This window comes from Acidovorax sp. GW821-FHT09B03 (assembly GCF_059418305.1).
This window is the reverse complement of record NZ_JBWKPP010000006.1, coordinates 1-224,114: the sequence shown is the minus strand read 5'-3', so window position 1 is coordinate 224,114 and position 224,114 is coordinate 1. Positions and strand designations below refer to the sequence as shown.

The following is a 224,114-nucleotide window of genomic DNA, read 5'->3' as shown; positions in this document are numbered from 1 at the left end:
CGCGGCCTTCGCCCAGCAGGATGTTGGAGACGGGCACGCGCACGTTCTCGAAGGTCATCTCCACATGGCCGTGGGGGGCGTCGTCGTAGCCGAACACGTTGAGCGGGCGGATGATGGTGATGCCCTTGGCATCAGCGGGCACCAGCACCATGCTCTGCTGCGAATGGCGGGGGGCGTCGGGGTCGCTCTTGCCCATGGTGATGAACACGGCGCAGCGCGGGTCGGCTGCGCCCGAGATCCACCACTTGCGGCCATTGATCACGTACTCGTCGCCATCGCGCTCGATGCGCGTCTCGATGTTGGTGGCATCGCTGGAGGCCACGTCGGGCTCGGTCATCGCGAAGGCCGAGCGGATCTTGCCTTCGAGCAGCGGCTTGAGCCAGCGTGCCTTGTTGGCATCGTCGCCGTAGCGGGCGATGGTCTCCATGTTGCCGGTGTCGGGCGCGGAGCAGTTGAACACCTCGCTGGCCCATGGCACCCGGCCCATGATCTCGGCCAGGGGGGCGTATTCCTGGTTGGTCAGGCCGGCGCCTGCATAGCCCGATGCGGCGGCGCTGTCCACCGGCAGGAACAGGTTCCACAGGCCGGCGGCCTGGGCCTTGGGTTTCAGGTTCTCGATGGTGGACAGGGCCGACCAGCGCTTGCCCGCGGCCGTGTTGGCGGCCAGTTCGTTCTTGTACGAGGCTTCGTTGGGGTAGATGTGCTCGTCCATGAACTGCAGCAGCTTGGCCTGCAGGTCCTTGGTCTTGGGGGAGTAGTCAAAGTCCATGGGGGGTCTCCGTTGGTAATCGGTGGGGGCTCAGCTGCGCTGGGCGAACGACCAGGCCAGTTGGGCCATGGGCCGTGCGGTATCGCCCGAGGCTTTGGCCTGGGCACTGGAGGCCGTGCCGGCCTCCACGCGCTTGGCAATGCCTTGCAGGATGGCGGCGATGCGGAACATGTTGTAGGCCATGTAGAAGTTCCAGTCGGCACGCAGCGCCTCGGGCGTGGTGATGCCGGTGCGCTCGCAGTACAGGCGGATATAGCTGTCCTCGTCGGGAATGCCCAGTGCCGCGATGTCCTGGCCCGCGATGCCGCGGCCCATGCCGGCGGGGATGTGCCAGCTCATGCAGTGGTAGCTGAAGTCGGCCAGCGGGTGGCCCAGGGTGGACAGCTCCCAGTCGAGCACGGCGATGACACGCGGCTCGGTGGGGTGGAACATCAGGTTGTCCAGGCGGTAGTCGCCATGCACGATGGAGACCTGGCTCTCGTCGCGCGCGCTGGCCGGCATGTGGGCCGGCAGCCATTCCATGAGTTGGTCCATCTCGGGGATGGGCTCTGTGATGGAGGCCACGTACTGCTTGCTCCAGCGGCCGATCTGGCGCTCGAAGTAGTTGCCGGGCTTGCCGTAGCTGGCCAGGCCACGCTCGGCGAACTTCACCGTGTGCAGCGCGGCGATCACGCGGTTCATCTCGTTGTAGATGTCGCCGCGCTCGGCGGGCGTCATGCCGGGCAGGGACTGGTCCCAGAGCACGCGGCCCTGCATGCACTCCATGATGTAGAAGGCGCGGCCGATCACCGACTCGTCCTCGCACAGCACGTGCATGCGCGGCACGGGCACGTCGGTGCCGGCCAGGCCACTCATCACCGCGAATTCGCGCTCTACCGCGTGGGCCGAGGGCAGCAGCTTGGCCACCGGGCCGGGCTTGGCGCGCATCACGTAGCTGGCCTTGGGCGTGACGAGCTTGTAGGTGGGGTTGGACTGCCCGCCCTTGAACATCTCCACGGTCATCGGGCCTTCGAAGCCCTGCATGTGGGTGGTCAGCCAGGCGGTGAGGGCGGCGACGTCGAAGGCGTGCTGCTCGGACACCGCACGGGTGCCGACGAAGTGGTCAAAATTGCTCATGTACTGGGGTTCCCCACGCGGGTTGCCGCGTGCTTGTCTCTGTCCACCGGCGGGCGCAGGTGGTGGTGTTCTTGTGCGGGGCGAGGGCCGTGCGGGCCCCCGCTGCGGCCCAATTCAGGTATCGGCGTCCGCAATGCGCATCAGCGCTTCGCGGTCGCGGATGACGAGGCCGCCCGGCTCGATGCGGATGGCGTCCTCGCGTTCCATCGACTTGAGTTCCTGGTTCACGCGCTGGCGCGAAGCGCCCAGCAACTGCGCCAGTTCTTCCTGCGCCAGTTGCAGGCCGATGCGCATCTCGCTGCCGTCCGACAGGCTGGGCACGCCGTAGCTGCGCACCAGGTGCACCAGCTGCTTGGCCAGGCGCGAGCGCAGGGGCAGGGTGTTGAGGTCTTCCACCAGCCCGAACAGCTGGCGTATGCGCCGTGCATGCAGGCGCAGCATGGCTTCGTAGAGCTCGGTGTGGGCGGCCAGGATCTTCTTGAAGTCGGCCTTGGCCACGCACAGGATGGTGGTGTCGCCATGCGCATAGGCATCGTGCGTGCGCCGGTCCCCGTCGAAGATCGCCACGTCGCCGAACCAGATGCCCGGCTCCACATAGGTCAGCGTGATCTGCTTGCCCGAGATGGAGGTGGAGCTCACCCGCACCGCCCCGCGCGCGCAGGCAATCCACTCCTCGGGAGGGTCCCCGCGGGCGGCTATGAGGCCGCCATCCTTGAAGCGTTTGACGTAGGCACATCGCAGGATGTCGTGGCGTAGAGAAGGTGAAAGGGATGAAAACCAGCGACCTGAGTTGATCGCTTCACGTTCTTCGATGGTAAGAATCGGGTCGTCCATGGCCTGTCTTTTGCGTGACTAGAAACAGGCCCATTGTCGCGTGAGGGACCGGCACGCTGCGTCAGGGTTGTCACCTGAGCGTCTTGCAGGCAGGCGCAGCAAAACAAACGGCCCTGTGAAAGGGCCGTGGTGATGAGCTGCTGCAGGCAAAGGGCTATTCGTAGTTCGGCGTGCGCTTTTCGAGGAAGGCCGAGATGCCCACACCGCCATTGGCATGGTGCAGGTTCTTCACGAAGTGGTCGCGCTCGCTGGCCAGGTGCCGGGTCAGGTTGTTGCCGGGCGCGTCGTTCAGGAGTTCCTTGATGCTGGCCAGCGCATTCGGTGCGCGGCCATTGAGGCGCTCGGCCAGGGCCAGGGCCACCTCGAGCGCGCTGCCCGGGTCGGCCAGCTGGTTGACCACGCCCAGGGCATGCAGGCGTTCGGCGGGGATGCGGTCGCCGCACATCAGGATCTCGGTGGCGACCTGGCGTGGCAAGGCCTGGGCCAGGCTCCAGCTGGCGCCGCCATCGGGCGACAGGGCCACGTTGCTGTAGGCCATGACGAACACCGCATTGCGCGCGGCCACCACCATGTCGCAGGCCAGGGCCAGCGAGAAGCCGGCGCCGGCGGCCGCGCCTTCCACCGCCGCGATGATGGGCTTGGGGTAGGTGCGCACCGCCTCGATCCAGTTGTGCAGGCCCTCGATGCTTTGTGCCTGCACCTCGGGCGCCTCCTGGCGGTTGGCCAGCAGGCGCTGCAGGTTGCCGCCGGCGCAGAACATGTTGTCCGAGCCCGTGATGACCACGCTGCGGATGTCGTCGCTGTTCTCGGCCACGCTCAGGGCCTCCACGCCAGCGGCGTAGATGGCGGGCTCGATGGCGTTGCGCCTCTCGGGGTTGTGGATGGTCAGCACCAGGGTCTTGCCCTGGCTGGTGCTCTTGAGTTCTGCGGGCATCGTGTCTCCGGGTCGCTTTTCTTTTCTGGACGGGGGCTCAGGCTTCTTCCACGTGGCTGAGGCTCAGGCCGATGGCACCGCGCCGGCGCAGCCAGGGGCTGGGGCGGTAGCGCGTGTCGCCGTACACGGTCTGCATGTTGAACAGCACTTCCAGGATGTTGGTCGGGCCCCAGCGGTCGCCCATGGCCAGTGGGCCCAGGGGGTAGCCCAGGCCCAGCGTCACAGCCGTTTCCAGATCCCGCGGGCTGCAGATGCCCTGCTGGCAGATGTCGCTGGCGATGTTGACGATGGTGGCCACCACGCGCTGGGTGACGAAGCCGCCGCTGTCGCGGATCACGCTGACCGGCTTGCCGTCGCGTGCGAACAGGGCGTGCGCGGCGTTGCGGATGTCCACGCGCGTGGCAGGGTTGGTGGCCAGCACGCGGCGCTTGGTGGCGGCTTCTTCCACCAGCATGTCGATGCCGATGGTGCGTGCCGGGTCCAGCCGCTCCACGACGGCCACCGTGGTCACGTCGAAACCGAGGGGTGCCACCAGGGTGATGGCCTGGGGCGAGGGGGAGGTACCGGTCTCGATGGTGGCGCCCAGGTCCTTGAGCAACTGGTACAGCTCGGCCCGCCGCGCAGCGCGCGGCGACACCCAGACGGGCGGGATCTCGGCGACCACGGGCACCGGGGGCTCGGCCGGCACCTGGGCCGCGCCGTTCTCGTAGCGGTAGAAGCCTTCACCGACCTTCTTGCCGACCACGCCGCCGGCCAGGCGCTGCGCCGTGATCACGCTGGGGCGGTAGCGCGGCTCGTCGTAGTACTGCTGGTAGATGGACTCCATCACCGGGTGCGAGACATCCAGCGCCGTGAGGTCCATGAGCTCGAAGGGGCCGAGCTTGAAGCCGACCTGGTCGCGCAGGATGCGGTCGATGGTGGCGAAGTCGGCCACGCCCTCGCCCACGATGCGCAGGGCCTCGGTGCCGTAGCCGCGACCGGCGTGGTTGACGATGAAGCCAGGGGTGTCCTGTGCCAGCACGGGCGTGTGGCCCATCTGTTTGGCGTAGTCGGACAGGGCGGTGCAGACGGCCGGCTCGGTCTTGAGCCCGGCAATCACCTCCACCACCTTCATGAGCGGCACGGGGTTGAAGAAGTGGAATCCCGCCAGGCGCCCGGGGCGCTGCATGCCGGCACCGATGGAGGTGACCGACAGGGACGAGGTGTTGGTGGCCAGCACCGTCTCGGCGCCCACGACCTTCTCGAGGTCGGCAAACAGGCTGCGCTTGACGTCCAGCCGCTCGACGATGGCTTCGACCACCAGATCGCAATGCGCCAGCCCGGCCGTATTGTCAACAATGTGCAATTGCGCAGACCAGGCGGCGGCCTGCTCTGCAGAAATGCGATTTTTTCCTACGAGTTTTTGCCACTGGTCGTGGATACTGTTCTGGGCGGCAAGGGCTGCGCCGGCCTGGGTGTCGAGCAGGAAGACCTGGCTGCCGGCCTGGGCGGCAATCTGCGCGATGCCGCGGCCCATGGCGCCCGAACCCACGATGCCGACGTTGAGAAACTGAATTTTCATAGCGCCATTATGGCTGTGGACATGCCCGCACACTTATGTGCAAGAATGGGACGCGCTCAAAACAGAATTTATTGTGAAACTCCGTAACACCATTTTGGGAGCTGGTTTGTGGGTGGTTGCCCTGGGCGCCTCGGCGCTTTCGCTGGGCAGCGGCCGGGGCGCCGTGGTGATCGGTTCGCCGGTCGATCTGAGCTTCGACATCCAGCCAGACCAGGGTTCTGACGTCGCATCGTCATGTATCGGAGCCACTCTTGTCGCGGGTGATACCCCTGTCAGCCCCGCCCGGGTGCGCGTGACACCCCAGGCCGAGTCGGCCGGGCGTGCAGCATCCGTCCGCGTGCAGACCTCCTCGGTCGTCGACGAGCCAGTTCTGACCGTCACGCTCACCGCTGGCTGTGCGGGCAAGGTGACGCGCAGCTATACCTTTCTGGCAGACCCGCCTGGGCGGGTTCCCCCTGTGGCAGCCGGGCAACTGCCGGTCGTGCCACCTGCGCTGGCGGGCGGCATCGGTGCCGGTGCATCGGGCTTGGCCAATGCCTCTTCCCCTTCTGACCGCGCTGCGGGCGGTGCCCCGGCCCGTGGCGCTGCGGAGGCGCCGGCCCGGTCGGCCCCTGCCAGGGCTGCCAGCGCTGCGCCGCGGGCCAGCGCCCCGGCATCTGCGGCCCCCCGTGCCAATGCGCGCGTGATGGCCAGTGCGCAGGCACCGGCGCCTGCAGCTGCCGGCCCGCGCCTGGTGCTGGAGCCACTGGACCTGTGGCTGGAAAGTCCGGTGGCCCTGCGGGCCACGACCCAGCTGCTGTCCACCCCGGCGGAGGATTCGTCGCCCCTGCGCGCCGAGGCGGCCGCTGCCTGGAAGGCCCTGAACGCCACGCCCGAAAGCCTGGCGCAGGACGCCGAGCGCCTGCGCGTGCTGGAGGCCGAGGCCAAGGCCGTGAAGGCGGGCTCGGCCCAGCAGCTCGCTGCCACGCAGCAATTGCAGCAGCAGCTCGACGAGGCGCAGGAGCGCTTTCCGGCCACGGTCGTGTATGTGCTGGGGGCCTTGCTGGCACTCGCATTGGGCCTGCTGGCCTGGGTGTGGCAGCGTGCAAGCCGCCAGGCCGTTCTGTCCGAGAAGTCGTGGCGCGAGTCGGTCAAGGTCAGCGCGGTCGATTCCAGCGCCCCCACGGCAGGGCAGGTCGATCCCGGTTGGGAACCGCTCGAAACCCTGCCTGTCCCATCGGTGAAGGGCGATCTGCTGGCACCGTCCGGCAGTGCCGCACTGTTCAAGGATGTCAAGACAGCGTCCGCGCCGGCGCCGCTGTATGCCGCGCCCACGGCGGTGGCTGCAGCCGCGGCCGTCCGGCTGCCGGTGCAGGCCAAGGCGGCAGCCCCCGCCGCCGAGCCGGCACGGGCCCTGAAGATCGTCAACCCCGACGACGTGTTCGACATCCAGCAGCAGGCCGAGTTCTTTGTCTCGGTAGGCGAGCACAACCAGGCGGTGGAGGTGCTGCGCAAGCACATCGTGGACCACAAGGAAACCACGCCCGTGGCCTACCTGGAGCTGCTGCGCCTGTTCCACACCCTGAGCCGCGCCGAAGACTTCATGCAGCTGCGCTCGCAGTTCATGCGCTACTTCAACGCCAAGGTGCCCGAGTTCTCGGCCTTCAACCGCCAGGGCCGTCCGCTGGACCGTTACCCCGACGCACTGGCCGAGATCGAGGCCGAGTGGAGCTCGCCAGCCGTGCTGCACACGCTGGACAAGTTCCTGTTCCACCGTGCAGGCAACCAGGCGGCCGAGCCCTTCGATCTGGCTGCCTACGACGACCTGCTGCTGCTGCTGGGCATCGCGCAGACCACGCCGCCGAGCATGCGGGGAGCGCCGCCACCGCGCAAGCGCACCACGCCCACGGAGGTTTCTTTCGAAGCCGCCGCCGAGAAGGGCCTGAACTTTCTCATGCCGCTGGAAAATACGGAGCCCGATTTCCCGCTCGACTCGCTGGCCGCCAGCCTGGAGTTCGACTTCGGTGGTGCCCCGGCATCGTCTGCGCCCGCGCCGATGGCGCGGCAGTCCGGTCCTGCCGAGCTGACCCTGGAGCCCGCTTCGGGCATGGCACCCATCGGCGGGGTTTCCTCGGCACCAGCCCCGCTGACCTCGGCGCAGCCGCGCAATCCACCGGCCACCTATACCAAGTCGTCGGTGAGCCTGGACGTGGACCTGTCGGAGCCCCTGCACCTGACGCTGAGCGACCTGCCGCCTGTGCCGGTCACGCCCCCACCGCCAGCCGGCCAGGCAGTGGGCTTCGGTGCGGAGAACGACCTCATGGAGCTGCGCCTGGAGCTGGAGCAGCGCCAGGACGACAACCAACGCAAGAAGTAAAAAAACAGGCCTCCGGGGCCTGTTTTCTTGTGGGGTCGCTTGCCGGCTTCCGGTGTGTTGCGACGCTTGTTTGCGTTGCCGGCGCCTTCAGGGGCGCTGCATGGCCTGCATCAGCGCCGCGGCCGCCGCCTCGGGGTCGGGCGCATTGAACAGCGCACGCACCACGGCGATCGAGCCCACGCCCGTGGCCAGCACCTCGGGGAACTGCGCCTGCCCGATGCCCCCGATCGCCACCTGCGGGTAGCTGCGCAGCAGCCGCGCATAGCCGTGCAGCCGGCCCACACCCTGTGGTGCGGTGGCCATCTTCTTGAGCGTGGTGGGGAACACGGCGCCCATGGCGATGTAGCTCGGGCCCACGGCATCGGCACGCAGCATCTCGGCATAGCCATGGGTGCTCACGCCCAGGCGAATGCCCGATGTGCGCAAGGTCTGCAGGTCGGCCGCGCTCAGTGCGTCCAGGTCTTCCTGCCCCAGGTGCACGCCGTAGGCGCCGGCATTGATCGCGGCGCGCCAGTGGTCGTTGATGAACAGCAGGGCGTCGGTGTCCTGCACCGCCTGCACGGCGGCGTTGACCTCGCGCTCGATGGCGGCCGGGTCGTCCGACTTGAAGCGCAATTGCACCGTGGGCACGCCTGCGCGGGCCATGCGGCCGACCCAGGCGGCATCGGGCAACACGGCGTACAGGCCCAACGCATCGGGGCCGGTGGCAAAGGCCTGCGCGCGCGGCAGGCCCTGCAGGCCGAAGTCGGCGGGCTCGTCGGGCCAGGCCTCGGGGTTCACGGCGCCGGTGCGTACGGTACGGGCCTGCCAGGCGCGGGCGATGCACTCGGCATCGTGGGCGATGAAGCCCAGGGTGCTCGCCGCCTGCAGCGCCGCCAGGTAGGCGGGCTCGCCGGAGGTGGGCGTGGGCACGGGTTGCGGCGCGAAGCCTGCAAACGTGGCGGCATGGTGCGCCACGATGGCCTTGGCCAGTTCGGTGGGGGCGGTATCAGGCATGGTCGTCGTGGTGCCAGAAGGGGGTGCCCAGCACGGGGGTGCTGGGCTGGGCGGCGTCCTGCGCCGACATGGCACCGGCCAGGCGTGCCGTGCGGCCAGCGTGCACGGCATTGGCAAAGGCGCCGGCCATGGCCACGGGGTCCTGGGCCAGGGCCACGGCGGTGTTGAGCAGCACGCCATCGTAGCCCCACTCCATCACCTGGCAGGCATGCGAGGGCAGGCCCAGGCCGGCGTCCACCAGCATGGGCACTTTCAGCCGCTCGCGCAGCATCTGCAGTGCATAGGGGTTCACCGGGCCGCGGCCGGTGCCGATGGGGGCGGCCCAGGGCATCACGGCCTGGCAGCCCACGTCCACCAGGCGCTGGCAGAGCACGAAATCCTCGGTGCAGTAGGGCAGCACCTGGAAGCCTTCTTTGATGAGGTGCTCGGCCGCACCCACCAGATTCAGCGTGTCGGGCTGCAGGGTGTAGTCGTCGCCGATCAGTTCGAGCTTGATCCACGGCGTGTTGAACACCTCGCGTGCCATCTGCGCGGTGGTGATGGCCTCCTGCACGCTGTGGCAGCCCGCGGTGTTGGGCAGCACGGGTACGTCCAGGCGGCGCAGCAGCTCCCAGAAGCTGCTGCCCGACTCAGCCGGGTTGCTGCCCTGGCGGCGCAGCGAGGCCGTGACCATGGCGGGGCGCGAGGTCTTTACCGCAGCCTCCAGCACTGCTGGCGACGGGTAGCGCGAGGTGCCCAGCAGCAGGCGGCTGGCGAAGGTCTGGCCGTACAGGACCAGGGGATCGTTGGGTGTGGTCATGGTGATGGGAGGGGTTCAGCCGCCGGTGACGGGGGAAATGACTTCGACCTTGTCACCCGGGTTCAAGGCTTGCGCCGCATAGCGGCTGTTGGGCACGAAGATGGTGTTCACGGCCACGGCAAAGGGCGGGCGCGCGGCGATGGCGGCCACTGCGGCGGCGACGGTGGCGCCCTCGGGCAGCTCGTGCGGGATCTGGTTGATGGAAACGTTCATGGCGATAGGGCGGCCGCAGCCTCGTGGGGCTGTTGCAGCAACTGCAGGTTCAAATCGAATCGGGGGGCGAGGGCGGACCGGCCCGTGCCCAGCACTTCCATCACCACGTCCAGCATGGCCGGCGCGATCATGAAGCCGTGGCGGTACAGGCCGTTGACTTCGAGCACCCCCGGGCGCTGCTGGCGGATGGCGGGCAGGTTGTCCGGCAGGGTGGGGCGGCACTGGGTGGCCACCTCCACGATGCGCGCCTCGGCAAAGCCGCTGTGCACGGCGTAGGCGGCGCTCAGCAGTTCCAGGGTGGAACGCACGCTCGCGGGCGAGAGGTCGTCGGACTCGATCTCGGTCGCGCCGATCACGAAGAGATGGTCTTCCTTGGGCGCGATGTAGATCGGGTAGCGCGGGTGCACCAGGCGCGTGGGGCGCTGCAGCGTGACCTCGGGTGCATGCACACGCACCACCTCGCCGCGCACGCCGCGCAGCGCGCGCCACGGGTCGCGCGCACCCAGGCCGCGGCAGTCCAGCACCCAGTCGGGCTGGCCCGGCTCGCCGGGGGCAAAAGCATCGGGGTGGCGCGGCGCATGCCAGTGCGTGCGCACACCCAGGCGCTGCATCTCGTGCAGCAGGGCGGCCAGCAACTGGCGGTTGTCGAGCTGGCCTTCTCCAGGCAGGTAAAGGCCCTTGGTGAAGCGCCCGGCCAGGGCCGGCTCCACCGTGGCCAGGCCCGTGCCGTCAAGCACCTGCAGCGCTGGCAGATCGGGGATGGCCCGGTGGTTGGTCTGCAACTGGAGGGTGAGGCGCTGGGCCTCGGCCGCATCCTGCCGGTGCCAGACGATGAGCGTGCCTTCCTGCTGGAAGAACACCGGTTGTGCCAACTGCGAAAGCAGTTGTGGCCAGCGCACCAGGGCGTGCTGGCCCATGCGCACCACGCCCGGTTCGGTCACCGCCGACTCCGCCAGCGGCGCCAGCATGGCGGCGGCCACCGTGGCGGCTGACTGCTCGGCCGCAGGGCCCGCGGCGTCGTAGATGTCCACGGCGTGGCCCTGGCGCGCCAGTTCGACGGCCAGCAGCCGGCCCATGAGGCCTGCGCCCAGAATGGCAAACGACGAGGAGGAAGAAAGGGTCATGCGTCCAGCTGTGCAACAACAGGTGGACAAAACGGGATGGCTGCTTACCGTCGCTGTGGAAACTCCCCACGCCAGCATGACCTGGATCGGGTAGCGGGGCCGCACGCAGCCCCAGGGTATTTTCTCAGTCGCACGCCGTATCGGCGGGACACCCCTGTTTCGTCCGTGAACCGCAATTACAGCACATTGCCCCTGCCGTTGGCTGACCCAGGTCATAAGGGATAATTTCGGCCCTATGACTTCAGCCCCTTCCAACGCGGCCGCAGGGCCCTCCACGGCCCCGCGCTATGCGCGCGTGCTCTCGATCGCCGGCTCCGACAGCGGGGGCGGCGCAGGCATCCAGGCCGACCTCAAGACCTTTGCCGCGCTGGGCTGCTACGGCATGACGGCCATCACCGCCATCACCGCGCAGAACACCCGGGGTGTGACGGGCATCCACGGCATTCCGCCCGAAATGCTCAAGGCCCAGATCGACGCCGTGGTGCAGGACATTGGCGTCGATGCGGTGAAGATCGGCATGCTGCATTCGCCCGAGGTGGTGCACGTGGTCGCCAACGCCATCCGCGAGTACCGGCTGCCCCACGTGGTGCTCGACCCGGTGATGGTGGCCACCAGCGGCGACCGCCTGATCGCGCAGGAGACGGTCGGTGTGCTGGTGCGGGAGCTGTTCCCGCTGGCCGAGGTGATCACGCCCAACCTCGACGAGGCCGGCTGGCTGCTGGGCCGCACCCTGGCGGGCATGGATGACCTGGAGCAGGCCGCGCAGGATCTGCTGGGCCTGGGTGCACGCGCCGCGCTGCTCAAGGGCGGTCACCTGCCCGGCGACTGGGTGGTGGATGTGCTGGCCACGGCGCCCGGCCAGGCCGGTCACCGCCTGCAGTCGGCCCGCATCGCCACGCACAATGGCCATGGCACGGGCTGCACGCTGTCGTCCGCCATCGCCGCGCACCTGGCCCTGGGCCAGCCGCTGCAGCAGGCGGTGGAAAGCGCCCGCGCCTACATCCTGGGCGCGATCGCCGCGGGTGCCCAGGTGGTCACCGGTGGCGGCCATGGCCCGCTGAACCATGGCTATGCGCCGGTGGCGCAGCGGGTTTTCTGATCGATCAACCAGTCAGGCTTTGGGTCGTGTTGCCCAGGCCAGAGCGAAGCTGAACACCAGCGCCGGCAGCGCCGATCCCGCGCCCGGCAGCACCAGCGGCGCCACATGGTAGACCGCGATGCCCACCAGCCAGATGGCCACGGGCAGCCAATGGACCTGTGCCGCGCGCTGCAGCAGCGCCGGGGCATCGGTGCCAAAGGCCAGGCGGCCGAGGATCACGCCGAACAGGGGCACGAACACCGAGCTGAGCAGTAGCAGGAAGGGCTCCAGGCTGTGCATGGGCAGCACCAGCGCCAGCGCGGTGCAGCCTGCCGCCATCACGATGCCCCAGCGGCGCACGCCCCAGCGCGGCAGCAGGCTGTGGGCCGACACGGCGCCCGAATAGGCATCGCCGTAGGCGTTGTCTACCTCGTCGATCAGGATCAGCGACAGTGCGATCAGCCCGCCCTGGGCCAGCAGCAGGGCCTGCACCAGGTCCTTGCTCGGCAGGGTCAGCGCCACCAGCACGCCGAGCGTGTAGCACCACATGTTGGCCAGCGCGTAACCCAGCCAGGTGCCGCGCAGCGCCGATCCACCGTGCTTGCCGTGGCGCGCATAGTCGGCCACCAGAGGCAGCCACGAGATGGGCATGGCGATCACCAGGTCCAGCGCAGGCAGCACGCCCATGCCGCCGGCGCCGGGGCGGTTCCACAGCTGATCGAAGCCCTGGGCGTGGGCCAGCGAGAGGAACTGCCAGCTCAGCCACAGCAGCGACAGCACCACCAGTGGCAAGGCCACGCGCGCAATCAGCTTGCGCACCAGCTGCACCATGGATGCGCTGATCAGCAGCATCACCACACCGCCCCACAGCAGCGTGGCCAGCACCGGCCACTGGCTGCCTGCCATGCTGCCCGACTGGCGGCCGATGGCGACCGTGGCCTCGCCCATCACCACCAGCTCGAACGTGCCCCAGCCCACGAGCTGCACGATGTTGAGAATGATGGGCAGGCTGGCAAAGGTGCGGCCATAGACCGCATGCATCAGACCCGCGCTCGCCAGCCCGCTGTCGCAGCCCAGCTTGGCCACCCAGCCGAGCAGGCCCGCACCCACGATGGAGCCGGCGACGATGGCGATCAGCGCCTCCTTGGTGCCCAGCGCCGGCATGAGGTAGCTGCCCACCTGCATGACCAAGAGGCCCACGCCCAGGCTGAACCAGAGCGAGGCATGGTCATGCCACTGGAAGACGCGGCGGTCAGGGCTGACCGGCGCCAGCGCCTCGTTGGCGGGCGCGGCGGTGCTTGCGGGAAGATGGGCTGACATGGCGGTTGGGCTCTCCGTTCAATCAATGGACGACAGAGCAGGGTCGGCAGCGTACTGGCTGGACCCCAACGCACCAGCCCCAGTGCACAGGGAGCGGAGCGCCAGGTTATGGCGTATGCGGACTGCTTCCCTGCGCGAGGATGATCTCAATCAGGTTCAAAGGGACTCTCTCAGTCGGAGCTGCTTGCGCAGGCCGACACCCCTAGCGAAGGCGGATTCTATCTCCGGGTTGCAACCGGGCGTAAAAAGGCCCGCGCGAGGCGGGCCTGGATGCGAGGTAGAAGGCGGTCAACCATGTCGGCCGTGCTGCGCCACCGTCAGGTCTGCGGAGCATCCAGAACGGCACGGCTCAAACCGATGTCTTCCTCAATCTGGGCGATTCGGGCATCGATTTCCGCCAAGGGCTGTTGGATGTCGACGCGGGTGGGCGCCTTGATCGAATAATAGACTGCCAGGGGCGTGCCCAGACTGACCATGGCCCAGACGAACAAGGATTCACCCTCCCTGATGTGCCTGCCGAAAAGGCCAACGACCATGGGAAACAGCAATGCTGCAGCCAGGAACGCGATCGAAGCAATGCTGCTGCGGTGGGCGTTGGCTTTTGCAAACTGCGCGTTCGCCGTGTGGATCAACGCAGCCCTGCCCGCCTGGGCTTCGCCGAGTTCACGGTCCAGCCGCACCAGGGCGAGCTCTGCCGCTGTTCGGTCGGTGCCCCGTTGCACGGCCTTGATTGCGGTCTCCACCTTTCGCAACCAGACGATGCCTCCGGAGCGCTCCACGATCTGCTCGGTCCCACAGTAGCTGCAGGCAAAGCGTTCCAGGTCCTCTCCGATTTGCAGGGGGGCAGAGCAGTTGGCGCACGAAAGTTTCAACAGCGGCACAAGGTGTCCTTGGAAATAGCCAGAAAATTTACCATCACTTGCGTGCCTTGCGGCATCCGGGTGCCTGCATCTCGCGCCACGGGCCGGTCTCCGTTCTGTCACATGCGCTCCCTAGACTCCCCCGCTTTACTCACGAGGGGAAAACCACAATGACAGTTCTTCGCAGTCTCTGGACGCTGGGCGCCGTGTGCGCCGCCACCGCACTGCTCGCCGCCTGTGGCGGCAGCGATGACAACAATGGCGAGCGCTCGGTCGGCTCGCTGCGCCTCATCGGCCAGCAGGTGCTGCCGCGCCGCATGGAGTACCAGGGCACGGTGGTGGGCGGCATCTCGGGCATCGACTACGACGACAAGAGCAACCAGTTCATCCTTCTGTCGGACGACCGCACCACGACCGACTCGGCCAATGCGCCGCGCATGTACACCGTGCGCCTGAACTACGACACCAGCAGCTTCAGCGGTGTGCAGTTCCTGTCGACTTTCAGCATGAAGCAGCCCAATGGTGCGGTGTACCCCAAGGTGCCCGATCCGCTGGTGGCCGACCCCGAATCGGTGCGCATCGACCGCGCCACGGGCAACTACGTCTGGGTCAGCGAGGGCGACCGCACGCTGGCCTCGGGCACGACCGCTGCGCGCATCATCGACCCCTTCATCCGCGAGATCCGCCCGGACGGCACCCATGTGCGCGAGTACCAGATCCCCGCGATGTTCCGCATGTCGGCCGACAACACCGGCCCGCGCGGCAACCTGGCCTTCGAAGGCATCGCCTTCACGCCCGACAACAGCCGCGCCGCCGTGCTGATGGAAGGCGCACTGCTGCAGGATGGCCCGGCATCGACCACCACCGCCGGCAGCGTCTCGCGCATCACGATGTTCGACCGCAGCACCGGTGCCGCCGTGGCGCAGTACGCCTACCCCGTGGACAAGGTGCAGGCCGTGCCGGTGCCTGCGGACCAGTTCACGGTCAGCGGCGCCACCGAAATCCTGGCCATGAGTGCCACGCGCTTCCTGGTGCTGGAGCGCAGCTTCTCGGTGGGCGTGGTGGGCAACCAGGCGCGCCTGTACGAGATCAACACCGCCAATGCCACCAATGTGCTGGCCACGTCCGCCCTGGCCGGCGCCAGCTACACGCCCGTCACCAAGCGCCTGGTGCTCGACTTCGAGACCTTGAAGGCCCAGCTCGGCGGCATTGCCAACCTGGAGGGCATCACCTTCGGCCCCAAACTGGCCAACGGCCGCGACTCGCTGGTGGTGGTGGCCGACGACAACTTCCCGACAGCCGACTCGACCACCGACCGCAACCAGTACCTGGTGTTCGAAGTGCTTCCTTGATCTCGGTCATTGCCGATGGCAATGTGAATCCATGGCGGGCCCGGGAGGCCCGCCATGCTGCCTATAATTGGCCACCATGTTCCGGAGCCTTGTCGCCGTCTTCCTTCTGCACTTTCTGCTGTGCGTGGGGATTTCCGTCGTCGGCTCCAGCAAACCCTTCCCATCGTTCGAGCCGCAACAGGACCTGGCGGTGCTGAGCCAGACCGCACCGGGGCACGAAGTCCCCGGCGCCAACTCCGATGCCGACGACCATGCCCTGCTCGATGACCGGCAGGACTTTCCGGACCTGCTGCAGCCCATGGCGCTGGCCGGTACCGGCGCCGCAGCGGCCAGGGGCCTGATCCCGCTCGCCCAGGTGCGCACGCCCTCCGTGGCACTTGCGCCGCCGCACAAACCACCAAAGGCCCCAGGCATCCTCGCCTGAGCAGCCGGCCAGCGGCCGGCTCCCCCTCGCTTCGCTTGCGAAGCGGTTCTCCCTCGTTGGCTGCCGACCTCCCTGGCAGCCTTCAGCCGCGCGCACATGGCCGCTGCGCGACCCTCCCATTGCATTGATTGAACCGCCGCCGGTCCCCATGCGCTGCCAGTATCGGAGCGCTGGCCTGGCCCCTGAGATTCACCATGGAAATCGACCATCCTCCCTCCCCGGGGTCTGTCCATCCACCTGGGATGCACTCGTGACCGAAGCCTCCTGGCTGACATACAGGCCGCTCGCCGTCTGGCAGCGCTGGCGCTTCGCGTTTGCGGCGGCGGCCATCGCCTTGGGCGCCGCCTGCATCGACGGCTACCCCCAGCAGGATGCGCCGCTGTCGGACCCCTTCGGCATGACCCAGGCCCAGCGCCTGGCGCACATGAACACGCTGGGGGCCGAGGCCCATCCCGAGCGCCGCTGGAGCTACGGGCTGCTGCCCGGGTGTGTGCTGCGCATCGATGCCGATGGCCCGGACGGACCCCGGCCGCCGCTCGCGATCCCGCTGCTGGGCGCCGCCGTTCGGGTGGCGGCCGACAAGGCCGACGGCACGTTCGACGTGGACCTGGCCCGCGGACAGGCGCCCGCTGCCTCCGTGCTGGAGGCGCTGGACTGGGGCCATGCCGGCTGGATGCAACTGCTGCTTAGGGTGGTGCAAAAGGGCTGCGCCGATGCCTGAAAGAAGAACCACCATGAACAAGAACAACCACCGGGTGCTCGCGGAGCACCCCCAACCCCATTTCCGGAGCCGCCCATGCGCCTGACCACCCGTAGCAAATTTGCCGTCGTCGCCATCGTGGATCTGGCGTCCCGCTCCGTGGGCAGCCCGGTGGCGCTGTCTGCCCTGAGCGAGCGGTACGAGATTTCCGTGTCCTACCTGGAGGTGCTTTTCAGTGGGTTGCGCCAGGCGGGGCTGGTGATCAGCACGCGGGGCCCGGGCGGCGGCTACACCCTGGCCCGGGGCGCGCGCGATATCTCGGTGGCCGACATCGTGCTGGCCTCGGAGGTCGGCAAGCCGGGTGGTGCCGGCAGGCTGGGCGATGCCATGAGCAGCTCGCAGGGCGCAATGACGGCGGACCTCTGGGCCGCCTTCAACCACTCGGTGATGGAGTACCTGGCATCGGTGTCCGTGGCCGAGCTGGTGAGCCAGCAGGCGCCCATCGAGCGCGTGCACATTGCCGCAGAGAAAAACAGCTCCGCCAAGCGCGTGAAGCCTCGCCCGCAGTTGCCCAGGGAAGGGGTTCCCAACTCCGTGTTTGCGCTGGGCGCCTCAAGGGCGCTGGAGTAGCCGCATGGCGGGCCCGCTGTAGCGGGCCTATGGAGTTACTTGGCTGCGGTACGTGCTGCCTCGGCCTTGGCCTTGGCTTCATCGGCTTTGCGCTGCAGTTCCTTGGCTTCCTTGTCGGCGGCTTCGGCTTCCTTGAGCTTGGCTTCCTTGTCCTTGGCGTCCTTGTCCGCGCTGGGGCTGGCGATGGCACTGCCGACCATGGCACCGGCCACGCCCCCGATGGCAGCAGCACCCAGGGTGGAGCCGATGCCGGGACGCGCTGCGGGTGCCGCCGCTGCAGCGGGGGCTGCCGCCGCCGCTGGGGCCGCAGCGGCTGGTGTGGCTGCCGGGGTGGCTGGCGTTGCCGGCGCCTTCGGCGCGGCGGTTGCGGCCGCTGGTGCTGGGCGGGCCGCAGCAGGCTTGCTGCTGCCACCCATGCGCTTGGCCTGCGCGAGCGTAGGAACGGTCAGGGCGGCCATGGCCAGGGCGATGACGGCCGAGGTGGTGCGAAGCGAAGCATTCATGGGTAGGTCGAGTCCTTGTACAGGTGAGTGGACATGCTACTGAACCGGTCTTTGGCCCTTCTGCACCAAAGGCATTGGCCGCGCATGGATACCCGCCCGCACGGGGACAGGGATATCAGTCGTCCATTGCGCTGCGCGCCACCCGCGACGCTTGAAACGGGCATGTTCGAGGCCAGTGCCCCCGCGCAAGGGCCGCCCCGCCGCGCAGGCGGCGTATCCCGCGCTTGCGCTGGGGGCGTCCCCCTCCCGACTCGCGCAGCGAGTTGAGAGAGGGGTGAAGGCGCGAAGCGACTCAGGGGGTGTGTCACTTCAGCCGAGCTTGTGGACCATTTCCTCGATTTCCTGGCGGTCCAGCTCCCGGCGCTGCTCCAGGTGGTCGATGACCTGGGCCAGCAGCCGCGCTGTGCGCTCCGCGGTGGTCGAGTCCTGCTCGGTGAGGCGGTCGAAGACCAGCTGGTAGGTGTCCTTGGGTGGAATCGCGCTCATGGAAGTCTCCCGGTGTCGTGGGCATATTCTGGGCGCATGCCGGCCGAGCGGCTGTAGGCCGATGGGTGGCCTGGCTGTAGTGCGGACGTGGTGGCGGTGCGCTCTCGCGGGGCACGAAAAAAAGGTGCCCCGGCCAGCCGGAAGCACCCAAGGGAGGGAATGCAGGAAAAGGGGTCGGGGATCAGCCGCTCACGCCGACGCGCAGCTTGGCCACATAGCCGCTGGTGTTGTCACCCGTCACCGTGGCTGTCTGCAGCGAGACGCCGTCGCTGAACACGTTGTCCGTGGCAAAGCTGATCTGCGAGAGGTTGCGCACGCTCGCGCTGTAGCCGTCGGTGGTGTAGACCTGCTGGCACACCGCCGTGGGGAAGGCCATCTGCGAGGTGCGGATGGCGTTGGAGCCGCGCGTGGCACTGGACAGGTTGCGGTAGACCTCGAAATGGATGTGCGGCATGCGGCCCGAATAGCAGCCCGGGAAGATGGACTGGAAGGTCGCAATGCCCGAGGCGCTGGTCTCCTGCACGCCGCGCAGGTAGTTTTCGGCGGTGACGCCGTTCGAGTACATGGAGTACAGGCCGTCGCGCGTGCAGTGCCACAGGTAGATGGCGTAGCCCGACAGGCTGGCGCAGCTCGACGCGGTGTTGACCAGCTCCAGCTCCACGCGCAAGGGGATGCCGGCCGCAATGCCGGTGGCGCCGCCGATGCTGGCGCGGATGTCGCTGCGCACGATGCCCGAGAGCGTGAGCGCATTGGCCACGCCCGACTGGTTGCTGTTGGTTCCATCACCGGGGTAGGGGCCGGCCGTCTCCTGCGGGATGATGCTGCAGGTCTGGCTGGTGGCCCCGCCCGCGGCCAGGCTCACCCAGTGCGAGAGCGGGCCGAGGTTCAGGAAGGCATAGCCGGTCTCGCGGCCGTAGGCGTACAGGTTCGCGTCCTGCAGGCTCACGCCCAGGTAGTTGTCGGTGGTGGGGTAGAAGCGGAAGATGAAGTTGGCGTTGCTCTGCGCCACGGCCGAGCTGGCGGGGAACCACTGCGGGTAGGTGGCCTGTGCCCAGTTGAGCACGGTGCTGGTGTCGCTGGCCGTGTCGGCCATGCTGTTGCCCGAGAGCAGGGACAGCGGCGCCATGCTGCCCACGGCCAGCCAGCGCAGCGCATTGCGGCGCGTGGCGGCCTGGCGCGTCAGGGTCTTGAGGTCGTGCTGGAGCCCATGGTGGTGAGCGGTGTCGTCGTCGTGGTACAGGGTGTTGTTCATGGGCTTGCAGGTTCTGGTTGAAAAAGAAAACCACTCACCCGAACCGCGTTGCATTGGAGTGGCGGGCTGTCTGGGTGACCGTGTGCACAGTGTCTCGCCATCCTGTAACACCTGTTTATGCAGTTTGTGTCTGGGCTGAAATGTGGACGCTGTTGGGCTGCTTTTGAAATGGTTGGGGTGGTGGCTTCTGATGTGTGGTTGAGGGCGGAGGCCGGGATGTGCGCCCGGCGGCGCACCTTCTTTCTTTTGCGTCGCCAAAAGAAAGAAGGCAAAGAAAAGGCGACCCCCAGTCTGCGTCCCCCATCGCCCTGTGGGGCGATGGGGGCAACCTGCGATGCTCGGTCCTGGGGTGGTGCCGCAGAACTCGCTGCGTTCTTCGAACTCCGCTCAAACAGCTGCGGCAAGCTAGTTTACGAAGTGCATGTGTCCTGCGGCACATGCACCCACCCCAGCTCCTGCGCTTCTCGGCGCAGCCAGCAGGGGTGGGGAGCGGGGACAGGGACGGCTGCTGCTTCGCAGCTGCGCCGGGTGTCGGTTCGCGCTGTGCGCTGCCGACGGTTGGGGTGCGATCGCTCTGGCGAGCCGAGCGCAGCGAAGGACCACAGGCCGAGCGAAGCAATGGCCCGTGTCGGTCTCCACCCCCTTCTGACCGTGCCGAGAAGCGCAGGAGCTGGGGTGGCGCGTGTGCCGCAGGACACACGCGCTTCGTCATCTGACTCGCCGCAGATGTCTGAACGGAGTTCACCCCGCAGGGGGAACGCAGTGAGTTGCGAGGCGCACCCCAGCTTGGAGCATCGCAGGCTGCCCCCTCGCCACCGGCGAGGGGGACACGGGCAGCGGGGTCGCCTTCTCTTTGGTGACTTTCTCTTGGCGACGCAAGAGAAAGTTACTGCGCCGCCGGGCGCACATCCCGGCCTCCGCCCTCAATCAAAGCACACCGTTAAAAATTGCCTGAACGCGACATTCAGCCTGCCTGCGGTATGACCAACTGCGCACGCAACCCGCCTTCAGGCCGGTTGTGCAGGCTCAGCCGGCAGCCATCGCGCTCCGCCAGGTCGCGCGCAATGGCCAGGCCCAGCCCGTAACCGGCAGTGCGCGCCGGCAGGTCCCCCGCCATGGCATGGGGAGCAGGCGCCGCATCCTGCGACAGGCGCACCCAGGGCTCCAGGGCCTGCTCCAGCTGGGCCTCGGGGATGCCGGGGCCCGAGTCGTCGATGTGCAGTACCGCGCCCTCGGGCAGGGCATGCACGCTGAGGGTGGCGCCGCCACCATGGCGCACAGCATTGCCCACCAGGTTGCCGATCACGCGGCGCAGCGCGGCGGTGCGCGCCCGCACCCGCACGGTGGTGGCGCTGGCAGGGGCCCGCAGCTCCACGGGATGGCCCTGGTCGGCCAGGTCATCCACCAGCGCCTGCAGCAGGGCCACCAGGTCGATGGAGCGGGCTTCGCTGCCCTCGTGCTGCTCGCGCAGCACGGCCAGGGTGTCGCCGATCATCTCGTCCATCTCGCGGATGTCGTTGATGGCGGCCTGCTGGGCCGGGCCCTCGGGCCACTGGGCCACGCGCATGCGCAGCCGGGTCAGGGGCGTGCGCAGGTCGTGCGACACGGCGGCCATGTGCAGGCCGCGTGCGTCGAACTGCTCCTTGAGCCGTTGCGACATCTGGTTGAACACCTGGGCGGCATTGCGCACCTCCACGGTGCCCAGCGTTTCGTCGAGCACGGGCGGCTTGCCGCCCTTGTCGATGTCCTGCGACAGGGCGCTGGCCGCATGGGACAGGCGCAGCATGGGGCGCGACAGCCAGCGTGCCCCGAGGAAGGCCGCCAGGCCGATCAGCACGAAGCGGATGCCATAGTCCATCCACAGGGAATTGAGGGGCATGGGCCCGCTCATGCGCGGCGGGTTGCCAGCGGTGAAGGGATTGGGAGGGCGGCCGTCGCTGCCCGCTGCCGTGCCGCCGGGCGGCTGCAGGGGCGGCGGTGGCATGCGTTCGCCGCCCATGGGCGGTGGCCCGGGCCAGGGATTGGCGCCGGGCCCACCGGGCCTGGGTGGGCCGCCAGGCACGCCCGCACCGGTGAGGGGGTTGCCGGGCGGCAGCGAGGCCAGCGGCGGCAGGCGCGAGAGCGTGGTGGAGAGGTCCTGCTGGTGGCGCAGCTTGGTGACCGTGAGGTAGGCCACCAGGTGGCTGCCCGCCAGCGCCACCCACATCAGGATGAACAGGCGCAGGAACAGCGTGTCCAGGCGGCGCCAGTTCCAGCGCTTGCCCGAGGCCACGGGTTGGTTCACCGCTGCACCTCGACGTCGAACAGGTAGCCCTCGCCGCGCATGGTGCGGATCAGCGGGCGCTCGCGCTGGCCTTCGCCGAGCTTGCCGCGCAGACGCGAGACAGCCAGGTCGATGCTGCGGTCGCTCACCACCACACCGGGCGCGCGCGAGAGGTCGAGCAGCCGGTCGCGGCTGAGCACCTTGCCGGCATGGGCCGTGAAGGCCTCCAGCAGCCGGAACTCGGCGCTCGACAGGGCCACCATGGTGCCGTCGGGCGAGACCAGCTCGCGCCGCAGGCGGTCGAAGGTCCAGCCCTCGAAGCGCACCTGGGGCGCATCGGCCTGGGGCGGGGCGGCCGCACCGCGCCGCAGCACGGCCTTGATGCGGGCCACCAGTTCGCGTGGCTCGAAGGGCTTGGCCAGGTAGTCATCGGCCCCGAGTTCCAGGCCGAGCACGCGCGACATCGGGTCGCCCTGGGCGGTGAGCACGATGACCGGCAACTGCCCGTGGTCGCGGCGCACCCACTGGCACAGGGTCAGGCCGTCCTCGTCGGGCAGCATCAGGTCCAGCAGCACCACATCGAAGCCCTGGCGCGCCAGCGCGGCACGCATGCCCCGGCCGTCGCCCACGGCCTCGGTCGTGAAGCCGAAGGTGCCCAGGTAGTCGAGCAGCAGGGTGCGGATGGCGGGATCGTCATCCACCAGCAGGCAGCGGGTCATGCAGGAATCTTGTCGCAGTGGAATTGGGCCGAAGGTAGCACAACAGCCCGGCGCTTCTAGGACGCCTGCGGCGTGGCCACGCCCAGCAGCGCATGCAGGCGCGGGCTGGTGGTCGTGTACTGCAGCGCCACCTTGTCGCCCGTGAGGGCCTCGGCCGCCGCGAAGGCGGCCAGCGTGGCTTCGTGGAAGCCGCACAGGATGAGCTTGCGCTTGCCCGGGTAGGTGTTGATGTCGCCCACGGCATGGATGCCGGGCACGCTGGTGCGGAACGTCGCCGTGTCCACCACCAGCTGCTTGCGCTCGATGGCGATGCCCCAGTCGGCGATGGGCCCCAGGCGCGGGGAGATGCCCAGCGCGGCAATCAGGCAGTCAAGCGGCTCGCTCGCCGTCTGGCCTTCGGTGTCCACCACCTGCAGCGCGGCCAGGCGCCCACCCTCGGCGACCAGGCCGGTGATCTGGCCCACGATGACCTCCACGCGGCCCGCGTCGCGCAGCGCCTGCAGCTGCTGCAGCTGCTCCGGCGGGGCCTGGAAGGCATCGCGGCGGTACAGCAGGCGGATGCGGGCCGGGGCCTCGGCTTCGGGCAGGGCCGACAGGGCGATGGCATGGGCCACCGCGGCGTCATCGCCGCCATGCACCACCACGCGCTGGCCGGCCACCGAGGTGCCGGCGGGCAGGTGCTGGTAGTGCACCTGGGTGCCCACCCAGGGCTCGATGCCGTCGACCTTGAGCGTGCGCGGCACGAAGGCGCCCACGCCGGCCGCGATGAAGACCGAGCGGGCCAGCAGGGCTTGGCCCTGGCTGGTGGTGACGAGGATGCGGCCATCGTCCTGCAGCGCCACGGAGGCGACCAGGCTGGCCAGGTGCCAGTGCGGCTGGAACGGCGCGATCTGCTGCAGCAGCAGGGCGGCCAGCTCGCGCCCGCTGCACACGGGCACGCCCGGGATGTCGTAGATGGGTTTGTCGCCGTACAGCTCCACGCACTGGCCGCCGGCATGGGGCAGGGCGTCGATCACATGGGCGGTGATGCCCTGCAGGCCGAGCTGGAAGACCTGGAACAGGCCCACGGGGCCTGCGCCGATGACCACGGCATCCGTGGCGATGGGAGAGGAGGGTTGCGCGGGCGTGGACACCGGTGAAGGAGCTGCGGTGCCGCTCAGCGGACCAGGTCGTTGACCTTGCCGGGCTTGCCGTTCCACTCGTCGGCGTCGGGCAGGGCGGGCTTGCGCTTGGTGATGCTCTTCCAGCCGTCGGCGAAAGCCAGGTCGGCGTTGATCTTGATGAAAGCGATCTGGTCGGCTGGCAGGTCTTCTTCGGCAAAGATGGCGTTGGCCGGGCACTCGGGGATGCAGACGGCGCAGTCGATGCACTCATCGGGATCGATGACGAGCATGTTCGGGCCTTCGCGGAAGCAGTCCACGGGGCAGACGTCCACACAATCGGTGAACTTGCACTTGATGCAGTTTTCGGAGACGACGTGGGTCATGACGAGAGTTGTGTGGGTCAGTGAAAACCCTCTATTTTAGGAGCTTTCACTGGCCTTGGGTTGCGGGGCCCCTGGGTCTGAGAAGGTGACGCAGGGGTTTTGGGCACACAAATGGGTGCCCATTGCGAATGAGGATCAGTTGACCAGGACCGCGCCAGCCGTTTTGTGGCTCGCGGTGTCCACCAGGATCAGCGAACCGAGCACCCGTGCCTGGGCGAAGGAGGCCGCGGGCAAAGGCTCCTGCAGCAGCAGTTCCACATGGCCGATGGCGTTGGGGTCGAGCTGCGTGGCATCGTCCTCGGCCAGGGTGTTGATGTCCAGGCGGTGCACCACGCGCTTGACCTTGGCCTTGACCCAGCGGTGGCCGTGCAGCGCCCAGTACACGCGGCCGGCGACCAGAGGCTCGTCGTCCATCCAGGCCACGGTGGTCAGTAGCTCGCGGCTGGCAGGCCAGGCGGGCACGGCGGCGGGCGTGTCGAAATCATCGTCGGCCGGGGCCGCGGCTGCGGCAGGCGCGGCCAGGATCCAGTCGCCGCGCGACACGTCCACCTCGCGGTCGAGGATGATGCCGGCGCTCTGGCCGGCATCCACGCCCACGGGGCGGCGTGCATGGTCGAGCACCTGGGCCACGGTGGCGCTCTGGCCGCTCGGGAAGATCTGCACGGCCGTGCCGGGCGCCACGTTGCCGGCGGCCACGCGGCCCCAGAACACGCGGCGGCCCTGCGAGGTGTCGGACGAGGAGGAGAACTTCTCCACCCATTGGACCGGGAAGGCCAGCGGCAGGCCCGTATCGGCCGGTGTGTTGGGCAACTGCTCGAGCACTTCGAGCAGCGTGGGGCCGTTGTAGCCGCACCAGCCTGCATGGGCGTCGACCACGTTCCAGCCCTTCAGGGCCGAGACCGGCACCGTGGCGCGCACGGCAATGCCGGCATCCGCGGCAAACTTCGCCAGGGCGGCGCTGATGTGCGCAAAGGCCTGCTCGGGGTTGGCCACGGCATCGAGCTTGTTCACGGCGAACACCAGCGAGTGCACGCGCAGCAGGTGTGCCAGCAGCGAGTGGCGGCGGGTCTGCGGCAGCAGCGCCAGGGCCGGGTTCTGCCAGTCGAGCTTGGTCGCATCGACCAGCACCACGGCGGCGTCGGCGCTGCTCGCGGCGGTGACCATGTTGCGCGTGTACTGCTCATGGCCGGGCGCGTCGCCGATGATGAACTTGCGCGCTTCGGTTGCAAAGTAGCGGTAGGCCACGTCGATGGTGATGCCCTGCTCGCGCTCGGCCGAGAGGCCGTCGGTCAGCAGGGCCAGGTCGGTCTCGCCCTGGCGCTGCACGCCGGCCAGGTGGTCCTGCAGCACGGCCTTGCTGTCCACCAGCAGGCGGCCGATCAGCGTGCTCTTGCCATCGTCGACGCTGCCGCAGGTGATGAACTTGAGGGCCGAGGCGTGGTTGCTGCCCGCGGCGCTGGCGGCCGGTGCGGTGGCTTGGTGTGCGGTGGTCATCAGAAATACCCGTCCTTCTTGCGCTTTTCCATCGAGGCATCGCTCGTCTTGTCGTCCATGCGGGTCGCGCCGCGCTCGCTCACGTCGGCCGCCAGGGTCTCGATGACGATCTCGCCTGGGGTGGCCGCCGTGCTTTCCACCGGTGCCGTGCAGGTGATGTCGCCCACGGTGCGAAAGCGCACGTCGCGCGTCTGCACCGTCTCGCCTTCGCGTGGCGGCGTGAGCTCGGTCACGGGCATCAGCAGGCCCTTGCGGTCCACCACTTCGCGCTTGTGCGTGTAATAGATGCTGGGCAGGCCGATCTGCTCGCGGTCGATGTACTGCCACACATCGAGTTCGGTCCAGTTGCTGATGGGGAACACGCGAAAGTGCTCGCCGGGCTGCAGCCGGGTGTTGAACAGCGTCCACAGCTCGGGGCGCTGGGCCTTGGGCTGCCATTGGCCGAAGCTGTCGCGGTGCGAGAAGATGCGCTCCTTGGCGCGGGCCTTCTCTTCGTCGCGGCGCGCGCCGCCGATCAGGGCATCGAAGCGGAACTCCTCGATGGCTTCGAGCAGCGTGACCGACTGGTGCACGTTGCGGCTCTCGCCCGGGTGGGCCAGGCGCACCGTGCCGCGCGCCATGGAATCTTCCACATTGCGCACGATGAGCTCGGCGCCCAGCTCCTTGGCGCGGGAGTCACGGAAATCCGTGACCTCGGGGAAGTTGTGGCCCGTGTCGATCATGAGCAGCGGGTAGGGGATGCGGCCCGCGCCGAAGGCCTTCTCCGCGCACTTGAGCATCACCAGCGAGTCCTTGCCGCCCGAGAACAGCAGGGTGGGGCGCTCGAAGGCGGCGGCGACCTCGCGCAGGATGAAGATGGTTTCCTCTTCCAGGGCGTCGAGGTGCGAATTGTTCAGGTGGTGGCTCATGTTCTCGTTCTGCAGCAGCGCGGCATCGGTGCGGGCGTTCATGGTCGGGGTCTGCGATAGAGTCAATGCGCGATGTGCAGGCCGCACTCGCGGTTCTCTTCGCCCTTGGTGGGGTCCACGTAGTCGAAGTTGTTGGGCAGGCCGTGCTTCTGGCAGTACTCGTACAGCTCCTTGGACGACCAGTGCAGCAGCGGCGCGATCTTGATCAGCCCGTCGGGGTTGATGCTCACCGGGTCCATCTGGGCGCGCACGGCGGTGTCGGTGGCGCGCAGCGCGGTGAACCAGACCTTGGGCGCGGTCTCGCGCAGGGCGCGGGCAAAGGGCTCGAGCTTCACTTCCTCGGTGAAGGCCGCATGGCGTGGGTCGTCCAGCCCGGGCGTCGCGCCTTCCACCGCCTCGCGGTGGGCGCGCGAGCGGCGCGGCAGGTAGATCCTGAGGTTCAGGCCGAGCTGTTTCGTCACTTCGTCCGCAAAGCGGTAGGTGGCTTCGGTGTTGTAGCCGTTGTCCATCCAGACCACGGGCACATCGGGCTGCACGCGGCTGACCATGTGCAGGATCACGGCCTCGAAGGGGCGGAAGTTGGTGGTGACGATGGGGCTTTGGCCCAGGCCCAGGGCCCAGGCGACGAGGCCCTCGGCGTTGCGGCCGAGTTCGGCATTGATGGATGCGAGATCGAATTGGCTCATGGTGTCAGGCGGTGGCGGCCTTGTCGGCAAAGATCGGCTGGTGGTGGACCGCGTCGCCCTGGTAGTAGCCAGGGAACATCTCGAACTGGCGCTGGGCATCGGCAGCGTCCACGCCTTCGCGCAGTACGGCCGAGGAAAAGCCCGTGCGCTGCATCTGCACCAGCTGGTCGATCAGCACGTCGCCCGTGGCGCGGATGTCGCCCGCAAAGCCGCGGCGGCGGCGCAGCAGGAAGGCCTGGCTGAAGGCGCGGCCATCGGTGAAGCTGGGGAAATGCAGGTCCACGCGTTCCACGCCGTCGAGGCTGAGCTTGAGCGCGTCGGCATCGTTGGCCAGCGCCACGGTGCGGGTGTCGCCTTCGGCAGGGGCCTGGTGGTCTTGGGATGCAAGTATCTTCATGGGGTGTCCATCTCTTTTCTGGGCCGGGCTCAGGCTGCAGCCACGGCCTCGTCCTTGTGGCGTGCCGTCTTGGCGGCTTCCTTGAACGGGTCCAGGCCGGCGCGGCGCACGGTGGACTGGAAGGTTTCGCCGCTTTCGCGCAGGTCGCGGTAGGTGCCGAGCACGGCTTCGATCACGTCGGGCACTTCGGCCGCCGAGAACGAGGGGCCGATGACCTTGCCGGCCACGGCCGGGCCGGACAGGTCGGAACCATCGGAGCCGCCCAGCGTGACCTGGTACCACTCCTTGCCGTCCTTGTCCACGCCCAGGATGCCGATGTGGCCGCTGTGGTGGTGGCCGCAGCTGTTGATGCAGCCGCTGATGTGCAGGTCGATCTCGCCGATGTCGTCGAGCTCGTCGAGGTCCTGGTAGCGCTGCGTGATGGCCTCGGCGATCGGCAGCGAGCGCGCATTGGCCAGCGAGCAGAAATCACCGCCGGGGCAGGCGATCATGTCGGTGAGCAACTGCACGTTGGCGCTGGCCAGGCCCAGGGCCTTGGCCTCTTGCCACAGCTCGAACAGGCGGCTGGCATGCACCCAGGGCAGCAGCACGTTCTGGTCGTGCGTCACGCGGGCTTCGCCGGCGGAGTACTTGTCCACCAGGTCGGCCAGGGCCACGAGCTGTTCGCTGGTGGCGTCGCCCGGCGACTGGCCGGGGCGCTTGAAGGACAGCGTGACAGCGCGCAGCTGTGCATTCTTGTGGGCGTGCACGTTGCGCTTGAGCCAGCGGCCGAAGGCCACGTGTTCGGTGGACTGCGCCTGGAGTGCGGCCTCCAGCGCGGCGGGATCGGCATCGGCGATGTCGGCCAGCACGGGCGGCACGAAGCAGGCGGCCACACGGTCGAATTCGGCCTGGGGCACGGTGTGCGGGCCACCGTCGATCTCCATGATCTGGCGGTACTCTTCTTCCACGTCGTCGATGTACTGCTGGCCTTCGGACTTGACCAGGATCTTGATGCGCGCCTTGTACTTGTTGTCGCGGCGGCCGTGCTCGTTGTACACGCGCACGATGGCCTCGATGTAGTTCATGATCTGGTTCCAGGGCAGGAACTCGCGGATCACGGTGCCGATCACCGGGGTGCGGCCCATGCCGCCGCCCACGAAGACCTTGAAGCCGATCTCGCCGGCTTCATTCTTGGCCATGTGCAGGCCCACGTCGTGCCAGCCCGTGGCAGCGCGGTCATCGGCGGCGCCGCTGATGGCGATCTTGAACTTGCGCGGCAAAAAGGCGAACTCGGGGTGCAGCGTGGTCCACTGGCGCAGGATCTCGGCGTAGGGACGCGGGTCGATCAGCTCGTCCACGGCCACGCCGGCCAGCGCGTCGGTGGTGGTGTTGCGGATGCAGTTGCCGCTGGTCTGGATGCCGTGCATGTCCACGCTGGCCAAGAGGTCCATCACGTCGGCGCTCTTGGACAGCGGGATCCAGTTGAACTGCACGTTGGTGCGCGTGGTGAAGTGGGCGCAGTTCTTGGGCAGGAAGGTGGTGCCCAAGAGGCCCTGGCCTTCCATGGCAGCCTTGAACACGGCCGCTTCGGGTTCGTCGTAGTCGCGGGCGATGGTGGCCAGCACGCGCAGCTGGCGGCTGGCGATCTCGCCGTAGGGCACGGCCACGCGCAGCATGGGCGCGTAGCGCTGCACGTACCAGCCGTTCTGCAGGCGCAGCGGGCGGAAATCGTCTTCGGCGAGCTTGCCGGCCTGCCAGCGGTTGAGCTGGTCGCGGAACTGGCGCGCGCGCTGGTGGACGAACGTCTTGTCGAATTCTGTGTATTGGTACATCGTCGTGGGCTTAAATCAGAATCAATTTGGCGCCTGCCCAGGCCAGCAGGACGGACAGGGCAGAGCGGATCAGGCGCTCGGGCGTGCGGGTGACCAGGCGGGAGCCCAGCCAGATGCCCGGCAGCGAGCCAGCCAGCAATTGTGCAAGCAAACTCCAATCCACGGAGCCGAGCGAGGCATGGCCCAGCCCTGCCACCAGGGTCAATGGCACGGCGTAGGCGATGTCGGCGCCGATGATGCGTGGCAGTGGCAACAGGGGGTAGACCAGCAGCAGCACGGTGACGCCGATGGCGCCCGCGCCCACCGATGTGAAGGTCACCAGCGTGCCGATCACCGCGCCCAGCAGCACCGGCAGGCTCCAGTGGCGCGGGCGGGTGGCCTGTTCGGCATTGGCCAGGCGCAGGGCCTGGTCGGCTGCCTGGCGCTGGCGCGAAAAGGCGATCACCTTGTACAGCGTGGCGGCGGCCGTGAGCAGCAGGGCAAAGCCCAGCGTGGTGGTCATGATGCGCTGCGCCTGGGCGCTTGCGGGGCCCAGTTCCTTGAGCGCCCACAGCGCCAGGATGGCCGCGGGGATGCTGCCCGCGCACAACTGGCCCACCACGCGCCAGGGCACCAGGCGCTGGCGCGCCATGCTCACCGTGCCGCCCATCTTGGTGAAGGCGGCGAACAGCAGGTCAGTGCCGATGGCCAGGTGCGGCTTGACGCCGAAGAAGAAGATCAGCACAGGCGTCATCAGCGAGCCACCGCCGACACCGGTCAGGCCGACGATGAGCCCTACCGCAAAACCCGCAAATACAAACGCCAAATCGTGCATGGCAGCGAATGTAGGGGGACGGCTTATGAAAACAAACTATTGTTTTGTCCTTCCCTTATGCGGATAAGCTTATGCGCCAATATTGGTGCGGGTTGGCGAGGGGGTGCCGTGCGCCCCCGCCGTTGTCGCATGTTGGTTACACACCGGCCAGCCGTTCGGCGCCCAGCGCCTTGGCCAGCTTGGCGTCGAGCGGCAGGGGCTCGCCCTGCAGCCGGGCCGCGAGCAGTTCGCCGCACAGCACGGACAGGGTCAGCCCGCGCGCGCCCATGGCCGTGCAGGTCCACAGCCCCGGCAGGGCCGCCGCATCGACCGGGCCCACCACGGGCAGCCGGTCGTGCAGGGTGCAGCGCACGGCGGCCCAGGTGCGCAGGCCGGTGGCCGGGGCGGCAAAGCCGGCCTGCAGGCGTTCGGCTGCGCTGGGCAGCAGCCCCTGCATCTTGCCGTGGTTGGCGGCGTGCGCCTCGCGTTGCTCGGCGGGTGTCGGGGGCAGGGCGGTCATGCCGCGCTCGAAGGTCGAACCCATGATCCAGGCGCGGGGTGCATCCGGTTCGTCCGACAGCGGAAAGTCGGGCACCAGGTTGCCGTTGCCATTGAGTGGAAACGGGGCCAGCGGCGCCTCTCCCGGCGCATAGGTGCCGATGGACACCTGGCCGCGCAGGGACTGCAGGGGCCAGTGGTTGGCCAGCAGCGTGCGGCTGTCGGCGCCAGCGGCAATCACCACCAGCGCCGCTTGGGCGAGCACATGGCCTTGGGCGTCCAGCGCCTGCCACGGGGCATCCGGGCCATCGCCCAGGCGCTGCAGGCGCGCCACGCGGCAGCCGCCGTGCCAGGTGATGCCCGGCTGGGCCAGCAGGGCGGCCACCAGGCGCGCCGGCCGCAGCCAGCCGGCATGGGGGTGCCAGTTGGCGGGGGTGTCGGCCGGCAGATGGGCGCGCTGCAGCGTGTCTTCGCTGGCGCTCTGGCTCCAGTCGCTGCCGGGGCCGTCGGCCCAGGTGGCGGGCAGCACCTTGTTGCGGGCCTTGTCGGCCGCATGCCGTTCCAGCACGCCGCTCTGGCCGAAATCCTGTCCCTCGCGCAGCAGCACGTGGGCCTGGGCCAGGGTGGCGCGCACGCCGCTGCGCGACAGGCGCGAGAGCAGGCTGTCGTCGGGCGAGACATGGGGGGCGAACACGCCGGCGGGCAGGCCCGAGGCGCCGGCCGCCGGCGCCGCCGCCTGGTCCAGCAGCTGCACGCGCCAGCCGCGCCGCGCCAGGCTGGCTGCGCTGGCCGCGCCGGCCACGCCACCGCCGATCACGACGCAGTCGCCCGGTGGCCGAGGCTCCGCCTGGGCCTGGGGCGCGGTGCGCGGCTCCCAGTGCGGGTTGTAGGTGGCGTGCAGGTTGTCGCGCTTGGGCGGCACGCCGGGCGCGCGGGTGACCTCGAAGCCGCACTGCGCCAGGGCATCGCGCACGGCGCGGGCAATGGTCCAGGTGGCCAGGCGCGTGCCGCGCCGGCAGCAGCGCGCCACCGCCTTGAGGGTGTGGCTGTCCCAGATCTCCGGGTTGCGCTGGGGGCTGAAGCCATCGAGGTAGACCGCATCCACCGTGGGCATCTGCTGGCGCAGCATGGCCTGGGTGTCGCCCACGTACAGGGTGAGCAGCACGCGCCCTTCGTCGAAACTGAGCCGGTGCACACCCGGCAGCAGGCCCCACCACTGGGCGTGGAGTTCGCGCGCGAGAGGCGCCAGCTCGGGGTGCACGGTGGTGGCGCGCAGCAGGTCCTCGGCCCCCACGGGCCAGGCCTCGGTGGAGACGAAATGCAGCAGCGTGCAGCGCTCGGGATCGGCCCGCCAGGCGGCCCAGGTCACCAGGAAGTTCAGGCCGAAGCCGAAGCCGGTTTCCAGGATGCGCCATTGCGCTTGCCCGGCCCAGGCCTGCGGCAGCCCGCAGCCGTGCAGGAACACCTGGCGGGCCTGCGTGAGACCGCCGTTTTCACTGTGGTAGCGGTCGCCGAAGCGGGGGCTGTAGGGGGTGCCGTCCGGCAGCCATTCGACAGGCTCGGACATTGATGGCGAGGGTGCGCTCAGGGGCTCGGTGGAACGTAGCCTGCCGCTGCGTCGGCACCGCCGCCGAAGAAATGGTTCTCCATCTGGCGCGCCAAATACTGGCGGGCGCGTGCGTCGGCCAGGTTCAGGCGGTTTTCATTGACCAGCATGGTCTGGTGCTTGAGCCAGCCGGCCCAGGCCTCCTTGCTCACGCTTTCCCAGATGCGCTTGCCCAGCTCGCCGGGGTAGGGGGGGAAATCCAGGCCTTCGGCTTCCTTGCCGAGCTTGATACATTGAACGGTGCGTGCCATGGGGGATTTCCTTGTGAATTGTTGGCTGAGCGAGGTGCTCAGATAGTTTCGGTATAAAGAACTGAAATCTTAGTTGTTTCAGTTTTGATGGAGGCCTTCCAGAATGCGGCCCATCGGTGTTCAGCACCTGTCCGCATTCAATCCTAAAGAGGCTCTCCATGAATTTTCGCCGCGACTTTATCAAGTTTCCGTTTGCCGCCGCTCTGGTGGGCAGCTTGGCCCTGACGGCATTGCCGTCGTTTGCGCAGTCGGTGACCCTGCTGAACGTGTCGTACGACCCCACCCGCGAACTGTACGTGGACTTCAACCAGGCCTTCGCCAAGTACTGGAAGGGCAAGACCGGCCAGGACGTGACGATCAAGCAGTCGCACGGCGGTTCGGGCAAGCAGGCGCGCTCCATCATCGACGGGCTGGACGCCGACGTGGCCACCCTGGCCCTGGCCGGCGACACCGATGCGCTGAACGCCAACGGCGGCTGGATCCCCAAGGACTGGCAAAAGCGCCTGCCACACAATAGCTCGCCTTACACCTCGACCATCGTGCTCGTGGTGCGCCAGGGCAACCCCAAGGGCATCAAGGACTGGGACGACCTCATCAAGCCCGGCATCAGCGTGATCACGCCCAACCCGAAGACCTCGGGCGGCGCCCGCTGGAACTACCTGGCGGCCTGGGAATTCGCCAAGCGCAAGCTCGGCGGCGATGCCAAGGCCAAGGATTTCGTGGCCAAGCTCTACGGCAACGTGCCCGTGCTGGACACCGGCGCGCGCGGCTCCACCATCACCTTTGCCCAGCGCAACCAGGGTGACGTGCTGATCGCCTGGGAAAACGAAGCCTACCTGCTGGAAAAGGAATTCGGCACCAAGTTCGACGTGATCGCGCCCTCGCTGTCCATCCTGGCCGAGCCCGCCGTGACCGTGGTGGACAAGAACGTGGACAAGAAGGGCACCCGCGTGGTGGCCGAGGAATACCTCAAGTACCTGTACACCGAGGAAGGCCAGGACATCGCCGGCAAGCACTTCTACCGCCCCGCCGTGTCCGAGAAGGCCAAGGCCAAGTACGCCAAGCAGTTCCCCAAGCTGAACCTGTTCACCATCAACGACGCCTTCGGCGGATGGGACAAGGCGGCCAAGGAGCACTTCGCCGACAACGCCAGCTTCGACCAGATCTACACGAAGAAATAAGCCCACCCCGAAGCGGCCTGCTGTGGCCGCTTGCCCTCGAAGGGCGCCACCCGTGGCCCGGCATGGCCGGCTCCACGGTGGCGCTTGCAGAGCCACGCCCTTACGAATTGCTTCATCCTATGTCCGCCCTTCTCATTGCCGGCAGCCCGTCGGAACGCTCGCGCTCAGCCGCCCTGCTGGACGCCGTGGCCCAACGCCTGTCGGTGCGCGGGGCGCTGGTGGATCGCATCCACATCCGCGACCTGTCTCCCCAGGCCCTGCTGCTGGCCGATTTCGCCCACCCCACGGTGGTCGGCGCCATCGACCAGGTGGCCCAGGCCCGGGTGCTGGTGGTCGCCACACCGGTCTACAAGGCCGCCTACAGCGGCGTGCTCAAGGTCTTCCTGGACCTGCTGCCGCAGACCGCGCTCAAGGGCAAGGTCGTGCTGCCCCTGGCCACGGGCGGCAGCCCGCACCACATGCTGGCGCTGGACTATGCCCTGCGGCCCGTGTTGCAGTCGCTGGGCGCCAAGAGCATCCTGCCCGGCATCTATGCCACCGACTCCCAGGTGGCCCTGACGCCCGAGGGCGCCTACGACCTGCACGCCGACATTGCCGCCCGCCTGGACGAAGCGGTCAATGTGCTGATCACCGAAACCCTGCGCCCACCCGCAGCGCAAACGGGCCGGTTTGCGCCGGTGCATTTCTCGCAGGTGCGATGTAGCGTCTGACGCCGTGGGTGTTGCCGGCGCCTTTCCAGGCGCCTGGCGGGACCCCTCTCCCTTTTTCTCCCCATTTCGTTTTCTTCGAGCCGGTACCCGCCGATGCGGGCAGGCCAGGCCGCTGCATGCCCGCAGGCAAGCACCGGCGCTCGCTGTTGGCCGGCCACCGCACAACCAGACATTGCTGAAAGACACATCACCATGACACAAGCCCTGATCTCTTCCCGCCGCCGCCAGGTGGTCCTGTCCAGCCTGGCTGCTGCCGCCTTGGGTGCCGCCAGCGGCACGGCCTTCGGCCAGGCCTCGTCGGGGCGCGTGCTGCGCGTCGGCCACCAGAAGGGCTGGCTGTCCATCCTCAAGGGCCGCGGCACGCTCGAAAAGCGCCTGGCACCGCTGGGTGTGAAGGTCACCTGGACCGAGTTCAACGCCGGCCCGGTGCAGCTGGAGGCACTCAATGTGGGCGCCATCGACTTCGGCGATGTGGGCGAGGCCCCGCCGATCTTCGCCCAGGCCGCCGGTGCTCCCTTGGTGTATGCCGGTGCCACCGTGCCGCGCCCTGCGCTGGAGGCGGTGATCGTGCCCAAGGATTCGCCCATCCGCAGCGTGGCCGACCTCAAGGGCAAGCGCGTGGCCTACAACAAGGGCTCCAACGTGCAGTACTTCCTGGTCAAGCTGCTGGAGAAGAACGGCCTCAAGTACGGCGACGTGCAGTCGATCTTCCTGGCCCCGGCAGACGCCCGCGCCGCCTTCGAGAAGGGTGCCGTGGACGCCTGGATCATCTGGGACCCGTTCCTGGCCGCCGCCCAGAAGACGCTGGACGCGCGCCTGCTGGTGGACGCCACCGGCGTGGTCAACAACCGTGCCTACTACTTCACCTCGCGCGACTACGCCACGCGCAACATCGATGTGCTGCGCATCGCCATCGAGGAGGTCAATGCCATCGATACCTGGGCCTCCAAGAACAAGGCCGCAGCGGCCGCGGAACTGACCACGGTGCTGGGCCTGGACCGCAGCATCACCGACCTGTACCTGAGCCGCGCCAAGTTCGGCACGGCCCCCGTGACGCGCGAAATCATCGCCGAGCAGCAGTCGATTGCCGACACCTTCTTCGAGCTCAAGCTCATCCCCAAGAAGTTGAACCTGCTGCACGCCGCGCCCGTAGACCTGGGCGCCTGACCGTTCCCCGGGAGCCGTCCATGCACACCCCCATGCCCTTTCCGCTGCACGAGCAATTGCGCCGCGTGCTGTGCGTGACCGCCAGCTCCTGGGGGCTGCCCACCCGGCCGCGCTGCGCGGGTGTGGGTGCTCCCCGGTTCGGTTTCGCCATCTCCTACTGACGCCACAACAAAGAGGTTTTCCATGCAGATCTTCTGGTTCATCCCCACCCACGGCGACAGCCGTTACCTGGGCACCTCCAAGGGTGCGCGCCAGCTCAGCCACGACTACCTGCAGCAGGTCGCCGTGGCAGCGGACAGCCTGGGCTACGAGGGCGTGCTCATCCCCACCGGCCGTTCGTGCGAAGACCCCTGGGTGATCGCCTCGAGCCTGATCGCCGTCACCAAGAAGCTCAAGTTCCTCGTAGCCGTGCGCCCGGGCCTGCACCAGCCCGCGCTGGCGGCACGCATGGCGGCCTCGTTCGACCGGATCTCGGGCGGGCGCCTGCTGATCAACCTGGTGACGGGTGGCGACCAGACCGAGCTCGAGGGCGACGGCGTGTTCCTGGACCATGCCACGCGCTACGAGCAGTCGGCCGAATTTATCCGCATCTGGCGCGAGATCATGGCGCGCAGCCACACCGGCGAGACCTACGATTTCGACGGCCAGCACCTCACGGTGAAGGGCGCCAAGCTGCTCTTCCCGCCGCTGCAGCACCCGCATCCACCGGTGTACTTCGGCGGGTCGTCCGAGGCGGCCCACGATCTGGCGGCCGAGCAGGTCGAGACCTACCTGACCTGGGGCGAACCGCCGGCCGAGGTGGCCAAGAAGGTGGCCGACGTGCGGGCACGCGCGGCGGCAAAGGGCCGCACGGTGACGTTCGGCATCCGCCTGCACGTGATCGTGCGCGAGACCGACGAGCAGGCCTGGGCCGCTGCCGAGGAGCTCATCAGCCATGTGGACGACGCGACGGTGGTGCGCGCCCAGGCGGTGTTCTCGCGCATGGACTCCGAAGGCCAGCGGCGCATGGCGCGCCTGCATGCCGGCGGTGCCAAGCGTGCGCGCGCCGACCTGGAGATCAGTCCCAACCTGTGGGCCGGCGTGGGCCTGGTGCGCGGTGGCGCGGGCACGGCCCTGGTGGGCGATCCGCAGACCGTGGCCGCGCGCATCGAGGAGTACGCGGCCCTGGGCCTGGATACCTTCGTGCTCTCGGGCTACCCGCACCTGGAGGAGGCCTACCGCTTTGCCGAGCTGGTGTTCCCGCTGCTGCCGCTGGCCGTGCGCGAGAAGCTTACCGGCGGCAACCCGCTGGGCCCGTTCGGCGAATCCGTCGCCAACGAACTGCCCCCGCGCGCCTCGCAAAGCTGAGCGCCGCACCGCACCCAAGGAGATCGCCCATGGCCATCCATTCCATCAACCACGTGCAGCTGGCCTTTCCGGCCGGGGCCGAGGAACCCATCCGCAATTTCTACAGCAGCCTGCTCGGCCTGCCCGAGGTGCGCATAGCGGCGGGCAATGCGCTGCATTTTGCCGCCGGCACCCAGCGCATCGACCTGGTGCCCACCGACCACTGGCAGGGCGCGCCCTCGGTGTCGCACCTGGCACTGGAGGTGCAGGACCTGCCCGCGCTGCGCGGGCGCCTGCTGCAGGCCCAGCTGCCGCTGGTGGAGAACCGGGCGCTGCCCGGCTACCTGCGCTTTTACGTGAAAGACCCGGCGGGCAACCAGCTGGAATTTCTGGAACCCGACACCGAACGACAGGAGTTCGCATGACCACCACCACCCGTGAGCTGCAGGCATCGCCCGTGGCCGATTCCATCGACGCCGCCAGCCTGGCGCCGCTGGCTGCATCGCCCGCGCTGCGCTTTGCCAAGGGCGTGCTGCTGCGCCTGCTGCCCTGGGCCGTGCCCGTCACGCTGATCGTCGTGTGGCAGATCGCCTCGTCGCTGGGCTGGCTCTCCACCCGGGTGCTGCCCGCGCCGCTGGAGGTCGTCAAGGCCGCCTGGACGCTGACCGCATCGGGCGAGCTGTGGACCCACGTCAAGGTCAGCGCCGGCCGGGCCCTCGCGGGCCTGGCCATCGGCGGCGGTCTGGGCCTGGCGCTGGGGCTGCTCACGGGCTCGGTGCGCCTGTTCGAGACCCTGCTCGACTCCACCATCCAGATGGTGCGCAACATCCCCGCGCTGGCGCTGATCCCGCTGGTGATCCTGTGGTTCGGCATCGACGAGTCGGCCAAGCTGTTCCTGATCAGCGTGTCGGTCTTCTTCCCGATCTACCTGAACACCTTCCACGGCATCCGCAACGTGGACCCGGGCCTGATCGAGATGGGCCGCACCTACGGCCTGTCGCGCTGGCAGCTATACCGCCAGATCATCCTGCCGGGCGCGCTGTCCAGCATCCTGGTGGGCCTGCGTTTCTCGCTGGGCCTGATGTGGGTGATCCTGATCGTGGCCGAGACCATCTCGGCGCAGTCGGGCATCGGCTACCTGACCATGAACGCCCGCGAGTTCCTGCAGACCGACATCGTGCTCGTGGGCATTTTGCTGTACGCGCTGCTGGGCAAGCTGGCCGACGTCTTCGCCAAGACGCTGGAGCGCTATTGGCTGCGCTGGCACCCCGGCTACCAGAGCACCTGAACACCCCCAATGCATGCATGCCCCGCCAGAGGGGCTCCAAGGATTTCCATGTCTTTCTCCTCCCCCACCTCCCGGCGCACCACGCTCGGTGCACTGGCAGCCCTGGCCGCCACGGCCAGCGGCCTGGCCAACGCGCAAAGCGGCGCCAAGCCCGATACCGTGCGCATCGGCTACCAGAAGTCGTCCACCCTGATCGTGGTGCTCAAGACCCAGGGCACGCTCGAAAAACTGCTGGCCCCGCTGGGCGCCAAGGTCACCTGGCACGAATTCACCAGCGGCCTGCCGCTGCTCGAAGCCCTGAACCTGGGCAACATCGATGTCAGTGCCGACGTGGCCGACACCGTGCCCGTGTTCGCCCAGGCGGCCGGCGCGGCCCTGACCTTCGTGGCGCAGGAGGCTCCATCGCCCTCGGCCCAGGCCATCGTGGTGCGCGCCGATTCGCCGCTCAAGACCGTGGCCGACCTCAAGGGCAAGAAGATCGGCTTTGCCAAGGCCGCCGGGGCCCACTACCTGCTGATCGCCGCCCTGGAGAAGGCCGGCCTGTCGTTCAAGGACATCGACCCCGCCTACCTCACGCCGGCCGACGGCCGTGCCGCGTTCGAGCGCGGTGCCATCGATGCCTGGGTGGTGTGGGACCCGTTCCTCGCCGCCGTGCAGCGCCAGTCGAGCGTGCGCGTGCTGGCCGATGGCCAGGGCGTGGCCTCCTACCAGCGCTACTACCTGGCTTCCACCCCTTATGCACAGGCGCGCGCCGACGTGCTGCGCGTGCTGTTCGCCGAGCTGCAGAAGGCCGGCACCTGGGTCAAGGGCAATCCCAAGGACGCGGCGGCGCTGCTGGCGCCGGTGTGGGGGCTCGATGCCGCCACGGTGGAGCAGGCCAACAGCCGGCGCAGCTACGAGGTGCGTGCCGTGCTGCCTGCGGGCCTGTCCGAGCAGCAGCGCATCGCCGATGCCTTCCTGTCCGAGAAACTGCTGCCCCGGCGTGTGAACACGCTGGAAGTGGCCCTCTTCAAGCCAGGAGCCTGACACCATGGCACAAACCAATGTTCCATCGCGCGACAGCAGCAACAACGGCGTGCGCCTGGAGGTGCGCGGCGTGGACAAGCGCTACGGCGCCCGTGAGGTGCTCAAGAAGACCGAGCTCGTGATCGAGCCGGGCCAGTTCGTGGCCATCGTGGGCCGCAGCGGCTGCGGCAAGAGCACGCTGCTGCGCCTGGTGGCGGGGCTGGAATCCGTCTCGGGCGGCGCCATCCGTCTCGATGGCCAGGCCGTGGACGGCCTGAGCCAGGACACGCGCATCATGTTCCAGGACTCGCGCCTGCTGCCGTGGAAGCGCGTGGCCGACAACGTGGCCCTGGGCCTGCCGCCCGAGCGCCGCGGCGCAGCGGCCGACGTGCTGGCCCGCGTGGGCCTGGGCGACCGGCTCGGCGAATGGCCGGCACGCCTGTCGGGCGGCCAGCGCCAGCGCGTGGCCCTGGCGCGCGCCCTGGTGCACAACCCGCGCCTCTTGCTGCTCGACGAACCCCTGGGCGCGCTCGACGCGCTGACCCGCATCGAGATGCACCGCCTCATCGAGGGCCTGTGGCAGGCCAGCGGCTTCACCGCGCTGCTGGTGACCCACGACGTGCAGGAGGCCGTGGCCCTGGCCGACCGCGTGATCCTGATCGAGGACGGGCAGATCGCGCTCGACCAGCTGATCGACCTGCCGCGCCCGCGTTCGCATGGCGATGCAGCGTTTGCCGCGATCGAAAAACGCATTCTCGACCGCGTGCTGCAAAAGCCCGATGCCGAACCCAGCGCCGCCGATGCACGCTGGCCCGGCGTGCCTGCGCACGGCCTGCGCTGGGCCGTGTGACTGACAGCCCGCATTCCATCTTTTTCACCCGTTCACCCCATTTTTCGGACTTTTCAAGGAGAAATTCATGTCCATCCAAGCCATCAACGTACGCAACCAGTTCAAGGGCAAAGTGCGCGAGATCGTTCGCGGCGACGTCGTGTCCGAAGTCGATGTCGAAACCCCCTGGGGCATCGTCACCTCGGTGATCACCACCCGCTCGGTCGACGAGCTGGCGCTGGTCGTCGGCTCCGACGTGGTCGCGCTGGTCAAGTCGACCGAGGTGTCCATCGCCAAGCTGTGATCCAGCGGGGCCGCCCACGGCCCAGCCGGTTCGAGGCCCTGCACTGCAGGGCTTTTTCCGTTGGTGGCGACGACAAGTAGCGATATCTGTTTTTCTTCGTTGGCTGCTGCGCAACGCCGGCCTACGCTGAGGGTTTCGATCCAAGGACCCATGGCATGACCGCAGGCAGCGCACCGAAGCAACGCACCCTTCAATTCGGCCTGGTGCTGCACGGCGTGGGTGCCGGCTGGGGCGATTGGCGGCATGAGAATGCCGTGACCGATGCCAGCGTGAATTTCCGCTTCTACGCCCAACAGGCGCAGCTGGCCGAGCAGGCGCGCTTCACCTTTCTGTTCGTGGCCGACAGCGTGCACATCACGCCGCGCTCCAGCCCGCATTACCTCAATCGCTTCGAGCCGCTGACCATCCTCTCGGCGCTGGCGGCCGTCACCACGCACATCGGCCTGGTGGCCACGGTCACGGCCAGCTACAGCGAGCCCTTCACCGTGGCCCGCCAGTTCGCCTCGCTCGACCACATCAGCGGCGGGCGTGCGGGCTGGAACGTGGTCACCTCGTGGCTCGACGGCAGCGCGCGCAACTACGGGCGCCAGGAACACTATGCGCACGACGTGCGCTACCGCCTGGCGGGCGAGCACCTGGACGTGGTGCAGGGCCTGTGGGATTCGTGGGAGGACGATGCGCTGCTGCGCGACAAGGCCACGGGCCAGTTCTTCGACCCCGCCAAGCTGCACCGGCTGGACCACCAGGGCGAGTTCTTCGCCGTCGAGGGGCCGCTCAACATCGCGCGCTCGCGCCAGGGCCAGCCCGTGATCTTCCAGGCCGGGGCATCGCCCGACGGCAAGGCATTTGCCGCCCAGCGCGCCGATGCCATCTTTTTCCATGCCGATACCTTCGAGGAGGCGCAGGCCTACTACCGTGACGTGAAGGCGCGCGTGCGCGCCGAAGGCCGCAACCCCGACGAGGTGTTCCTGCTGCCGGGCTTTCGCCCCATCGTGGGCCGGACCGAGGAGGAGGCCGAGCGCCGCTACGAGGAACTGGCCGCGCTGGTGCCCATCGAGAACGCGATTGCCGCGCTGGCCCGGCCGTTCAACGACCACGACTTTTCGCAGTACCCGCTGGACGAACCTTTTCCGGACCTGGGCGAGCTGGGCCGCAACAGCCAGCAGAGCACCAGCGACCGCATCAAGCAGCATGCGCGCGCGCAGGGCCTGACCCTGCGCGAGGTGGCCCTGTGGCATGCCCGGCCGCGCCGCACCTTCGTGGGCACGGCCGAGCAGGTGGCCGATGAAATACAGCGCTGGTTCGAAGGCGGTGCGGCCGATGGCTTCAACTTCTTCGAGGCACTGCCCAATACCTCGCTCAAGGCCTTCGTCGAACTGGCCGTGCCGGTGCTGCAGGCGCGCGGCCTGCTGCGCACCGAATATGCAGGCGACACCTTGCGCAGCCACTTCCAGCTGCCCGTGCCGGTAAACCGCCACACGGCAAAGGCGGCCAGCGGTGCGGTGCTGCGGGAAGAGGCCGCGGTGATTGCCTGAGGGCCCCGGCGCTCAGCCGCCGTAGCCCATGACGGCCACGGCATGGCAGCCCGTGCCGGCGGCCACGAAGCCGTGCCACACGGCATGCGCATAGCGCAGCCGCGAATCGAGCACGAAGAAGGCCACGCCCACGGTATAGGCCACGCCGCCAGCAATGAGCCAGTGCGCGCTCCACTGCGTGAGGTGGCCGATGAGGGGCAGGGCGGCCACCAGCGCCAGCCAACCCATGAGCAGGTACATGCCCGTGGACAGCCAGGCCGTGCGCAAGCGGTTGAGCGCCTTGAGCACCAGGCCGAGCGTGGCCACGGCCCAGACCAGGGCCAGTAGGGCCAGGTTCCAGTCGCCATCGGGCCGCAGCAGCGCAAACGGCGTGTAGCTGCCCGCGATGAAGAGGTAGATGGCGCCGTGGTCGAGCTTCAGTGCCGCCTGCTTGAAGCGCCCTTCAGGCAGCGCGTGGTACACCGTGGAGGCCAGGTACAGCAGCACCATGGTGCTGGCGAAGACGATGGCACCGGCCACGCTGGCGCCACCTTGCGGCCGGGCTGATGCCACGATGAAGGGCGCGGCCACCACGGCAGCCAGCAGTGCCACGCCATGGCTGGCACTGTTGGCCAGTTCCTCGCCGGGGCTCTGGTCGCGGCACGGCATGGCCAGGCGTGTGCGTGGTGGCGGGCCGGTCAGCGCGGCAGGGCGGGGTGGTGGTGGCGCCCGCGCCAGGCGTGGTAGCGCGAGCGCTGCAGCGCGAACAGCTCCACCAGGCCCCAGGCCATGGCGCAACCCATGAGCCCGAAGAGGGCTGCCGCGCGCAGTGGCTTAATCCTGCGCGGAGAGCGGGAGCGGTTCGTCATGGAAGAAATGGTCGTTGTCAGGAAGGTCGAACGAGAACCAGCGTTCGTCGAAGAGCTCGTCGAACAAGCGCTGCAATCCGAGTAGTTTCCAGAGCATGGGACCTCCCCTTGGTTGTGTGGTGCGGCTCCAAGATAGCCCCGCCATGTGACGGTTTCGCGTCAGTGGTGCAAATCGCAACGCGCCTGCAACAAGGGCTTCTTGCGCCCGGGGCGCAGCGCTATGCTTGCGCTGCGCGAGCACTGTTACACCTGTTTTCCCTGTCTTTTCACACGCCCCAACCTACCGTGCCCGACATCGTTCTGCCCGAGCTCGCGGCACTGGAGAGGATCATCGACCAGGGTGGCAGCCGCCTGGAGGCGCGCGTGGTGCACACCGTGGAGCTGGCCTCCGGCGAACGCTTCCCGGTGCATGCCATCAGCCTGGGCAACCCGGACCGCAGCGTGCCGGCCATGGGCTTCTTCGGCGGCATCCACGGGCTCGAGGGCATCGGCGCCGAGGTGGTGATCGCCTACCTGCAGAACGTAGTGACGCGCCTGCCCTGGGACATGGCGCTGAACCAGCAGCTCGAACAGGTGCGCCTGGTGTTCATGCCCATCGTGAACCCGGGCGGCATGTGGGCTGCAACGCGCGCCAACCCCAATGGCGTGGACCTGATGCGCAATGCCCCGGTGGATGCGCTGGACCGCGTGCCCTTTCTGATCGGCGGCCAGCGGTTGAGCGCGGGCCTGCCCTGGTACCGCGGCAAGCCCGGGGCGCCCATGGAGGCCGAGAGCCGGGCCCTGTGCCAGGTGGTGCAGGAGGAATTGCTCTCGCGCCCCTTCAGCATCGCGCTGGACTGCCACTCGGGCTTCGGCATCAGCGACCGGCTGTGGTTTCCGTTCGCGCACACGCGCAAGCCGATTGCCCACCTGCCGGAGCTGCATGCGCTGCACGAGATCTTTCTGCAGGCCCATGCCTACCACCCCTACATCATCGAGCCGCAGAGCGCGCAGTACCTCACGCACGGCGACCTGTGGGACCACCTGTACATGCAGGCCTGCAACGACCCCACGCGCACCTTCTTGCCGCTCACGCTGGAGATGGGTTCCTGGCGCTGGATCAAGAAGAACCCGCGCCAGCTGTTCTCGCGCAAGGGCATCTTCAACCCGCTGATCAACCACCGCCTGCAGCGCGTGCTGCGCCGGCACATGCCGCTGCTCGACTTCCTCTCGCGCGCGGCCGGCAGCCACCAGCGCTGGGTGCCCACGCCCGAGGCGCGCGTACAGCGCAGGGCCGATGCGCTGGCTGCATGGTACTGACCCCATGGCACAGGCGTCGATCCGCTGGATCTTTCTGCGCGGTCTGACGCGCGAGGCGGTGCACTGGGGCGGGTTCAAGGAGGCCTTCCAGGCGGCCATGCCAGGCGCCGAGGTGCTGGTGCTGGACCTGCCCGGCAATGGCCAGTGGCATGCGCGCCAGAGTCCGCTGTCGGTGGCGGCCATGGTGGCGCAGTGCCGGGCGGAACTGGCGCAGCGCGGCATCACCGGGCCGTACCACCTGCTGGCCATGTCGCTGGGGGCGATGGTCGCCACCGAATGGGCGTGCACGGCACCGGCCGAGGTGCAGGGCTGCGTGCTCATCAACACCAGCTTTGGCAATTTCAGCCCCTTCTACCGGCGGCTGCGGCCGCGCAACTGGGGCGCCCTGGTGCGCGGGGTGCTGCTGGCCAGCAGCCCGCGCGAGGCCGAGGCCACCGTGCTGCGCCTCACCAGCAACCGGGCGGACGAGCGCATGGCCGTGGTGGACGCGTGGGTGGCGGCGCGCCAGGCACGGCCGGTGTCGGGCGCCAATGCCGTGCGCCAGCTGGCGGCGGCGGCGCGCTACCGGGCACCGCGCACCTGCCCGCTGGAGCGCATGCTGCTGCTGGGCAGTGCACAGGACGGCCTGGTCAGCAGCGGGTGCTCGCAGGCCATTGCCAGCGCCTGGGGTTGCCCACTGGTGCTGCACCCCTGGGCCGGGCACGACCTGCCGCTGGACGACCCGGCCTGGGTGGCTGGGCAGGTGGCCGATTGGGCGGCGGCCCGCCGGTCAGCGGCCTGACTGCGCCCACCAGGTGGGCAGCAGCGCACGCACCTCGGGTCGGCCGAAGCGGTCGTCCATGAGGTGCACCACGCCTTCGTCGCTGGGCGTGCGGATCACGCGGCCGGCGGCCTGCACCACCTTCTGCAGGCCGGGGTAGAGGTAGGTGTAGTCGTAGCCCTCGCCGAACAGCGCCTGCATGCGCTCCTTGACCTGCTCGTTCACGGGGTTGACCTGGGGCAGGCCCAGCGTGGCCAGGAAGGCCCCGATCAGGCGCCGGCCCGGTAGGTCGATGCCCTCGGCGAAGGCGCCGCCCAGCACCGCGAAGCCGATGCCCTCGCTGCTTTCGGTGAAGCGCGCGAGGAACTGCTTTTGCTCCGATTCGAGCATGCGCCGCGACTGGCTCCAGTGCGGCAGCGCGGGGTGGCGCTCGGCCAGCAGCGCGGCGGCCTGCTGCAAATACGCGTAGCTGCTGAAGAAGGCCAGGTAGTTGCCCGGCCGGTCCCCGAACTGCCGGGCCATCAGCGCCACGATGGGCGCGAGCGAGGCCTTGCGGTCCGGGTAGCGGGTGGAGATGTGGCGCGCCACCTGCACCGACAGTTGCGCCGCCTGGAACGGCGATTCCACGTCGATGGCCAGGTGGTCCTCGGGCAGGCCCAGCAGGTCGGTGTAGTAGCGCTGTGGCTGCAGCGTGGCCGAGAACAGCGTGCTGGTGTGCGCGGCCTCCCAGCGCGGGGCCAGGAAAGGCGCGGGCACCAGGTTGCGGATGCACAGGGTGGAGCTGCCGGGCGCGCGCGCCGCCTTGGGCAGGCTTGGCGCCGTGGGCTGGGTCACGTCGACCAGCGAATGCGCGTCGAGCAGCCCGGCCATGCGCACCAGGTGCAGGGCGTCGAAGTAGAAGGCCTGCAGGGCCGCATCGGGCTCGGCCGGGTGCTCCGCCAGGTGGTCGGTGAGGGTGTTGCCGCACAGCTGCAGGGCGGCCAGCAGGTCTTCGGGGAAGGCCTCGTGCACCGCATAGGCGGCGGCCTGCTGCTTGTCCAGCGCCACCCAGGCGCGGCGCACCTTGTCCAGCGCCTTCTTGACCGCAGGGTAGCGGCTGGCGCTGGCGGACTGGCGTGCCTGGGCCAGGCCGTCGGGGCGCAGCTCGGCGGTGTACATCTTGCGGCCCCGGTCCACGAGGTTGTGGGCCTCGTCCACCAGCAGCGCCGTGCGCCAGCCGTTGGCCTGGGCCAGGCCGTGCAGCAGGCCACCCATGTCGAAGTAGTAGTTGTAGTCGCCCACCACCACGTCGGCCCAGCGCGCCAGCTCCTGGCTCAGGTAGTAGGGGCAGACCTGGTGCGCCAGCGCCGCGCTGCGCACCTGGGCCTGGTGCAGGGTGATGCGCTCGCTGCCGGCAAGGGGCTGCAGCGCGGCCGCGCGCGCGGCGGGCAGCCGGTCGTAGAAGCCCTGGGCCAGCGGGCACGACTCGCCGTGGCAGGCCTTGTCGGGGTGTTCGCAGGACTTGTCGCGTGCCACCAGCTCCAGCACGCGCAGCGGCAGGGCGGGGGCGCTGTCGCACAGGCGCGCAAGGGTGTCGAGGGCGGTCTGCCGGCCCGAGGTCTTGGCGGCCAGGAAGAACACCTTGTCCAGCCGCTGCGTGGGTGCTGCCTTGAGCAGGGGGAACAGGGTGCCCATTGTTTTGCCGATGCCCGTGGGCGCCTGGGCCATGAGGCAGCGGCCGGCGCTGGCGGCCTTGTACACGGCCTCGGCCAGCGGCCGCTGGCCGGTGCGAAAGCCGCCGAAGGGAAAGGCCAGCGTGCTGAGCGCCGCGTCGCGCGCCGCGCGGTGCACCAGCTGGGCCTCGGCCCAGGCGAGAAAGCGCTCGCACTGATCCTCGAAATGCTGCTGCAGCTCGGCGGCCGTGCGGCGTTCGGTGAACACCGTCTCTTTCTGGCTGCCGATGTCGAAGTAGACCAGGGCCAGGTCGATCTGGTCCAGGCCCTCCTGTGCGCACAGCAGCCAGCCGTAGATGCGCGCCTGGGCCCAGTGCAGTGCGCGGTGCGAGGCGGGCTGGCGGTCGAGCCGGCCCTTGAAGGTCTTGACCTCGTCGAGCCGCGCATGCTCCGGGTCGAAACCGTCGGCCCGGCCGCGCACGCGCAGGCTCTTGTAGCTGCCGGCCAGCGCCACCTCGGCACGGTAGCCGTCGCCGCGGCGCGCGGCGGCCACGGCATGGCCGGCCATGCCTTCCAGGGCCGTGGGGGCGGGCGTGAAGCGCAGGTCCAGGTCACCCTGCTTGGCGGTGAACTCGCACAGCTCTCGCACCGCCACGGTGTAGGTCATGGGGCCTCGGTACAGGGAGGTGGGTCGTCTGCAGCGGGCTCGCCCAGGTGGGCCTGGGCCAACTCGTCCTCGCTGCGCAGCGGTGTGGCCTTGCACAGGGCCATCCACACGGCAAAGGGCAGGGCGCAGCTCGCATGGCGCGCGGGGCGCAGCAGCTCGAAGCGGCCATCATCGAGCCCGCCGTGCAGTACCCAGATGCCGAAGTGCTCGGGGATCTCCTCGGGCTCGGCCACGCCGGCCGGGAACACGTAGTAGCACTCTTCGCAGAGCCACTGGTAGGCCTGGCGCTTGGCGTCGTGGCGCAGGTCCGACAGCAGATCGGAGCGGCTGTACTTGATCTCATGCACCATGGGCTGCAGGTAGGCTGGCACGGTGGTGTTGCGCACCGAGAACAGGTCTGGCCGCGCCATGCGCCAGACATTGGCCGCCTTGCGGCTGGCGGGCGTATCTTCGCTCCACAGCGGGTTGCTGGTCGCCGGGGGTGGTGGCGGCGTTTCAGACCCTGCGGCCTCGATCACGGCGCGCAGCGACAGCTCGCGCCAGACGATACGGCCCGAGGCCAGCAGGTGCGCGGCAAACTTCTGGCCCAGCCGGTCATGGGCACTGAGCGCCCGCACGCCACGCTGGCGCGCCTCGGCTAGGTTGCGGATGCCGTCCTCGGTGAGCTTCAGGGTCTCGAAGCCTTCGGGCGAGGTGTGCAGGGCCACGAGCTGCGCGGCCAGCAGGTCGATCTCCAGCGCGTCCTTGCAGGGCCAGCCGGCCGAGCGCCAGATCTGCATCAGGCGGGTGCGGTGGAAGCGGGTGATGGTCAGCGCCGTCATGGGGGACGTGGGGTGGTCAAAATACTGATTGTAAATACAGTATTTTCCACCACGCTCATGGCGCGGTCATCCCCGGGCTTCTACCACTCCGCGAAACTCCCGTCCTTGTGGCGCCAGACCGGGTTGCGCCAGCGGTGGCCTTCGGAGGCGCGCTCGCGCACATAGGCCTCGTTGACCTCGATGCCCAGGCCAGGGCCCTGGGGGATGGCCACCATGCCGTCCTGGTACGCGAACACCTCGCCGTTGGACACGTAGTCGAGCAGGTCGTTGCTGGCGTTGTAGTGGATCCCCAGGCTCTGCTCCTGGATGAAGGCGTTGTAGCAGACGCCGTCAAGCTGCAGATTGGCCGCCAGCGCAATCGGCCCCAGCGGGCAGTGCAGGGCCAGGGCCACGTCGTAGGCCTCGGCCATGGAGGCGATCTTGCGCGTCTCGGTGATGCCACCCGAGTGCGAGGGGTCGGGCTGGATGATGTCCACATAGCCCTCGGACAGCACGCGCTTGAAATCCCAGCGCGAGTACAGCCGCTCGCCCAGTGCGATGGGGGTGGAGGACAGGTGGGCCAGCTCCTTGAGCGCCTCGTAGTGCTCGCTGAGCACCGGCTCCTCGATGAACATCAGCCGGTAGGGGTCGAGCTCCTTGAACAGCACCTTGGCCATGGGCTTGTGCACCCGGCCGTGGAAATCCACGCCGATACCCACGTTGGGCCCCACCGCCTCGCGCACGGCGGCCACGTTCTTCAGGCATTTCTCGACCTTGTCGAAGCTGTCCACGTACTGCATCTCCTCGGTGCCGTTCATCTTCACGGCGGTGAAGCCGCGGTCCACGGCGGCCTTGGCCGCTGCGGCGGTCTCGCTCGGCCGGTCACCGCCGATCCAGCTGTAGACCTTGATGCGGTCGCGCACACAGCCGCCCAGCAGCTCGGAAACCGGCACGCCGAGCGCCTTGCCCTTGATGTCCCACAGCGCCTGGTCGATGCCGGCCAGCGCGCTCATGTGGATGCCGCCGCCGCGGTAGAAGCCGCCGCGGTAGAGCACCGTCCAGTGGTCCTCGATGTGGCGCGGGTCCTTGCCGATCAGGTAGTCGCCCAGCTCCTCGATGGCGGCGGCCACGGTGTGGGCCCGGCCTTCGAGCACCGGTTCGCCCCAGCCGACGATGCCCTCGTCGGTTTCGATTTTCAGAAAGCACCAGCGTGGTGGCACCAGGAACGTGGTCAGTCGGGTGATCTTCATGGGAGCAGCTCGTCGGAAAAGGGAGAGAGGGCAATCGAATCGGTCAGGGGGCGGGGTAGGACGCACGCCAGGCCTGCATGAACGCAGCCGCATGGCGCGCCACGTCGGCGGCGCTGTCGCCGGGCTTGTACAGGGCCGAGCCCAGGCCGAAGCCGCTGGCACCGGCCTGGGCGTAGGCGGCGATGCCGTCGGGCGTGATACCACCCACGGGCAGCAGCGCCACCGGCGGGCGCAGCACGGCGCGCCAGGCCTTGAGCACGGCGGGCGCCAGCGCCTCGGCCGGAAAGAGCTTGAGCGCATCGGCCCCGGCCGCCAGCGCGGCATAGGCCTCGGTCAGCGTGGCCACGCCCGGTGCGCAGGCCATGCCCGCCGCCTTGGCGGCGCGGATCACCGCCGCATCGCTGTGCGGCATGACCACGATCTGCCCGCCGGCCGCAGCCACGGCGGCGCAGTCCTCGGGGCGGATCACGGTGCCGGCGCCGATCAGCGCATCGGCCGGCAGGGCGTCGCGCAGGGCGCGGATGCTGGCCAGCGGCTCGGGCGAGTTGAGCGGTACCTCGATGGTGCGAAAGCCAGCCGCGTACAGCGACTGGCCGATGGCCACTACCTCGCCGGGTTGCACACCGCGCAGGATGGCGACCAGGCCGCAGTGGCGCATGGCGTTGGCCAAGGGTTCTGAAGAAGAGGAAAGAGTCATCGTGCAGCCTCCGTGCTGCGTGGGTCGGTAGGGGCCACCAGTGCAGCGGCCGTGGCGATCTGCCACAGGCCGCGCGCGGTGGCGTTGTCGGCCATTTCGGGGGCAGGCAGGCCGTACGCCGCGAGCGCCAGGGCATAGCGCCGGCACAGGTCGGGCTCGCCGCAGAGCACTACGTGCGCGGGCGGGGTACCCGGCGCCTGCTGGGCCGCCAGCGCGGCCACCTCGTGGCCGATGAGCAGGCCCGACAGGTAGTCGGCCTGGGCCGTGCCGGGCAGCGCGCCCGTGAGACCCAGAGTGCGCGTGCTGAAGATGTGCGAGAGCAGGCCCAGCGAGGCATCGGCCGAACGTGCCACCTGCAGGCCGCGCGCGAACGCCGCGTCGTCGGGCGCCTCGGCCGCCTCGGCCGCCTGCATGGTGCGGCCCAGGATGGTGTGGCCGCGCAAGGCCGCGAACACCTCCCCGGTCATGAAGGTGTGGAACTGCGCGATGGAGCGCCGGCGCGCCAGCACCCACTTGCTGTGCGTGCCCGGCAGGCCGATCAGTACGGTGGCATCGTCCCGCAGGGCCGAGGTCGCCATCACGCCCAGTACTTGGGTTTCTTCGCCACGCATCACATTGGGCAGCTCGCCGCGCTGGAGCAGGCCGGGTACGATGTGCACGCGCGGGCCGGCGCTGTGCGCCACCACCGTGAGCCCGCGCGCCAGGTGGTCCAGCGAGGTGGGCGATTCGAGGTAGGTGGCCTCGCGCCAGCCCTGGGCGCTGCCCACCATGCCGCAGGCCAGCACGGGGATGCCGGGCTGGGCCTGCAGCCAATCGCCGCAGACATCGTCGAAGGCGTGCTCGAAGGCGGCGGCCGGCGTGGCATGGGCCTGGCCATCGGCTGCGGCCGGCAGGTTCATGATGCCCCAGGGCCGGTGGCGCATCTGCTGCACCTGGCCCACGGCATCGAAGCGGAAGGCGCGCAGCGAACTGGTGCCCCAGTCCAGCCCGATCAGGGCGGCCGTGCCGTGGGGAAGAGTGGTGTCGTTCGTCATCTGTGGATTACCTGGCCCAACGCAGCACCAGCGGGTCCAGGCGCCGTGCGATATCGATCAGGCCCCGGCGCACTTCGGGGTGCATGGCCGGAAAGGGGTGACGCCCGGCCTCGCAGGCGATCACGCCGCCTTCCTTCATCAGCGCCTTGGCGGTGAGGATGCCGCCCTGGCGGTTCTCGTGGTTGATGAGCGGCAGCCAGCGCTGGTACAGCGCGAAGGCCTGGTCGGCATCGCCCTGGCGGTGCGCCTCGAGGATGGGGCGTATGCCATCGGGAAAGCCGCCACCCGTCATCGCGCCCGTGGCGCCGGCATCGAGGTCGGCCAGCAGGGTGATGGCCTCCTCGCCATCCCAGGGCCCCTCGATGGCTGCGCCGCCCAGTCGGATCAGCTCGCGCAGCTTGCTGGCGGCGCCCGGCACCTCGATCTTGAAGTAGGCCAGCTGTTCGATCTCCTGCGCCATGCGCGCCAGGAACGGGGCCGACAGCACCGTGCCGCTGGCCGGCGCGTCCTGCACCATGATGGGAATGGCGATGGCATCCGACACGCGGGCATAGAACTCGTAAATCTGCGCCTCGGGCACGCGGAAGGTGGCGCCGTGGTAGGGCGGCATGACCATCACCATGGCGGCGCCCATGTCCTGTGCGGCGCGGCTGCGCTCGGCGCACACGCGCGTGCCGTAGTGGGTGGTGGTGACGATCACGGGCACGCGGCCGGCCACATGTTCGAGCGACACGCGGGTCAGGGTCTCGCGCTCGGCGTCGGACAGCGAGAACTGCTCGGAAAAATTGGCCAGGATGCACAGGCCGTCCACGCCGGCATCGATCATGAAGTCGAGACAGCGCTTCTGGCTGGCCAGGTCGAGGGTGCCGTCTTCGTGGAAGGTGGTCGGTACCACGGGGAAGATGCCGCGGTAGCGAGGGGACTGGGGGGATGTCGTTGTTGGCATGGGTCTACGGGTCAAGGTTCAGTGCGAGTGGCGTGGTACGGCGGAACCCCGGCAGCCGACGAGGAAGTCGAAGTCGCAGCCATCGTCGGCCTGCAGCACGTGGTCCACATACAGGCGCTGGTAGCCACCGCGCCCGCCCATGTCGGTGTTGGAGAGCGCGGCCAGGCGCGCGGCCAGTTCCTCGTCGCTGATGTCGAGGTGCAGGCGGCCCTGCTCACAGTCGAGCTCGATGTAGTCGCCGTCGCGCACGGCGGCCAGCGGGCCGCCCGCGGCGGCCTCGGGCGCCACGTGCAGCACCACCGTGCCGTAGGCGGTGCCGCTCATGCGCGCGTCGGAGATGCGCACCATGTCTTTCACGCCCTGGCGCAGCAGCTTGGGCGGCAGGCCCATGTTGCCCACCTCGGCCATGCCGGGGTAGCCCTTGGGGCCGCAGTTCTTCATCACCATCACGCAGCTGGCGTCGATGTCCAGGTCCTCGTCGACGATGCGTTCCTTGTAGTGCTCCAGGTTCTCGAACACCACGGCGCGGCCCCGGTGCTTGAGCAGCTCGGGCGAGGCGGCCGAGGGCTTGAGCACCGCGCCGCGCGGCGACAGGTTGCCGCGCAGGATGCAGATGCCGCCATCGGCGATCAGCGGGTTGTCGATAGGGCGAATCACCTCGTCGTTGTACTGCGGCGCCTCGCGCACGTTGTCCCACAGGCTCTTGCCGTTGACGGTGAGGGCGTCGGGGTGCGGCAGCAGCCCGTTCTCCCCCAGGCGGCGCAGCACGGCGGGCAGGCCACCGGCATAGTAGAACTCTTCCATCAGGAAGCGGCCCGAGGGCTGCAGGTCCACCAGGGTGGGCGTGCCGCGGCCGATGCGCGTCCAGTCCTCCAGGTCCAGCTGCACGCCGATGCGGCCGGCAATCGCCTTCAGGTGGATCACCGCGTTGGTCGATCCGCCGATGGCGGCATTGGTGCGGATGGCGTTCTCGAAGGCCTCGCGCGTGAGGATCTTGGAGAGCGTGAGCCCTTCGTGCGCCATCTCCACGATGCGCCGGCCCGACATGTGGGCCAGCACATAGCGGCGCGAGTCCACGGCCGGGATGGCCGCGTTGTGCGGCAGCGAGGTGCCCAGCGACTCGGCCATGCATGCCATGGTGCTGGCCGTGCCCATGGTGTTGCAGGTGCCGGCCGAGCGCGACATGCCGGCTTCGGCCGCGAAGAACTGGTGCTCGTTGATCTCGCCCGCCTTCAGCGACTCATGCAGTCGCCACACGGCCGTTCCCGAGCCGATGTCCTTGCCGTCGAGCTTGCCGTTGAGCATGGGCCCGCCCGTGACCACGATGGCCGGCACGTCGCAACTGGCCGCGCCCATCAGCAGGGCCGGGGTGGTCTTGTCGCAGCCGACGAGCAGCACCACCGCGTCGATGGGGTTGCCGCGGATGGCTTCCTCCACGTCCATGCTGGCCAGGTTGCGCGTGAGCATGGCCGTGGGGCGCAGGTTGGATTCGCCGTTGGAGAACACCGGGAACTCGACCGGAAAGCCCCCCGCCTCGTAGATGCCGCGCTTGACGTGCTCGGCGATCTTGCGGAAATGGGCGTTGCAGGGCGTGAGCTCGGACCAGGTGTTGCAGATGCCGATGATGGGGCGGCCATCGAACTCGTGGTCCGGGATGCCCTGGTTCTTCATCCAGCTGCGGTACATGAAGCCGTTCTTGTCGGCGGTGCCGAACCATTCGGCGGAGCGGAGCTTGCGCGGGGAGGAGGTCATGCTGTTGTGGTTTTGGGAGAGGTGATTCGTGGAATTCAGGAAGGCTTGCCGCTGCGGTGCGTGAGCAGGCGCTGCAGCAGGCAGAAGACGAAGAGCAGCACGCCGACGACGATGCGCGTCCACCACGAGCTGAGCGTGCCGTCGAAGGAAATCAGGGTCTGGATGATTCCGAGCATCAGCACGCCGAACAGCGTGCCGGCCACGTAGCCCACGCCGCCCGTGAGCAGGGTGCCGCCGATGACCACGGCGGCGATGGCATCGAGCTCCATGCCCGTGGCATGCAGGCCGTAGCCCGAGAGCATGTAGAAGGTGAACACCACGCCGGCCAGTGCCGAGCAGAAGCCCGAGAGCGTGTACACGCCGATCACCGTGGCGCGCACCGGCAGGCCCATGAGCACCGCCGAGTGCTCGTTGCCGCCCACGGCATACACGTTGCGGCCGAACGGCGTGCAGTGCGCGACGAAGATGGCGGCCAGCAGCACCGCCATGGCGATCAGTGCGCCCAGCGAGAGCGACGCGCCGTCCCACAGTTCCAGGCGCCACTGCGCCATCTCGGAATACGCCTCGTCGGCCATGCTGATCGAGTCGATGCTGATCAGGTAGCACAGGCCGCGCGCGAGGAACATGCCGGCCAGCGTCACGATGAAGGGCTGCAGCCGAAAGCGCTCGATCAGAAAGCCCATGAAGGCCCCGAACACCGTGCCCATGAGCAGCACCAGCGGGATGGCGGTGAGCGGGCTCCAGTGGTGGTGCTCCACCAGGCTGGCCAGCACCATGGTGGTCAGTGCCACCACCGAACCCACCGACAGGTCGATGCCGCCCGAGAGGATCACGAAGGTCATGCCCACCGCGACGATGATCAGAAAGGCGTTGTCGATCAGCAGGTTGAGGAACACCTGGGCCGAGAAGAAGCCGGTGTAGAGCACCGAGCCTGCCGTGGCCATGGCCAGGAACAGCGCGATGGTGGCCGCCAGCGGCAGGTACTTGGGGTTCAGGCGCATGCGGGTGGGGGCAGAGTGTTGTGTCGGCGCAGCTGTGGCAGGGGCCACGTCCAGGGTAGGGCTGTGTGCGCCGCTCATGACAGCGCTCCCCCGGCCGCGGGGCGGCGCACCAGGGCACCCACCTGGGTGCGGAAGTCGGGCGACTGCAGCAGCATCACGATGAACACCACCACGGCCTTGACCACCAGGTTGATTTCGGGCGGCACGCCCAGCGAATAGATGGCATAGGTCAGCGTCTGGATGATGAGCGCGCCGATCACGCTGCCCACCAGGCTGAAGCGCCCGCCGGTCAGTGCCGTGCCGCCCAGCGTGACGGCCAGGATGGCGTCGAGCTCCAGCATCTGGCCGGCGTTGTTGGCGTCCGCGCTCTTCACGTTGGAGCTGATCAGCAGGCCTGCGATGCCCGCGCACACGCCGCAGAAGGCATAGGCCGCGACGACCAGGCGGCGCGACTGCACGCCGGCCACGCGCGCCGCCGTCGGGTTGATGCCCACGGCCTGGATGAACAGGCCCAGCGCCGTGCGCGTGACCGCCAGGTACAGGCCGGCAAACACGGCGGCCAGCACGAACAGCGAAAACGGCAGGCCCAGCAGGTAGCCCCCGCCCAGGAAGAAGAAGGGCGCGTAGTAGATGGTGATGATCTGCCCGTCGGTGATCAGCTGGGCGATGCCCCGGCCCGCCACCATAAGGATCAGCGTGGCGATGATGGGCTGCATGCCCACCTTGGCCACCAGCAGGCCGTTCCACAGCCCGCACAGCAGTGCCGCGCCGATGGCGCCGGCCATTGCCAGCGGCAGGGGAAAGCGGCTTTCGGTGCCCGAGACCGAGCCGCCGATCATCCAGGCACCCACGGCGGCGGCAATGGCCACCACCGCACCCACCGAGATGTCGATGCCGCGCGTGGCGATCACCATGGTCATGCCCAGCGACACCAGCGCCAGCGGTGCCGCGCGGTTGAGGATGTCGACCAGGCTGCCGTAGAAGTGGCCGTCGCGCCACTCGATGTGCAGGAAGCTGGCGTTGAACGCCGTGTTCACGGCCAGCAGCAGGGCCAGCGTGACCAGCGGCCAGGTGAGCCGGTGGCGCAGCGCGGCGGCAAACAGGGAAGGGGTGGGTGCGTCAGGCATTTTCGGCGGCAATCAGTTCGTACACGGCTTCTTCGCTGCTGCCGGCAGGCAGCTCGCCGACCTTGCGGCGGTCACGCAGCACCACGATGCGGTGCGCCACGCGCACCACCTCGCTCATTTCGGAGGAGATGAAGACCACGGCCATTCCGGCCTCGGCCAGGCGCAGGATCTGTTCCATGATTTCCTGCTTGGCGGCCACGTCGATGCCGCGCGTGGGCTCGTCCAGGATCAACAGGCGCGGCTCGATGGCCATCCAGCGCGCCAGGATCGCCTTTTGCTGGTTGCCACCCGAAAGCAGCGCGATGGGCGTGTCCACGCTGCTGGTCTTGATGCCCAGCAGCTTGACGTAGCGCTCGGCGATCGCCGTCTGTTCGGCACGCGACAGAAAGCGGCCCATGCCCATGCGCGCCTGCAGTGCCAGGGCGATGTTCTCGCGCACCGAGAGCTCGGCCACGATGCCATCGGTCTTGCGCTCCTCGGGGCACAGGGCCAGGCCCTCGCGGATCGCGTCCATGGGGTTGGCGAAGGCCACCACCTTGCCATCGATGCGCAGCACGCCGCGGTCGGGCGCCTGCAGGCCGAAGAGCAGGCGCGCCAGCTCGGTACGGCCCGAGCCCAGCAGGCCAGCCAGGCCCACCACCTCGCCGGCCCGCACCTTCAGGTCCAGGGGCTGCAACTGGCCGCTCTGGCCCAGGCCTTCGGCCTGCAGCAGGGCGGTGCTCGCACCATCGAACTGCGGCGAAACAGGTGGCTCGGTGGACTGCGCGGCCAGCTCGCGCCCCAGCATGGCATTGATCAGCGCCTGCGCCGGCAGGTCGGCCGCAGCCCATTCGCCCACCCAGGCGCCGTTGCGCAGCACCGTGATGCGGTCCGACACGGCATACACCTGGTTCAGGAAATGGGTCACGAAGACGATGGCCAGGCCCTCGCCGCGCAGGCGGCGCAGCACCTCGAAGAGTTTTTGCACCTCGTCGTCGTCGAGGCTGGAGGTGGGCTCGTCCAGGATCAGCACCTTGGCCTCGATGCTCAACGCCCGGGCAATGGCCACCAGCTGCTGCACGGCCACCGGGTAGTCCGAGAGCAGGCGCGTGACGTCGATGGACAGGCCGATGCGCGCCACCAGTTCGCGCGCACGCTGGTGCAGCGTGGCCCAGTCGATGCGAAAGCCCTGGGCGATGCCGCAGCGTGGGTAGCGGCCGGCAAAGATGTTCTCGGCCACCGACAGGTTGGGGCAGAGGTTGACCTCCTGGTACACCGTGCTGATGCCCAGGCGCTGGGCGGCCAACGGCGAATCGGGCCACACGGCCTGACCGGCCAGGCGCATCTGGCCGCCGCTGGCTTCGAGCACGCCGGTGAGCACCTTGATCAGCGTGGACTTGCCCGCGCCGTTCTGCCCCATGAGGGCGTGGATCTCGCCCGGGTACAGGTTCAGCTGCACGTCGCGCAGCACAGGGATGCCCGCAAACTGCTTGTGGATGCCCGTGAGCTGCAGCACGGGAGCAAGGGTGTGATCGGTGGTCACGTCCATGGGCTTTCAGGCCTTGTTCTTGTTGTAGACGTCGACCAGCACAGCGGCGAGCAGCACCACGCCCTTGATGACCTGCTGGTAATCGATGCCGATACCCAGGATGGACATGCCGTTGTTCATCACCCCCATCACGAAGGCGCCGATCACCGCGCCCATGACCTTGCCCACGCCACCCGAGGCCGAGGCCCCGCCGATGAAGCAGGCGGCGATCACGTCGAGCTCGAACCCCAGGCCGGCCTTGGGCGTGGCGGTGTTCAGCCGCGCGGCGAAGACCAGGCCGGCCAGGGCGGCGAGCACGCCCATGTTGATGAAGGCATAGAACGACAGGCGCTCGGTCTTGATGCCCGAAAGCTTGGCCGCCTTCTCGTTGCCGCCCATGGCGTAGATACGGCGGCCAATGGTGGTGCGGCTGGTGACGAAGTCGAACAGCACGATCAGCAGCGCCATGACCACCAGCACGTTGGGCAGGCCCTTGTACGAGGCCAGCAGGTACGAGAAGTAGACCAGCAGCGCCGCGAACACCGCCGTTCGCGCCACGAAGAAGGCCAGCGGCTCGGCCTGCACGCCGTGCCTGAGGCGGTTGGCGCGCGCCCGCACCCCGGCCACGGCCAGTGCGACGGCCACGGCCACGCCCAGCAGCAGCGAGGTGAGCTTCAAGCCCTCCACACTGAACAGGTCGGGCAGAAAGCCCGAGCTGAGCATCTGGAAGCCCGCGGGGAAAGGCCCCACCGATTGCCCAGCCAGCAGCGCCAGTGCCAGGCCCTTGAACACCAGCATGCCCGCCAGCGTGACGATGAAGGACGGGATGCGCGAGAAGGCCACGAACCAGCCCTGCAGTGCACCGATGATGCCGCCGCACAGCAGGCACACCAGCGATGCGGGCAGGAAATGCCAGTGGTACTCCACCATCAGCACGGCGGCCAGCGCGCCGATGAAGCCGCAGACCGAGCCCACGGAGAGGTCGATGTGCCCTGCCACGATCACCAGCAGCATGCCCAGCGCCATGATGACGATGTAGCTGTTCTGCAGCAGCAAGTTGGTGAGGTTGAGCGGCTGCATCAGCGTGCCGTCGGTCATGTACTGGAAGAAGCCCATGATGGCCACCAGCGTGATCAACATGCCGTATTCACGGAAGTTGTGCTTGAGGTGTTCGAGCAGCGGCTTGTCGTTGCCGGCCGGCGCCTCCGCGGAGGAGTTGGCGAGCGTGGCGGTGGAGGAGGGGGTCATTGGGGTCATGTCAACTGGCTTTCACTATCGCGCGCATGATCTTTTCCTGGCTTGCGTCAGAAGTGGGCATCTCGGCGACGAAGCGCCCTTCGTTCATCACGTAGATGCGGTCCGTGATGCCCAGCAGTTCGGGCATCTCCGACGAGATCACGATCACGCACTTGCCCTCGGCCGCCATCTGGGCGATCAGGGTGTAGATCTCGTACTTGGCGCCCACGTCGATGCCGCGCGTGGGCTCGTCGAGGATGAGCACCTCGGGGTTGGTGAACAGCCACTTGCCCAGCACCACCTTCTGCTGGTTGCCGCCCGAGAGGTTCACGGTCTTCTGGTCCACGCCCGAGCAGCGGATGCGCAGCCGGCGCCGGTAGTCCTGCGCCACCTGGTGCTCGCGCCCGGGGTCCATCACCGTGGCGGTGGAGATGCCGGAGAGGTTGGCCAGCGAGACGTTGAACTGGATGTCTTCACTGAGCACCAGGCCGTTGCCCTTGCGGTCCTCGGTCACATAGGCCAGGCCGTGGCGCACGGCCTTCTCCACCGTGCCCACGTCGATTTCCTGGCCGTTCAGCAGCACCTGGCCGCTGATGCGCTGGCCCCAGGATTTGCCGAAGATGCTCATCGCCAGCTCGGTGCGGCCCGCGCCCATGAGGCCGGCGATGCCCACGATCTCGCCGCGCCGAACATGCAGGTCGACACCCTTGATGACCTCGCGCTCGGCATGCTGCGGGTGGTGGGCACGCCAGTTGCGCACCTCGAACACGGTGGCGCCGATGTCGGGCTGGCGCGGCGGGTAGCGGTCGGCCATCTCGCGGCCCACCATGGCCTTGATCACGCGGTCTTCGCTGACCAGGCCGGTGCGGCAGTCGAGCGACTCGACCGTGCTGCCGTCGCGCAGTACGGTGATGGCATCGGCCACGCGCGAAATTTCGTTGAGCTTGTGCGAGATCAGGATGCAGGTGATGCCCTGCTTCTTGAGCTCCAGCAGCAGGTCCAGCAGGGCCTGGCTGTCGTTCTCGTTGAGGCTGGCCGTGGGTTCGTCCAGGATCAGGAGGCGCACCTGGCGCGACAGCGCCTTGGCAATCTCCACCAGCTGCTGCTTGCCCACGCCCAGGTGGGTGACCAGGGTCTCGGGCGATTCCTTGAGGCCCACCTTTTTCAGCAGGGCCTGGGCCTTGCTGTGGGCCGCCATCCAGTCGATCACCCCGTGGCGCGCCGTCTCGTTGCCCAGGAAGATGTTCTCGGCGATGGAGAGCAGGGGCACCAGGGCCAGTTCCTGGTGGATGATGATCACGCCCAGGTGCTCGCTGTCGCGGATGCCGTCGAAGCGGCGCTCCTGGCCCTCGAAGACGATCTCGCCGCTGTAGCTGCCATGGGGGTAGACGCCCGAGAGCACCTTCATCAGCGTGGACTTGCCCGCGCCGTTCTCGCCGACGATGGCGTGGATCTCGCCGGCACGCACGTTCAGGTTCACCTGGTTGAGTGCGACCACGCCGGGGAAGGTTTTGCGGATGTTCCGCATTTCAAGAATCATGGACTGGGTTCGTGCAGGAGGCGGGGGGTCACGGCCTCTGTTGTCTCACGGTGCTCTGGCGCCGGGGGCGATGCGCTGCCGCCCTCGGGGTGCCAGGCCTGGCTTATTTCACCTGCGATTCCTTGTAGTAGCCGCTGCCCACCAGCACCGCATTCCAGTTGGCGGCATCGACCGACACCGGCTTGAGCAGGTAGGAGGGCACGACCTTCTCGCCGTTGTTGTAGGTCTTGGTGTCGTTGATCTCGGGCTGCTTGCCCGAGAGTGTGGCGTCCACCATGTTGGCGGCGACCTTGGCCAGTTCGCGCGTGTCCTTGAACACGGTGGAGAACTGCTCGCCCTTGAGGATGGACTTGACCGAGGGGATCTCGGCGTCCTGGCCGCTCACCACCGGGCAGGGCTGCTGGGCCGTGCAGTAGCCCACGCCCTTGAGCGAGGACAGGATGCCGATGGACAGGCCGTCGTAGGGCGAGAGCACGGCATGCACCTTGTCCTTGCCGTAGTAGGCCGAGAGCAGGTTGTCCATGCGCGCCTGCGCCACCGAGCCGTCCCAGCGCAGCGTGCCCACCTTGTTCATGCCCATCTGCTTGCTGCGCACCACCAGCTTGCCGCTGTCGATGTAGGGCTTGAGCACGCTCATGGCGCCGTCGTAGAAGAAGAAGGCGTTGTTGTCGTCGGGCGAGCCGCCGAAGAGCTCGATGTTGAACGGGCCCTTGCCCTGCTTCAGGCCCAGCTTGTCGACGATGGAAGTGGCCTGCAGCACGCCGACCTGGAAGTTGTCGAAGGTGGCGTAGTAGTCCACGTTCTTCGAGCCCTTGATCAGGCGGTCGTAGGCGATGACCTTGACGCCCTTGTCGGCCGCGTTCTGCAGCACGCGCGAGAGGGTGGTGCCGTCGATGGAGGCGATCACCAGCACCTTGGCGCCCTTGGTGATCATGTTCTCGATCTGCGCGAGCTGGTTGGGGATGTCATCGTCCGCGTACTGCAGATCGGTCTTGTAGCCGCGCTCCTTGAGCACCTTGACCATGTTGTCGCCATCGGCGATCCAGCGCGACGAGGACTTGGTGGGCATGGAGATGCCGATGCTGCCCTTGTCCTGGGCCAGCGCCAGCGGCGCGGTGCCCATGGCGGCAAGTGCCACGGTGGCCAGTGCGGCCTTGAAGATGGTGCGTTTCATGGATTTGTCTCCTGGTTTTATGGTTTTGTTCCCGGCCCCAGCAAAGCCTGCGATGGCCCGGGCCGGCCTCCCGCCATGCTGCCGGCTTGGCGCCGGCAGCAGCGGCATCATCAGTACTTGCGTTTCGGGAACTCGGCGGCAGCCACTTCCATCGGGAAGATGCCTTCCTCGGTCACGATGCGCTTTTGCACCGCCTTGCCGGCCTTGATGTCCTTCACGGCGGTCATCAGCTGCGGGCCCAGCAGGGGGCTGCATTCCACACTCACGTTCAGCTTGCCGGCGATCATGGCCTCGAAGGCGCCCTTGACCGCGTCGATGGAGATGATGGTGATGTCCTTGGCGGGCTTGAGGCCGGCCTCCTCGATGGCCTGGATCGCGCCGATGGCCATGTCGTCGTTGTGCGCGTAGAGCACGTTGATCTTCTTGCCCTCGGCCTTGAGGAAGGCTTCCATCACCTCCTTGCCCTTGGCGCGGGTGAAGTCACCGGTCTGCGAGCGCAGGATCTTGAACTTGGGGTCGGCCTTGACAATTTCCTCGAAGCCCTTCTTGCGGTCGATGGCCGGGGCCGAGCCCACGGTGCCCTGCAGCTCGACGATGTTGACGTCGCCCTTCTGGTCCTTCATCTTGTCGACCAGCCAGCGGCCGGCCTTGCGGCCTTCTTCCACGAAGTCCGAGCCCATGAAGGTCACGTACAGCGACTGGTCCTTGACGTTGACCGAGCGGTCGGTCAGCACCACGGGGATCTTGGCGGCCTTGGCTTCGCGCAGCACGTTCTCCCAGCCCGACTCGACCACGGGCGAGAAGGCGATCACGTCCACCTTCTGCGCGATGAAAGAGCGGATGGCCTTGATCTGGTTCTCCTGCTTTTGCTGGGCGTCGGAGAACTTGAGCTCGATCCCCGCCTCCTTGGCGGCGGACTTGATCGACTCGGTGTTGGCGGTGCGCCACTCGCTTTCGGCACCCACCTGGCTGAAGCCCAGCACGATGGGTTTCTGGGCCCAGGCGGCGCCCGGGAGCAGCCCGGCCACGGGGGCGCAGGCAAGGGCGGATACGAGGGTCCGGCGGTTCAGTTTCATCATTTGTCTCCTGTCTGTCTGTTGTTGACGCTGTTGTGGAAGAAAGAAATGCACTGCGGGGAAAGGGAAGCGGGCGTTTCAGGCCAGCATGTAGCCGGTCTTGACCGTGGTGTAGAACTCGGCGGCGTAGCGGCCCTGCTCGCGCGGGCCGTGGCTCGAATCCTTGCGCCCGCCGAAGGGCACGTGGAAGTCCACCCCCGCCGTGGGCAGGTTGACCATGGTCATGCCGACCACGGCATTGCGCTTGAAATGCATGGCGTGCTTGAGCGAAGTGGTGCAGATGCCTGCGCACAGGCCATAGGGCGTGTCGTTGGCCAGGGCCAGCGCATGCTCGTAGTCGTCGGCGCGCAGCACGCAGGCCACGGGGCCGAAGATCTCCTCGCGGGCGATGCGGTGCTCGGGCCGGGCCAGGAGCAGGGCGGGGGCCATGTAGTGGCCGGGCGTGGCGCGTTCCAGGCGCTCGCCGCCCCAGACATGCTGGGCACCCTCGCTCCGGGCGATCTCCACATAAGAGAGGTTCTGCTCCAGCTGGCCGGCATCGGCCACCGGGCCCATCTCGGTGCCGCGTTCGAGCGCGTGGCCCACCTTCAGGGCCACGAGCCGCTGGCGCAGCCGGTCCACGAAGGCATCGTGCACGCCCGATTCCACGATCAACCGGCTCGAAGCCGTGCAGCGCTGGCCGGTGGAGAAGTACGAGCCCTGCAGCGCGCAGTCGATGGCCTGGTCCATGTCGGCGTCGGCCAGCACCACCAGCGGGTTCTTGCCGCCCATCTCCAGCTGCACCTTGGCGCGGCGCGCGGTGGCCGACTTGAGGATGCGCTCTCCGGTATCGACCGATCCCGTAAAGCTGATCGCATTCACCAGCGGGTGGTCCACCAGGGTCTGCCCGACCTCGCGGCCACTGCCCATGAGCAGGTTGAACACGCCGGCCGGCAGGCCGCAGCGGCTGATGATCTCGGCCAGGGCCCAGCCGCAGGCGGCCACCAGTTCGGCCGGCTTGAACACCACCGTGTTGCCATAGGCCAGGGCGGGGGCGATCTTCCAGGCCGGGATGGCAAACGGGAAGTTCCAGGGCGCGACGATGCCCACCACGCCCACGGGCTCGCGGGTCACGTCCACCTGCACGCCCTGGCGCACCGAGGCCATGAGCTCGCCCGGGATGCGCAGCGCCTCGCCGGCAAAGAACTTGAAGATCTGGCCGGCGCGGGCCACCTCGGCCACGGCCTCGGGCAGGGTCTTGCCTTCCTCGCGGGCCAGCAGCGTGCCCAGGGCATCCTTGCGCGCCAGCAGCTCGCTGCCGATCAGGTCGAGCACGTCGGCGCGGCGCTGGGGGCTGCTCTGGCTCCAGTGGGGCAGGGCGTCGGCGGCGGCGCGGATGGCGCGCTCGGTCTGGTTGCGGTCGGCCCGGGCGTACTCGGCCACCACTTCACGGGTGTCGGAGGGATTGGTGCTCACGCCGGTGGTGGTGCCGATCTCCCAGCGCCCATTGATGAGGTGCCGGGGGGTGAGCTGCTGTGTGTCGCCGAGTTTCATGGGGACCTGGGAAAGAACCTTGGTGCAGATGTGCGGCAAAGTCTAAGATCGATTTAGATATCAATCTAATAGTTTTTTTGACAAAATACATATACGTCCACGCATTCTGGAAAACCCCATGAGCACCTACAACCACTGGTTCATCCGCGCACGCCTGAAGACGCGCCAGCTGCTGCTGCTGGTGGCCCTGGCCGAGGAGGGCAACATCCACCGTGCGGCCCAGGTGCTCAGCATGACCCAGCCGGCGGCGTCCAAGCTGCTCAAGGACCTGGAGGACGTGCTGGAGGTCTCGCTGTTCGAGCGCCTGCCGCGCGGCATGCGCCCCACCTGGTACGGCGAGACCATGATCCGCCATGCGCGCATGGCGCTGGCCAGCCTGAACCAGGCGCATGTGGAGCTGGCGGCCCTCAAGACCGGCCATTTCGGCCAGGTGGGCATCGGCGCCATCACATCGCCGGGCCTGAGCCTGCTGCCGGCCGCCGTGGCCCTGGTCAAGCAGGAGCACCCGAGCCTGCGCATCTCGCTCGATATCGAGACCAGCCCGGTGCTGATGGACCGGCTCGAGCAGGGCAAGCTCGACATCCTGGTGGGCCGGCTTTTCGAGGAGCACGACAAGGCCAACCTGCGCTACGAGCCGCTGAGCGAGGAGCTGGTCTGCGCGGTGACCCGGCCGGGCCACCCGCTGTCGGGCATGGCGGGCCTGGCCCTTCGCGATGTGCTGGCTGCCGGCTGGATCGTGCCGCCCGCGGGCAGCGTGCTGCGGCACCGCTTCGACCTGATGTTCCAGCAGGAGGGCCTGGCGCCGCCGGTCAACGTGGTGGAGACCGCGGCCCTGCTGTTCATGACGCGCATGCTGCAGCAGAGCGACATGATCGCCGTGGTCGGCGCCGATGTGGCGCACTACTACGCATCGCACGGCATGGTGTCGGTGCTGCCGCTGGCCATGCCCTGCCACATGGACGCCTTCGGCATCATCACCCGCACCGACCGCCTGCTCTCGCCCGCCGCCAAGGTGATGATGAAGGCCCTCAAGCAGACCAGCCTGGTGCAGTACGGGCGCCGGCTGGAAGCCGGGGATTGATCAAACCCAGCCGGCGTCGACCTTGAATTCCTGCGCGGTGCACATGGCGGCATCGTCCGACGCCAGGAACAGCACCATGCGCGCGATGTCGTGCGGGCGCAGCTTGTCGGGCAGGCACTGGTTGCGCGCCAGCTCCTTCTCTCCCTCAGCGTCGAGCCAGAGCTTGATCTGGCGCTCGGTCATCACCCAGCCGGGCGACACGGTGTTGATGCGGATGCGGTCTTGACCAAGCGTGCGCGCCAGTCCCCGCGTGAGCCCGTTCACCGACGACTTGGCAATGGCATAGCAGGGGTAGCCTGCGCCCTTGCCCTGCCAGCCCGTGGAGCCCAGGTTGACCACCGAGCCCGCGCCCAGGCGGCGCATGCCGGGCACCACGGCCTGGATGGCGAAGAAGGCCGGGCGCTCGTTGATGGCCATGCGCTCGTCGTAGTAGTCGGGCGTCACGGATTCCAGCGTATGGCGGTCGTCGCTGGCCACGTTGTTCACCAGTACCGAGAAATCGCCCAACGCTGCCGCTGCACGGGCAATGGAGTCTTGCAGCGCGGCGATGTCGCGCACGTCGCACGCCTGCCACCAGGGGCGCAGGTGGCCTGCGTCGGCGATCTGCTGCGCCAGGGCTTCGCTGGCTTCGCGCGCCACGTCCACGAAGGCCACGCGCGCACCCTGTTCGGCGAACGCCGCGACGATGGCCGCGCCGATGCCGCTGCCCCCGCCCGTGACGAAGACCGATCGGCCTTGCAGGCTGGGAAATTGGGCGAGCGTGGCGGGCTGGGAGGGGGTATGGATATCAGTTGTCATTGCAATTTGTATATCGAAAAATTCCAAAAATAATCATTCCATGCATCAATTGACGTTGATAAGATGCCCGGCGTCAAGAGGCAGGCAGGTAAACAACAAACAGGAGACACGCTTTGAGCAACCAGAGTCCCATGGCAGCGTCCGCTGCGTCGCGATTTCCCGTCCCCAGCCCCACGGGGCCCCTGCGCTGCGTGGTCGAAGCCGATGCGCAGCTGGGAGAGGGGCTTGTATGGTCCGTGCGTGAGCAGGTGGTGTATTGGCTGGACATCCTGGGCTGCCGCCTGTACCGGCTGGACCCGGCCACGGGCGTGCAGACGCAGTGGAGCTTCGACGAAGAGATCTCGGCCCTGGCCGAGCGCCGGGACGCGCCCGGCCTGATCATCACTCTGCGGCGCGGCTTCGCGCTGTTCGACCCCGCCACCGACAACGCCCCGCGCTACCTGCACCAGCCCGTGGCCGAGTTGCCGGGCAACCGCTTCAACGATGGCAAGTGCGATGCCGAGGGCCGCTTCTGGGGCGGCAGCATGGACTTCGACTGCCAGCTGCCCACCGGCGCGCTCTACCGCTACGACCCCGATGGCCGCTGCACGCGCCACGACGAGGGCTTCGTGGTGACCAACGGGCCCACCTGGGCCCTGGCGGAGGGCCGCCAGTGCCTGTACTTCAACGATACGCTCAGTTCTATCACCTGGCGCTACGACTTCGATGCGGCCGCAGGCACCGTTTCCCACAAGCAGATGTGGAAACGCTTCAGTGCCGAGGACGGCCTGCCCGACGGCATGACCACCGACGCCCTGGGCCGCCTCTGGATCGCCCACTGGGGCGGCCACTGCGTGACCTGCCACGACCCCGAGACGGCCGAGGGACTGGGCCGCGTGGTGCTGCCCGCAAGCCAGGTCACCACCTGCGCCTTTGGCGGCGCGGACCTGCGCACGCTGTTCATCACCACCGCGCGGGTCGGCCTCACGCCCGAGCAGCTCGCTGCACAGCCGCTGGCCGGCAGCGTGTTTGCCATCGAGATCGACAGCCCCGGCGTGCCGGCCCATCTGTTCGCCGGCTGACCTCCTTCACGAAAGCATGCGCATGAGCGATTCCACCACCCACCCCATTACCTGGCTGAGCCATGCGGGCCAGCACCTGGGGCTGGTCCCCTCCCTGGGCGGCAGCGTGGCTGCCTGGCAGATCGACGCCCCCGGGCAGCCTGGCGGCCGGATCGACCTCTGGCGCCCCTGGGACGGGGCCACGCCCGACCTGTACCAGCTTGCGTCGTTTGCCATGGTGCCCTGGTCCAACCGCATCAGCGGCGGGGGCTTCACCCACGCCGGAAAGTTCCATCCCATGCAGCCCAACCGGGCAGGGGAGCCCTATCCCATCCACGGTGATGGCTGGCTGCAGCCCTGGACCCTGTCGCAGCCCGCGCCGGACACGCTGCAGATGCACCTGCGCTCCGAATGCTTCCAGGGCAACCCCTACGACTACGAATCGGTGCAGACCTTTCGCCTGGTGGAGGGGGGGCTGGACCAGCATGTGCTGGTGCGCCACCGCGGCGCCGAGCCGCTGCCCTATGGCATCGGCGTGCACCCCTGGTTTCCGCGCACGCCGGGCACGCGCATCAGCGCGCCGGTGCAGGCCGTGTGGCTGTGCGGCGATGACCCGTTGCCCACGCAGCACTCCCCGCAGTTTCCCGAAGGCTGGAACCTGAATGCCGGCATCTCCGCGCAGGGCGACCTGATCGACAACGGCTACACCGGCTGGGGCGGCGCGGCACGCATCGACTGGCCCGAGCGCGGCCTCCGGCTGACCGCCCACATGCCGGACTTTGCGCAGGACGGCGGCGTCACGCAGCACTTCTGCCTGGTCTACCGCCCCCCGCAGGGCCCGGCCTTCTGCTTCGAGCCCATCACCCAGCCCATCGATGCCTTCCACCTGCCGGGGCAGCCTGGCCTGCGCGTGCTGGAGCAGGGGGAGTCCTTTGCGCTGAACGTGCAATGGCGCCATGGCGCGCTGCCTGCCAGCGGCACGCCCTGAGAGGAGAGGCCTGGCCGTTCAGGCCTTGCTAGCGGGCTCTGCAGCGGCGGATTGCTGCTGCTGTGCCGCCAATTCGGCGTCGAGTGCCTGGGCACGCTGGACCGCCTCGCGCGCCTGGAACCTTGCCAGGTAGGCGGACAGCGCAGGCGTGATCGGAAACAGCTTGAACGACGATATCCAGCCCAGCGCGCTGCCCCACAGCACATCGGCCGCCGTGAACCGGTCCCCGAGCCACCAGGGGTTGGCCTGCTCGATCTGCGCATTGAGCGTGCGCAGCACGCTCTCGTAGTCGCCATAGGGCGAGGTGGACTGCGAGCCGCTGTCGCGCTGCATGGCCTTGTCCACCACGGCAGGCTCGAAGCACGAGCCGTAGAACACCATCCAGCGCAGGTAGGCGCCGCGCAGCGGATCGCCCACGGCGGGGGAGAGGCCGCGCTCGGGGTACAGCTCGGCCAGGTACATGTAGACCGCCGCCTGCTCGGTGACCAGCGTCTCGCCGTGGAGCAGTGCCGGTACCTTGCCCATGGGGTTGATGGCCAGGTAGTCGGCCTCGCGCTGCTGCTTGGCCCTGAGGTTGAGCACATGCATCTCGTGCTCGGCCCCCAGTTCCTCGATGAGGATGCGGGCCCCGACGGAGCGGCTTTGCGGGGCGTGGAAGAAGGTCAGGTGGCGGTTGGAAGGCATCATGGGCTGGTCTCCTGTGCGCGTGCAATGCGCAGCCGCCTTTATAGGCCCATTTCGTGGCAGCCCTGCACGCGCCGACAGGTCGGCGCAGGCTTTCGGCTGGCCGGTCAGTCCGCCTCTGCCGGGCGGCCCAGCAGCCGGTCCACCGCAGAGCGCAGGGCCAGCAAGGAGGTGGTGTTGAGCACGAACACCACGAAGCCCTCGATCTGGCTGCTGAGCAGTTCGAAGCGGATGTGCAGGAACACCACCAGGTGGTTCTGGATGCGCGTGCCCAGGATGGTGCGGCTGTCGCCCACATCGACGCGGGGCGGGCTGAGCTCGAACTCGTTGCCCAGCAGGTCGGCCAGTGTGGCCAGGCAGGCGCTGAGCATCACATTGCCCAGCTCGGTCATCGCGTCCTGCTCGATGCTGCTCAGGTCCTCGCCGCTCAGGCTCTGGCCGGCGACGATGCGCACGATGTCGAGGCTCTTGTCACCCGGGAAGATCAGCAGCGCATCGCCGTTGAACACCCCCCTGAAAGGCTGGCGCACGCCGTACATGGGGCTGCCGGCTGCGCCCAGCTGCTGGGCCGCCTCGCTCACCGTGAAAATGCTCACATGCGGCACCGAGAGCAGCACCTCGTCGCGCATGAGCTGGCCCATGGCCGCCGCGGCCTTGCCGACGCCAATGTTGAAGATTTCGCTGAGCGCATCGATTTGCTCCGCATCAAGCTTGGCAGTCATATCAGTTCTCCGCAGCGCTGCGCGTCACCTGCGACGCATGAAACTGGCGCGCCCAAGGCCAGTGCCCCCGCGCAAGGGCCGCCCCGCCGCGCTGGGGGCGTCCCCCTCCCAGATTGCGAAGCAATAGGAGAGGGGGAAGGCGCAAAGCGACTCAGGGGGTGCTTCATTCCTTTTCTCCTGCCAGTGCGGCGAGCTTTCTCGCTGCATCGGCCGTGATGGGTTTCGCGATGAAGGCCAGGCCGGCTTCCTCGATGCGTTCCTGCACGGCCCCCTGGACGTTGGCCGTGACGATCGCGATGGGCAGCTGGGGCCGGGTCTTGCGCAGCAGCAGGGCCGCCTCCAGGCCATTCATCCCGTGCATGTTGAAGTCCATGGACACGATGTCCACGGCATGCTGCTCCACCATGGCCAGGGCTTCTTCGCCACTGCCGGCGTGCAGGATGGTCCATTGGGGGTAGGCCTGCAGGACGAGGCCCTGCAGGATGAGCCGGGACATGCGGCTGTCGTCGACGATCAGGAGTTGCAGGCTCATGGTGTTGGCTGTGCGTGGGTCATTGGGAGTGCGCGGCAGCGCTTTCGTAGGCGAGCACCTTGTTGCGGCCGGAGGCCTTGGCGCGGTACAGCGCCTGGTCTGCCCAGGCGAGGATGGTGTCGATCCCGGCGTCCCGGTGCGTCATCTCGGCCATGCCGATGGACACGGTGATCTTCAGTGGCTCGCTGGCGATGGACAGGATCTGCAGCTTGGCGATGGCATCGCGGATGCGTTCGGCCACGGACCAGGCGCTCTCGGTGGACGAATGGGGCAGCAGCGCGGCAAACTCCTCGCCGCCCAGCCGCCCGAGGATGTCGGCCTCGCGCAGCACGTTCGCAATCGAGGTGGCGCAGGCGCGCAGCGAGTCGTCGCCGGTCTGGTGCCCATACCGGTCGTTGATGCGCTTGAAGTGATCGATGTCGATCATCAGCACGGTGCAGGGCTTGGCATGGCGGCGGCAGTGGTCGAGCAAGGCGGTGCCGCGCTCCAGGAAGGCCCGCCGGTTGAGCATGCCGGTCAGCGAGTCGCGGGTGGCCAGCTCGCGCAGCTGCGACTCCAGTTGCTTGTGCGTGCTGATGTCGAAGCACCACAGCAGGTGGGCCAGCTTGCCATCGACCTCGATGAGGCGTGCGGACAGGGAGCTCCAGCGGGGATTCTTAGCGCCGATCAGCGCTTCCATGCCATCCACCTGGCCGTACCGGTCCAGCGCCGCCATCAATTGCTGGCTGGCGCCCGGTTCGTGCAGCAGCTGCGGCAGGAACAGCTTGATGGGCGGAAATTGCAGGCCCAGGCGTTCCACCATCTGGCTGTTGATGAAGTGCACGAAGCCGCTTTCGACGTCCACCAGCACCACATCGCTCGGGCTGGAATCGAGGATGAAGCTCAGCAGCGCGCGGTTCTCCTCGATCTCGCGCGTGCGGCTGGCCACGCGCACCTCCAGCTGGCGGTTGGCCTGTGCCAACTGCTGGGACAGGGCCTGGGCCGATCGGGCTTCGTGCAGCAGCTTGCGGATCAGGAGGGCCGTGCCGACCAGCAGGCCGCCGAGCACGGCGCTGAGCAGCATGAACTGGCTGTGCAGGTCCTGGCGAATGCGGTCGGACTCCTGCGTGGAAAACAGGTGCACCGCCACGACCGCCTTGCGGATGCGCTGCAGCAGTTCGTCGGCATGCAGGGTGATGTCGCCGGCCACGTCGCCACGCACGGGCGGCGCTGATGCGAAGCGGGCCGACCACCGGTCGACATGCCTGCCCAGGTCTTCCAGGTCGAGCACGGTCTGGGGGAGCTCCTGCCGCAGGCGGGTGCCCAGGCGCGGGCTGGTTTCCCACAGGTCGAGCGTGCTGAACAGGACCTCCAGGCGCTCCTGCAGCTCCGCCTCGGGCGCTTCCTGGGCCTTGACCTTGCGGGCCAGCAGGGCCACCCGCGCCAGTTCGCTGTGGACGCTGGACACATGCCACAGGTCGCTTTGCTGAAAGGGTTGCGCCAGTGAGCGCACCTGGTGGAGCGTCCACCACAGGGCGACGGACGTGGCCAGCACCATGGCCGCCACCAGGGCCAACAGCCAGTAGGTTCCATTGCGGTGGGGTGGCAGGCGGCAGGCCTGGGGCGCAGGCGGCCGCAGCTTATCGGACGGAGAGGACATTGACCTGCCAGATGGTGCGGTTGACGTAGTCCTGCTTTTGCAAGCGGGGGTGCCGGTCAAAGGGGTAGATCAGGATCAGCGGCCCCTTGTCGCGGATGCCGATCGGCTGCTGGTCGCGCCGGTAGGCCAGGATGGGGTCGTACTCGACCAGATCGCTCCAGGGGATGCGAACGGAGTAGTCGTTCAGGGCCGTCAGTTCGATCTGGTGCTGTTCGTTGCCTCCCAGCTGTTCCACCAGCTGGCGCAAGGACACGCCGCGCCACCGGGACTTGCCCGGCATGCCCAGCGCTTGCGGCAGGGTGGTAGCGATTTCGCGTGGCGAAAGCCGCTCCAGCGCCTGCATGTCGCAGGCCAGCGCAGGCTGGGTTGCGATGTGCACATGCAGCACCGTCCGCTCGCCCGATGCTGGGCACACCGGGTTGGCATGGGAGGGCAAGGGCAGCCACAGACTGGGCAGGGCAACAAACAGTGCGAGGGCTGCGCCGGGCAGCCCCGCCGGGGATCTGGGCATCATGAAGGGGTCTCGCTGGCTCGCTTCTGCAATGCGGTTGCAAGCGCAGACGCCGCGACTATGCCGGGATGCCTCGCCAAATGGGCCAGTTTGCGCGCCGTTGTGGGGGCAATGGCCCCGTTTTGACAATTGTTGACGGCTCGGACTGCCGTGGCGCGGCCTGGAAGGCCGCAGCGCTGGGGGGGGCGGGGCTGCGGACTGCCTCAGGCTCGGGCGCGCTCTTTCATGCGCCTGCGGGCACGGCCTTGCAGGCTGCCCGCGCAGTGGCGCTTCAGATGACCCGAAAGCCGTGCGTGCCGTCGCGCCCGAGCTGCTCCACCAGCCCGAACTCCCAGTCCAGGTAGGCCTGCATGGCCGCGCGCGGGCTCTCCGTGCCCTCGTAGGGGCGGCGGTAGCGGTCGGTGCGGGGCGAGGCCAGCCGCGTCTCGCCATGCTCCAGCGGCAGGTTGGCCGCGATCCAGGCCTGGGTGCCGCCTTCGAGCACCAGCACCTCGGCGCCCGTGAGTCGGGCCAGGTCCTGCGCGGCATAGCGGGCCAGCAGGCTGCTGCCGCAGGTGAGCACATAGCGCTCGGCGCGCGGGATGGCGGCCACGGCCTGCGCCAGCTGCGCGCGGATCACGAACCAGGCGCCGGGGATGTGGCGCTGTGTGTAGTTGGCGCTGCTGGTCAGGTCCAGCACGGCGGTGTGGCCGGGGGCTTCGTCCTGGAGCCAGGCGGCCAGTTGCGCGGGCGTGGTCCAGGCGATGGGGCCCTTCGGCTCGGGCACGGTGTTGGCCACGGCACCGGTCTCGGTGAAGGCGGAGGCCTGCACGCCATCGAGCACCCACGCCTCCCAGCCCATCTGGGCCAGCCACGAGGCGCTCATGTTGGCGCGCACGCCGTCGTCGTCCACCAGCACCAGGCGCGCACCGCGCACGGCGGCCGTGTGGTCGGTCTCCTGCACCAGCTGCCCGCCGGGCGTGTTGCGAAAGCCGGGCAGGTGGCCGGCCGCGAACTCCTCGGGCGTGCGCACGTCCAGCAGGTAGGTGGTGCGCCCGGCCTCGGCCGCAAAGCGGGCCAGGTCGCCGGCCTGGGCGCGCTGCACGCGGGCGCGGTCGGCCACGTTGCGCGCCTGCCCGGGGGCCTGGCTGCGGTCGATGTGCACGGCGGGGTCGAAGCGGCGGCTGGCACCGCGCTCCAGCGTCTGCCCGGCCAGCAGCCAGCCGATGGTGCCGTTGCGCAGCGCGGCCACGGGGTTGGGGATGCCCGCGTTGACCAGCGACTGCGTGCCGATGATGCTGCGCGTGCGCCCCGCGCAGTTGACGATGATCTGCGTGGCCGGGTTGGGCGCCAGCGCCTGGGCGCGCAGCACCAGCTCGGCACCGGGCACGCTCACGCCCGTCGGGATGTTCATGGTGTGGTACTCGTCGTAGCGGCGTGCGTCGAGCACCACCACGTCGGCCTTGGCGTCGATCAGGGCCTGCACTTCCTCGGCCGCCAGCGAGGGCGTATGGCGCTCGGCCTCCACCAGCTCGCCGAAGGACTTGCTGGGCACGTTCACGTCGATGAACAGCTCGCCCCCGGCATCGCGCCAGCCCTGCAGGCCGCGCGCCAGCAGGGTCACGCGGGTGTAGCCCAGCTGCTGCAGCGTGCGTGCCGCAGGCTCGGCCAGGCCCTCGCCATCGTCGTAGACCACGATGAAGGTGTCGCGCCGGGGAATGCGCGTGAAAGCGTCCAGTTCGATCTTGCCGGCGGGCAGGTTGGCGGCGAACAGCGGGTGGCCCTGGGCATAGGGGTCTTCCTCGCGCACGTCGAGCAGGGCGATTTCCTCACGGGCCAGCAGGGCCTCGCGGACCTGGAGAACGGAAGTCTGGGGAATGGCGGGAGCGGTCATTGTCGGGATCGTACGGGTCTTGGGAAAAATGGGTCAGGCCGAGGGAGCCGGGTTCTTCGAGAGGTCCCAGATGTTGGGCAGGGTGCTGTTGCTGTAGCCGGAGATGAAAGGTTTGCGCGTGCCGTCTTCGAGGTACACGCTGCGCTGCACGGCGCCGATGTTGGCACCGTAGACGTGGATGCTGATGGAGGTCTGGCCATCCACCGCGTTGCTCACGCGGTGCACGTCGCCGATGGTGGGCGACACGGCCTCCACCTGGCCCGGCTGCAGCCGGTGCGGCGCGCCATCGGGCGCCCAGCGGCCGTCCGCCGTACGGGCATAGGCCTGCGAATCCTCGGCGCCGCGCAGCATGCCGATCAGGCCCCACACCGTGTGGTCGTGGATGGGCGTGGCCTGGCCCGGGCCCCAGACAAAGCTCACCACCGAGAAGCGGCCCAGCGCATCGGCATGCAGCAGGAACTGCTGGTAGCGCTCGGGGTTGGGCTGTGCGTAGGCTGTGGGCAGCCAGTCGTCATGGGCCACCAGGGCGCCGAGCAGCGCGCTACCGCGTTCGAGCAGTGCGGGCTCGGGCGGGGCGCTTTCCACCAAAGCGGCCAGCTGCTGCACGAAGTGGCGCAGGCGGGCGACATCGGGGGAGGTCGGGGCGGTTTTTTCCATGGCGGTGGGGGCGAGGGCATGCATGCCCTGCATTGCACCAGTGTTGGGCGTCGGGGTGTGCGGAATCTTTTGCATATGCATCTCCGTTTTTCTTCGTTCTCATTTTGCTGCCCAGCCTTTGCAATGCGGCAGGTGCGGTGCTTGCCACCGTTGTCTTCATTACACATGGGGAGCAGGGCATGAACAACAAGGGCCAGATTCTGGGTGGGGGAGAAGCGCGTTGGTCGCGCCGGCAGTTGCTGCGTGCAACGGGTGCGGCCACGGTGGTGGGTGCTTCGGGCGTGGTCGGCAGCCAGGTGCTGGCCGCCGGCAAGCTGCGCGAGGTGAAGCTGGCGTGGAACGCCAATGCCATCTGCCTGTCGGCCGCGCCGGTGGCGATCGAGCGCGGCATTTTTGAAAAGCACGGCCTCAAGGTCGAGCTGGTCAACTTCGCAGGCTCCACCGACCAGTTGCTGGAGACCATCGCCACCTCCAAGGCCGATGCCGGCCTGGGCATGGTGCACCGCTGGATCAAGCCGCTGGAGTCGGGCTTCGACGTGAAGCTCGTGGGCAGCTCGCACGGCGGCTGCTCGCGCCTGGTGGGCTACGAGGCGGCGGGCGTGACCAGCCTGCAAAAGCTCAAAGGCAAGACCATCGCGGTGTCGGACCTCAACAGCCCGGGCAAGAACTTCTTCTCGGTGCTGCTGACCAAGGCTGGCCTGAACCCCGAGAAGGACATCACCTGGCGCCAGTTCCCCGGCGACATGCTGGGCCTGGCGGTGGAAAAGGGCGAGGCCCAGGCCATTGCCGACGGCGACCCCAACCTGCTGTTGATACAGCGGCGCACCAAGGGCCTGGTGGACCTGGCCTCCAACCTCTCGGGCGAGTACGCGGCCAAGACCTGCTGCGTGCTGGGCGTGAGCGGCGCCCTGGTGCGCAATGACAAGGGCACGGCGGCGGCGCTCACGCGCGCCATCATCGAGGCCTCGGACTTCGTGGCCGACAACCCCAACGAGACGGCACGCATCTTCAGCCCCTATTCCAAGGTGCCGCAGGAGGACCTGCGTGCCGTGCTGGGCACGCTCACGCACCGCAGCCACCCCGTGGGAACGGCCCTGCGCCAGGAGATCGAGTTCTACGCGCGCGACTTCAAGCTGGTGGGGGTGCTCAAGCCCTCCACCGACCCCGCGCGCTTTGCCGCGCATGTGCACGCCGACGTCCTGGCCTGATCCCGCCATGAGCACCGTTGCCGACCACATAATGCCAGCGCCCGCCTCCGTGGCCGAGCTGCCCCGGACACCCCGTGCAGCGGCGCCCATAGCCGCTGCGGCAGCGCCCGCCAGCTTCGGCGCGGCCCAGCCCGTTCCCGCCATCTGGTGGACGGGCCTGGTGGCTGCAGCCGCCTGGGCGGCCCTGGGCCTGCTCACCTACCTGTGGCCCAACAAGCCCGCAGGTTTCAGCGAATGGGAGTTCACCCAGGAATTTGCCCTGGGGGCTGGTGCCGTGGCCCTGGCACTGGTGGCGCTGGCTCTGGCACCTGCGGCCTTCGGGGCCGTGGGCCGGCGTGCGCGCCGCGCGGGCCCCTGGCTGGTGGCCATCGCCGTCGGCCTCGCGGTCTGGGAGGTGTTCACCGCCAAGCTCGGCACCCTGCCGCCGCCGTTCTTTGCCCCGCCGCAAAGCCTGGTGGAGGTAGTTGTGACCGACTGGGCGCGCCTGCTCGAGAGCGCCGGCGCATCGGTCCGCCTGCTCGCCCTGGGCATTGCCATCGGCGCGGCGGCGGGCTTCACCACGGGCGTGCTGATCGGCTGGTCGCGCCAGGCCAGCTACTGGATCCACCCGGTGCTGCGCATCCTGGGCCCCGTGCCGACCACGGCGCTGCTGCCGGTGAGCTTCTATTTCTTCCCGTCGAGCTGGTCCACGGCGATCTTCTTGATCGCGCTGGGCACAGCCTTCCCGGTGGCCATCCTCACCTGGTCGGGCGTGGCGGGCGTGCACAAGAATTACTACGACGTGGCGCGCACCATGGGTGCGTCGCCTTGGTTCCTGGTGCTGCGCGTGGCCATACCGGCCGCGCTGCCGCAGGTCTTCGTGGGCCTGTTCATGGGCCTGGGCGCAGCATTCTCCACCCTGGTGGTGGCCGAGATGCTGGGCGTGAAGGCGGGCCTGGGCTGGTACCTGACCTGGGCCCAGGGCTGGGCGGCGTACCCCAATATGTATGCCGCGCTGATAGTCATGGCGCTGCTGTTCTCCGGCGTCATCACTTTGCTGTTCGTGCTGCGCGACCGGGTGCTGTCCTGGCAGAAGGGGGTGGTGAAATGGTGAGTGCCGTTGCTTCGGAGTCGACCGCTGCCGCCAAGGTCACCGGCGCACGCATCGACGTGCGCAATGTAAGCCACTGGTTCGACCTGCCCGCCGGCCCGCTGCACGTGATCGACGAGCTCGACCTGTCGATCGCTCCTGGTGAATTCGTGGCCCTGCTCGGGCCCAGCGGCTGCGGCAAGAGCACCTTGCTGCGCCTGGTGGCGGGGCTGGAGCCCGCGACCACGGGCGAGCTGCTGCAGGACGGCAGGCCCATCACCGAGCCCGATCCCTCGCGCATCGTGGTCTTCCAGGACCCGACGCTGTTCCCCTGGCGCACCGTATGGGACAACGTGGCCCTGGGCCTGCAGGCGCGCGGCATTTTGCGCGCCCAGCGCCACCGGGTGGACCAGGCGCTGCGCCTGGTCGGCCTGCAGGACTTTGCCAAGGCCTTCCCGCACCAGCTGTCGGGCGGCATGGCGCAGCGCGTGGCGCTGGCGCGGGCTTTGGTCAACGATCCGAGCCTCCTGGTGCTGGACGAACCGCTGGGCAAGCTCGACTCGCTCACGCGCCTGTCCATGCAGACCGAGCTCGTGGACCTGTGGCAGCGCACGGGCTTCTCGGCCCTGCTGGTCACGCACGATGTGGAAGAGGCGCTGTTCATGGCGCAGCGCGTGGTGGTGTTCTCTGACCGGCCGGCGCGCATCCAGCAGGTGCTGGTGAACGATTTGCCTTACCCACGCCACCGCGGCGACCCGCGCCTGGCCGAGCTGCGCCGCGAGGCCCTGGCACTGCTGGGCCTGGATGCCAGCTGGTAGCGGGAGCGCCTTGTCCCCTGAGTTGCTGAACGGCCTGCTCGAAGGCCTGCATGCCGCGCAGCAGGGGCTGCGGGCCCTGCTGCATGCCCTGGGCCTGGCGCCCGAGGTCCATGGCCAGCCCGGCTGGCCCCTCGCGCATCGCATTGCGGCCGAGATGCTGGTTGTGGATGCCGGCCATGCGCGGCGCGTTCTCGGGTCGCTGGCCTGCGCCGTCGGGGCGCTGGTACTGCTGGCCGTGGCGCTGGCCTGGCGCCGTGCCCGGTGGCCGCTGGCGGCCCTGGCCATCACCGTGCTGGTGCTGGCCCCCTGGCCCCAGGTCCATCTGCTGCTGGCGCCGGCCGTGGCGACCAGCCTGCACCAGTCGCCCACCGGCTTTGCTGCCGCAGGCATCGTGCGCGGCCAGGCCGCCTACCAGCAGCATTGCGTACGATGCCATGGCGCCGACGGCCGGGGCGAGGGCCCGGACGCGCCGCGGTTGGTGCAGTGGCCACCCAACCTGAACGGGGCCTTGCTCTGGAAGCGGCTCGAGGGCGAGCTGTTCTGGCGCGTGCGCGAGGGGATGCACAACCGCGCCGGTGTGCCCACCATGCCCGGCGCGGGCAGCGCATTGAGCGACGTGCAGATCTGGGAGGTGCTGGACTACCTGCAGGCCCATGCGGCCGGGCAGATGCTGCGCGAATCGGGCACCTGGGACCGCCCCGTGCGCCTGCCGGCCATGGCCGTGCAATGCCGCCAGGGGCGCGCGCGGCAGAGCAGCGGGCTGGTGGGGCAGCGCGTGCGCGTGGTCGTTGCCGGGCCCGGCGTGCAACCCGTGGCCGACGACCCTCGCCTGGTGACCCTGGTGGCAGGCACGCTGCCAGCAGGCTCCGATCCCGAATGCCGGCCGCAGGCAGACATGCATGACGTGGAGCAGGCGCTGGCGCTGGTCCTTGGCATACCGGCCGCCGAACTGCCGGGCTACCAGCTGATCGTGGACCGCGCCGGCTGGCTGCGTGCCCGCGGCCAGCCGGGCAAGGCGGCCTGGTCCGAGGATGACCTGGTCTGCCGCTCCACCACGGTGCCCAGGGCGCCCCCCGATGGACCGGTGGAGACCACTGCCGCCGCACAGGGCGACGGGCTGGAGGCGCTGATCCGCCGCATGGACGCAGAGCCGGTGCGGCTCACGCGCGGCGGCTTTCCGCACTGAATCGGATGGGGGCGGGCTGGCGCGCCCCTACTTGCGGTTCTTGCGGTACACGTCGCCCACCGAGTTGGTCAGCGACGCCTTGTCGGGCGCCACGCGCATGGTCATCGGCCGCTCCTTGCCACCCGCGATGCAGGTGAGCAGCAGCACGCCGGCACCCGGCTGGTAGCGGCAGTTGGCATAGGTCTTCTGGCTGTCGCGCAGCACCACCGTGCCCTGAGCGTCAAAGTCCATGAAGTCATCGGTGAAGCCAGGCTTCTTGCGGTCTTCGGCCAGTTGCCAGGTGCCGGCCAGCCAGCCGGTGCCCTCCTGCGCCAGGGCGCTGCCAGCGAGTGCCAGCAGGGCGATGCCCGCCAAAGTGTGTCGAATGCCCATGGCCGCTTACTCCTTGCGTCCCAGCGCGAAGTAGATGCCGCCCAGCACCAGGATGATGAGCGGCATGCCGATGGCCACGAAGCCCTGCGCCTGGACGTGGCGCAGGTTGGCCAGCAGCCAGAGCCCGCCGACGGCCATGCCGGCGATTCCGGCCTGGGTCTTGCAGTTCATGGCGTCCCCCTTGGGCTTGGGCCGTGCCGGCGGCTGGCAGCTTCCCCTGTGGTGCAGTGCATGGAATTTCCCTCTCTTGGTGGTCTTTCCATGCATTGTGCCGGGGCCGTGCTCAAGACTCCAGTGCGTTCAGCGTGAAGGGCGCCGCCGCGAACATGCGCACGCCATGCTCCAGCGCGTCCTCGTCGAAGTCGAACAGCGGGTGGTGGTGCGGGTGGCAGATGTGCTTGGCCGCGCTGCGTGCGCCGATCAGCGCGTAGGCGCCCGGCGCATGCTCGGTGAAGGCGCTGAAGTCCTCGCTGTTGGGCAGCGGGTTCATGGTGTGCAGGGGCACGTCGGGCAGGGCCTCGCGCACCGCGGCGCGCAGGGCGGCGGCGGTGGCCGGGTCGTTGACCACCGGGCGGTAGCCATGCACGTACTCCAGCTCCACCGTGGCGCCATGCGCCTGGGCCACGCCGCGGGCGATGCGTTCGATGGCCTGGGGAACGCGCGCGCGCACCTCGGGCGAATAGCAGCGCACCGAGCCCGACAGCTCCGCGCTGTCCGGGATCACGTTGAAGGCCGAGCCCGCCTGGAACTTGGTGACCGAGAGGATCAGCGCCTCGTGCGCATCGGTGTTGCGCGCCACCACGGCCTGCAGGTTGGCGACGATCTGCGCGCCGATCCAGATCGGGTCGATGCACTTGTCCGGGTTGGCCGCATGGCCGCCCTTGCCCTGCACGCGCAGCACGAAGCGGTCGGAGCTGGCGAGCGTGGGGCCGTCGAGCACCACGATGCGGCCCGTGTCCACGGTGGACATCACGTGGGCCGAGATGATGCGGTCCACGCCCTGCATCACGCCGGCGTCCACCATCTGCTGCGCGCCGCCGGGGTGCTGCTCCTCGGCGTGCTGGAAGAAGAAGCGCACCTCGCCCGGAAGCTGCTGGCGCAGCCCGGCCAGCAGGCGCGCCGCGCCCAGCAGCATCGAGGCATGGCCATCGTGCCCGCAGGCGTGCATGGCGCCGGGCCGGGCCGAGGCGTAGTCGCAGGTCTTCTGGTCGTGGATGGGCAGGGCGTCGATGTCGGCGCGGATCGCCAGCACCTTGCCGGGCAGGGCGCCGCGCAGCGTGGCGACCAGGCTGGTCGGGGTGGGACGGTGGATGGCCAGGCCGTCGATCTGGCGCAGCTCGCGTTCCAGGAAGTCGGCCGTGTCGATCTCCTGGAACGACAGCTCGGCATGGCGGTGCATGTGGCGGCGCCAGGCCACGACCTGGGGGTGCTGGGCGCGGGCCTGCCCGGTGATGGTGGCTATCAGTTGCGGGGTGGACATGGTGCGGTTCACTCCATCTCGATCTTGCGGGCCTGCACCACCTTGCGCACGCGCTCCAGACTGGTGCCGATGAGCGCGCCGAACTGCTCGGGCGTGCCAGCGATGGACTCGGCCCCCAGCTCCTTGAGGCGCGCCTGCAGCGCCGGGTCCTTGAGCGCATCGGCCGCGGCGGCGTTCAGTCTGGCCACGATGGCAGGGGGCGTCTTGGCGGGCGCCACCAGGCCGAACCAGGTGATTGCGATCTCGTTGAGGTCCGCATGGCCCAGCTCCTTGAAGGTGGGCACATGGGGCAGGGCCGCCAGGCGCTTGTCGGCTGCCACCACGAACGGCACCAGCTTGCCGGCCTTGATGTAGGGCGCGGACGAGGGGTACTGGTCGCTCAGCAGCTGGGTCTCGCCGCCCAGCGCGCCCGTGATCACCGGGCCCATTCCCTTGTAGGGCACGTGGCGTACCTGGATCTTGAGCTCGTCGTTCATGGCCTCGATGATCAGGTGGCCGATAGAGCCCGTGCCCGGCGAGCCCGCGTTGAGCTGGTCGGGCTTGCTGCGCGCCAGCGCCACCACGGCGGGCAGCGTGTCCACCTTGAGGCTGGGGTGCACCGAGAACACCGAAGGGATGGAGGCCAGCGCGGTGATCGGCGCAAAGTCCTTGAGCGGGTCGGTGCGCGAGGCCTTGAGCAGCACCGGGTTCACCGCCAGGGTGCTCACCGTGCCCACGCCGATGGTGTAGCCATCGGGCGCCGAGCGCGCCACGGCTTCGGCGCCGATGGCGCCGCCTGCCCCAGCGCGGTTGTCCACCACCACCGACTGGCCCAGCGACTTCTGCATGCGGTCTGCCACCAGGCGCGCCACGATGTCGGTGGAGCCGCCAGGGGCAAAGGGCACGATCAGCTTCACGGGCTTGTCGGGGTAGGCCTGGGCCCAGGCGGAAAGCGGCAGGGCGGTGGCGCACAGGCTGGCCAGCAGCACGGCGCGGCGGGTGGAGATCAGGTGGGTCATGGTCACAAAGGCTTGCCAGGGAGGATGGGCCGATTGTGCTGGCTGGATATTGGTGTGACCAATAAAATTTAGCGGTTATCTATTGGAAATGCTTATGGCAACCACGGCGCAGCCTGCAACCGACCCCGGTGTATTGTTCAACCGCCTGCTGGCGCGCGGGCGCCTGCGGCACCTGCAGCTGATTGCCGCCCTGGCCGATGCCGGCAGCGTGCAGCGCGCGGCGGCCGCCGTGGGCATGAGCCAGCCGGCCGCCACCCAGGCCCTGGCGGACCTGGAGGAACTGCTGGAGGCGCCTTTGTTCGAGCGGCACAACCGCGGCGTGCGGACCACGCGCTTTGGACAGGCCGTGGTGCCCGTGGCGCGCAATGTGCTGCAGGCGCTGCGCGCCTCCACCGAAACGCTGTCGGCCCTGCAGGCGGGGGCCCAGGCCTTTTTGCGCCTGGGCTGCATCCCGGCGGCGGCATCGGGCCTGCTCGCCAGGGCGCTGCCGGCACTGCTGCAGGCGCAGCCGGGGCTGCAGGTGGAGCTGATCGAGGAGAACATGGTGCACCTGCTGCCCGAGATGGCCGCCGGCCGGCTCGACGCCGTGGTCTGCCGCCGCCCGCAGGATGTGCCGGCACCCTGGCAGTTCGAGTTGCTGCAGAGCGATGCACCCGCAGTGGTGGCCGCGCCCGGACACCCCCTGGCGGGCCTGCGCAGCGTGGCGCTGGGCCGGCTGGTGGGCCTGCCCTGGGTGCTGCCGCCGCGGGGCATGGGCGTGCGCGACTACTACGACCGGCTGTGGGCCGGCCATGCGCAGCAGCCCGTGCTCTACCCCATGGCCACCACGGCCCTGCCCGTGGTGCTGGAGGCCCTGCGCAGCACCGGCGCCGTGAGCCTCATTCCGCAAAGCATTGCCCAGGCGCTGGTGGACACGGGCGTGGCCGTGGTGCTGGCCGTGAAGCTGCCCCAGGCGCTGGAATCCTCGCTGCAGGGGCTGGGCCTGCTGACGACGGGCTTGGCCGACGGGCCGGCCCTGGCGGCGCTGCGCACGCGGCTGCGCGCGGCATCGGGCCCCTGACCCCCGTTGGCCGGCGCAGCGCCCTACATGGGCTCGATCTGCGCCTTCTTCATCATGGCCTCGGTCAGCAGCATCTCCTTGGTGAAGTTGCGCCGGTAGGCCTCGGCGTCCATGGGAGTGACCGTGCCGCCTTGCTCCTCCAGCGCGGCGACGATGGACGGCTGCTTGAGCGCCTTGTCGAAGGCGGCACGCATGCGCGCCACGATGGGATCGGGAGTGCCGGCAGGCACCGACACTCCGCCCCAGGACGTCAATTCCACCCCGCGCACGCCCAGCTCGGCCAGCGTGGGCACCTGGGGCAGCTTGGGGTTGCGGCGCGTACCCGCGATCGCCAGGGCGCGCAGCTTGCCGGCCTGGATGTTGGAGTACGCCACCGAGAAGATCGGTGCGCCGAAGGTGACCTGCCGGCCCATGACAGCATTGACGATCTCCGACGCGCCCTTGTAGGGCACGTGGGTGACCTGCGCGTCCACCGCACTCAGGAGCAGCTCCACCCCCAGGTGCGAGGGCGTTCCCACCCCGCCCGAGGCGTAGTCGAGCTTGCCGGGCGCCGAGCGTGCCTTGGCGAGCAGGTCGTCCAGCGTGCGGATGTCTGAGGCCGCGTTGACGATGAGCACGATGTCCGCGCTGGTCAGGCCCATCACGTGCTGGAAATCCTTGAGCGCGTCGTAGCCCGGCGCCTTGTACATGTGCATGCTGGCGGCCATGGGCGCGCTGGAGTAGATCCAGGTGTAGCCGTCGGGGGCGGCCTTGGCCACCTGGCGCGCGCCCAGGTTGCCGCCCACGCCGCCGCGGTTCTCGATCACCACGGGCTGGCCCAGCTCGCGGCCCACGGCCTCGTGGATGATGCGTGCGGTGGTGTCAGGCGCCGTGCCCGCGAGGAACGGTACGACCCACTTGATGGGGCGCGCAGGCCAGGGCTCGGCCGCCCGCGCCGCGCCCAGCGGGAACAGGGCGGGTGCGGGCAGCAGGCTGGCGGCCAGGGCCTGGCCGAGGAACTGTCGGCGTTGCAAGGTGCGTGTGCTCATGTCGTTGTCTCCTGTCTTTATAGTGGAATCGGTCGCTTGCCGGCGAGGTCAGGCGGGCGGCGCCAGCAGCTCCTTGGCGATGGTGTTGCGCTGGATCTCGCTGGTGCCCGTGAGCACGCGGTACATGCGCAGCATGCGGAACAGGAACTCCACGCGCCGGCCCTGCACGATGCCCTCGCCGCCATGGATCTGCACGGCCCGGTCGGCGATGCGAAACGCCGTCTCGGAGCAGAACAGCTTGGCCATCGAGGCCTCGGCCCGGGCCTCGCTGCCGGCGTCGATCTGGCGCGCCGTGCCCAGCATCAGCGCGCGGGCCGCGCACAGCTCGGTCGCCATGTCGGCCAGCATGTGCTGGATGGCCTGGAAGTCGCCGATGGCGCGGCCGAACTGGCGGCGCTGCAGCGCGTAGTCACGCGCATCGCGCAAGGCCAGCTGCGCCAGGCCCAGCATGGCCGGGCAGTGCAGCAGGCGGTTCACGGTGATGCGCCCCAGCGCCAGCGCCAGGCCCCGGCCCGGCTCGCCGATCAGGTTGGCAGCGGGCACGCGGCAGCCTTCGAGCACGATGTCCCCGGTGGACGACTGGCCGGCCATGGTCTTGTAGCCCGTCTCCACCCGCACGCCGGGCGCCTTGAGGTCCACGAAGAAGGCCGTGACCTCGCGCTCGGCCGGATCGCTGGCCGTGGAGGCCATCAGCACCGCGTAGTCGGCGAACGGCGAGCCCGAGATGAAGCGCTTGCGCCCGTCGATGACGAAGCTGTCGCCGTCCCGCACCGCACGCGTCTGCACCGCGCCCGCATCCGATCCGGCCTCGGCCTCGGTCAGGGCAAAGCAGATGGCCTTGTCGGCCCGGGCCACGGGCGCGATGAACTGCTGCAGCTGGTAGGGCGTGGCCTGGCGGGCCAGCGCGCCGACACGCGGCGGGCCGCTCAGTTCGCCGAACACATGGGGCGCAAAGGGCGAGCCGCTGGCGTAGATGGCCTCCTTGATGAGCACATGGTCCAGCACCGACAGGCCCAGGCCGCCCATGGCCGTGGGCAGGGTCATGCCGTAGAAGCCCAGCGCGTGCGAGCGCTTCCACACCTGCTGCAGCAGGGCGCGGTCGGCGCCGTGCTCGTGGTCGGTGCCATGCGCGCGCGCCAGTGCGGCCAGCTCGCCATGCAGGAACTCGTTGATGCGGCCGATGAGCTCGGCTGCGCGCTCCGAGCCTTCGAAAGGCACGTTGAACAGCGGGGCGGGGATGGGGTTGATGGAATCGGTTTTCATGTTTGTCTTTCTTCTGTCGTTGGACAGAGTTGCCTTGTGCATCGCCTGCTGCGTGCAAAACTGGCGCAGCCTGGGCCAGTGCCGCCCTGCAAGGGCCGCCCCGCCGCAGGGGCGACGTCCCCCTTCCAGGGGGAAGGCGCGAAGCGACTCAGGGGGTTGTCAATTCACCATGCGGCTGTGGCCGGTCCAGTAACGCGCCTGGATGGCCTTGCGCATGACCTTGCCGTTGGGGTTCTTGGGCAGCGAGGCCACGAACTCGATGTGCCGCGGCCGCTTGAAGCCACCCAGCAGCGGTGCGCAGAAGCGCGCGATGGCCTCGGCGTCCGCGTCGCGCCCGGGCTTGAGCACCACGTGCGCGGCCACGGCCTCGCCCCATTTGTCGTCGGGGATGGCGAAAACGCAGGCATCGGCCACCGCATCGTGCTGGTAGAGCACCGCCTCGACCTCGGAGGGATAGACATTGAAGCCGCCGCTGATCACCATGTCCTTCTTGCGGTCGACGATGTAGACATAGCCTTCGTCGTCGGCCCGCGCCAGGTCGCCCGTGTGGTAGCGGCCGTCCTTGAGCACCTCGGCCGTGAGTTCGGGCGCGCGCCAGTAGCCGGCGAAGACATCGGGCCCGCTGACCACGATCTCGCCGATCTCGCCCTGGGCCACGGGCTGGCCCTCGTCGTCCACGATCTCCACCAGCGATTCCAGGAAGGGCCGGCCGCACGAGGCCAGGCGCTCGGGCAGGGCGGCGCGGGCGAACAGGTGGTCCTCCACCGACAGGCCGCACACGCCCGAGGTGGTCTCGCCCGCGCCATAGCCCTGCGACAGCACCGGGCCGAACACGTCCATGGCACGCAGGATGCGCGCGGCCGCCATGGGCGCGGCGCCGTAGCCCAGGCGCTGCAGGTCGGGCAGGGGGCGGTACTGGCCCTCCAGCTCGGCCAGCAGCATGTTGATCATGGTGGGCACCATGAAGGTGTGGGTCACGCGTTCGGCGCGCATCTCGGCGATGAAGCGGCCCGGCTCGAAGCCCGAGAACAGGCGGATGGTGACGCCGCTGCACAGTGCCGGCACCAGTTGCATGCCCGAGGCATGGGTGACCGGCCCCACCAGGCCCAGCAGATGCCCGGCGCGCATGCCGTCCGAGCGCATGAGGAACTTGCGCAACTGCGCCAGCCGGTTGCCGAAGGTCTGCATGGCCGCCTTGAGAACGCCCGACGAACCCGAGGTGTAGTGCAGCACGGCCACCTCGTCGGCCGTGACGCGCTCGGCCGTGAAGGCATCGCTGGCGGCGGCCAGCGCGGCCTCGTACGAGGTGTCCGCCGGGCCGTCGAGCAACAGCAGGCGCGGCATGGGGCCCGTGATGTGAGCGCGGAAGGACTCGGCGCGCTCGGCCGTGGTCACGATCACCGCGGCATCGCTGTTGGCCGTGATCGCGCCCACCTCGGCAGGCGACAGGCGGGCATTGAACGGCGCCTTGATGAAGGCGCCCTTGTAGCAGGCCAGCTCGATCTCGACGATCTCGGTGCAATTGGGCAGGTAGATGCCCACGCGGTCGCCGCGCACCAGGCCCATGCCGCGCAGGGCATTGGCCAGGCGGTTGGAGCGTTGCTCCAGCTCGGCATAGGTGAGGCTGCGCGTGGCGCTGGTGACGGCAAGCTGGCGCGCGTGGGACCGCGCGCTGCGCGAGACGAGTTCGCCGACGTTGGCGATGGCGGCGGTGGTGGGGAGGGCGGGCTGTGGCATAGGTCTCCTGGAATGCGCCATGTCCCGGTCGGAACGGCATGCCAGGCACTGTTGCAGAAGACCGCCTGCTACAGGAAATACCGTTTACTGATGCCGACCCATCAATAAAAATGATGGAATCGACCTGTAGGGTCTGCGGGGACTGAACGTCAGACCGGCAACTCGGCCTGCCAGGCGCCGGAACGCACCAGCCGCGTGGTTTCCTGCACCAGTGCGTCGATGACCACCTGGGTCGGGGCATCGATCACCCGGTCCGCCGCGGTCGCCAGGGTGTAGGCGCGCGGCAGCAGCGGGCGCACGACGCGGGCCACGATCCAGCCCTGCTGGTCTTGGTGCGGGCTGTCTGCCAGCGAGCAGGCGGGCGTGAAGGTGAAACCCGCTCCGCATTGGTAGAGCGAGCGGATCACGCGCGCCGAGTCGTGCTCGTGCACCACGTTCAGGGCCACGCCCAGGGCACTGGCGGCCTCTTCCACGTTCTGGCGGATCGAGAAGCGGCGTGACTGCAGCACCAGCGGCAACTGCGCGGCCTGGGCAAAGTCGATCTCGGGGTGGCCGCCCGCCGCGCGCCCGCGCGGAGCAGGCCGCAGCAGCGGGGCCACCGTGCCATCGGCATCGTGGCCGCAGACGAAGATGGCCTCGCGCGCCAGCGGCGTGCAGCGCAGGTTGTCGAGCTGCGGCGTGTCCACCAGGATGCCCACGTCGGCCCGCCGGTCAAGCATGGCCTTGCGCACCATCAGGCTCAGGTCGTCGAGCACGAACACGCGGATGCGCGGGTGGCTGTGCTTGAGGCGGGCCAGCACCGGCCCGAGCAGCAGCGAGGCCAGCAGGAAGGGCGCCGCCACTGTCACCGATCCCTCGGGCCCCTGCGGCAGGCGCTGGATGCGTTCGCGCACGGCCTCGGCGTCCGAGAGCAAGCGGCGCGCGTCCTCGTACAGCTGCATGCCGGCCGGCGTGGGCGTCACGCCCGCGTGCGAGCGGTCGAACAGTTGCGTGCCCAGCTCGGCCTCGAGCTTCTTGATCTGCGCGGTGAGTGCTGGCTGGGCCACGTACAGCGACCCCGCGGCACGCGAGAGGCTGCCGGCTTCGAGCACGGCGATGAAGTAACGAAGGGTGCGCAGGTCCATGCCATGACTCTACCCGGTGGCCGGGCGGGGCAGGCCGGGTATGCGTCCACCGAGTTTGCAAACGCGGTTTTCTTCGTTGGCAGGGCGCAGTGGGCTCCGGATGATGGGCGCAGTCCCCCATTCGACCACCAGGAGCCCGCTATGCCCGTCCAGTTCATCGGTATGATCCAGCCGCACGAAGTCTCTGAAACCATTGCCCGCAAGGGCCCGGCCGTGGATTCAGCCTATGTGCGCGTGTTTGCCCAGGCGCACGAGCATGCGGGCTTCGACCGCATCCTGGTGCCGGCCAGCTCGTCGAGCCCGGACACGCTGCTCACCGTGGCCTATGCCGCCTCGGTCACCGAGAAAATCGGGTTTCTGCTGGCCCACCGCCCGGGCTTTGTCGCGCCCACTCTGGCCGCGCGCCAGCTGGCCACGCTGGACCACTACACGGGCGGGCGCCTGGCGGTGCACTACATCAGCGGCGGCTCTGACGAGGACCAGCAGCGTGACGGCGACTTCCTGGACCACGACCAGCGCTACGCCCGCACCGACGAGTACCTGGAGCTGCTGCGCCGCGTGTGGACGGCCGACAAGCCCTTCGACCACGAGGGCGCCCACTACCGTGCCAAGGGCGTCTGGTCCGAGGTCAAGCCGCTGCAGCAGCCCTATGTGCCGATCTACTTCGGCGGCGCCTCGGCACCGGCGCTGCAGGTGGCTGGCAAGCATGCCGACGTGTATGCCCTGTGGGGCGAGTCGCTGGCCCAGGCCGGCGAGCTGGTGCGCCGCGTGCGCGCCGAGGCCACGCTGCATGGGCGCGAGGTGGAGTTCAGCATCTCGTTCCGCCCCATCCTGGGCAAGACCGAGGAAGAGGCCTGGGCGCGTGCCGACCAGATCCTCGAAGACACACGCCGCCTGCGCGTGCAGCAGGGCTACTCGCGCGGCGTCGGCCCTCAGCAGAGCGAAGGGGCCCAGCGCCTGCTGGCCGATGCCGCCAAGGGCGACCGCGTGGACGAGCGCCTGTGGACGGCCATCGCGCGCGAGATCGGTGGGCGCTCCAACTCCACCTCGCTGGTCGGTACGCCCGAGCAGGTGGCCGATGCGCTGCTCAAGTACTACGACCTGGGCATCACCACCTTCCTGATCCGTGGTTTCGACCCGCTGGTCGATGTGATCGACTATGGCCGCGAGCTGCTGCCCCTGGTGCGCGCCAAGGTGGCCGAGCGCGACCGGCAGGCAGCGGGCCAGGTGGCGTTGAAGGTCGCCTGAGCCTTTTTTTGAATCCATGGCACTGCGGCGCCCCTCCGCAAGGAGTGGGCGCCGCAGTGCATGGCGATCAGGCGGGGGAGGGCGCGGCGCTCCGGGCGCCGATGGCGCTGCCGAAGCTGCGGTCCCACAGCGGTGCCACCTGGGCCGGCCCGTCGAGCACGCCCAGCTGCAGGAAGGTGTCGGCCACGGCCTGGTGGCCCTTGACCACGCCGTCGTCCACGGCGCGCAGGTCGTAGTCGGTGCTGCGGTTGTTCCACAGCTCTATCAGGTCGCCCACGGGCACGCGCGTCTCTTCCGACTGCGCGCGCGCATAGGCCAGGTAGTTGCCGTTGGCCCAGAGGTAGGCGCGGCGCAGGCGCTGCAGGTAGTCGCTGATGGCGGCGTGCTTGAGTGGATCGGCCACCGACTTCGGGTTGGCATAGACCGGGAAATTGCCCGAAAGGTAGCCATCGCCCGTCTTGAGCACGCGTGCGCCATAGCGCAGGCGCGCCAGCTGGCCGTTGTAGCCGTAGATGGCCCAGGCATCGAGGTCGCCGCGGTCGAAGGCCGAGAGGCCGTCTGCCGGCGTGAGGTTCACCGCGTTGATGTCGGCAAACGACAGGCCGGCCTCGGCCAGTTGCCGGCTCAGGTAGTAGTGCGAGGTGGTCGCGCGCACATAGCCCACGCGCTTGCCCTTGAGGTCCGCGATGCGCTGGATGGGCGCGTCCTTGCGCGCCAGCGTGACCTGGTTGTTCAGGTCCTCGCGCACCACGGCGACAAAGCGCACCTGTGCCTTCTGGCGTGCGGCGAACAGGGCAGGGATCTCGCTGCCCGAGCCCAGGTCGAGTGCGTCGCCGTTGATGGCCTCGATGTGCAGCACGCCGTTGTTGAGCTCGCGCCACTCGATGCGGTAGGGCGTCTGGCCCTGGCCGCTGGCCGCGATCAGGGGGCGCCACAGGCCCTTGTAGGTGGCGATGCGCAGGGTGACCTTGGACAGGTCGGTGGCGCCGGCCGCCAGCGCGGGCGCGCCCAGCGTGGCCAGGGTGGCAGCGCCCAGGCCGGCGCCCAGCAGGGTGCGGCGGCGGGTGCCGGAGGTGGTTGGCACTGGCATGGAGAAAGTCCTTTCGTCGTTCTGCGGGAATGCCAAGGGTCCGACAACGCGCCCCGGGCCCCAACGACCATTGCGTAGCATCGATATGCGAAAAATCAGCGCCTTGCCGCGTGTACCCGGCCTCATGCCAAAACCGAATGTGCACACGCGCTTTTCTTCGTTGGTGGTACCGGGGGCGGCCCTTAAGGTGGGCAGCACATTCCCCCAGACACAAGGCCTCCCGATGTCCTCCTCTGCCACGCTGCTGCATGCGCCGAACCTTCCCGCCCGCAATCCCGTACCCCAGCGCAAGGACTGGTTCGACCCGCCGGCCGCACGCCCCACGCTGGAGGCCGAGCGCCGCCACCGCCAGGAGAACCTGGCCGTGGCCTTTCGCCTGTTCGCCCAGCACGGCTTCGACCATGGGCTGGCGGGTCACATCACGGCGCGCGACCCGGAGTGGGCGGACCACTTCTGGGTCAACCCCCTGGGCCTGCACTTCTCGCAGATCAAGGTGTCGGACCTGCTGCTGGTCAACTCCCAGGGCGAAATCGTGGTCGGCAACGGCCCGCTGAACCGTGCAGCCTTCGCCATCCACGCGGCGCTGCACGAAACGCGGCCCGACATCGTGGCCGCCGCGCACACCCATTCGACCTACGGCAAGGCCTGGTCGGCACTGGGCCGCCGGCTCGACCCGCTGACGCAGGACTCGTGCATCTTCTACGAGGACCATGCGCTGTTCGACGACTTCACGGGCGTGGTGCTGGAGACCGACGAGGGTTTCCGCATCGGTCAGGCCCTGGGCAACCAGAAGGCCGTGATCCTGCAGAACCACGGCATCCTGACGGCCGGCCCTTCGGTGGAGGCCGCTGCCTGGTGGTACATCGCGCTCGAGAACGCCTGCCACACCCAGTTGCTGGCCGAGGCCGCGGGCGTGCCCCGGCCCATCCGCCCCGAGGTGGCGCGCCACACGCATTCGCAGATCGGCGGGCCGGGCGGGGCGCATTTCACCTTCAAGAGCCTGTTCGACATCGTGGTGCGCGAGCACCCCGAGGTGCTGCAGTGAACGCGCCGCTCACCGCCGGGCAACTGGCCCGCACGCTGGCCGTGGAGTTCGGCGCGCGCGCCGCGGCGCACGACCGCGAGGGCAGCTTTCCGCACCGCAACTTCACCGAACTGCAGCAGGCCGGCCTGCTGTCGCTGGCCGGGGCGCGCCACCTGGGCGGGCAGGGCGCCTCGCTGACCCAACTGGGCGAGGTGGTCGGCGCCGTGGCCCAGGGCTGCCCGGCCACCGCGCTGGTGCTGACCATGCAGTACATGCAGCAGCGCGCCATGGGCCGGGTCGGATCGCCCTGGCCTGAGGCGCTGGCGCGCCAACTGGTGCTGGAGTCGGTGCGCGAGGTCTCGCTGGCCAATGCACTGCGCGTGGAGCCCGAGCTGGGCACGCCCGCACGTGGTGGCCTGCCTGCCACCGTGGCACGGCGCGCGGGGGATGGCTGGCGCATCAGCGGCCACAAGATCTATTCGACCGGTGCACCCATCCTGCGCTGGTACGTGGTGTGGGCCCGCACCGACGAGGAGGCGCCGCGCACCGGTGCCTTCCTGGTCCGCGCGGGCGCACCCGGCATCCGCATCGAGCCCACATGGGACCACCTGGGCCTGCGCGCCAGCGGCAGCCACGACGTGCATTTCGACGGCGTGCCCGTGCCCGCCAGCCAGGCACTGGAGCTGCGCCCGCCGCAGGACTGGGCACGCGGCGACCCGGCGGCCCAGGCCGAGATGGTGCTGCTGCTGGGCAGCCTGTACACCGGCGTGGCACGGGCTGCGCGCGAGTGGCTGCTCGACTTTTTGCGCACGCGCACCCCCGCCAGCCTGGGTGCGCCGCTGGCCAGCCTGCCGCGCGTGCAGGAGGCCGTGGGCACGCTCGAAGGGCTGCTGCTCACCAACGAGCGCCTGCTGCGCGGCCTGGCGGCCGATGTGGATGCCGGTGTCCCGGTGCCGTCGGTGGACAGCGGCCTGATCAAGTCCTCGGTGACCCACAACGCCGTGCACGCGGTGGAGGTGGCGCTGTCGCTCACCAGCAACCATGGGTTGGCACGCAGGAACCCGCTGGAGCGCCATCTGCGCGATGTGCTGTGCGGTCGCATCCACACGCCGCAGGACGACAGCGTGCACGTGGCGGCCGGCAAGGCCGCCCTGGGGCAGGGGGCTGCCGCATGAGCGCCGTGCTTGCCCTCCGGCCCACGGTGGTCCTGAACCAGACCGGCGAAGCGGCAGACCTGCTGCTGGCCTCGGCGGCACTGCCGGTGGAACTGGCGACCGACCCCGCGGCGCCGCCCTGGACGCGCGCTGGCGAGGTCGACGTGCTGTTCACCGGCCCACGCAACGGCTGGCGCGATGCGCCGGTGGAGGCGCCCGCGGGCTGGCCCGGCCGGCTGCAGTGGGTGCATCTTGCGTCTGCCGGCATCGATTTCTTTCCGCCCTGGCTGCTCGAGGTGCCGCTGGTGACCTGCTCGCGCGGCGTGGCCGCTGTGCCGATCGCCGAGTACGTGCTGACCGCCTTGCTGGCGCACGAGAAAACCTGGGACACGCTGCAGGTGGATGGCGCCAGCCGCTGGCGCGACACCTTCCAGCGCGTGGACCGGCAGCCCTCCGGGTCCTTGCGCGGGCGTTCGCTGGGCATTGCCGGCTACGGCGCCATCGGGCGCGAGGTGGCGCGGCTGGCCCAGGCCTTCGGCATGCAGGTCACGGCACTGCGGCGCGGTGGTGCACCGGTCGATGGCGTGCAGTCGGCCGCTTCCATCGAAGAGCTGCTGGCCGCATCGGACCACCTGGTGCTGGCCCTGCCCATCACGCCCGAGACGCACCACCTGCTCAACACTGCCACCCTGGCCCATGCCCGGCCCGGCCTGCACCTGGTGAACATCGCGCGTGGCGCGCTGGTGGACCAGCAGGCGCTGCTGCAGGCCCTGGACGAGGAGCGCCTGTCGGGCGCCACGCTCGACGTGACCGACCCCGAGCCACTGCCCGACGGCCACCGGCTCTACCGCCACCCGCGCGTGCGGCTCACGCCCCATGTATCGTGGGCGGCGCAGGATGCGGGCGAGGTCACGGCGCGCAAGTTCGTGGCCAACCTGTCGCGCTTTCTCGCCGGGCAGCCGCTGGAGGACGTCGTGGGCCGGGCGCGCGGCTACTGAGAAAACCGCATATGCATGGCCGCAAGCCTTCGTTGGCCGGGCGCGCCATGGGTGCTGCAATGGCGGCGGTTCCCACCGATTGACGATCCTCCGTTCACCAACCACCACCATGCTGCGCCGCCAATTCAACCACCTGCTCACCGCCTCCGTCGCCGCCAGTTCCTTCCTCTCGCCGGTGCTCACGCATGCGCAGTCGCGCGTGCTGCTGCGCGCGGGTGACCAGAAGGGCGGGCTGCAGGCCCTGCTGGATGCCGCAGGCGAGCTCAAGAACCTGCCCTACGACATCAAATGGAGCGAGTTCCCGGCCGCCGCGCCGCTGGCCGAGGCGCTCAACGCCAATGCCGTGGACTTCGGGCCCATCGGCGATGCGCCGCTGCTGTTCACCCTGGCCGCGGGCAGCCGCGTGAAGGCCTTTGCCGCGAGCCGGTCGGACGCCTATGGCACGGCGGTGCTGGTGGCGCCCAACTCGCCACTCAAGACCGCAGCCGATCTCAAGGGCAAGAGCATTGCGACCAACCGCGGCTCCATCGGCCACTTCGTCACGCTCAAGGTGCTGGAGTCAGCGGGCCTCAAGGCCGACGACGTGCAGCTGCGCTTCATCCCGCCACCAGACGCCAAGCTCGCGCTCACCCAGGGCTCGGTCGATGCCTGGGCCACCTGGGAGCCCTACACCGCGCTGGCCGAAACCAGCGGCCACGCGCGCGTGCTGGTCAACGGGCGCGGGCTGTGGACCGGCCTGAGCTACCTGGCCGCCACCGAGGTGGCCCTGGCCGAGAAGACCGCGGTGCTGCAGGACTTCAAGGAGCGCGTGGTGCGCGCCCAGGTCTGGTCCTACCAGAACGCCAAGCCCTTCGGCCAGTCGCTGGCGCGCATCATCGGCATCCCGGCCGACGCTGCCCAACTGCAGTTCGAGCGCCGCGCCACGCGCTGGCAGGACATCGACGCCCAGGTGCTGGCCGACCAGCAGCGCACGGCCGATTTCTACCTGGCGGCCGGCCTGATCAAGCAGCGGCTGGATGTGCGCGGTACCTTCGATACGCGCTTCAATACGGCCAAGGCTTGATCGCCGGGGCCCCTGGTGCCGGGGCATTGGATGCGCTGCCAGCAGCCTTGCGCGCTGCACCGCACAATCGGCGCATATGACTTCTTCCTCGACGATGCTGCGCCTGATCGGCGTGGCGGCCTTTGCCAGCATGGCGTCCATGCGCATTTGCGACCCCATGCTGGTCGCGCTGTCCAGCGAATTCCAGGTCACCACGGGCGATGCCTCGGCCGTGATCGCTGCCTTTGCCGTGGCCTACGGGGTGCTGCAGCTTTTCTACGGCCCGCTGGGTGACCGGCTGGGCAAGCTGCGCGTGATCGTGAGCGCCACGTTTGCCTGCGCGCTGTTCAGCGCCGTGACCGCGCTGGCGCCCACGCTGCCGGTGCTGGTGGCCTCGCGCGCCTTCATGGGCGCGGCGGCGGCCGGCATCATCCCGCTGTCCATGGCCTGGATCGGGGACAGCGTGGCCTACGAGCAGCGCCAGGAGACGCTGGCCCGGCTCATGGTGGCCACGGTATCGGGGATGATGGCGGGCCAATGGTTCGGCGGCTTCGCGGTGGAAGCCCTGGGTTGGCGCTGGGCGTTCGCCGTGCTGTCCGTGCTGTTCCTCACGGCCGCCACCATGCTGCTGCGCCAGGTGCGCGCTGCACAGGCCAGTGCGGCCATGTCGGGGGAGGGGGCCGGTGCGCCGGCGCCGTTCTCGCTGCGGGCCTACCTGGCGACCACGGGCCGGCTGCTGCGCATGCCGCGCGTGCGCTGGGTGCTGGCCATCGTTGCGGTCGAAGGCGCCCTGGGCTTCGGCACCATGGCCTTCGTGCCGGCGCGCATGGTCGATGGCTTCGGCCTGTCGGCGTCGGCCGCGGGTGGCGTGATGGTGCTGTATGGCGTGGGCGGGCTGGTCTACAGCCTGATGGCGCGCCGCTGGCTGGCCTTGCTGGGCGAGAAGGGCCTGGCCTTGCTGGGCGCCTTGATGATCGGCACGGGCCTGCTGTTGCTGGCCTGGGCGCCTTTGGTACCCCTGGCGGTGCTGGGCTGCTTTCTTGCCGGCCTGGGTTTCTACATGCTGCACAACACGCTGCAGGTACAGGCCACGCAGATGGCGCCCGAGGCGCGCGGTGCAGCCGTCACGCTGTTCGCCTGCCTGCTGTTCCTGGGCCAGTCGCTGGGCGTGCTGGCCGTCGCAGCCAGCGTGGACCGGGGCTGGATCGCTCAGGTATTCTCGATTGCCGCCGCGGGCGTGGTAGTTCTGGGGGTGCTGGTATCGCGCAGGGTCCAGGGTCGGGTGGTGGCTGTCACTGCCTGACGGCCGTTGTTCTGGCCCGCGGTACCGGGGTGCATGCCCGGCCCCTGGTCTGGAGGCAAGAGAGTATGCGCGGGCACGCGGTCTGCCGGTTCACCGATATAAAGGAAGCGGTCAGGCTCGGTCCCGCGTGGTGCTGGATCTGGCGGCCCCGAGGTGCCCATGACAGAGGAATCCGTACCTCCCCCCGGTTCAGCCCCGGCGTGGCCTGCCATCGCCAGAGAGTCCGCGCTGGATGCGCTGCTGCTCTGCAGCCTGGTGTTCGGTTTTGCCCTGTTGGGCATCCTGACCCGGCCCACCGGGGCGCTGGCGGCGTTCTGGCCTGCCAATGCCGTCTTGCTCGGTGTGCTGGTGCGCCGGCTGCGGCCGACTTCCGTGCTGGCATGGTGCGGCGCGGCTGCCGGTTTTGTCCTGGCCGATGTGGTCATGGGCGGCACCTGGCCCAAGGTGGCTTGGCTCACACTGGCCAACATGGCCGGTGTCATCGTGGGCTACCTGCTTTTCTCCCGCATACCGCTGGGCCACCGGCGCCTGCTGCAACCCCTGTCGGTGGTCTACCTGATCGTCATCGTGGCCATGGCCTCGCTGACTGCCGGCCTGGTGGGCATGGTGATCAATCCGCTGCTCTTCCATGGGTCGCGCGCTGACGGCATGCTGATCTGGTTCACGGCAGAGTTGGTCGATTATCTGGTGATCCTGCCCGTGATACTGACCATGCCGACCTTGCGGCGCCCGCTGCGCGGCCAGCGGCGCCGCGAAGTTGTGCTGCGCCTGGATCTCCTGAAAATGGCGCCGGCGTTGACCTTGTTTCTGGGCGGTGCGCTGGGCATGGTCATCAGCGGACCGGGTGCCGTCTCCTACCTGGTGCCCGGCCTGCTGTGGTGTGCCCTGACCTACAGCCTGTTCGTGACGGCGGTGCTCACGCTGCTGTGCAGCGTATGGACTCTGATGGCGGTATCGGTCGGCTACCTGCACCTTGGGTCGGACTTCGGCGGGCAATACGAACTGCAGTCGTTTCGCATCGGTGTGGCGCTGATGGTGCTGGCTCCGTTGTCGGTGGCCAGCGTCATGGCTGCCCGCAACGAAGCGCTGCGGCAATTGCAGCACGCTGCCACGCATGACCACCTCACAGGGGTGTTCAACCGGGCCGGTTTCATGGACCGTGCTGAGGCACTGTTTCGCGATACGGTGGGGCGTCAGCGGGAGTTTGCTGCCCTGATGCTCGACATCGACCACTTCAAGAAGGTCAACGACGTGCATGGGCATGCGGCAGGCGACCTGGTGCTGGCGGATTTTGCGCAACTGGTCAGCCGCTGCCTGCGTGAAACCGACGTGCTGGGCCGTCTGGGAGGCGAAGAGTTCGCGGTACTGCTTCCCGATGGCTCTGCGCAGGTGGCACAGACGGTCGCCCAGCGCATCTGCGATGCGTGCGCGGCGCATGCCACCACGCTGGAAGACGGCACGCCACTGGTCTCCACTGTCAGCATCGGGGTGGCGCATGTGCCGCGCCTGCCAGCGAGCCTGGATGCCCTTCTTTCGGCGGCTGACGCGGCGCTGTACCGCGCCAAGCAATCGGGGCGCAACAGGGTGGTGTTTGGTGACGAGCCCCCGTGCGCTGTGCCTTGATTGATGCGGGGCCCCGCATCCCGCCTGTCCTGCGCCGGGTGGCGGCACGGCCCGGGCGGTCCTGGTACCCCATGGGAAATTTCCAAATAACTTTGATGTCTTATTACTTTATTTTTCTATAGTTGGATTTCTTATGGCGCAATAGTACATTCCCTTATCCTTTCCAACCAGGGCCGGACCTGTGCCACAGGCGCAGGGCGGCCTTTTGACTTTTCATGATCGACTTACGGGGTATCACCCAGATTTACCCGGGCCCACAAGGCCCGGTGGAAGCCCTCAGGGGCATCGACCTGCACATCCATCCGGGCGAGGTCTTCGGCATCATCGGCAAGAGCGGTGCGGGCAAGAGCTCGCTGGTGCGCGTCATCAACTTGCTCAACCGCCCCACACAGGGCGAGGTCATCGTCAATGGCCGCGACCTCACCAAGCTCAATGACGCGCAACTGCGCGAGGCGCGCCGCGACATCGGCATGGTGTTCCAGCATTTCAACCTGCTGTCCTCGCGCACCGTGTTCGACAACGCCGCGCTGCCGCTGGAACTCGCGGGCATGGACAAGGCCGCCATCCGCGAGCGGGTGAACCCCTTGCTGGAGCTGGTGGGCCTGTCGGCTCTGGCCAACCGCTACCCGGCGCAGATCAGCGGCGGGCAAAAGCAGCGCGTGGGCATTGCGCGCGCACTCGCCAGCCGCCCCAAGGTGCTGCTGTCCGACGAAGCCACCTCGGCCCTGGACCCCGAGACCACGCGCTCCATCCTCGACCTGCTGCGCCAGGTGAACCGCGAGCTGGGCCTCACCGTGGTGCTCATCACCCACCAGATGCAGGTCATCAAGCAGGTGGCCGACCGCGTGGCCGTGATCGAGGCCGGCCGCATCGTGGAGCAGGGCCGCGTGCTGGAGGTGTTCACCCGCCCCGAGCAGGCCATCACCAAGAGCCTGATCGACGAGATCTTGCCCCAGGAGCTGCCCGCCAGCGTGCTCGAACACGTGCGCAAGCTCACCGGCCAGCTGGCCACCACGGCGCCGGGCCACGCAGGCCGGCTGCTGCGCCTGTCGTACTCGGGTGACAGCGCCTACCAGCCCATTTTGTCGCAGCTGATCCGCGAGTTCGGCGTGGACATGAGCATCCTGCACGGCCAGGTCGACGAGATCCAGGACGAGACCTTCGGCTCGCTGGCCGTGTACGCCAGCGGCGAGCCCGAACGCCTGCGTGGTGCCGTGGAGCACCTGCGCGCCGGCGGCGTGGCCGTCGAAGAAGTCACGATTGAAACCTGAGGGGCAAGAAAGCAATGTTCGACCATTTCACTCCGGCCATGCTGGAACTCTTTGCCTCGTCCTTGTGGGAAACGCTCATCATGGTGGGCATCTCGGGTCTCGTCGGCGGCCTCATCGGCGTGCCGCTGGGCGTGTTTTTGCGCCTCACGGACCACGGTGGCGTGCTGCAGAACGGCCCTGTCAACAAGCTCGTGGGCTGGCTGGTGAATGCGGTGCGCTCCACGCCCTTCATCATCTTGCTGGTGGCCATCATCCCGTTCACGCGCTTCATCACGGGCTCGTCCATCGGCACGGCGGCGGCTGTGGTGCCGCTGACCATTGCAGCGGCTCCGTTCGTCGCGCGCCTGGTGGAAGCGGCGCTGCGCGAGGTCGACCATGGGCTGGTCGAGGCGGCCCAGGCCATGGGGGCGACGACCAGCCAGATCGTCTGGAAGGTGTTGCTGCCGGAGGCTTTGCCTGGCATCGTTGCAGGCTTGACCATCACCTTCGTCAGTCTGACTGGCTACTCGGCGATGGCTGGGGCGATTGGTGGTGGCGGGTTGGGGGATCTGGGGATTCGTTATGGATACCAGCGGTTTCTGCCGGAGATCATGCTGGCGGTGGTGCTGGTTCTGATCTTTTTTGTGCAGGCGGTGCAGAGCCTTGGGGATTGGGCTGTGCGTCGGCTGAGCCATCGCTAGTCTCTGTGATGGTTGCCGCATGCCTTGATTGAGTGCGGGAGCCGGGATGTGCGCCCGGCGGCGCAGTAACTTTCTCTTGCGTCGCCAAGAGGGTGTAGAAGAAATCTATTTCAACCGCCCCAACAGCATCCGAGCCTGCGCAAGCCATACCCATGCCGCGGCATAGAACGGCTTGCGGTCGTGGTGCATCACCAGCCTGCGATTGCGCTCCAGCCACGCATGGGTGCGCTCCACCACCCAGCGCTTCTTGGCAATGGCAACCGGCTGCTCGTCGCTCCACAGAGACTGCTGGGCATCGTCCCATCGATGTCCAGCACTGTGGCGCACGATGCGTACCTGCACCTGATGCGCCTTCTCGATCTGCTGGGCGCATTGCCCTGCATAGGCGCTGTCGGCCCACAGTGCCTTGACCGAACCATCCGTGCGCTTGCACGCCTGGGCTACCGCTTGGGCCGCCGCTGCCCGGTCTTGTACCGCTGCGCTGGTGATCACCACTGCCAGTAGCAGGCCCAGGGTATCCACGACCAGATGGCGCTTGCGCCCCTGCACCTTCTTGCCTGCATCAAAGCCCAACGTTCCGCCCTGGGGGCTGCCTCGGTTGGACTGCGAGTCGATGATGGCTTCGCTGGGCTGGGCTGCGCGCTCCACCCGCTGGCGCCACTGCTGGCGCAAGCGCTCGTGCAGCGCCTCGAACTTGCCTTGGCGGGCCCACAGCACAAAGGCCTTCTGCACGGACTGCCAGGGCGGATAGATCTGCACGGGCAGGTTGCGCCAGGAAGAGCCGGTGCGCAGCACATAGCAGCACGCATCGACGATGCTGCGCCGCGAGTAGGTGGCAGGCCTGCCGCGCGAGCCTGGTTCGGGCTCGAACAAGTCCTGGGCCAGCGCCCATTCGGCGTCGGTCAGGGCGCCGGCGATGCCTGGCGAACTGCCGGGTCGATGCAGGGCGTTGTAGCCGTAGCGCTTGCCAGGCTGCTGGGGCTGTGCGCGCGACAGCTGTTGCTTGGGCCGTGCTCGCTGCAGGCCGGCTGCCTTCAGGGCCGCGCGCATGGTCACCGCACTGGGCGCATTGCGCCCCATGCGATCTGCCCAGGCCAGCGCCAACTCGGACAGGGTAGCTTGAGGGTTGTCTCGAACCACCTCGCGCAGGGCAGCATACTCGCTGGGAGGGATCACGGGTGGCCGGCCTGTCCTTGCCATTGCATTGCTCCTGGTAAGTCAATGCGGCAGGATCATAATTTATTTGTTCTACACCCTCCAAGAGAAAGTCACCAAAGAGAAGGCGACCCCCAGTCTGCGTCCCCCTTCGCCCGGAGGGCGAAGGGGGCAGCCTGCGATGCTCGGCTCTGGGGTGGTGCCGCTGAACTCGCTGCGTTCCCCCTGCGGGTGAACTCCGCTCAAACAGCAGCGGCAAGTCAGTTCACGAAGCGTGTGTGTCCTTCGGCACACACGCCCACCCCAGCTCCTGCGCTTCTCGGCGCAGCCAGAAGGGGTGGGGAGCGGGGTCAAAGACGGCTGCTGCTTCGCAGCTACGCCTGGGGTCGGTTCGCGCTGCGCGCTGCCGACATGCGGGGCGCGATCGCCCCGGCGAGCCGAGCGCAGCGAAGGACCACAGGCCGAGCGAAGCAATGGCCCGAGTGGAGCCCGCTCCCACCCCCTTCTGACCGTGCCGAGAAGCGCAGGGCCTGGGGTGAGCGCGTGCCGAAGGACACGCGCCTCGTTGTCTGACTCACCGCGGTTGTTTGAGCGGAGTTCGCCCGAAGGGGGAACGCAGCGAGTTCCGCGGTGCACCCCAGGACCGAGCATCGCAGGCTGCCCGTAGCGAAGCGAAGGGACACGGGCAGCGGGGTCGCCTTTCTTTGGGGTACGTTTCTTTGGCGACGCAAAGAAAGGTACCTCGGCCGCCGGGCCGAGACCCGGCCTCCGCCCTCAAAGAAAAACAGAAGCACCCACAGCCAAAGAGCGGCGAAGCTTCAAGACAACCAAGAAAATCAGCCTACGGTGTCCCGGCTGACCCCAGCCGTCTGGCTGAACCCACCATCCACATACGTGATCTCGGCCGTCATCCCGCTGGCCAGGTCCGATAGCAAGAACGCCGCCACATTGCCCACGTCCTCGATGGTCACATTGCGGCGCAATGGAGAAGAATCCGCCACCATCGACAGCAGCTTGCCGAAATCCTTGATCCCGCTCGCAGCCAGCGTCTTGATCGGCCCGGCGCTGATGCCGTTCACGCGCATGCCCTTGGGGCCCAGCGCCTCGGCCAGGTAGCGCACGCTGGCTTCCAGGCTGGCCTTGGCCAGGCCCATGGTGTTGTAGTTGGGGATGGTGCGCAGCGCGCCCAGGTAGCTCAGCGTGATCAGCGACGACTTCTCGTTGAGGTAGGGCAGGGCCGACTTGGCCATGGCCGGGAAGCTGTAGGCGCTGATGTCGTGCGCGATGCGGAACGACTCGCGCGACAGGCCTTCCAGGAAGTCGCCGGCGATGGCCTCGCGCGGCGCGAAGCCGATGCTGTGCACGAAGCCGTCGAACTTTGGCCACACCTGGGCCAGGTCGGCGAACATGCGGTCGATCTGCTCGTCGCTGCCCACGTCGCAGTCAAAGATCAGCTTGGAGTCGAACTCGGCCGCGAAGTCGGTGATGCGGTCCTTGAAGCGGTCGCCCACGTAGCTGAAGGCAAGTTCTGCGCCTTGGGCGTGGCAGGCCCGGGCGATGCCGTAGGCGATGGAGCGGTTGGACAGCACGCCGGTGATGAGCAGTTTCTTGCCGGTCAGAAAACCCATGGTTCGTTCTCCTGTGGAATTTTGGGGTAATGCAATCAATCAATGAGTGAATGAATGCGTAAGAAGGGGCGATGAAGGGCCGGGTAACCACCGCGTATGGATATGCGCCATTCGCTGCAGAGCCGGCCGAACGTAGTGCAGAATTGTCGCATGCGGTCTTGGCTCACTTTTTTGCTGATGGGTTGTTGCGCAGTGCCTGCTGCCTGGGCGGCGCATGGCTATGCACTCTGGGGCGACCTCAAGTACCCGGCAGACTTTGCCCACTTCGACTACGTGAACCCCGATGCACCAAAGGGGGGCGAGCTGCGCATGGTGAGCAACCTGCGCTACTCCACCTTCGACAAGTACAACCCCTTCACCATGAAGGGCTCGCCACCGGCCTACCTCTCGGATCTGCTGTTCGAGAGCCTGCTCACCGGCTCTATGGACGAGACGGCTTCGGGCTACGGCCTGCTGGCAGAGGACGTGGACGTGGCGCCCGACCGGTTGAGCGCCACCTTCCGCCTGCGGGCCGAAGCACGCTTTCACGATGGCAGCCCCGTGGAGGCCGCAGACGTCAAGTACAGCTACGAGACGCTGATCAGCCCCCAGGCCTCGCCCGGCTATGCCACCCTGCTGCAGGAAGTGGCGGGCGTGGACGTGATCGACAAGCGCACGGTGCGCTTTCGCTTCAAGCTGCCCAATCGCGAACTGCCGCTCACGGTGGGCAGCCTGTCCATCTTCAGCCGTGCCTGGGGCCGGCAGGCCGACGGCAAGGCCAAGCCCTTCGACCAGATCGTGACCGATACGCCTATCGGCAGCGGCCCCTACCGCATCGGCCCGGTGGCGTTCGGGCGCGACATCACCTACACCCGCGATCCCAACTACTGGGGCCGCAACCTGAACGTGAACAAGGGTGCGTTCAACTTCGACAACATCACCGTCAAGATCTACAAGGACAACACCGCCCGGCTGGAGGCCGTGAAGGCCGGCGAGTTCGACTTCATGACCGTGTACTCGGCGGGCGACTGGGCGCGCCGCATCAATGGCAAGCTGTTCAAGCAGGGGGTGCTGGTCAAGAAGGACATGAAGCACCGCCTGCCCGCGGGCTTCCAGAGCTATGTGCTGAACACCCGCAGGCCCATGCTGAGCGACCCGCGCGTGCGCGAGGCACTGGGCCTGGCCATCGACTACGAGTGGATGAACCGGCAGATGTTCTACGGCGGCTACCCGCGCGTGACCGACCTGTTCGGCAACACCGACTGCCAGGCCACCGGTACGCCCAGCCCCGAGGAGCTCAAGCTGCTGGAGCCCTGGCGTGGCAAGCTGCCCGATGCCGTGTTCGGCCCCATGTACCAGCCGCCGGTGACTGAGGGCGAAGGCCATTCGCTGCGCGAGAACCTGCGCCGTGCCCGCCAGCTGCTGGCCGACGCCGGTTGGACCTACCGCGACGGCGCCCTGCGCAACGCCAAGGGCGATGCCATGGTGATCGAGTTCCTGGACAGCAAGGAGGGCGGGGCCCGCACCGTGACCCCCTGGATCCGCAACCTGGAAAAGCTGGGCATCACCCTGCGCTTCGCCACGGTGGACTTTGCCCTGTACCAGCAACGCATGGACAAGTTCGACTTCGACATGATCAGCCTGGCGTTCCAGGGCACCTACAACCCGGGCCAGGAGATGCAGGAGTACTTCGGCAGCAAGCGTGCCGATGTCGAGGGGGCCGCCAACTACACCGGGGTGAAGAGTGCGGCCATCGACGCCATCGTCACCAAGCTGACCCGCGCCGACACCAAGGCCGAACTGCTGCCCGCCTGCCGTGCGCTGGACCGCGTGATCATGCACAGCCACTACCTGATTCCGCAATGGACGCTGTCCTCGCACCGCGTGGTCTACAACCAGCAGCGCCTGGCCTACAAGGAGCCCATGCCGCCCTACGCCAAGGCCGAGGAGTGGCTGATGTTCTCCTGGTGGAGCATCAAGAAGCCATGATGACGATGGCCCAACCCTGAACCGCCGGAGCCCAGCCCTACGCCATGCTTGCCTACATCGCCAAACGCCTGCTGCTCATGCTGCCCACCTTGCTGGGTGTGTTGCTTCTGACCTTTGCGGTGATCCAGTTCGTGCCCGGCGGCCCGGTGGAGCAGTACATGGCCGAGGCCCGTGCCGCGGCCGGCAAGGGGCAGGGTGCGGAAGGCGGCATGTCCTACCGTGGCGACCAGGGGGTGGACCCCAAGCGCGTGGAGCAGATCAAGGCGCTCTACGGCTTCGACAAGCCGGCGCACGAGCGCTTTTTCATCATGCTGGGCCAGTTCGCGCGCTTCGATCTCGGCAAGAGCTTCTTCCAGAACAAGAATGTGTGGGAGCTCGTGAAGGAAAAACTTCCTGTCTCCATCAGCCTGGGGCTGTGGACCTTCTTCATCAGCTACCTGGTGGCCGTTCCGTTGGGCGTGGCCAAGGCGGTGCGTGCGGGCTCTCGCTTCGACCTGGTCACCACGCTGCTCATCCTCGTGGGCTATGCGATTCCGGGCTTCGTGCTCGGCGTGGCGCTGCTTGTGATCTTTGGCGGCCAGCTGCAATGGTTCCCGCTGCGCGGGCTGGTGTCGTCCAACTGGGACCAGATGACATGGGGGGCGCGCATCGTGGACTACCTGTGGCACATCACGCTGCCTGTGACGGCCATGGTGGCGGGCAGCTTTGCGGTGACGGCCATGCTCACCAAGAACGCCTTCCTCGAAGAGATCCGCAAGCAGTATGTGCTGACGGCCCGGGCCAAGGGTCTGTCGGAGCGGCAGGTGCTGTGGAAGCATGTGTTCCGCAATGCGCTGATCCCCATCATCACGGGCTTTCCAGCGGCCTTCATCGGTGCCTTCTTCGCCGGCTCGCTGCTCATCGAAACCCTCTTCTCGCTCGATGGCCTGGGCCTGCTCGGCTACGAGAGCGTGATCCGCCGCGACTACCCCGTGGTGCTGGGCACGCTGTACCTGTTCACCCTGATTGGCATGGTCACCAAGCTCATCAGCGACCTCTGCTATGTGTGGGTAGATCCCCGCGTGAAGTTTGACTGACCGCATGAACGCGCCCTCCGCAAGCCCCACCACCGCTACCGGTACGCCGGCCACAGCAACGCCAACGGCCCCCACGGCCCCTGTTTCCCTTTCTCCCTCGCGCCGGGCCTGGCTGCGCTTCAAGCGCAACCGCCTGGGCTTGTGGAGCCTGGTCATCTTTTGCGTGCTGGTGCTCATCAGCCTGGCCGCCGAGGTGGTTAGCAACGACCGGCCCCTGATCGTGCGCTACGAGGGCCAGACCTACTTCCCCATGCTTCAGACCTACCCCGAAAAAACCTTCGGCGGTGATTTCGAGACCCCCACGGACTATCTGGACCCCTTCATCCAGCAGCGGCTGAGCGCGGGCGACAACTGGGCCCTCTACACCCTCAACACCTACGGGCCCACCACCCTCAACTATTTCGCCAAGGAGCCCAATCCCTCGGCGCCCACGCGCGACAACTGGCTGGGCACCGATGACCGGGGCCGGGACATGCTGGCCCAGCTGATCTATGGTTTCCGCGTGAGCGTGCTGTTCGGCCTGGCGCTGACCTTCATCGGCACGGTGCTGGGCATCCTCACCGGGGCGATCCAGGGCTTCTTCGGTGGCAAGACCGATCTGGCCTTCCAGCGCTTCATCGAGATCTGGGAGTCCATGCCCGAACTGTACCTGCTCATCATCTTCAGCGCGCTGTTCGCGCCCAGCATCTCGCTGCTGCTCATCCTGCTCTCCCTGTTCGGCTGGATGGGCCTGTCGGACTACGTGCGGGCCGAGTTCCTGCGCAACCGCCAACTCGACTACGTGAAAGCGGCGCGTGCCCTGGGTGTCAGCAATGCCCAGATCATCTGGCGCCACATCCTGCCCAATAGCCTGACCCCGGTGGTCACCTTCCTGCCGTTCCGCATGAGCGCCGCCATCCTCTCGCTCACGGCCCTCGACTTCCTGGGCCTGGGCGTGCCGCCGGGCACCCCCAGCCTGGGCGAGCTGCTGAGCCAGGGCAAGAACAACATCGACGCCTGGTGGATCTCACTGAGCACCTTCGCCGTGCTGGTGGTCACCCTGCTGCTGCTGACCTTCATGGGCGACGCCCTGCGCGACGCCCTCGATCCGCGAAAGGCCGACAAGTGAGCACCGCATCCAGTCCAGGTACGGCACCGTCAGGCCCTTTGCTCGACGTGCGGGATCTCCATGTGCACTTCGGCAGGAAGGAGGTGGTGAGCGGCGCCAGCTTCACCATCGCCCCCGGCGAAAAGCTCGCCCTGGTGGGCGAATCGGGCTCGGGCAAAACCATCACGGCGCTCAGCCTGCTGCGCCTGGCGGGCGATGCGCGGGTGACGGGCCAGGCCCTGCTGCGCGGGCGCGACCTGCTGGCCCTGAGCGAGCGCGAGATGCGCGGCGTGCGCGGTGGCGAGATCGCCATGGTCTTCCAGGAGCCCATGACGGCGCTGAACCCGCTGATGACCATCGGCCAGCAGATCGCCGAAATCCTGCAGCTCAAGAAGGGCCTCACGGGCGCGCAGTGTGCCCAGGCGGCCATCGAGCTGCTGGCCAAGACCGGCATCCCCGAGCCCGCGCGCCGGGCCAACGCGTTTCCGCACCAGCTCTCGGGCGGGCAGCGCCAGCGCGCCATGATCGCCATGGCCCTGGCCAGCGAGCCGCAGCTGTTGCTGGCCGACGAGCCCACCACCGCACTCGACGTGACCTTGCGCGGGCAGATCCTCGACCTGCTCAGTGACCTGCAGCGCCAGACCGGCATGGCCGTGCTGCTCATCACGCACGACCTGAACCTGGTGCGCCGCTTTGCCGACCGCGTGGCCGTGATGGAGCAAGGCGTGCTGGTGGAGCAGGGCGCCGTGGCCGAGGTGTTCGGTGCGCCCCAGCATGCCTACACCCGCAAGCTGATGCAAAGCCAGCCCCAGCGCGACGTGACCGAGGCCGCGCTAGCGCCGGGCACGCCGCCCGTGCTGCAGGCCAGCGACCTGCGCGTGGTCTACCCCACACCGCTGCCCGGCCTGCGCGGCTGGTTCAAGAAGGGCGAGTTCGTGGCCGTGCAGGGCGCCAGCCTGGCGCTGCCGCCGGGCCGCACGCTCGGCGTGGTGGGGGAGTCGGGCTCGGGCAAGTCCACGCTGGCCCAGGCCATCCTGGGGCTGCTGCCCTTTGGCGGGTCGCTGCAGGTGGCGGGGCAGGGCTGGCAGGCGCCGGCCATGCGCAATTCACCGGCCAACCAGCAACTGCGCCGCAAGGTGCAGGTGGTGTTCCAGGATCCGTTCTCTTCGCTGTCCCCACGCCTCACGGTGGAAGAGATCGTGGGTGAGGGCATGCGCGTGCACGAACCCACGCTCAGCGTGGCCGAGCGGCGCACGCGTGTGGAGGCCGCGCTGGCCGAGGTCGGACTGACCGAGGCGCAGTTCCCCGGCCTGCTGGCGCGCTACCCGCATGAATTCTCGGGCGGCCAGCGCCAGCGCCTGGCCATTGCGCGCGCCCTCATCGTGCAGCCCGAGCTGCTGGTGCTCGACGAGCCCACCAGCGCGCTCGACGTCACCATCCAGCAGCAAGTGCTCAAGCTGCTGCAGCGCCTGCAGAAGGAAAAGGGCCTGAGCTACCTGCTCATCACCCACGACGTGCAGGTGATCCGTGCCATGGCGCACGAGGTGCTGGTGATGAAGGACGGCAACGTGCTCGAAAGCGGCCCCGTGGGCCAGGTGCTCGACGCGCCGCAGCACCCCTATACGCAGCGCCTCGTGGAGTCCGCCGGGCTGGACTGAGCCCCACCTCTGGCCGGGCGCCGTGCCTTGGGGGTTCGAGCCGGCGGCTGGGGCGCCAGGACCCTGTCAGGCGTAGGTATCGAGCTGGCTGCCCAGGCTGGTGGAGGCCTGGCCTTCGGTTTTGGCGCGCTGCTCGCGTGCGGCCTGCGCCGCCGCCTCGGCTTTCTGGGCCTGTGCGGCCTGCTGTTCCTGCTGGCGTGCACGCTGGATGGCGGTGATCTGCGCCTGCACCATCTGGATCTGGGTCTGCAGCAGCTTGGCCTTCTCCTTCTTGGCCTTGGCGTCCATGTCGGACGTGGCCACGTTCTTGAGCTCTTCGGTCAGGGACTGCAGCTGCTTTTGCAGCTTGGCGATCTCGCTGCCACCGCCCCCGCTGCTGGAAGAAGACACCTTGCCGGCCGATGAAGAGGAGGAAACTTGCATGCCTGCCTTATCGGCAGGTGGGGGACAAAACTTAAGCGTGGCGCAGGGTCTTTTCAACTCCTGGGCTGTGCCGCAGGCAACGCACCATCCTGCGCCACCCACAGCACCTTGTCCACCTCCACGCCGAGCGCCTTTGCCTGGGCCAGCAGCTGCTCGCGCACGCCGGGTGGCAGGGTCTTGGTGCGCGACAGGATCCAGAAATAGCCGCGGTTGGAGCCCACCACCATGGACCACTGGTAGTTGGGGTCCAGTGCCACCACGTTGTAGCCGCCGTAGAAGGGGCCGAAGAACGAGACCTTGAGCGCACCCTGGTCGGTCTCGCCAGTGAAGCGGGCCTTGCCCTCGGCCTGCTTCCAGCGGTCGCGGCCGGGGTCGAACCCGCGGTTGATCACCTTGATGGTGCCATCCGGGTTGGGGATGTAGTTCGCGGTGGTCTGCTGCAGGCCGCGCTCGAACGAATGGTCCAACCGGGCCACCTCGTACCACTGGCCCGCGTAGCGCTGCGCGTCGAAGCCCGCCACCGGCTCAATGCCGGCGGGTGGATGCGTGGAGCAGGCCGTGAAGAACAGCACCGCGCCCAGCGCCAACACGCCAATGGTGTTGGGCAGGATGCGGCGGCCCACCGAGGGCGCGGCACCGGTGGCTGCTTGTCCTGGGGTGGGCACTGGCGTGTCTCGCATGTCTCGCAGTTCAACAAGGGTGTCAGGCATGGTGGTGTCCCTGGGAATGGTTCGTCGCAGTCCCTGGCATGGGCCGGCCTTCGGGGCGGGCGCTGCCTGTCTTGCGGCGGTGTGGTCAATGTAGTGAGCGCGCTGGTGCGCGCGTGTAGGCGCGCGCTGGCATCGCCTGTCGGCGGCATGGGGGCCGCCGTGCCGCGCATCACACCATGGGTCGGGGCCACGTGGGGCGGGTGGGCCCTCCATCCGCCCGCCTTGTTGCCACAAAAGTCACGGATCGGCAGGAAGAGTGGGGGCCCTGCGCGGCCCTGGTGCCCGCTGGCACGGAACTTGAACGCGCCCAGCGGGTAGAGTGGCAAGCATGCAGGTGCCGCCCGGCGCACCTGCCCGGCCCTGTTGCCACCGCTTGCATGAGGTTCTTCGCATGACCACGCCATCCACCACCACCACGGCGGCCCCTGGGGCCGACCACTTGCGCTTTCACCGCCAGCACGAGCACCTGTCGCCGCCCTTCGGCAACGATGGCTTTGCGCGCCGGGCCGAGGCCTTTGCCCGCATGTTCGGCTCGCCCCGGTTCCTGCTCTTGCAGACCTGCTTCGTGGCGGTATGGATCGGCCTGAACCTGTCGGGCGTGGTGAAGTTCGACGTGTACCCCTTCATCCTGCTGAACCTGGCGTTCAGCCTGCAGGCCGCCTATGCGGCCCCGCTGATCCTGCTGGCCCAGACCCGCCAGGCCGAGCGCGACCGCATGCATGCCGACGCCGATGCCCGGCACCGCGAGGCCCTGGCCCTGGCCACGCAGGAGCGCCAGGCCCTGGCCGCGCAGAACAGCGCGCAACTGCTCGACCTGCTGGAGCAGAACACCCGCCTGACCGAGATGACCCGCAAGCTCAGCGAGCGCATCGAGGCCCTGACGGTGGAAATGCACCACCGCATGCACTACGTGCCCGCCGTGGCAAGGTACCAGCAGCAGGCCGACCAGCCGGGCCCGCAGCAGTCCGGCGGCACCGGTGGGGACGCCAACCCGCGCCAGGGGGGATAAGCCATGTTCGCCACCCATCCCCTGCCACCGGCGGGCACGGCGGCCACCGTGCCGCCCTTCGACGCGGCCACCGCCCTGCAGGCATTGCATGGCCATGCCGTGCCAGGCGAGCCCCTCCTGCTGCTGCACCTGGGCACCGAGCACACGCGCATTGCCGTGGTGGGCGAGGGCGCCGCACCCGGCCCGGTGTTCACCCTGGCCCTGGGCACGCACAGGACCGCCCGTGCATTCTTCCGCCGCGATGTGCCGACCCCGCTGGAACTGGAGAACGCCATCGCCAGCGTGGAGGACGAGGTCTACCTGGCCCACCGGCAGTACGCTGTGCAGGGCCATGCCCCGGACCTGGCCTGGTGGTCCACCGATCCGCACCTGGTGGCCCTGGCCGAACTGGCGGGCGTGCCGCGCGGCCCGGCCATGCGGCTTACGCTGGAGGCCATGGAGCGCCTGTTCCAGCGCCTGGCCGCCGTTTCCGAGGGCCGGCCCGCCGCGAGCGAGGGCCTGCCCGAGAGTGTGGAGTTCGCCACCACCTTGCTGCTGCTGCGCGAGCTGATGCACCACATGCCGTTCGGGCAGCTGCACCTGGTGGCGCAGTAGTCAACCGTCTAGCCCTCGGGCATAGACCGCGAATTCGTGGACCGACCCGAAACCGAGGGCCTGGGCCAGTTCGTACGATGCGCGGTTGTCCCGAAAGCAGTCCCACCCAGGTTCCAGCCCGCGCCGCAGGCACCCATCGATGAACGCCGTGGCCGTCGCCCTGGCCAGGCCCTGCCGCCGGTGGCCCTCGAAGGTGCAGATGTCTGCATCGTGCCGCAGCCCTTTCACGAACACCGAGTAGCACAGGCTGGCCACTTGTTCTTCATGCAGCACGCAGCATCCGACGCCGTCGCGTTCGAACTGCGCATCGCTGGCCCACATGCCTGCTGCAAAGGGGTACTGGCCGCCATCGGCCAGGCGCCGCAGCAGCGTGGCATCCAGGGGCACCAGGCGGTGGCCTGGCGGCAAGGGCGGCTCGGCGCGCTGTGCCGCAAAACGGCGGTGGTCGAACGAGAAGGCCACGCGCTGCATTTTTTTCACGCGGGGCGCCTGGCGCTGCTCGAGCACCGGTTCCCAGCCGGCATGGCCCGGGTACAGGATGAAGAAGTCCTGCTGGGCAGGCGCCTGCAGCCAGTCGAGGCAGGTCGCAGCCCACTGTGCGTCGGGCCCATCGCCCGCGAGCACGCAAAACCCATTGTCATAGACAAAGGCGGCGTGCACGTCCCCGGCTCGGGGGACAAAGATGCGGCCTTGGGTGTGGCCCGACAGCACGGCGCCCATGATCTCGGCGCCCGCGTGGAGGCCATCGAGTAGCGCGGCCAGCGCGGGGAAATTCTTCGCATTCAGTTCGTGCATGGCACCGATTGTGCCGGCGGCGCTGCGGTCGTCGCTGCCTGCGCCCGCCACTCCCGCGGCGCCTGCCCGAAGCGCTCCTTGAAGGCCCGGCTGAAGTGCGCCGCGTCGTTGAAGCCCCAGCCGAACGCGATCTCCGCCACCGAGGCCTTGGCGCGGCGTGCGTCCAGCAGCTCGCGGCTGGCGCCGTCGAGCCGCTGGCCCCAGAGGTAGTGCGAGGGCGACTGCGGTTCGGCCTTGCTGAACAGGCGGTGCAGGTGGCCGCTGGACATGCCCAGGTCGGCCGCCACGGATGCGATGGTCAGCGCCGGGTCGCGCAGCCGGCCATCGATGTGCCGCTTGATGCGCGCCACGTGGTAGGCGCCCATGGCCGAGGGCTCGGCCCGGCCGCAGGCGGGCAGCGATTGCAGGCCCGCCACCAGCACGCTGATGACGCCGCTGGCCACGGCGGCGGCCGAGGCGGTGGGCAGGCTGTCCACTTCGCCCCGCAAGGTGGTGACCATGGCGGCCATCAGATGCCCGGCGCCGCTGCGGCCCGAGACCGTGGTGGCCGTGAGCTGCTCGGTGCGCGCCACCAGCGCGCGCAGCTGCTCGCCGCGCAGCTTGAGCACGATCTCCTCGAAGTCCTCGCTGAACTGCAGGGTGTAGGGCCGCGTGCTGTCGTACAGCGCAAAGTCGCCAGGGGCCACGGCAGCGTCGCGCCCGTCCTGCGAGATCACGCCGTGCCCCTTGGTCTGCAGGCTCACGATGAAGCAGTCGTCCGTGGCGCGCGAGATGAAGCGCGGCGTGCGCACCACCCGCTGGGCGCAGGAACGCACCACCGACAGGTCCAGCCCAGGCAGGTGGTGGCTCTGGATGGAGCCGCCGAAGTGCTCGCCATCGGGCGCATCGCACTCGAGCTGCACGTAGGTGGTGCAGATCATGTCGGTCCAGTAGGCCAGCCGGTCGCGGGGCGCGATGGCATCGGTACTCAAGAGTTGGCTCATGGGCGGGGTCTCAAGCGGGGCGGGGGAGAAGGGCAACAGGCCCATCATCCTCCGACCGGGCCCGTTCTTCAAGCAAGGCCCATGCCGGTAAACCCGGGGTGGCGAGTTGGGGGCAAAGGGCAGGTGACTCCCAGTCAAGTGGCCTGGAATCAAGGACCAGGAGAGCCTGGGGCAAGACGGTACCGGCCTGTCCGCAGTGAAATCCTTCCATCGACAACCCCGCCCTTGAAGGAGATCCCCATGCCCGCCACCCTGCACCCCAAGCTGCGCGTCGCCGCCGTCCAGGCCGCACCCGTGTTCCTGGACCTCGATGCCACCATCGACAAGACCATCGCGCTGATGAAGGAAGCCAAAAGGCAGGGCGCGCAGCTCGTGGCCTTCCCCGAGACCTGGATCCCCGGTTATCCCTGGTGGATCTGGCTCAACTCGCCCGCCATGGGCATGCAGTACGTGCAGCGCTACAACGACAACTCGCTGGTCGTCGGCTCGGCCGAGTTCCAGCGCCTGGCGCAGGCAGCGCGCGACATCGGCATCTGGATGTCCACCGGCTACAGCGAGCGTGCCGGTGGCAGCCTCTACATCGCCCAGGCCCTGTTCGACGACCAGGGCCGCGTGGTCAAGACGCGGCGCAAGCTCAAGCCCACGCACGTGGAGCGCACGGTGTTCGGCGAAGGCGATGGCAGCGACCTGGCGGTCATGCCGACCGCCATCGGCAACGTCGGCATGCTCGCCTGCTGGGAGCACCTGCAGCCCCTGAGCAAGTACGCCATGTATGCGCAGAACGAGCAGGTCCACATCGGCGCCTGGCCCAGCTTCTCGCTGTACCGCGGCGCCGCCCATGCGCTGGGGGCCGAGGTCAACAATGCCGCGAGCCAAGTCTATGCGGTCGAGGGCGGCTGCTTCGTGGTCGCGCCGTGCGCCACCGTGTCTAAGGAGATGCACGCCATGCTCTGCACCGACGACCTGCAGCGCCAATTGCTGCTCGAAGGTGGCGGCTTCGCGCGCATCTACGGTCCCGACGGTGCATCGCTGGGCACGCCGCTGGGCGAGAAGGAAGAAGGCCTGGTACTGGCCGACATCGACCTGGGCACGATCTCCCTGGCCAAGACCGCCGCCGACCCGGCCGGCCACTATGCGCGGCCCGACGTCACGCGCCTGTTGCTCAACCAGACCCCGGGCGACCGCGTGGTGTCGCAGGTTCCGGTCGGCATGGCCGCAGCGGCGGCCAACGAAGCCAGCGCCGAGCCCGCACCTGCGCTGCTGGCCGAGTCCTGAGCGTTGCGCACGGGAGTCACGCCATGGAATCCGCCATCCCCAGCCACCTGCAATGCCCGCGCCTGCGCCACCGCAGGGTGCCCGACGACTATGTGCCGCCATACCCGGCCACCGTGGCGCGCTACCGCCCCGAGGTCACGCGCGTGGTCATGGGCTACTTCGGCATCCAGCACCGGGCGGATGCGCCCGCGCCCGCCCTGGCCGCGCGGGCCCTGCACTGCATCGCCGAGGCCTTTGCCGGCGCCAACGGCCCGGGCCACTGGGACCGCGCGCAGTGCCTGGACCAGGCGGGCTACCTCAACACCATCACCATCGGCTACTGGGCCGAACCGGCCACCTACGCCGCCTGGTTTGCCGAGCATGGCGCGCGCTGGGCATCCGGCGCGTTCAACGATCCCGGGCTGGGCCTGTTCACCGAGGTGCTGCAGCCTGCGGCCGACCGCTTCGAGACGCTGTTTTCCAGCGATGGGATCGAGGGCGTGGCCGGCGTTTCCAGCGGCCTGGGCGAACCCATCCAGGAGCATGCCTACTGGGGCGGCATGCGCGACCGCCTGGCCCTGTCGCAGACCGACGGCATGGCGCCCGAGGGCGCGCCGCAGGTCGTCACCGAAGGCCTGCACCAGCGCGTGCTGCCGCACGAGAACCTGTGCCTCATCCGCTCTGGCCAGGATTGGGCCGGCACCCAGGGCGATGAGCGGCGCATGTACACCGAGGAGGTCGAGCCCGTGCTGCGCGCCGGCATGGACTTCCTGCAGGACCAGGGCCGCCAGGTGGACTGCTATGCCAACCGCTACATGGCCGTGGTGGACACTGCCGGCAAGCCCACGGAAAAGAGCTTCGGCATGGGCTGGTGGCGCAGCCTGGCCGCACTGGAGCGCTGGGCCGAGTCACACCCCACGCATGTGGCCATCTTCGGCGCGGCCATGAAGTACCTGGGCACCATGGGGCCGGCGGCGCAGCTCAGGCTCTACCACGAGGTCACGGTGGCCCGGGCCGAGGAGCAGTATTTCGAGTACTTCAACTGCCACCCGCGCACGGGCATGCTGGGGGCTGTCACTGTGGCTTGAGAAAGGTCTCGGCCAGCCGTACCCAGTAGGCGCCCCCCACCACGACGTTGCCGTCATGGAAATCGTAGCCCGGGTGGTGCACCATGCAGCCGCCGGGGGCGTTGCCGTTGCCGATCTGCAGGTAGGAGCCCGGCACCTTCTCCAGCATGAAGGCGAAGTCCTCGCTGGCCGGCAGGGCCGCCGCCTGCAGGGTTACGCGCTCGGGGCCCACCAGGTCCAGCGCCACCTGGCGCGCCAGCGCGGTCTCTGCCGGGGTGTTGACGAGCACGGCGTAGCCGGGCCGCCAGTCGAGCTGGGCGCGCACGCCATGGCCGGTGGCGGTGGCCTCCACCAGTGCGCGGATGCGCTGCTCCAGCAACCGGCGCACGCCGCTGTCCATGGCGCGCACACTGATCTCCAGCACCGCGCTGGCGGGGATCACGTTGTTGGCCTGGCCGGCGTGCAGCGCGCCCACGGTGACCACGGCCATCTGCTGTGGGTCCACGTTGCGCGAGACGATGGTCTGCAGCCCCATCACCAGGCTGGCCGCGGCCACCACGGGGTCGATGGCCACGTGCGGCATGGCCCCATGACCGCCCACGCCTTCGAGCGTGATGGTGGCGTAGTCGCTCGACGCCATGGCCGGCCCCTCGCGCAGCAGCAGGTGGCCCTGGGCCACGCCAGGCATGTTGTGCATGGCAAACACGGCATCGCAGGGGTAGCGCGTGAACAGGCCGTCGGCCATCATGCGCAGCGCGCCGCCACCGCCTTCCTCTGCGGGCTGGAAGATCAGGTTCAGCTCGCCGCTGAACTGCCCGTGCTCCGCCAGGTACCAGGCCGCCGCCATCAGCATGGCGGTGTGGCCGTCGTGCCCGCAGGCGTGCATCACGCCCGGGTGGGCGCTGCTCCAGGCGGCGCCGGTGGCCTCGGTGATGGGCAGGGCGTCCATGTCGGCGCGCAGGCCCAGGCGTGGGCCCGGGCCGCGCACCAGGCGGCCCACCACGCCCGTGCCGCCGATGCCGCGCTCCACCGCATAGCCCCAGCGCTCCAGCCGTTCGGCCACCAGCTCGGCCGTGCGCTGTTCCTCGAAGGCCAGCTCCGGGTGGCGGTGGATGTCGCGGCGCAGGGCGATGAACTCGCTGGCGCGTGCCTCCAGGGTATCGAACAAGGGGGTGTGCTTCATCGTCGTCATTGCGGCTGCAGGTTGATGGAGCGCGCGATCTCGCGGTAGCGCGCGGTCTCGCTCTCGAAGAAGGCGGTGGATTCGGCCAGCGTCATCGCCGGCGATGCCACCATGGACTGCGCCGCAAGCTGGGTGTGCACGGTGGGGTCCTTGAGCGCGCGGCCGATGGCCTGGTGCAGGCGCTGCACCACGGGCTCGGGCGTCTTTTTGGGCACCATGAAGCCGGTCCAGATCTTGTACGAGAAGTTGGGCAGGGCCTTGCCCTCGCTCACGGTGGGAATGGTCTTGAGCATCTCGGAGCGCTGTGCGCCCAACTGGCCGATGATCTTCAGGCGCCCCTGGTCGGCCATGGCGCCCATGGCCGAGCTGTAGACCAGCACCGCGAAGTCGAGCTGCCCGCCGCCCAGGTCCTGCAGCAGTGGTGCGTTGCCCTTGTAGGGGATGTGCTGCATGGTGGTGTGCGTGGTCTGCTGCACCTTCTCCAGGATCAGGTGGTAGAGCGAGCCGATGCCCACGCTGCCGTAGGACAGCGGGTCCTTGCCCGGCGTGCGCGCCAGTGCGACCAGCTCGTCCACGCTGTTCACGCCCAGGTCCTTGCGCGTCACGAAGACCATGGCCGCGTCGGACACCGGGTGCACCAGGCGGAAGTCCTCGGTGCGCAGCTTCACCGCGGCGTTGGCCAGCGGCGCCAGGATGGCCTCGTTGGGCGAGCCCTGGAAGATGTAGTAGCCATCGGCCGGCGCGGCCAGCACCTTCTGCGCGGCCATGGCGCCGGCTGCTCCGCCCAGGTTCTCCACGATCACCTGCTGGCCCAGCTCGCGGGTCATGGGGGTGTTGAGGATGCGGGCCATCGCGTCGGACGGGCCGCCTGCGGGGTAGGGCACCATCAGGCTCACCGGCTTGGTGGGGTAGCCCGGGGCCTGTGCCCAGGCGGCCAGGGGGCTGGCGCCCAGTACCAGGCCGGTGAGCCCGGCCAGTGTGGCGAGCAGGCGTTTCATCGCAATCGTTGTGTGGTTCATTTCGATCCCTTGCGGACAAATTGGTAAGCGGCCATGGCAGCCATGGTTCCTGTTTTTTCGACACCCTCTGGCCTTGCAGCGCTGCTCTTTGGGGGCGCTTTTTGCAGGTCAGTGAAGCCATCTTAGGATTGGCCTATCTGCGCGTCCAATGCATTGCAAAGTGGGTTAGCATGAGTTGAAGTTATTCAATTTTCTTGCACCAGAAGGGGGCAATCGGCATGACTTTGGTGCAGCTTCGGCACTTCATTTCGCTGGCGCAGACCGGCTCGTTCAGCAAGTCGGCCGAGGCCATGCACCTCACGCAGCCGGCGCTCAGCCGCAGCATCCGCTCCATCGAGGACGAGCTGGGCCTGCCCCTGTTCGACCGCATCGGCCGGCGCAGCGAACTCACGCCTTTTGGCCGCCAGGTGCTGCAGCGCGCCCAGCGCCTGGTGGACGATGCGGCCGAGCTGCATGCCCTGGGCCGGCGCATGCGCGAGGGGGAGGGGGGGGCCATCCGCATCGGCCTGGGCTCGGGGCCCGGCGCGCTGCTGATGACACCGCTGCTCATGCAGGTGGCCACGCGCCACCCGCAGCTCACGCTGGAAATCTCGCGCGGCAGCACCGACCGGCTGGTGCAGGCGCTGCGCGACCGCCAGCTCGACGCGCTGGTCATCGACGCGCGCTCGCTGCAGCCCGCCACCGACCTGCGCACCGAGCTGGTCTGCGAGATCCGCGGCTCCTTCATGGTGCGGCGCGGCCACCCGCTGCTGCGCAAGCGCGGCGGCGTGCGCTTCGAGATGCTCAAGGACTACCCCATCGCCTCGACCCCGCTCAGCGACGAGGTCGCGCGCCGGCTCATGGAAACCTACGGCCCCGAGGCCCACCCCGCCGCCTGCGTGACCCTGCGTTGCGAAGAGATACCGAGCCTGGTCGAGGTGGTGCGCAAGAGCGACGCCATCCTGCTGGCCGTGCGTGCTGCTGCGCCCGACCTGGTGGAGCTGCCCATGGTGCCCGGCGAGATCACCACCGCCTTGTTCGGCCTGGTCACCCTGGCCGGCCGCAGCGAGGCCCCGGCCATGCCCATCGTGCGCACGCTGGTGCAGGAGCTGCTGAAAGACTAGGGCGGCTGGCTAGCCGCCCAGCATGCGCAGTGCCAGGCCCGCCAGCGCACAGCCGCCCAAGAGGGGCAGCACCCCCAGCTTGAAACGGAACAGTGCCACGCCGGCCAGCAGTGTGATGGCGACGGACGCGATGTCCACCCCGCCCGCAAAGCCCTGCGGCCACCACACGTGCCAGGCGAAGAACAGGGCCAGGTTCAGGATCACGCCGACCACGGCGGCCGTGATGGCCGTGAGCGGCGCGGTGAAGCGCAGCTGGTTGTGCGTGGTCTCGATCAGCGGCCCGCCCGCCAGGATGAACACGAACGAGGGCAGGAAGGTGAAGAAGGTCACCACCGAAGCCGCCAGCGCGCCGGACCAGAAGGCCGCTTCGGGCCCGAACACGTTGTGCAGCCAGCCGCCCAGAAAGCCCACGAAGGCCACCACCATGATCAAGGGGCCCGGCGTGGTCTCGCCCAGCGCCAGGCCATCGATCATCTGCTTGGCATCCAGCCAGTGGTAGTGCTCCACCGCGCCCTGGTACACATAGGGCAGCACCGCATAGGCCCCGCCAAAGGTCAAGAGCGCCGCCTTGGTGAAGAACCAGCCCATCTGCGTGAGCGTGCCCTGCCAGCCATACAGCGCCAGCAGCACCCCCATGGCCGCCAGCCACAGGCCGCCGCCCACGGCCAGCACCTGCGCCAGGCGCTTGCGGCTGAACAGCGCATGGGCCGGTGTGGGCGTGTCATCGTCGATCAGCGCCGGCCCATAGCCGCGCTGGGCGCCGCCATGCCCGCCGGCCGTGAACAGCTGGGGCCAGCGCCGCCCGGCCAGGTGGCCGATGAGCGCTGCCGCCAGCACGATTGCCGGGAAGGGCACGCTGAACGCCATGATGGCCACGAAGGCCGCCGCTGCCAGGCCCCACAGCCAGCGGTTGTGCAGTGCGCGCGTGCCGATGCGGTGCGCCGCATGCAGCACCAGCGCCGTCACCGCCGGCTTGATGCCGTAGAAGATGCCCTCCACCACGGGCAGGTGCCCCCAGGCGATGTACACCCAGGACAGCAGCACCAGCAGCACGAGGGACGGCAGCACGAACAGCCCTCCCGCCACCAGCCCGCCGCGCGTGCGGTGCATCAGCCAGCCGATGTAGGTGGCCAGTTGCTGCGCTTCGGGGCCGGGCAGCACCATGCAGAAGTTGAGCGCATGCAGAAAGCGCTTCTCGCTGATCCAGCGGCGCCGCTCCACCAGTTCGGTGTGCATGATCGCGATCTGCCCGGCCGGCCCGCCAAAGCTGATGCAGCCGAGCTTGAGCCAGAACCACAGGGCCTGGGTGAACGGTACATCGGTGGGGCGTGCATCGCCGTCGGGGGCATCGGCCCCGCTGGCCACGGCTGCCGCGCTGTGGGTGTCTGTCATCGTCGGGGTTCCATTCAGATCGCTCATGCCTGCACCGCCTGCGGTGCCCAGCGGTGGGTTTTCTGCGGGCCGCTGACCCCTTGGCTGCACCAGGCATACAGCGCGTCGTACACCGGCATGGCAGCTGCGAGCATGGCCATGTCGTCGCCTGCGTGCAACTGCGAGAGACCGAGCGACACGGCCAGCAGCCCTGCGGCCTGGGGAGCCAGCTGGATCTCGTCGGTATCGGCGGCGCGCACGATGCGCGCCAGTGCGGCGAGGGCCGGGTCGGCCTGCAGGCCGAAGGCCGAGAGCAGCGCGTCGAAGCTGCACAGCGCGCCCGCGTGCGTGATGGGCGCGCCGGGAACGTCGTAGGCCACGGCACGGAGCCGCTGCGCATCGGGCAGCACCTGGGCCGCGTCCACGTAGAGAAACTCTGCGCGCGGGTCGATGAAGCGGCGTACCAGCCAGGGGCAGGCAATGCGGTCGATCTTGGGCCGCGCGCGGGTGATCCAGCGCGACGCAGCCGTGCCGTCCACCCCCAGGTCGGGCCGCTTGCGCACCGCCAGGGGCCGCATGGCGCGCCAGCGGGCCAGGTCCTCGGGCGTGTCGACGCCGGGCTCGCCCCCCTCGAATCCGCCCGCCAGGAAGCTGGCGTTCCAGCCCGCCTGCCGCAGCACCGCCGCCGCCTCCCGGCTCACGGCGTGGCCGTACACGCAGTACACGACGGCCTCGCGGGGCGGGGCGCTGGCTGCCAGGGCGGCGATGTCTTCGGGTGTGCAGTGCCGCGCGCTGGCCAGCAGGTGCGCGCTCTCGTCAAAGCGAGGCCGCCGGCGCACATCCAGGACAAGCGGAGCCCCGGGCGTGCCGATGCGCGCAGCGAGATCCTGGGGAAGAACGGAGAAGGAGAAAGGGGCGTTGCCCATAAGGGTGTCCACGGATGATGACTCCGGCAAAGAGTGATCAGCACTTGGATGGGACACCATCTATCCGTGAGGATTCGGGAGGCTGGTTTCCCGATGTGCAAATCTTAGCAGGAGTTTTTGGCACGGCGATGCCATTGCCTGGCACACGTCTGCTCTGGCCCATGGTGCCAAGTGGCTAAGATGGCTGCCCTTTGCACCGCCGCCCTGCGCCCCATGTACATCGACCAAGCCACCGCCCACGACCTGGATGCCGTCGTCTCCACCCTGCAGGAGGCGGCCCAGTGGCTGCAAGGCAATGGCCGGCCCCTGTGGTCCCCTGCAGACTACAGCGCCGAGCGCATAGGGCGTGACATTGGCGCCAGCGCCTACTGGATTGCGCGTAGCGGGCCAGGTCCAGGCGCAGCGGTGGCCGGCGTCATGCGCCTGGACCCGGAAGACCCGCACTATTGGCCCGAGATCGCACCTGGCAGTTCCCTGTACCTGCACAAGCTAGCGGTGCGCCGTGCCTGGGCGGGGCAGGGGGTTTCAACGGCTTTGCTGCGTTTTGCGCGCGAGCGAACACTGGTCTTGCAGCGGCCCTGGCTGCGCCTGGATTGCGTTGCGGACCGCCAGGGGCTGCGGTCGCTCTACGAAGGCTTCGGGTTTGTGCTGCACAGCGAGGTATCCAGGGGGAGCTGGGCACTGGCGCGGTACGAAATGGCGGTTACGGGGTAGGGGGCAGGGTGCCCGAGGCGTTCATGCCGCGCCCGGTCCTCCCAGCACCATCGCATTCCATTCCCGCAGCGTCCTGTCTTTTTCCTCGGACGACAGTTCGTCGGCCTCTTCGCGCCGCAGCAATTGCTCCAGCATGGGCAGCAGGTCCTTGCGCTGCGATTGCTGCTGCAAAGGTTCCTCCACGGTGTCCACGACCTTGTTGAACTCCACCTTGGTCGTGCGCAGGAATTGCGATGCGGTCTGCGTGAGCAAGGCGCGCACGGGCTTGTCCTTATCGTAGGCCAGCTCCATGCGGGTGCTGCTGTGGTCCTCGACCTGGGTGTAGTAGTAGTTCTGGGTGGCCGAGTCCGAGCTGAGTTCGGGCTCGCGCCGAGAGCGCAGCGAGCGGTGGAAGGCCGCGCTCAGGTCGGAGGTCTGCGTCTGCGTGATGGCGCGGTTGGCGGCAGAGCCGCCCGAGATCTGGGTCGACTGTTCGAGCTTGTAGTCGAAGATGTCGATCTCGTTGGTGTGGCGCGGGTTGATGGCGCGGCGGTTGGTCAGGAGGCTGGCCTTGAAGTCCGCCATGCCCGTGAGCAGGCTGTGGTCCTCTTCGCTGAAGGCGTCGGCATCGCTGGTGATGTCTGCTGGCCGCACCCTGGTGAGGCCGCTGGCCTTGTCGCCGGCCCCGTAGCCGCCGTGCAGGGCCGCGAAGGAGGACTTGAACAGGTCCACCAGCTCCTGGTTGCCGTTGCCGCGCTCGGCCGCCTTGTCGACGCGGCTGAGGTACTGCTGCACGGCCCGGGCCTTTTGCTCGGCGCTGCCCCAGATGGCACTCTGGCGCAGGTCGGTCTTCACGGTGGCCGTGCCCTTCAGCGTCTTGAGCTCGATCTCGCGGCTGTCGGCGCTGGCCGTGAAGCGCGTGCCCAGCACCATGGCACGCTCGCCCTTCTCGTTCAGGCCATAGATCTCGCTCTTGAGCTCCACCCGGGTCAACACCTTGCTGTCGAACTTCATCAGGCCGTCGAGGTTCACCAGCGGCGGCTCCCGCGTCAGACCCTCCATGGCTTCATCGAAGCCCTTGGCCAGGGACTGCAGCGCCTGCTGCTCCTGCGGCGTGAGGTCGCCCTCGACATCGATCTGCACCGTGATGCCCGCCCCCGTGCTGACCGGCAGGCGCTGGTCGGCAATGGAAATGCGCACCGAGGCGCCCGACTGGGTCTTGATCGTCAGCGCGGCGCTGGCGCTGGGGCTGGACCGGATGGCCCATTGCGCATCGGCGGCCTTGCCCTGGATCTTGTCGGGCGAGTAGGCCGCCGCCACGTTCACGATGGTCTGCCGGTAGCTGCTGCCCGTGCTGGCCACCTGCTCCAGCAGGGCCGAGCCCAGGCCGGCAAAGCGGGCGCTCTGGCTGGTGGCACTGGCGTTGCGGCCGATGATCTGGTCCACGGCCATGGTGGGGGCCTGCTCCCAGACCTGCATCCGCCCGTTGCGGGTCTGCAGGTTCGCCAATGCCTCGTAGGTCACATCCACGGTCTGCAGGGACGATGGGTACTGGGTGACATGGAGAAATCGGGTATCGCCCGAGGCCGCAGCTGCAGGGGCGAGGGGGGCGGAGGCGGTGAAAGCCGTCGAGGTGGCGGCCGCCGTGTCCGCCCCACTGGAGGGGATTGAAAGGGCTGTGCTCGGTGCGGTGGTGGCCTTGATGGTGGCGCTCTGTGTGCCCACGGCTGCTGCCGGAGAGGAAAGACTGACGGCACTCATTTTCTGGTTCTTGGTTTGTTGATGCGGTTCCGGTTGTTATCGGCCGGGCTTGAGAAAACTGAAGGCCCGTGCCGACCTGTGCGAAGCTCTGCACCACCGACAAAAATGAGGAGTGATGGCAAGCCATGGACCTGAAATTCAGCCACGTCGATGTTCTGGTGGGCAACCTCGAAGAGGCCTGCTCCTACTATGCAAGGGTCTTCAGTGCGCGTGTGTCCAGGACCCAGGTATGGGAGCGTGGCGGCCTGCATGTGCGCTATGCCGTGGTGATGTTCGGCACCGAGCGCTTCATGCTCGTGCAGCCCATCGCCGGCAATCTCAAGGAACTGATGGACACCCAGGGCGAGGGCACGATCTACCGCCACTGCTACTCCACCCCCGACATCGAGGCTGCCTATGACGAACTGGTGGCCGCCGGTGTGCAGCCGGAGGATGAAAATGGCAATCGCCTGGACCGGGATGGGCTGCGCACACCCAGCGGTACCCGGATCCTGTGGCTGCCCAAGCGGTTTGGAAACTTCTCGATCGAGCTGCTGGAGGAACAGGAGCTTGAGCGCTTCATCGCGGAGCTGTTTGCGGACAGCAGCGTCGCGTAGCGCATCTCTGCATGGCGCTCAGGGCCGGGCAATGAAGGCCTGCTTGCCCTGCCGGTCGAAGCCCGCCGTTTCATAGAACTGCAGCGTGGCTTCGTCCTTGCGCCCGGTCATCAGCATCACTTTGTAGCAGCCCTGGCTCCAGGCGAACGACAAGGCATCGTGCAGCACGGCCTTGGCGTGGCCGTGTCCTCGGTGATCGGCATGGGTCACCACGTTCTCGATCAAGCCATAGGGTCGGCCACCGCGCGTGAGGTTGGGCACGATGGTGATGGTGCAGCTGGAGACCAGTTGGCCGTCCACATAGGCCCCCGCATACCGGTAGCGGGGGCTGCCCAGCAGCTCGTTCCAGATCTGCTCCAGTGCGTCGCCATCGGGCGGCGGCTCGTCGTCGGCATGCAGGTGGCCATAGAGCGCCAGCAACTGCGGCAGCTCGGACCGTGCGATGGGGCGTATCTCCATGCGCGCATTCTGCACGGGGCTCACCCCACCCGCCGCGCGCCGAACCACTCGCCCAGGAAGTCCGCCAGCGCCCGTGTCTTGGCCGACAGGTCGCTCTTGGTCGGGTAGACCAGCGTCACGTCGGCCGCAGGCAGGGCCCAGCCCGGCAGCACGGGGGAGAGGCGGCCTGACTCCAGGTACGCCGCCACATCCCAGTGCGAGCGCATGAGCACGCCATGCCCGTCCAGTGCCCAGGTGGTGGCCGCGGCGCCATCATTGGTGCTGAGCATGCCGCGCACCTTCACGGTCTCCTGCCGCTCGCCCTGGCGCAGGTGCCAGGTGCCATAGGTCTCGTCGCTCTCGCGGATCACGATGCACTGGTGGGCCAGCAGGTCGGCGGGCTGCACAGGGTCGCCCGCGTGTGCCAGGTAGGCCGGCGATGCGCACAGCACGCGCTGGTTGGCCATGAGGCGGCGGGCCGTGAGGCGCGAGTCGGGCAGATCGCCGAAGCGCACGGCAGCGTCGAAGCCCTGCTCGACCAGGTTCACAGGCCGGTCCGTCAGGTGCAGTTGCACCTCCACCTCGGGGTAGGCGCGTGCGAAGGCCGAGAGGGCGGGTGCGATGTGCACGCGGCCAAAGCCCAGCGTGGCGGCCAGCTTGATCAGGCCGCGCGGCGAGCTGCGCGCGCCGGCCACCGTGCGCTCCAGCGCCTCCAGGTCACCGAGGATGCGGGCGCCGTCCAGCAGGTAGGTCTCGCCCTCGGGCGTGAGGTGGATGCGCCGCGTGGTCCGGTGCAGCAGGCGCACGCCGAGGCGGTGCTCCAGCTGCGCCAGGCGCCGGCTGACCGCAGGCGGGGTGATGCCCATCTGCTGTGCGGCAGCGGCCAGGCTGCCTTCCTTCATGAGCAGGGCAAAGAAGCGCAGGTCCGAAAAGCCGTCCATGGGTGTCTTATTCGTGCTTTGGATTTATGAATGAAGTAATTTTGACGGTATTTATGGCTTTTGACATCACTCATAAGATCCAACCCACAACAAGTACCGCAGGAGACAGACCCATGACGAAGCTTTCCCTTCCCCGCCGCCGCCTGGCCACCGCCGCTGTGGCTGCCGCCACGCTGGCCGTGCTGGCATCCCCCGCTGCCATGGCCCAGGGCGCTGCCTATCCCAACAAGGCCATCAAGCTCGTGGTGCCCTATGCACCTGGCGGCAGCGCCGACATCGCGGCGCGCCTCATCACGGACGAGTGGGGCAAGGCCCTGGGCGGCTCGCTGTTCATCGAGAACAAGGGCGGCGCCGGCGGCAACATCGGCGTGGACATGGTGGCCAAGGCTGCGCCGGACGGCTACACCATCGGCCTGCAGACCGTGTCGCTGGCCATCAACCCCGGCCTCACGGCCAGGATGCCCTACGACACCCTGAAGGACTTGGCCCCCATCGGCATGGTGGCCAGTTCGCAGCACGTGCTGGTGGTCAACAACGCACTGCCGGCCAAAAACCTCAAGGAACTGATCGCGCTGCTCAAGGCCAAGCCGGGGCAGTATTCCTATGGCTCGGCCGGGGCGGGCAGCACCTTCCACATGTCGGCCGAGCTGTTCAAGGCCGTGGCCGGCACGCCCATCGTGCACATCCCCTACCGCGGCGGCGGCCCGGCCATGATCGACACCATGTCGGGCCAGGTGGCGCTGAGCTTTCCGGTGCTGTCGGCCGCGCAGCCGCATGTGCAGGCGGGCAAGCTGCGGGCCCTGGGCGTCACGGGCACCAGGCGTTCCTCCCTGATGCCCGACGTGCCGACCATTGCCGAAGCCGGCCTGCCGGGCTACGCTTTCGAAACCTGGTTCATCGTGTTCGCGCCAGCCGGCACGCCCAAGCCGGTCGTCGACAAACTCAACACCACCTTGAACCAGGCACTCAACACCCCCGCGCTCAAGGAGCGCATGGCCAAGGACGGCTTCGACCCCATTCCATCGACCCCCGAGCAGGCCCGTGCGCGGCTCGAGAAGGAGATGCCGCAGTGGGCCAAGCTGATCAAGGAACGGGGCATCACTGCCGAATAGGCCCCGCCGCAATTCCAACGACACCATGACCACGACGACCCCGCTCTTCCCAGGCTTTACCCCGTACCGCGTGCCCACGCCAGACGGCCAGCACATCCACGCGCTGGTGGGCGGCACGGGCCCGGCCCTGCTGCTGCTGCACGGGCACCCGCAGACCTCGGCCATCTGGCACAAGGTGGCGCCGGTGCTGGCCCAGCACTTCACGCTGGTGCTGGCGGACCTGCGGGGCTATGGCGATTCGGCGAAGCCCGCCGGTGACGCGGAGCATGCCCTGTACAGCAAGCGCACCATGGCCGCCGACATGCTGGCCGTGATGCAGCACCTGGGCCACCCGCGCTTCACCGTGCTGGCCCACGACCGCGGCGCCCGCGTGGCGCACCGCCTGGCGGCGGACCACCCGGCCGCGGTGCAGCGCATGGTGCTGCTCGACATCGCGCCCACGCTGGCCATGTACGAACAGACCAGCAACGCCTTTGCCCGTGCGTACTGGCACTGGTTCTTTTTGATCCAGCCCGCGCCGCTGCCCGAGCGCCTGATCGAGGCCGACCCCGCTGCCTACGTGCGCGACGTGATGGGCCGGCGCAGCGCGGGCCTGGCCCCGTTCGACCCGCGGGCCCTGGCCGAGTATGTGCGCTGCCTGGGCCTGCCCGGTACGGCCCACGGCATCTGCGAGGACTACCGCGCCGCCGCCGGCATCGACCTGGTGCACGACCGCGCCGACCGCGAGGCGGGCCGCCAGCTGGCCATGCCGGTGCTGGCCCTGTGGGGCGAGCAGGGCGTGGTGCACCAGTGCTTTGCGCCCCTGGCCGAGTGGCAGCGCGTGGCGGCTGACGTGCGTGGCCATGCGCTGCCCTGCGGCCACTACATCGCCGAAGAAGCGCCGGACGCGCTGCTTGAGGCGGCTTTGCCCTTCCTGCTGGCCGGCCGGTAAGACAGCACACCACAACGACAACCCCCCCGATGACCATGACCACCCCCACGACGCTGTACCAGAAGCTGGTCGCATCGCACACCGTGGCCGTTCTGGACGAACAGAACGTGCTGCTCTTTTGCGACCTGCACCTGATGAACGAATACACCAGCCCCCAGGCCTTCGCCGGCCTGCACGAGGCCGGGCGCGGCGTGCCCGTGCCGGGGCAGAACGTGGCGGTGGTGAGCCACATCATCCCCACGCACCCGGTGCGCTGGCGCACCATCCAGGACCCGCCCTCGGCGCTGCAGGCCAGCAACCTCAAGGCCAACTGCGACCGCCACCACATCCCGCTGTTCGACACCAACGACCCGCTGCAGGGCATCGAGCACGTGATAGCGCCCGAGCACGGCATGGTGCGCCCCGGCATGGTCATCATCTGCGGCGACAGCCACACCACCACTTATGGGGCGCTGGGCGCCTTGGGTTTCGGCATCGGCACGTCCGAGGTGGAGCATGTGCTGGCCACCCAGACCCTGGTCTACCGCCTGGCCAAGGACATGCGCATCCGCGTGGACGGCACGCTGCCCACGGGCACCACCGCCAAGGACCTGATCCTCATGGTCATCAGCCGCATCGGCGCCCAGGGCGCGCGCGGCTATGTGGTGGAGTTCTGCGGCAGCGCCATCAGTGCCCTGTCGGTGGAGGCGCGCTTCACCCTGTGCAACATGGCGGTGGAGGCGGGCGCCCGCGGCGCGCTGATCGCCCCCGACGCTACGGCCATCGACTATGTGCTGGCCAAGGCCCCCGACATCACCGGCGACGTGCGCACGCAGGCCCTGGCCCACTGGGCCACGCTGGGCAGCGACGCGGGCGCCGTGTTCGACGTGGAGCATGTGTTCGACGCCAGCGGCGTGGCCCCCTTCGTCACCTGGGGCACCAGCCCCGACCAGGCCATGGCCATCAACGCCACCGTGCCCCGGCCCGAGGACATCACCGACGCCGTGCAGCGCAGCAGCGCCGAGCAGGCCCTGCGCTACACGGCCTTGGCGGCAGGGCAGCCGCTGGCGGGCGTGCCGGTGCAGCATGTGTTCATCGGCTCGTGCACCAATGCGCGCATCGAGGACCTGCGCGAGGTGGACCGCATCATCGGCAGCCGCCACGTGGCCAGCGGCGTGCGCGCCATGGTCGTGCCCGGCTCGGGCGCCGTGAAGGCCCAGGCCGAGGCCGAAGGCATTGCCGCACGCCTGGTGGCGGCCGGCTTCGAGTGGCGCCAGCCCGGCTGCTCCATGTGCCTGGCCATGAACGACGACGTGCTGGCCCCCGGCCAGCGCTGCGCCTCCACCACCAACCGCAATTTCGAGGGCCGCCAGGGCCGCGGCGCCATCACCCACCTGATGAGCCCGGCCATGGCCGCCGCCGCCGCCATCACCGGCTGCATCACGGACGTAAGGACTTTGGAGGTGACTGCATGACCGCCGACAACACCAACACCACCGTGCGCGGCCAGGCGGCCCTGCTCGACATCGCCAACCTCGATACCGACCAGATCATGCCCAAGCAGTTCCTGCGCGGCATCGACAAGTCGGGCCTGGCACCGGGCCTGCTGTACGACCTGCGCTTCGACGGCGCGGGCCAGCCACGGCCCGACTTCGTGCTCAACCAGCCGGCCTTTGCCGGCACCGATGTGCTGCTGGCCGGCAGCAACTACGGCTGCGGCTCCAGCCGTGAGCATGCCGTGTGGGGCATGCAGCAGTACGGCTTCAAGGCCGTGGTGGCGTCGAGCTTCGGCGAGATCTTCTACTCCAACGCCATGAACAACCGCCTGCTGCTGGCCATGGTTAGCGAGACGGATGCGCAAGCCCTCATGCAGGAAGCTCGTTCCACCAGTGGCCCCCTGGCCATCGAGATCGACGTGGGGCAGCGCCAGGTGCGCACGGCAGGGCACAGCGCCCCGTTCACCATCTCCGAGCGGCACCGGCGCATGTTCCTCGATGGGCTGGACGTGATCGGCGCCTCGCTGACCTACCAGGCGCAGATCGACGCCTTTGCCCAGCGCCACTGGGCCGCGCAGCCCTGGGTGAAGGACGTGGCGCGGCGCACGCGGGAGCGGCTCGGGGCGCAGGGGCCCCAAGCGTGACATTCTGCGCACCCGGGCGTCAGCGCCTGGGGGGCGGGGGGCGGCAGGTCTCCTATAGTGGTGGATCGCCCTTCGCCATCCCATGTCCATGCAGACCTTCACCCTGACCCGCAGTGACTACGTCCTGGCCCATGAACGCACCACGGCCCATCTCCGGGCCCTTGCCAGTCGCAGGAGAGCCGCCTCGGCGGCAGGGCAGGGGACGGTGCGCAAGGCCCTGGTCCCGTTGGCGAAGGTGGCAGCATGGCTGCTGGTGTTTGCAGTCACCTGGGTCTTTTTGCAGACCCGTGACCCCGGCTCGCGTGCCATGGGCTATGTGGTGTGCGCCGCCATCACGGCAGCGGTGACCCTGGTTCTGGCCTACGTTGCTGGCGTGGCGATGACCCGGCGGCAGTTGCAGGAGCAACTGTCGGACGATGGCAGCACGCTGTCCCCGCAATCCGTGGTGGTCAGCGAATCGGGTATCGAGCAGCATGCCAAAGGCGCCTTCTCGCGCCTGGACTGGGCGTTCTTCATCGCCCGGCAGGAGGACGAGGCCATGTTCTACCTGTTCGTCGAGCCCGGCATGTGCATGATGATTCCCAAGGCGGTGCTGCCGCCCGAGGCGCAGGCGCTCATTGCGCACCACCTGCCCCTGGCGGCCACCTGACCGGTGGCCCCGGGGCTGCCTGTCCTCAGGGCTTGGCCGACTTGGCTGCAGCCTGCGCCTTCTGGGTCTTGTTGTAGACCTCCATCACGGTGGCGAAGTCGCGCTCGAAGTTGATCGCCAAGAAGCTGTCGTTGCCCGGCAGCAGCTGGCGCAGCTTGGGCGAGAAGCTGTAGCTGTAGGAGCACTTGGTCACGCGGGCCTGCACTTCGGGCGAGACGTCCTTGCCCAGGGTCCAGGTCTCGGTCATGAAGGGCGGGCTCTCCCACAGCGTGCGGATGCTCGACCCCTTCACGTCGCCCTTGACCACCATGCGCTGGTACAGGTCGCTGGCCACGGCGGCGGCCGGGTAGAAACCGTGCATCACCCCGGTCACGGAGCGCTCGTGGCCGTTGGAGAACACCACCTCGTAGTTCTGGTCGGGCACCAGGCCCAGTGCGGGGAACAGGGCGCGCGGCGCCAGGTTGCCCGAGTTGGAGGTGGGCGTGGTGTGCGCGATCTTCTTGCCCACCAGGTCCTGCGGCTTGGTGAAGGGGCTGTCCACCCGCGAGATCAGGATCAGCTTGTACGAATTGCGCTGCCCGCTGGCCTTGTTGCCCGGCACGCCGAAGGGGGTAGGCTGGCCTGCGGCCACCAACTGCGGCACCAGGCCGGGGTTGACCTGGGCGAGCTGCACCTTGCCGGCGATGATGCCGTCGATCAGCTCCTTCTCGCCCAGCGTGTCGATGTTCACGCTGCGTTCCAGCGACTCCCCCTGCAGGTTTTGCAGGTCCATGTTGCCGCAGCGCGCCAAGTGGTTGAAGTAGTCACCCCAGATGAGCATGGTCTCGCTCTTGGCGTAGGTCTTGGGCATGGCCACGACCAGCTTCTCGCGCGTGCCGCCGAACAGCGGGGCGGCGGGTGCGGGGGCCGGCCGCGCAGCAGGCGCCTTGGCGGGCGGAGTGGCGGTGGTCTGTGCGGCCACGGGGCCCAGCAGCAAGGTGGCACCCGACAGCAGCGCGCACAGACGCGCATCCAGTGGCTTGGCAAACATGGTGTTCTATCTCCCTCGGTTCGTTCTGGTGAGCGGCAACGCAAGGCCACCGGACAGCGCAGGCCGGCCGGAATGGCCGGGCGCTGAAGGAGGCTGTTGTGCGTTGGGAATGGATGCCCTGCGGGCGGCCTGCGGCGGCACGGTGGTGCGGCGCAGGCCTTGAAAGGGTGGCCAGTATGCATGAGACGACCGGGGTGTTTGTAACCTTGGCGACTCGCGAGGCCGCGGTGTGGCGCGCGTGCCCAAAGGTCCACCGGCCACGGCCCAGTTGACGCGCTGTCAAGCGCCGAAACGGCGGCCATGGACAAGGTGGAGAGGGCGCAGCACGCGCGGCGCGGCAACAATCCAGCCACTTCGCAGCCCATCCCGATCGCCACCCGATTCCACCATTCCACCATGTCCCAAAACGCCCACACCCTGCACCTGTTCTTCGAGGACCCGATCCGGCTCAAGTACGCCCAGCTGGTGTACCAGTACATCGCCGAGGGCAACACCGCGGAAGCCACGCGCTGGGCCGGCAAGCTGGGCGTGGGCCTGGCGGACCTGTGGGATGCCGAGTGGTTCAACCAGCAGGTCACGGCTGCGCCCGGCTATCTACAACTGAACTTCGACACCGGCACCAGCGACCCGTTGCCCCTGTCACCGCTGGCGGCGCTGTTCGGCCACGGCCTGCAGGCCGCGGTGCTCGACGTGTTCTACGACCAGGTGGGCGAAACCCAGCGCATGTACTTCGACAAGGGCCAATGGGTGCCGCGCCAGTACTTCCTGGCGCTGTACCCGCACCTGCAGGCCATCGTCGAGCCAGCGCACGACCCGGACGATGGCGACGAACCCGGAGAACGCGCTGCGGCCGATGCGCACGACCCGGCCAAGCCCATGTCCGTCGCCCGCCTGCTCAAGGACGAGGCCAAGAAGCGCAAGGAGGCGCAGGAAGCCGCCGAGGCCTTCGTGGAAATCGCCAAGAGCATGGGCAAGAACGGGGTCAAGAACACCGTGGATGGCGTCATCGGCGTGCTGGTGCTGGGCTCGGCCCTCAAGGGGCTGCTGCACGCCGCGGTCTTCACCGCGGTCACGGTGCTGCTGTTCAAGGGCCTGTGGTTGTGGCTGGGCCTGGGCCTGGTGCTGGCCGTGGTGTTGCCGATGTATTACGCGGCGCGCACGCACCGGGAGATCAAGGGCGATGACGACGATGGCGACGACGACAGCAACAACGACAACGGGGCGGGCGAGCCGGCCACCGCCAGCCGCTGAAGGGAGGGACAAGCACATGCTGACACAGATCGAATGGTGGGGCGGGGTGATCTTCGTGCTGGGCGCACTGACATACCGGCTGGTGATGGGCGCGCTCGAAAAGAGCGAGGGCTACGACTGGTACCGCTGGCTGATGCGCCTGTTCTTCGTGCTGCCGGGTGTGCTGCTGGCGGGGTACTTCTACCCGCTGGAGCGCCTGGAACTGCAGTACGCCTACCTGGGGCTGCTGGCTCTGGCGCTGCTGGTGCTGGCGGGCGTGCTGGTGCAGGAGGTCACGGGCGACGCCGAATCGGACAAGGACAAGGCCGCAAAGGCCAAGAGGGAGGGAGAAGAAGCAAGAAAACAGGGAGAGAAAGGCCAGGCCGAGGAGGAGGACGGTGAAGACGGGGAGCCTGGCTGGCTGATGACCACCGTGGGCGTTGCCGTGCTGTACAGCCCGGTGCTGACCGCCTGCGCTCTGGCCTGCCACAAGGCATGGCCCATCGTTCAAAAGCTTTGAGGGGGGCATCGGATGGCCGCCCGTGCCCACCAGCCCGCTGCGGGATGCGGCGGCTGTTCGATGCCCTCGTTTTTTGGACGCCGGGGGCCCTGGCGCAGGAGACAATGCCTGCCGGAGGCCTCGGCCTCTTTTTGCTGCCCTGTCCAAACCCCCTTGCCGGCTTGCCGCCCTCCATCCATGGCCCACGATTCGTTCCCGGAGCTCTTGTCCCTCTACATGCGCCGCATCCGCGCAAGTGCCTCGGGGGTGGCCACCGAGATCGGCCTGAGCCGCGAGGCCGTGAACAACTGGCGCAACGGCATGTCGGCACCCAACGCCCGCTCGCGCGAGAAGGTGGTGGCCTGCACCCGCTACCTGCGCCTGACCGAGGCCGAGGCCAACCGCCTGCTCAGCGCGGCCGGCTTTGCGCCCGAGTTTCCGCTGCAGGCCGAGGTGGAGGCCCCGGCCACGCCCGTGGGCACCACTGCCCAGGGGGCACAGGGCGAACAGCCCTTCGGCGCCTTCCAGGCCCGGCTCTTCGCGCAGCTTGCCCAGGCCATGCCGTACCCCATTTCCATGCTGCTGTCGCCCGCGCACTGGGGGCAGCCGCCCTTCCGGCTCGAGCTGCTGCAGCGCGCGCGCCAGCAGTACGGCGCCGCATCGGTGCTGCATATCCAGCCACCCTACAGCGTCAGCACCGCGCCCACCGAGTACTTCGCCGCCATCGGCCGCCAGTGCGGGCTGGGCGAGCTGCAGTCGGACTATGAGTTCGAATCCGCGCTGGAGCGGCGCCTTGTGGCCGGCGAGCGCCTGTTCTGCTTGGTTAGCCGCTTCGAGCAGGGCACGCCCGCGCTGCGTGAAACCCTGGCCGGCATCCTGCGCAGCCTGAGCGAGATGCACAGCGGCCGCCTGCACCTGCTGCTGTGCGGTGGCGAGGCGCTGGCCGACCTCAAGTACCGCAGCGGCGACATGTCGCTGCTCAACATCGCCCAGGTCAACCACTGGCCCGAGCCCACGCTGGACGACCTGGCCATCCTGGCGCGCCAGCGCTGGCCCGGCCATGACTGGCCCCAGCCCGTGCTGGCCCAGTTGCTCGACGCCAGCGGCGGCCACCCCGCGCTGTTCGAGGAAGGGTTGCAGTGGCTGGTGGAGCAGGGCGTGAATGCCACCCAGGCGGCGTCGGCTGCGCTGCGCACGCAGCTGGCCGGCAGCCCGCGCCTGTGGCAGACCTTTCTGCCGCTGGCGCAGGAGGGCGCCCCGCGCGAGCGCCTGCGCAGCCTGCTGCAGGCCGACGACCTGGGCCGTGCGCGCCCCTACCTGCAGGACGACGACCTGCGCCGCCTGTTCTGGGGCAACCTCATCCACGTGCGCGGCACGGGCGATGCGGCACGCCTGCACTGGCGCTGCGACACCGTGCGCCATGCGGGCCTGATGGTGCTGGAGGCGGCATCCTCATGATCGAGCAGCTGAGGTCCTGGATGACCTGGCCGGTGGCGCGCGCGCTGCTGATCGCCGGCGTCACGCTGTTCATCGGCAGCGCGCTGCTCACGCCCCACCTGAACCCTGCCACCCGCGGATCGGTGCGCACCCACGAGAGCATCGGCCCCGTGTGGGGCGAGCTGGTGCAGTGGCGCGTGGCCCTGGTGCAGGCCAGCCAGGAGCTGGGCCACTGGCCGCCGGACATCCAGAAGTACGCGCCGCAGGTGCCCTTTCCCAAGCTGCGCGTCACCTCGCCGGGGCCGCTGCGCCTGCAGGCCGACGTGATCAACGACCCGGCGCTCGGCCACCTGGCCGGCACCCAGGTGCTGCTGCACATGACGCCCGACATGTACCACTGGACCTGCCGCCCCGGCAATCCGCCCATGCCTGCCGGCGCGCTGCCCATCAGCTGCGCCGCCGGCCCCGAAAGCCAGGATGGCAAGGGCGACGACATGGACCCCGAGGCGGTGCGCCAGAGCCGCATCGCCGCGGTGGAGGCGGCCGACCCCTTCGGCTGGCTGCGCAGCCTCATCAAGTGGTGCGCGCTGATCTTCATCGTGGGCGCTGTGGTGTGGGTGCTGCGCCACCCGCTGATCGGCCCCGCGCAGCTGCGCCCCGAGAAACTGCTGCGCACCCCTGTCTCGCGCCTGCCGCGCATCGACCAGCTGCTGCGCACCGTGGGCCGGCTGCGCGCCACGCTGGAGGCGGCAGAAGTCCGCACCAAGGACTGGCAGAGCGCCGTGCAGTTCGCGCACGACGACGCGGCCGACCAGTCCATGGTGCTGGCCGAGCGCGTGTCCGCCAGCAGCCTGCCCAGCAGCGACTGGGTGCTGCCCGGTGCGGTGTTCGAATGGCGCTTCCCCCCAGACCTGCCGGTCTCGCTGGACCGCTGCCTGCTCTACATCCCCACGCCGGGGATGGACGAAGCCACCGTGCTGCGCCAGCTGCGCGCCGCGCAGACCGGCACCGATGTGCTGCTCATCCTGTGCGACCACGGTACCGAGACCCCCTGGCCGCTGCTGCGCGCCCACACCGACGATGGCGCCAACCTGCATGTGATGGTGGACAGCGCCAGCCAGACCGAATGGCTGCTCGCGCGCGAACCGCTGCAGGTGCTGCTGCGCCTGCTGGCCGCCCAGCTGCGCGTGACGCGCATCTCCCCCTACCAGACCCGCGGCGGGGTGACGCGCGAGGGCTCCTTTTTCGGCCGCGAGCAGCTGCTGGCCCGCGTGGTCAACCGCGAGCCGGCCAACTACCTGGTGGTGGGTGGGCGCCAGCTGGGCAAGAGCAGCCTGCTCAAGGCCGTGCAGCGCCGCCTGCAAGGCCACCCCCAGATCGTCTGCCACTACGTCTCGCTGCGCGACCACCGGCTGTCGCCGCGCATGGCGCTGCAGTTCGGCCTGCCGGCCGACACCCCGCTCGAGGCCATCGTGGACCACCTGCAGGCCCAGTACACCGGCAAGCGCCTGTACCTGCTGATCGACGAGGCCGACCTGTTCTTTCGCGACGAGTCGGCCAACGGCTACCACCAGCTGTCCACCCTGCGCTCGCTCAGCGAAGAGGGGCGCTGCTGTTTCATGCTGGCCGGCTTCTGGGACCTGTATGCCACGGCCGTGCTCGACTACCAGAGCCCGCTGCGCAACTTTGGCGAGGTGCTGGCCATCGGCGGGCTGGAGCGCCCGGCCTGCAAGTCCCTGGCCACCGAGCCGCTGCGCCGCCTGCGCCTGGGCTTTGGCGGCGATGCGCTGGTAGAGCGCCTGGTGGATGCCAGCGGCCTGCGCGCCAACCTGGTCGCCATCCTGTGCCAGGAATGCCTGGAAGCTTTGCAGCCCGGCGAACGCGTGATCGAAAAGCGCCATCTGGACCAGGCCCTGGCCTCCCAGCCCGTGCAGGACGCCCTGGCCGGCTGGGGCCGCCTGTCGCCCGACGACACGGCCTGCCGCCTCGACCGCGTGGTGGTGTACCACGTGGCCCAGCAGGGCGAGACCAGCCTGGTGGCCCTGGCGGGGCTGCTGCAGGGCCACGGCGTGCAGGCCGACGCCCAGGCCCTGCGCCAGTCCCTCGCGCGCCTGCAACTGGCCTGGGTGCTGCGCCGCGACGGGGGCACCTACAGCTTTGCCATACCGCTCATGACCGCGCAGTTCGAGCCCAGTGAGGTGGAACTGCTGCTGCACCAGGAACTGGCGGTGATGGCCAGATCCTGACCAGGCCTTCTCTTTTCTTCTGACCTTTCTTTTCCATGGCCACTTCTCCTTCTGCCGCTCTGGACGACGATCTCGGTATCGATGCCTGCATTGAGGAAATGGAGCGCCTGGTCCGATCCGGCGTGCACCCGGACCGCATCAGCCTGTACCACGATGCATCCGCAGTACAGTGGGCTTGCGAAGCCCAATGGGTCTACTACGACGGCCCCGACGAGGCATCTGCCGCCCGGCGCGTCGACGCGCAGTTCGCGTTGCTGCGACTGATGCTGGAGCACGGCGCAAACCCCAACAAGCGCAAGAACCGCAACTCCACCCCTTTGGCCGTGTGTTGCCGGCAGTTCATCTCGTACTTCCAGGAGCGTGCGGTGGAGCGGCTGGCCCTGGTACTGGCGGCGGGCGGCGACCCGCGCCAGACCAAGGACCCCGCCATCTGCATGGCCCTGGGCCTGGGCGAGATGCGGGGGGAGATTTTCGACATGGCGTTCCGTGCCGATGCGCCAGCAGGGCACGCCGACGCCGTTTTCCAGGCCATAGACCTGCTGCTCAAGGCGGGTGCCGACATCGAGGCCATGGACCACCGCCAGATGTACACCCCGCTGCTCATGGCCGCCTTCATGGGCAGCGTGCCTCTGCTGCAGTTCCTGAAGGAGCGTGGAGCCAACGTGCACGCCACCAACCCCGATGGCTCCAATGCCTTGATGTACACCGCAGGCGACGTGGATGGCCTTGCCAACAGCCGCGCCGGCTTCTCCACCACCTGGCACCGCAGGGGCGACCCCGTGGCCACCACCCGCCAGTTGATCGACTGGGGCCTGGACCCCGCCGCCGCCAACGCCCGCGGGCGCACCCCCCTGCGCCTGGCCGTGAACGCCGGCAACCTCGACGTGGCCGCGGTGCTGGCCGAGGCGCTGGCCGCCCAGGGCAAGCTGGGGGCGGCCGAGGTGCGCCTGTTCAAGGGCACCGAGTACCAAGCCCGCGTGGCTGCGCTCACCACCAGCGTGCAGCCCAAGAAGCCGGCCAAGCCCAAGAAGCCAATCCAGCCCAAGGCGTCCGAGGATGTAGTCCAGCGCGCCACCTGGGATCGCGCCCTTGCACTGATCGACGGCCCCACCGACTGGCAGTCCAGCCAATACCCCGAATGGCTGCGCACCTGCCTGAAAGAGGTGATCGCGCGCCTGGCATCGGGTGCGGACCCCCGGGTCCCGCCCGATGTGCTGTACCTTGAATACCATGGCCACTTTCGCAGTCTGCGCTGGTCCCGCACCAAGTCCTATGTCAGCCGCAGCGGCGCAGTGGAACTGGAGGCCCAGGTGGTCGATTGGGCAAAGATGTCCGTCAGCTTCTCGCAGGTGGACAACGACAACTGGGTGCTGCGCGAAGCCATCGAACTGCCCATGGTGCCCCCAGGCACACCGCCCAGCACCGAAGCCCTGTGCGAAGCCGTCGGGCAGCTGTGCGCCAGGTACCTCAAGACCGTGGGGTGATGCCGCCCGCCCATGGCGGTGCCCAAACCCTTTACGATGCCATCCGTTTGCACACACAAGAACTGGTTCTCATAAGGGAGGAAAACACCTATGCCATTGTCCTGGTCGATCATTGCCACCATCGGGCTCGCTGCTGCGCTGTCCGCCTGCTCACCCGCCGTGCCTACCGAGTGGCGTGGCATCCCCGTGTTGAAGGAACAGCTCGTGAAGGTGGAGGACACCACCAACGACCATGGCCTGTATGCGGTGTACAGCGGCGTCTCGCGTGCAGACATGTTCCAGCGGGTGGCCACCGCCATGGCGGGTGCCGGCTACACCAAGGTGGGCGAGGCCTTCGAGGGCAATGTGCATGGCTATGCCAAGGGCGCAGAGCGACTGGCCGTGAAGGTGGACCAGTTCGGCGACCAGGTGTTCCTGGCCGTCTTCGACGCCAAGGGCAAGGAGCCGCTGGTGCACGGCGTGGTGTTCGGCCAGTACCAGCTGGGCGAGAAGAAGACGGGGCAGGAGGCCAAGGACCAGTTGCTCAAGGACCTCGCCAAGTGAGCCCGGGAAACCAGTCTGCCATGCGCATCCAGCTCGAATCCCCGCGCCAGGCCGACGTGGTGCAGCTCATCGACGACCTCGACGCCTTCCAGAAACCGCTGTACCCGCCCGAAAGCCACCACGGCATCGACCTGAACGCGCTGTCGCAGCCCAACGTGCTGTTTGCCGTGGCGCGCAATGCGGACGGCGTGGCCTTGGGCTGCGGCGCCATGGTGCTGGGGGCCGAGGTCAGCGAGGTCAAGCGCATGTATGTGCGCCCCGAGGCCCGCGGCCAGGGCCTGGCACGGGCGCTGCTGGCCTTTGTCGAAGCCGAGGCCATCGCGCGCGGCTGCACCCGCTTTGCACTGGAGACCGGGCCCCTGCAGCCCGAGGCGCTGGGCCTGTACGCCCGCATGGGCTACGAAGAGTGCGGGCCGTTTGGCGACTATGCGCCGGACGTGCACAGCGTGTTCATGCGCAAAGAGGTGCAGGTGGCTGTATGACGGCGCCTGCCGATGGCACCACTGTGCGCCGGCTCACGGCCGAAGATGCCGAGGCCTTCAGCGCGCTGCGCCGCGTGGTCCTGGCGGACAACCCCGTGCCCTTGGGCCTGGTCATGCAGGAGGAACTGGCTCGGCCCCTTCAGGGTTTTCGCGACCAACAGGGTGCCCCGACGAACGCGGTTTTTGGCGCCTTCGTCGGCGCAACCCTCGCCGCCACCGCTGGGCTAGCCCCGTCGGGACCCTTCGCATCGTCGCGCCACAAGCTTGTGTTGTGGGGCACCTTCGTGGCACCCGCGCATCGTCGCCAGGGCCTGGGACGCACTGTGGTGCGCCATGCCATCGAGCATGCTCGCCAGGTTGGCGCGCGCCGCGTCCACCTCACCATGTACCTGCCCAACCCGGCTGCTGATGCGTTGTACGAATCCCTGGGCTTCGCCGTTTGGGGCACCGAGCCCGAGGCCGTGTGCATCGATGGCATCTACCATGATGCCATGCAGATGGGTTTGCTGCTGCAGTAGGCAGGAACGCGGCGGTGCCTGGCATTGAACAGCAGGAGGAACCCCTATGCCGCAGACCGTTGCCATGACCGCCGCGCCGCAACACAGCTTCTTCTGGCGCCGCATTGGCGGCGGGACTGGCAGCGATGTCTGCCGTGTCTACCAGCGGGCCGATGGCGGCTGGGATCTGCGCGGCATGGCCGTGTTCCATGACGAAGGGCTGGCGTGCGACCTGGGCTATGCGGTCTGTGTCGATGCACTCTGGGTGACCCAGGCCGCCCATGTGTCCGGCCATTGCGGTGATCGCGTGGTGGACTTGCGCTTTCACCCCGGCGCCGATGGCCGCTGGCGGGTGGGGCAGGGCGGTGGACCCGATGCGGACACCGGTGTTTCCGCAAGCGCGTGCCCGGACATGGACCTCAATTTCAGCCCCGCCACCAACATGATCGCGATCCGCCGCATGGCCTTGCAGGTGGGGCAGGAGGCGCAGGCGCCTACGGCCTGGCTGTCCTTCCCGGACCTGCGGCTGCAGGAATTGCCGCAGGTATACCGGCGGCTGGATGCCATGCGCTACCAGTACGACGCGCCTACTGTGGGGTACAGCGGGGTGCTGGAGGTGTGCGAGAGCGGCGCGGTGATTGTATATCCTGAGTTGTTTATGCGAGTGATGGTTTAATCAGCTCAGGTGATAATTTGGATTAACTCAAAACCTTTAAATTTTTCCTGAAGTACCATCGCGGCATAAAGATTTTTAATGTAGAATCGGTCTATGAGAATTTACTCGTCTTCTACGTATTCATCTTTGTTTGCATCATAAAAATAGTGAGATAGATCTAAAACATCATAGTCGTTATCGATGATTTTTGCTAAAACGGCTTGACCAACGTCAGGGCTGCTTAGTGAGCAAAGAAAATCTCCCGTGCTATGCCGTGCCTTTACCTCCTCTAATGCTGCCTCTCCAAATATTCCCCAGCCAGAGAATGCAATGTAATTGGTTCTACCTTTTAGTATTTCGCATAGAGGGGCCCAAGTAGCAAACCCTTCAATCTGTGGGCTGCAAATTCTATCAACAATATCGCAACACGTGTCGGTGATTTTTGAAAGAGTATTGCCATGCCCTTCGGGAGAGTATTCTACTATTATTTTTATAAAGCGCTCCACAACATTTGAAACTTCACCGACCCTTACGAATCGCTCGATTGACTGAAAAGGAGCGAGGTTTACGACGACGATGGAGTAGGGAGCAAGACTCCCTTGCCAATTGTCTTTCCACAAAAATGCGAAGCCGTGGCTTTTAAGGCGATTTCCGGTTACAGCCATCGCTTGAATTGCAACCTTGAACATTTCAACAGCTGCTGATAGTCTCTCGCGGTCTGCTTGAAGTGAATATAGCTGATTATCATATAAAGAAATATTAAACCCGCCAAGATGGTTTGGGCCGACTTGAAATGATGATGCGTCTTCTGCTATTTCTGTCAGGGGAAGAATTTCAAGTGCGGGATTTCCATCCGGCTGGAGAAAAGGGCGTAAGCAAAGCAAATTCCTGCTCTGCCAGAAAATTTCGTGGCGTGCGTAGTGCTTGAGTAGCACGGGCCACTCCTGAGAGATAAGTACATGTACAACATCTCCATCCGGTAAAAATGGTACTATGGTTCGTATTTCGGCCGAGTAGGCACTAAGCTCTGTTCCCGCTTGTCTACTCGGGGATACAAGGTTTTTTAGCTCCACGAGAATGATGCTTTGGGTCTCGGGTGCATAGAGTACAAAATCGGGCTTAAGCACATCCGGTGCATTGAGGGAGATATTTTCATTTTCAAATAGTTTTTGAGTTATGTGAAGTGCCTCAAAACTGGTTTGAAATGATGCAAAAACTCTCGCTTTGCCGATGTTTTTTGGTGCTTCCTCATCGAGCCAATCAGCGTTCTTTATAAGGTCGCCTAATCCGTGTGATTTATCCAGTTCATTTGAAAGCCATTCTTGCATTTTTGCTTCGGAAGAAAAAACACTCATAGAGTCTCCAGTAATGTTTTATATATTTCGACATGTTGGAATTGTATTCCAATGAGATTTCTGTGAAAAGATTTTGTTTTCAGAAGAAGAAAAAACCAGTCTTCTCAAAACTTGTACACTTTTTGACCCGCGTGTCACGCACCTGACGCATTCACCCCGCAAGCTCCCGTGCTTTCTCCCTTCCCGCAGAAAGACAATCCCCATGGGCTTCGCACACACCACCTGGCGCCGTTCGGCTGCCGTCTTCGCCCTGGCGGCACTGACCACGGCCCTGGCCGCCTGCGGCGGCAGCGATGACGACAACGGCGAATCCCGCGTTGCATCCCTCAAGCTGATCGGCGCCGCATCCCTGCCCACCGGCACGCTGTTCGAAGGCGTCGAGTTCGGCGGCATCTCTGGGCTGGACCAGGCCACCGATGGCAGCTACTGGGCCATCGCGGACGACCGCGGTGGCGAGCGCGGCACGCCGCGCTTTTACAACCTCTCCATAGACTACGGCGCCGCCGGCCCGGTGACGGTCAAGGTCAACCGCCAGACCTATATGCAGCGCGAAGACGGTACCACCTTCCCCGCCAATGCGCGCACGGTGGACCCCGAGGCGATCCGCCTGGCGCCCAATGGCAATCTGTACTGGTCGTCCGAGGGCAACTGGGGCACGACGGCTGCGACCCTGTTCCAGCCCTTTGTGCGCGAGATGACCACCGCCGGCAAGTTCGTGCGCGAGTTCAAGATGCCGGCCATCTACAACTATGTGGACAACACCACCACGGGCGCACGCAGCAACAAGCTCTTCGAGGCGCTGACCGTGGCGCCCGATGGCACGGTGTTCGTGGCCAACGAGGATGCGCTGATCCAGGACGGCCCGCTGACCACCGTGCAGGCCGGCAGCGTGGTGCGCGTGACGGCCCTGGACCCGGCCACGGGCGCGGCCAAGGCGCAGTACGCCTACCAGTTGCCCAAGATCCCGGTGGATGCACCCGCTGGCGCACCGTTCGGCCCGGACAACGGCCTGTCGGACTTTCTGGCCATCGGCAACAAGAAATTCATCGCCATCGAGCGCGCTTTTGCCTCGGGCATCGGCAACACCATCCGCCTGGTGCTGACCGAGATCACCGACGCCACCACCAACGTGGGCAGCATGGCCAGCCTGGCGGGCACGACCGCCTACACGCCCATGACGCGCAAGCTGCTGCTGGAGATGCCCATCACCTACCAGGGTGTCAAGCTCGACAACATCGAGGCCATCACCTGGGGCAAGACCCTGCCCAATGGCCACCGCACCATCGTGCTGGCGGCGGACAACAACTTCACGGCGGATACACAGGCGAATCAGTTCATTGTGTTTGAGGTGTCGCCGGAGTAAGTTGGGTGGGGATCGCCCGCATAGCATCTGCGGGTGACTTACTGCAATCGCTTGTCAGCGACGACAGCGTTCGCGAGGAGACTGGGCGATGAATGGATGTGCACTGATCCGCTGAGGTTTCTCTTGTTTTTTTGGAGGAACACCAACGCCAGATGGTAAGAACTTTGCAATCTGCCAACTGTGTGGGACTTATGGCTTGCATGGGCGGGATCTATTGATCAAACAAGCGATTGCACGCCTGGCCCGGCCACTTCCAGCCCAGCTATCGTCCGATTGTTCTCATGTCAGTACACACCCGCAGCGCCCCTACCTTGGGCAGGAGCGGGCGTAGCAGCCCATTGGTGCAGTCAGTGGGGAAAACCCAACTTCTGTTGTAAAAATTCTTTTCAGCTCAACAATTGTGTGAAACTTCGTGAAATGCTGACGATGGAATCAGTTTTTCAAATAATTTGTCTTTGGAGGGTGGGAAATACGAATCCTTCAGAAACCATCGGAGATTTCGCGTGTTTTGGGAGTAAGCGAGATTGGCTACGAGAATTTTTGCATAGAGTGATGAATTTTGATTATGCATTTCTTCTTGCGCTGAGGCGATGAATGCGTCGTGCGTGCAGCTTGTCGGTTTTCAAAATTTCTGCTCATAAGTGGTTTTGTGAATTTTTGCGATTACTAGTTGGTGCTTAATAGTTGATAGTTGGTTTGTTTTTGAAAAATCGCACTTGTGACTTGTAGTTGGGTTTTTTTGCAATATTGATTTTATATAAATAAGAGGGATTTCGATGCGGGATTTTTTAATAAGAATATTTGTAATTTTAGCAATATTTTTTTGGGGTGGCGTGAATGCTCAGGAGACACCCTATAAAACGCACTGTGTCGAGGTGGTTTCTAATGGCCAATATCACTGTATGTTGCAGCCGACGAGTTTTTCGCCATGGTCCTATGGGTCTGGCTATGGGGCTGCGGCTCCAACGCTTGAGCAAGCCGCGGAAAATACGTTCAATTATTTTCACAGTCCACCTGCCGGTACGGGCGCATGTGCCGCCAAATATCGAGTGGGAAGTGAAGTTGTTTTGAATTTGGATAATTTTGTTCAGTCAAAAGAGAAGGTTCGAGTTTCTCATGAAATGATTCGCACTTATGGCTTGAAAGATAATAATGGAAATTGCACTGATATAAAAGATAGATCTCATATCACAATTTATGGGTCGCGAGCGCCTGTTTGTGCGCCTTATGGTAGTGCTTGGTTTTTTGATATTGCATCCGGTGGATGCCTGGAGCCGGTTAGCCAGACGCCTATTATTGCCAGCCTGAAATGCGTGAATGGCTGTCACGGTAACCCAGTTCTCGCTCCATCGATGGAGAAGGTGGAGTCAGTTCTCGATTTGACGGACAATGGAGTCATGCCTCTGGATTTCAGGCGGACTTACCGCAGCCACAGAGTGCGAGATGCGAAAATTTGGCTTAATAAAAACTATGTTAATCTGCAAAAAGGATCTTTGGGTGCGGGGTGGGTTCATAATCACGAAATTCATCTTGCCTATACCAAAGCTAGCAATGATGGCGAGGGAGGGGGTACGTTTGATCAGGTTCGACTGCAAATGGCTGATGGATCCTATCATTATTTTGAAAGAAAAAATTCTGGAGCTTTTGTTGCACGACAGAAGTTACACCACTTGAGTTTGGTGCCCGAAGGTTATTTGTTCGATGATCAGGGGGAGGAGCGCCAATATATTTTTAATCCCAAAGGTCGCTTGATGAAGCAGACTTTTCGCAATGGTTGGGTTTTGAGCTATGTTTATGATGAATGGGGTCGACTTGATGTTGTTTCCAATAATTTTGGAAGAAGTCTAAAATTTACATATGCTCAGGATCGACTGGATACTGTAGTAACCTCCGATCAGCGCAAAGTATATTTTACATACGGCGATTCCGGATTAAAAACAGTACGTCAGGTTGATGGCACTGTTGTAGAATACGTGTACGACGATGTCAGTTCGCCGAAGCTTTTGTCAGGCGTCATTGATGAGCATGGTGCCAGATATTCCACATTCAGCTATGATGGTCAAGGCCTTGCCACCGCCACACAGAAGGCTGGCGGTGTGGATCGCTATGCGATTGTTTCTGTATCGTCAAATGGACCAAGTATTGAATCCCGGGTGACGGACCCTTTGGGTACCGCGCGTAGATATACGCACACCAGATTCAATAGTGAACTCAAATATGTAGGTGCTGACCTGCCCCTGGCTTACCCGGAGAAGCGATCAAAGAGATCCACTGGATACGACGTTTCGGGCCTTGAACAGTATTCCTATGATTTGGCGTGGAATATAGATCGAATGGTGTGGGACACCGCACGTCAGCTGCCGATAAGCTATGAAGCGGGAGACATTCGTACTACCACGACTGCCTGGGATCCTCAATGGCGCTCTCCTAAGACCATTTCGGAGCCTGGTCGTGTCACTAGTTTTACTTATGACAGCTCAGGAAATCCTCTTACTGAGGTCGTGACCGGCGATGGCTTTGTGGCCGCCCGCATGACCAGTTGGACCTACAACGCAGCCGGCCTGGTCGCTACCGAAACCGCCCCCAACGGCGGGGTCACCAGCTATGCCTACGACACATTGGGCAACCTCACCCAGAGCACCAATGCCCTGGGTCATATCGATACCTACACCTACGATGGCGCAGGCCGGGTGCTCATCCACACCGCGCCCAATGGCCTGGTGACCAGTTACACCTACGACAGCCGCGGCCGTATGCTCACCAGCAACCGGGGCGGCCAGGTCACCACCTTGACCTACCGCCCCAGCGGCCAGATGCTCACCGCCACCTTGCCGAACGGCCATGCCATCACCTACACCTACGACGCCGCCCAGCGCCTCACGGGTTGGAGTGACAACCGGGTCAACGCGGGCACGTATGTGCTCGACAACATGGGCAACCGCACCAGCGAAGAAGTGCGCAACAGCCAGGGCCAGTTGGTGTGGCAATTGGCCCGCAGCATCAACAGCCTGAACCGCGTGGCAAGCATCAGCCTGGGTGGCCAAAGCACCAGCTATGGCTACAACGCCAACGGCGATGCAATCAGCACCACCAACGGCCTGAGCGAGAGCACCAGCCAAGGTCTGGACCCCCTGCGCCGCGTCAAGAGCATCACCAATGCCGAGAACGCCACCACATCTCTGACATACAACGCCCTCGACGGTGTCACCAAGGTCACTGACGCCAAGAGCGTAGCCACCACCTACACCCGCGACGCCCTGGGCAACGCCACCAGCGAAACCAGCCCCGACAGCGGCAGCGAGAGCGCCCAGTACGACGCCCTGGGCCTGCCCGCCAGCATCACCAACGCCCTGGGCCAGGCCACCACCATCACCCGCGACCTGCTGGGCCGCCCGACCTCCGTCGTGCACTCTGGCGGCACCACCACCCTGCGCTACGACCAAAGCACCGCAGCCAAGGGCTACCTCACCGAAATCGAAGATTCGAGCGGCACCACCACCTACCAGCGCGACGTGCACGGCCGTGTTGTGAGCCAGACCCAGAAGCTCATCAACAACGACACCCGCACCCTGGCCTACAGCTACCACGCCACCACGGGCCTGCTGAGTTCCACCACCTACCCCGGCGGCCAGACCCTGCAGAACGTCTACGACGCCACGGGCCAGCTCACCGGCCTCACCTGGGCCGGCCAGCCCATCGTCAGCGGTATCACCTGGAGCCCCCTGGGCCAGCCCACCGGCTGGAGCTGGAACCTGCCCGGTGCATCGGTAGCCATCCCGGCCACCCGCACCTACAACACCGCAGGTCAACTGACCAACACCGAGTTCAGCAGCTACATCTACGACGCCGCAGGCCGCATCACCAGCCTCACCCAGAGCCTGATGCAGCCCGCCAGTACCGACGCGCAAGCGAGCACCGTGACATTGGCACCCGCCATGTGGACGGTGACCTACAACCGTGCAGGCCGCATCACCGGCTTCACCAAACAGGTGGCCGCCGGCAATGCTGCCAACACCGTCACCTACGCCTACGACGCCAACGGCAACCGCACCACCAGCAGCCAACAGAGCGCAGGCACCACCACCAACCGCACCTACGCCCTCACCGCCAACCGCCAGACCGGCTTCAGCCAGACCAAGACAGGCACCGGTGGCAACGCCAACACCAGCGTCACCTACCAGTACAACGCCGCTGGCGATCTCCTGAACGATGGCCTGCGAACCTTCCACTACGACAGCCAGGAACGCCTGGAAAAAGTCACCACCGGCACGGGCGTGGACGCCCCCAGCACCCAGTACGCCCACAACGCCTTGGGTCAACGGGTGTTCAAGACCGAACCGCTGTTTGCCAGCGGATCAGGATCAGGTTCAACCACCAGCAGCAAGAACCTCAACAACCTCCTGGCCGACCCTGAAGACCAGGAAGAAGCGGAGAAGGAACAAGACAAGGGCCTGATCCAGACCGCCTACGAATTCTTCACCCGCCTGTGGAGCCCCGGCAGCAGCGACGCGCAGAAGCTCGGCTTCGCATACGTCTACGGCACCGACGGAACCCTGCTGGGCGAATACGGCATGGGCGGCAGCAACAGCAGCGGCACCACCCAGTACATCTACCTGCCCACGGCCAACGGCCCCATGCCTATTGCCGCCATCGTCAATGGGGTGGCGTATGCAGTGCACAGCGACCACCTGAACACCCCGCGCAAACTCACCCAGCCCGATGGCCAGGTGGCCTGGCAATGGGCGTACAGCGCGTTTGGGGATGAACAGCCCACCCTGGGGTCCAAGCGCTTCACCAACGAAACGACCACCCCCACCACGGGCACCACCACCATCCCCGAGGTGACGTTCAACCTGCGCTACCCGGGGCAGTACTACGACAAAGAGAGCAACCTGCACTACAACTACTTCCGCAGCTACAGTGCGGAGCGGGGGCGGTATACGCAGGCGGATCCGATTGGGCTGGATGGTGGGTTCAATCGGTTTGGGTATGTGGAGGGGAATGCTCTGGGTCTCGTTGATCCATACGGCCTTGATGCATCGCTGTTGCCAAGAAGAAGTTATGACTCGAACGATGTTCGTGGTGGCTTTGATACTGGCGGTAGAAGCCTTGTTTACAACCCTAGGCACTATGATCCGGCCAAGGCATCTCAGGTGTTACTGACGGGCGCAATGCTCATTGCGCCTGAGTTCTTGGCTGCTGGGCGAGCTGCTTGCACGGCAGCGGAGACAGTTGCTCTGTATCGAGCGGTTGGGCCAGAAGAGTTTTACAGTCTTATGAATGGAGGAAAGTTCGCGTTTGGCCCAAATGGAACTACCATGAAGCAGTTTGGATTTAAGCTGGATGAAACTTTAAAATACGCAAACTGGAGTTCCGACTATGCTGCGATTATTCGTGCAGAAATGCCTAGGAGCGCTTTGAGAGATTTGAGTGTCAGTTTTGGACAAATTGATGCATATATTTTTCGAAATGGTGTTGTCACTGTGGAAGGCCAAAGAGCGCTGGATGCGTTGAATAAGGCGGTAACGTCTATAAAGCACGCTTATTAAAAATAGTATGCATAATATTACTGCAGTTATCAAGTTGTCTGAAGATATTCCGCGGCCACATACGAATGGAGGGGTGAGAAGCGGATATGCACCGCATCACCATTTTCCCAATGTGCCTGGATTGGTTAGTGGTTTCCATAAATATTCTGATGGGAATTATCATTTTTTTGGTGAGGAATTGGTTGTGGAAATTGCATTCCCCAGTTGGGAGAGTTTTTGTGACCTAGTGAGTGTTGGTGACTCTTTTGAAATTAGGGAGTTAAACACACTGGTAGGAGTTGGAAAGATCTTATCTATTAATAGATAAGATCGTGAAAATAGTGTCATCCAGACCGCCCACGAACGCGCAAAAGCTCGGCTTCGCGTATGTCTACGGCCAGGACGGCACCCTGTTGGGCGAATACGGCATGGGCGGTAGCAACAGCAGCGGCACCACCCAGTACATCTACCTGCCCACGGCCAACGGCCCCATGCCCATTGCCGCCATCGTCAATGGGGTGGCATACGCCGTGCAAAGCGACCACCTGAACACCCCGCGCAAGCTCACCCAGGCCGACGGCCAGGTGGCCTGGCAATGGGCCTACAGCGCCTTTGGCGACGAACAGCCCACGCTGGGCGCCAAGCGCTTCACCAACGAAACCACCAACCCCACCACGGGCACCACCCCGATTCCCGAGGTGACCTTCAACCTGCGCTACCCGGGGCAGTACTACGACAAAGAGAGCAACCTGCACTACAACTACTTCAGGAGCTACAGCGCGGAGCGGGGGCGGTATACGCAGGCCGATCCGATTGGGTTGGATGGTGGGTTCAATCGGTTTGGGTATGTGGGGGGAAACAGTCTCAGCTTTATCGATATTTTTGGATTGGCGTCTACTGAGAGGACTCAAGGTCTTCTGAAAGAATTCTATGAGTGTATGGCAGCACTTGGTCTTGATAGCCCCAATTTCCGTCCTAGGATAAATTTCGATCCTAATCTTCCTGCTCTTGGAGAAACAAACGTATTCTCCAGAAAAATCACGCTAAATTCAAGTTTTTACAACGATGGTACAATTTTTTCAAAAAATGGCTCTATCGATGCTAACAGGTTTGAATTATTTGCAAATACTCTAATACATGAGGGGGTTCATGTTCGAGAGAGTATTTTCGGTGTTGTGGCTCGAGGGTTGCTCGATCTTGCTGGGTATGCCGGAATTGGAGAGGGTCATGGTTATTTTTATAACTTATATTCTGATGGGGTGATGGATAGAAATGGCGGCGCATTGTTGAATTGCGTCCGCAAGAAGCGGCAGGGGGATAAATGCGATTGATCAAAATTTTTCAAATTAATAAGACTGTAAAATATTTTATTAATTGGAAGTTTTTTTTGATGCTTGTAGCTTTTTTGGGAGGGGTGGGTGCCATCTTTACACCCCAAAATTGCTCGGCATCATGTAAGGTGGCACTTTTTTCCAGCTCTCTTGAGGTCTCGTGGATTGTTGAGCATTCGTTGAAGCAAGGCGCTTTTGCTGTTGATGCCGCTTCTGCTCACACATACGAACTTCCTCCTGTCAAGAATAAGCCTCCGATCTCCTCTGTATCTAGCATTTCTTCGGATGGCAAGGGATATTTAAAAATATCTAATGCAGAGGCTGATATGGTCATATCCGTATGGCGCGATAGCGATGGTAGGTTTCGGTGCGTTGCTGTTGTTCCGAAAGTGGATGCAAAATGGTGTGCATTAAATATTTCTAGGTAAATATTTCATGATTGTGCTATGTGCTTGACAACTCAAATTCTCGCGTCCGGATGCAATATATCAATGGTGCTTATAATCAGTTGTGGAGGGGTCAGGTCTTGCGTTTTGCCCCCAGATGACCGGGTGGCCTGGCAATGGGTCTATAGCGCGTTTGGGGATTAACAGCCCACCCTAGGATAAAATGCTTCACCGACGCAACCACCAACCCCACCACGGGCACCACCACGATTCCCGATGTCACCTTCAACCTGCGCTACCCGGGGCAGTACTACAACAAGGAGAGCGACCCTGGAACCGGCAGTTGAATGCGCCCGAGGGTGCCGTGATCGGTGTGCCAGGCAAGGCGTGAGGACGCGGCGCACCCTTGTGCGCAAGGACGAGCAACGCCGCATGGCGCGGCGAGCGCGGTGCCATCGGGTGCATAGCGCCTTGTCAATCGCCCAACCGGGGTGCCCTGCGGCCCTAGACATTGCTTGCGCACACGGCCCACCCAGAGGACACTGGCGCGGTCAACTGCCGGATCCAGGGTTTGGCACTACAACTACTTCAGGAGCTACAGCGCGGAGCGGGGGAGGTATACGCAGGCGGATCCGATTGGGTTGGATGGTGGGTTCAATCGGTTTGGGTATGTGGAGGGGAATCCGCTCGGAGCAGCCGATCCAATAGGACTAGAAGTCATCTACGTTAAAGATGGCGTAGTTTTCCATGCGAACCCTGTGGCGAAGGGAGGTACAAATTATGGTGAACATACAACCCAGGTCGATGGAAAGACCGCATATCATGTTCACATCAACGATCACCCAAACAAACGATGGGATGTAACAAACAACATGCCCCTTGCTGATGATGTAAGCAACTTCACAAAAAAAGAGTTGCAAGTCTGTAAAAGCTTGGGGGTGAACGAGCAAAGATACCTCAGTAAGGCTGCTAGAGAGGTATTCCATCACAGGCCGGATCGGTTGCCAAAAATCAGGGCGCGCTATTTGACGATTGCTGGAGTAGTCTTTGGTGCGCTGATGTCTAACAGCTATGAGGAAATGTGCGCACGCGATTATGGGGATGCGCTTGCAGATATTTGCAATTAAATTGTCATGAAAGAAGTGTCAAATTCTGCTGATGTGGAGCTTTTGCAGTTGGCTATTTCGCTCTATGAGAAAAATGAAATGCAATCTGCAATCAAGCATTTTCTGAATCTCGCAAAGAGGGATTGCGAGGAGTCTTTTTTGTATCTGTCTCTGATTTACAAGGCTGGGGACGGTGTTGATAAGGATGAAATAAAAGCAGCAAGCTTCAAGAGAAGGTATGTGGAAATAATAGAAAAAAAATCTTCTGCCGGGCAAATTTCTTATATGCGTAAGTTTGCTTATATTTTGCAATATGGTGATGGTGTTTCGGTTGATAATTCGCGTGCACTATCGCTCTTTTTTGAATTGGCAGAGGCTGATGATGGTGAGGCGCAATTCCATTTGTCAAGATTGTATGGGCTTGGGGGGGGTGGTTTGGGCAAAAATTTCGATAAAGAAAGATACTGGTTGAACAGAGCGGTAGCTTCCAACTGGCCTATTGCAATTTATTACTATGCCCTTCTCCTGGAAGGCGATAGAAAGTCCGATGAGCCACTTCTGGAAGTCCGGGCGCTCATGCAGAAAGCGGCGAATCTTGGGTGCTGGCAGGCAAAAGACTATCTTGAACGAGAGTGCCCAACACGCCCTCTCAAATCTTGAGTAAATCATGGCTGCGGCCAGCCTGAGCAGCGCCCAATAGATGAAGGCGACGACCTGACCTTCCCTGCACGATAGCCTGACAGCCTGGCGCTACCTCACCTCTCAATCATCTCCTGCACCTTGGCCGCCAGCGCCGCCACATCAAACGGCTTGGTAATCACCTCCATCCCAAACGCCAGCAGCCCATTGCCCACGGCGGCATTCTCCGCATACCCGGTGATGAACAGCACCTTCAGGTCCGGCCGCGTCACGCGCCCCGCGTCGGCCATCTGGCGGCCGTTCAATCCCCCCGGCAGGCCCACGTCGGTCAGGAGCAGGTCGATGCGGTGGTCGGACTGCAGCACGTGCAGGCCGGCGGGGCCGTCGCCCACCGAGATCACGTCAGCGCGTCCAAGTCCAGCTGTTGCGCATCATCGTACTGGCGCCTTCGTTGTGGTGGATACTGACACCGTGAGTTTCCGCGTGAACACCCTCCAAATTGTTTGCAGGCACATGGGCCTGCATGGTAGGGCGCGCCAACAAATTCGGCACGTCTATCCAAACAAGTACGACAGCCAGGAACGCCTGGAAAAAGTCACCACCGGCACGGGCGTGGACGCCCCCAGCACCCAGTACGCCCACAACGCCCTGGGCCAGCGCGTGTTCAAGACAGAGCCGCTGTTTGCAACCAGCGGCAGCGGCGGATCAGGATCGACCACCAGCGGCAGGAACCTCAACAACCTCCTGGCCGACCCCGAGGACCAGGAAGCAGAGGAAAAAGAGAAAGAACAGGACAAGGGCCTCATCCAGACCGCGTACGAATTCTTCACCCGCCTGTGGAGCCCCGGCAGCAGCGACGCGCAAAAGCTCGGCTTCGCGTACGTCTACGGTACCGACGGCACCCTGCTGGGCGAATACGGCATGGGCGGCAGCAGTAGCACCGGTACCACCCAGTACATCTACCTGCCCACGGCCAACGGCCCCATGCCCATTGCCGCCATCGTCAACGGCGTGGCGTATGCCGTGCACAGCGACCACCTGAACACCCCGCGCAAGTTGACACAGGCCGACGGCCAGGTGGCCTGGCAATGGGCGTACAGCGCCTTCGGCGACGAACAGCCCACCCTGGGATCGAAGCGCTTCACCGACGCAACCACCAACCCCACCACGGGCAGCACCAGCATCCCTGAGGTGTCCTTCAACCTGCGCTACCCGGGGCAGTACTACGACAAAGAGAGCAACCTGCACTACAACTACTTCCGCAGCTACAGTGCGGAGCGGGGGCGGTATACGCAGGCCGATCCGATTGGGCTGGATGGTGGGTTCAATCGGTTTGGGTATGTGGAGGGGGATGCACTTTCCTATGCAGATCCATTTGGTCTTTCGCGCCTTACGCTAACGCTATCCGGTGGCCAAAAAATAATTGTTGAAAATCCTTCGGCGACGGATTTAATTAATTCAATAAATTCCGTAGAAGATGGAAAAATAATAACTTTTCAATTGTCAGGGCATGGGGATGAGTTCTCGCAGTGCATTTCTGCGGGGCGCGGATGTCGAGATACCTTGACAAAAAATCTCGGCTTGTTATCAAATGGGGTGCTTGTTGGGAATATTAAGGATGCGTTGCTTCGCAAGATGAACTCACAGGGTGAGGTTCGTCTTGAAGGGTGTAACAATGCGTCTGGTGATAGGAATATGGTTAAATCAATTAGTGAGCATATGGGGAGTATTCCTGTTGTGGGTGGGTTGTGGTACCAGGCTGGGTATGAAAATCATTGGTTGTTTGGCAATTCGTCTGGATCGTTCGGTATTAAGAGGGTCTATGTGAATGGAGTGCTTAAATAAATGAGTGCTACATTTCTGGAGGATGCAATATGGTTGCTGATTCCCTTGGCGTCGGTCATGATATTGGGGCGATGGAAAAGTAATTTGTCTCTCACTTGTTGCATTTACGCTGTGGGTGTAGGTGCAGCCGGATGGGGGTTTGGGCCGCGATGCTTTTGTGTTGACGCTCAAAACCTATTTCTGGGTTCTTTTATTTTCTCGTTAATTTTTGGTATTGGTATGTATGTGTTTTTTATTTGGGGCGCTGGATTATGGAAGGTAATTTTGGAGAGGAGCAGATGATGATTGCATCAAAACGCTAACGTCGCCTTGTAGCGTCTTCGGTGAAGAAAGGCTGCCCCGTGAGATAGCCAAAAATGCAGGCCTAAAAATCGGTGGGGTGTAACCCCCTTACCTCTCAATCATCTCCTGCACCTTCGCCGCCAACGCCGCCACATCAAACGGCTTGGTAATCACCTCCATCCCAAACGCCAGCAGCCCGTTGCCCACGGCCGCGTTCTCCGCATACCCGGTGATGAACAGCACCTTCAGGTCCGGCCGCGTCACGCGCCCCGCGTCGGCCACCTGGCGGCCGTTCAGGCCGCCGGGCAGGCCCACGTCGGTGAGCAGCAGGTCGATGCGGCGGTCGGACTGCAGCACGTGCAGGCCGGCGGGGCCGTCGCCCACCGAGATCACGTTGTAGCCCAGGTCTTCCAGTTCCTCGGCGATCAGGCCACGGATGGTGGCCTCGTCTTCGATGAGCAGCACCACCTCGCCGTCGCCCCGGTGGTCGAAGCTGGGCAGGGTGTCCTGACCGGCCTGTTCCGCATCGCCCACGTAGCGCGGCAGGTACAGGCACATGGTCGTGCCTTCGCCGGGTACCGAGTAGATGCGCACCTGCCCGCCCGACTGGCGCACAAAGCCGTACACCATCGACAAACCCAGCCCCGTGCCCTGGCCCATGGGCTTGGTGGTGAAGAAGGGGTCGAACGCGCGTGCGATCACCTCGGGTGCCATGCCCACGCCGGTGTCGGTCACGCACAGTGAGATGTACTGCCCCGGCGGCAGTTCGCGCTCGGCCGCGGCGCGGTCGTCCAGCCATTTGTTGGCGGTTTCGATGGTCAGGCGCCCGCCGTTGGGGGCCATGGCGTCGCGCGCGTTGATGCACAGGTTGAGCACCGCGTTCTCCAGCTGCGACGGGTCCACCTGCGTGAGCCACAGGCCGCCAGCGCCCACCACCTCTACCTCTACCGAGGGGCCGACCGTGCGCCGCACCATCTCCTCGATGCCGCCCACCAGGCGGTTCACGTCGGTGGGGCGCGGGTCCAGCGTCTGGCGGCGCGAAAACGCCAGCAGGCGCTGGGTCAGCGACGCCGCGCGCCGCACCGAGCTTTGCGCCATGCCGATGTAGCGCTCGGTGTTGTCGAAGTTCCGGGCGTTGAGGCGCTTTTCCAGCACCTGCAGGCTGGCGCTCATGCCGGCCAGCAGGTTGTTGAAATCATGCGCGATGCCGCCGGTGAGCTGGCCGATGGCCTCCATCTTCTGCGACTGGCGGAATTTCGCTTCCACCTCCATCAGCTCGTTCGTGCGCTCGGTCACCTTGCGCTCCAGCGACTCGTTCATCTCCCGCAGTTGGGCTTCGTTGCCGCGCAGCGCTCTTTCGGAGCGCACGCGTTCCGTGGCGGTGCGGGTGCGGCCGGCAATCTCGCGCATGAACTCGCACTCTTCCTGGGTCCACTGGCGCACGTCGTCCTGGTTCACGAAGAGCACGGCCACCAGGCGTTCGTGCTCCACCACGGGGATGTTCATGAAGGCACGGGCGCTGCGCGACTCCAGCGCACCGGCGGCCATCGCGGTGCGGGGGTCGTTGCGTGCATCGGTCACCCTGACGAACTCGTCGTTCTTGAGCGCGTCGATGAACGTGCCGAAGTCCCGCAGGCAAAGATCTCCCTGCAGCGTCAACACCCCCGGAGCCGTCCAGTCGCACTGAACATTCAGCATGTCGGTATCGTGGTCCACCCGGCCATAGCCCGCGCGGCTCACTTTGAGTGTCTGTCCCAGGATGCGGGCTGCGGCCAGGCTGATGTCGTCCACGTTGTCCAGCCCGCGCAACTGGCTGGTGAACTCGGTCAAGGCGTCGCGCTTGGCCTCTGCAGCCACCCGCTCGGTCACGTCCAGGCCATCCACGAAGATGCCGGTCACTGCGCCGGAAGTGTCGCGGATCGGCTGGTACACGAAATCCAGGTAGCGCTCGCTCACCGGCTCACCCGCGTGCTGCCGGATGTCGAAACGGGCGCCAAAGGCGGTGGCCGCCTTGCCGCTGGAGTACACACCATCGAGCATGGCCACGTAGCCCTGCTCGGCGGCCTCGGGCAGCGCATCGGCCACCGTGTGGCCCAGCAAGGCCCGGTCGCCCACCAGCTCCAGGTACTTGGGGTTGGACAGTTCGATGCGATGCGTGGGCCCCTGCAGCAACACCATGAAGCTGGGCGACTGCTCGAACAGGGTGGCAAAACGTTCGCGTTCCATCAGCAGGCGCCGGTCGGCCAGCACCTTGTCGGTGGTCTCCACCACCAGGGCCATCGCCCCCACCGGGGTGCCCGCCTCGTCCACCAGGGGCGAATAATTCAGGTCCACCCACAGCGGCTTGTGCACTCCGTCGCGGTTCAGGCTCAGTTCCTGGTCCTCGTAGTTGAGGGTGCCTCCGGCAAGGCACACCTTGAGCACCCGGTCGTTGAGGTCGGCCGCCTCGGGCCAGGCCTCGCGGATTTCCATGCCCAGCAGGCCCGGGTGGCGCCCGCCGGCAAATTTGGCATAGGGGTCGTTGTAGATCAGAACGCCCACCTCGCCCCACAGCGTGGCGATCGGCATGGGGCAGCGCAGCATGTTGGCCAGCGCCAGCGTGAGGTGCGCTGGCCATTGATCGAGCGGGCCCAGTTCGGTGCGGGACCAGTCGAAGCCGGCGATCAGTCCGGCCATTTCGCCGCCGGCGGACAGGAGGGAAGCTTGGTTGGTGGGTATGCCGGAGGACATGGGTGCCAGGTTCTGTGATCGGGCCGTGCCCGGGGATGGCGGTTCGGCACCGCATTTTTCGCACGATGATAAAGACAGTTGTCCAGAGATTTTGTAGGCATTCGCCGATGCCGTCACCAAAACCTGCACGACTGGGTGGTGACCGCCGATAACCGCTACCCCTGGCCCGGTCTGCGCGCCATCACCAGCGTGTACAGCGCCTGCGCCGCCACCGACAGGCTGCGGTCGCGCCGGCGCACCAGGTAGATCTGGCGCAGCAGGCCGGGCAGGGCCAGCGGCTGGGTGACCAGCCCCGGCTGGTCGAAATGGAACAGCGTGAGCGCCGGCACCACGCTGACGCCCAGGCCCGCGCGCACCATGCCCATCACCGTGGCCAGTTGTTCCACTTCCATCAGCGTGTGCATGGCTTGCGGGTGGAAGGCCGCCTCCAGGTACTGGCGCACGCTGCTGGTGCGCGCCAGGTGGATGAAGGGGTACGCGGCCAGGTCCGCCGGGGCGATGGCCTTCTTGCGCCGGGCCAGCGGGTGGTCGGCCGGGCAGACCAGGTGGAAGTCGTCGCTGCAAAAGGGCTCTGCCTGCAGCTCGGGCGTGTCGGCGCGGATGGCAGCCAGCGCAAAGTCGGCCTTGCCACTGGCCACACGCTCGATGCAGGGCTCCGAGAGCACGTCGGCAATGTCGATCTCGATGCCCGGGTAGCTGCTGCGGTAGGCCGCCAGCACGCCCGGCAGCCAGCCCGCGGCCAGCGACGGCAGCAGCGCCACCGCCACGCGCCCGCGCTGCAGCGTGGCGGCATCGCGCACGGCGGCCAGCGCGGCCGTGATCTCGCCGCGGATGCGCCGGGCCGACTCCAGGAAGTTCTGGCCCTCGCCCGTGAGGTCCACATGCCGCGTGCTGCGGTCGAACAGGCGCAGGCCCAGGTCGTCCTCCAGCGCGCGGATGAGGGCGCTGAACGCCGGCTGCGACAGATGGCACTGGGCCGCGGCGCGCGTGAAGTTGCGCTGCTCGGCCAGCGCCAGGAAGGCGTCGAGCTGGCGGGTGGACAAATGGTGCTGCACGCTCATTGATCTGAAAAACGGATGGATTGATACCAACAATCTATTTCACAGAATAACACCGGGTGCCTACATTCGGCCCAGGAGACAAAGACACCTTATGGCGAACAACGCAACACTGCTGGTCGGCTGCGCCGCCGGCTTCTCGGGCGACCGCACGGACGCCGCCGCGCCCGTGGTGCAGGCCCTGATCGCCAGCGGCAAGCCGGCCGTGCTGATCTTCGAGACCCTGGCCGAGCGCACCCTGGCCCTGGCCCAACTGGCCCGCCGCACCGACCCGGACGCCGGCTACGAACCCCTGCTGGTGGACATGCTGCGCCCCGTGCTGGGCGACTGCCTGGCGCACGGCGTGCGCATCGTGAGCAACTTTGGCGCCGCCAACCCCGAGGGCGCGGCCCGGCGCATCGTGCAGCTGGCGGCCGAACTGGGCCTGCGCCGCCCGCGCGTGGCCGTGGTGCAGGGCGACGACCTGAGCGGCCCCGCCCACCGCGCGCTGCTGCAGGGCTCCCTGGGCGATGCCATGCCCACCGAACCCATCGCCAGTGCCAACGCCTACATCGGGGCCCAGGCCATTGCCGGTGCATTGCGCGAGGGCGCGGACGTGGTGGTCTGCGGCCGCGTGGCCGACCCTTCGCTGGTGCTGGGCCCGGCCCTGGCGCACTACGGCTGGGCGCACGACGACTGGGACCGCCTGGCCCGCGCCACCATGTGCGGCCACTTGCTCGAATGCGGCGCCCAGGTCACGGGCGGTTACTTCGCCGACCCCGGCTACAAGGACGTGCCCGGCATGGCCCGCCTGGGCTACCCCATTGCCGAAATCGACGCCGACGGCCACTGCACCATCACCAAGCCCCCGGGCACGGGCGGGCGCATCGACGAGCGCACGGTCAAGGAGCAGTTGCTGTACGAACTGCACGACCCTGCCGCCTACCTGACGCCCGACGTGGTGGCCGACATCACCGAGGCCCGCGTGACCGCCGTGGGGCCCGACGCCGTGCGGCTGGAGGGGGTGCGTGGCCATGCGCGTCCGGCCACGCTCAAGGTCAATGTGTGCTTCGAGTCGGGCTGGTTCGCCGAAGGCGAGATCTCCTACGCGGGCGCCCGGGCCGAGGCCCGCGCCCGCCTGGCGGGCGAGGTGCTGCGCGAGCGCCTGGCCGGCCTGGGCCCGCTGCGCATCGACCTGATCGGCGTGACCAGCGTGCTGGGCGACGATGCCGGCCGCTGGCTGGACGGCACCAGTGGGGATGGCCGCGACGTGCGCCTGCGCGTGGCCCTGCAGCACCGCGACCATGCCAGCGCCCAGCGCCTGCTGCGCGAGGTGACCGCCCTGTACACCTGCGGCCCCGCAGGCGGGGGCGGGGTGCGCACGGCGATGCGGCCACGGCTGGGCACTGTGTCGTGCCTGGTGCCGCGCGAAGCCGTGCCCACGGGTTACAGCATGTTCGATTCCACAGGACAAGAGGAAAGGGCGGCCGCATGACCGACACCACCATCACCGTTCCGCTCTACCGCTTGGCGCACAGCCGCACGGGCGACAAGGGCAACCGCTCCAACATCAGCGTCATCGCCTGGCACCCCGCGCTGTGGGACGTGCTCATGAGCGAGGTGACCGAAGCCGCCGTGGCGCGACATTTTGCGCACCGCCAGCCGGGCCGGGTGGTGCGCTACGTGCTGCCGCAGCTGCAGGCCATGAACTTCGTGCTCGACGACGTGCTCGACGGGGGGGTCAACGACGCCCTGAACCTCGACAGCCACGGCAAGGCGCTGAGCTACCTGCTGCTGGACCTGCCGGTGCAGGTGCCTGCGGCGCTGGCAGAGCACCTGGCCGGGCCCGGCTGATCCATTTTTCGATTCCATCCACCATCAACAACACCAGGAGACATACGCCATGACCGCATTCCACCTTCCTTCCCGCCGACGGGCCTTGTCCACCGCCGTGGCCCTGGCTGCATCGCTGGGCTTTGCCGGCACGGCCATGGCCCAGGCCTACCCGGCCAAGGCCATCACCTTCGTGGTGCCGTTTGCGGCCGGCAGCGCCACCGACCAGCTGGCGCGTGCCATCGGCCAGTCCATCACCACCGACACCAAGCAGCCCGTGGTCATCGACAACAAGGCCGGTGCCAGCGGCATGATCGCCGCCCAGGCCGTGGCCAAGGCGCCGGCCGACGGCTACACCATCCTCATCACCACCAACACCACGCACGCGGCCAACGAGCACCTGTACAAGAAGCTCTCGTACGACCCGGTGAAGGACTTCGCGCCCATCAGCGGCCTGGGCAAGGGCGGGCAGGTGATGGTGGTCAATGCCGCATCGCCCTACAAGAGCGTGGGCGACGTCGTGGCCGCGGCCAAAAAGACGCCGGGCAAGCTGAGCTTCGGCAGCGGCAGCTCGTCGAGCCGCATGGCGGGCGAAATGCTCAAGCAGCTGGCGGGCGTGGACATCCTGCACGTGCCCTACAAGAGCAACCCCCTGGCCATCACCGACCTGCTGGGTGGGCAGATCGACCTGATGATCACCGACACCTCCACCGGCGTGCCCCAGGTCAAGGCCGGCAAGCTGCGCGCGCTGGGCTATTCCACGCAAAAGCGCAGCTCGCAGCTGCCCGAGGTGCCCACCATCGACGAGGCCGGCGTCAAGGGCTACGACATGGGCTACTGGTTCGCCGCCTACGCCCCTGCCAACACGCCGCCGGCCGTGGTCGCGCGCCTCAACGAACTGGTGGCCGCCGCCACCAAAAGCGCCGCCGCCAAGTCGTTCTACGACACCGCAGGCTCCGAAGCCTGGACCACCACCCCCGACGAGCTGGCCAGGTTCCAGGCCGCCGAGACGGTGAAGTGGGGCAAGGTCATCAAGGCCGCCGGCATCGAAGCCGAGTAAGCCGCCGCCGCACGACCCGCGCACCCGGGTCCTGAACCCGCAAACCGCCGGCTGCGCCCCTGGGCAGCCGGTGTGGGCGCAGCCATGCCTGCCTGAGCACTTGCCCCCGTGCAGGCTGGCCCACGCCCGATTTTTCCGCAGAGCACGCGAACCCGGCCACCAGAGCCATTACCCAAGGAGACAAGCGACATGAGAAAGCACCATCTGTACAGAACTGCCGGTGCCCTGGCCCTCACGGCAGCCGCTGCGGCGGCCCTCACGGCCTGCGGCGGCAGCAGCAGCGACGACGGCCTGACCGGCAAGGCCCCGGCCATGAATCTCGAGATCACTGCGCGCGAGGACTTCCCGGGCAGCTACGGCACGGTGGGCGCCTACGAGCGCCTCACGGGCACGCTGTCGGGCGAGGTGGACCCGGCCGATCCTAAGAACGCCATCATCCAGGACCTGGCGCTGGCGCCGGTCAATGCGCGTGGCATGGCCGAGTACAGGACCGAGTTCGTGATGCTCAAGCCCAAGGACATGGCCAAGGCCAGCGGGGTGCTGCGCTACGACGCGCCCAACCGCGGCAACATCCTCACCATGCTCAACCCCACGGCCACGCCCAGCGATGCCGTGTACCTGGAGCGCGGCTACGTGGTGCTGTACTCTGCCTGGCAGGGCGACGTGCCCAAGAGCACGGCTGCCCGCCTCACGGCCACGGTGCCCGTGGCGAAGAACAAGGACGGCACCAGCATCACCGGCCCGTACCGCGCCGAGCTGGTGCCCACGGCGGCCAGCCCTGCGATGACCCTGCCGGGCGGTGTGTTCAACGGCAGCATGATCCCCTACGAGCCCGCCAGCCTGGACAACACCCAGCCCGGCTATTCGCTCACGCGCCGCGCCAACGAGACCGATGCGCGCATCCCCGTGCCCACTGCGGACTGGAAGTTCGCCACCTGCGACGCCACGGGCACCAATGCCTTCCCCGGCACGCCCAACGGTGCCAGCGTCTGCCTCAAGGGCGGGTTCGACCCGGCCTACCTGTACGAGCTGGTCTATGTGGCCAAGGACCCCAAGGTCATGGGCGTGGGCCTGGCCGCGCTGCGCGACACGGTGCACTTCTTCCGCAGCAAGGCGGCCGACGCCAGCGGCACCGCCAACCCGGTGGCCGGGCGCATCACGCACACGCTGGGGCAGGGTACCTCGCAGTCGGGCAATGCGATGAAGACCTTCCTGCACCTGGGCTTCAACCAGGCGCTCGACGGCAGCAAGGTGTTCGACGGCATGTACGCCCACGTGGCCGCGCGCCAGACCCATATCAACACCCGCTTCGCCGTGCCCGGCGGCGGCGGGGGCCTGCGCACCGACCACACGGCCTTCGGCCAGACGGCACCGCGCGGGCTCGACAAGGACTACATGGACGACGTGAGCGGCCGCCAGGGCGGGGTGATGAAGCGCTGCGCCGCCACCAATACCTGCCCCCGGTTCTTCCTGGGCCTGTCGGGCACCGAGTTCTGGCAGTTGCAGGGCTCGCCCGTGCTGACCGACGCCAATGGCCAGAGGGACCTGACCCAGCCCGACAACGCGCGCGTCTACTACTACGCCAGCACCCAGCACGGCGGTGCCGGCGGCACGGCCAGCATCGGCTATGCACCCAGCCGCGCGCCATACCCCACGGGCACGGTGGTGCACTTCAATGACACCTTCCGCGCGCTGTTCCTGAACCTGGAAGACTGGGTCGTGCGCGGCACCACGCCGCCCGCCAGCCAGGTGCCCAAGGTGGCCGACGGCACGCTGGTGCGCCCCGCGCAGGTGGCCTTCCCGGCCATGAAGGGGCTGACCTGGGCGGTGAACGGTGTGCAGACAGCCATCCCCGACTTCAACTACCTGGGCTGGCACAACAATTTCCCGCTGTTCGACTTTGGCCCGCAGTACCTGCCGCAGGACGAGGCCGGCATCGCCACCGTGCTGCCTCCGCGCAACCTGAACCGCGACTACGCCATCCTGGTGCCCCAGGTGGATGCGCGCACCGGCCTGACCCGCGCCGGCATCCAGAGCGTGGAGGCCCGCGTACCGCTGGGCACCAGCTTCGAGTTCAACTACGTGGCCACGCCCGGCATCACCGACCTGGCCAACCTCACGGGCGGCTACATCCCCTTCCACACCACACGGGCCGCGCGTCTGGCTGCGGGTGATGGGCGTGTATCGCTGGAAGAGCTGTACGGCAACCAGGCCGGCTACGTGGCCGCAGTGACCGAGGCGGCCAACGCCCTGGTGGCCCAGCGCCTGCTGCTGCCGCGCGATGCACAGGCCCAGATCGACCGGGCCAAGGCCACGATCATCTTGCCTTGAACATGCGTTGAAACTGGCGCCGCTGAGGCCAGTGCTCCCGCGCAAGGGCCGCCCCGCCGCGCTGGGAGCGTCCCCATCCCGACTCGCGCAGCGAGTCGAGAGAGGTGGGAAGGCGCGAAGCGACTCAGGGGGTGTCTGCCAATGACCAGGGGGCTCCCTCGAACCGATCAACGAGAAAATCGAGCAAGGCCCGCACCGCTGGCGACTGGTGCCGGCGCGAGGTGTACAGCGCGTTGATCGCCATCACCGGCAGTTCCCAGCCGGGCAGCAGCGCCTGCAGCTCACCACTGGCAATGTGCGGGTTGGCCAGGTAGGTGGGCTGCAGCGCAACGCCGCCGCCGGCCAGCGCGGCGCGCAGCAGGGTGGTGGCCTCGTTGGCGCTGAAGTGGCTGGACACGGCCACACGCTCGGTGCGGCCGTCCCGCGAGAGCTCCCACACGCTCTTGCCGAAGTTGGCGTAGCTCAGGCAGCGGTGGTGTTCCAGGTCGACCGGCTGCAGCGGCACGCCATGGCGCGCCAGGTAGGCGGGCGAGGCCACCAGCACCGAGTCGCAGCGCGCCAGCGGCCGGGCGATCAGCATCGGGTCGGGCCCGCTGCTGATGCGGATGGCCAGGTCGATGCGCCGCTCCACCAGGTTGAGCGCGCCTTCGCTGGCATCGAGGTCGATCTTGAGCAGGGGGTGCAGCGCCAGGAAGTCGGTGATCGCCGCGCCCAGCTGGGCGTAGGCGAACGAGACGCTGCAGGTCAGCCGCAGCTGGCCGCGAAGGCCACCCTCGGCGCCCTCGGCCGTGGCGCTGGTCTCTTCCTCGATGTCTTCTGCCAGCGCCAGCATCTGCTGGCAGCGGCGCAATGCCTGCTCGCCCGCATCGGTCAGCGTCACGCTGCGGGTGGTGCGCTGCAGCAGGCGGGCCTGCAGCCACTGCTCCATCTCGCCCACATAGCGCGTGACCATGGCGCGCGACATCTCCAGTTTGTCGGCCGTGGCGCTGAAGCTGCCGCTGGTGGCCACTTCCACAAACACGCGCATGGCGGTCAGGCGGTCCATATTTGATCTATTGGAGCAACAAATATGCGCATTTTATGGGGTTTATTGGATCGATTGGTGCAAATAAACTGCAGCCATTCCAACTGAAACCACCTGGAGAATCCGCATGTTCCGCACCGCTGTCCTCGCTGCCACCCTGTCCGTCGCCTTTGCCGGCGCCCACGCCGCCGAGCCTCTGCAGCTCAAGGTCTACAACGCCGATGGCAACAGCTTCAACGTCAACTCCACCCTGGTCTATGGCGAGAAGGAAGCCATGGTCATCGACGCCGGCTTCACCCGCGCCGACGCGCTGCGCATCGCCGCCAACGTGCTCGACAGCGGCAAGGCCTTGAAGACCATCTACGTGAGCCAGGCCGACCCCGACTACTACTTCGGCGTGGAAACGCTCAAGGAGATCTTCCCCCAGGCCGAGGTGGTGACCACCCCCGCCGTGCTGGAGAAGATCAACGCCAAGCTGCAGGGCAAGCTGGCCTTCTGGGGCCCCAAGATGGGCGCCAACGCACCGCGCACCCCCGTGCTGCCTAAGGCCATCGCCGGCAACACCCTCACGCTGGACGGCCAGGTGGTGGAGATCCGCGGCACCACGGGCCTGCTGGCGCACCGCCCGTATGCCTGGATCCCCTCGGCCAAGGCCGTGGTCGGCAACATCGGTGTGTTCGGCACCAACACCCACGTGTGGACCGCCGACACCCAGACCGTGGCCGAGCGCAGCGCCTGGGTGGCCCAGCTCGACGAGATGGCCGCGCTGCAGCCCACCGTGGTGGTGCCCGGCCACATGGGGGCCGGCACCGCGCTGACCCCTGCCAATGTGACGTACACCAAGGGCTACCTGCAGGCCTTCGAGAAGAATGCTGCCACCACCAAGACCAGCGCCGAGCTGATCGAAGCGATGAAGAAGGCCTACCCGGCCGCCCCTATGGGCCTGTCTCTGAACATCGGTGCCAAGGTCAACAAAGGCGACATGAAGTGGTAATTGGAGGGCGGGGCGGGCAGGCTCCTGTGTGACCTGGCGCCTTGCCAATCAACCATCCGACCATCGAAAGGAACCAGATCGTGCCAACACATCCCATGCAGCAAGTGCTGCAGCACCTGCGCGCCGGGCGCTGGGATGCCGCGCACGACCTGGTCCAACACGATGGCTCCCAGCTGGCAGCCTGGCTGCACGGCATCCTGCATGTGCAGGAGGGCGACCTGGAGGACGCCGAGAACTGGTACGACCGGGCCAACCGCCGCTTTCGCAGCCGTGGCACGCTGTCGGAAGAGCTGGCGCTGTTCGAAGCCGCGCTCGCCCAATCCCTGCCGCCGCTTGATTCCGAATCTGAAAGACCCTGACCCATGCCCCTCATCTCGGTGACCTATCTGTTCGACTCCCTGTGCGGCTGGTGCTACGCCGCCGCGCCCGCACTGAAGCACCTGCAGGCTGTGGATGGACTGGATGTTTCATTGGCCCCATCAGGCCTGTTTGCCGGGCAGGGCGCTCGGCCCATGGACGCCCAGTTCGCCGCCTATGCCTGGTCCAACGACCAGCGCATTGAAAAGCTCACGGGCCAGCCATTCACCCAGGCCTACCGCGACAACATCCTGGGTGCCGTGGCTGGCCGCTTCGACTCCGGCCCTGCCACCTTGGCGCTGACCGCCGTGGCCCAGACCGCACCGGGCCGTGAACTCGAAGCCCTGCACGCCCTGCAGCGCGCGCGCTACGTCGATGGCCGCGACACGGCCGATGCAGCGGTGCTGGCCGAGGTGCTTGCCGCCCTGGGCCTGGCCGACGCGGCCGCACTGTCCCGGGCGCCCGACGCCGCGCTGCACCGCGCCACGGCCGAGCGCGTGGCCCACGCCCAGGCGCTGCTGCGCGCGGTGGGTGCGCGTGGCGTGCCGCAGTTGGTGGTCACGGGGCAGGGCGGGGCGCTGCGGCTGATGGGCGGCGATGCGCTGCTGGGGCCGCATGAACGGCTGGTGGAGTTGGTGAGGGCCGCCGCCGCCTGATCCACCGCCCGGCAGCAGATCACTCCATCGACGGATCGATCAGCACCTTGGCCCCGGTATTGCGCGGCCCATAGAAGGCAATGGCCTCGGCGCCCAGCGCCCCGGCCAGCGACACCGTGCGCGCATAGTGGCTGGCAAAGGTGGTCTTGAGCTCGGCCGCCACGCGCTGGCGCAGGGCCTGCGCGGCGTCGTTGCCGATCTTTTGCAGGAACGGGAACAGCAGCCAGCCGCCCACGCCCCAGGCCATGCCGAAGCTGCGCTGGATCTCGGTCGGGCGCGTGTCCAGGTGGCCGTACAGGTAGACCTGCTTGTGCACGGCCGAGCCATAGCGGCTGTACTCGGTGGCCTTGCGGTTAATGGCGGCTTCCATGCATTGCAGGATCTGCCCGGCCAGCGTGCCGCCGCCTGTGGCGTCGAAGGCGATGGTTGCCCCCGTTGCAGCCAGCGCGTCGGTCAGCTCGGCCATGAAGCCGGGCGAACTGCTGTCGCAGACGTACTGCGCGCCGATCTCGCGCAGCAGCACCGCCTGCTCGGGCTTGCGCACGATGTTGACCAGGCCGATCCCGTCCTTCTGGCAGACCTTGTTGAGCATCTGGCCCAGGTTGCTGGCCGCTGCCGTGTGCACCAGGGCGGTGTGGCCTTCGCGCTTCATGGTCTCCACCATGCCCAGCGCCGTGAGCGGGTTGACGAAGCACGACGCCCCCTCGGCCGCCGTGGTACCGGCCGGCAGCGGCAGGCACTGCGCGGCAGGCATGGCCCGGTACTGCGCGTACATGGCGCCACCGATCAGCGCCACGGTGCGCCCGAGCAGCGCCTGGGCTGCTGGAGACGCGCCCGCTGCGACCACCAGGCCCGCGCCCTCGTTGCCCACGGGCATGCTCTGCCCCAGGCGCGCGGCCATGCCGGGCATCGCGCGTTCGGGGATGCGGGCGGTCACCACGGGCCGCTCGGCGCTGCCAGCCACCTGCACGGTAGACAGATCGGCCGGCCCGAACAGCAGGCCGATGTCCGATGGGTTGATCGGCGTGGCCTGGATCTGCACCAGCACCTCGTCGGGGCCCGGGGTGGCCACGGGTGTCGGTTCTAGGCTGATCTGCAGCGTGCCGTCAGGGCGCACGAGCGAGCGCAGCTGCAGGGCTGTGGAGGGGATAGTCGTGGTCACGGGTGTCTCCGGGGGAAATGTGCTGCATTCTCTCCCCTGTAAGCGATCTCCGCTGTCACCCACTTGGCTTACCGGGCCAGTGTCCGCACCATCTGCTCATACATCGCATCCACGGCCGGTGAGCGCTGCGACGCCTTGCTGCGCAGCACCGACACGTCCATCGAATCGAGCGTGGGCAGGTCGAACTCGGCCGGCAGGTTCTGCAGGATCTGCAGGTTGGGCGGCACGCTGCAGCGCGTGAGCACGGCCACGGCCAGGCCGCTTTCCACGGCGGCCAGCTGGCCGGCCAGGCTGGAGCTGTGGTAGACGATGCGGTAGGCGCGGCGCCGTGCGGCCAGGGCCTTCATGGTGGCGATGCGCGCCAGGCTGGCCGACTCGTACACCGCAATCGGCAGCGGGTCGCGCCGCCAGGCCTCGAATTGCGCGGCGCCCACCCAGACCAGCGGCTCCTGGAACAGAAAGCGCCCGCGCTGCGGCTTGTCGCGCGAGACCAGGGCCAGGTCGAGCTCGCCGCGCACCACGCGCGGGATCAACGAGGTCGACTGCTCGCAGGTCAGCTCGATCTCCACCCCCTGGTAGCGGTGCGAAAAGCTGCGCAGCACCGGCGTGAGGTAGGTCGATGCATAGTCGTCCGGCACACCCAGTCGCACCCGGCCGGCCAGCCGCGGGCCGAACAGGGCGGTCTGCGTCTCGGCCTGCAGCTCCAGCATGCGGCGCGCGTAGGCGAGCAGCTCTTGTCCCAAGGGCGTCAGCTCCAGGTGGCGCGGGCCGCGCAGCAGCACCGGGCGGCCCAGCGCCGCGTCGAGCTTCTTGATCTGCATGCTCACGGCCGACTGCGAGCGGTGCACCAGCGGCGCCGCGCCCGAGAGCGAGCCGGCATCCACCACGGCGACGAAGGCGCGCAGCCAGTCGATCTGCAGGTCGGGGTAGTTCATGCGTGCAATGTATTCGATTATCGAATGGCTGTTCTGCGAACTATGCGCTTTACCTCAGTAGGCAAAGCCCCGACGATTGGCGCCATGAACCACAAGGTCTCCGCACTATCCGCATCACCTGCCACCCTCACCAGGGGCTCTGACCCCGCAGGCATTGCCCGCGAACGCACAGGCCAATGGCTCATGATCGCCGGCGGCATTCTGCTGGGCACCATCGGTGTCTTTGTCGAAGAGGCCGGCCAGCACCCGCTGGTGACGGTGTGGTTCCGCTGTGTGTTCGGTGCACTGGCCCTGGTCGCCTGGTGCCTGGCCACGGGGCGGGAGCGCGAGCTGCTGCTGCGCGACCAGGCCAGGAGCCGCTGGGTGGCCTGCGCCACGGGCGTGTTCATGGTGCTCAACTGGGCGCTGTTCTTCGCGGCCATCCCGCGCACCTCCATTGCGGTGGCCACGGTGATCTTCCACGTGCAGCCCATCTGGGTCATCGTCTTCGGCGCCTTGTTCCTGCGCGAGACGATCTCGGGCACCCAATGGGCGGCCACGCTGGCGGCCCTGGCAGGGCTGGTGCTCACCACCGGCCTGCTCGATGGCATCCCGGCCGGCACGGCCGATGGCGGAGCCTACGTGGCCGGGGTGCTGATGTGCCTGGGCGGCTCGTTCTGCTATGCCGCCGTCACGCTGCTAGCCAGCCGCGCGCCTGCGCCCATCAGCCCGTTCGCCCTGTCGCTGTGGCAGTGCCTGGTGGGGGCCGTGCTGCTGGCCTGGGCGCCACTGGTTTTCGGCGGGCCGCACACCGCTGCCGCCTGGGCCTTGCTCACGGGCCTGGGCGTGCTGCACACGGGCCTGGCCTATGTGATCCTGTTCGCCGGCATGGCCCGGCTGGCGCTGGGCAAGGTCGCGGTGCTGCAGTTCGTCTATCCGCTTACCGCGGTGCTGGTGGACTGGGCGGTGTACGGGCGCACGCTGAGCCCGGTGCAATTGGGTGGCGTGGTGTTGATGGCGGCGGCGCTGTGGACCATACGGCGGCCGAAACGGGCCGGCCAGGCGATCGACAGCCGTGCCACCACCAGCCGGTGACTGCCGTTCGGCAGATGCACAATGGAGTCTGCCGTTTTGACGAGGCTGGACCCTGATGAGCAAGGAACCTTCCCTGGGCGTTTCTGAAGAAATGATCGCGACTGCGGAGTCCGAGCTGGGCTTGCGCTTCCCGGAGGAACTACGCAACGCCTGGAAGCAGTACAACTGCAATGAACTGCGGGGCGGCTGGCGCGTATTTCCGGTCTTTGACCCGGCCAACCCACGCAAGACCTGTGGCAGCGTGACCTACGAAAACCTCAAAGGCGCGTGGGGCCAGGAGGTGATGGCCCAGGACCTGGTGTCGATTGCCGACAACGGTACCGGCAACCAACTGGTGCTGAAAGTGACATCGGGCTTGGCCGAGGCCCAGGTCTACCACTGGAGTCACGAGACCCGCAAATTGACGCCCTGGAAGCCGGGCATTGCTTCCATCCACGCGGCCGCAGGCAGGTCGCGCGCTAATGTGCTTCGGCTGCAAAAGCGTTTCGCCAACGCCCCCTCCACCGGGGGCAACTGACTGCGCGACAGGTCGGGCCTCTGCGCCGTGTCGGATATGCCACGGGCGACAGTCGGCTGCGTTCCGAGGCGATGCCCTCACCCGTCCCCCGGGGTGTGAGTGTGGGATCTGCCTTGCCGAACGGCCGCATGCCCGCAGCCGATAAACTGGCACAGGGGCAGCAACTGCCCGCATCCAGGAGACGCCCGAAATGACAGGACCCACCAAGGCCGGTACCCGCAAGAGCAGCCAGACGCCGAAGTCAGCCCCACCCGAAGGGCAGGGCGAGCCCGCGGCGCCCCTAATCGACGCCAAGATCCGCGACCTGGCCGACTGGCGCGGTGAAACCCTGGCCCATCTGCGCAAGCTCATGCACGAGGCCGTGCCCGATGTGATCGAGGAAGTCAAATGGATGGGCGTGCCCGTCTGGTCCCACGCCGGCATCCTGTGCACGGGCGAGACCTACAAGCAGGCCGTGAAGATGACCTTTGCCAAGGGCGCCTCGCTGCCCGATCCCAAGGGCCTGTTCAACTCCAGCCTGGAGGGCAACACCCGGCGCGCCATCGACGTGCGCGAGGGCGAGGTGGTCAACGAGGCAGCCTTGAAGGCACTGTTCCGTGCGGCGGCGGATTTCAATGCATTGCAGGCTGCGCAGAAGAAGGCCAAGCCCAAGGCACCTGCGGCAAAGAAAGCCCCGGCAGCGAGGAAAACAGGTTAAGGCGCAAGCGTCAGGCGCACCACCACGGGCCGGTGGTCCGACCCCAGGTCCGGCCCGGTGCGCGAGTTCAGTACCTGCCAGCCGCTCGAGGCCAGCACATGGTCGAGCGGCAGCACCGACAGCCAGCCAAAGGCGTTGGGCCAGCTGGGTGCAGCCCCATTGGCGCGGCGCAGGGTGGCTTCCACCGTGAACAGGCTGCGTGCCCAGGGGGTGGTGTTCAGGTCGCCGGCCAGCAGGGCCAGCCCTCCGGTTTGGGCCAGGCGCCCGGCCTCCTGCACCAGGGCACGGTCGCGGGCCTGGGCGAAGCCTTCATCCAGCGGCGGCATGGGGTGCAACGCGCTCAGGTGCACCGCTTTGCCATTCCAGGCCACGGTAGCGCGCAGCCTCAGGGTGTCACGCAGGTCCTGCGGCTGCAGCGTCTGCAGGTCCGACAGGGGATGGCGCGACAGCACGGCCAGGCCAAAGGGGTCGGGCTGGGGGGCTGCCAGCCGGTGGGGGTAGCGCGCGGCCACCGCGGGGTTGCGCACCAGCGCTTGGTGGGCCAGTTCGGTGAACTCCTGCAGGAACACCACATCCGGTGCACTGGGCGACGCCAGCCAGGCCGTGAGCGGGTCGAAGTCGGTGGTCGACGCGTTGAGGTTGGCGCTGCCCACGGTCAGCACGGCGTCGGGGCTCGATGGCTCGGCGCCACGCGGCAGCATGGCCGGCTGCCACAGGAAGCTACCGCCCAGTGCCAGCACCGCCAGGGCTAACCACCCGCGGCCCATGCTGCTGGGGGGGCGCGCCAGTGCCAGCACCCCCAGCGAGATCGCCCCCACCACCGCGCAGAGCCATTGCCAATGGGCTGCCAGTTCCACCAGCCATTGCAGTGTGGGCACCTGGTCCGCCGGCAGCATGCGCGAAACCGGCGCCGTGAGGGCGCCCAGGATGCACAGCCAGGCCAGCCACCGGGCCCTGGCGGTGATGAAGCGGGGAACTGCGGCATGTGGCATGCGGTCAAGGGGCAGAGCGACGGGGGAAGGTGCAGGACAATTTGCGGAATGTACTGATCGTGGAATAGTGCCTGGGTTGGATGGCCGGTGGGTACTGTCCAGCCTGCAGCACCACCATACCCGGATACTATCGCCCGACATCCATGCATCTCCATCGCCACCATCAGGACACCACAGACGCCAGGTTTGCAGACTTGCTGCGCATTGCCATGGACGGGTACCGGGCCAGGCAGGAGGCCTTCAGCCAGGCCATTGCCGGCTTTTCTGCATGGAACATCGACGAGGAAACGGCGACGCTGACACTCACCGGCGATGGTGGCCAGGCGACCTGCGCGTACCAGGCGACCCCCATCGTCACCTACCTCCCCGCGTCGGAAAGTCTCGCCTGGGTGTGGGCCAACGACGCCTTCCCTGCACTGTCCAGGAGTAGGGCCGGCCGGGTCAGGGAACTGGCGCTGGAGACCGGCTATCAGGTGTTCGAAACCCCGCAGCTGCGCGCCAGCCCTGGCGACATGGACGAGTTGTGCGCCCTGGCCCTGCACCATCTGCAAGGCGTTGCTGTGTTCAAGGCCAAGGGCCAGGAACCTTGGGTCTGCTATGTCCTGCATGCAGCCGCCTGAGCTGCGCGCTCAGCCGCTGCCCCGCGTTGTCGTTGTTCCCCGCCCCCCATGGGCGGGACCTGTGGACATGGAGCGGTGCGACCGCTTCGAGGATGTAGATCACGATGCCCTCCAGGATTTGCGCGCCGTGATCGAGGCCGAGGTGTGGCGCTGGGTGGTGCAGTACGCCAGCGGGTTGCCGGCTGGCAATGCATTTCCCGATCTGGAAAGGCTGACCGGCGAGTGCTACCTGTCTGCCGAGCGCTATTGGATTCAGGACGAGCCCTGGTTTGCGAAGGTCGGCAGACAAAGGGAGGTGTGCTTCAGCTATTTCGTGCGCTGCCTTGAGCGTCAGAACGCGCTCAATGCAGATGATCGCGACTATCTGGGCCTGGAGGTCCAATTCCGGTGGCGGCGCGAGTCGGGCAGTTTTCACTGGGTCGCCACGGACTCCAGCAGCATCTAGATTGCTTCAGGCCGTTGCCCAGCGCTCCTGGTTGCGGTCGTCGGCAATCCCCCTCAGTTCATCGCCCCGCCACACGCAGATCCAGTCCACGGGCAGCGCCATCGCTGCCAGCAGGTGGGGGCGCAACACCAGCAGTTGATGAAGCCGGATCGCTTCCAGGTCCTCGGCGCCCGCCGCCGCGGGCCCATCGGCCAGCCCGACATACCACCCGGAATCTCCCGGTGTGGGTTCGGACCGCTGGGCGTAGATGCCGGGTTCGGCCAGGCAGCCCTTTTGTACGACCACCTTGTCTTCGAAGCGCGCCGCCAGGCCTTCGCTCCCCACGCGGCGCAGCAGGTCGGTCTGGGCCGCCAGGATGCGCAAGGTGGCGGAGACCTCTGCCCGGGTGAGTGTCAGCGGGTCGGTGTCGAAGGCCGGCTCGCGGACTTCCAATACCCCGTTGGCCGTGGCCGCCAGGGTCAGGACCGACCAGCCCACCTGCACCGTCGTGCCGCTTGCCAGACCTGGCCCTGCGTGGTCCCGGCTGGCAATCAGGTCCAGAAGCCATTGGCCCTGGTGGTCCAGATCGCCGTGGCAGGCGAGGGTCAAGAGGCCGTGGGCAATGGATTTCTGAAGGGTGATCATAGGGCAGTGTGGCGTCGCTCGGGTGTGCTGCGAGATGGTAGCGGCTGCGCCGACCCGGGTTCCACCACGCAGCCAGCAGACGGGCCTGCAAAAGCGCAGGCCTTGCAGCTTGCCCGCCTCAGCGGGCGGCGATCACCTGCAGGGTGCTGCGCAGCGCTGCTTCGTAGACCGCGTCGGGCCCCAGGCGGCCGCCGTCCCTGGACACAGGCAGTGCCACGCGCCCTGCGAATGCTTCGCGCAAACGGGTCGCGGCCACCAGCCTGACGCCAGCACCATCGGACAGCGCGACGCCTGCGAAGCGGCCAGCCTGGTCGAAGACGGGCCCGCCGGGCGCCATGCCCTGGTGCATGGATGCATCGAGGTCGCGGTCCCCCTGCGCATCCCTGGCGGCGCCGACGAAGCCCGTGCGCAGCAGGGGCCATGCAGCCCCCGCGCCATCGGCCTGCGCATACCCCACGGCGAACGCCACGGCACCGGGGAAGACATCGGCGGGAACCATGCCCAGGGACGGCGCGGGCAGCGGGCTGCCCAGGCGCAACAGGGCGATGCCGCCCGCGCCGCGCCCCTGTATGGGTGAGGCCGGGGCCAGATGTCCCAGCCCGTTGCGCACCCACAGCCGCCGGCCACCGGCGACGGCCCGCGCAGGCACCAGTGCCGTGCGGCCTTCATCCACCAGCGTGCCGGCTGCGACCAGGTGCGCGCCGCGTGGCAACCCGGTCGAATCGCCATAGGGCGCCAGCCGCGCGGGCGGCAGCAGCATGTCACCACTCGCGTGCGGCGCACCCGACGCCAGTTCACGGCCCACGCTGGCCACCAGCGGCTGCGACGGCGCGCGCGCCTGGGCATCGGCAAGCAGCTTGCGGGCGATCACATCCTGCCCGCCTGCGTGCAGCAGCCATGCGTACAGCGCCGCACCGCCCACCGCGTCGAGGTGCGCACCCGCCGTGTGCGCGCCAAACGCCAGCGCGCGCCGGTACTGGCCCGACTGCATGTAGCTGCGCACCAGGCCCATCTCAGTGTCGGCAGAGTGCAGGATCAGCGCGGCACGGTCGAAGCCCTGCTCGGCTTTCTCTGCATCGCCTGCCGCCAGCGCGGCCTCGGCTTCGCGCAGCAGGGCTACGCGTTCGCGCAGGCGCTCGGCGTCGGGCGGGCGGGCGGCTGCCGCCTGCATGATCGCCTTGAGCTTTTCCTCGGACGCTGGCGAGGCCGCCAGCGGGCCCGCTGCCAGCCCCAGCAGGCCGATCAGGACGTCACGGCGCCGGTCGGACATGCGGCGTTGCTGCCAGTGCCGGTGCGGTTGATGCGCACGCTGCCCGCATCGTTGGGGTTGTTGCCCAGCGTGTACGGTGCCTTGGGCGCCTTGAAGCCGGCCAGGTAGGCCACGAGCGCATCGATGTCCTGCGCGCCGCCCAGGCGGTTGGTGCCCTTGAGGAAGGTGGAATAACCGTCGCCGCCGTCGGCCATGAAGTTGTTCATCGTGACGCGGTAGGTCTTGGCCGGGCTGGCGACCGTGCCCGAGGCGTCGACGATGGTCTCCGTCGAGGCCCCGTTGCGCAGCGTGACATTGCTCACGCGCGCGCCGCAGGCCTTGGCGCCGTCCCAGGTGTACTTGAAGCCGTTGGACGGCAGCATCACGCGCGTGGCCGTGCTCGACTGGCCCTTGCACCCCGCGAACTGCTCTTCCAGCACGTCCTTCAGGTCCTGCGCCGTGAGCGACATGGTCACCAGGCTGTTGCCGAACGGCTGCGTGGTGAAGGCTTCGCCGTAGGTGACGTTGCCGGCCCCTTCGCCCACCGCGCTGCTTGCAAAGGTGAAGCCGGGGTTGCGCACGCCGCCGCCGTTCATCAGGGCGATGACCGCTGAGCCGAACGTGGGGCCCTGCGTGGCCGCCAGCATGGCGTCGGCGACCAGGTCGCCGGCCGGCATGTTGCAGGCGCCATCGGTGCGGCTGTTGGGCAGCTCGGCGGCGATGGCACCGATCACCGTGTTGGCAATCGGCGAGACCAGGCTGTTGTAGCCGGCGATGATCCTGGCGACGGCTGCGTCGGCCGGCACGGTGGGGTCGTTGCGCACCACCAGGCGGTTGGTGGTGGCGATGGCCGTGATGTCGCGCGTGGACGGGTCGATGGTCAGGTCCATATCGGTCAGCACGCGGCCGAACGAGCTGGAGCTGGTCACCGGGATGGTGCGGCCCGTGGCGTTGGGCAGCTTGCAGTTGTAGGCGGCGTGGGTGTGGCCGCTGATCACGGCGTCCACCGCGTTGTCCAGGCCCTTGACCAGGGTGGCGATGCCCGAGCCGGCGAGCGCGCCCTCGCAGCCGTTGATGTCCGACACCGTGCCAGACTGAAAGCCGCCCTCGTGCACCAGCACGACGATGGCTTCGATGCCCTGGCCCTTGAGCTCGGGGATCAGGTTGTTCACCGTCTGGATTTCGTCGCGGAACTCCAGGCCGGCCACGCCCGTGGGCGTGACGACGGTGGGCGTGGCCTTGAAGGTCATGCCGATGAAGGCCACCTTGACGCCCTTGAACTCCTTGACGCCATAGGCCGGCAGCAGGGGCTTGCCGGTGGCGGTGGCGATGACGTTGGCCGACAGCCACTTGAATTTGGCGCCCTCGAAGGGCACCGGCGTGCCTGCCACCGCGCCCTTGCAGCTGTTGGGCTCGCCGGCCTTGCAGCCGCCGTTCTGCAGGCGCAGCAGCTCGGCCGAGCCCTTGTCGAACTCGTGGTTGCCCACCGAGTTGAACTCCAGCCCGATGCGGTTGAGCGTTTCCACGGAAGGCTCGTCCTGGAACAGCGCGGAGATCAGCGGCGAGGCGCCGATCGAGTCGCCCGCACCCACTACCACGTTGTTCGGGTTCTGGGCCTTGAGCTTGGCGACATGGGCCGCCATGAACTCGGCGCCGCCCACCGGTGGGCGCTCGGCCGCCGGAACGGCGGCACTGGCGCCGAAGGTGCCCGGGGATTCCAGGTTGCCGTGGTAGTCGTTGAAGCCGATCAGCTTGACGGTGAACGGTGGCTCGCTGCCGCCGCTGCTGCAGGCAACCGCGGTAACAGCCAGCGCGGCGCAGGCCGCGGCAATCATTCGCAAGGTCATGGATCCCTCTGTTGGTGGTGGTTTTTGGGCAGCTGGCAAGCAGCGTGAAGTGGGCGCACTCCAGCCTGCTGCCCAGTGGAGCCGGGCACCGTGACAAAGCCATGAAGAACTTTGGGCTAAATTAGGTCTAAGTTAAGTCTTGTGTGGCCTAAGTGGGCCGCATAGTATTTGCCCAACGCGTCCATTTGAGGCGCTGGTGACCCAGGCAAGGCCCACTACGGCCCCTGGGATCCCATGACAAGAACAGGAGACAAGCCTTGGCACGCTGGCACAACTGCGGCACTGAAGACCTGGACGTTCTGCAGACCATTTTCTGGTCGGCGGGCGCGTCGCGGCATGCGCTGGCGCAGCGGCTGGCCTATTCCAAGAGCAAGGCCAACGCCATGGTCGCGGCCTTGCTGGACGAAGGCCTGCTCGACGAAGTGGGCCTGCAGGAGTCCTCCGGCGGGCGCCGTGCCGAAACCCTGCGCCTGAGCGAGACCCTGGGCGTGGTGATCGGCGCCGACCTGGGCGCCACCAGCATGCAGGTGGCCATCATGCGGCCCGACATGACGGTGCTGGCGCGGCACCGCGAACCCATCGACGTGCGCCAGGGCCCGGGCGTGATCCTGGCGCGGCTGCGCGGCCTGATGCGCGAGCTGATGGCGCGCTGCGGCCTGCCGGCCTCGCAGGTCATCGCCATCGGCATGGGTGTGCCGGGGCCGGTGGACTTTGAAAGCGGCCAGCTGGTCAACCCGCCGCTGATGCCCGACTGGGACGGCTTTTCCATTCGCGACTACCTGCGCGAGGCCTTTGCGGCGCCGGTGTTCGTCGACAACGACGTGAACCTGATGGCCCTGGGCGAGCTGTGGCGGCTGCAGCGCAACCTGCCCAACTTTTTGGTCATCAAGGTGGGCACGGGCATCGGCTGCGGCATCGTCTGCCATGGCCAGGTGTACCGGGGCGCCAACGGCTCGGCCGGCGACGTGGGCCACATCTGCGTGGACCAGGCCGGCCCGCGCTGCCACTGCGGCAACCAGGGCTGCGTGGAGGCCATGGCCGCCGCGCCTGCCATGGCGCGCATGGCGCTGGCGGCGGCACAGGCGGGCGAAAGTGCCTTGCTGGCCGAGCGCCTGCAGGCCACCGGCACCCTGACCACCGAAGACGTGGCCCAGGCCAGCCGCGCGGGCGACGTGGCGGCCAACGCCATCATCCAGCGCGCGGGCAGCCTGGTGGGGCAGATGCTGGCCTCCATCGTCAACTTCTTCAACCCGTCGCACGTGTTCATTGCCGGGCGGGTGGCGGACATGGGGCCGCTGTTCCTGGCCTCGGTGCGCCAGAGCGTCTACCACCGCTCGCTGGCCCTGTCCACGCGCCACCTGGAGATCCAGTACGCCCCCCTGGCCGACGATGCCGGCGTGGTGGGCGCGGGGGTGCTGGCCATGCAGGAGAGCATGGCCCAGTCATCGCGTTCAGGAGGGACTGCACGATGAGCGTCGCCGTCGAGTTCCGCAACGTCACCAAGGAGTTCGGCCCCGTGCGCGTGCTGCACGGCGTGGGCTTCGCGCTGCAGCCGGGCCGCGTGTACGGCCTGCTGGGCGAGAACGGCGCGGGCAAGTCCACGCTGATGAAGATCCTGGCCGGCTACGAAAGCCCGACCACCGGCGAGGTGGTGGTGGACGGCGCCGTGCGCGCCCCCGGCGGCGGCTCGCGCGCGGCCGAGGCCCAGGGCATCGTGCTGATCCACCAGGAGTTCAACCTGGCGGACGACCTGACGATCGCGCAGAACGTCTTCCTGGGGCATGAAATCAAGAAGGGCTTGTTCCTGGATGACAAGGCCATGCGCGAGAAGACGCGTGCGGCGCTGGCCCAGGTCGGCCTGCCGCTGGACCCCGACACACGCGTGAAGAAGCTCATCGTGGCCGAAAAGCAGCTGGTGGAGATCGCCCGCGCGCTGGCCCGCAATGCGCGCCTGCTCATCATGGACGAGCCCACCGCCACGCTGACCCCCGGCGAGACGGAGCGCCTGTTCGCGCTGATGGCCGGGCTCAAGGCCGCGGGCGTGACCATCATCTACATATCGCACAAGCTCGACGAGGTGGAGCGCACCACCGACGAGGTGGTGGTGATGCGCGACGGGCTGCTCGTGGCGCGCGAGCCCACGGCCAGCGTCACGCGGCGGCAGATGGCCAACCTGATGGTGGGCCGCGAACTGGCCGACCTGTTCCCCGCCAAGCTGCCTGCCCCGGCTGGCGCACCCGCGATCAAGGTGCGCGGCCTCACCGTGCCCGGCTGGGCGCAGGACATCGATTTCGAGGTGCGCCGCGGCGAGATCCTGGGTTTTGCCGGCCTGGTGGGCGCCGGGCGCACCGAACTGTTCGAAGGCCTGCTGGGCCTGCGCCCGCGCTCGGCCGGCACGGTGGAGCTGGCGGGCAAGACCGTGCAGCTCAAGAGCCCGCGCGATGCCGCGCGCCATGGCCTGACCTACCTGAGCGAAGACCGCAAGGGCAAGGGCCTGCACGTGCACTTCAGCCTGCGGCCCAACCTCACGCTGATGGCGCTGGAGCGCTATGCCAGCCCCTGGCTCGACCCGGCGGCCGAACAGGCCGCGCTGCGCGATGCGGTGCAGGAGTTCGGCATCCGCACCGGCTCGCTCGACGTGCGCGCCTCGTCGCTGTCGGGCGGCAACCAGCAAAAACTCGCGCTGGCCAAGGTGCTGCACCCCGGCCCCAGCGTGGTCGTGCTCGACGAGCCCACGCGTGGCGTGGACGTGGGCGCCAAGCGCGAGATCTACCACCTGGTGCAGCGCCTGGCGGCGCAGGGCCTGGCGGTGATCGTGATTTCGTCCGAACTGATGGAGCTGATCGGCCTGTGCCACCGCGTGGCAGTGATGCGCGCCGGCCGCTTGCAGACCACGCTCCAGGAACCCCATTTGACCGAAGAGGAGTTGATCGTCCATGCCACAGGTACCCGCTGAAAACGCCCCCACCCCCCAGGTGGCTGGCAGCCGCCACGGTGCCGCAACCGCCTGGTGGGGCAAGCTGCACGGACTGGGCCCGGTCATCGGCCTGGTGCTGCTGTGCATTGCCGGCACGCTGCTCAACAGCAACTTCGCCACCTACGACAACGTGATGAACGTGCTCACGCGCACGGCCTTCATCGGCATCATCGCGGTGGGCATGTGCTTCGTCATCATCTCGGGCGGCATCGACCTGTCGGTGGGCTCCATGGCGGCGCTGATCGCGGGCTCGGTCATCCTGTTCATGAACGCCATGGCGCCCGTGCTGGGCTCGCCCATGGCCGCCGTGGTGGTGGGCATGGCGCTGGCCGTGGTGCTGGGTGCGGTGTTCGGGCTGGTGCATGGCCTCTTGATCACCAAGGGGCGCATCGAGCCCTTCATCGTGACGCTGGGCACGCTGGGCATCTTCCGCGCCTACCTCACGTACTTCTCCAACGGCGGCGCCATCACGCTGGAGAACGATCTGTCGGACCTCTACAGCCCCGTGTACTACGCCTACCTGCTGGGCGTGCCCATCCCCGTGTGGATCTTCCTGCTGGTGGCGCTGGTGGGCGGTGTCATTCTCAACCGCACGGCCTATGGGCGCTACGTGCAGGCCATCGGCTCCAACGAGCAGGTGGCGCAGTACGCCGCGGTGGACGTGCACAAGATCAAGATCCTGACCTACATGCTGCTCGGCGTGTGCGTGGGCATCGCCACGCTGCTCTACGTGCCGCGCCTGGGCTCGGCATCGCCCACCACGGGCCTGCTGTGGGAGCTGGAAGCCATTGCCGCGGTGATCGTGGGCGGCACGGTCCTCAAGGGCGGGGCGGGCAGCATCACCGGCACGGTGGTAGGCGCCATCCTGCTGTCGGTCATCAGCAACATTTTGAACCTCACCAGCATCATCAGCGTGTACCTGAACGCGGCGGTGCAGGGCTTCGTGATCATCGCAGTGGCCTTCATGCAAAGGGGCAAACGGTGATGGATTTTCTGGATTGGTTTTCTCGGTAGGTCGTTTGACTTTCGTGTTCCCCAGCCGGCCAGCTTCCATGGCCTTTTTCATCAAAGCAACAGCAACAGGAGACAACGCATCATGAACAGCCAACTTTCTTTCACCCGCCGCCTGGCCCTCTCGGCCGTGGGCGCCGCCGCCGCGCTCGCCCTGGCCGGCCCTGCCATGGCGCAGGCCAACAAGGTCGTGGTGGGCGTGGCCATTCCGTCGGCCACGCACGGCTTCACGGGCGGCATCGTGTACTGGGCCAACCAGGCCAAGAAGGACCTGGAGAAGGCCCACCCCGGCCTGCAGGTCATCGTCAAGACGGCCGGCGGTGCCCCCGAGCAGGCCAACCAGCTGCAGGACCTGGTCACGGTCAACAAGATCAACGCCCTGGTGATCTTCCCCTTCGAATCGGCCGCGCTGACCAAGCCCGTGGCCCAGGTCAAGGCCAAGGGCGTCTACGTGACGGTGGTGGACCGCGGCCTGACCGACACCAGCGCGCAGGACGCCTATGTGGCCGGCGACAACACCGCCTTCGGCAAGATCCCGGCCGAGTACATCGCCAAGGCCCTGAACGGCAAGGGCAATGTGGTGGCCATGCGCGGCATTGCCACCACGCTGGACAACGAGCGCATGGACGCGTTCAACGCGGTGCTCAAGAACCACCCCGACATCAAGCTGCTGGACGCCAAGTACGCCAACTGGAACCGCGACGACGCCTTCAAGGTCATGCAGGACTACCTGACCCGCTTCCCGCAGATCGACGCCGTGTGGGCGGCCGACGACGACATGGCCGTGGGCGTGCTCAAGGCCATCGAGCAGGCCAAGCGCAAGGACATCAAGCTGGTGTTCGGCGGCGCCGGTGCCAAGGGCATGATCAAGACGCTGGCCGACGGCAGCAACCCGCTGATCCAGGCCAACGTGTCGTACAGCCCCAAGTTCATCTACGACTCGATCAAGCTCACCGCCGAGGCGCGCATCAAGGGCGACAAACTGCCGCCCACGACCATCATTCCTTCGGTGCTGATCACCAAAGAGAATGCCAAGAGCTTCTACTTCCCCGACTCTCCCTTCTGATCGGGACGCCTGATGGGGGCCTCGGACCCCCATCGCAGCGGCCGTGCCATGGCCGGCCGCTGCACCAAGGTCGATTGTTGCGATGGGCAGCCTGAGCCTCCACGCGCTGCCCCCATTTCCTGGAGCCCCACCATGCCAAGACCCGTCACCCTCTTCACCGGCCAGTGGGCCGACCTGCCGCTGGCCGAGCTGGCGCCGCTGGCACGCAGCATGGGCTACGACGGCCTGGAGCTGGCCTGCTGGGGCGACCATTTCAATGTGCAGGAGGCCCTGGCCTCCCCACAGTACGTGAAGGACAAGCATGCCTTGCTGGCCCAGCATGGCCTCTCGTGCTTTGCCATCGGCAACCACCTGGTGGGCCAGGCCGTGTGCGACCGCATCGACGAGCGCCACCAGTCCATCCTGCCGCCCCATGTGTGGGGCGATGGCGACCCCGAGGGCGTGCGCCAGCGCGCGGCCAGCGAGCTGGCCGACACGGCGCGTGCGGCGGCGAAGTTCGGCGTGAAGACCGTCACGGGCTTCACCGGCTCATCGGTATGGCATGCCATCTATGCCTTCCCGCCCACCAGCCAGGCCTACTGGGACAAGGGCTTTGCCGATTTTGCCCAGCGCTTCGGCCCGATCCTCGACGTGTTCGAGGAGCATGACATCAACTTCGCGCTCGAGGTGCATCCCACCGAGATCGCCTTCGACATCGCCTCGGCCGAGCGTGCCATTGCCGCCGTGAAGGGCCACCGGCGCTTCGGCTTCAACTACGACCCGAGCCACCTGGCCTACCAGGGCGTGGACTACGTGAAGTTCATCCGCCAGTTTGCCGACCGCATTTACAACGCCCACATGAAGGACGTGTGGTGGGGCAAGGGCGATGGCACGGTGGGCGTGTTCGGCGGGCACACCAGCTTTGGCGACGCACGCCGCCACTGGGACTTCCGCAGCGTGGGCCGCGGCATGATCGATTTTGAATCCATCATCGTCGCCCTTAACGACATCGGCTACCAGGGCCCCCTGTCGGTGGAGTGGGAGGACAGCCGCATGGACCGCGTGCACGGTGCCACCGAGAGCGCCGCCTTCTGCAAGCGGCTCGACTTCAAGCCCGCCGCAGGCGCCTTCGACGCAGTGTTCGCCCGCGACGAGCAACCGAAATAACCAACAAGGGATTCCATGTCCTCTGAACGCAAGCTGCGCTACGCCATGGTGGGCGGCGGCAACGGTGCCTTCATCGGTGCGGTGCACCGCAAGGCCATGGCGCTGGACGGGCAGTTCGAGCTGGTGGCCGGCGCTCTCTCGTCGTCGCCCGAGCGGGCCCGCGCCTCGGGCGCCGCCCTGGGCCTGGCCGACGACCGCAACCACGGCAGCTGGCAGGACCTGCTGGCCGACGAACTGCGCCGCCCGCCGGGCGAGCGCATCGACCTGGTGAGCATCGTCACCCCCAACCATGTGCACCACCCGGTGGCCCTGGCCTTCGTGCAGGCGGGCTTCCACGTGGTGTGCGACAAGCCGCTGGTGCACACCAGCGCCCAGGCCGACGAACTGGTGGCCGCCGTGCGCCAGGCCGGCACCGTGTTTGGCGTGACCTACAACTACACCGGCTACCCCCTGGTGCGCGAGGCGCGCCACCTGGTGCAAAGTGGCGCCCTGGGCACGCTGCGCAAGGTCACGGTCGAGTACAACCAGGGCTGGCTGGCCACGGCGGTGGAAGAGGGCGGTGCCAACAAGCAGGCCGACTGGCGCCTGGACCCCGCGCGCAGCGGTGCCGCAGGCACCATGGGCGACATTGGCTCGCACGCCGAGAACCTGGCTGCCACCGTGACCGGCATGGAGCCCGAATGGCTGTGCGCCGACCTCACCGCCTTCGGCGCCGGCCGCCGGCTCGACGACGACACGCAGATGCTGCTGCGCTATGCCAATGGCGCGCGCGGCGTGATCGTGGCATCGCAGGTGGCTGCAGGGCTGGAGAACGACCTGCGCCTGCAGGTCTCGGGCACCCTGGGCACCATCACCTGGCGCCAGGAGGACCCCAACCATCTGGTGCACTCGCCGGTGGATGGGCCGCGCCGCATCCTCACGCGTGGCGCCCCCTGGCTCAGCCCCTCGGCGCTGCGCGCGGGCCGCATCCCCTCGGGCCACCCCGAGGCCTTCATCGAGGCCTTTGCCAACGTCTACCTGGGCGTGGCCGCCGACATCCGCGCCCATGCGGCCGGGCAGCCGGCCGACCCGCTGGCGGCCGACTACCCGCGGGTGGAAGACGGTGCCCGCGGTGTGCGCTTCATCGAGCGGGTGATCGAGTCTGCGCGCAGCGAACGCAAGTGGACGGCCCTGGCCGGCGCGAGGGCTTGAGCGCCGGGGCCAGAATGGCCCCATGACCTCTTCTGAAAAAAGCAAGATGATTGCCGGCGCGCCCTACCAGGCCGCCGACCCCGAGCTGGTGGCCGACCGCCTGCGTGCCCGCCAGCTGTGCCATGCCATCAACCACGCCAGGCCCGAGGCGGCGGGCGAACTGCAGTCCCTGCAGGCGCAACTGCTGCCCGGCCAGCCCGCCAGCGTGCAGATCACGCCGCCTTTCCACTGCGACTACGGCTACAACATCACGCTGGGCGAGGGCGCGTACTTCAACTTCAACTGTGTGGTGCTCGACGGCGCGCCGGTGCGCATCGGCGCGCGCACGCTGTGCGCGCCCGGCGTGCAGATCTACACCGCATCGCACCCCCTGTCGCCCGCCGAGCGCGCCACCGGCATCGAACTGTGCCTGCCCGTGACCATTGGCGAGGACGTCTGGATCGGCGGCGGCGCCATCATCTGCCCCGGTGTGACCATCGGCGACGGTGCGGTGATCGGTGCGGGCAGCGTGGTCACGCGCGACGTGCCGCCCTGCGTGCTGGCGGCGGGCAACCCGTGCCGGGTGATTCGGGAGCTGCCGCAGTAGGTCATTACAAATTGGCACATTCACCTGTTATGAACTATATTGATTTGAGCGCTGTTCCCTGAGCCCCTGTGCGCAGCGGGCTCTTCACGTCCACCTTTTCAGGAGACGAGCATGCCCCTGTCGAATCTGCGTGTCGGTTTGCGTCTGGGCCTGGGTTTTGGCCTCTTGCTGCTGCTGGTGCTGGCCATGGGCCTGTTCGCGGTGAACCGGGTCAACCGGGTGCAGGGCAGCGTGGTCGACCTGGCCACCAACTGGCTGCCGAGCACGCAGCAGCTTGCAGGCCTGAACGAGGCGCTCAACCAGATGCGCCGGGCCGAACTGCAGATGATGCTGGGCGGCGATGCCAAGACCATCCAGGACGAAAGCGCGCGCATCGACAAGCAGTGGACCCTGGTGCCCAAGCTGCTCGAGGCCTATGCGGGCACGCTCTCCTATGGCGAGGAAAGGCAGCTCTTCGAGGCTTTCAAGACCACCGTGGGCCGCTACAAGGACACCCAGGGCAAGCTGCTGGCCCTGCTGCGCGAGGGCAAGACCGACGACGCCATGGCTTACCTGCGCGGCGATTCGCGGGTTGCCTTCCGCTCCACCACCGATGCCATCGGCAAGCTGGGCACGGTGAACGACGCGGGCGTGGAGCAGGCCAATGTGGCCGGTGCGCAAAGCTACCGCACCGTGCTGTGGGGCATCTGGCTCATGATGGCGGCCGCGCTGGCCATGGGGGCTGCGGTGGGCTGGCTGCTGACGCGTTCGCTCACCGTGCCGCTGAGCTTTGCGGCCAGCACCGCCGACCGCATTGCCGATGGCGACCTGACCGGCGAGCTGCGCTCCACGCGCGGCGACGAGCTGGGCGACCTGCTGCGGGCACTGGCGCGCATGCAGGAGGCCTTGAACGCCTCGGTCAGCGATGTGCGGCGCAGCGCCGACAGCATCTCCGTGGCCAGCCAGGAGGTGAGCAGTGGGGGCCATGACCTGTCGGCGCGCACCGAGGCGGCGGCCGCCAGCATCGAGCAGACCTCGGCCGCGCTGCAGCAGGTGACCGACACCGTGCGCCAGAGCTCGGCGTCGGCCCAGCAGGCGCACCAGCTGGCCTCGGCCGCGTCGGAGGTGGCGGTGGCGGGCGGCGAGGTGGTGGCCCGCGTGGTGAGCACCATGGACGGCATCCAGACCTCCTCGCGCAAGATCGGCGACATCATCGGTGTCATCGATGGCATTGCGTTCCAGACCAACATCCTGGCGCTCAATGCGGCCGTGGAGGCTGCCCGCGCGGGCGAGCAGGGGCGCGGTTTCGCCGTGGTGGCCACGGAGGTGCGCACGCTGGCACAGCGCAGCGCACACGCTGCCCGTGAGATCAAGCAATTGATCGTGAGCTCGGTGGACCAGGTCGAGGGCGGTGCCAGGCTGGTGGGCGAGGCGGGCCAGACCATGGACAAGGTGGTGGGCTCGGTGCAGCGCGTGAGCAGCCTCATCGGTGAGATCGCCAGCGCCATCGAGGAGCAGAGCCAGAGCGTGGTCGAGGTGAACACCGCCATCTCGCAACTCGACGGCATGACGCAGCAGAACGCCGCACTGGTGGAGCAGTCGGCCGCGGCATCGGAGTCGCTGCGCGACCAGGCCGGGCGCCTGACCGAGGTGGTCGCGCGCTTTCGCCTCAAGGGCGCTTGACCGCGCAGGCGGTGGCAGGTTCTTAGAGCCTTGCCGCCAGACCGCTTCGACCATCTTCTGGCCAAGGCGCTCATCCTTCGCCTGTTGTACGGCGCATCTGCACAGGCCTGTATCCCGGGCCGCTGACAAGAGGCTCTTTCCCTTTCGCATGGCCTGTGCAACAGGCTGCATGCGGTGTCGCGCATCCCCCATTTTTGAATCGCGCAGGTGCTTACCAGATTTTTTGGCGCGACCAGGTCGATTCACTGCGCAAATGCGATAGATAAAATCTATCAAATGCAGTACTTATTTGTTTCTTTTGTGTTTCGTTGTCTCTCTAATACATAAGCACTATGGCCAATTGCCAGGCGATGGGGGATGCTTCGCTACCGCTTCGAGAGATCTGAAATAAGCCTGTTCTTCCTTGGATTTGCCTATGAAAACAGCCTTTTTCAACAGTGCAGGCCAGTGCGATCGGGGTTGAAAAAAACGGCCAGAAACCACCCAAACGATGGATTGTTTTTTTCTTGACTTCAGTTAGGCATTGTTTACAGTCGTTACATTCAGCAATCTTTTTTTTGTATGCCTTTTTTCAACGCCTGAGGACACCATGCGACCACTTTTCTCCGTCCTGCCTTCGCGGCGCAAACATGGCTCGGCCGGCCAAAAGGCTGCACAGGGGGGCTTCACCCTGGTGGAACTGGCGGTCGTTCTGGCCGTCATCGGCCTGATCATCGGTGCCGTCGCCATCGGCAAGGACGTGCAGCGCAACGCCGAGTACACCAAGATCAAGAACAAGTTCATTGACCAGTGGGAGCAGGCCTACAACCAGTACTACCAGCGCACGGGCGTGGTGGTGGGTGACAGCCAGGTGGCGCCACGGATCATGGTCAACGGCACTGCCTTTGGCACGGTGGCGGTGCCTGCCGTTGCACCTTTGTCTGGCGGCGACATGAGTCTTGCTGCTGTCAATGCACCGGCGCCTGTCTGCGAGCGCGCTCCCGTGGCGGACGTGCGTGCCGGTGCCGTTGCAGGCCAGCTTCGTACCCTGATGACCCAGGCCGGGGTGCGTTTGCCCCCAGGCCGTGCTGAGGGCCAGGAAGACCTGTACGTCTACACCGATACCAATGGCAACCCCCAGGAAATCCAGATCTGCTTCCAGTGGAACAAGCCATCGACGGCTGCCGGTTCGGGCAACGTGATGGTGATCTCTGGCCTGACGCCTGACCTGGCCCGCATGCTGGACCAGATGATCGACGGCAAGCCCGATGAGCAGGAAGGGCGCTTCCGCAGGCAGGGTATCGCCAACGGCACACCCAACCAGCCGGGCCTGCAATGGATTGTCAACAACACCTCCGGGCAGGGCGCCGTACCCGCCGCACCGGCGGACGGCAATTCGCGCGATGAAGAGCAGGTCATCACGCTGACCGCCATCTACAAGATGAACCAGTAAGCCGCGCCAGGGAACACCATCATGAAAAACTTCTTCAAGAAACCCCAACGTGGCCTGCGCTCGGCGCGCCAGCAAGGCTTCACCCTCGTCGAACTGGCGGTCGTTCTGGCCGTCATCGGCCTGATCATCGGTGCTGTCGCCATCGGCAAGGATGTGCAGCGCAATGCCGAGTACACCAAGATCAAGAACAAGTTCATCGACCAGTGGGAGCAGGCGTACAACCAGTACTACCAGCGCAACGGCGTGGTGCTGGGCGATAGCCAGACGGCTCCGCAAAACATGGTCAACGGCGCTGCATTCATCGCTGCCGCCGCCAAGCCTGGCGATGTCCGGTCCGGCCGCGATATGACTGGAGCGACGGCTCCATCGGCCATTTGCCGAGGCGCAAAGGGCCAGAACATGACCCGCGCTTTCGATACGGATGTGAACCGTGATCTGCGCACGCTGATGACACGTGCCGGTGTCCGGATGCCCCCAGGCCGTGCCGAAGGCCTCGAAGACCGTTATGTATACCTCGACAGCAACGGCAATCCCCAGGAAATCCAGGTGTGCTTCCAGTGGAACAAGCCGATGGCTACTGGTGCGGGCGTCGGTGATGTGGGGGATGGGGCGGGTAACGTCATGGTGATCACCGGCCTGACACCTGACCTGGCCCGTTCGCTGGACCAGATGATCGACGGCAAGCCCGATGAGCGCGAAGGCCGCTTCCGCCGGGAGGGTGTTCTGAACGGTACCCCCAATGTGCCTGGCCAGGAATGGAACCGCACCAACCGCGACAAGATCGGCACCAACAACAACGAGAGCCTGGACGAAGACCAGGTGGAAATCGTCACCGCCATCTATCGCATGAACCAGTAACTGGTAGCAGTCTTGCTACCGCTTTTCTCACAACCCATCACTCACACCTCGTCGGAGATTTCGATGAAACAGATGCAATCGTTTCGCAAGCTCGGCCGCAAGGTCCAGCAAGGTTTCACCCTGGTCGAGTTGGCCATCGTGCTGGCCGTCATCGGCCTGATCATTGGTGCCGTGGCCATTGCCAAGGACGTGCAGCGCAATGCCGAGTACCAGAAGGCGATCAACAAGTTCGCCTACCAGTGGAAGATGTCCTACGACCAGTACTACCAGCGCACCGGTGTGGTGGTGGGCGATTGCCAGCAGGCCCCCACGTACATGATCGATGGTTCTGAAACTTCGATCAACAACAGCAATGCCTGCGCCCGTGCCGGCTCCATGGCCGTGCCCGGCATCCCCGCCAGTTTCACCAACCGCGGGGCCAAGATCTGCGCTGGGCAGGGCTATGCGGCAGACACCGTCGGTCAGGGCGACAAGGCGCTGGCAGGCCTGAACCTGCGAACGCTGATGACCCAGGCCGGTGTGCGCATGCCTCCCGGCCGTGGTGAAGGGCACGAAGACCGATTCCTGTACATCGACTCCAACGGCAACCCTGCCGAGCTGCAGGTCTGCTTCCAGTTCAACGACGCTGGTGTTGCCAGTGGCGCCGGCAACGTGATGGTGATCCGCGGCCTCACGCCCGATCTGGCTCGCTACATGGACCAGGTGATCGACGGCAAGCCCGACTCCCGCGAAGGCCGCTTCCGTATCCAGGGCCGTCCGGCCCACCAGACAGCTGCGACCGAAGCCAATGCGCCCGGTACCCAGTGGGAGGCCAACAACACCCAGGGCGTGGCCATCAACGTGGCGGGCAACAGCACCCAGATGAACACCAGCGACACGCGCCAGGCGGTGATCAATACGTCCGGCAGCGCTGGCGGTACGACGGATGGCCGCAAGCTGGACGAGGACCAGGTCATCCTGCTGACCGCCCACTGGATCATGGAGCAGTAATTGAACGGCACCCGTACCGTCAAGCTCGGGGCCCTGGCCCTGGCCACCGCCTTGTTGGCGGGTGGCGCCTGGCTGGCGCAGAGTGGGCTCAAGAAGCTGGCGTTCGAGCGCCAGCAGGCGGCCCAGCTGCGCCAGAGCCTGGACAGCGCCCGCAACCTCATGTCCGAGGTGGAGCAGCGCGAGCGCCTCATGCAGTCGCTCAAGCAGGTGGCGCAGCAGGTAGACCGCCTGGGGTTCGACCCCGCGAAGTGGGGCGAGCGCAGGCTGCGCCGCACGACCGGGCCGGCCACCCGCGTGGAGGCCGCGCAGTTCCTGGGCGAGCTGGGCCGCGGCGGTGCGGGATCCATCTTCGTTGCCGATCTCTTCGAGGTCGCCACCCTGTCACCCGAAACGGGTCTTTTCCAGATGCCGCAACCGGGTGACAAGGGGCTGACGCTGGGTGCCAGCGGCACGCTGTACTTCCAGACGGTTTCCGTCGCCCCACCGCCCAGGACGATGCCATGAGCGCTGCCGCCGAACATGTTTACCGCGTCGCCAATGCCGGGTGGGTGCATTGCCATGGCCACCAGGCGCAGGACGTGCCTGCCTGGCCCCGGCTCACGCACACCGCGCTGGTGGTGCTGGACCTGGACGATGTCTTCACGGACGTCTGGCGCTTTGAGGGCAAGTCCGAATACGCCACCGCCCTGATCGAGAAGCGCGTGCGCACGCAGGGCCTGGTGGAGGGCTCGGCCCACATCATCATGCACCGCTTGGTCAAGGTGCCCGGCGGCTTCCAGGCCTTCTTCTCTGCCGTGTCGCTGGACCTGTGGCAGCGCAGCTCGCAGTGGGCGCAGGAGCAGAACGACCACTGCCTGGTGATGACCACCGGCGGCCTGCTGTGCAATGGCGTGGACGTGGGCCAGGCGCGCCTGCTGCTCTCGCAGCGCCGCCTGATGTGCTTTGCCCAGAGCGAAGAGGGCATGGTGTTCGCGTCTACCCAGGCGCTGGGTTCAGGCGCGTCGGCCATGACCAGCTCTGCCCAGGTGCTGGTGGCCAACCAGAGCGCGCTGCTCAGCCGCCTGGGGCCCGATGCGGTGGAGTGGGGGGCCTTGTGGAGCACCCAGCCCGCCGATGGTGAGATCTGTGTTGCAGCCTTGCAAGGGGTGCTGGGTAGCGCACCGGTAGTGATGCAGGCAGCGGAGCTCTCGTTGGCTGGCGAACGCGTGCAGACGGTGATGCCCGCGCTGGCGCGCGACGCTGCAGGCCGGCATGCCCTCAATCCCTTGGCAGAGCGCGTGGCCTGGCGTGCGGAGCGCTGGGTGGCATCGATCACGGCGCTTACGGCAGTGGTCGGCGCGGCCTTGGTTGCCGTGGGTGCATTCACCAGCCAGCAGGCCGACGCCCAGCGCGAGGAAGGCCAGAGCCAGCGCGCGCAGCTCGCGGCAATGCAGCAACGCATCCAGGCGGTGAGCACCGTTCAGGCCCCGCAGCAATTGCTGCCGGTGGCGGACTTTTCGCGCACGCTGGACGAGGGCGCCCGCTACGACCCCATGGCCTTCCTGGCCGTGCTCAAGGCCTCCACGGGCAGTGACATCCGCATCGTGCGTGTGAAGCTGGAGGCGACCCAGCAGAACCAGAACCCGAACCGCGCGCGGGCCTTCCGCGTGGATGGCGTGGTCGCACCCGGCGCCTCGGCATCGGTGACCCGCTGGGTGAGCCTGATGTCCGCCGCCGGCTGGACGCTCAAGGCCATGGATCCCGCCGAGCCGTCCCAAGGCGCTTTCTCCTATGAACTGGTTGCCAAGGCTGCCGCACCCGGGAACATGAAACCATGAAATACGCAGCACTGCTCTTGAATGTGGTTGCCGTCGCGTTGCTCGGATGGGCGATGTACGGCGTGGTGCAATTGGTCCAGGCCCGCACGCCCAATGTGCGTCCGCCCGAGATGTCGCTGGCCGCCCTGCCCGAAGCGCTGCGCACCGACCAAACGCGCGTGGCCGAGGCTTTCGACGCCATGGCCCGCATCCAGAAACAGACCGCTAGCCGGGGTGTGGATCCGCAAACCCTGATCGCGCTGCCCGCGCCGGGACGCGAAATCGTCGGCAGCGTGCAGATGCCCGCGCGCTCGATGTCGCTGCACCTGGACAACCTGGCCGCGGAAACCCAGTCCGTCGTGATCGACGACCGCCTGGCCCGCCAGGGTGCGCGCTTGCCCGAAGGCGGCCGTATCACCAAGGTGGAGCCCAACCGGGTCGTGATCTCCGAACGCCTGGGCCGCCAGACGCTGACCTTGCCCGAGGTCGGGCTGCGGGTGGGAACGCTGCGCTGGCCCGATGGTTCGCTGGCGAGCATCAGCAGCCAGCAGTTCAAGGCCGGTGTGCCCGGGACAGCCCCGAACAACGTCCAGGGCCCCATCAGGAGCTTGCCGTGATGAACGCAGGCAAGGCCGTGTCCCTGTTCTGCTGTGGCTTGTGGATTTACCCGGCCGCCTGAATTTCGCGCGCAGAAGAACGAACCCATTTTCAAGAAATCCATGACTCACCCAAGCGGTGCCAAGGACAGCGATATGACCCATCCTCCGATCTTCAAGCCCCTGGCCCTGGTGTGTGCCGCGCTCATTCTCAGTGGGTGCGCCAACAATCCGCCGCGCAGTGCCTCCAGCCTGCCCGCGCCGGACACCGAAGCCGCTGACCGGATGCGTGAAAACGCCGTGCAGGAGGCCAAGCGTCTGCTGGAACACCAGCAACTGCTGCTGGCGGAGCTGAACAGGCCCGCCCCAGCACCGGTGATCGCACCGATGGCACCCGTGTTCGATCCCCTCGAAGGCAAGTTGATCAACGTGGCCATGTCCAAGGCCAGCATCAGTCAGATCCTGGGGGCGTTTGCCGATGCCGGCAACCTCAACCTGATCGTGGACCCCAACGTGCTGCGCGGCGGTCAACTGGCCGACATGTACCTGCGCCAGGTGACCCTGCGCGAAGGCTTCAACGAAGTCATGCGCACCTACGATGTGGCGGGCGAGTTCCGCGGTAACACGCTGCGGGTGAGCCTGACCGAGGAAAAGTTCTTCTCGCTCAACTTCCTGAACACCAAGTCCAGCATCCAGATGGGGTCGGGCGGCAATGTGTTCGGCAGCAGCAATGGCGGCGGCGGTGGGAGCAGCGGCGGAGGCGGTGGTGGCTCCAGCGGCGGCTCGGGCGCCCAGCAGGGCAGCCTCACCATGTCGGGTTCCGGCGGCAGCTCTGCCGATCCCTACGCCGACGTGGCCAGCGCGCTCAAGGCCCTTCTGGAAGACGATGTCAAGGACCGGCTGGAACAGCAGCAGCAAGGCGCAAACGTCCAGGCGCCGGGCTATACCCCTACCACGCCCTCTGCCTGGACAGGGACGCCACCCCCCAACGGAACCGGCGCGTCGAACGTGGCCCGGGGTCCCGGGGCACAAGGCCCGTCGGTGACCACAATCAAGGAAGAGGGCGGTTTCACACTGAACCCGCAGACCGGCACGCTCTACGTCAAGGCGCGCCCGTCCAAGATGCGTACGGTGGAAAAGATGCTGGCCCAGATCCACAAGGTGCTGGGCAAGCAGGTCTATGTCGAGGCACAGCTGATCGACGTGCAACTGGGTGACAACTTCGAGTTCGGCGTGGACTGGACTTCGCTGCGCAGCCGCCTGGCCACGGGCTTCGGCTCCTCGCCTATGCAACTGGGCGGCAGCAACGGCACGCTGCCCAACGCGGGCAACGGCTACCCTGCACGCGCCATCTCCATCCCTGCCGCGCTTATCGGCAGCCTGACCGGTCCTGCCTTCGGCGCGTCCTACCAGGGCAGCAACTACGGCATCGTGATCAACGCGCTGCGCGCCTTCGGCAACCTCAAGGTGCTGTCCAATCCCAACGTGCAGGTGCGCAATGGCACGCCGGCACTGCTGTCGGTGGGCACCAGTTCGCGCTACGTATCGCAATCGGCCTCCACCCAGACGGTACCCGGTGGCGGCGCATCCACCACATCGTCGAGCGTGCAGACCGATACGGTGTTTTCGGGCGTGATGGTCGGCGTGCTGCCCATGGTGCGCGAAGACGGCCGCATCGAGCTGCTGCTCAACCCGATGCAGAGCGATGTGGATCCGGCCAGTCTGCAGCTGGTGGCGGTGGGGGGCGAGAACCTCATTTCGCTGCCCAAGGTCAGCTACAAGGGCCTGACAACCACGCTCAATGTCGGTGATGGCGACGTGGTCGTGGTGGGCGGGCTGATCGACCAGCGCAACTCCAACAACGACCGTGGTGCCCCAGGTGTTTCCGACGTGCCGCTGCTGGGCAAGTTGTTCGGCAACGAGAACAAGGTACACAACAGCCGTGAGCTGGTGATCGTTCTGCGGGTGCGTGTGCTATGAGCCTCATCCACGACGCACTGAAATCCATGGACGCGCCTGCCGCGCCGGCCCCTGCTGCGCCCGCAGTGGCGGTGGCACGGCCACGCGCAGCCACCGCTCCGCGCGGCGGTCGCCCTGCATGGCTCGACGGTGCACTGGCCTTCGCCATCGTGGTGGCGGCCGGTGGGCTGGGCTGGGTGTACTGGCAAAGCCAGAGGCAACCCGCGCCCCTGCCACCACCCGTGGCAGCGGCTGCCGCACCGACCCCGCAGATGGCACCGCTGCCCCAGGCCGAAGTGCCTGCCGCAGCTGCGGCCACCGCGGTGGTGGATGCGCCTGTGGCGACCGCACAATCCTTGGCAGCCACGGCGGTCGCCACGCCGGCCCCGGCGCCCCAGGCCATTGCAACGGCACCTTCCGTGCCCGCACCCGCGGTGCAAGCGGCGGCAGTCGTTGCTGCCCCTGCGCCTGCCGTCGTGGCACAGGCCGCCGCCGGCCAGGCCGATGTCCGTCCGGCAACGCCTCGTCCCGCTGCAGCGCCGCGCCCCGCCCGCACACCCCGTGCCGAGGTCCAGCCGGCGCAGGTGCAAGCGCCCGCGCCCGTGGTGGACGATACGCCTGTGGAGTTGCGCTTTGCGCGCTTCGTGGCTGCCATGAGGAACAATCAGCCTGCCGACGCCGAGCGAGAGCTGTCGGCCCTCAAGGCGCGCCTGCCCGCAGGCTCCCTGGGATTGATCCGTGCGCAGGCCTGGTTCGATCTGCGCGCCGGCAACGATGCGGCCGCAGCCGAGCAGTACCGCGCCATCCTGGACCGCATGCCCGGCGATGAAGAAGCCGCCATCAACCTGGCCAGCATCCACAGCCGCAAGGGCAAGCCCGAGGAAGCGCGTGCGACGCTGGACACGGCATTGCGCCTGTCCCCCGACTCTGCCGCACTGCGCTCGGCCCTGGCCCAGTTCACACCCAATGCCCGCCAATGAGCATCAGCCCTGTCTACGCGACCTTGGGTCTGTCGCGCAATCCCTTCCCTCCCACGCCGGACGCGGGGTCGTACTTCTTTACGCCCCGATTGGAAGAGGATTTCGCAGAGGTCGCGCATTGCATCGAGGCACGCAAGGGCTTCGTGCTGCTCACTGGCGAAGTGGGCCTGGGCAAGAGCACGATGGTGCGGCGCCTGCTCGATACGCTCAGGGACAAGAACTGCCGCTCGGCCCTGATCCTGAACACCTTCCTGCAGGACAGCGCACTGCTCTCGGCCATCCAGAGTGACTTCGGCCTGCCGCCCAGCGACTCGGTGGAGCAGGGCCTGGCCCGGTTGACGGAGTTCCTGATCGAGCGCCACCAGGCCGATGAAACCAGCCTGCTGGTGATCGATGATGCGCAGAACCTGAGCGTGCAGTCGCTTGAACTCGTGCGCCTGCTGTGCAACCTCGAAACAGGGCAGGAAAAGCTGCTGCAGATCCTGCTGGTGGGCCAGCCCGAGCTCGAAGAGACCCTGGCCACACCCGAGCTGCGCCAGCTCAAGAGTCGCATCGTCAAGCATGCCCGCCTGTCGGGCCTGCAAAAGGACGAAATGCCCCGGTATTTCGATTTCCGCGTCAATGCGGCGGGGGCCGAAGGGCGCCTGTCCATCGAGCCCGCTGCCGTGGACGTCGTGCACCGCGTGACGCAGGGCAACCTGCGCCAGATCCACCTGGTGCTGGACCGCTGCCTGTACGGTCTGGCCAGCACGCGCGGCTCGGTGATCACCGAGGCGCTGGTGCAGCGGGCCGTATCGGACATGCCCGCCCTGGGCGATGACGCCGCCACGATCGCTGCCGCCGTCGCCGTGGCACGCCCGCGTCGCCGCTGGGCCTGGATCGCTGCCGGCCTGGCGGCCGGAACCACCGCCACCGTGGCCCTGGCCAGCTGGGGGCTGTCGTCGTCCGGCGGCAGTGCTCCACTGGCGGCCGATAGCGCGGCAAGGGCACCCCAGGCTGTTGTACCCAAGGCCGAGTCCGATGCACCTGCTCCCATGGCCGCGCCCACGGCGCAGGCCCCTGCAGTGGCGCAGCCTGTGCCCGCCGTGGCCGCATCTGCCGCCGATCCTTCTTCCGTGGCTGCGGCCTCCGCGCCCGTGCCTTTGGCCGAAGTCACTCCCCGCATGGCCTGCGAAGCCCAGCTCAAGGCCGCGGCCACGGCCGACGATGTGTTGCAGGTGCAGCGCTTGCCGCAGCCCCATGCCGCCAATGCGCTCAAGGCCAGCCCCCGTGTCTGCCGGTTCACCGAAGGCAAGGATGCCTGGGTGGCGTGGCTCGGCCGCAGCGAGGCGCGCCACATCCTGGCAGCCCAGCAGGCCACGCGCAACGTGCAGGTCAAGCTCAAAAGCATGGGCCTGCTGGATGCGCGAGAGCTGGACGATGGCTTCTTCGGCTCCAAGACGGGGGAGGCGCTCGCCCGCTTTCAGCAGCAAAACGGTCTGGTCCCCACGGGCAAGCCAGACGACCTGACCTTCTTTATTTTGGAGCAGCATCCGCATGTATCCGCCCGCTGACACCGTGATGGACAACGCCAGTCTCGATTTGCCGCCCGGCGCTTCTGCGGTGGAGCGTCTGGCTGCCCTGCAGGAGAAAAGCCCCTCCCTGGGCTCCGCCCTGGTGAGCGCCGGCGTCGTCTCGCCTGTGGCGATCGACTACGTGCTGCAAAAACAGAAGATCGAGAAGGTGCCCATGGGCAACCTGCTCGTGGAACTGGGTTTTGCCAGCGCCAACGAAGTGGCACGCCAGCTGGCCGGCCAGCGCGGGCTGATGTTCATCAACGCGGCCGAGATGCCCGAGCCCGACCCGGCCGTGGCCGCGGTCTTCAACCGCTCGCTGTGCCTGACCTACGGCTTCTTGCCCGTGCGTGAGCACGAAGGCCAGATCGAGGTGGTGCTGGGCGATGCCCAGCCCGACGCCGTGCGCGAACTGGTGCTGCGCAAGCTGGGCAAGTCCTGCCATTTCTTCCAAGGCGAGTTCGACAGCGTGGCCCAGGCCATCCAGCAGCACTACTACTTTGCCGACAACCCGCCGACCCGTCTGGTCGAGAGCGAGGTGCGCAAGCTCGAAGCCGACATCGACCGCGCCTACAGCCCCGCCCGCCTGCTCGAGCACATGCTGCACCTGGCCGTGCGCGAGCGCGCCACCGACATCCACCTGGCGCCCACCGCGCGCAGCCGCTCGGTGCTGCTGCGCGTGGACGGCGTGCTGCGCCCCGTGTTCGCGCTGTCGCCCGCACTCGACCGCCTGGTGGTCTACGTCAAGCTGCAGGCCGACATGGACGCCAGCGAGCAGCGCCTGCCGCAGGACGGCAGCTTCACCGCGCAGGTGATGGAGCACAACTACACCATCCGCGTCTCCACGCTGATCTCCGAGTTCGGCGAGCGCATGGTGCTGCGCCTGCTGCCCGAGCGCAGCAGCCTGGACAAGCTGGCCGACCTGGGCTTTCTGCAGGAGGACGTGGCCGTGATGGCCAAGGCGTTTTCCAAGCCGCACGGGCTGATCCTGATCACCGGCCCCACCGGCTCGGGCAAGAGCACCACGTTGCACGCCGCGCTGCGCATGCAGCCGCTGATCGAGCGCAACGTGCTCACAGTGGAAGATCCGGTCGAGTACCGCGTGCCCGTGGCCTGCCAGACTGAGGTGAACCGCCGCGCAGGCTATGAGTTCGCCAACGCCATGCGCCACTTCCTGCGGCACGACCCCGACATCATCCTGGTGGGCGAAATCCGCGATTCCGAGACCGCGCGTGCGGCCCTGGATGCATCGTCCACCGGCCACCTGGTGCTCTCCACCCTGCACGTGGGCAGCATCTTCGGTGTGATGCCGCGCCTGAAGCTGCTGGGCGTGGACACCGAGACCATCGCCGAAAACCTGGTCGCCGTGATCAACCAGCGCCTGGTGCGCCGCATCTGCCCGCACTGCGCCAAGCCCCGCCTGGCGACGGAGGACGAGCGCCGCTGGCTGGGCCTGACCAACCCCGACTCGGCGCCGCAGGTGTTCCACGGCGTGGGCTGCCACCACTGCCGTGACTCGGGCTACCTGGGCCGGCTGCCGGTGTACGAAATGCTGGTCGTCAACCGCGACCTGGCCGATGCCATCGCCTCCGACGCCACGCGTGCCGAGATTCGGCAGCGTGCCATGGGGGCGGGCATGCGCCCCATCCTGACCCTGGCGCGCAACCGCGTGCTGGCAGGGGAGACCACCATGGACGAGATCCTGCGCACGGTAGGCGAGGACTGAACCGTTTCGGCGGACACGACCCATGGCCTCATCCCTCAATACCTACTACTACCGCGTGCTGCTGCCGCATGGCGGCGTGCGCTCGGGCCTGCTGCGCCTGGCGGTCAAGCGCGAGGTGTCGGTGCGCATGCGCATCGAGTCGGACACCGACGGTACGGTGCTCAGCCTGTTCCGCTTCCCGGGCTGGATGGCATTCTTCTCCGAGATGCTCATGCACCTGTTTCGCCGCCAGGTGCGCGGCGAAGACCTGGCGGGCTTCCTGCGCGACATGGGTCTCATGATGCGTGCCGGGGTGCCTGCTTTGGATGCGCTGCAGACCCTGGTGGACGAAAGTGACACCAGCGAAAACCGCGCCATGGCCTATGTGGCGCGCAACATGCTGGACGACCTGAACGCTGGCGTGGGAATGACCGAGGCCTTCAACCGCCACCCCGACGTGTTCCCCGAGACCGTGCGCAATCTGGTCTCCATCGGCGACCAGACGGGTACGCTGGACCGCATGCTGGGTGAGGCGGCCGAGCACGTGGAGCGCATGATCAACATCAAGCGCGACATCAAGACCGCGCTGATCTACCCGGCCTTCGTGTTCAGCACCATCATCGGTGTGGCGATCTTCTGGATCTACTACGTGGTGCCCAACATGGCCCGCCTCTTCAAGCAGATGCAGGCCAAGCTGCCACCCATCACCGAGGGCCTGGTGTCGTTCGCGAACATGCTCTCCACCCATCTGCCCTGGGTGCTGCTGGTCGTGGCCGTTGTGGTCATCGTCTTCACCGTGCTGTTCAAGCGTTCGGAAAGCTTCCAGCTGGCCACCTACAACCTGCTGCACCGCCTGCCGATCTCGCGCACGCTGCTGGTGTCTTCGGGCATGGCGCACATGACGGAGCACCTCTCCATCCTGGTGCGGGCCGGGGTGGACCTGGTGTCCAGCCTGCGCATCCTGGGGCGTGCCACCAAGAACCGCTACTACCGCACCCGCCTGATCCAGGTGGCCGAATCGGTGTCGCGCGGCGAATCGGTGTCGTCGTCGATGCGGCGCGTGGGCGGCTTCCCGGCCATGGCGGTGCGCATGATCTCCGTGGGCGAGGAGTCGGGAAGCCTGGACCAGCAACTGGCCCATCTGGCCGAGGATTACCGCAAGCGCCTGGAAGTGGTGGTCAAGTCGCTGGCCGAAATCCTGAAACCCGTGATCATCCTGATTGCCGGTGCGTTGTTCCTGTTCCTGATCGTCGCGCTGCTGCTGCCGGTGTATGACCTGGTGCGGCAGTCGGTGGGGCACACCCTCGGGGGTGGGCAATGATGCGGTCGGCCGATTTTTCGATCCTGGCGCGAGAAACTGCGCCTGGATGCTCTGGAAACTGTTCTTTTGACGAGGTCTGCCCGTTATGCCGGGCAGGGCACTGAATGCGCAAGGAAGTACTGATCGGCACGGGCCTGGGCCTGTTGTTGCTGGCCGTTTTGGCTGGTGGCATGTGGATCTCTGGACGCTTGCCCGAAAACACGGATCCCCCGGTGGTGGTGGCCCCGCGTGCGGTAATCACCCCAGTCGCCTCGGCACCTGCCGTCCTCAAGGCGGCTGACGCCGCTTCGCAGGCGCAGGTCCAGGAGCGTCGCCGGCGTCTGGCCGAAGTCCGCGCGGAATTCAATGCACTGCGCGCGCAGGGGATGCAGGCATCACCCGAAAAGATGAGGGCCTTGGTGGACGAGCTGGAGGCGGCGTCTCCTCCGGGATTCGATCCGCGTTATTTCCAGGCGCTGCGCAGCATGCTGGACAGCAGCGCCAAGGTGCAGGCCCTGAACGCCGAGCTGCAACGCATGGGCCAAGGTACCTCCCCCAAGGACATGGCGCGAAAGGAAGCCATCCTGGCCGAACTGCGGGTCATCGGAGAGCGCGTCAGCACCGATGCGCGCAACCTGCAGAGTTACGTCCCAGCGGGCGTAGCCGCGCCGGCTGCGGCCTCGTCGTCCTTGCCAGGAGGGAAGGCGCAATGACCTCCCGGGCATCCTGTCGGCACACCGGTCGGTGGCACCAAGCAGCGCAGGGCGGCTTTTCCATGGTGGAAATGGCCATTGCGCTGGTGGTGGCCGGCCTGATGTCGTGGGCTGCCTTCAGCGGTTATGAAACCGTCACTGCCCAGCAGGAGATCGAGCGCGGCCGGGCCGAGGCTGAGCAACTTCAGTCCATCGTGCGGGCCTTTGCGCTGCGCCATGGCCGGCTGCCATGTCCTGACTCGGATGCGGTGGCCGATGGATATGAGAACCCGCCGAACGGCAACTGTGCCGCCGGCAACCAGGTGGGTTGGTTCCCCTACGTGAGTATGGGCCTACCGATGCCTACGGACAAGTTTCTCGCTCGCTATTCAGTGTTCCGGGCTGCTAACCTCGCCGACCCTGGGAGGGATGCCGATCTTGCCGTGGTCACGGAGCGTACGAGGGATCCAGATCCTGCAGTGCCCGGTAACAGTTCGGTCCCGACTTACCGTGACGTCACTGACCTCATTGCGGGCCTGAACAATGCGTCCAACACGGCCATAGTGCCGTTCTCAGCGGCCAGAACATACCTCACGGGCGATGTCGGCGTGGCCGGCGCCATCGACTGCGCCGCCAACCAAGTCATGGCCGCCGCCTACTGGGTCATCGTGCCGCTGCAGGACAGGAGCGGCGACGGCGATCGCTTCGACGCCCCCCACACACCCGGCAGTGCCTGCGCCGCCAGCCCTTCGGCACCCCTGCGCTTTGGCTCCGACGACGTGGTCGTGGCCGAATCCCCCGGCCAACTGGCCGGCTGGCTCCGCAGAAGCCTGCCCTGAGTGGCACTTGCCTTGATTGATTCCATGACTACCCATTCCACAGTCCACCGTCCACGCCGAGCACCCTTGCGCTCGCGTGGCTTCGGCCTGGTGCAGGTGCTGCTGCTGATTTCGGTGATGGCGGGCCTGTCGGCCATTGGCTACATGCAATGGCGTGAGCGCACTGCTGTGGACACCTCCCGCCAGGAGCGCCAGGCACTGTCGCAGGCCGACAAGGCCATCGTTACCTATGCCACGGTGACCGGAAGGTTGCCATGCCCCGACATCGACCGCGATGGCGTGGCGGATTGCGGGGCAGGCAACCAGAGCGGCTGGCTACCAACGGTCACCCTTGCCCTGGCGGGTGTCGATGCCGGCGTTGACGTGGGCCAACTGCGCTACATGGTGCAGCGCCAGGGGGGCGACTACGATCTGACGCTGCTGACTGACTCCTGGAGGCCCCTGGAGTACCCCGATGCGGCGCCCTGGACATTCTTCAACATGCGTGAAACAGGCGCGGGCGCGTACCCTGCCGACATCCTGACCCTGACCGATCTGTGCCAGCGCCTGGAAGTGGGGCGGACGACGACCCTGACCGCCACCATGGCCCGGCTCAATGCGTCGCCGCTGCGTACCACCGCCTACGCCATCGCCCATCCCGGCAATGGCGATGCCAATGGCGACGGCAACCTGTTCGATGGCGCCAACGCCGGTGCCGATCCCAACCTCATGGAAGACCCGGGCCGGCGGCCCCTGCTGGCCACGTACAACGACCTAGTGCTGGAGCGCTCCTACGCCAGCCTGCAGAGCGCCTTTCACTGCAACCCGCTGATCGACTCCATCAACACAGTGGCCCTGGGGCATGATGTGTCCGTAGCGGTGTGGGAAATGCGCGCCGACAATATCGAGTCTGCCACGCGCGCGCTGATCTTCTCCACCCTGGCTGCGGTCATGACCGGTCTGGAGATCACGCTGGCCATTGCCGAAGGCATATCCGATGCCGGCAACGCGGCTGCGGAGTGGGTCGGGTGCGTCGCTTCTCTGGGTCTTGCCGTCAACCTGTGTGCGGCCGCCGGCATGCACACAGCGTCAGCTGCGTTGACGGCCGGGGTCATCGCTGCCAACGGGCTGGCCGTTGCTGCCAATGCGGTCGCCGCGGGTATTGCCGGGCAGGCGCTGAGGCTTGCCGACGGCGGGGTGCCGCAGGCCCAACTGTGCCCCGTGATGGACCAGGCTTTCTATGATCGCCAGAAAGAGGCCAGGGACCGTGCCGTCGCGGAAGTAGCTGCTGCGCAAGCCGCGCTGGCGACTGTCGATGCAGAAATCGTGGCCAAGCAAAACGAGCTGGCTACGGCCATAGTCAACAGGGACATTGCCAAAGCCACCCTATTTACCGTGATCCACGCAGGGCAAAGGACTCCGACGCTGGACGGGTACATCAACGCATTGTTCGCGGCCACGGAAGAGTGGGGCAATGCCTCGTATGCCTATGAACTGGCGCAGTCCAATATGGACCAGGCGACCCTCCTGGTGAACCACTGGAATGCCGAAGTCGCCAAGTACAACAACGCGCTGGCCAACAACGCAGCAACCATTGCCCAACTGAACGCCGATATCTCGGCGCTGGATGTGCAGATTGCAGCCCTTGACCCGACGAGCGTGGACCCGCTGGTCGTGAAGGCCCTGAAAGACCTGAGGGACAAGCGCTCCGGAAAAGCCGCTGAACTCGCGCTGGCCCAGAACACCACCAACCTGACTGCCGTGCGCGACAAGGCCGTCGCCGAACAACTCAAGGCCCAGACGGCGCTGAACACCGCGACAGGCATTCGCAACACTGCCAACACGACGTTCAACACGGAAAAGACGGAGTATGCCGCTGCCTATGCGACGCTGGTCAATGGCGCGGCACGGTACAACCTTCTCGATGCCAGCAATGCCGTGGTTGGCTCACGGTGCACGACAGGGTGCCTGGTGGGGGATCCTGCCGGCAACAATATTTCCACCGCGTTCAACAACGCCATGACGGACCTGTTCGGCGCGGGGGCTACGGTCAGCCCCAGCACGGATGCCAAGATGCTCAAGCCGGTGAAGCTCCAGAAGGAACTCGACGTGCTCAACCGCAAGCGCGACGCTGTCTTGCAGCGATTGGCGGATGCCAACAACATGGTCGCAAAACTACCGACAGGCACGGGCAACGCGCCCTGCAACATCACCGGGCCATCGGTGGAGCCCATGACACCCGAGCAGGCCGCAGCCATCCTTGAGCAGGTGGATCGCAAGGGAGGCACGCGATGACCGCGCGCATGCAACGCCCCGGGCGCCTGCGCCAGGCGGGTTTTTCGCTGGTCGAACTGGCCGTGTCGCTGGCCATCGTCGGTCTTCTGGGCGTCATCGCATGGCGCTGGGTGGCCTCCACGCGCGAACCCCTGCAGCGGCCGGCCATCATGGGCCAGCTGGCCGAGGCCCAGGCTGCGGTGGAAGGCTTCGTGCTGGCCCGGGGCCGGCTGCCCTGTGCGGCAGCCACCACCGGCGGCGCCGAGGCCTGCGGCAATGCCGCCGCGGTTCTGCTACCGTGGCGTGACCTGGGGTTGAGCAGCCGGTTCAGCCAGCTTCGCTATGGTGTCAATCAAGCCGGTGCGTACAACCTGGCCGTCGCGCCTGCCAACACGGTCTCGCCCACGCTGGGCTTCGACTACACGCAAGGTATTCTGGCCGTACCGCAGAACACGGAGATGGATGCTGCGCTCGGCCGACTGCGCGGTACCTCGGGCGCAATTCCCGCGGCGGTCCTGCAAAACGGGGCGACCAATGGCCTCGACTGGTGCCGTGTGCTGCGCCGCTATGCGGCCGATGCTGCACCACCCGCTGGGGTACTGAGGGCCACGAACCCGGTGGACGCTACCTCCATCACGCTGGCTTTCATCATTGCGCATCCGGGCATGAACGGTGTCTTCGAGGGCAACAACACCGGGGTGACCTTCGACTTCCCGGGGCGGGCCCAGACCAATACCTTCGACGACCTTGCCGTGGGCGTCGGGCCCAGCGACCTGTCTGCGCGCATCGGGTGCGTGGCCCGCCTGAGCGCCATGCAGGCCGCCGCGCAAGGGGCCTACACCGCGTACGACAATGCCCGCGTGGTGCAGCGGTACTGGGCACTGCGGGTGTTTGACATCGCCCAGGCCAAGGCGGCCAAGGAAAGCGCCGAGACCGGTGTCATCCTGGCCGCCATGAATGTGGCACTGGCCGCGGGCAGCGCGGCGCTGGCTGTCGCGTCGGCGGCCAATACCGAAGCGCTCACCATCGCCGGTGTCGCACTGTCCATTGCCAACGCCGCGTCTGCTGCGGTGGAGGTCGGTCTGGCGGCTACGGATCTGACGGAAGCCATCCAGGCGGAACAGGACTCCATCGCCAAGGAGCTGGCTTCAAGGGCTTATCTGGCACATGTGTATGACACGTTCACCCAGGCGCTGAATTCCGCCACGCTGCTGGACGCGAAGGGGCTCAATCCATGAAACACCGCATGATGGGTTTCACCCTGGTGGAGCTTTCGGTGGTCTTGCTGGCGCTGGGCCTGATCCTGCCGGCGGCCATCATCTTCTGGCAGCTGTCCGAGCGGCACCGGGTGACTTCAGTGCAGATGGATGTGCAGCAACAGTCGCGTGACGCGCTGGTGGGCTTCCTGCATGCCAACTACCGCCTGCCGTGCCCTGCCAACAACCTCCAGGGGGTGGAGAACTGCGTGGGTGGCGGCCAGGTGGGTTTTCTGCCCTGGCGTACGCTGGGCCTTCCAAGGCCGGAGGCGGGCATGCTGCGCTATGGCGTGTACCGCCAGCCGTCGGGTGCAGCCACGGCGAATGCTCCTGCAGACCGTGACCTGGCCGCGCCGCGCGACCGCATGAACACGCTGCGCGTGCGCACGCCCAACCCCAAGCCGCAAAACCATACCGAGGCGCCCAACCCCAATGCGCCTCCGGTACCGGAGGTCACGACCAGCCTGACCAGCCTGCTTGGCAAGACCTACGTGGACGGACCCACGGGGCCTCTGAACCCTGATTGCAGGGCGTCGAACGTGCCTCCGGGCGCGGTAGGCCCGCCCACCCAACCGTGCCCTCTGGCGGGGGCGGACGGTGCGGGGGCGGTCAATCTGATCGATATCTGCCTGGCGCTGAACACGGCCAGTACGCCGGTGGTGGCGCCAGCCGGTTTCCTGGCCACCCAGGTGGGCGCGCAAAGGCGCCCCGCGGCCTTCGTGATCGCTGCCCCTGGCATGTTGGATGCCAACGGGAACGGTCAGGCGTTTGACGGGGCGAATGACACCGCGACCAACGCGGACCCGACCTTCGAGGCGCCGGGCAACGCCGTGACCAACCTCTACGATGACATCGTGATCGCAGCCAGCCCTACGGAGCTGTTCGATGAACTGCATTGCGGTGCCTCGCTGTCGGCGGTGTCGCATGCGCACTTCAACGTGGCCACGGGCGCCTTCGTGCTCGAACGCGCCTTGTACGATTACCGTGACCAGCTCTACATCGCTGTCGTGCTGGCCAGGGCCGACGTGGCCATGGCCGCTGCGGGTCTTCTGTCTGCCGCTGCGGGCACCCTGGACGCTGCCAAGGAAATGTTGTCTGCCGTCGCCGACACCACGGCGAGCGTGGGAGCGCGCTCGTTCCAGATCGCGCTGGCAGCTGTGGGCATTGGCTTGGCCGTGGCCAGCGATGTCGCCGCGATCGCCGCCCAGGTCGATGCCGCCTTGTCCCTGGCCGAGGCCGAGAAGGTGTTCAGCGATTTTGCAGCACACACCACGGCGATCACCGACCTGTCCATCGACGTCAACCTGAATGCGCTGAAGGCCGATGCCATTGGCCATTGATGACCTACTGACTACCGAGTTACGCACCATGACCTCATCCAATCACCCACATTCCCGCGACAAAGCCCGGCGCCGCCAGCGTGGCTTTTCGCTGTTGGAGCTGAGCGTCGTCCTGGTCGTGATCGGCCTCCTGATCGGCGCCGTGGCTGTTGGCCGCGATCTGCAGCGCTCGGCCGCCAACCAGCGGCTGTCCACCGACTTCATTCAGGGCTGGCAGCTCGCGTACGAAGCGTATTTCAACGGCGTGGGGCGGCCGCCCGGTGACAACGCCTTGGCACCTACGGGCCAGGTCAACGGTACCTTGGTTCCTGCGCAGCAGGCACTGTGTGGTGCCACCATGATCAACGCCTTCCTGGCCGCCGGCATTCGCGTGCCCACCGGGCGTACCGAAGGCCAGCAGGACCGCTATGTCTACCTCGACAGCAATGGCAACCCGCAAGAGGTGCAGGTCTGCTTCCAGAGCGTTCAGTGGTCGGAGCCTGGGGCGGCCGTGGGGGCCTATGTAGCGCTGCCGCGCAATGTGATGGTGATCCGCAACGTCACTTATTCACTGGCGGGTGCTCTGGATCAGCAGATCGATGGCCGCAGCGATGCCCGTTTTGGCAGTTTGCGCGATATCAGCCTAGCGGCCAATCTCGCAGCGGCAGGAGTCATCTGGCCCATCAACGACCGGATGGACTTTTCCGGCGCGGAGAACGTGCTGGATGAAGACCAAGTCGCGGTCACCACCGCCTATTTCAAAATGACACGTTGAGTGCCGCGCACGCTTGGCTGCCTCAAACCCCCGCCAGCTGAAACCTCTGGTCAAAGTTCATCTTCCCCAGCACCTGCAGCGCCGCAGCGAGCAGGTTGCCGTCCACCTTGCTGATGTCGAGGCTGTAGCGGCGTTCGGTGGACACCACGTCCACACTCTTGCTGCCCCATTGCACGGCGACCAGCGGGGCAGGGCGTCCACCCATGCCAACGCCGACGAACACGCCGCGCTGCTCGGGCCGGAGCATGAACTCCAGCCGGGGCGTGCGCTTGAGCGTCAGGCGGTCGGTGCCCTGGGGGCCGAACGCAAACGAGACGATCCAGTCGTCTTCGTCTTCCACGGTCAGGATCGGAGCACGCTGGGGTGGTGGCATGGTGGGCGGAGTTGGATGGCTGCTGTGCGGCCGGCCCTGGCGGGCCCGCAAGCCGGACGGCGGCCAGTATGCCGTGCAATAGCCATGCCAGAAGAGGGGCGAACCCGAAGTTGGGCGTATCCAACGCTGGGCGGTGGTTTGTCAGCAAAATGCAAGGACTTGTCGTACAAGTTTTTCCATTGGATACACCGGGGTGTGCTGCATTGCACCCCAAAAAGCGCTGCGGACACCTCAACCCTGCGCCAATTGCCCCGCAAGCCGCCCGACGGTGGCCAGCGCCTCTTCGAAACGCTCCTGCGCCGGGTGCCCGTAGTTGATTCGCACGCAGTGCGAAAACCGCTGGTCGGCCGAGAAGATCTGCCCCGGTGCCAGGCTGATGCCCTGGGCCAGGGCCTGGCGGTGCAGGGTGAGGGCATCGACCGTGGGCGGCAGCTCCACCCACAGGAAGTAGCCGCCCTCGGGCCGTGACACCCGCGTGCCGGCCGGAAAATGCCGCGCAATGCCGGCCAGCGCGCGCTCCTGCTGCCGCGCCAGGCTGCGCCGCAGCTGGCGCAGGTGCCGGTCGTAGCCCCCTTGGGCCAGGTACTCGGAGAGCGCCTGCTGCGATGGCACGGCCGCCGCCAGCGTGGTCATGAGTTTCAGGCGCTGTACGCCGGTGGCAAAGCGGCCCGCTGCCACCCAGCCCACGCGGTAGCCAGGCGCCAGGCACTTGCTGAACGAGCTGCAGTGCATCACCAGGCCCTCGGTGTCAAAGGCCTTGGCCGGGGGCGGGCGCTCGGGGGCGAAGTGCAGCTCGCCATACACATCGTCCTCGATCAGCGGCACCTGGTGGCGCGCGAGCAGTGTCACCAGGGCGCGTTTGTTCTCCTCGGGCATCAGGCTGCCCAGCGGGTTCTGAAAGCTCGGCATCAGCCAGCATGCCTTGACCGGGTGGCGCGCCAGGGCCTCGGCCAGTGCGGCCAGGTCGATGCCCTCGCGCGGGTGGGTCGCCACCTCCACGGCCTGCAGGTTCAGCCGTTCCAGCGCCTGCAGCGCGGCGTAGAAGGTGGGGGATTCGACCACCACGATGTCGCCCGGCCGGGTCACGGCCTCCAGGCACAGGTTGAGCGCCTCCATGGCGCCATTGGTGACGATGAGCTCGCCGGTGTCCACCGCCGTGCCGTGCAGGCCGTAGCGCAGCGCGATCTGTTGGCGCAGGCGCTCGTCGCCGGGCGGCAGGCTCTGCACGATGCTCCAGGGGTCGAGCTTGCGCATGCCGCCCGACAGGCAGCGCGCCAGCCGCTCGAAGGGGAACAGCTCCAGCCCCGGAAAGGCCGAGCCCAGCGGCACCAGGTCGCGGTCGCGTGCGGAGCCCAGCACCTCGAAGACCAGATCGCTGATGGCCACGCCGGTGGAGCCGGCCGCAGGTTGCGAGGGCAGGGGCTCTGCCGGGGGCGTCTGCCCGGCTGCCATGGGCAGATGGGCGCTCACGTAGTAGCCCGAGCGCGGGCGCGCATGGATCAGCCCCTGTGCCTCCAGCAGGTAGTACGCCTCGAACACCGTGGAGGGGCTGATGCCGCGGGTGCGGCTGGCTTCGCGCACCGAGGGCACGCGGTCGCCGGGGCGCAGCGCGCCGCTGTGGATCAGCTGGGCGATGGCATCTGCGTGGCGCTCATAACGTTTCATACAAAGACGATTTTGATCTAGTACAAACTGATCCGTATTTTTAACCTGAAACTGAATCTGTACTGTTTTTGAGGGCAGGCGTAGAGTCCGTGGCAATCCCCAAAAGAAGCAGCCGCCCCATGATCGAACGTTTGCGCAGTCTGCTGCGCACTGTTGTAGTCCCGCTGTGGATGGCCGCCAGCCTGGGCTGTGCGGCTGCGCAACCGGCGACCCCAGCGGCCCCTGTGGCCGCCACTTCCGTCGCCAGCGGCATGGCGCCGCGCGTGCTGGCCTGCGTCACCTGCCACGGCAAGGAAGGCCGGGCCACCCAGGAGGGCTACTTCCCGCGCATCGCGGGCAAGCCGGCCGGCTACCTGGCCAACCAGCTGCTCAACTTCCGCGAGGGGCGGCGCAGCTACCCGCAGATGACCAGTCTCATCGAGCACCTGACCGATGACTACCTGCGCGAGATGGCCGCGCACTTCGCGGCGCTGGAGCTGCCGTACCCGCCGCCACCGGCACCCCAGGCCCCGCCTGCCGCATTGGAGCGTGGCCGCCTGCTGGTGCAGCAAGGCGATGCGCCGCGCAGCATTCCGGCCTGCGTGCAGTGCCATGGCCCGGCCATGACCGGGGTCAACCCCTTCATCCCCGGCCTGCTGGGCCTGCCGCGTGACTACCTCAACAGCCAGCTCGGTGCCTGGAAGACCGGCCAGCGCCGCGCCCACGCACCCGACTGCATGGCCGACATCGCGCGCCAGCTCACGCCCGACGACGTGAGCGCCGTCTCGGCCTGGCTGGCCGCCCAGTCCGTGCCCGGTGGTGGCAAGCCAGCGGCGCGCCTGACGGGTGCCATGCCCATGCGCTGCGGCGGGGTGGATGGCGTACCCGTGGCCGGACGTTGAAGAGGGCATGGCTATGAACGCACGAACCATCCTCTGGACGATCTCTTCCACCCTGGCGGCCCTGGGCATCGGCGCTGCTGCGGTGATCACCCTGAACCTGCGCGGCGAGGAGCCGCTGCCCTCCAGCCCGGAGGCCTTTGTCTCCACCCCCGAACAGGTGGTGCGCGGCGAGTACCTGGCGCGCGTGGGCAACTGCATGGCTTGCCACACCACGCAGGGCGGGGCAGCCTTTGCCGGCGGGCGCGGCATCGAGACGCCGTTCGGCGTGGTGCACAGCTCCAATCTCACGCCCGACAAGGCGCACGGCATCGGCCAGTGGTCGTCTGCCGCGTTCTGGCGCGCCATGCACCATGGCCGCTCGCGCGACGGGCGCCTGCTGTACCCGGCGTTTCCCTATCCCAACTACACCCAGGTCACACGCGAGGATTCGGACGCCATCTACGCCTACCTGCAAAGCCTGCCCTCCGTGGGCGAAACCAACCGGCCGCACGCGCTACGCTTTCCGTACAGCACGCAGGCAGCGCTGGCCGTGTGGCGGGCGCTGTTCTTCGCGCCGGGCACGGCGCTGGTCGCCCCCACCCAGACGGCCGAGTACAACCGCGGGGCCTACCTGGTCAACGGCCTGGGCCATTGCACGGCCTGCCACACCCCGCGCAACGCCTTGGGCGCCACGACGGAAGCCCTGGCCTTCAATGGCGGCCTGATCCCCGTGCAGAACTGGTATGCCCCGGCGCTCAATGCCGCGGCCGAGGCCGGCGTGAAGGAATGGCCGGTGCAGGACGTGGTGGCCCTGCTCAAGACCGGTGTGGCACCCCACGGCTCGGTGATGGGCCCCATGGCCGAGGTGGTGTTCCGCAGCACCCAGTACCTCACCGATGCCGATGCCCGCGCCATGGCGGTCTACCTGCAGGACCTGCAGCAGCACACCGTGTCACCACCTCCCGCTGCGCCGCCCGCCGCATCGGCCATGGCGCGCGGCGCCAAGGTCTACGAGCAGCAGTGCGCGCAATGCCATGGCGACCAGGGCCAGGGGCAGGGCGGGCCTGGCGCCTTCCCGGCGCTGGCAGGCAACCGCGCCGTGCTGCTGGCCGACACCACCAACCTGGTGCGCGTGGTGCTGCAGGGCGGCTACCTGCCGGCCACGGCCGGCAACCCGCGCCCCCATGGCATGCCCCCGTTCCGCCATGTGCTGAGCGACGAGGATGTGGCCGCCGTTGCCACCTTCGTGCGCAACAGCTGGGGCAACCAGGCGGGGTCTGTCGGCGCCATCGAGGTCTACCGCGCCAAGGAGCGGCGCGGCATGTAGGCTCAGGCCCCGAGCGGGTGCGCCTTCATCTGCGCCATGTACGACTCGGGCTTGATGTCGGTGTAGTTGGGCACGTCCGCCGTGAGCACGGGCGCGGTCTTTTGCGCCGCCACCTGGGCCTGCTCCGCCGTCTCGAAGAAGGCATTGGTCAGCGCCACCACCTGGCCCGGGCGCGGCTGGCCCGGGTACATCACGCGGTCGCTCTCCAGCCGCACCAGGCCCAGCGGGCCCAGGGCCTCGCGCGCAATGCGCATGTGCTCGCCGTGGTAGTAGTCGTGGTCGAAGCGGGCGCCTTCGTGCCAGCGGTACAGGGCCGTGATCTTGATCATGCAGGGGTTCTCCGATGAGGGGCGGCCGGTATGGCCGCGGTGCCTGCACGTTAGGGCGCACGGCCTGGGCAGGCAGCCGCCTGCGCGACACGTTAGGGCCTGTCAACACCAATTTCGGGGTCGCGAAGGCCCTGGCCTGTCACCCAGGCATCAGCGCGCTCTGGTCTTCCTCATCGGTCTCACCGAGGAAGCCGCCGCTCTGGTGGCCCCACAGCCGCGCATACACACCGCCCTGCGCCAGCAGCTGCGCGTGCGTGCCTTCTTCGACGATGCGCCCGGCATCCAGCACGATCAGCCGGTCCATGGCCGCGATGGTGGACAGGCGGTGGGCAATGGCGATCACGGTCTTGCCCTGCATCAGGCCGTCCAGGCTTTGCTGGATGGCGGCCTCCACCTCGGAGTCGAGGGCGCTGGTGGCCTCGTCGAGCAGCAGGATGGGCGCGTCCTTGAGCATCACGCGCGCGATGGCCACGCGCTGGCGCTGCCCGCCCGAGAGCTTCACGCCGCGCTCGCCCACATGCGCCTCATAGCCCGTGCGGCCCTGCAGGTCGCTCAGCGTGGCGATGAATTCGGCAGCCTCGGCCCGCTGGGCGGCGGCCTGCAGGTCCTCTTCGCTGGCATCGGGGCGGCCGTAGAGGATGTTGTCGCGCATCGAGCGGTGCAGCAGCGAGGTGTCCTGCGTGACCATGCCGATGGAGCGGCGCAGGCTGTCCTGCGTGACATGGGCGATGTCCTGCCCGTCGATCAGCACCCGGCCCGAGCGCACATCGTGAAAGCGCAGCAGCAGGTTCACCAGCGTGGACTTGCCGGCCCCGGAGCGGCCGATCAGGCCGATCTTCTCACCGGGGCGGATGGTCAGGTTCAGGTCGTCGATGACCGGCCGGCCGTTGCCATAGGCAAAGGTCGCGTTCTCGAATTTCACCTCTCCCTGGGCCACCTGCAGCGGCCTGGCGTCGGGCGCGTCCACCACGGCGCGCGGGCGCGTCAGGGTGTTGATGCCGTCCTGGATGGTGCCCACGCTCTCGAACAGCGTGGTCATCTCCCACATCACCCAGTGGGCGTGGCCCGAGACGCGCAAGGTCATCGCCGTCACGGCGGCCACGGCACCGGCGCCCACCTGGCCCAGCGACCACAGCCACAGGGCGGTGCCGCAAGCGCCCAGGATCATGCCCACCACCAGGATGTGGTTGACGATCTCGAACTGGCTCACCAGGCGCATCTGCGCATAGCCGGTGAGCTTGAAGGCGTCCATCGCCGCGCGCGCGAACTCCGACTCGCGCCGGGTGTGCGAGAACAGCTTGACCGTGGCGATGTTGGTGTAGGCATCGGTGATGCGCCCGGTCATGGCCGAGCGCGCATCGGCCTGCGCCTTGCCCACCTTGCCCAGGCGCGGCACGAAGTACCAGCAGGCCAGGCCGTAGGCCACCATCCAGAGTACGAAGGGCGCCAGCAGTCGCGCATCGAACCCCGCCAGCAGCGCCAGGATGGTCACCAGGTACACGCCCATGCCGATCACCACGTCGGTGGTGGTGAAGATCATGTCGCGAACCGCCAGCGCGGTCTGCATGATCTTGGTGGTGATGCGGCCCGCAAATTCATCGGCATAGAAGGCCATGCTCTGGCCCAGCATCAGCCGGTGGAAGTTCCAGCGCAGGCGCAGCGGGAAGTTGATGGCCAGCACCTGGTGCTTGACGCTGGTCTGCACGGCCACCAGCGCGATGGAGGCGAGCAGCAGCACCGTGATGCCCACGATCTCGGTCTTGCGTGTGGCCCACAGGGCCGCGGGCGGCACGCTCGAGAGCCAGTCCACCACATGGCCGAGCACGGCGAACAGCAGGGCTTCATAAATGGCGATGGCTGCCGACAGCGCGGCCATGGCCACCACGTAGCCGCGCAGGCCGCGCGTGCCGTCCCACACGAAGGCCATGAAGTCCTTGGGCGGCAGATGGGGTTCTTCGACAGGGTAGGGCGCTACGCGTTTCTCAAAAAATCCGAACAATGGGAGGGCTCCTATGGAACGCATCGCAGGCGCGTTCTTTTGACCACATGGTAAGGGGCCTTGTGACCCGGCGCACCGGCAAGGGCATTGCGGCAGGCCGCCATGGGCAGGCAGTGCATAGAATCCGCCCCCATGCAACCCTGTCCCGCCACTGCCTTGCCTTTGTGCCATCTCCCGGGCCACGCCGCCTGCCGCCGAGGGGCCGCCGCATGATGGCCGCCGACCCCTGGACCTGGGCCATCATCGGCATGGCCACGGCCGCCGTGATCGTGCGGCCTTTCCGGCTGCCCGAGGCCGTCTGGGCCGTGGCCGGCGCGCTGATCCTGCTGGCGTGCGGCCTGCTCAGCCCGGCCCTGGCCTGGGAGGGCGTGATGCGCGGGCACGACGTCTACCTGTTCCTGGCCGGCATGATGCTGCTGTCCGAACTGGCACGGCGCGAGGGCGTCTTCGACTGGCTGGCCACGCTCGCGGCTCAGCAGGCCCGGGGCTCGGGGCGGCGCCTGTTCGTCTGGGTGTATGCCGTGGGCACGCTGGTCACGGTGTTCCTGTCCAACGATGCCACCGCCGTGGTGCTGACCCCGGCGGTGTTCGCGGTGGCGCGCGCCGTGGGCGCCTCGCCCTTGCCCTACCTGTTCATCTGCGCATTCATCGCCAATGCGGCAAGTTTCGTGCTGCCCATCTCCAACCCTGCCAACCTGGTGGTGTGGGGCAGCGGCATGCCGTCGCTGGCGCACTGGCTGGCGCTGTTTGCGCTGCCCTCGCTGGCCTCCATCGGCGTGACCTATGTGGCCCTGCGCTGGGTTTTGAGAAGCAGCATCCCCGAGACCATTGCCACCACGGTGCCCGAACACCCGCTGGGCCTGGGCGGTCGCATGGCGGCCGGCGGGCTGGCCGTGTCGGTGCTGGTGCTGGTGGGCTGTGCCTGGCTGCGCATCCCGCTGGGCTGGCCCACGCTGGGCGCGGCGCTGGGCACGCTGGCGCTGCTGGCCTTTGCCTGCGGGCGTGCGCCCTGGCAGGCGCTGCGCTCCGTCTCGTGGGACGTGCTGCCGCTGGTGGCAGGGCTGTTCGTCTTCGTGCAGGCGCTGGAGCACACAGGCGTGGTGGGCCTGATGGCGGGTGCATTGCGCAACGCCGCCGCTGCCTGGCCGCAAGGGGCGGGCACGGTGCTAGGTGCACTGCTGGGCGTGGCGACCAACCTGGTCAACAACCTGCCCGCGGGCCTGCTGGCAGGGGCTTCGCTCGACGCGGCTTCCGCGTCAGGCACCGTGCGCGCGGCCGCGCTGATCGGCATCGACCTGGGGCCGAACCTCTCGGTCACCGGCTCGCTGGCCACCATCCTGTGGCTGGCCGCGCTGCGGCGCGAGGGCCTGCACGTGGGGGCCTGGCAGTTCCTCAAGATCGGCCTGGTGGTGATGCCGCCCGCGCTGCTGTCGGCCCTGCTGGTGCTGCAGGCAACGCACTCGATGCACCTGCTCGTTCCCTGAGCTGCGCCTATTGCCTACTGTGCGGTGGAGGCCGCCTTGGGCGGCTGGCGGTAGACCACCGTGATGCGCGGCACGCTTTTCACGCCGGGTTGCTTTTCGAGAAAGGCGTAGAGAAACGCCGTGAGGCTCTTCTCGCACAGCGCCACCACCGCCGGCTCGGAGGCCATGGCCTGGCCCTGCTGCCGGGCACGCCTGGCGGCTTCTTCCTGCAGGCGGATGATGGCCGCCTTTTCGTCGGTGAGCAGGCCGCCCGAGACCACGCGGTGGCGCAGGTTGGTGACGGCCGGGGTGGCCACCAGCCGGGGCGGGTTCACGTGCACCTCGATGCCCTTGTCCGTGGCCTTGAGGTCGTACTGGTCGGGCCCCAGGTCGAAGCCGAAGGCGTACTCGGCCGTGTAGGTCACCGCCACCACGCCCGTGGAGGCCAGGCCCAGCAGCGACTTCTCGATGATCTGCGTGCTGCCTTCCTCGCGCACCACGGTGGCCGAGAGCAGCTTCATCTGCTCGGCCAGCGACTGCTTGCCCACCGTGAGGTAGCTGGTGTAGCGCGTATATCCCAACAGCTCCTGGCTTTGCGCGCGCACCTCGCTTTGCAGCAGGGCCACCCGCTCGCGCGCGGCCCACCACACGGCACCGGCCGCCAGCAGGCCGCCCGCGATGAACGCAAGGGCGACGCGCAGCAGCAGGGTCCGGGTGAGGTGCATGGATACGGATTACAGCAGGAACACGAGCGCCACGGTGAGCACTCCCAGTGCCAGGTTCACGCCCACCAGGGTGCGGATGGAAGCCAGCGCCTTGCCGCCCGCCGCCCAGTCCGCGGCCGCCACGGCCACGCGCAGCCGCTTGAACAGCGCAAAGCGGACATGGCCGAAGATGGCCATCATCACCAGGCCGATGGTGGCCATGATCGTCCACGACAGCGGCATGGCAAAGCGCCCGCCCGACTGGGCCGCGGCCCGGGCCACGTTGCCGATCATCCACAGGCCCGACCCCAGCACCAGTACCACGGCCACCGACACGGCGGCGAAGAAGCGCTGCAGCACGTCGTGCATCAGCCGAACGCGCTGCGGTGGCTCCAGCGAGAGGGTGGCGGGGCGCAGGAAGAAATGGGCGAAGACCATGCCGCCGATCCAGACGATGAGGGACAGGACGTGGACGAACTTGAGTGCGGCGTAGAGCATGGCAGGCGGGGCAGGGCGCCCTCGTGGGATGGTTGTAGTGCGCCGATTGTGCGGTGTGTGGCCCTCGGCCCCCGCGGAGGCCGCTTGCGGCGAGGGGATTACGCAGGCTTTCCTGGGCCGGGCAGGGCCAGTACCTCGGCGATGAACGGCCCCTTGGCCTCGGTGTAGCCCTCGCGGTCGTGCCGGTACTGCAGCGCCAGTTGGCGCTTGAGCGCCGCATAGCGTGCGGTCAGCCCGGCACTGCCGCGCAGCGCATCCCTGAATGCCAGGCGTTGCTGCCACAGGGCGCTGCCCATGGGCACCAGGTGCAGGTGGTGGGTGCGGTGGGCCGGGCTGGGCTTGCAGAACCAGTGCATCTGCTGCGGCTTGTAGGGGTAGTGCAGATAGTCCAGCGTGCCGAGTGCGGCGATGGCCTCGGTCGACCCTGCCAGCGAGTGCACTGGCGCCATGATGTCGATGATGGGCTTGGCGGGCAGGCCCGGCACGGCGGTGCTGCCGATATGCTCCACCGGCCCTGCCAGCCAGGGCGCCAGCACCTCCTGCAGCCGTTGGCGCTCGGCCTCGAACAAAGCCGGCCAGCCGGGCTGGTAGTCGACCACCTCGATCGGTGCGTCGTCTGAATGTGCCGCTGCAGATGTGTTCATGGTGGGAAGGTCGTCAAGCGCGTGTGAATCGCCGGGCCAGCCAGGGCACCAGCGCCGCGAGGGCCAACAGCGCGCACCATACCGCCACGTAGCACCAGTCCGCAGGCCCGGAGTGGCCCACGGATTCCCAGCCGGTCGTGGCTTCCAGCCAGGACCACCAGGGAAACAGCAGCAGCGTGAGCACCGGCCCCGCTGGTACCACCCAGGCCAGGGTGATCAACGCGCGCAGCAGCAGCCCACGGCGGGGCCGGCGGGTGGGGGTGCCCTCATGGGCTGGTGCTTCGGGCGGGTGCGGCATACCCGCATTCTGGCCCAGCCGTATCAGGCGAACTGGTTGGCCGCGGGGGCTGGAGACGGCGACTGCGGGGGCGGCGCCGTGTGCACCTGGTTGCCGCCGTTCTTCTTGGAGACATACATGGCCTCGTCCGCATGCACCAGCAGGTGGTGCTCCTCACGGCCATGGTCGGGGTAGATGGCGACGCCGATGCTGGGCTGTATGTGCGCCGCCCGGCCTTCCAGATCGAAAGGGGGGCCGAACGTCGCCAGGATCTTCTCGGCCACGGCGTGGGCGTGCTCGCGCGCGTGGCCGCCTTCGAGCAGCACCACGAACTCATCGCCGCCGATGCGCGCCACGGTGTCCGAGCCGCGCACGCATTCGAGCAGGCGCTGCGCCACGCGCTGCAGCAGCAGGTCGCCCATGGCGTGGCCCAGGGTGTCGTTCACCTCCTTGAAGCGGTCCAGATCGATGAACATCAGCGACAGCAGGCTCTGGTCGCGTCGCGCGCGGGCCAGGGCGGTCTTGAGCCGGTCCAGAAACAGCTGGCGGTTGGGCAGGTGCGTGAGCTGGTCGTACTGCGCCATGTGCGCGAGCCGTTCGTGCATCTGCTTGCGTTCGATGGCCGCCGCGACCTGGGTGGAGACGAACTGCAGCAGCTCCTTGTCCTTCTCGGTGTAGGGTGCGTGCTCGGTGTAGCCCTGCAGCACCAGCGCGCCGATGGCACCCTTGTGCGTGTGCAGCGGTGCGCCCAGCCAGTACAGGGGCGCCCCTTCGCCGGCGGCTGGCTGCAGGTGGGCAGGCAGTGCGGCGCGGGTGGCGGGGGTGAGCAGCAGCGACTGCCCGCTGCGGATGACCTCGGCGCACAGGGCATCGCCCGCCAGCGCCAGCGTGCCGGGGGTGGGGTGGCGCTCGTTGACATGGTAGGGGTAGCTCAGCAGGTCCTGGTTCGCGTCGTACAGCACTACCGAGAAGTTCACGGCCGCCAGCAGTTGCCCGATGACCTGGTGGATGTGTTCGAACAGCGCGATCAGGTCCTTGGCGGTGTGGGCCGCCTCCGAGATGGCGTAGATGGCAGCGTGCATCACCTCGATGTTCTTGCGCTCGGTGATGTCGTGGGCCACGGCCAGGCGCACCTGCCGCTCCTCGAGCCAGCGCGCGGTCCAGCGGATGTGCGCGATGCCGCCGTCCTTGCGCACGTAGCGGTTCTCGAAATGCAGCTGCAGCTCACCCTGCATGACGGACTGGGCCTGGCGTTCGGTGGTGCCACGGTCCTCGGGGTGCACCAGGTCCAGCATGCGCAGGCCCACGACTTCCTCGGGCCGGTAGCCGAAGATGCGCTCGAATGCCGGACTCACGAACAGCACGCGGCTGTCGGGGTCCACGATGCAGACAGCGTCGAGCAGCAGGTCAACGACGTTCTCTGAGGGAATGCTGTGCATGGAAGCGGGGTGGCCTTCAGAGGCAAGGCCACAGGTGCTGCGTTGCGACCATTGTGCCGCGTATTGGTGTATGTGTGACGAAATGTTAGTGCCAGGGTGTTACGGACATGGCGCGGCAAGAAGCGCGGCAGCCCCTACGCACCAAGGGGTTACCCGGAGGGGCACTGCATAATCGCGAATCACTCGCATTCCTTGATTCGCCCTCCAGCACCCCATGGCCACCAGCACCGCTTCCCGTCTGCACCTCGTCTCGCGCATCGCTGCGGGCACCTTGGGCAGCTACGCGTTCACCTGGGGCTTCATCGCGCTGGTGGTGGGCACGATGTTCGCTACGGGCATGCCGTTCCATGATGCCGAGGCGCTGAGCTACATCCTGGGCTTCGTGGTGCTGCTGGTGGCTTTTCTGTGGGCCTTTTGCTCCGCCAGCCTGTTGCGCGTGTGGCTGGTGCTGGCCGGTGGCGGGGCCCTGATGGCAGGGGCTGCGTCCCTGGTCCAGAAAGCCTTGCTCTGATCCTTTTTTGCGGTGCGGTTCCGAAGAGAGGGATCGCGCACCAGGAGATTTTTCGATGTTCCCCAATTTCCGGCTGACCATGGCCTGGCTGCACACCTGGTTCGGCCTGGTGATGGGCTTCGTGCTCATGGTGGTGTTCTTCTTCGGCTCGCTGTCGGTGTTCGACCGCGAGATCGACCGCTGGGCCATCCCCGGCACGCGCTTTGCGCCGCAGCCCATGCCCTCGTTCGACAAGATCCTGCTGCCCGTGTTCCAGGACATGAAGCCCACGCCCGAAGCCATCGAGCAGGCGCGCAGCCGTGTCAACGGCGCCATGGCCGAGACCTTCCCGGTCAAGCGCTGGGGCGCCTACACCACCCACCGCGACCCGGTGCTGGGCATTTTCTCGGGCCATGAGCTGCCCCATGCCAAGACCAAGGACGATGAGGTCTTCGGCATCCGCACCATCGACCCGCGCACGGGCGCGGCGCTGCCCGACGACCACCTGAAGATCGGCAGCCAGTTCTTCTACCCGCTGCACTACAGCCTGCACCTGGAGTGGAAGAACCTGGGCTACTGGATCGTCGGCTTTGCGGCCCTCATCATGATGGTGGCCCTGGTCAGCGGCGTGGTGATGCACCGCAAGATCTTCCGCGAGCTGTTCACCTTCCGCCCGAAGAAGCACACCCAGCGCAGCGCGCTCGACCTGCACAACCTCACGGGCGTGGTGGCGCTGCCGTTCCACTTCATCTTCGCGCTGTCGGGGCTGGTCATTTTCGGGGGCATCTATTTCCCCGTCACCCACACCCAGCTCGACCCCCTGCACGAGCTGCACGAAAAGCACGAAGCCAAGGAGACCGGCCTGCCGCACGAGAAGGCCGGTGTGCCCGCCACCCTCGCGTCGGTGGACGCCATGGTGGCCGAGGCCCAGCGCCGCTGGGCCGCCAAGGGCATGGCGGGCGACGTGGGCTTTCTGTCCGTGCAGCATGTGGGCGATGCGAATGCCTATGTCAGCGTGTACCGCGCCGGCACCGACCGCGTGACGCTCACGGGCGAGGGCATCCACTTCAAGGGCTTGACGGGCGAGCTGATCCGCGAGGACCCGCCCGTCACCGTGGTGGCCGGCATCAACAACTTCCTCACGGGCCTGCACCTGCAGCACTTCCGCCATTGGCTCCTGCGCTGGCTCTACGTGCTGGGCGGGCTCTCGGGCTGCGTGTGCATTGCCACGGGCTTCATCTTCTTCGTGGAAAAGCGCAAGCGCCAGCACGCCAAGCAGGGTGTGAGCGGGGCGCGCTGGGTGGATGCCTTTGCCGTCACCACCATCACCGGCATGCTCATTGCGGCCTTCACGATGCTGATCGGCAACCGCCTGCTGCCCACCGACCTGCCGGCGCGCGGCAGCGTGGAGCAGTACATCTTCTGGGGCGCCTGGGTGCTGGCCTGCGCGCACGCCCTCTGGCGCACCGCGCCCATGGCCCAGGGGCGCATGTCCCCGGCCTGGGCCGAGCAGTGCTGGGCCGTGGCCGCACTGGCCGTGACGGCCGTGCTGCTCAACTGGGTGACCACCGGCGACCACCTGCTGCGAACCATCGGCAACGGCTACTGGCCCGTGGCGGGGGTGGACCTGTCGCTGCTGGCAGCCGCCGTGCTCGCGGTGGTTGCGGCCCGCAGGCTGCGGCGCCGCGAGGCGGGCGCCACGGTGGCGGCCGCGGGTGGCTCGTCGCCGGAGGTCGCCAATGCCTGATTCGCTGCTCTATCTCGTGGCCCTGCTGGCCAACGTGACCGGCCTGGCCTGGCTGGCGCTGTCGATGGACGTGCACTGGGAGCAGGTGCGCGGCCCTGTGCCGGCGGGCCGTGGCACGGTGGTGCTGCTGCGCTGGCTGGGCGCCGCCGTGGTGGCTGCGTCTCTGGCCGTGTGCCTGTCGGTGGACCACGGCTCCATGGCTTCGCTGGTGTGGTTCATGGTGCTTGCCGGCTCGGCGCTGACCATTGCCTTCACCCTGTCCTGGAAGCCGCGCCTGTTGGCCCCCTTGGTGGCCTGGGTGCGTTCGGCACCGGCGCCTGCCAGCCCGCGCTGAACTTCCTACTCCTGTGAAAACCGCCCGGGACCTGTGTGGCGCGGGCGGTTTTTTTGCGGGCGATGCAGGGCGACTGCCACCCCGCATGCTGCTCTGTCAATCCAGCTTGAGCTTCTGCTTGGCGACCACGCCCTTGTAGAGCTCGAACTCGGCCTTGGTCTGGGCCGTGAATTCCTGTGGGGTGTTGCCCACCACGAGCGAGCCGGTTTCCTCGATGCGCTTCTTCACGGCCGGGTCTTCCAGCGTCTTGCGCACGGCCTGCGAGATGCGCTCCACTACCGCAGGCGGCAGGTTCTTGGGGCCGTGGATGCCGTAGAAGGCCATGCGGTTCACGGGCTCGAAGCCCACCTCCTTGAAGGTCGGAACGTCGGGCAGCGAGGGCAGGCGCTGCGGCGCGGCCACGGCAATCGCGACCAGGCGCTTTTCCTTGATGAAGGGCAGGGCGGAGGGCAGGTTGTCGAAGATCATCGGCACCTGTCCGGCCACCGCGTCGTTCAGGGCCGGGCCTGCACCCTTGTAGCCGATGTGCTCGAGCTCCAGGCCCGAGAGCGACTTGAACAGCTCCATCTGCAGGTGCCCGATGCCGCCCGTGCCGGAGGTGGCGAACGAGTACTTGTTGGGGTGCGCCTTCACTTCGGCCATGAAGGCCTTGAAATCCTTGGCCACGAAGCTCGGGTGCACGGCCAGCACATTCGGCGTGGCGGCCATGTTGACGATGGAGGTGAAATCCGTGAGCGGGTTGTACTTGACGGCAGGGTTGATGGCCGGGGCCGAGGCCACGCTGGACACGGTGGCCACGCCCAGGGTGTAACCATCGGCCGGGGCGCGCGCGATCTCGGTCGCGCCCACCACGCCGCCGGCGCCGGCCTTGTTGTCCACCACCACGGGCTGGCCCAGGGCCGTGCCCAGCGACTGGCTGACCACACGCGCCACGATGTCGGTGGTGCCGCCAGGGGCGAAGGGCACGATCAGGCGCACGGGCTTGTTCGGGTAGTCCTGGGCCAGCGCGGGCGCGGCGCCGGCCAGCAGGCTGGCGGCAATGGCCACGGCGCTGCCGAGCTTGAAGGAGGGGGATGTCGTCATAGGGTGTCTCCGGACGGGTTGTGGTGTTGAAAAGGCCGGGCGGCGTTGGCTGTGCCGCCCGCCCTGGCGTTTTGCAGCTTGTGTGCCAGGCGCCGCGACCCAGGTGCTTGCGGCCATCCAGGCCGCGCCGGGCTTGGGTTTGCGGCGGCGTCGGGTCTGCGCCAGCCATCGCCGATGTGCCGCAAAAGCGGCGGATTTCCACACGCGGATCAGCGTTTTGTGCGGATTTCCAGACAGCAGGCCCTGTCAAGCGAAATAGCCCCGCTGCCGGCGGGCCGGCGGCCGCGCACAATGCGCCCTGGCCGCCCGGGATGGTGGCTGCGCTGTTGAATCTTTTTTGTCCCTCGCTTGAAACCCACCCGTTCCCTCCTGAGCTCCGGCATCGCACTGCTGGCCTGCGTGTTCGCAGGCGCGCTGGCCTACCGCTGGTCGCTCGATGCCCAGCTGGCCGCGCAGCAGCGCGCTGCCACGCAACGCCTGGCGTTTGCGGCCCAGAGCCTGGAGTCGCTGTTGCAGCGCAACGAGGCGCTGCCCGCGCTGCTGGCGCTCAACAGCCGCACCAACCTGGCCCTGCAGCAACCCACGGCGCAGAACCTGCAGGCCGCCAACGCCTACCTGGCCTCGGCCGTGGCGCTTGCCGGGGTGGACACGGCCTATGTGATGAACACCGAAGGCCTCACCCTGGCGGCCAGCAACTGGAACCTGCCGAGCAGCTTCGTCGGCGAGAACTACCGTTTTCGCCCATATTTCGAGGCGGCCATGCAGGGGCAGATCGGCCGCTTCTTCGGCGTAGGCGTGACGACCGGCCGCGCGGGCTATTTCATGGCCTCGGCGCTGCCGCCCGAGGCGCCGGCGCCTGGCGTGGTGGCGGTCAAGATCTCGCTCGATGCCTTCGAGGCGGCGCTGGCCGAGGGTGGCGACACCGTGCTGCTGGCGGATGCGGAGGGCGTGGTCTTCGTGAGCACCGAGCCCGCCTGGCGCTACCGCACGCTGGCCCCGATCCCGGCGCAGGTGCGCACCCGCCTGCAGGGGGTGCAGCAGTATGGCAACCACCCGCTGGTCCCCTTGCAGGGCCGCGGCCCCCGCCCCGTCGATGGCGATACCCTGCGCCTGCAGCAGACGGGCCCGCAGCGCGATTTCAGCGTGGCGGCGCGCAGTGTGGGCCCCTTGGGTTGGCAGATGCTGCTGCTGGCCGACCAGCGCCCGGCCCGGCAGGAGGCGCTGGTCGCCGGCCTGGCCGGCGGCCTGTGCGCCGCGCTGGTGCTCGGGCTGGCCCTGCTGCGCCGGCTCGACCGGCAGGGCCGCGCCGAGCGTGCCGCCAGCGCCGAGCGCCTGCGCGAAGCGCATGGCATGCTGGAGGAGCAGATCGCCCAGCGCACACGCGAGATCACTGCCGCCAACACCGCCCTGGAAGACCGCGTGCGCGACCTGCAACAGGCCGAGCAGATCGTGCGCGGCACGCGCGACACGGCGGTGCAGGCCGGCAAGCTGGCCGTGCTGGGCCAGATGGCGGCCGGCATGAGCCATGAGCTCAACCAGCCCCTGGCCGCCCTGCAGACCCTGTCGGACAACGCCATCGCCCTGCACCAGCGCCAGCGCGGGGACGACGTGGCCGAGAACCTGCGCCTCATCAGCCAGCTGGCCGAGCGCATGGGCCGCATCGTGCGCCAGCTCAAGAGCTTTGCGCGCAAGGAGCCGCCGGCCCTGCACCCCTGCAGCGTGCGCGAGGCCCTGGACCATGCCCTGCTGCTGCTGGCCCCGCGTTGCCAGGCGGTGGATGGGCAGATCGCGGTCGATGCCTTCGACGGGTCGCTGTGCGTGCTGGCCGATGCCACGCGGCTCGAGCAGGTGCTGGTGAACCTGCTGCGCAACGGGCTCGACGCCGTGCAGCACCAGGCCGTGCGCCAGGTGCGCTTTGCCGCCGAGGTGCAGGCCGATGGACGCGTGCAGCTGCGCGTGGCCGATACCGGCCGCGGCATGGCCCCCGAGGTGCAGACCCATCTGTTCGAGCCGTTCTACACGACCAAGGCCGGCGAGGGGCTGGGCCTGGGGCTGGCGGTGTCGCGCATCATCGTCGAGGGCATGGGCGGCACCCTGGTGGCTGCCAACCGGCCGCCAGGTGGCGCCGAATTCACCGTGGATCTGCCGGGCGTGCCTGGCGGAGCCGCCACCCCTGCGATACAGGACATTCCATGACACCCTCCCCAGACGGCAGCCCCTGCGTCTACCTCGTCGAGGACGACGCCATGGTGCGCCGCGCCTATTCGCAGGCCCTGTCGCTGGCAGACATCGAGGTGCGCGCCTTCGCCAACGCGCGGGCCGCGCTCGATGCCTTCGGCCAGGACCGGCCCGCCGTGGTCGTCACCGACATCCAGATGCCGGGCATGAGCGGCATGGACCTGCTGCGCACCCTGCGCGCGCAGGACGCCGGCCTGCCCGTGGTGCTGGTCACCGGCCACGGCGACGTGGCGCTGGCCGTGGACGCCATGCGCGATGGCGCCTACGACTTCATCGAAAAGCCTTTTTCCTCCGAGCACCTGGTGGCCACCGTGCGGCGCGCGCTGGAGCGCCGGGCCCTGGCCGAAGAGTTGCGCCAGCTGCGCGAGCGCAGTCCGCGTGACGCCCTGGCCACGCTGATGGGCCCATCGCCCGGCATGGCCGAGGTACGCCGGCTGGTGGCAGCCCTGGCGCCGCTCAGCGTGGACGTGCTGCTGCACGGCGAGACAGGGGCCGGCAAGGAGGTGGTGGCCCGGGCACTGCATGCCGCCAGCGGGCGCAGCGGCCCCTTCGTGGCCATCAACTGCGGCGCATTGCCCGAAAGCATCATCGAGAGCGAACTCTTCGGCCATGAGCCCGGCGCCTTCACCGGGGCCACGCGCCGGCGCATCGGCAAGATCGAGCATGCCAACCAGGGCACGCTGCTGCTCGATGAGATCGAATCCATGCCGCAAGCCCTGCAGATGCGCCTGTTGCGCGTGCTGCAGGAGCGCGAGCTGGAGCGCCTGGGCAGCAACCAGAGCGTTCCCATTACCTGCCGCGTGGTGGCCGCGTCCAAGGTCGACCTCAAGGCGCTGGCCGCACAGGGCCAGTTCCGCGCCGACCTGTACTACCGTCTGCATGTGGCCAGCATCGCCCTGCCGCCACTGCGCGATCGCCCGCAGGACATCCCCGTCCTCATGGCCCATTTCATCGCCCAGGCCGCGTCGCGCCATGGCCGCCCCGCCCCCGCGTGGACCGACCGCGACCTGGCCGCCTGGCTGGCCCACGACTGGCCCGGCAACGTGCGCGAGCTGCGCAACGCCGCGGAGCGCCTGTGCCTGGGCCTGCCCATGGAGCCGTTGGGGGAGCGCGATGCCTCGGCCCCGTCGCTCGCGGCGCGGGTCGATGCCTTCGAGCGCAAGCTGCTGCGCGACACGCTGCGCCTGACCCAGGGCAATGTGGCCCGCGCGGCCGAAATGCTGCAGATGCCGCGCAAGACTGTGTACGACAAGCTGCAGCGCCACGGGCTCACGCCCGGGGATTTTTCGGCGCGCCCTGGGGCGGCGGCGTAGCTCTATATAGAGAGGGCGGAACGGTCCCTGGGGCGGGGAGCTTTCAGTACAGAGAGGTGGGCCGAATTCTTCGGGTTTTCCCTGCAGCTCCTGTAAAGTGGTGCTATAGTCGAGGGCTTCGCTGCACGGAGGTCCTTCTTTGGAGGTTCTGGGTAGATGGAGAAGGAAGTTTGCAAAAACTTCGGTAGTTTTAGAAAAGTCGCTGATTTCTCGGTATACAATCTAAGGCTGCGCTGACAAGAGCTGACTGC

The 224,114-nt window shown here is 67.4% G+C and carries 207 protein-coding genes, 3 pseudogenes and 1 riboswitch (1 of these 211 running past the window's edge); of the genes and pseudogenes, 113 read left to right on the top strand and 97 right to left on the bottom strand.

Going from position 1 to position 224,114, the window contains the following annotated elements; translation table 11 throughout:
* The 5 genes from AC07PA_RS13840 to AC07PA_RS13820 form a co-directional block, all read right to left on the bottom strand.
* On the bottom strand, positions 1-769 hold the 5' portion of the coding sequence (locus AC07PA_RS13840) for an acyl-CoA dehydrogenase family protein (RefSeq protein ID WP_007857508.1). It extends 506 nt beyond the left edge of the window; 769 of the gene's 1,275 nt are visible here — the first part of the coding sequence; its start codon is at positions 767-769; its stop codon lies beyond the left edge, outside the window.
* A gap of 30 nt (positions 770-799) precedes the next feature.
* Positions 800-1,885 (bottom strand): phosphotransferase, encoded by a 1,086-nt coding sequence (locus AC07PA_RS13835; RefSeq protein WP_494608183.1) that lies wholly within the window; start codon positions 1,883-1,885, stop codon positions 800-802.
* Positions 1,886-1,999: 114 nt separating this feature from the next.
* Positions 2,000-2,719 (bottom strand): Crp/Fnr family transcriptional regulator, encoded by a 720-nt coding sequence (locus tag AC07PA_RS13830; protein ID WP_007857510.1) that lies wholly within the window; start codon positions 2,717-2,719, stop codon positions 2,000-2,002.
* 154 nt (positions 2,720-2,873) lie between these two features.
* A complete protein-coding gene (locus AC07PA_RS13825) occupies positions 2,874-3,653 on the bottom strand; it encodes an oxepin-CoA hydrolase, alternative type (protein WP_494608181.1) in 780 nt (259 codons plus the stop codon).
* Positions 3,654-3,690: 37 nt separating this feature from the next.
* Positions 3,691-5,214, bottom strand: coding sequence for a 3-hydroxyacyl-CoA dehydrogenase (locus AC07PA_RS13820; RefSeq protein ID WP_007857512.1), 1,524 nt, complete (start codon positions 5,212-5,214; stop codon positions 3,691-3,693).
* Between the two features lie 112 nt (positions 5,215-5,326).
* Here AC07PA_RS13820 and AC07PA_RS13815 point away from each other — a divergent pair, with 112 nt between their 5' ends.
* Positions 5,327-7,570 carry a type IV pilus assembly protein FimV gene (locus AC07PA_RS13815; RefSeq protein WP_494608291.1) on the top strand — a complete coding sequence of 748 codons (2,244 nt, stop codon included), beginning with the start codon at positions 5,327-5,329 and terminating at the stop codon, positions 7,568-7,570.
* A gap of 87 nt (positions 7,571-7,657) precedes the next feature.
* On the opposite strand, the gene AC07PA_RS13810 is transcribed toward AC07PA_RS13815, so the two are convergent.
* The 4 genes from AC07PA_RS13810 to AC07PA_RS13795 are packed head-to-tail and all read right to left on the bottom strand — an operon-like array spanning position 7,658 to position 10,702.
* Positions 7,658-8,566 (bottom strand): thiamine phosphate synthase, encoded by a 909-nt coding sequence (locus AC07PA_RS13810; protein WP_494608178.1) that lies wholly within the window; start codon positions 8,564-8,566, stop codon positions 7,658-7,660.
* On the bottom strand, positions 8,559-9,365 hold the full coding sequence (locus AC07PA_RS13805; RefSeq protein ID WP_494608176.1) for a thiazole synthase: 807 nt from the start codon (positions 9,363-9,365) through the stop codon (positions 8,559-8,561). The genes AC07PA_RS13810 and AC07PA_RS13805 overlap by 8 nt, the downstream gene beginning before the upstream one ends.
* Positions 9,366-9,380: 15 nt before the next feature.
* Entirely contained in the window at positions 9,381-9,578 is a 198-nt protein-coding gene (gene thiS / locus AC07PA_RS13800) for a sulfur carrier protein ThiS (RefSeq protein WP_007857516.1), read from the bottom strand.
* Positions 9,575-10,702, bottom strand: coding sequence for an FAD-dependent oxidoreductase (locus AC07PA_RS13795; RefSeq protein ID WP_494608174.1), 1,128 nt, complete (start codon positions 10,700-10,702; stop codon positions 9,575-9,577). Before AC07PA_RS13795 ends, thiS begins: the two co-directional genes overlap by 4 nt.
* A 235-nt stretch (positions 10,703-10,937) precedes the next feature.
* On the opposite strand from AC07PA_RS13795, the gene thiD reads away from it, so the two are divergent.
* Positions 10,938-11,801 (top strand): bifunctional hydroxymethylpyrimidine kinase/phosphomethylpyrimidine kinase, encoded by an 864-nt coding sequence (thiD, locus tag AC07PA_RS13790; RefSeq protein ID WP_007857518.1) that lies wholly within the window; start codon positions 10,938-10,940, stop codon positions 11,799-11,801.
* Positions 11,802-11,813: 12 nt separating this feature from the next.
* Here the strand turns inward: thiD and AC07PA_RS13785 are convergent, their stop codons facing one another.
* Positions 11,814-13,100 (bottom strand): purine-cytosine permease family protein, encoded by a 1,287-nt coding sequence (locus AC07PA_RS13785; protein ID WP_494608172.1) that lies wholly within the window; start codon positions 13,098-13,100, stop codon positions 11,814-11,816.
* Between the two features lie 110 nt (positions 13,101-13,210).
* A riboswitch (TPP riboswitch) is annotated at positions 13,211-13,314 on the bottom strand.
* A gap of 103 nt (positions 13,315-13,417) precedes the next feature.
* Entirely contained in the window at positions 13,418-13,981 is a 564-nt protein-coding gene (locus AC07PA_RS13780; RefSeq protein ID WP_007855682.1) for a TFIIB-type zinc ribbon-containing protein, read from the bottom strand.
* A gap of 149 nt (positions 13,982-14,130) precedes the next feature.
* Between AC07PA_RS13780 and AC07PA_RS13775 the strand changes: the two genes are divergently transcribed.
* The 4 genes from AC07PA_RS13775 (at position 14,131) to AC07PA_RS13760 (ending at position 17,066) form a co-directional block, all read left to right on the top strand.
* Entirely contained in the window at positions 14,131-15,312 is a 1,182-nt protein-coding gene (locus AC07PA_RS13775; protein ID WP_494608170.1) for an esterase-like activity of phytase family protein, read from the top strand.
* A gap of 76 nt (positions 15,313-15,388) precedes the next feature.
* Positions 15,389-15,736, top strand: a complete 348-nt coding sequence (locus tag AC07PA_RS13770) for a hypothetical protein (protein WP_494608168.1) — start codon at positions 15,389-15,391, stop codon at positions 15,734-15,736.
* Positions 15,737-15,986: 250 nt separating this feature from the next.
* Positions 15,987-16,457, top strand: a complete 471-nt coding sequence (locus tag AC07PA_RS13765) for a hypothetical protein (protein ID WP_238541845.1) — start codon at positions 15,987-15,989, stop codon at positions 16,455-16,457.
* A gap of 75 nt (positions 16,458-16,532) precedes the next feature.
* Positions 16,533-17,066, top strand: coding sequence for an Rrf2 family transcriptional regulator (locus tag AC07PA_RS13760; protein ID WP_007855678.1), 534 nt, complete (start codon positions 16,533-16,535; stop codon positions 17,064-17,066).
* A gap of 35 nt (positions 17,067-17,101) precedes the next feature.
* Here the strand turns inward: AC07PA_RS13760 and AC07PA_RS13755 are convergent, their stop codons facing one another.
* The 15 genes from AC07PA_RS13755 to AC07PA_RS13685 form a co-directional block, all read right to left on the bottom strand.
* Positions 17,102-17,569, bottom strand: coding sequence for an ABC transporter substrate-binding protein (locus tag AC07PA_RS13755; RefSeq protein WP_494608166.1), 468 nt, complete (start codon positions 17,567-17,569; stop codon positions 17,102-17,104).
* Positions 17,570-17,878: 309 nt separating this feature from the next.
* Positions 17,879-18,055, bottom strand: a complete 177-nt coding sequence (locus AC07PA_RS13750; protein ID WP_007855676.1) for a hypothetical protein — start codon at positions 18,053-18,055, stop codon at positions 17,879-17,881.
* Positions 18,056-18,236: 181 nt separating this feature from the next.
* Positions 18,237-19,307 carry a peptidase associated/transthyretin-like domain-containing protein gene (locus AC07PA_RS13745; protein ID WP_494608163.1) on the bottom strand — a complete coding sequence of 357 codons (1,071 nt, stop codon included), beginning with the start codon at positions 19,305-19,307 and terminating at the stop codon, positions 18,237-18,239.
* A gap of 964 nt (positions 19,308-20,271) precedes the next feature.
* Positions 20,272-21,591 carry an ATP-binding protein gene (locus AC07PA_RS13740; RefSeq protein ID WP_494608161.1) on the bottom strand — a complete coding sequence of 440 codons (1,320 nt, stop codon included), beginning with the start codon at positions 21,589-21,591 and terminating at the stop codon, positions 20,272-20,274.
* Positions 21,588-22,289 carry a response regulator gene (locus AC07PA_RS13735; protein ID WP_007857100.1) on the bottom strand — a complete coding sequence of 234 codons (702 nt, stop codon included), beginning with the start codon at positions 22,287-22,289 and terminating at the stop codon, positions 21,588-21,590. Before AC07PA_RS13735 ends, AC07PA_RS13740 begins: the two co-directional genes overlap by 4 nt.
* A 56-nt stretch (positions 22,290-22,345) precedes the next feature.
* The gene (locus tag AC07PA_RS13730; protein WP_494608159.1) at positions 22,346-23,422 is read right to left on the bottom strand and encodes an NAD(P)/FAD-dependent oxidoreductase; all 1,077 of its coding nucleotides are present in this window, start codon (positions 23,420-23,422) and stop codon (positions 22,346-22,348) included.
* A gap of 23 nt (positions 23,423-23,445) precedes the next feature.
* Positions 23,446-23,775, bottom strand: a complete 330-nt coding sequence (gene fdxA, locus AC07PA_RS13725) for a ferredoxin FdxA (RefSeq protein WP_007857102.1) — start codon at positions 23,773-23,775, stop codon at positions 23,446-23,448.
* Positions 23,776-23,910: 135 nt separating this feature from the next.
* Complete coding sequence (locus AC07PA_RS13720) at positions 23,911-25,269, bottom strand: GTP-binding protein (RefSeq protein ID WP_145698598.1); 1,359 nt, start codon at positions 25,267-25,269, stop codon at positions 23,911-23,913.
* The gene (cysD, locus tag AC07PA_RS13715; protein WP_145698600.1) at positions 25,269-26,219 is read right to left on the bottom strand and encodes a sulfate adenylyltransferase subunit CysD; all 951 of its coding nucleotides are present in this window, start codon (positions 26,217-26,219) and stop codon (positions 25,269-25,271) included. Before cysD ends, AC07PA_RS13720 begins: the two co-directional genes overlap by 1 nt.
* A gap of 20 nt (positions 26,220-26,239) precedes the next feature.
* Entirely contained in the window at positions 26,240-26,863 is a 624-nt protein-coding gene (locus tag AC07PA_RS13710; RefSeq protein ID WP_007857105.1) for a phosphoadenosine phosphosulfate reductase domain-containing protein, read from the bottom strand.
* Between the two features lie 4 nt (positions 26,864-26,867).
* On the bottom strand, positions 26,868-27,260 hold the full coding sequence (locus AC07PA_RS13705; RefSeq protein WP_007857106.1) for a DUF934 domain-containing protein: 393 nt from the start codon (positions 27,258-27,260) through the stop codon (positions 26,868-26,870).
* A gap of 29 nt (positions 27,261-27,289) precedes the next feature.
* Complete coding sequence (locus AC07PA_RS13700; protein WP_007857107.1) at positions 27,290-29,074, bottom strand: nitrite/sulfite reductase; 1,785 nt, start codon at positions 29,072-29,074, stop codon at positions 27,290-27,292.
* 10 nt (positions 29,075-29,084) lie between these two features.
* A complete protein-coding gene (locus AC07PA_RS13695) occupies positions 29,085-29,888 on the bottom strand; it encodes a sulfite exporter TauE/SafE family protein (RefSeq protein WP_007857108.1) in 804 nt (267 codons plus the stop codon).
* A 136-nt stretch (positions 29,889-30,024) separates the two neighbouring features.
* Positions 30,025-31,932, bottom strand: a complete 1,908-nt coding sequence (mnmC, locus tag AC07PA_RS13690) for a bifunctional tRNA (5-methylaminomethyl-2-thiouridine)(34)-methyltransferase MnmC2/FAD-dependent 5-carboxymethylaminomethyl-2-thiouridine(34) oxidoreductase MnmC1 (RefSeq protein ID WP_494608155.1) — start codon at positions 31,930-31,932, stop codon at positions 30,025-30,027.
* 17 nt (positions 31,933-31,949) lie between these two features.
* The gene (locus AC07PA_RS13685; RefSeq protein WP_007857110.1) at positions 31,950-32,222 is read right to left on the bottom strand and encodes an oxidative damage protection protein; all 273 of its coding nucleotides are present in this window, start codon (positions 32,220-32,222) and stop codon (positions 31,950-31,952) included.
* A gap of 158 nt (positions 32,223-32,380) precedes the next feature.
* Here AC07PA_RS13685 and AC07PA_RS13680 point away from each other — a divergent pair, with 158 nt between their 5' ends.
* The 9 genes and pseudogenes from AC07PA_RS13680 to AC07PA_RS13640 form a co-directional block, all read left to right on the top strand.
* Positions 32,381-33,403 carry a sulfate ABC transporter substrate-binding protein gene (locus AC07PA_RS13680; RefSeq protein ID WP_007857111.1) on the top strand — a complete coding sequence of 341 codons (1,023 nt, stop codon included), beginning with the start codon at positions 32,381-32,383 and terminating at the stop codon, positions 33,401-33,403.
* A 119-nt stretch (positions 33,404-33,522) separates the two neighbouring features.
* On the top strand, positions 33,523-34,113 hold the full coding sequence (gene ssuE, locus AC07PA_RS13675; RefSeq protein ID WP_007857112.1) for an NADPH-dependent FMN reductase: 591 nt from the start codon (positions 33,523-33,525) through the stop codon (positions 34,111-34,113).
* Positions 34,114-34,305: 192 nt separating this feature from the next.
* On the top strand, positions 34,306-35,280 hold the full coding sequence (locus AC07PA_RS13670; RefSeq protein WP_145698608.1) for a sulfonate ABC transporter substrate-binding protein: 975 nt from the start codon (positions 34,306-34,308) through the stop codon (positions 35,278-35,280).
* 20 nt (positions 35,281-35,300) lie between these two features.
* Positions 35,301-35,441 carry a hypothetical protein gene (locus AC07PA_RS13665; RefSeq protein ID WP_007857114.1) on the top strand — a complete coding sequence of 47 codons (141 nt, stop codon included), beginning with the start codon at positions 35,301-35,303 and terminating at the stop codon, positions 35,439-35,441.
* Between the two features lie 22 nt (positions 35,442-35,463).
* Positions 35,464-36,627: an FMNH2-dependent alkanesulfonate monooxygenase gene (ssuD, locus tag AC07PA_RS13660; protein ID WP_007857115.1), complete on the top strand. Its 1,164-nt coding sequence runs from the start codon at positions 35,464-35,466 to the stop codon at positions 36,625-36,627.
* 29 nt (positions 36,628-36,656) lie between these two features.
* A complete protein-coding gene (locus AC07PA_RS13655; protein WP_007857116.1) occupies positions 36,657-37,031 on the top strand; it encodes a VOC family protein in 375 nt (124 codons plus the stop codon).
* A complete protein-coding gene (gene ssuC / locus AC07PA_RS13650) occupies positions 37,028-37,894 on the top strand; it encodes an aliphatic sulfonate ABC transporter permease SsuC (RefSeq protein ID WP_007857117.1) in 867 nt (288 codons plus the stop codon). Before AC07PA_RS13655 ends, ssuC begins: the two co-directional genes overlap by 4 nt.
* A gap of 48 nt (positions 37,895-37,942) precedes the next feature.
* Entirely contained in the window at positions 37,943-38,920 is a 978-nt protein-coding gene (locus AC07PA_RS13645; protein ID WP_494608150.1) for an aliphatic sulfonate ABC transporter substrate-binding protein, read from the top strand.
* A 4-nt stretch (positions 38,921-38,924) separates the two neighbouring features.
* Positions 38,925-39,410 (top strand): annotated as a pseudogene (locus tag AC07PA_RS13640) (ABC transporter ATP-binding protein); the annotation flags it as partial.
* Here the strand turns inward: AC07PA_RS13640 and AC07PA_RS13635 are convergent.
* Positions 39,405-39,617, bottom strand: a pseudogene (locus AC07PA_RS13635) (hypothetical protein); the annotation flags it as partial. The pseudogenes AC07PA_RS13640 and AC07PA_RS13635 overlap by 6 nt on opposite strands.
* A gap of 199 nt (positions 39,618-39,816) precedes the next feature.
* Here AC07PA_RS13635 and AC07PA_RS13630 point away from each other — a divergent pair.
* A complete protein-coding gene (locus AC07PA_RS13630) occupies positions 39,817-40,032 on the top strand; it encodes a TOBE domain-containing protein (RefSeq protein ID WP_007857120.1) in 216 nt (71 codons plus the stop codon).
* Between the two features lie 155 nt (positions 40,033-40,187).
* Positions 40,188-41,567 (top strand): LLM class flavin-dependent oxidoreductase, encoded by a 1,380-nt coding sequence (locus AC07PA_RS13625; protein WP_494608148.1) that lies wholly within the window; start codon positions 40,188-40,190, stop codon positions 41,565-41,567.
* Between the two features lie 12 nt (positions 41,568-41,579).
* Here the strand turns inward: AC07PA_RS13625 and trhA are convergent, their stop codons facing one another.
* Genes trhA through AC07PA_RS13610 form a run of 3 tightly spaced genes read right to left on the bottom strand, consistent with a single transcriptional unit; the run spans position 41,580 to position 42,512 of the window.
* Entirely contained in the window at positions 41,580-42,215 is a 636-nt protein-coding gene (gene trhA / locus AC07PA_RS13620) for a PAQR family membrane homeostasis protein TrhA (protein WP_494608146.1), read from the bottom strand.
* A 29-nt stretch (positions 42,216-42,244) separates the two neighbouring features.
* Positions 42,245-42,415: a hypothetical protein gene (locus AC07PA_RS13615; protein WP_007857123.1), complete on the bottom strand. Its 171-nt coding sequence runs from the start codon at positions 42,413-42,415 to the stop codon at positions 42,245-42,247.
* A complete protein-coding gene (locus AC07PA_RS13610) occupies positions 42,381-42,512 on the bottom strand; it encodes a hypothetical protein (protein ID WP_007857124.1) in 132 nt (43 codons plus the stop codon). Before AC07PA_RS13610 ends, AC07PA_RS13615 begins: the two co-directional genes overlap by 35 nt.
* Before the next feature lie 188 nt (positions 42,513-42,700).
* Between AC07PA_RS13610 and AC07PA_RS13605 the strand changes: the two genes are divergently transcribed.
* Positions 42,701-43,714: a M14 family zinc carboxypeptidase gene (locus AC07PA_RS13605; RefSeq protein ID WP_494608143.1), complete on the top strand. Its 1,014-nt coding sequence runs from the start codon at positions 42,701-42,703 to the stop codon at positions 43,712-43,714.
* Between the two features lie 4 nt (positions 43,715-43,718).
* Positions 43,719-44,495 carry an alpha/beta fold hydrolase gene (locus tag AC07PA_RS13600; protein ID WP_494608141.1) on the top strand — a complete coding sequence of 259 codons (777 nt, stop codon included), beginning with the start codon at positions 43,719-43,721 and terminating at the stop codon, positions 44,493-44,495.
* Here AC07PA_RS13600 and AC07PA_RS13595 read toward each other — a convergent pair.
* From AC07PA_RS13595 to AC07PA_RS13525, 15 genes are all read right to left on the bottom strand, one after another.
* Positions 44,484-46,793, bottom strand: coding sequence for an ATP-dependent DNA helicase (locus AC07PA_RS13595; protein ID WP_494608139.1), 2,310 nt, complete (start codon positions 46,791-46,793; stop codon positions 44,484-44,486). The two genes, AC07PA_RS13600 and AC07PA_RS13595, sit on opposite strands and share 12 nt — an antisense overlap.
* Positions 46,790-47,614 (bottom strand): hypothetical protein, encoded by an 825-nt coding sequence (locus AC07PA_RS13590; RefSeq protein WP_007858064.1) that lies wholly within the window; start codon positions 47,612-47,614, stop codon positions 46,790-46,792. Before AC07PA_RS13590 ends, AC07PA_RS13595 begins: the two co-directional genes overlap by 4 nt.
* Before the next feature lie 80 nt (positions 47,615-47,694).
* Positions 47,695-48,843, bottom strand: coding sequence for a galactonate dehydratase (gene dgoD / locus AC07PA_RS13585; protein WP_494608137.1), 1,149 nt, complete (start codon positions 48,841-48,843; stop codon positions 47,695-47,697).
* Positions 48,844-48,886: 43 nt separating this feature from the next.
* Positions 48,887-49,540, bottom strand: coding sequence for a 2-dehydro-3-deoxy-6-phosphogalactonate aldolase (locus AC07PA_RS13580; protein WP_494608135.1), 654 nt, complete (start codon positions 49,538-49,540; stop codon positions 48,887-48,889).
* Positions 49,537-50,574, bottom strand: a complete 1,038-nt coding sequence (locus tag AC07PA_RS13575) for a 2-dehydro-3-deoxygalactonokinase (RefSeq protein WP_494608133.1) — start codon at positions 50,572-50,574, stop codon at positions 49,537-49,539. The genes AC07PA_RS13580 and AC07PA_RS13575 overlap by 4 nt, the downstream gene beginning before the upstream one ends.
* A gap of 7 nt (positions 50,575-50,581) precedes the next feature.
* The gene (locus AC07PA_RS13570; protein WP_494608131.1) at positions 50,582-51,520 is read right to left on the bottom strand and encodes a dihydrodipicolinate synthase family protein; all 939 of its coding nucleotides are present in this window, start codon (positions 51,518-51,520) and stop codon (positions 50,582-50,584) included.
* Positions 51,521-51,538: 18 nt separating this feature from the next.
* Positions 51,539-53,272: an IlvD/Edd family dehydratase gene (locus tag AC07PA_RS13565; RefSeq protein WP_494608129.1), complete on the bottom strand. Its 1,734-nt coding sequence runs from the start codon at positions 53,270-53,272 to the stop codon at positions 51,539-51,541.
* A gap of 35 nt (positions 53,273-53,307) precedes the next feature.
* Entirely contained in the window at positions 53,308-54,351 is a 1,044-nt protein-coding gene (gene yjfF, locus AC07PA_RS13560) for a galactofuranose ABC transporter, permease protein YjfF (protein ID WP_007858072.1), read from the bottom strand.
* Complete coding sequence (locus tag AC07PA_RS13555) at positions 54,348-55,400, bottom strand: ABC transporter permease (protein WP_007858073.1); 1,053 nt, start codon at positions 55,398-55,400, stop codon at positions 54,348-54,350. Before AC07PA_RS13555 ends, yjfF begins: the two co-directional genes overlap by 4 nt.
* A complete protein-coding gene (locus tag AC07PA_RS13550; protein ID WP_007858075.1) occupies positions 55,393-56,928 on the bottom strand; it encodes a sugar ABC transporter ATP-binding protein in 1,536 nt (511 codons plus the stop codon). Before AC07PA_RS13550 ends, AC07PA_RS13555 begins: the two co-directional genes overlap by 8 nt.
* 6 nt (positions 56,929-56,934) lie before the next feature.
* A complete protein-coding gene (gene mmsB / locus AC07PA_RS13545) occupies positions 56,935-58,164 on the bottom strand; it encodes a multiple monosaccharide ABC transporter permease (RefSeq protein WP_494608126.1) in 1,230 nt (409 codons plus the stop codon).
* 1 nt (position 58,165) lies between these two features.
* Positions 58,166-59,683 carry a multiple monosaccharide ABC transporter ATP-binding protein gene (gene mmsA, locus AC07PA_RS13540; RefSeq protein ID WP_007858100.1) on the bottom strand — a complete coding sequence of 506 codons (1,518 nt, stop codon included), beginning with the start codon at positions 59,681-59,683 and terminating at the stop codon, positions 58,166-58,168.
* 103 nt (positions 59,684-59,786) lie between these two features.
* On the bottom strand, positions 59,787-60,857 hold the full coding sequence (gene chvE, locus AC07PA_RS13535) for a multiple monosaccharide ABC transporter substrate-binding protein (protein WP_007858097.1): 1,071 nt from the start codon (positions 60,855-60,857) through the stop codon (positions 59,787-59,789).
* A 110-nt stretch (positions 60,858-60,967) separates the two neighbouring features.
* A complete protein-coding gene (locus AC07PA_RS13530; protein ID WP_007858094.1) occupies positions 60,968-61,933 on the bottom strand; it encodes an ABC transporter substrate-binding protein in 966 nt (321 codons plus the stop codon).
* 78 nt (positions 61,934-62,011) lie between these two features.
* Positions 62,012-63,466: an aldehyde dehydrogenase family protein gene (locus AC07PA_RS13525; RefSeq protein ID WP_494608123.1), complete on the bottom strand. Its 1,455-nt coding sequence runs from the start codon at positions 63,464-63,466 to the stop codon at positions 62,012-62,014.
* Between the two features lie 118 nt (positions 63,467-63,584).
* Between AC07PA_RS13525 and AC07PA_RS13520 the strand changes: the two genes are divergently transcribed.
* Positions 63,585-64,547: a LysR family transcriptional regulator gene (locus AC07PA_RS13520; protein ID WP_007858090.1), complete on the top strand. Its 963-nt coding sequence runs from the start codon at positions 63,585-63,587 to the stop codon at positions 64,545-64,547.
* Here AC07PA_RS13520 and AC07PA_RS13515 read toward each other — a convergent pair whose 3' ends face one another.
* The gene (locus AC07PA_RS13515; RefSeq protein WP_494608121.1) at positions 64,548-65,345 is read right to left on the bottom strand and encodes an SDR family NAD(P)-dependent oxidoreductase; all 798 of its coding nucleotides are present in this window, start codon (positions 65,343-65,345) and stop codon (positions 64,548-64,550) included.
* A gap of 131 nt (positions 65,346-65,476) precedes the next feature.
* Between AC07PA_RS13515 and AC07PA_RS13510 the strand changes: the two genes are divergently transcribed.
* Together AC07PA_RS13510 and AC07PA_RS13505 are read left to right on the top strand one after the other, a co-directional pair.
* Positions 65,477-66,406, top strand: coding sequence for an SMP-30/gluconolactonase/LRE family protein (locus tag AC07PA_RS13510; RefSeq protein ID WP_494608290.1), 930 nt, complete (start codon positions 65,477-65,479; stop codon positions 66,404-66,406).
* Positions 66,407-66,428: 22 nt separating this feature from the next.
* Positions 66,429-67,373, top strand: coding sequence for an aldose 1-epimerase (locus AC07PA_RS13505; protein ID WP_035205436.1), 945 nt, complete (start codon positions 66,429-66,431; stop codon positions 67,371-67,373).
* A gap of 18 nt (positions 67,374-67,391) precedes the next feature.
* On the opposite strand, the gene AC07PA_RS13500 is transcribed toward AC07PA_RS13505, so the two are convergent.
* The 7 genes from AC07PA_RS13500 to AC07PA_RS13470 form a co-directional block, all read right to left on the bottom strand.
* Complete coding sequence (locus AC07PA_RS13500) at positions 67,392-68,057, bottom strand: glutathione S-transferase family protein (RefSeq protein ID WP_145698669.1); 666 nt, start codon at positions 68,055-68,057, stop codon at positions 67,392-67,394.
* A gap of 107 nt (positions 68,058-68,164) precedes the next feature.
* On the bottom strand, positions 68,165-68,779 hold the full coding sequence (locus AC07PA_RS13495; RefSeq protein ID WP_007858083.1) for a hypothetical protein: 615 nt from the start codon (positions 68,777-68,779) through the stop codon (positions 68,165-68,167).
* Between the two features lie 163 nt (positions 68,780-68,942).
* Positions 68,943-69,311 (bottom strand): response regulator, encoded by a 369-nt coding sequence (locus AC07PA_RS13490; RefSeq protein WP_494608118.1) that lies wholly within the window; start codon positions 69,309-69,311, stop codon positions 68,943-68,945.
* 19 nt (positions 69,312-69,330) lie between these two features.
* Positions 69,331-70,950: a sensor domain-containing diguanylate cyclase gene (locus AC07PA_RS13485; RefSeq protein ID WP_494608116.1), complete on the bottom strand. Its 1,620-nt coding sequence runs from the start codon at positions 70,948-70,950 to the stop codon at positions 69,331-69,333.
* Positions 70,931-71,464: a putative pterin-binding protein gene (locus tag AC07PA_RS13480; RefSeq protein ID WP_494608114.1), complete on the bottom strand. Its 534-nt coding sequence runs from the start codon at positions 71,462-71,464 to the stop codon at positions 70,931-70,933. Before AC07PA_RS13480 ends, AC07PA_RS13485 begins: the two co-directional genes overlap by 20 nt.
* A 268-nt stretch (positions 71,465-71,732) precedes the next feature.
* Positions 71,733-73,334, bottom strand: coding sequence for a rhodanese homology domain-containing protein (locus AC07PA_RS13475; RefSeq protein ID WP_494608112.1), 1,602 nt, complete (start codon positions 73,332-73,334; stop codon positions 71,733-71,735).
* Between the two features lie 33 nt (positions 73,335-73,367).
* Positions 73,368-74,015 (bottom strand): cysteine dioxygenase family protein, encoded by a 648-nt coding sequence (locus AC07PA_RS13470; protein ID WP_494608110.1) that lies wholly within the window; start codon positions 74,013-74,015, stop codon positions 73,368-73,370.
* A gap of 155 nt (positions 74,016-74,170) precedes the next feature.
* Here AC07PA_RS13470 and AC07PA_RS13465 point away from each other — a divergent pair, with 155 nt between their 5' ends.
* Genes AC07PA_RS13465 through AC07PA_RS13450 form a run of 4 tightly spaced genes read left to right on the top strand, consistent with a single transcriptional unit; the run spans position 74,171 to position 78,272 of the window.
* On the top strand, positions 74,171-75,199 hold the full coding sequence (locus AC07PA_RS13465; RefSeq protein WP_007857998.1) for an ABC transporter substrate-binding protein: 1,029 nt from the start codon (positions 74,171-74,173) through the stop codon (positions 75,197-75,199).
* Positions 75,200-75,206: 7 nt separating this feature from the next.
* Positions 75,207-76,292, top strand: a complete 1,086-nt coding sequence (locus AC07PA_RS13460) for an ABC transporter permease (protein WP_494608108.1) — start codon at positions 75,207-75,209, stop codon at positions 76,290-76,292.
* On the top strand, positions 76,286-77,086 hold the full coding sequence (locus tag AC07PA_RS13455) for an ABC transporter ATP-binding protein (protein ID WP_494608106.1): 801 nt from the start codon (positions 76,286-76,288) through the stop codon (positions 77,084-77,086). The genes AC07PA_RS13460 and AC07PA_RS13455 overlap by 7 nt, the downstream gene beginning before the upstream one ends.
* A gap of 10 nt (positions 77,087-77,096) precedes the next feature.
* Positions 77,097-78,272 carry a c-type cytochrome gene (locus AC07PA_RS13450; protein WP_494608105.1) on the top strand — a complete coding sequence of 392 codons (1,176 nt, stop codon included), beginning with the start codon at positions 77,097-77,099 and terminating at the stop codon, positions 78,270-78,272.
* Positions 78,273-78,299: 27 nt separating this feature from the next.
* Here AC07PA_RS13450 and AC07PA_RS13445 read toward each other — a convergent pair whose 3' ends face one another.
* The 4 genes from AC07PA_RS13445 to AC07PA_RS13430 all read right to left on the bottom strand — a co-directional run bounded on the left by AC07PA_RS13445 (position 78,300) and on the right by AC07PA_RS13430 (position 81,122).
* On the bottom strand, positions 78,300-78,644 hold the full coding sequence (locus AC07PA_RS13445; protein WP_007857989.1) for a hypothetical protein: 345 nt from the start codon (positions 78,642-78,644) through the stop codon (positions 78,300-78,302).
* Between the two features lie 6 nt (positions 78,645-78,650).
* Positions 78,651-78,815, bottom strand: coding sequence for a hypothetical protein (locus AC07PA_RS13440; protein ID WP_494608103.1), 165 nt, complete (start codon positions 78,813-78,815; stop codon positions 78,651-78,653).
* A 112-nt stretch (positions 78,816-78,927) separates the two neighbouring features.
* Positions 78,928-80,124, bottom strand: a complete 1,197-nt coding sequence (locus AC07PA_RS13435) for an amidohydrolase (RefSeq protein WP_494608101.1) — start codon at positions 80,122-80,124, stop codon at positions 78,928-78,930.
* A gap of 8 nt (positions 80,125-80,132) precedes the next feature.
* Complete coding sequence (locus AC07PA_RS13430) at positions 80,133-81,122, bottom strand: Bug family tripartite tricarboxylate transporter substrate binding protein (RefSeq protein ID WP_494608099.1); 990 nt, start codon at positions 81,120-81,122, stop codon at positions 80,133-80,135.
* A 94-nt stretch (positions 81,123-81,216) separates the two neighbouring features.
* Here AC07PA_RS13430 and AC07PA_RS13425 point away from each other — a divergent pair, with 94 nt between their 5' ends.
* Positions 81,217-82,182, top strand: coding sequence for a LysR substrate-binding domain-containing protein (locus AC07PA_RS13425; RefSeq protein WP_494608097.1), 966 nt, complete (start codon positions 81,217-81,219; stop codon positions 82,180-82,182).
* A 23-nt stretch (positions 82,183-82,205) separates the two neighbouring features.
* Here AC07PA_RS13425 and AC07PA_RS13420 read toward each other — a convergent pair whose 3' ends face one another.
* The 4 genes from AC07PA_RS13420 to AC07PA_RS13405 all read right to left on the bottom strand — a co-directional run bounded on the left by AC07PA_RS13420 (position 82,206) and on the right by AC07PA_RS13405 (position 87,334).
* The gene (locus tag AC07PA_RS13420; RefSeq protein WP_494608095.1) at positions 82,206-83,210 is read right to left on the bottom strand and encodes a Bug family tripartite tricarboxylate transporter substrate binding protein; all 1,005 of its coding nucleotides are present in this window, start codon (positions 83,208-83,210) and stop codon (positions 82,206-82,208) included.
* 48 nt (positions 83,211-83,258) lie between these two features.
* A complete protein-coding gene (locus AC07PA_RS13415; RefSeq protein WP_494608093.1) occupies positions 83,259-84,473 on the bottom strand; it encodes an acyl-CoA dehydrogenase family protein in 1,215 nt (404 codons plus the stop codon).
* A gap of 159 nt (positions 84,474-84,632) precedes the next feature.
* Entirely contained in the window at positions 84,633-86,210 is a 1,578-nt protein-coding gene (locus tag AC07PA_RS13410) for an AMP-binding protein (RefSeq protein ID WP_494608091.1), read from the bottom strand.
* Between the two features lie 149 nt (positions 86,211-86,359).
* Positions 86,360-87,334: a LysR family transcriptional regulator gene (locus tag AC07PA_RS13405; protein ID WP_007857974.1), complete on the bottom strand. Its 975-nt coding sequence runs from the start codon at positions 87,332-87,334 to the stop codon at positions 86,360-86,362.
* Positions 87,335-87,475: 141 nt separating this feature from the next.
* Between AC07PA_RS13405 and AC07PA_RS13400 the strand changes: the two genes are divergently transcribed.
* The gene (locus tag AC07PA_RS13400) at positions 87,476-88,582 is read left to right on the top strand and encodes an LLM class flavin-dependent oxidoreductase (protein WP_007857973.1); all 1,107 of its coding nucleotides are present in this window, start codon (positions 87,476-87,478) and stop codon (positions 88,580-88,582) included.
* A 67-nt stretch (positions 88,583-88,649) separates the two neighbouring features.
* Here AC07PA_RS13400 and AC07PA_RS13395 read toward each other — a convergent pair whose 3' ends face one another.
* Positions 88,650-89,672, bottom strand: a complete 1,023-nt coding sequence (locus AC07PA_RS13395) for an ABC transporter substrate-binding protein (RefSeq protein WP_494608088.1) — start codon at positions 89,670-89,672, stop codon at positions 88,650-88,652.
* 223 nt (positions 89,673-89,895) lie between these two features.
* On the opposite strand from AC07PA_RS13395, the gene AC07PA_RS13390 reads away from it, so the two are divergent.
* The 8 genes from AC07PA_RS13390 (at position 89,896) to AC07PA_RS13355 (ending at position 98,767) form a co-directional block, all read left to right on the top strand.
* A complete protein-coding gene (locus AC07PA_RS13390) occupies positions 89,896-90,717 on the top strand; it encodes a class II aldolase/adducin family protein (protein ID WP_494608086.1) in 822 nt (273 codons plus the stop codon).
* Positions 90,714-91,871, top strand: a complete 1,158-nt coding sequence (locus tag AC07PA_RS13385) for an acyl-CoA dehydrogenase family protein (RefSeq protein ID WP_494608084.1) — start codon at positions 90,714-90,716, stop codon at positions 91,869-91,871. The genes AC07PA_RS13390 and AC07PA_RS13385 overlap by 4 nt, the downstream gene beginning before the upstream one ends.
* Entirely contained in the window at positions 91,868-92,848 is a 981-nt protein-coding gene (locus AC07PA_RS13380) for an NAD(P)-dependent oxidoreductase (RefSeq protein WP_494608082.1), read from the top strand. The genes AC07PA_RS13385 and AC07PA_RS13380 overlap by 4 nt, the downstream gene beginning before the upstream one ends.
* Before the next feature lie 109 nt (positions 92,849-92,957).
* On the top strand, positions 92,958-93,911 hold the full coding sequence (locus tag AC07PA_RS13375) for an ABC transporter substrate-binding protein (RefSeq protein WP_007857968.1): 954 nt from the start codon (positions 92,958-92,960) through the stop codon (positions 93,909-93,911).
* Between the two features lie 76 nt (positions 93,912-93,987).
* On the top strand, positions 93,988-95,193 hold the full coding sequence (locus AC07PA_RS13370) for an MFS transporter (protein ID WP_494608079.1): 1,206 nt from the start codon (positions 93,988-93,990) through the stop codon (positions 95,191-95,193).
* A gap of 159 nt (positions 95,194-95,352) precedes the next feature.
* Positions 95,353-96,816, top strand: a complete 1,464-nt coding sequence (locus AC07PA_RS13365; protein ID WP_007857966.1) for a GGDEF domain-containing protein — start codon at positions 95,353-95,355, stop codon at positions 96,814-96,816.
* Between the two features lie 215 nt (positions 96,817-97,031).
* A complete protein-coding gene (locus tag AC07PA_RS13360) occupies positions 97,032-98,087 on the top strand; it encodes a methionine ABC transporter ATP-binding protein (protein WP_494608077.1) in 1,056 nt (351 codons plus the stop codon).
* 14 nt (positions 98,088-98,101) lie between these two features.
* Entirely contained in the window at positions 98,102-98,767 is a 666-nt protein-coding gene (locus AC07PA_RS13355; protein WP_007857964.1) for a methionine ABC transporter permease, read from the top strand.
* 105 nt (positions 98,768-98,872) lie between these two features.
* Here the strand turns inward: AC07PA_RS13355 and AC07PA_RS13350 are convergent, their stop codons facing one another.
* Both AC07PA_RS13350 and fabI read right to left on the bottom strand, forming a co-directional pair.
* On the bottom strand, positions 98,873-99,967 hold the full coding sequence (locus tag AC07PA_RS13350; RefSeq protein WP_494608289.1) for an IS5 family transposase: 1,095 nt from the start codon (positions 99,965-99,967) through the stop codon (positions 98,873-98,875).
* A 791-nt stretch (positions 99,968-100,758) separates the two neighbouring features.
* Positions 100,759-101,550, bottom strand: a complete 792-nt coding sequence (gene fabI, locus AC07PA_RS13345; protein ID WP_007862144.1) for an enoyl-ACP reductase FabI — start codon at positions 101,548-101,550, stop codon at positions 100,759-100,761.
* Between the two features lie 150 nt (positions 101,551-101,700).
* Here fabI and AC07PA_RS13340 point away from each other — a divergent pair, with 150 nt between their 5' ends.
* From AC07PA_RS13340 to AC07PA_RS13325, 4 genes are read left to right on the top strand one after another with little or no spacing between them, the layout of a single operon-like run.
* Entirely contained in the window at positions 101,701-103,518 is a 1,818-nt protein-coding gene (locus tag AC07PA_RS13340; RefSeq protein WP_494609436.1) for an extracellular solute-binding protein, read from the top strand.
* Positions 103,519-103,562: 44 nt separating this feature from the next.
* Positions 103,563-104,594 (top strand): microcin C ABC transporter permease YejB, encoded by a 1,032-nt coding sequence (locus AC07PA_RS13335; RefSeq protein WP_007862140.1) that lies wholly within the window; start codon positions 103,563-103,565, stop codon positions 104,592-104,594.
* Between the two features lie 4 nt (positions 104,595-104,598).
* Positions 104,599-105,702 (top strand): ABC transporter permease, encoded by a 1,104-nt coding sequence (locus tag AC07PA_RS13330; RefSeq protein WP_007862136.1) that lies wholly within the window; start codon positions 104,599-104,601, stop codon positions 105,700-105,702.
* Positions 105,699-107,339 (top strand): ABC transporter ATP-binding protein, encoded by a 1,641-nt coding sequence (locus AC07PA_RS13325; protein ID WP_494609437.1) that lies wholly within the window; start codon positions 105,699-105,701, stop codon positions 107,337-107,339. The genes AC07PA_RS13330 and AC07PA_RS13325 overlap by 4 nt, the downstream gene beginning before the upstream one ends.
* A gap of 66 nt (positions 107,340-107,405) precedes the next feature.
* Here AC07PA_RS13325 and AC07PA_RS13320 read toward each other — a convergent pair whose 3' ends face one another.
* Together AC07PA_RS13320 and AC07PA_RS13315 are read right to left on the bottom strand one after the other, a co-directional pair.
* Complete coding sequence (locus AC07PA_RS13320; protein ID WP_494609438.1) at positions 107,406-107,762, bottom strand: FlxA-like family protein; 357 nt, start codon at positions 107,760-107,762, stop codon at positions 107,406-107,408.
* A gap of 53 nt (positions 107,763-107,815) precedes the next feature.
* The gene (locus AC07PA_RS13315; RefSeq protein ID WP_494609439.1) at positions 107,816-108,472 is read right to left on the bottom strand and encodes a lipocalin family protein; all 657 of its coding nucleotides are present in this window, start codon (positions 108,470-108,472) and stop codon (positions 107,816-107,818) included.
* Positions 108,473-108,863: 391 nt separating this feature from the next.
* Here AC07PA_RS13315 and AC07PA_RS13310 point away from each other — a divergent pair, with 391 nt between their 5' ends.
* Positions 108,864-109,481 (top strand): DUF1003 domain-containing protein, encoded by a 618-nt coding sequence (locus AC07PA_RS13310; RefSeq protein ID WP_494609440.1) that lies wholly within the window; start codon positions 108,864-108,866, stop codon positions 109,479-109,481.
* Between the two features lie 3 nt (positions 109,482-109,484).
* Complete coding sequence (locus tag AC07PA_RS13305; RefSeq protein WP_494609441.1) at positions 109,485-110,075, top strand: hypothetical protein; 591 nt, start codon at positions 109,485-109,487, stop codon at positions 110,073-110,075.
* Here AC07PA_RS13305 and AC07PA_RS13300 read toward each other — a convergent pair whose 3' ends face one another.
* Positions 110,076-110,870, bottom strand: coding sequence for a GNAT family N-acetyltransferase (locus tag AC07PA_RS13300; RefSeq protein ID WP_494609442.1), 795 nt, complete (start codon positions 110,868-110,870; stop codon positions 110,076-110,078).
* Positions 110,858-111,853: an AraC-like ligand-binding domain-containing protein gene (locus AC07PA_RS13295; protein ID WP_494609443.1), complete on the bottom strand. Its 996-nt coding sequence runs from the start codon at positions 111,851-111,853 to the stop codon at positions 110,858-110,860. The genes AC07PA_RS13300 and AC07PA_RS13295 overlap by 13 nt, the downstream gene beginning before the upstream one ends.
* 240 nt (positions 111,854-112,093) lie before the next feature.
* Between AC07PA_RS13295 and AC07PA_RS13290 the strand changes: the two genes are divergently transcribed.
* Both AC07PA_RS13290 and AC07PA_RS13285 read left to right on the top strand, forming a co-directional pair.
* The gene (locus tag AC07PA_RS13290) at positions 112,094-113,128 is read left to right on the top strand and encodes a carbon-nitrogen hydrolase family protein (protein ID WP_494609444.1); all 1,035 of its coding nucleotides are present in this window, start codon (positions 112,094-112,096) and stop codon (positions 113,126-113,128) included.
* Positions 113,129-113,151: 23 nt separating this feature from the next.
* Positions 113,152-114,195 (top strand): phenylacetaldoxime dehydratase family protein, encoded by a 1,044-nt coding sequence (locus AC07PA_RS13285; protein ID WP_494609445.1) that lies wholly within the window; start codon positions 113,152-113,154, stop codon positions 114,193-114,195.
* Here AC07PA_RS13285 and AC07PA_RS13280 read toward each other — a convergent pair.
* Positions 114,182-115,366: a M20 aminoacylase family protein gene (locus tag AC07PA_RS13280; RefSeq protein WP_494609446.1), complete on the bottom strand. Its 1,185-nt coding sequence runs from the start codon at positions 115,364-115,366 to the stop codon at positions 114,182-114,184. The two genes, AC07PA_RS13285 and AC07PA_RS13280, sit on opposite strands and share 14 nt — an antisense overlap.
* A complete protein-coding gene (locus AC07PA_RS13275; protein WP_494609447.1) occupies positions 115,363-116,355 on the bottom strand; it encodes a tripartite tricarboxylate transporter substrate binding protein in 993 nt (330 codons plus the stop codon). The genes AC07PA_RS13280 and AC07PA_RS13275 overlap by 4 nt, the downstream gene beginning before the upstream one ends.
* A gap of 239 nt (positions 116,356-116,594) precedes the next feature.
* On the opposite strand from AC07PA_RS13275, the gene AC07PA_RS13270 reads away from it, so the two are divergent.
* The gene (locus AC07PA_RS13270) at positions 116,595-117,479 is read left to right on the top strand and encodes a LysR family transcriptional regulator (RefSeq protein ID WP_494609448.1); all 885 of its coding nucleotides are present in this window, start codon (positions 116,595-116,597) and stop codon (positions 117,477-117,479) included.
* Positions 117,480-117,488: 9 nt separating this feature from the next.
* Here the strand turns inward: AC07PA_RS13270 and chrA are convergent, their stop codons facing one another.
* Positions 117,489-118,871, bottom strand: a complete 1,383-nt coding sequence (gene chrA, locus AC07PA_RS13265) for a chromate efflux transporter (RefSeq protein ID WP_494609449.1) — start codon at positions 118,869-118,871, stop codon at positions 117,489-117,491.
* A gap of 23 nt (positions 118,872-118,894) precedes the next feature.
* Entirely contained in the window at positions 118,895-119,776 is an 882-nt protein-coding gene (locus tag AC07PA_RS13260) for a chromate resistance protein ChrB domain-containing protein (RefSeq protein WP_494609450.1), read from the bottom strand.
* 213 nt (positions 119,777-119,989) lie between these two features.
* Here AC07PA_RS13260 and AC07PA_RS13255 point away from each other — a divergent pair, with 213 nt between their 5' ends.
* Complete coding sequence (locus AC07PA_RS13255) at positions 119,990-120,490, top strand: GNAT family N-acetyltransferase (protein ID WP_007851344.1); 501 nt, start codon at positions 119,990-119,992, stop codon at positions 120,488-120,490.
* A 21-nt stretch (positions 120,491-120,511) separates the two neighbouring features.
* Here AC07PA_RS13255 and AC07PA_RS13250 read toward each other — a convergent pair whose 3' ends face one another.
* Positions 120,512-122,230 carry a hypothetical protein gene (locus tag AC07PA_RS13250; protein WP_494609451.1) on the bottom strand — a complete coding sequence of 573 codons (1,719 nt, stop codon included), beginning with the start codon at positions 122,228-122,230 and terminating at the stop codon, positions 120,512-120,514.
* A gap of 125 nt (positions 122,231-122,355) precedes the next feature.
* Here AC07PA_RS13250 and AC07PA_RS13245 point away from each other — a divergent pair, with 125 nt between their 5' ends.
* Entirely contained in the window at positions 122,356-122,826 is a 471-nt protein-coding gene (locus AC07PA_RS13245; RefSeq protein WP_494609452.1) for a VOC family protein, read from the top strand.
* 18 nt (positions 122,827-122,844) lie between these two features.
* On the opposite strand, the gene AC07PA_RS13240 is transcribed toward AC07PA_RS13245, so the two are convergent.
* Together AC07PA_RS13240 and AC07PA_RS13235 are read right to left on the bottom strand one after the other, a co-directional pair.
* Entirely contained in the window at positions 122,845-123,285 is a 441-nt protein-coding gene (locus tag AC07PA_RS13240; protein WP_035202609.1) for a GNAT family N-acetyltransferase, read from the bottom strand.
* A 20-nt stretch (positions 123,286-123,305) separates the two neighbouring features.
* Positions 123,306-124,205 (bottom strand): LysR family transcriptional regulator, encoded by a 900-nt coding sequence (locus tag AC07PA_RS13235; protein WP_007851358.1) that lies wholly within the window; start codon positions 124,203-124,205, stop codon positions 123,306-123,308.
* Between the two features lie 113 nt (positions 124,206-124,318).
* On the opposite strand from AC07PA_RS13235, the gene AC07PA_RS13230 reads away from it, so the two are divergent.
* The 5 genes from AC07PA_RS13230 to AC07PA_RS13210 all read left to right on the top strand — a co-directional run bounded on the left by AC07PA_RS13230 (position 124,319) and on the right by AC07PA_RS13210 (position 129,016).
* Positions 124,319-125,317, top strand: coding sequence for a tripartite tricarboxylate transporter substrate binding protein (locus AC07PA_RS13230; protein ID WP_494609453.1), 999 nt, complete (start codon positions 124,319-124,321; stop codon positions 125,315-125,317).
* 25 nt (positions 125,318-125,342) lie between these two features.
* On the top strand, positions 125,343-126,248 hold the full coding sequence (locus AC07PA_RS13225; RefSeq protein ID WP_494609454.1) for an alpha/beta fold hydrolase: 906 nt from the start codon (positions 125,343-125,345) through the stop codon (positions 126,246-126,248).
* Positions 126,249-126,283: 35 nt separating this feature from the next.
* Complete coding sequence (leuC, locus tag AC07PA_RS13220; RefSeq protein WP_494609529.1) at positions 126,284-127,702, top strand: 3-isopropylmalate dehydratase large subunit; 1,419 nt, start codon at positions 126,284-126,286, stop codon at positions 127,700-127,702.
* Positions 127,699-128,367, top strand: a complete 669-nt coding sequence (gene leuD, locus AC07PA_RS13215) for a 3-isopropylmalate dehydratase small subunit (protein ID WP_494609455.1) — start codon at positions 127,699-127,701, stop codon at positions 128,365-128,367. Before leuC ends, leuD begins: the two co-directional genes overlap by 4 nt.
* Positions 128,368-128,455: 88 nt before the next feature.
* Positions 128,456-129,016, top strand: a complete 561-nt coding sequence (locus AC07PA_RS13210) for a YcxB family protein (protein ID WP_494609456.1) — start codon at positions 128,456-128,458, stop codon at positions 129,014-129,016.
* Positions 129,017-129,041: 25 nt separating this feature from the next.
* Here the strand turns inward: AC07PA_RS13210 and AC07PA_RS13205 are convergent, their stop codons facing one another.
* Positions 129,042-130,046 carry a PhnD/SsuA/transferrin family substrate-binding protein gene (locus AC07PA_RS13205; protein ID WP_494609457.1) on the bottom strand — a complete coding sequence of 335 codons (1,005 nt, stop codon included), beginning with the start codon at positions 130,044-130,046 and terminating at the stop codon, positions 129,042-129,044.
* 396 nt (positions 130,047-130,442) lie between these two features.
* Here AC07PA_RS13205 and AC07PA_RS13200 point away from each other — a divergent pair, with 396 nt between their 5' ends.
* The 9 genes from AC07PA_RS13200 (at position 130,443) to AC07PA_RS13160 (ending at position 139,140) form a co-directional block, all read left to right on the top strand.
* Positions 130,443-131,297, top strand: coding sequence for a hypothetical protein (locus AC07PA_RS13200; RefSeq protein WP_494609458.1), 855 nt, complete (start codon positions 130,443-130,445; stop codon positions 131,295-131,297).
* Between the two features lie 16 nt (positions 131,298-131,313).
* A complete protein-coding gene (locus tag AC07PA_RS13195; protein ID WP_494609459.1) occupies positions 131,314-131,796 on the top strand; it encodes a hypothetical protein in 483 nt (160 codons plus the stop codon).
* Between the two features lie 177 nt (positions 131,797-131,973).
* Complete coding sequence (locus AC07PA_RS13190; RefSeq protein WP_494609460.1) at positions 131,974-133,233, top strand: hypothetical protein; 1,260 nt, start codon at positions 131,974-131,976, stop codon at positions 133,231-133,233.
* Positions 133,230-135,458, top strand: coding sequence for an AAA family ATPase (locus AC07PA_RS13185; protein WP_494609461.1), 2,229 nt, complete (start codon positions 133,230-133,232; stop codon positions 135,456-135,458). The genes AC07PA_RS13190 and AC07PA_RS13185 overlap by 4 nt, the downstream gene beginning before the upstream one ends.
* 35 nt (positions 135,459-135,493) lie before the next feature.
* Positions 135,494-136,942, top strand: a complete 1,449-nt coding sequence (locus AC07PA_RS13180; protein ID WP_494609462.1) for an ankyrin repeat domain-containing protein — start codon at positions 135,494-135,496, stop codon at positions 136,940-136,942.
* A gap of 90 nt (positions 136,943-137,032) precedes the next feature.
* Positions 137,033-137,485 (top strand): hypothetical protein, encoded by a 453-nt coding sequence (locus AC07PA_RS13175; RefSeq protein ID WP_494609463.1) that lies wholly within the window; start codon positions 137,033-137,035, stop codon positions 137,483-137,485.
* 20 nt (positions 137,486-137,505) lie between these two features.
* Positions 137,506-137,967, top strand: a complete 462-nt coding sequence (locus AC07PA_RS13170) for a GNAT family N-acetyltransferase (protein WP_494609530.1) — start codon at positions 137,506-137,508, stop codon at positions 137,965-137,967.
* The gene (locus tag AC07PA_RS13165; RefSeq protein ID WP_494609464.1) at positions 137,964-138,485 is read left to right on the top strand and encodes a GNAT family N-acetyltransferase; all 522 of its coding nucleotides are present in this window, start codon (positions 137,964-137,966) and stop codon (positions 138,483-138,485) included. The genes AC07PA_RS13170 and AC07PA_RS13165 overlap by 4 nt, the downstream gene beginning before the upstream one ends.
* A gap of 46 nt (positions 138,486-138,531) precedes the next feature.
* Entirely contained in the window at positions 138,532-139,140 is a 609-nt protein-coding gene (locus AC07PA_RS13160) for a putative glycolipid-binding domain-containing protein (RefSeq protein ID WP_494609465.1), read from the top strand.
* 101 nt (positions 139,141-139,241) lie between these two features.
* On the opposite strand, the gene AC07PA_RS13155 is transcribed toward AC07PA_RS13160, so the two are convergent.
* On the bottom strand, positions 139,242-140,474 hold the full coding sequence (locus tag AC07PA_RS13155) for a hypothetical protein (protein ID WP_494609466.1): 1,233 nt from the start codon (positions 140,472-140,474) through the stop codon (positions 139,242-139,244).
* A gap of 202 nt (positions 140,475-140,676) precedes the next feature.
* Here AC07PA_RS13155 and AC07PA_RS13150 point away from each other — a divergent pair, with 202 nt between their 5' ends.
* The 6 genes from AC07PA_RS13150 (at position 140,677) to AC07PA_RS13125 (ending at position 150,848) form a co-directional block, all read left to right on the top strand.
* On the top strand, positions 140,677-141,837 hold the full coding sequence (locus tag AC07PA_RS13150; protein WP_494609467.1) for an esterase-like activity of phytase family protein: 1,161 nt from the start codon (positions 140,677-140,679) through the stop codon (positions 141,835-141,837).
* 902 nt (positions 141,838-142,739) lie between these two features.
* Positions 142,740-147,386: an RHS repeat-associated core domain-containing protein gene (locus AC07PA_RS13145; protein ID WP_494609468.1), complete on the top strand. Its 4,647-nt coding sequence runs from the start codon at positions 142,740-142,742 to the stop codon at positions 147,384-147,386.
* 311 nt (positions 147,387-147,697) lie between these two features.
* A complete protein-coding gene (locus AC07PA_RS13140; protein ID WP_494609469.1) occupies positions 147,698-148,696 on the top strand; it encodes an RHS repeat domain-containing protein in 999 nt (332 codons plus the stop codon).
* Positions 148,687-149,124 carry a hypothetical protein gene (locus tag AC07PA_RS13135; RefSeq protein WP_146187970.1) on the top strand — a complete coding sequence of 146 codons (438 nt, stop codon included), beginning with the start codon at positions 148,687-148,689 and terminating at the stop codon, positions 149,122-149,124. The genes AC07PA_RS13140 and AC07PA_RS13135 overlap by 10 nt, the downstream gene beginning before the upstream one ends.
* Before the next feature lie 449 nt (positions 149,125-149,573).
* On the top strand, positions 149,574-150,209 hold the full coding sequence (locus tag AC07PA_RS13130) for an RHS repeat-associated core domain-containing protein (RefSeq protein WP_494609470.1): 636 nt from the start codon (positions 149,574-149,576) through the stop codon (positions 150,207-150,209).
* A 6-nt stretch (positions 150,210-150,215) separates the two neighbouring features.
* On the top strand, positions 150,216-150,848 hold the full coding sequence (locus AC07PA_RS13125; protein ID WP_494609471.1) for a tetratricopeptide repeat protein: 633 nt from the start codon (positions 150,216-150,218) through the stop codon (positions 150,846-150,848).
* A 95-nt stretch (positions 150,849-150,943) separates the two neighbouring features.
* On the opposite strand, the pseudogene AC07PA_RS13120 reads toward AC07PA_RS13125, so the two are convergent.
* Positions 150,944-151,228: pseudogene (locus AC07PA_RS13120) on the bottom strand (response regulator); the annotation flags it as partial.
* A gap of 82 nt (positions 151,229-151,310) precedes the next feature.
* Between AC07PA_RS13120 and AC07PA_RS13115 the strand changes: the two are divergent.
* A complete protein-coding gene (locus tag AC07PA_RS13115) occupies positions 151,311-152,672 on the top strand; it encodes an RHS repeat-associated core domain-containing protein (protein WP_494609472.1) in 1,362 nt (453 codons plus the stop codon).
* 390 nt (positions 152,673-153,062) lie between these two features.
* Here the strand turns inward: AC07PA_RS13115 and AC07PA_RS13110 are convergent, their stop codons facing one another.
* Together AC07PA_RS13110 and AC07PA_RS13105 are read right to left on the bottom strand one after the other, a co-directional pair.
* Positions 153,063-155,684 (bottom strand): ATP-binding protein, encoded by a 2,622-nt coding sequence (locus tag AC07PA_RS13110; protein WP_494609473.1) that lies wholly within the window; start codon positions 155,682-155,684, stop codon positions 153,063-153,065.
* A gap of 155 nt (positions 155,685-155,839) precedes the next feature.
* A complete protein-coding gene (locus AC07PA_RS13105) occupies positions 155,840-156,745 on the bottom strand; it encodes a LysR family transcriptional regulator (RefSeq protein WP_494609474.1) in 906 nt (301 codons plus the stop codon).
* Between the two features lie 91 nt (positions 156,746-156,836).
* Here AC07PA_RS13105 and AC07PA_RS13100 point away from each other — a divergent pair, with 91 nt between their 5' ends.
* From AC07PA_RS13100 to AC07PA_RS13085, 4 genes are all read left to right on the top strand, one after another.
* Positions 156,837-158,216: an acyclic terpene utilization AtuA family protein gene (locus AC07PA_RS13100; protein WP_494609475.1), complete on the top strand. Its 1,380-nt coding sequence runs from the start codon at positions 156,837-156,839 to the stop codon at positions 158,214-158,216.
* The gene (locus tag AC07PA_RS13095; protein WP_494609476.1) at positions 158,213-158,575 is read left to right on the top strand and encodes an AtuA-related protein; all 363 of its coding nucleotides are present in this window, start codon (positions 158,213-158,215) and stop codon (positions 158,573-158,575) included. Before AC07PA_RS13100 ends, AC07PA_RS13095 begins: the two co-directional genes overlap by 4 nt.
* Before the next feature lie 49 nt (positions 158,576-158,624).
* Positions 158,625-159,614 (top strand): Bug family tripartite tricarboxylate transporter substrate binding protein, encoded by a 990-nt coding sequence (locus AC07PA_RS13090; protein ID WP_494609477.1) that lies wholly within the window; start codon positions 158,625-158,627, stop codon positions 159,612-159,614.
* A gap of 189 nt (positions 159,615-159,803) precedes the next feature.
* Positions 159,804-161,945 carry an alpha/beta hydrolase domain-containing protein gene (locus AC07PA_RS13085; protein WP_494609478.1) on the top strand — a complete coding sequence of 714 codons (2,142 nt, stop codon included), beginning with the start codon at positions 159,804-159,806 and terminating at the stop codon, positions 161,943-161,945.
* 124 nt (positions 161,946-162,069) lie between these two features.
* Here the strand turns inward: AC07PA_RS13085 and AC07PA_RS13080 are convergent, their stop codons facing one another.
* The gene (locus AC07PA_RS13080) at positions 162,070-162,990 is read right to left on the bottom strand and encodes a LysR family transcriptional regulator (RefSeq protein WP_494609479.1); all 921 of its coding nucleotides are present in this window, start codon (positions 162,988-162,990) and stop codon (positions 162,070-162,072) included.
* Between the two features lie 106 nt (positions 162,991-163,096).
* On the opposite strand from AC07PA_RS13080, the gene AC07PA_RS13075 reads away from it, so the two are divergent.
* The 3 genes from AC07PA_RS13075 (at position 163,097) to AC07PA_RS13065 (ending at position 164,976) form a co-directional block, all read left to right on the top strand.
* Positions 163,097-163,963 (top strand): MBL fold metallo-hydrolase, encoded by an 867-nt coding sequence (locus tag AC07PA_RS13075; protein ID WP_494609480.1) that lies wholly within the window; start codon positions 163,097-163,099, stop codon positions 163,961-163,963.
* A 95-nt stretch (positions 163,964-164,058) separates the two neighbouring features.
* The gene (locus AC07PA_RS13070) at positions 164,059-164,322 is read left to right on the top strand and encodes a hypothetical protein (protein WP_007849313.1); all 264 of its coding nucleotides are present in this window, start codon (positions 164,059-164,061) and stop codon (positions 164,320-164,322) included.
* 3 nt (positions 164,323-164,325) lie between these two features.
* The gene (locus tag AC07PA_RS13065) at positions 164,326-164,976 is read left to right on the top strand and encodes a DsbA family protein (protein ID WP_494609481.1); all 651 of its coding nucleotides are present in this window, start codon (positions 164,326-164,328) and stop codon (positions 164,974-164,976) included.
* A gap of 19 nt (positions 164,977-164,995) precedes the next feature.
* On the opposite strand, the gene AC07PA_RS13060 is transcribed toward AC07PA_RS13065, so the two are convergent.
* Positions 164,996-166,138 carry a zinc-binding dehydrogenase gene (locus AC07PA_RS13060; RefSeq protein WP_494609482.1) on the bottom strand — a complete coding sequence of 381 codons (1,143 nt, stop codon included), beginning with the start codon at positions 166,136-166,138 and terminating at the stop codon, positions 164,996-164,998.
* Between the two features lie 68 nt (positions 166,139-166,206).
* Positions 166,207-167,073, bottom strand: a complete 867-nt coding sequence (locus AC07PA_RS13055; protein WP_494609483.1) for a LysR family transcriptional regulator — start codon at positions 167,071-167,073, stop codon at positions 166,207-166,209.
* Positions 167,074-167,157: 84 nt separating this feature from the next.
* Here AC07PA_RS13055 and AC07PA_RS13050 point away from each other — a divergent pair, with 84 nt between their 5' ends.
* The 3 genes from AC07PA_RS13050 to AC07PA_RS13040 all read left to right on the top strand — a co-directional run bounded on the left by AC07PA_RS13050 (position 167,158) and on the right by AC07PA_RS13040 (position 169,361).
* Positions 167,158-168,147, top strand: a complete 990-nt coding sequence (locus tag AC07PA_RS13050) for a DMT family transporter (protein ID WP_494609485.1) — start codon at positions 167,158-167,160, stop codon at positions 168,145-168,147.
* Between the two features lie 55 nt (positions 168,148-168,202).
* Positions 168,203-168,664: an SMI1/KNR4 family protein gene (locus AC07PA_RS13045; protein WP_007849297.1), complete on the top strand. Its 462-nt coding sequence runs from the start codon at positions 168,203-168,205 to the stop codon at positions 168,662-168,664.
* A 190-nt stretch (positions 168,665-168,854) separates the two neighbouring features.
* Positions 168,855-169,361 (top strand): DUF1801 domain-containing protein, encoded by a 507-nt coding sequence (locus AC07PA_RS13040; protein ID WP_494609486.1) that lies wholly within the window; start codon positions 168,855-168,857, stop codon positions 169,359-169,361.
* Here the strand turns inward: AC07PA_RS13040 and AC07PA_RS13035 are convergent.
* On the bottom strand, positions 169,358-170,353 hold the full coding sequence (locus AC07PA_RS13035; RefSeq protein WP_494609487.1) for an endonuclease/exonuclease/phosphatase family protein: 996 nt from the start codon (positions 170,351-170,353) through the stop codon (positions 169,358-169,360). The genes AC07PA_RS13040 and AC07PA_RS13035 overlap by 4 nt on opposite strands.
* 143 nt (positions 170,354-170,496) lie before the next feature.
* Here AC07PA_RS13035 and AC07PA_RS13030 point away from each other — a divergent pair, with 143 nt between their 5' ends.
* The gene (locus AC07PA_RS13030; RefSeq protein WP_494609488.1) at positions 170,497-170,973 is read left to right on the top strand and encodes a DUF6882 domain-containing protein; all 477 of its coding nucleotides are present in this window, start codon (positions 170,497-170,499) and stop codon (positions 170,971-170,973) included.
* A gap of 67 nt (positions 170,974-171,040) precedes the next feature.
* Positions 171,041-171,418: a hypothetical protein gene (locus AC07PA_RS13025; RefSeq protein ID WP_494609489.1), complete on the top strand. Its 378-nt coding sequence runs from the start codon at positions 171,041-171,043 to the stop codon at positions 171,416-171,418.
* A 6-nt stretch (positions 171,419-171,424) separates the two neighbouring features.
* Here AC07PA_RS13025 and AC07PA_RS13020 read toward each other — a convergent pair whose 3' ends face one another.
* The 3 genes from AC07PA_RS13020 to AC07PA_RS13010 all read right to left on the bottom strand — a co-directional run bounded on the left by AC07PA_RS13020 (position 171,425) and on the right by AC07PA_RS13010 (position 175,138).
* The gene (locus AC07PA_RS13020) at positions 171,425-172,042 is read right to left on the bottom strand and encodes an immunity protein Imm33 domain-containing protein (RefSeq protein ID WP_494609490.1); all 618 of its coding nucleotides are present in this window, start codon (positions 172,040-172,042) and stop codon (positions 171,425-171,427) included.
* A gap of 118 nt (positions 172,043-172,160) precedes the next feature.
* Positions 172,161-173,312 carry a S1 family serine peptidase gene (locus tag AC07PA_RS13015; RefSeq protein ID WP_494609491.1) on the bottom strand — a complete coding sequence of 384 codons (1,152 nt, stop codon included), beginning with the start codon at positions 173,310-173,312 and terminating at the stop codon, positions 172,161-172,163.
* Complete coding sequence (locus tag AC07PA_RS13010) at positions 173,285-175,138, bottom strand: bifunctional metallophosphatase/5'-nucleotidase (RefSeq protein WP_494609492.1); 1,854 nt, start codon at positions 175,136-175,138, stop codon at positions 173,285-173,287. Before AC07PA_RS13010 ends, AC07PA_RS13015 begins: the two co-directional genes overlap by 28 nt.
* Positions 175,139-175,395: 257 nt before the next feature.
* On the opposite strand from AC07PA_RS13010, the gene AC07PA_RS13005 reads away from it, so the two are divergent.
* From AC07PA_RS13005 to AC07PA_RS12885, 25 genes are all read left to right on the top strand, one after another.
* Complete coding sequence (locus tag AC07PA_RS13005; protein ID WP_007849284.1) at positions 175,396-176,610, top strand: ROK family protein; 1,215 nt, start codon at positions 175,396-175,398, stop codon at positions 176,608-176,610.
* Positions 176,607-178,094 (top strand): sugar ABC transporter ATP-binding protein, encoded by a 1,488-nt coding sequence (locus AC07PA_RS13000; RefSeq protein WP_494609493.1) that lies wholly within the window; start codon positions 176,607-176,609, stop codon positions 178,092-178,094. Before AC07PA_RS13005 ends, AC07PA_RS13000 begins: the two co-directional genes overlap by 4 nt.
* Complete coding sequence (locus tag AC07PA_RS12995; protein ID WP_494609495.1) at positions 178,075-179,100, top strand: ABC transporter permease; 1,026 nt, start codon at positions 178,075-178,077, stop codon at positions 179,098-179,100. Before AC07PA_RS13000 ends, AC07PA_RS12995 begins: the two co-directional genes overlap by 20 nt.
* Positions 179,101-179,211: 111 nt before the next feature.
* A complete protein-coding gene (locus AC07PA_RS12990) occupies positions 179,212-180,192 on the top strand; it encodes a substrate-binding domain-containing protein (protein WP_494609496.1) in 981 nt (326 codons plus the stop codon).
* Positions 180,193-180,324: 132 nt separating this feature from the next.
* On the top strand, positions 180,325-181,338 hold the full coding sequence (locus AC07PA_RS12985) for a sugar phosphate isomerase/epimerase family protein (protein WP_494609497.1): 1,014 nt from the start codon (positions 180,325-180,327) through the stop codon (positions 181,336-181,338).
* A 15-nt stretch (positions 181,339-181,353) separates the two neighbouring features.
* Positions 181,354-182,529: a Gfo/Idh/MocA family protein gene (locus AC07PA_RS12980; protein ID WP_494609498.1), complete on the top strand. Its 1,176-nt coding sequence runs from the start codon at positions 181,354-181,356 to the stop codon at positions 182,527-182,529.
* 22 nt (positions 182,530-182,551) lie between these two features.
* Positions 182,552-183,115 carry a sugar O-acetyltransferase gene (locus AC07PA_RS12975; RefSeq protein WP_494609499.1) on the top strand — a complete coding sequence of 188 codons (564 nt, stop codon included), beginning with the start codon at positions 182,552-182,554 and terminating at the stop codon, positions 183,113-183,115.
* Between the two features lie 111 nt (positions 183,116-183,226).
* Positions 183,227-184,777: a methyl-accepting chemotaxis protein gene (locus tag AC07PA_RS12970; RefSeq protein ID WP_494609500.1), complete on the top strand. Its 1,551-nt coding sequence runs from the start codon at positions 183,227-183,229 to the stop codon at positions 184,775-184,777.
* Between the two features lie 589 nt (positions 184,778-185,366).
* On the top strand, positions 185,367-186,209 hold the full coding sequence (locus AC07PA_RS12965; protein WP_494609501.1) for a prepilin-type N-terminal cleavage/methylation domain-containing protein: 843 nt from the start codon (positions 185,367-185,369) through the stop codon (positions 186,207-186,209).
* 21 nt (positions 186,210-186,230) lie between these two features.
* Positions 186,231-187,067: a type II secretion system protein gene (locus AC07PA_RS12960; RefSeq protein ID WP_007849248.1), complete on the top strand. Its 837-nt coding sequence runs from the start codon at positions 186,231-186,233 to the stop codon at positions 187,065-187,067.
* A 63-nt stretch (positions 187,068-187,130) separates the two neighbouring features.
* Positions 187,131-188,057: a type II secretion system protein gene (locus AC07PA_RS12955; protein ID WP_494609502.1), complete on the top strand. Its 927-nt coding sequence runs from the start codon at positions 187,131-187,133 to the stop codon at positions 188,055-188,057.
* Complete coding sequence (locus tag AC07PA_RS12950) at positions 188,058-188,561, top strand: hypothetical protein (protein WP_494609503.1); 504 nt, start codon at positions 188,058-188,060, stop codon at positions 188,559-188,561. It abuts the gene before it with no gap.
* Positions 188,558-189,874 carry a hypothetical protein gene (locus AC07PA_RS12945; protein WP_494609504.1) on the top strand — a complete coding sequence of 439 codons (1,317 nt, stop codon included), beginning with the start codon at positions 188,558-188,560 and terminating at the stop codon, positions 189,872-189,874. Before AC07PA_RS12950 ends, AC07PA_RS12945 begins: the two co-directional genes overlap by 4 nt.
* Positions 189,871-190,470 carry a hypothetical protein gene (locus AC07PA_RS12940; protein ID WP_494609505.1) on the top strand — a complete coding sequence of 200 codons (600 nt, stop codon included), beginning with the start codon at positions 189,871-189,873 and terminating at the stop codon, positions 190,468-190,470. Before AC07PA_RS12945 ends, AC07PA_RS12940 begins: the two co-directional genes overlap by 4 nt.
* Before the next feature lie 135 nt (positions 190,471-190,605).
* A complete protein-coding gene (gene mshL, locus AC07PA_RS12935; RefSeq protein WP_007849235.1) occupies positions 190,606-192,429 on the top strand; it encodes a pilus (MSHA type) biogenesis protein MshL in 1,824 nt (607 codons plus the stop codon).
* Entirely contained in the window at positions 192,426-193,388 is a 963-nt protein-coding gene (locus tag AC07PA_RS12930; RefSeq protein ID WP_494609506.1) for a tetratricopeptide repeat protein, read from the top strand. The genes mshL and AC07PA_RS12930 overlap by 4 nt, the downstream gene beginning before the upstream one ends.
* Positions 193,385-194,941 carry an ExeA family protein gene (locus AC07PA_RS12925; protein ID WP_494609507.1) on the top strand — a complete coding sequence of 519 codons (1,557 nt, stop codon included), beginning with the start codon at positions 193,385-193,387 and terminating at the stop codon, positions 194,939-194,941. Before AC07PA_RS12930 ends, AC07PA_RS12925 begins: the two co-directional genes overlap by 4 nt.
* Complete coding sequence (locus AC07PA_RS12920; RefSeq protein ID WP_494609508.1) at positions 194,925-196,667, top strand: GspE/PulE family protein; 1,743 nt, start codon at positions 194,925-194,927, stop codon at positions 196,665-196,667. Before AC07PA_RS12925 ends, AC07PA_RS12920 begins: the two co-directional genes overlap by 17 nt.
* Positions 196,668-196,689: 22 nt before the next feature.
* Complete coding sequence (locus tag AC07PA_RS12915) at positions 196,690-197,967, top strand: type II secretion system F family protein (RefSeq protein ID WP_494609509.1); 1,278 nt, start codon at positions 196,690-196,692, stop codon at positions 197,965-197,967.
* A gap of 104 nt (positions 197,968-198,071) precedes the next feature.
* On the top strand, positions 198,072-198,659 hold the full coding sequence (locus tag AC07PA_RS12910; protein ID WP_494609510.1) for a hypothetical protein: 588 nt from the start codon (positions 198,072-198,074) through the stop codon (positions 198,657-198,659).
* Complete coding sequence (locus tag AC07PA_RS12905; protein ID WP_494609511.1) at positions 198,656-199,477, top strand: type II secretion system protein; 822 nt, start codon at positions 198,656-198,658, stop codon at positions 199,475-199,477. The genes AC07PA_RS12910 and AC07PA_RS12905 overlap by 4 nt, the downstream gene beginning before the upstream one ends.
* Before the next feature lie 24 nt (positions 199,478-199,501).
* Positions 199,502-201,751 (top strand): hypothetical protein, encoded by a 2,250-nt coding sequence (locus tag AC07PA_RS12900; protein WP_494609512.1) that lies wholly within the window; start codon positions 199,502-199,504, stop codon positions 201,749-201,751.
* Positions 201,748-202,968 carry a type II secretion system protein gene (locus AC07PA_RS12895; RefSeq protein WP_007849195.1) on the top strand — a complete coding sequence of 407 codons (1,221 nt, stop codon included), beginning with the start codon at positions 201,748-201,750 and terminating at the stop codon, positions 202,966-202,968. Before AC07PA_RS12900 ends, AC07PA_RS12895 begins: the two co-directional genes overlap by 4 nt.
* Positions 202,965-204,326 carry a type II secretion system protein gene (locus AC07PA_RS12890; RefSeq protein ID WP_007849193.1) on the top strand — a complete coding sequence of 454 codons (1,362 nt, stop codon included), beginning with the start codon at positions 202,965-202,967 and terminating at the stop codon, positions 204,324-204,326. The genes AC07PA_RS12895 and AC07PA_RS12890 overlap by 4 nt, the downstream gene beginning before the upstream one ends.
* Before the next feature lie 28 nt (positions 204,327-204,354).
* Entirely contained in the window at positions 204,355-205,080 is a 726-nt protein-coding gene (locus AC07PA_RS12885; RefSeq protein ID WP_494609513.1) for a prepilin-type N-terminal cleavage/methylation domain-containing protein, read from the top strand.
* Between the two features lie 22 nt (positions 205,081-205,102).
* Here the strand turns inward: AC07PA_RS12885 and AC07PA_RS12880 are convergent, their stop codons facing one another.
* Both AC07PA_RS12880 and AC07PA_RS12875 read right to left on the bottom strand, forming a co-directional pair.
* A complete protein-coding gene (locus AC07PA_RS12880; protein WP_007849188.1) occupies positions 205,103-205,453 on the bottom strand; it encodes a hypothetical protein in 351 nt (116 codons plus the stop codon).
* 231 nt (positions 205,454-205,684) lie between these two features.
* Complete coding sequence (locus AC07PA_RS12875; protein ID WP_494609514.1) at positions 205,685-207,118, bottom strand: aminotransferase-like domain-containing protein; 1,434 nt, start codon at positions 207,116-207,118, stop codon at positions 205,685-205,687.
* Positions 207,119-207,237: 119 nt separating this feature from the next.
* On the opposite strand from AC07PA_RS12875, the gene AC07PA_RS12870 reads away from it, so the two are divergent.
* Entirely contained in the window at positions 207,238-207,999 is a 762-nt protein-coding gene (locus AC07PA_RS12870; RefSeq protein ID WP_494609515.1) for a c-type cytochrome, read from the top strand.
* A 13-nt stretch (positions 208,000-208,012) separates the two neighbouring features.
* Complete coding sequence (locus tag AC07PA_RS12865; RefSeq protein WP_494609516.1) at positions 208,013-209,305, top strand: c-type cytochrome; 1,293 nt, start codon at positions 208,013-208,015, stop codon at positions 209,303-209,305.
* Between the two features lie 2 nt (positions 209,306-209,307).
* On the opposite strand, the gene AC07PA_RS12860 is transcribed toward AC07PA_RS12865, so the two are convergent.
* Together AC07PA_RS12860 and AC07PA_RS12855 are read right to left on the bottom strand one after the other, a co-directional pair.
* Complete coding sequence (locus tag AC07PA_RS12860) at positions 209,308-209,634, bottom strand: EthD family reductase (protein WP_494609517.1); 327 nt, start codon at positions 209,632-209,634, stop codon at positions 209,308-209,310.
* A gap of 139 nt (positions 209,635-209,773) precedes the next feature.
* Positions 209,774-211,633 carry an ABC transporter ATP-binding protein gene (locus tag AC07PA_RS12855; RefSeq protein ID WP_186458038.1) on the bottom strand — a complete coding sequence of 620 codons (1,860 nt, stop codon included), beginning with the start codon at positions 211,631-211,633 and terminating at the stop codon, positions 209,774-209,776.
* A gap of 209 nt (positions 211,634-211,842) precedes the next feature.
* Here AC07PA_RS12855 and AC07PA_RS12850 point away from each other — a divergent pair, with 209 nt between their 5' ends.
* A complete protein-coding gene (locus tag AC07PA_RS12850) occupies positions 211,843-213,117 on the top strand; it encodes an arsenic transporter (RefSeq protein ID WP_494609518.1) in 1,275 nt (424 codons plus the stop codon).
* 14 nt (positions 213,118-213,131) lie between these two features.
* Here AC07PA_RS12850 and AC07PA_RS12845 read toward each other — a convergent pair whose 3' ends face one another.
* From AC07PA_RS12845 to AC07PA_RS12825, 5 genes are all read right to left on the bottom strand, one after another.
* Positions 213,132-213,821: a hypothetical protein gene (locus tag AC07PA_RS12845; RefSeq protein WP_007849177.1), complete on the bottom strand. Its 690-nt coding sequence runs from the start codon at positions 213,819-213,821 to the stop codon at positions 213,132-213,134.
* Between the two features lie 9 nt (positions 213,822-213,830).
* The gene (locus AC07PA_RS12840; protein ID WP_494609519.1) at positions 213,831-214,298 is read right to left on the bottom strand and encodes a CopD family protein; all 468 of its coding nucleotides are present in this window, start codon (positions 214,296-214,298) and stop codon (positions 213,831-213,833) included.
* 98 nt (positions 214,299-214,396) lie between these two features.
* Positions 214,397-214,942 (bottom strand): GrpB family protein, encoded by a 546-nt coding sequence (locus AC07PA_RS12835; RefSeq protein ID WP_494609520.1) that lies wholly within the window; start codon positions 214,940-214,942, stop codon positions 214,397-214,399.
* A 13-nt stretch (positions 214,943-214,955) separates the two neighbouring features.
* Complete coding sequence (locus tag AC07PA_RS12830; protein WP_494609521.1) at positions 214,956-215,240, bottom strand: hypothetical protein; 285 nt, start codon at positions 215,238-215,240, stop codon at positions 214,956-214,958.
* A gap of 23 nt (positions 215,241-215,263) precedes the next feature.
* Complete coding sequence (locus tag AC07PA_RS12825; RefSeq protein ID WP_494609522.1) at positions 215,264-216,658, bottom strand: sensor domain-containing protein; 1,395 nt, start codon at positions 216,656-216,658, stop codon at positions 215,264-215,266.
* Positions 216,659-216,872: 214 nt separating this feature from the next.
* Here AC07PA_RS12825 and AC07PA_RS12820 point away from each other — a divergent pair, with 214 nt between their 5' ends.
* The 3 genes from AC07PA_RS12820 to AC07PA_RS12810 are packed head-to-tail and all read left to right on the top strand — an operon-like array spanning position 216,873 to position 219,229.
* Positions 216,873-217,169, top strand: a complete 297-nt coding sequence (locus AC07PA_RS12820; protein WP_494609523.1) for an iron uptake protein — start codon at positions 216,873-216,875, stop codon at positions 217,167-217,169.
* Between the two features lie 55 nt (positions 217,170-217,224).
* Complete coding sequence (locus tag AC07PA_RS12815) at positions 217,225-218,895, top strand: PepSY-associated TM helix domain-containing protein (RefSeq protein WP_494609524.1); 1,671 nt, start codon at positions 217,225-217,227, stop codon at positions 218,893-218,895.
* Entirely contained in the window at positions 218,888-219,229 is a 342-nt protein-coding gene (locus tag AC07PA_RS12810; RefSeq protein WP_494609525.1) for a DUF3325 domain-containing protein, read from the top strand. Before AC07PA_RS12815 ends, AC07PA_RS12810 begins: the two co-directional genes overlap by 8 nt.
* Before the next feature lie 96 nt (positions 219,230-219,325).
* On the opposite strand, the gene AC07PA_RS12805 is transcribed toward AC07PA_RS12810, so the two are convergent.
* Positions 219,326-220,312, bottom strand: coding sequence for a tripartite tricarboxylate transporter substrate binding protein BugE (locus AC07PA_RS12805; RefSeq protein ID WP_494609526.1), 987 nt, complete (start codon positions 220,310-220,312; stop codon positions 219,326-219,328).
* A 348-nt stretch (positions 220,313-220,660) separates the two neighbouring features.
* Between AC07PA_RS12805 and AC07PA_RS12800 the strand changes: the two genes are divergently transcribed.
* Together AC07PA_RS12800 and AC07PA_RS12795 are read left to right on the top strand one after the other, a co-directional pair.
* Positions 220,661-222,508 carry a sensor histidine kinase gene (locus AC07PA_RS12800; RefSeq protein WP_494609527.1) on the top strand — a complete coding sequence of 616 codons (1,848 nt, stop codon included), beginning with the start codon at positions 220,661-220,663 and terminating at the stop codon, positions 222,506-222,508.
* Positions 222,505-223,863 (top strand): sigma-54-dependent transcriptional regulator, encoded by a 1,359-nt coding sequence (locus AC07PA_RS12795; RefSeq protein WP_494609528.1) that lies wholly within the window; start codon positions 222,505-222,507, stop codon positions 223,861-223,863. Before AC07PA_RS12800 ends, AC07PA_RS12795 begins: the two co-directional genes overlap by 4 nt.
* Positions 223,864-224,114: the final 251 nt, after the last annotated feature.

Bases quoted from the DNA above. Each gene is read 5' to 3' on its own strand.
- AC07PA_RS13835 (WP_494608183.1), bottom strand. From the start codon at position 1,885: ATGAGCAATTTTGACCACTTCGTCGGCACCCGTGCGGTGTCCGAGCAG.
- AC07PA_RS13830 (WP_007857510.1), bottom strand. From the start codon at position 2,719: ATGGACGACCCGATTCTTACCATCGAAGAACGTGAAGCGATCAACTCA.
- AC07PA_RS13825 (WP_494608181.1), bottom strand. From the start codon at position 3,653: ATGCCCGCAGAACTCAAGAGCACCAGCCAGGGCAAGACCCTGGTGCTG.
- AC07PA_RS13820 (WP_007857512.1), bottom strand. From the start codon at position 5,214: ATGAAAATTCAGTTTCTCAACGTCGGCATCGTGGGTTCGGGCGCCATG.
- AC07PA_RS13810 (WP_494608178.1), bottom strand. From the start codon at position 8,566: ATGCCTGATACCGCCCCCACCGAACTGGCCAAGGCCATCGTGGCGCAC.
- AC07PA_RS13805 (WP_494608176.1), bottom strand. From the start codon at position 9,365: ATGACCACACCCAACGATCCCCTGGTCCTGTACGGCCAGACCTTCGCC.
- thiS (WP_007857516.1), bottom strand. From the start codon at position 9,578: ATGAACGTTTCCATCAACCAGATCCCGCACGAGCTGCCCGAGGGCGCC.
- AC07PA_RS13795 (WP_494608174.1), bottom strand. From the start codon at position 10,702: ATGACCCTTTCTTCCTCCTCGTCGTTTGCCATTCTGGGCGCAGGCCTC.
- thiD (WP_007857518.1), top strand. From the start codon at position 10,938: ATGACTTCAGCCCCTTCCAACGCGGCCGCAGGGCCCTCCACGGCCCCG.
- AC07PA_RS13785 (WP_494608172.1), bottom strand. From the start codon at position 13,100: ATGTCAGCCCATCTTCCCGCAAGCACCGCCGCGCCCGCCAACGAGGCG.
- AC07PA_RS13775 (WP_494608170.1), top strand. From the start codon at position 14,131: ATGACAGTTCTTCGCAGTCTCTGGACGCTGGGCGCCGTGTGCGCCGCC.
- AC07PA_RS13770 (WP_494608168.1), top strand. From the start codon at position 15,389: ATGTTCCGGAGCCTTGTCGCCGTCTTCCTTCTGCACTTTCTGCTGTGC.
- AC07PA_RS13760 (WP_007855678.1), top strand. From the start codon at position 16,533: ATGCGCCTGACCACCCGTAGCAAATTTGCCGTCGTCGCCATCGTGGAT.
- AC07PA_RS13755 (WP_494608166.1), bottom strand. From the start codon at position 17,569: ATGAATGCTTCGCTTCGCACCACCTCGGCCGTCATCGCCCTGGCCATG.
- AC07PA_RS13750 (WP_007855676.1), bottom strand. From the start codon at position 18,055: ATGAGCGCGATTCCACCCAAGGACACCTACCAGCTGGTCTTCGACCGC.
- AC07PA_RS13745 (WP_494608163.1), bottom strand. From the start codon at position 19,307: ATGAACAACACCCTGTACCACGACGACGACACCGCTCACCACCATGGG.
- AC07PA_RS13735 (WP_007857100.1), bottom strand. From the start codon at position 22,289: ATGACCCGCTGCCTGCTGGTGGATGACGATCCCGCCATCCGCACCCTG.
- fdxA (WP_007857102.1), bottom strand. From the start codon at position 23,775: ATGACCCACGTCGTCTCCGAAAACTGCATCAAGTGCAAGTTCACCGAT.
- AC07PA_RS13720 (WP_145698598.1), bottom strand. From the start codon at position 25,269: ATGACCACCGCACACCAAGCCACCGCACCGGCCGCCAGCGCCGCGGGC.
- cysD (WP_145698600.1), bottom strand. From the start codon at position 26,219: ATGAACGCCCGCACCGATGCCGCGCTGCTGCAGAACGAGAACATGAGC.
- AC07PA_RS13710 (WP_007857105.1), bottom strand. From the start codon at position 26,863: ATGAGCCAATTCGATCTCGCATCCATCAATGCCGAACTCGGCCGCAAC.
- AC07PA_RS13705 (WP_007857106.1), bottom strand. From the start codon at position 27,260: ATGAAGATACTTGCATCCCAAGACCACCAGGCCCCTGCCGAAGGCGAC.
- AC07PA_RS13700 (WP_007857107.1), bottom strand. From the start codon at position 29,074: ATGTACCAATACACAGAATTCGACAAGACGTTCGTCCACCAGCGCGCG.
- AC07PA_RS13695 (WP_007857108.1), bottom strand. From the start codon at position 29,888: ATGCACGATTTGGCGTTTGTATTTGCGGGTTTTGCGGTAGGGCTCATC.
- mnmC (WP_494608155.1), bottom strand. From the start codon at position 31,932: ATGTCCGAGCCTGTCGAATGGCTGCCGGACGGCACCCCCTACAGCCCC.
- AC07PA_RS13685 (WP_007857110.1), bottom strand. From the start codon at position 32,222: ATGGCACGCACCGTTCAATGTATCAAGCTCGGCAAGGAAGCCGAAGGC.
- AC07PA_RS13680 (WP_007857111.1), top strand. From the start codon at position 32,381: ATGAATTTTCGCCGCGACTTTATCAAGTTTCCGTTTGCCGCCGCTCTG.
- ssuE (WP_007857112.1), top strand. From the start codon at position 33,523: ATGTCCGCCCTTCTCATTGCCGGCAGCCCGTCGGAACGCTCGCGCTCA.
- AC07PA_RS13670 (WP_145698608.1), top strand. From the start codon at position 34,306: ATGACACAAGCCCTGATCTCTTCCCGCCGCCGCCAGGTGGTCCTGTCC.
- AC07PA_RS13665 (WP_007857114.1), top strand. From the start codon at position 35,301: ATGCACACCCCCATGCCCTTTCCGCTGCACGAGCAATTGCGCCGCGTG.
- ssuD (WP_007857115.1), top strand. From the start codon at position 35,464: ATGCAGATCTTCTGGTTCATCCCCACCCACGGCGACAGCCGTTACCTG.
- AC07PA_RS13655 (WP_007857116.1), top strand. From the start codon at position 36,657: ATGGCCATCCATTCCATCAACCACGTGCAGCTGGCCTTTCCGGCCGGG.
- ssuC (WP_007857117.1), top strand. From the start codon at position 37,028: ATGACCACCACCACCCGTGAGCTGCAGGCATCGCCCGTGGCCGATTCC.
- AC07PA_RS13645 (WP_494608150.1), top strand. From the start codon at position 37,943: ATGTCTTTCTCCTCCCCCACCTCCCGGCGCACCACGCTCGGTGCACTG.
- AC07PA_RS13630 (WP_007857120.1), top strand. From the start codon at position 39,817: ATGTCCATCCAAGCCATCAACGTACGCAACCAGTTCAAGGGCAAAGTG.
- AC07PA_RS13625 (WP_494608148.1), top strand. From the start codon at position 40,188: ATGACCGCAGGCAGCGCACCGAAGCAACGCACCCTTCAATTCGGCCTG.
- trhA (WP_494608146.1), bottom strand. From the start codon at position 42,215: ATGCCGTGCCGCGACCAGAGCCCCGGCGAGGAACTGGCCAACAGTGCC.
- AC07PA_RS13615 (WP_007857123.1), bottom strand. From the start codon at position 42,415: ATGACGAACCGCTCCCGCTCTCCGCGCAGGATTAAGCCACTGCGCGCG.
- AC07PA_RS13610 (WP_007857124.1), bottom strand. From the start codon at position 42,512: ATGCTCTGGAAACTACTCGGATTGCAGCGCTTGTTCGACGAGCTCTTC.
- AC07PA_RS13600 (WP_494608141.1), top strand. From the start codon at position 43,719: ATGGCACAGGCGTCGATCCGCTGGATCTTTCTGCGCGGTCTGACGCGC.
- AC07PA_RS13595 (WP_494608139.1), bottom strand. From the start codon at position 46,793: ATGACCTACACCGTGGCGGTGCGAGAGCTGTGCGAGTTCACCGCCAAG.
- AC07PA_RS13590 (WP_007858064.1), bottom strand. From the start codon at position 47,614: ATGACGGCGCTGACCATCACCCGCTTCCACCGCACCCGCCTGATGCAG.
- dgoD (WP_494608137.1), bottom strand. From the start codon at position 48,843: ATGAAGATCACCCGACTGACCACGTTCCTGGTGCCACCACGCTGGTGC.
- AC07PA_RS13580 (WP_494608135.1), bottom strand. From the start codon at position 49,540: ATGACTCTTTCCTCTTCTTCAGAACCCTTGGCCAACGCCATGCGCCAC.
- AC07PA_RS13575 (WP_494608133.1), bottom strand. From the start codon at position 50,574: ATGACGAACGACACCACTCTTCCCCACGGCACGGCCGCCCTGATCGGG.
- AC07PA_RS13570 (WP_494608131.1), bottom strand. From the start codon at position 51,520: ATGCCAACAACGACATCCCCCCAGTCCCCTCGCTACCGCGGCATCTTC.
- AC07PA_RS13565 (WP_494608129.1), bottom strand. From the start codon at position 53,272: ATGACCTCCTCCCCGCGCAAGCTCCGCTCCGCCGAATGGTTCGGCACC.
- yjfF (WP_007858072.1), bottom strand. From the start codon at position 54,351: ATGAGCGGCGCACACAGCCCTACCCTGGACGTGGCCCCTGCCACAGCT.
- AC07PA_RS13555 (WP_007858073.1), bottom strand. From the start codon at position 55,400: ATGCCTGACGCACCCACCCCTTCCCTGTTTGCCGCCGCGCTGCGCCAC.
- AC07PA_RS13550 (WP_007858075.1), bottom strand. From the start codon at position 56,928: ATGGACGTGACCACCGATCACACCCTTGCTCCCGTGCTGCAGCTCACG.
- mmsB (WP_494608126.1), bottom strand. From the start codon at position 58,164: ATGACCCCAATGACCCCCTCCTCCACCGCCACGCTCGCCAACTCCTCC.
- mmsA (WP_007858100.1), bottom strand. From the start codon at position 59,683: ATGATTCTTGAAATGCGGAACATCCGCAAAACCTTCCCCGGCGTGGTC.
- chvE (WP_007858097.1), bottom strand. From the start codon at position 60,857: ATGAAACGCACCATCTTCAAGGCCGCACTGGCCACCGTGGCACTTGCC.
- AC07PA_RS13530 (WP_007858094.1), bottom strand. From the start codon at position 61,933: ATGAAACTGAACCGCCGGACCCTCGTATCCGCCCTTGCCTGCGCCCCC.
- AC07PA_RS13525 (WP_494608123.1), bottom strand. From the start codon at position 63,466: ATGAAACTCGGCGACACACAGCAGCTCACCCCCCGGCACCTCATCAAT.
- AC07PA_RS13520 (WP_007858090.1), top strand. From the start codon at position 63,585: ATGAGCACCTACAACCACTGGTTCATCCGCGCACGCCTGAAGACGCGC.
- AC07PA_RS13515 (WP_494608121.1), bottom strand. From the start codon at position 65,345: ATGACAACTGATATCCATACCCCCTCCCAGCCCGCCACGCTCGCCCAA.
- AC07PA_RS13510 (WP_494608290.1), top strand. From the start codon at position 65,477: ATGGCAGCGTCCGCTGCGTCGCGATTTCCCGTCCCCAGCCCCACGGGG.
- AC07PA_RS13505 (WP_035205436.1), top strand. From the start codon at position 66,429: ATGAGCGATTCCACCACCCACCCCATTACCTGGCTGAGCCATGCGGGC.
- AC07PA_RS13500 (WP_145698669.1), bottom strand. From the start codon at position 68,057: ATGCCTTCCAACCGCCACCTGACCTTCTTCCACGCCCCGCAAAGCCGC.
- AC07PA_RS13495 (WP_007858083.1), bottom strand. From the start codon at position 68,779: ATGACTGCCAAGCTTGATGCGGAGCAAATCGATGCGCTCAGCGAAATC.
- AC07PA_RS13490 (WP_494608118.1), bottom strand. From the start codon at position 69,311: ATGAGCCTGCAACTCCTGATCGTCGACGACAGCCGCATGTCCCGGCTC.
- AC07PA_RS13485 (WP_494608116.1), bottom strand. From the start codon at position 70,950: ATGTCCTCTCCGTCCGATAAGCTGCGGCCGCCTGCGCCCCAGGCCTGC.
- AC07PA_RS13480 (WP_494608114.1), bottom strand. From the start codon at position 71,464: ATGATGCCCAGATCCCCGGCGGGGCTGCCCGGCGCAGCCCTCGCACTG.
- AC07PA_RS13475 (WP_494608112.1), bottom strand. From the start codon at position 73,334: ATGACCGCTCCCGCCATTCCCCAGACTTCCGTTCTCCAGGTCCGCGAG.
- AC07PA_RS13470 (WP_494608110.1), bottom strand. From the start codon at position 74,015: ATGCATGCCCTCGCCCCCACCGCCATGGAAAAAACCGCCCCGACCTCC.
- AC07PA_RS13465 (WP_007857998.1), top strand. From the start codon at position 74,171: ATGAACAACAAGGGCCAGATTCTGGGTGGGGGAGAAGCGCGTTGGTCG.
- AC07PA_RS13460 (WP_494608108.1), top strand. From the start codon at position 75,207: ATGAGCACCGTTGCCGACCACATAATGCCAGCGCCCGCCTCCGTGGCC.
- AC07PA_RS13455 (WP_494608106.1), top strand. From the start codon at position 76,286: ATGGTGAGTGCCGTTGCTTCGGAGTCGACCGCTGCCGCCAAGGTCACC.
- AC07PA_RS13445 (WP_007857989.1), bottom strand. From the start codon at position 78,644: ATGGGCATTCGACACACTTTGGCGGGCATCGCCCTGCTGGCACTCGCT.
- AC07PA_RS13440 (WP_494608103.1), bottom strand. From the start codon at position 78,815: ATGAACTGCAAGACCCAGGCCGGAATCGCCGGCATGGCCGTCGGCGGG.
- AC07PA_RS13435 (WP_494608101.1), bottom strand. From the start codon at position 80,124: ATGTCCACCCCGCAACTGATAGCCACCATCACCGGGCAGGCCCGCGCC.
- AC07PA_RS13430 (WP_494608099.1), bottom strand. From the start codon at position 81,122: ATGACCCACCTGATCTCCACCCGCCGCGCCGTGCTGCTGGCCAGCCTG.
- AC07PA_RS13425 (WP_494608097.1), top strand. From the start codon at position 81,217: ATGGCAACCACGGCGCAGCCTGCAACCGACCCCGGTGTATTGTTCAAC.
- AC07PA_RS13420 (WP_494608095.1), bottom strand. From the start codon at position 83,210: ATGAGCACACGCACCTTGCAACGCCGACAGTTCCTCGGCCAGGCCCTG.
- AC07PA_RS13415 (WP_494608093.1), bottom strand. From the start codon at position 84,473: ATGAAAACCGATTCCATCAACCCCATCCCCGCCCCGCTGTTCAACGTG.
- AC07PA_RS13410 (WP_494608091.1), bottom strand. From the start codon at position 86,210: ATGCCACAGCCCGCCCTCCCCACCACCGCCGCCATCGCCAACGTCGGC.
- AC07PA_RS13405 (WP_007857974.1), bottom strand. From the start codon at position 87,334: ATGGACCTGCGCACCCTTCGTTACTTCATCGCCGTGCTCGAAGCCGGC.
- AC07PA_RS13400 (WP_007857973.1), top strand. From the start codon at position 87,476: ATGCCCGTCCAGTTCATCGGTATGATCCAGCCGCACGAAGTCTCTGAA.
- AC07PA_RS13395 (WP_494608088.1), bottom strand. From the start codon at position 89,672: ATGCCAGTGCCAACCACCTCCGGCACCCGCCGCCGCACCCTGCTGGGC.
- AC07PA_RS13390 (WP_494608086.1), top strand. From the start codon at position 89,896: ATGTCCTCCTCTGCCACGCTGCTGCATGCGCCGAACCTTCCCGCCCGC.
- AC07PA_RS13380 (WP_494608082.1), top strand. From the start codon at position 91,868: ATGAGCGCCGTGCTTGCCCTCCGGCCCACGGTGGTCCTGAACCAGACC.
- AC07PA_RS13375 (WP_007857968.1), top strand. From the start codon at position 92,958: ATGCTGCGCCGCCAATTCAACCACCTGCTCACCGCCTCCGTCGCCGCC.
- AC07PA_RS13370 (WP_494608079.1), top strand. From the start codon at position 93,988: ATGACTTCTTCCTCGACGATGCTGCGCCTGATCGGCGTGGCGGCCTTT.
- AC07PA_RS13365 (WP_007857966.1), top strand. From the start codon at position 95,353: ATGACAGAGGAATCCGTACCTCCCCCCGGTTCAGCCCCGGCGTGGCCT.
- AC07PA_RS13360 (WP_494608077.1), top strand. From the start codon at position 97,032: ATGATCGACTTACGGGGTATCACCCAGATTTACCCGGGCCCACAAGGC.
- AC07PA_RS13355 (WP_007857964.1), top strand. From the start codon at position 98,102: ATGTTCGACCATTTCACTCCGGCCATGCTGGAACTCTTTGCCTCGTCC.
- AC07PA_RS13350 (WP_494608289.1), bottom strand. From the start codon at position 99,967: ATGGCAAGGACAGGCCGGCCACCCGTGATCCCTCCCAGCGAGTATGCT.
- fabI (WP_007862144.1), bottom strand. From the start codon at position 101,550: ATGGGTTTTCTGACCGGCAAGAAACTGCTCATCACCGGCGTGCTGTCC.
- AC07PA_RS13340 (WP_494609436.1), top strand. From the start codon at position 101,701: ATGCGGTCTTGGCTCACTTTTTTGCTGATGGGTTGTTGCGCAGTGCCT.
- AC07PA_RS13335 (WP_007862140.1), top strand. From the start codon at position 103,563: ATGCTTGCCTACATCGCCAAACGCCTGCTGCTCATGCTGCCCACCTTG.
- AC07PA_RS13330 (WP_007862136.1), top strand. From the start codon at position 104,599: ATGAACGCGCCCTCCGCAAGCCCCACCACCGCTACCGGTACGCCGGCC.
- AC07PA_RS13320 (WP_494609438.1), bottom strand. From the start codon at position 107,762: ATGCAAGTTTCCTCCTCTTCATCGGCCGGCAAGGTGTCTTCTTCCAGC.
- AC07PA_RS13315 (WP_494609439.1), bottom strand. From the start codon at position 108,472: ATGCCTGACACCCTTGTTGAACTGCGAGACATGCGAGACACGCCAGTG.
- AC07PA_RS13310 (WP_494609440.1), top strand. From the start codon at position 108,864: ATGACCACGCCATCCACCACCACCACGGCGGCCCCTGGGGCCGACCAC.
- AC07PA_RS13305 (WP_494609441.1), top strand. From the start codon at position 109,485: ATGTTCGCCACCCATCCCCTGCCACCGGCGGGCACGGCGGCCACCGTG.
- AC07PA_RS13300 (WP_494609442.1), bottom strand. From the start codon at position 110,870: ATGCACGAACTGAATGCGAAGAATTTCCCCGCGCTGGCCGCGCTACTC.
- AC07PA_RS13295 (WP_494609443.1), bottom strand. From the start codon at position 111,853: ATGAGCCAACTCTTGAGTACCGATGCCATCGCGCCCCGCGACCGGCTG.
- AC07PA_RS13290 (WP_494609444.1), top strand. From the start codon at position 112,094: ATGCCCGCCACCCTGCACCCCAAGCTGCGCGTCGCCGCCGTCCAGGCC.
- AC07PA_RS13285 (WP_494609445.1), top strand. From the start codon at position 113,152: ATGGAATCCGCCATCCCCAGCCACCTGCAATGCCCGCGCCTGCGCCAC.
- AC07PA_RS13280 (WP_494609446.1), bottom strand. From the start codon at position 115,366: ATGACGACGATGAAGCACACCCCCTTGTTCGATACCCTGGAGGCACGC.
- AC07PA_RS13275 (WP_494609447.1), bottom strand. From the start codon at position 116,355: ATGAAACGCCTGCTCGCCACACTGGCCGGGCTCACCGGCCTGGTACTG.
- AC07PA_RS13270 (WP_494609448.1), top strand. From the start codon at position 116,595: ATGACTTTGGTGCAGCTTCGGCACTTCATTTCGCTGGCGCAGACCGGC.
- chrA (WP_494609449.1), bottom strand. From the start codon at position 118,871: ATGACAGACACCCACAGCGCGGCAGCCGTGGCCAGCGGGGCCGATGCC.
- AC07PA_RS13260 (WP_494609450.1), bottom strand. From the start codon at position 119,776: ATGGGCAACGCCCCTTTCTCCTTCTCCGTTCTTCCCCAGGATCTCGCT.
- AC07PA_RS13255 (WP_007851344.1), top strand. From the start codon at position 119,990: ATGTACATCGACCAAGCCACCGCCCACGACCTGGATGCCGTCGTCTCC.
- AC07PA_RS13250 (WP_494609451.1), bottom strand. From the start codon at position 122,230: ATGAGTGCCGTCAGTCTTTCCTCTCCGGCAGCAGCCGTGGGCACACAG.
- AC07PA_RS13245 (WP_494609452.1), top strand. From the start codon at position 122,356: ATGGACCTGAAATTCAGCCACGTCGATGTTCTGGTGGGCAACCTCGAA.
- AC07PA_RS13240 (WP_035202609.1), bottom strand. From the start codon at position 123,285: ATGGAGATACGCCCCATCGCACGGTCCGAGCTGCCGCAGTTGCTGGCG.
- AC07PA_RS13235 (WP_007851358.1), bottom strand. From the start codon at position 124,205: ATGGACGGCTTTTCGGACCTGCGCTTCTTTGCCCTGCTCATGAAGGAA.
- AC07PA_RS13230 (WP_494609453.1), top strand. From the start codon at position 124,319: ATGACGAAGCTTTCCCTTCCCCGCCGCCGCCTGGCCACCGCCGCTGTG.
- AC07PA_RS13225 (WP_494609454.1), top strand. From the start codon at position 125,343: ATGACCACGACGACCCCGCTCTTCCCAGGCTTTACCCCGTACCGCGTG.
- leuC (WP_494609529.1), top strand. From the start codon at position 126,284: ATGACCACCCCCACGACGCTGTACCAGAAGCTGGTCGCATCGCACACC.
- leuD (WP_494609455.1), top strand. From the start codon at position 127,699: ATGACCGCCGACAACACCAACACCACCGTGCGCGGCCAGGCGGCCCTG.
- AC07PA_RS13210 (WP_494609456.1), top strand. From the start codon at position 128,456: ATGCAGACCTTCACCCTGACCCGCAGTGACTACGTCCTGGCCCATGAA.
- AC07PA_RS13205 (WP_494609457.1), bottom strand. From the start codon at position 130,046: ATGTTTGCCAAGCCACTGGATGCGCGTCTGTGCGCGCTGCTGTCGGGT.
- AC07PA_RS13200 (WP_494609458.1), top strand. From the start codon at position 130,443: ATGTCCCAAAACGCCCACACCCTGCACCTGTTCTTCGAGGACCCGATC.
- AC07PA_RS13195 (WP_494609459.1), top strand. From the start codon at position 131,314: ATGCTGACACAGATCGAATGGTGGGGCGGGGTGATCTTCGTGCTGGGC.
- AC07PA_RS13190 (WP_494609460.1), top strand. From the start codon at position 131,974: ATGGCCCACGATTCGTTCCCGGAGCTCTTGTCCCTCTACATGCGCCGC.
- AC07PA_RS13185 (WP_494609461.1), top strand. From the start codon at position 133,230: ATGATCGAGCAGCTGAGGTCCTGGATGACCTGGCCGGTGGCGCGCGCG.
- AC07PA_RS13180 (WP_494609462.1), top strand. From the start codon at position 135,494: ATGGCCACTTCTCCTTCTGCCGCTCTGGACGACGATCTCGGTATCGAT.
- AC07PA_RS13175 (WP_494609463.1), top strand. From the start codon at position 137,033: ATGCCATTGTCCTGGTCGATCATTGCCACCATCGGGCTCGCTGCTGCG.
- AC07PA_RS13170 (WP_494609530.1), top strand. From the start codon at position 137,506: ATGCGCATCCAGCTCGAATCCCCGCGCCAGGCCGACGTGGTGCAGCTC.
- AC07PA_RS13165 (WP_494609464.1), top strand. From the start codon at position 137,964: ATGACGGCGCCTGCCGATGGCACCACTGTGCGCCGGCTCACGGCCGAA.
- AC07PA_RS13160 (WP_494609465.1), top strand. From the start codon at position 138,532: ATGCCGCAGACCGTTGCCATGACCGCCGCGCCGCAACACAGCTTCTTC.
- AC07PA_RS13155 (WP_494609466.1), bottom strand. From the start codon at position 140,474: ATGAGTGTTTTTTCTTCCGAAGCAAAAATGCAAGAATGGCTTTCAAAT.
- AC07PA_RS13150 (WP_494609467.1), top strand. From the start codon at position 140,677: ATGGGCTTCGCACACACCACCTGGCGCCGTTCGGCTGCCGTCTTCGCC.
- AC07PA_RS13145 (WP_494609468.1), top strand. From the start codon at position 142,740: ATGTTGCAGCCGACGAGTTTTTCGCCATGGTCCTATGGGTCTGGCTAT.
- AC07PA_RS13135 (WP_146187970.1), top strand. From the start codon at position 148,687: ATGCGATTGATCAAAATTTTTCAAATTAATAAGACTGTAAAATATTTT.
- AC07PA_RS13125 (WP_494609471.1), top strand. From the start codon at position 150,216: ATGAAAGAAGTGTCAAATTCTGCTGATGTGGAGCTTTTGCAGTTGGCT.
- AC07PA_RS13110 (WP_494609473.1), bottom strand. From the start codon at position 155,684: ATGTCCTCCGGCATACCCACCAACCAAGCTTCCCTCCTGTCCGCCGGC.
- AC07PA_RS13105 (WP_494609474.1), bottom strand. From the start codon at position 156,745: ATGAGCGTGCAGCACCATTTGTCCACCCGCCAGCTCGACGCCTTCCTG.
- AC07PA_RS13100 (WP_494609475.1), top strand. From the start codon at position 156,837: ATGGCGAACAACGCAACACTGCTGGTCGGCTGCGCCGCCGGCTTCTCG.
- AC07PA_RS13095 (WP_494609476.1), top strand. From the start codon at position 158,213: ATGACCGACACCACCATCACCGTTCCGCTCTACCGCTTGGCGCACAGC.
- AC07PA_RS13090 (WP_494609477.1), top strand. From the start codon at position 158,625: ATGACCGCATTCCACCTTCCTTCCCGCCGACGGGCCTTGTCCACCGCC.
- AC07PA_RS13085 (WP_494609478.1), top strand. From the start codon at position 159,804: ATGAGAAAGCACCATCTGTACAGAACTGCCGGTGCCCTGGCCCTCACG.
- AC07PA_RS13080 (WP_494609479.1), bottom strand. From the start codon at position 162,990: ATGGACCGCCTGACCGCCATGCGCGTGTTTGTGGAAGTGGCCACCAGC.
- AC07PA_RS13075 (WP_494609480.1), top strand. From the start codon at position 163,097: ATGTTCCGCACCGCTGTCCTCGCTGCCACCCTGTCCGTCGCCTTTGCC.
- AC07PA_RS13070 (WP_007849313.1), top strand. From the start codon at position 164,059: ATGCAGCAAGTGCTGCAGCACCTGCGCGCCGGGCGCTGGGATGCCGCG.
- AC07PA_RS13065 (WP_494609481.1), top strand. From the start codon at position 164,326: ATGCCCCTCATCTCGGTGACCTATCTGTTCGACTCCCTGTGCGGCTGG.
- AC07PA_RS13055 (WP_494609483.1), bottom strand. From the start codon at position 167,073: ATGAACTACCCCGACCTGCAGATCGACTGGCTGCGCGCCTTCGTCGCC.
- AC07PA_RS13050 (WP_494609485.1), top strand. From the start codon at position 167,158: ATGAACCACAAGGTCTCCGCACTATCCGCATCACCTGCCACCCTCACC.
- AC07PA_RS13045 (WP_007849297.1), top strand. From the start codon at position 168,203: ATGAGCAAGGAACCTTCCCTGGGCGTTTCTGAAGAAATGATCGCGACT.
- AC07PA_RS13040 (WP_494609486.1), top strand. From the start codon at position 168,855: ATGACAGGACCCACCAAGGCCGGTACCCGCAAGAGCAGCCAGACGCCG.
- AC07PA_RS13035 (WP_494609487.1), bottom strand. From the start codon at position 170,353: ATGCCACATGCCGCAGTTCCCCGCTTCATCACCGCCAGGGCCCGGTGG.
- AC07PA_RS13030 (WP_494609488.1), top strand. From the start codon at position 170,497: ATGCATCTCCATCGCCACCATCAGGACACCACAGACGCCAGGTTTGCA.
- AC07PA_RS13025 (WP_494609489.1), top strand. From the start codon at position 171,041: ATGGAGCGGTGCGACCGCTTCGAGGATGTAGATCACGATGCCCTCCAG.
- AC07PA_RS13020 (WP_494609490.1), bottom strand. From the start codon at position 172,042: ATGATCACCCTTCAGAAATCCATTGCCCACGGCCTCTTGACCCTCGCC.
- AC07PA_RS13015 (WP_494609491.1), bottom strand. From the start codon at position 173,312: ATGTCCGACCGGCGCCGTGACGTCCTGATCGGCCTGCTGGGGCTGGCA.
- AC07PA_RS13010 (WP_494609492.1), bottom strand. From the start codon at position 175,138: ATGACCTTGCGAATGATTGCCGCGGCCTGCGCCGCGCTGGCTGTTACC.
- AC07PA_RS13000 (WP_494609493.1), top strand. From the start codon at position 176,607: ATGAGCGTCGCCGTCGAGTTCCGCAACGTCACCAAGGAGTTCGGCCCC.
- AC07PA_RS12995 (WP_494609495.1), top strand. From the start codon at position 178,075: ATGCCACAGGTACCCGCTGAAAACGCCCCCACCCCCCAGGTGGCTGGC.
- AC07PA_RS12990 (WP_494609496.1), top strand. From the start codon at position 179,212: ATGAACAGCCAACTTTCTTTCACCCGCCGCCTGGCCCTCTCGGCCGTG.
- AC07PA_RS12985 (WP_494609497.1), top strand. From the start codon at position 180,325: ATGCCAAGACCCGTCACCCTCTTCACCGGCCAGTGGGCCGACCTGCCG.
- AC07PA_RS12980 (WP_494609498.1), top strand. From the start codon at position 181,354: ATGTCCTCTGAACGCAAGCTGCGCTACGCCATGGTGGGCGGCGGCAAC.
- AC07PA_RS12975 (WP_494609499.1), top strand. From the start codon at position 182,552: ATGACCTCTTCTGAAAAAAGCAAGATGATTGCCGGCGCGCCCTACCAG.
- AC07PA_RS12970 (WP_494609500.1), top strand. From the start codon at position 183,227: ATGCCCCTGTCGAATCTGCGTGTCGGTTTGCGTCTGGGCCTGGGTTTT.
- AC07PA_RS12965 (WP_494609501.1), top strand. From the start codon at position 185,367: ATGCGACCACTTTTCTCCGTCCTGCCTTCGCGGCGCAAACATGGCTCG.
- AC07PA_RS12960 (WP_007849248.1), top strand. From the start codon at position 186,231: ATGAAAAACTTCTTCAAGAAACCCCAACGTGGCCTGCGCTCGGCGCGC.
- AC07PA_RS12955 (WP_494609502.1), top strand. From the start codon at position 187,131: ATGAAACAGATGCAATCGTTTCGCAAGCTCGGCCGCAAGGTCCAGCAA.
- AC07PA_RS12945 (WP_494609504.1), top strand. From the start codon at position 188,558: ATGAGCGCTGCCGCCGAACATGTTTACCGCGTCGCCAATGCCGGGTGG.
- AC07PA_RS12940 (WP_494609505.1), top strand. From the start codon at position 189,871: ATGAAATACGCAGCACTGCTCTTGAATGTGGTTGCCGTCGCGTTGCTC.
- mshL (WP_007849235.1), top strand. From the start codon at position 190,606: ATGACCCATCCTCCGATCTTCAAGCCCCTGGCCCTGGTGTGTGCCGCG.
- AC07PA_RS12930 (WP_494609506.1), top strand. From the start codon at position 192,426: ATGAGCCTCATCCACGACGCACTGAAATCCATGGACGCGCCTGCCGCG.
- AC07PA_RS12925 (WP_494609507.1), top strand. From the start codon at position 193,385: ATGAGCATCAGCCCTGTCTACGCGACCTTGGGTCTGTCGCGCAATCCC.
- AC07PA_RS12920 (WP_494609508.1), top strand. From the start codon at position 194,925: ATGTATCCGCCCGCTGACACCGTGATGGACAACGCCAGTCTCGATTTG.
- AC07PA_RS12915 (WP_494609509.1), top strand. From the start codon at position 196,690: ATGGCCTCATCCCTCAATACCTACTACTACCGCGTGCTGCTGCCGCAT.
- AC07PA_RS12910 (WP_494609510.1), top strand. From the start codon at position 198,072: ATGCGCAAGGAAGTACTGATCGGCACGGGCCTGGGCCTGTTGTTGCTG.
- AC07PA_RS12905 (WP_494609511.1), top strand. From the start codon at position 198,656: ATGACCTCCCGGGCATCCTGTCGGCACACCGGTCGGTGGCACCAAGCA.
- AC07PA_RS12900 (WP_494609512.1), top strand. From the start codon at position 199,502: ATGACTACCCATTCCACAGTCCACCGTCCACGCCGAGCACCCTTGCGC.
- AC07PA_RS12895 (WP_007849195.1), top strand. From the start codon at position 201,748: ATGACCGCGCGCATGCAACGCCCCGGGCGCCTGCGCCAGGCGGGTTTT.
- AC07PA_RS12890 (WP_007849193.1), top strand. From the start codon at position 202,965: ATGAAACACCGCATGATGGGTTTCACCCTGGTGGAGCTTTCGGTGGTC.
- AC07PA_RS12885 (WP_494609513.1), top strand. From the start codon at position 204,355: ATGACCTCATCCAATCACCCACATTCCCGCGACAAAGCCCGGCGCCGC.
- AC07PA_RS12880 (WP_007849188.1), bottom strand. From the start codon at position 205,453: ATGCCACCACCCCAGCGTGCTCCGATCCTGACCGTGGAAGACGAAGAC.
- AC07PA_RS12875 (WP_494609514.1), bottom strand. From the start codon at position 207,118: ATGAAACGTTATGAGCGCCACGCAGATGCCATCGCCCAGCTGATCCAC.
- AC07PA_RS12870 (WP_494609515.1), top strand. From the start codon at position 207,238: ATGATCGAACGTTTGCGCAGTCTGCTGCGCACTGTTGTAGTCCCGCTG.
- AC07PA_RS12865 (WP_494609516.1), top strand. From the start codon at position 208,013: ATGAACGCACGAACCATCCTCTGGACGATCTCTTCCACCCTGGCGGCC.
- AC07PA_RS12860 (WP_494609517.1), bottom strand. From the start codon at position 209,634: ATGATCAAGATCACGGCCCTGTACCGCTGGCACGAAGGCGCCCGCTTC.
- AC07PA_RS12850 (WP_494609518.1), top strand. From the start codon at position 211,843: ATGATGGCCGCCGACCCCTGGACCTGGGCCATCATCGGCATGGCCACG.
- AC07PA_RS12845 (WP_007849177.1), bottom strand. From the start codon at position 213,821: ATGCACCTCACCCGGACCCTGCTGCTGCGCGTCGCCCTTGCGTTCATC.
- AC07PA_RS12840 (WP_494609519.1), bottom strand. From the start codon at position 214,298: ATGCTCTACGCCGCACTCAAGTTCGTCCACGTCCTGTCCCTCATCGTC.
- AC07PA_RS12835 (WP_494609520.1), bottom strand. From the start codon at position 214,942: ATGAACACATCTGCAGCGGCACATTCAGACGACGCACCGATCGAGGTG.
- AC07PA_RS12830 (WP_494609521.1), bottom strand. From the start codon at position 215,240: ATGCCGCACCCGCCCGAAGCACCAGCCCATGAGGGCACCCCCACCCGC.
- AC07PA_RS12825 (WP_494609522.1), bottom strand. From the start codon at position 216,658: ATGCACAGCATTCCCTCAGAGAACGTCGTTGACCTGCTGCTCGACGCT.
- AC07PA_RS12820 (WP_494609523.1), top strand. From the start codon at position 216,873: ATGGCCACCAGCACCGCTTCCCGTCTGCACCTCGTCTCGCGCATCGCT.
- AC07PA_RS12815 (WP_494609524.1), top strand. From the start codon at position 217,225: ATGTTCCCCAATTTCCGGCTGACCATGGCCTGGCTGCACACCTGGTTC.
- AC07PA_RS12810 (WP_494609525.1), top strand. From the start codon at position 218,888: ATGCCTGATTCGCTGCTCTATCTCGTGGCCCTGCTGGCCAACGTGACC.
- AC07PA_RS12805 (WP_494609526.1), bottom strand. From the start codon at position 220,312: ATGACGACATCCCCCTCCTTCAAGCTCGGCAGCGCCGTGGCCATTGCC.
- AC07PA_RS12795 (WP_494609528.1), top strand. From the start codon at position 222,505: ATGACACCCTCCCCAGACGGCAGCCCCTGCGTCTACCTCGTCGAGGAC.